Raw genomic sequence first — 228370 nt, 5'->3', positions numbered from 1 at the left:
CTTCAGGTGCGCACGACGAAGTAGAGCCAGCCTCCCCACGTGCTCACGTGGCTGAGGTCCTTCGTGGAGCGCTCGTACTCGGAACGGACGCGGAACTTCTGGTTGAGCGCGTTGGTGAGGCTGAGCTGGGCCTTCGCGCTGCTCGTCGACGACAGGGCGTAGCAGCCCGACGTGGTGATCGTGTGCCAGGCGGAGCTGTAGTACCGCTGGACCTGGAAGCGCTCGCACTGGCCGGCCTTGCCGGGTGTGACGGTCGCGGTCACCGTGGGTTTCACCGTCTTGTGGAAGACCCGGTAGGTGGTCCCGCTGTACGTGGTGCTCGTGTAGTAGCCGCTGAGCGCCGTCGCGATCTTCACATAGCCGTTGACGGCGCGGGTGGCCGTCGCGGGGGCGTAGCGGTAGTCGCCCGCGAAGGACGCGGTGAAGGTGGTGTTGCGGGTGACCTTGTAGGTGGTCCTCAGGTTGCCGTTGGCGTCCACGGCGCCCGTCGTGACCAGGGTCTTCGCGCCGCCGTAGGGCGTGGCGTAGATCGACACCGTGCGGCCGTTGTACGTGGTGCCCAGGTGCGCGGTGACGGTGGCCGTCGCGCCGTACGCGTACGAGGGCGCGCTGCCGGCGACGGTCAGGGCGGTCGCCGCGCGGGACACCTGGACGGTGGCGACCGCGGTGGCCGCCTTGTGGGAGGCGTCCCCCGGGTAGGTGACCGTGTAGGTGTTGGCGCCGCCGATGTCGGGGGTGTCCTTCACCGTGATGGTGCCGTCGGCGGCCACCGGCGTGGTCCAGGCCACCGGGGTGCTGTGGGCGGCGTCCTTGCGGGAGACGGTGACCGTCCGGCCCGCGGCGTAAGGGCCGTCACCGAGCTTGCCGCCGAAGGACAGGGCCGACCCTCGGACGGCGGTCGCCGGGGCGCTCAGCGTCAGCGCCGGGGCGTACGGGGCGACCATGATGCCCATGCCGCTCTCGGACGGCTGATGGGTGGCGTCCCCGGCGTACGTGAACAGGTAGGTGAACGAGCCGGCGGCGCCCGGGGCGTCGGTGACGGTGAACCGGAGGGTGGCCGGGTCCACGGGCACGGATCCCAGCGGCACGCTCTGCTGGGTGCTCTCGTCGCGCCGGGCCACCTGGACGGTGGTCCCCTGCGGGAAGGTGCCCAGGCCGAGCTGGGCCATGAGGCGTCCGCTGAGGACGACCGAGCCGGGGTTCGCCGAGGTGATGTCGGTGCCCACGACATCGGTCGGCAGCTTCGCCACGTGCACGAGCAGTGAGGCCGTCGCGGGGCGGTGGGTGGCGTCACCGGCGTACGCCACCTGGTAGGTGTATGCGCCCTCGTCCTGCCGCAGGTCGGTGAACGTGAACGTGCCGTCCGCGCCGAGTGTGGTGTCGGGCAGGGCGGTGCCGTCGCGGGAGACCTTCAGCGCGGCGCCGGCCGGAAGGAGGCCGCGGGTGCTCAGGGAACCACTGACCGTGTACCGCTGGGTCGGCACCGCGTACTGCGGGTGCTGCAGGGCGAGTTCACTGTCCGTCAGCTTCGGGGCGCCCAGCACGTTCAGGCTGTAGGCGCCCGAGGAGTTCTTGGTGACGGCGTAGAGGGTCGTGCCGTCGGCGCCCCACTCCAGGCCGTCCGGGGCGACCGTGCCGGACGGCAGGGTGAGGTGGTTCTCGGCGAGGGCGTTCGTGCCGGCGTAGAGGTAGACGCCGGAAGCGCCGGCGACGGCGACCGTGCCGTCGGTGTCGACGGCCACAGAGCCGGGCGCGGAACCGGAGCCGCCGGTGAAGTACACGGCGGGGTCCGCGGCCGCGAGGTCCGTGCTGCGGTACGCCCGCAGGGCGAGCTGCTGCGGGGCGGCCAGCAGCACCCGCGTGCCGTCGCCGGTGACCGCGAGCCCGGTCGCCGTGCCGCCGAGGACGAGGGTGTCCGCCTTGACCGACGCCGTTCCCGAAGCGACGCCGAAGGTCGCGACGTGGCTGAGGTTGCCCTGCGGCTCCTCGGCCGCGAGCACGTCGCCGCCCGTGGCGAGCAGGGGTGCGGTCGTCCACTGCGACAGGGCAGGCTGCGGTATCGCTGCCGGTGCGGGCGCGGACGGGTCGACCGAGCCGATGCCGCCCTTGCCGTCGGCCGTGTAGCCGTACCAGACGCGGCCGCCCGCCACCGCGACGGAGACGGGAGAGCTGCCCGCGCCGGTGGACCAGCGGGCGGTCTCGGTGAGCGTCGCCGTGTCGATCGCGGCGATCGCGCTGCCGTCCGCCAGCGCCGCGTACAGGGTGCCGCCGTCGGGCGACAGCGCCAGACCGGTGGCGCCCTGCTCCCCCGCGACGGTGGTGATCGGGGCGCCGGACAGGTCGGTCACCACGATGCCGGTCGAGCCGGCGCCCTGGCTGACGAAGACGTGCTGGTGAGCGGGGTCGACCACCAGGTGTCCGTAACCGGACAGCGGCAGCGCGACCGTGCCGTCGGGGGACACCGCGGAGCCGGCCAGTCCGACGGTGGCGGTGGTCAGGCCGGCCACGACCGTGAGGGTCGCGACCAGGGAGACCTGTTTGAGGCGCATGAGGCTCCTGTGAAAAAAAGGGACAAGCAGCGGGACGATAACCCGCCGACCCGACGTGCCCGGAAGCCGGGGCCCCCTACGGATGGGCGGTCCACGGCGGCTTCCGCCGGGGAACCGGTGCCGCGTCGGCTCCCACCCGGCCCCGACCCGCGGGTGCCGCCCCCGGCCGGACTCACCGACGGCCGCTCTCACCAACGGCCGTCGGGACAAGCGGCCCGCTGCGGGCGCTCCTTCTCGCCTCCCGTTCGGTCCGGGTCCTGGCCGGACCTCAGGGAATTGCTCTGGCCCGGGACGGTGTGCCGTTCGGGACCGGGAGCCGTTCGCCGAGCCCCGCGATGAACGTGCCGGTCCACGACACCTGCCCGGCGCTCCCCCTGGAAGAACTGGAGGAGCTGCTCGTGGGGAACCGCTTCCCGCGGCCCGCCCGCGGTGGTGAGGACGGCGTGCAGGACGGACGAAATCGCAGAGGGAGCAAGGACTATGTGCCGAGCGCGGGCGTCGCGACCGCGTGCAACTGCCGGGGCCAAGGATGCGGCTGGACGTCACCGGGTCCGCTTCGGGCGGCCCGTCACGTCGTCGATGTTCTGCTCCTGGGGTTCGCCGGCGCCCGTCCGTGGCGTGCTCCCGCTGTCCGGCGTGCGGGCAGGTCCGGCCGGCACGCTCGCAGGGGTCATGGTGCCGTCGAGACGGTACGGGACGCCCGGCGCCGTGCGCCGGTGACGATGAGCGAGACGTTCTGTCCACCGAATCCGAAGGAATTGCTGAGCACGGCCTCCTGGGGGACGTCTCGTCGCTCTGCGACGACATCCAGATCGATGTCGGGACCGACGCCGGCCGCCGTGAGGTTACGGGTCGGCGGGATGACACCGTGCTCGACACTGAGGATGGCGATGAGTGCTTCGATGGCGCCGGCGGCGCCGAAGAGATGACCGAGCGCCGCCTTCGGGGCTGTCACCGTGGCGCGACCGAAAACCTCCCTGATCGCGTGCGCCTCGGCAACGTCGCCGACCGGAGTCCCGGTGGCATGGGCGTTGATGTGGCTGATCTGCGCGGGAGCCAGACCGGCTTGCGCGAGGGCCTTCCGCATGGCGGAGATCTGACCGGAGCCGTCGGCAGCGGGCGCCGTGATGTGGTGAGCGTCGGCGGCGATGCCGGCACCGGCGAGCACCGCGTGGACGTGCGCGCCCCGGGCGTCGGCATGCTCGGCGCTTTCCAGCACCACGACGGCCGCGCCTTCCCCGAGGACGAATCCGCTGCGGTCCGCGGCGAACGGCCGGGACGCTGAAGCGGGTTCGACGGTATACCGCGAAAGTGCCTGCGCCTGGGCGAAGCCGGCGACGGTGATCGGTGTGATCGCGGCCTCGGTCCCGCCCGTGATCACCACGTCCACCTCGCCGGCACGGATGAGCCTGGCTCCCAGCGCGATCGCCTCGGCACCGGAAGAGCACGCCGAGACAGGTGTGTAGACGCCGGCGCGTGCACCGTATTCGATGCTGATCAGCGCCGCCGCCGCGTTGGGCATGAGCATCGGGACCGTGCGTGGCGAGACGCGCCGTGTCCCTGCCGACTCCAGTACGTCGTCTTCCTTCAACAGCGTCCGTACGCCCCCGATGCCTGTGCCGATCGCCGTTGCGAGCCGGTCCGGGTCCACCGTTGGCGCCCCGGCATCGGCCCAGGCTTCGGCAGCTGCGGCCAGGGCCGCCTGCTGCGAGCGGTCGAGCCGCCTCGCCTGCACCGGCAGCAGCAACTCGGCGGGGTCGATCGCCATCGTCCCCGCGACAGTGCCGGGAAGGTCGGCGTCTTCGTGGTCGCCCAGGACGCCGCGGATGCCGGACTCTCCGGCGAGCAGCGCGTCCCAGGTGGCCGCCGCATCCGCCCCGAGGGGGGTGATCGCGCCGAGTCCGGTGACGACGACTTCAGTCCGGTGCATGCTCCTCGACCTTTCTTGTATGCGATACAAGTAAACACCTTTGTTGTATCACATACAATCTCGGCGTGGAGAAGAAGCGAACGGAAGCGCGATCAACGTCGGCTCGGTCGCGTGACCGCGGTCACGCGACGAGGCACCGGCTGATCGAGGCGACTGAACGGCTCTGCAGGGAACGGCCCGGCGCCGAGGTGAGCGTCGCGGAGATCGCGAACGCGGCGGGCGCCTTCCCCAACCAGGTCACCTACTACTTCGGCTCCAAGGACTCACTCCTCGTGCACGCCGCCTTTCTCGGCTTGCTGCACGATGCCCGACGGATCGAGCGCATCGGCCGCCAAGCCCCCGACGCGACGACATTTCGGCGCAACATCGCCCGCGCCGTCCTGGCCATGCCCTCGCTTCCGTCCGTCACGCGAGCCCTCGCCGCCGGGATCTCCAAGCCCGAACTGGCCCCCGTGGTCGATCAGCACCTCCAGTTGCTGTTCCGGCAATCCGAGCGCTTCGTGGAGCAGGTCATCGACAGTCGCGGCTGGAGGGCGCGTCGACCGCTCGACGTGGAAGCAAGGACGTTCTGGAGCACCGCGCTCGGTGCGGTGCTGCTGGTCCGCGCCGGGGCACAAGGCACCGTGGCAGACCTCGACCTCGCCGGAGCATTGACCATCCACGACGAACCCGATCCCGGTTAGCTCGGAGGACCCGTCGGCGCCGGCGCACCGCGCCCGAGGCGGAAGGAGGCGGATGGCGCCCGATCGGTCGCGGAGGAACGTCCGGCACCGCGCGACGCCTGGCGCAGTGCGCCGACCGGCCCGCGCCCGGTGACGTCGCCGGGCTCGGGCCGGTGGAACAAGCCGGTGGTGATGCCGCCGAGCACGTTCTTGACGCCTTGCGTCAGCCGCAGCACCGGAGCGCTCGGCGATGGGCCGTCACGGGGCGGTCAGCGGATGCGGCGGCCGGAGAGCGCGCGGCTGATGGCCAGGCGCTGGATCTCGCCGGTGCCTTCGTAGATGGTGAAGGTGAGCTCGAAGGTGGCCATGGCGGCCGGGACGCGGACACGGCTCCCTTCACGGGCTGCGGCCAGGCGCTGGTCGAGCGCGTCCTTGCCTCCGAGCACCAGGTCGGCGGGGATGCGTACCTCGTCAAGGATGACCTCGGCGGTGTGGGAGGCGCGCAGGCCGTGCTTGGAGAACTTCTGGCCCTGGCTGAGTCCTCGGGTGCCGGGCGGGATGAGGAACAGTGCGTGGCCGCGGGCGCCGAGGGCGGGGTCGGTAAGGGCGTTGACGACGTGGATGTTCGCGATGCCTCCGTTGGTGGCCCAGGTCTTGGTGCCGTTCAGGACCCATTCCTTGGTGGCATCGTCATAGCGGGCGCGGGTGCGGATGGCGGCGGCATCACTGCCTGCGTTCGGTGGCTGACCGATGACGCCGGCATCCCCGTGGCCATGCACCACACCTCGTGCGACCACGACACCCAGGCGAAGGTCGTCTGCTCCTCATGCGGTGAACCACTGCACCATCAAGACGTCACCGTACGAACCGGGCCCGGCTACCCGAGCCGACTCCTCGACCGGCCTGGTGTGCAGGCACGCTTCGCCACGGGCGGACACCCCGAACGATCGGACAACACCTGAACCGCGGACGCGGGTTCTGAGGGCGAATTCCGCGCGAGTGTGCGCCGGTGCCTTCGGCCCGCTCGCGGGGGAGAGCATCGCGAGGAGGCCCGGGCGCCTCGCTCCATGAGCGTCGCGGTCCACGGGCATCGGATGCTTCGAGGCCGGACGTGTGTGCTCTGCGGGTGGCCGAGCGATCAACAGGCAGCCGTTCGGCGTTCCGCGAGTCGATCCGCGGTGGAGGTACGTCAGTCCCTCGTGCGCGGCGACGCGTACCCGGCCGCATAGCCTCCCGGCACGACGAGCACCCCGGCAAGGGTTGCCGTCACCTCACTAGTTCGGGGCCTCCCCGGGGCCTTTGCCTGCGGGAAGCACCGGGGGACCTCGGGCCCGTTCCCTGCGTCGAGGTGAGGGAATGCGGCATTCCGACAGGGACAAAACGTGAGTGACACATTCATTCCTGATGCGGCATTCGGGCGAAGTGGCGTCCGTGTCCGTCCTTCGCGGCTCCGCAGTCGCAGCATCGCAAATCAGGTGCCCTTTTCGCGGCGGCCGAAGCGGTCGCGGCGTGCGCCGGGTCATGCGCCTAAACAGCAGGAACTTGCTGTTCGGGCCCTCCTGCGAGGATGAAGAGCTTGTGGCAATGTCGATACATGAATCGGTTGATCACTGCATTCGAGGACATACGTGTGCGGGTCGACGGGGGCGGGACAGCCGATCTCGGCGGGCCGAAACCGCGTCTGTTACTGGCTATTCTCGTCAGTCAGGCCAACAACGTGTTACCGGTCGACGGCCTCATCGACGCCCTGTGGGACGGCCGGCCCCCGCGGACCGCGAGAAAGAACCTTCAGGTCTACGTCTCCCGTCTCCGTCGCGTGCTGGGCGGCCGGCTGACCCACACACCGGGCGGATATCTGCTCCGGCTCGACCCGTCGGAGTGCGATCTGCTGCGGTTCGAGGAGCTGGCCCGGACCGGCAGGCGGCGCACGCGTGACGGGGACACGGACTCGGCGTGCGACGCGCTCGTCGAGGCACTCGACCTCTGGCGGGGCAGGCCGCTGAGGGAGTTCGGGGACGTGCCGTATCTGACCGCAGCGGTCGACCGGCTCCAGGAGATGCAGGTGTCGGCCCTCGAGGAATGGGCCGAGCTGGAGAACGCCCGTGCCCGCCACCCGCTCGTGCTGGACCGGCTCCAGGAGCACGTCGCGTGTCATCTCCTGCGCGAGCGGCTCGCCGCCGCGTGGATCACGGCGCTCGCGGCGACCGGCCGGCAGAGCGAGGCCGCGGCACACTTCGACGCCGTACGGCGGGCGTTGGCACGGGAGCTGGGAGTGAGACCGGGGCCCGCGCTGGCGGCGCTGCACCGTCGCCTGCTGGAGGATCCCGCGCCCGAGCGCCGTCCGGGGCCGGGCAATCAACTGCCGCGTGATCTGCCGGACTTCGTGGGCCGTGCCGACGAGGTGCAGCGGGCGCTCGGGTACTTCCGCGCCCGCCGCGAGGGCGGGGTGATGGTCGTGTCCGGGCCGGTGGGGGTGGGCAAGTCCGCGTTGGCGCTCCATGTGGCCCATCTGCTCGCCGACGCCTTCCCGGACGGGCTGATCATGACCGAGCTGGGCAACCGCTCGCTGGGGTCGGTGCTGCGGGCGCTGCTGGACAGCGTCGGCCTGCCCGGGACGCAGAATGTCGCGCAGGCCCTGGCCCGTTGGCGGACCTGGGTGGCGGGCCGGCGGATTCTGCTCGTGCTGGACGACGCCGTGGGGCAGCAGACCGTCCTGGCGCTGCTGCCCGGGTCCGGCGCCAGCTGCACTCTCGTGACCAGCCGGTACCGGCTCAGCGGGCTGGAGGCGGTGGCGCGGGTGGAGCTTCCCCCGTTCCAGGGGGCGGAGGCGACCGAACTGCTGGGCCGGATCGTCGGGTTCGGGCGGGTGATGAGCGACCAGGCGTCGGCGCGACGGATCGTCCAGTGCTGCGAGGGGCTTCCGCTGGCCATCCGGATCATCGCCGCGAAGCTCGATTCTCTGCGCCATGTGCGGCTCGCCGACTACGCCGACCGGCTGAGCGTGGCGCCTTCGCTGCTGGACGAGATGGCGGTCGGTGAACTCGTGCTGCGGGAACGGTACGAGGCGTTCTGGCGCGATCTGCCGCAGCAGCAGCGACTGGCCTACCGGAGACTGGCGTCGCTCACTCCGCCGTTCCGGTACGACCAGGTGATCTCCGAGGTGGAGGAGTTGCACGAGTGCAATCTGCTGATGCCGCCCGCCGGGGAGGTCAGTGCCCACATCGCCGCGTACGGCATGTCCGGGTTCACCCATGAGTTCGGGCGCCGGGTGACCGGTCCGGCGGCCGCGGATCTGCCGCCGGTGGCGGGCCCATGAGCGGCGTACGACGTGCTGCCGCCCCGGACACCGTCACCGCAGATTGTCATGATCATGTCGCGTGCGTGCCGGGTTCGCGGTCAGCGGGAGCGATCGCGCAGGAAGGCGCGGAAGGCGTCCGTCAGCTGCTCGTCGGTGGCGCCCCCGGCTGTCGTGCCGGCGCCGGGCGCGGAGCGGCCCGCGACCCGCAGGGCGATGGCCGCCTGCCCGGCGAACAGGGAGAGCAGGTCGAGGTCCTCGAGGCCCGCCCGGGGGCGGGGCGAGGGGTCGAGCACCTCCAGGACGCCCAGGACCCGCTGCTGCGACAGCAGCGGCGCGGCCATCAGGGCGTTGGGGACGTAGCCGGTGGACTCGGCGAGGTCCCGGGCGAAGGTCCGGGTCTTCGTCAGGTCGTCGGCGATCATCGCCTGGCCCGACGAGGCCACCCAGCCGGCGATGCCGCGGTGGGCCGGGAAGCGGGTGCCGACGAGCAGGTCCTCGCCCTCTCCGGAGACGGCCTGGAAGACCAGTTCACCGGCCGTGTCATCGAGCAGGAACACCGAGCTCGCGGCGGCGGCGAAGATGGCCCGGGCCACGTCGACCACGGACTGCAGCAGCGCGTGGGTGTCGTCGGAAGGAAGAATCGGGGACACCGCGGACCTCATCTCTCCGGTGGGGTTTCGGGGGGCGGGGGCGATCCGGGCCGGCCGTCGGGTCGCTGCCCGTCGTCCCCCGGTGCGGCCTGCGGGCCGGCACCGTGCGCGGATACCAGGCCGTCGCCCAGGGGGTCCGCGCCTGTGCCGGGCGGGGGTGCGGGGGCGGTCACGGGAGCGTCGGGCGTGGGCGCGGTCCCGTGGGCCGGGTCCGTCGCGCGGACGTTGGCCGACGTCAGGTAGAGCACCGTCTTGAGCTGGAAGACGGTCAGGGCCGGGTGCTTGGCCAGAATCAGCGCGCACAGTCCCGCGATGCGCGGGGTGGCGAAGCTGTTGCCCGTCGTGCGGGTGACGCAGTTGTCCAGCCACGCCACGCGCACGTCCTGGCCCTTGGCGTAGAACTCCACCGGTGGAGCCGGGTTGTACAGGTGCAGTCCGGTGTCGTCCTCCTGGTGGCTTCCCACCGACACGACGGAGCTGAACCGCCAGGGGAAGCTGACCACGGGGCTGTTGTGCGCCGACGCGACGATGACGGACCGGCGGAAGTACGCCTCGTCGGCCAGGTCGTGCAGCTCGCGCAGGAAGCGTTCGTGGGTGGTCGACAGGCTCATGTTGATGACGTCGAAGCCCTGCTCCACCGCCCACCGCAGACCGGCCAGCAGAAAGTCGCCGGTGCCGGTGAACCCTTCCCCGAGCACCTGCACGCTGTGCAGCTCGCAGTCGGGGGCGACCTCGCGGACGATCCCCGCGCAGGCGGTCCCGTGGCCGCACACGTCGCCGGCGGCGGAGGGCACCGTACGCGGGCGGCCGTCGTCCCCCTCGACGACCACGTGCGCCGACGCCACCCGCCCGACCATGAGGTGGCCGCACTCCACCCCGCTGTCGACGATGCACACCCGTACGCCGCGGCCGGTGGAGCCGCCCCACGCCCATGCGGGGGTGACGGCGCCGCCCATGGCCGCCGCCGGGACCCGGATGTCGTCCGGCCGCCGGTCCCCCATCCCCCAGCTCAGCGCACTCGTCACCGCTCGTCTCCGCTCACCTCGGTGCGTCCCCGGATCGTGTCGGCTGCCCGGGCTGCCAGTTGCGCCGCGGCCGTCGCTCCCACGGCATGGCCCTTGGCCCGGAACAGACGGCCCGCCCGGCCCGCACTGCGGGCAGCGGCATGCGGCCGTCCCGTCCCGTACAGGACCTGCGCCATGTCGAGCCGGGCGGTCGCGCGGCCGATCGGTGAGTCCGTGGTGTCCGCCGCCGCCACCGCTCGGCGGGCCAGCCGCAGCGCGTTCACGGCGTCCCCGGCCGCGGCGGCGGCCAGGGCACGCACCCCGAAGTCGTCCGCCGCGTCCGCCGGAGGCAGCGCGTCCTCCGGCGCCGGGACAGCCGGGCCGTGCCCGCCCGCATCGGCGAGCTCCGGGCCCGGCGTCACGCCATGCACGTCGGCCGACGCCGCCTGCCAAGGCAGCCCGCGGGCGAGCAGCACCCGTGCGAGGTCCCGGCGGGCGGCCGCGTGCAGCTGCGGACCGCCCACCGTGCGGAACGTCTCCACGGCGCGGCGCAACAGCCGCTCCGCCTCCCGCGTCGATCCCGCGAGGACCTCCACCCCGGCGGCGAACAGCGGCCCGAACGCGGCCACTTCCGCGTAGCCGAGCCCGGCGGCGAGCCGCTCGGCTTCCGTCAGGCAGCCGCGGGCCTCGCCGGTGCGGCCGCACAGGGCGAGCAGATTCGCCAGCGGGTAGTTCAGCGCGACCACCACGACAGGGTTGCCGGGGCCGTGTTCGGCGAGCAGGGCCCGGCAGCGCTCGATCGCCTCGTCGGCGGGGGTGGGTCCGTGCCACAGGGAGATGCCGAGCGCGCCGAGCGCCATCGCCCGCTCCGGGGCCGCCTCGGCGGCCAGTGCGTGGTCCAGCGCGACGGCCAGCAGATCGCTCGCGGCGCGGTGCCGTCCGGCGTACTGCTGCTCCTGCGCGAGCCGCACATGGGCGCGTGCCAGGCCCAGCCGGTCGTCGAACTCCCCGAACACCGCGAGCGCGGCGCGTGCCGCGTCGGCGGCCGTCGCCGGCGAGGTGTCGGGGTCGAGGGAGGCCAGTTGCAGGCCGGCGTGGGCGCCGACGAGCCGGTCCTCGGCCGCGGACGCCGCGTCACGCACCTGTCTGAGCAGGTCGCCGCCCTCGCCCGTCCGGCCGAGCGCCAGCCAGGTCTCCCCCAGTCCCTGGGCGGCGTAGCGCCAGCGGGCCTCACCGGGGACGCAGTGCGCCAGGGCACGTGCGTGCAGCTCCGCCGACCAGGACAGGTCGGCGCGGGCGAGCGCGTACCGGCCCGCGCGGCTCAGTGCGTCGGCGGCCCGGTCCCGAAGCTCTTCGACGTGTTCGCCCCGCAGCCCGAGGTCGCGGCGGTGCAGGTAGGCCGCTTCCAGGTGGTGCGCGGCCACGGCGGCCGGGGCGGAGGGGCGGGTCGCCAGTTCCTCGTGCCAGGCGGCTCGCCGGCTCTTGCTCAGGGACCGGTAGGTGACGTCGTGCAGCAGTCCGGAGCTGAACTGATAGGTCGCCGGGGCCCCGGGAGCCGGTTCGACGAGGCCGCGTCGTACGAGGTCGTGCACCGCGCCTGTCACGGGCGGGTGCTCCGGGCGGGCGGTGTCCGCGGGCGGGTCGTCGAGGAGCCGGCGCACCTCCGCGACGGCGAACCGGCGGCCGATCACCGCGCCCGCGTCGAGCACCGCTCGTTGCGGCTGCGGCAGGACGTCGATGCGGGCGGCGAGAACGGCGCTGACGGTCACCGGCAGCCCGCGCGGGTCGGCGCCGTCCTTGACCATGGTCAGCAGCTGTTCCAGATGCAGCGGGTTGCCCTCGGCGCGCTCCACGACCGTGTGCAGTACGCCGTCGTCGGGTTCGCCGGCGGCCAGGGCGCGGGCCAGACGCAGCGAGTCGGCGTGGGACAGCGGACCCAGGCGGATCTCGTCGGCGGCGGCGGGCTGCTCGTCCTCGCCGGTGCGCTGCGAGCAGATCAGCAGTACCGGTGATCCGGCCAGCATGTCGGTCAACCGCGCCACACCTTCGAGGAGTTGCGGCCTGGCCCACTGGAGCTCGTCCAGGACGAGCGCGACCGGTCCTACGGCGGCCAGGCCGCGCAGCACCGCGGCGGCGGCCGCCCAGGTCGTCTCGGCGGACGGGCTCGGCGTGCCGTCCGCGAGCAGTCCGCCGCGCAGCACCTCGTACGCGGCACCGTCCCACGGCCGGGCCGGGGCGGGACCCTGGGGTGGCCCCGAGCGCGCGGATGCCGGTGCCGGGCCGGCGGTCGCGGTGTCCAGCACTTCCCGGATCGCGGCCGCCAGGGGTTCCAGGCTGGCCTCGTCGCGGTAGGAGTGGCAGCGGCCGGTGCCGACGAGGGAGCCCTCGGCGGAGCGGGCAGCGAGCCACTCCCGCAGCAGGCGTGTCTTGCCGATGCCCGCGTCGCCGGTGAGCCGGATCAGGCGCCCGGCACCCTCCCGCGAAGCCCGCGTCCACGCCGTCGCCAGCCGGTCGTACTCCCGCGTCCGTGCGACGAGGGCGGCCGCGGGCCGCGATGCTTCCGGCGGTCCGTCCTGGGCCGTCAGGCTCAGCAGCCGGTACGCGTCGACGGGGTCGCGCTTGCCCTTGAGGGTGAGCGGGCCGACGGCTTCGACGACCGCCCCGGGGCCCAGGAGCGTGCGGGTGGCGGGGCCGATGAGGATGTGTCCGGGCTGCGCCGCCTGTTCGAGCCGGGCGGCGACGTTGACCACCTCGCCGGAGACGACCGTGCCGCCCTCCTCCAGGTCCTGCGAGGTCACGGCCTCCCCGCTGTTCAGGCCGATGCGGACCGCCAGGGTGCTGCCGAAGTCCCGGTCGAGCTCGGTGTTGAGCGCGTCCAGGGCGGCGATCATCTCCAGGGCAGCCGAGGCGGCCCGGTGCGCGTCGTCCTCGTGCACGTGCGGCACGCCGAACACCGCCATCACGGCGTCCCCGATGAACTTCTCCACCGTCCCCCCGTGCGACTCGATCCCGCCGCGCATCGCGTCGAAGTAGCGCAGCACCACGGAGCGCAGTGTCTCCGGCTCCAGCGCCCCCGACAGTTCGGTGGATCCGACCAGATCGCAGAAGAGCGCGGTGATCACCTTGCGTTGCTGCATGAGCGGTCCCCTCGCTGCTCGCCCTCGGACGTCGTCGCGGGTACGACCGGTCGTGCGCGGCCGGCCGGTCGTACGGCCCGCCGCGCACAGCCGCTCGTGCGAGCCGCTCAGAACAGTGCCGCGCCCGCGACGACGGTGTGCGCCTGCACTTCCGGCTCCACGGCGTCGAGGCGCGCCTTCAGGTCGAGGATCAGTTCGAGCTCCTGCGGGGTGAGCCCGGCGAAGACGGCGCGCTGCTCGCCGGTGAACGTCCGCACCGGGAAGCCGGCCTGCTCCAGGGCCCGCAGTACGGATCCGGCGCCGTGCTCCTCCGCGCCGCCGGGGCCTTCCTCACTGCTGTCCGATGTCATGTCCGTGGTCCTCTCGCTCCGCGGGGCCGCCGGTGCGGTCCGTCACGTCGGTCAGGGAGTTCAGCACGTCGGCGAGCGCCTGCACGGTGTGCAGCGCGCTCAGCCTGACCGCCGCCCGTACCTGGGGCACGGCCGCGCTCTCGTCGAGGGCGCTCAGCACGGCCGTGCTGTGTCCGCCGTCGATCTCCGCGTGCAGGCGCACGGTGTCGAAGGCGGCCGGGGGCAGACCCGTGCGGTCGACCAGCAGGGGGATCAACGGCGTTGCGGGAGCGTTGAGTTCGAGTACCGCCACATAGCCGAGCAGGCACAGCGGGTGGAAGTGGTCGATCCAGTAGTACTGGGCGCCGACCAGCCGGGCGACCTCCGGCGAGGGAGGCCGGGCGAGTGCGTGGCCGGGGTGGAGTCCGGCGGCCTCCATGTCCCGCAGCAGCCAGGTGTCGTGGTGGCGTTCGCGCACGATGTGCGCGGACAGGTAGCTCTCCAGCGGCCGGGCCGCCGGGTCGGTGGCGGGCGCGTCGCGGCAGTGGGCCCGGGCCCGTTCCATCAGCGGTACGGAGGCCCGGATGACCGTGTGCATCGTGACGAGGTAGCGCAGATAGCGGGCCCGCAGGCCCTGCGGCTGCCACAGCCGGGCGGCGCTGTGGTGCAGGACGGGGGCCACCAGGGCGAGGACGGTGCGCAGCTCGGCTCCGAGGGGCGCCTGGTCGGGGCGGACACCGGGTGCGGGGGCGAGGGGGCCGGCCGGCGCCGTCACGGCGTGTGCTCCTGGCGGGGACGGAAGGCCGGGCCCGGGTCGACGAGGTGTGCGTGGCGCGCGGGGCCGTGTCGGGCCACGAGCGCCGCGGGGCCGCCCGCCTCACCCCTGCGGACCGCGGCCGCCTGGAGCAGTTCGCCGGCCGGGCCCGTGCCCGCGCGGTCGGTCCACTCCCGGGCGGCGTCCGAGCCGTCGAGGCGGTGGCAGGTGGCGCAGTACCCGCCGGCGGGCAGTCCGGCGCGGGTGGCGATGTGGACGGGGCCCACCGTGCGGATCATCCGCAGCATCGGGCCGGCCTGCGCGCGCTCGCGCACGGTCTGCCAGGTCGTCGTACGGATGTCGCCGAGGCCGAGATGGCCGGGGCGCACCCGGCGGTCGGCGACGTCCTGGTTGCAGCAGGCGGTGACGGCTCCGTCGGTGGTGACGACCGGCCAGGCGGCCATGTCGCAGGGTGCGGCCGCCCACGGGTCGGGGCCGGCCGGCGGGCGGGGGCGCGGGCGCAGGGCGCCGCCGCGGCCCACCGGGCGCACCTGCCCGACGAGCATCGGCACGTCGGTTCCGAAGCGGCGCCGGACCTGTTCGCCGACCTCGTCGGGGTAGGGGTCCGCCGGGCCGTTCGCGAGGAGATGCAGGCTGACCGCGACGCCGGTGCCGAGGAGTGCGTCGAGCACGTCGAACACGTTCCGGCGCGGTACCTGGCGCTCGTGGAACGCGTCGAGGCTGAGCGAGAAGTGGTCGACGGCCCGGGCGACTTCACGGACCGTGGGCGGCAGCGGGCCGCCGTCGGCGAAGAACGCGCCGGAGAGCACCGCCGTGCGGGTGCCGCGGTCACGGGCGGCAGCGGCCGCCTCGATCACCAGGCCGGGGCGGAGCAGCGGCTCGCCTCCGGTCAGCATCAGCACGTCCGGGCGGTCCGCGGCCGTGAAGGTGCGCAGGAAGCCGAGCAGCGCGGCGCTGTCGAGGTCGCGGCCGCGGCGGGTGGCGGCCGTGGAGCAGTGGGCGCAGCTCAGCGGGCAGCGCTCGGTGAGCGAGACCAGGGCGCCCGCCACGATCTTCTGGCGCAGTGCCATCAGTTCGGCCAGCCGCATGGCCACCTCCTTCTCGGTGAGGCCGTGGTCCGGCACGGGTCGTCCTTCACCGGCCGAGTGTCGAACCTGTGGCTGCGAAGCGGTTCGAAAACGGTATACGCGCAGGCCAGGGCTGTGGAGCGGAAGACGGTGGCGGCCCGGCGCACATCCAAAGAGGTCCTTCGGCGTCTCTCCGCAGGGGCCGGAGCTGCGTATTCACCGTCCGGCAACCGCTCTTGTGGCGGGCGTTCCTACCGTCTGGGGCCAGCCGGACCGGAAGGTACCGGACCGGCCTCATGCTCACGAGGGAGGGAGATCCCATGGCGGAAGCGGACCAGGTACCCGTGCAGGGCGACGACGACTCCACCAAGGTCGAGAAGGCGGCCGAGGTGGCCCGCGCGGCCGAGGTGGCCGCCCACTCGCTCGCCGACGCCGTCCTGCAGTTGCAGCGGCTCGACCCGGAGAAGGAGGCCTCCATCGTCACCGACCCCGCGGGAAGCGGGGGCTCCTGCCACAACATCAGCTGCTTCTAGCGGCCTGATGACCGGTGCCGGCTTCTCCGCCCGCCCGGCGGCCGGAGAACCACGGCAACGCCGTACACCCCGTACCCGTCGATGTGAGGAGTGACGCCATGTCCGAGGAGATCCGTCCCGACGCCGAGCCCGCCGAGCCCGCCGAAGCGGCGGAGGCGGCAGAGGCCGCAGGCGACGTCGAGGCGCACCTGGCGGCCGGCCAGGACGCCGTCCTGGGTCTTCAGAAGCTCAACCCCGAGAGGGAGGCCTCCATCATCAGCGACCCCGCCGGCAGTGGGGGCTCGTGCCACAACATCAGCTGCTTCTGACAGCTGGCGTTCACGCGATCACGGCGTTCCGCCGGGCCGGGGACAGCGGTTCCCCGGCCCGGCCGGGCGGCGCGTCATCAACTTGCGGTCTCGGCAGAGGGGACGGGCGGAATGCAGCTCGAGTGGGAAATCATCCAGACCTATATGACACACCACCCGCGCTGGTTCGAGGACTTCGAGCGCCGCGCGCCCGGCGGGGAGCATCTGCGCGAGTACCGGGCGGTGATGCCCGCGTCCTGGCCGCTGTGGCGGCGGGGCTACTGGCTGCTGACCGCGCCTCCGCAGGTGCCCGCCGTCGCCCAGGGCTGGAAGCTGCACGTGTCGGCGACTTCCGCGACGAGCGCCGCCACGCTGCGCGCGCTGCTGCCGCTGCTGCGCGATGCCGCGGTGCACTTCAAGTTCCTGATGGACCCGGCGGCGATGCTCGAGTCCAACGGCAAGTCCTTCCCCCGGGGATCGAGCGGGAAGTTCATCACCGTGTACCCGGCCGACGAGGGGGAGTTCCGGGCGGTCGGCGACGCGATGACCGAGGCCCTGGCCGGCTTCGACGGCCCGCACATCCTCTCCGACCGGCGCTATCCCGGATCGCAGGTGGTCCACTACCGTTACGGCGGCTTCGTGTCGATCTCCCGGATGCGGCCCTCCGGGATGAAGGAACTGCTGATCCGCACCCCGGACGGCGAGCCGGTCGTGGACATCCGGCACCCGTACTTCCATCTCCCGGCCTGGGTCACGGACCCCTTCACCGGGGAGTCCGCGCCGGAGCAGCCCGCGGCAGCGGACACGGCCGACGCCGAACACGCGGAGGCGGACCGGTCCGCCGTCGGCGGCGCCGGCATCACCCTCGCCGACGGGCGCTTCACGGTCGTCGGCGCGATGAAGTTCTGCAACCGCGGCGGCGTCTACCGCGGCATCGACAACGACACGGGCGCGGACGTGGTCATCCGCGAGGCGCGGCCGGGTGTGCAGATCGGACCGGAGGGAACGGACGCCGTCCAGTTGCTGCGGCACGAGTACGACATCCTCACGGAACTCGCCGGCACGGGCCTGTTCGTGCGCCCGGTCGCGTTCTTCACCGACTGGGAACACTCCTTCCTCGTCGAGGAGTTCATCGAGGGCACCCATCTCGGGCACCTCGGCATCGTCGAGAACCCCGTCTACAACCTCGACCTGAGCGCCGAGCGCCTCACCGACTACTACGAGCGGTTCCGCAGCCTGTGGCTCCAAGTCGCGGACGCGATCGCCGCCTGCCACGAACGCGGCATCGTGATGGGCGACCTGTCGCTGACGAACGTCATGGTCACCGGCGACGACCGGGTCGTGGTCATCGACATGGAGTCCGCCTTCCACGAGGACGCTCCCGCGGGCCCGGCGCGCGGGGCCCGGCTGTACACGCCCGGCATGGTGACCCGCCGCGCGAGGCTCGCCGCGCAGGGCGACCGGCGCACCGACCACTACGCCCTCGGCGGCCTGATCCTGGGATGCGTCCTGCTGTGCCACCAGACCGACTTCATCGACCCCACGATGCCGCGCAGACTGCTGGCCGAAGCGGCCGCCGACCTGGAACTCCCGGCAGAACTCGTCCGGTTGATCACCGACCTGTACGACGAGGACGCCGACCTGCCCGACCCTGCCGCCCTGCGGCGGCGGATCGAGGCGCTGCCCTTCGCGGACGCCTGGCGGCAGCCGCCCCCGCTGGGACTGCCCCCGGTCACGGACGCGACGGCGCGCACCGAGCTGCACAAGCGGGTGGACGCCACCCTCGACGGTGTCGCCGACTTCTGGACCAGGACCGCCGACCTCGACCGCGAGGACCGGCTCTTCCCGGCCGACGTCGCGGTGTTCCGGACCAATCCGCTCTCGCTCGCCCACGGGGCGTACGGTCCGCTGTACGTACTGCACCGGCTGCGGGGCACGGTGCCCGACGATCTGCACGCCTGGGCGCTGCGGCACTCCACCGCGCACGACGTGATGCCGGCCGGCCTGTACCTCGGCGCGGCGGGCGTGGCCTGGGCGCAGTCGGCCATGGGCCACCTGGACATAGCCGTGCGGACCCTCCAGGACGCGCACGGCCACCCGCAGTCGCTGTCCGAGCCCGGTGTGCTGACCGGGGCGGCCGGCTACGGCATGGCGTGCCTGCGGCTGTGGCACGACTCGGGGCTCCCGGAGTTCCTCGACCGCGCCGTCGCCGTCGGCGCCCACCTCGCCGAAACGGCGCACCGCGAGGACGGTCGGGCCCACTGGCCCGACGCGAGCCGGCCGACCCCGGTCGGCTACGCGGACGGTGCCGCCGGCATCGCCCTGTTCCTGCTCGCCCTGCACTGCGCCGCCGGGGATCCGGCGGCGCTGGAACTGGGCCGGGCCGCCCTGGACTTCGACCTGGCCCAGGTGGTCGCCGGGGCCGGCGGCCGGCTGTCGTTCCCGGCGACGGTGGCCACGGACGGCAAACCCGTCATGGTCGTACGGCACTACTGGGACCACGGCACGGCCGGCGTCCTGACCACACTGCTGCGCTATCACCATGTCACCGGTGATCCCGTGCTGCGCGAGCGGATCACGGCGCTGCTGCCCGACGTCCGCCGCAAGTACACGGTGTTCCCGCAGCTGTTCCACGGGACGAGCGGACTGGGCAACGTCCTGCTCGACGCCTACGAGTTCCTCGGCGACGCCGAGTCCCTGGCGGAGGCGGAGCGGGTGGCCGAGTCGGTGCTGTGCATGGCGATCGAACGGCCGGAGGGCATCGTCTTCCCCGGTGAGCAGACGGTGCGCGAGAGCTGCGACCTCGCGAGCGGGTCGGCCGGGGTGGCGCTGTTCCTGGACCGGCTGCGCACGGCGCGCCCCGGCGGCCGAACCAACGGCAACTTCCTGCTGGACGACCTGCTGCCCGCCGCCGCGGTCCGGACCGGTGCGTGATGGAGGCGACCACGGCCGCCTCCCGGACGGCTGTCGAGGCCGTACCGCTGCGGGCCAACCGGGAGTTCCGGCTGCTGTGGGTGGGGCAGGCGCTGTCCGACTTCGGTACGTCCATGACCGCGCTGGTGCTTCCGCTCGCCCTGCTGAGCAGCGGGTACTCGACGTCGGCCACCAGCACCATCGGCACCGCCGTGCTGGTGACCGCCATGGTGCTGCGGATGCCCGCCGGGTACCTCACCGATCACTACAGCCACCGGCGCCTGATGCTCGTCGCCGACCTGGCCCGCCTGGTCACGGTCGCCACCGTCGCCGTGTGGACGTACCTGGACCGGCTGCCGATCGCGCTGGCCGTGGTCACGGTGGTCGTGGCGCAGGTGGGGGTGGAGCTGTTCCGCCCGAGTCAGAACGCCACCGTCCGCCGGGTCGTGCCGGCCGGGCAGCTGGGCACGGCCATCTCGCTGAACCAGGCGCGGGCCTACGGTGCCGCGATCATCGCTCCGGCCGTGGCCGGTGTGCTCATCGCGAGTTCGCTGTGGCTGCCGTTCGCCATCGACGCCGTCACCTACGCGGTGTCCGCGCTGTGCGTGCTCGCTCTGTACCGGCCGCTGCGCCGGGCCGGGACCACCCGGTCCGCCCGCCCCGACGGCGGCGCGGACCGGGCGGCCGGCCGGGACGGGACACGGGAGGCGGACACCAACGGCGAAGCCGAGGAGGCGGGGCCGAGCGGCGGGGCAAAGGAGGCAGAAGCGGACGGCGGGACGAAGGCGGCAGGGGCGGACGGCGGGACGAAGGCCGCGCCGCGCGAGCGCTTCCTGCACCGTCTGACCGCGGGGCTGCGCCATGTGGTCCGCGACCCCTTCCTGCGCACGCTCGCCGTGCTGGCCGCGGGCGACAACTTCGCGTTCCAGGCCCTCGCCTACGCCCTGTTGCTGGGCATCGGGCGGGAGCACAACGGCGCCGCGGCGGTGGGTCTCGCGATGAGCGCGGCGGCGGTGACCGGGTTGACCGGTTCGCTGATCGCGCCCTTCCTCCAGCGCAGGCTGCGCATGCAGACGGTGATGGCGGCCGGTCCCGCCCTCGCCGGCGTCATGCTCGCCCTCGCCTGGTACACCGGCAGCGGTATCGCGTTCGCCGCCGGATACTCCGCGCTGTGCCTGCTGACCCCGGTCAACGGAGCTGTGTTCGGGACCATTCTGGCCACGACGGTGCCGGAGAACATCTACGGCCGCACCACGACGGCCCTGGGCTTCATCACGGAAATCCTCCAGCCGCTCGGTCCGCTGACGGCGGGCCTGCTGCTGGCGTACCTGTCGCTGTCGGGCACCGCCGCCGTGTTCGCCCTGGCCTTCGCCGTGCTCGCGGTCGTCGCGCTGCTGATGCCGTCACCACCGGCGCCGGACACGGAAACGGCCGCCGCCTGACACTCACGAACGCCGCCCGACCCCTCCAGGGAGGTTCCATGGTTTCGCTGTCCGTGCTGGACGTGGCGCTGGTCGCGCCCGGCGGCACCGCCCGGCAGGCACTGCACGACGTCGTGCGCACGGCGGTGGCCGCCGACACCTGCGGCTACCACCGCTTCTGGGTGGCAGAGCATCACAACTCCCCCCGGTGCGCCGGCAGTTCACCGGCGGTGCTGATCGCTCACATCGCGGCGGTGACGCACCGCATCCGGGTCGGCTCCGGCGGGGTGATGCTGACCAACCACGCGCCGCTGACCATCGCGGAGCAGTTCGCCGTGCTCCAGTCGCTGCACGACGACCGGATCGACCTCGGCGTCGGCCGCGCGACCGGCGGCACGGACAGCAGCACCCTCCTCGACCGCGCCCTGCGCCGGCCCCCGCAGGCACGCGCGGAGTTCCCCCAGCTTCTCGACGAACTCGTCGGTTTCCTCTACGGCCGCTGGCCGGACGGGCACGCCTTCCGGGATCTGGAGCTCTCCCCGGCGCTGCCGGTGCCGCCCGGCGTGTTCGTCCTCGGCACCTCGGAGAACGGCGCCCGCACCGCCGCCGCCCGTGGGCTGCCTTTCGCCTACGGCGCCCATCTCGGGCCCAAGTCACGCCCCGCGGCCCTGGACCGCTACCGGTCGGCCTTCTCCCCCGGCCCGCTCGGCGCGCGTCCGCAGGTCATCGCGTCCGTCAACGTCCAGTGCGCGGAGACCGACGAAGAGGCCGAGCGACTCGCCCACGACACGGTCGCCGCACGGTTCCGCCAGAAACACACGGCGACGTCCCCGGAGGTCGCGCTGCCCGAGCCGCGGGAGCGGTACCTGATCGGCAGGATGCTGGAGGACCTGCAGCTCGTGCGCGGCGGCCCGGCCACCGTCGCCGCCGGCCTGCGGCGGCTGGCCGCCACGCTGGGCGCCGACGAGATCATGCTCGTCCCTTACGACATCACCGCCGCCGGCCGCGAGCGGACCCTGCGACTGACAGCCGCGGCCTGGGCTCCTCCCGCACTGCACGACCGGGGCCGCCCCGTCGGCAGACAGGGCCGGCCCTCCGTCTCCTGAGGCGAGCCCGTCGCTTCCCGAGGCCCGCCCTCGACGCAGGTGGGCACGCCACATTCCGATGGGTGGATTCCCGTGGCGGAGGCTGTTCTCGCGGAGCCGACCGGGCAGGGCTCCTGCCCGGGGCGTGCGAAGGCCCGGCCGTCGCGACGGCCGGGCCGGTCAGGGGGTGTGGGTCAGGACGTGCAGAACCCGTCGTCCTTCAAGGCCTGATTGATCTTCTTGCCCTGCTCCTCCGTCGTGACGACGTCCTTGTAGGTGAAGCGCTGCGAGGCCAGCCAGTCGATGCGCTGCACACCCTCGTCGTTGATGGCCGAGCACTGGTTGCGCGCGGCGTCGATGGCCTTGTCCTCGTACTTCACGACCTGGGGCGCGGCCGCGGCGAGGAGGTCGAGGAGCGCCTGACGTCTTGCGCCGGTCGGCTTGGACGGGATGCCGGAGTCGGCGAGGACGTCACTGGTGTCGGGTGTGGCCGATGCTGCGGCCACCGGTGTCTTGTCGGCTGAGCTGCCGCTTTTGCTGCTGCCGTCGCTGGTGTCGGCGTTGCAGCCGGTCAGCGCGAGTGCGGTGATGCCCACGGCGACGGTGATGTGGCGATTGCGCATGTTCCCCCCAGGAACGTGATGCTGTGAGGGCGCATCATGCCGTATCCGGACTGATCGTTTCCGGACACGCCGGATCTTCTTCGCTGTGGCGTCGTCCACCTCACCACCAGGGGTGCTGCAGCGGGAACCCCAGAGGACTCGGAAAGGGGGCTACAGGGTGCTGACGAGGCCGCCGTCGATGACGAAGTCGGCGCCGGTGATGTTCGCGGCACGCTCGCTCGCAAGGAACAGGACGAGGTCGGCGACCTCCTCGGGGCGGGTGAAGCGGCCGGTGGGCGCGACGGCCGCGGCCTGGTCGGCGACGTCCGCCGCGGTGCCGCCCGCCGCGCGCGCCACTGGCTGTCGGCCCCGCCGCGGCCCGGCGGGGCCGATCCCGGCATGCGTGCTCGAACGGATCTTGGGGTACTTCGTTTTGAATGGGGATGATATCTACCTGGCCTCACCCTTACTGAAAGCGACGTGTCCGTGACGCACCTCGACGGCGCCGACGATCAGGCTGATGAACCGGACAGCGGCCCCGAGGCCGTCGCGCTGGAGATGGCCGGGGCGGTGGAGTGCCTGACCACCGTCTGGGCCGTCGCGGCACAGGACCCGGCCCTGCGACTGTCCGCGCACCAGCTCAGAGCGTTGCGCGTCCTGCAAACGACGCCGGGACTGAACCTGACGGCGCTGGCGGAACATCTGGACATAGGGATGCCCACGGCCAGTCGGCTGTGCGACCGCCTCGAGGCGGCCGGCCTGCTGGAGCGCGGCTACCATCCCCTCAGCCGCCGCGAGGTGCAGCTGCGCCTGACCGCCCCGGGGCGGCGCGTGCTGACGGAGACGGCGCAACGCCGAGCGCAGGCTCTGACGGTCGTGCTGCGGCTGATGGAGCCGGCGGAAAGGGCCGCGTTGCGTCGCGGCCTCCGAGCCTTCGCCGAAGCGCAGGAAGCCGCCTCGTCGCCACCTGGGCGTCCTGACCGCCGATGACGTGCGTCAGTGCCCGCTCACCTGAGGGCGTGCCGCCTCGGTGTCCCGGCCGTTCCAGTCCAGGCAGACCACCGCGGCGTCGGCGGCAAGCTCGCCACCGCCGCAGTGTTCCATCAGAGCGGAGACGATGGCGCGCGCGGCCTCGTGCGGGCTCTCCAGCCGTGTGGCGCTGAGCGTCTGACGCAGGGCCTGCTCGCCGAATGAGCCGCCGTCGGCCGCAGATGCACTGTGCACGCCACTGCTGACCGCGATCAGCCGGTCACCCGGTTCGACCTGGAAGGTCTGCTCGTCGTAGGGAGTCTCCTCGAACATGCCCAGCGGGTCCTGTGCTTCGAGGGTGATCTGCTCGAGGGTGTCGCCGCGCTGGCGGTACAGCTGGGGAGATCCGGCGTCGACGGCGCGTACGACGCCGGTGTCCAGGTCGAACTTCAGCAGCAGCGTCGAGGCGTACCTCTTGCCGCCGTACTGGGCGAACAGCGCCTGGTCCGCGAGGCAGGCCTGGTCAGCGAGCCCGATCCCGGCCCGGCGCGCGTTGCGGAGCGCGCCGACGGCCAGGCTGGTGAGCAGGGAGGCGTCGATGCCCTGTCCCATGCCGTCGGTGACGGTGAGGGTGAGGTGGTCGGCTTCGGTCGACCAGTCGAAGTTGTCGCCGCCGATGGTGTAGGCGGGCTCCAGGTGGGCGCCGATGACGTACTCCCGGCGGGCGCAGCCCCGGCCGGGGAGAAGCTGCCACTGCATCTCGGCGGCCAGGGTGAGGCGCCGGGTGCGGCGGGCCTGCAGGTACAGGTCGGTGTCGCGGTCGGCGGTGGCGACCTCGTGGGCCAGAGCGGTGGCGAAGTCGGTGAGCCGCAGCACGGTCGCGGGATCGGCCGCGCCGCTGGGCAGGCGCACGGACAGGATCCCCAGCCGGTCGCCGCGGACGGTCAGGGGCAGATGGATGAGGTGCGCGGGCGTCGAGCCGTCGGACACCTCGACGACGGGGGTCTGGCTGATGAAGGCACGTCCAGTGGGCCCGTCGTGGGCGGGGACGGGATCTCCGGTGTGCGGCAGGTGGGTCACCGGTTGCAGGACGCTCAGCGCGTAGTCGGCCAGGAACAAGGTCACCTCCTCGGCTCCGACGCGCTCGGTCAGGAGACGGCGGGTGGTGGCGACCAGCTCATGGGGCGCCGCAGCACGAAGCAGGCTCTCCGCGGACGGCAGCGGTTCAGGTGTCTTCACGGCATCCACTCTCTCCCCTTGTGCCGTCCACGCCAACGCCACGGGTGCCGCCGGCGGAGCGTGGGGAGGTGACGCCCGGCAGCCCCGCCGGTTCCGCGTGTGAGGAGCGCACGCGCGTTACGGCGGTCCGGGCGTCCGGGAACGGCCGGGGCAGTGCCGGCAGCGTGGTGTGGCACAGCAGCAGGCAGACGTCGTCGTCGCGCTCGGAGTCGTCCAGCAGGGGTTCGAGCAGGGATTCGGCCGCCGCGTCCAGGTCGTCCCGCAGTCCCGTCGTGCTCAGCGAGGAGAGTGCTCGGGCGAGTCTGCCGATCCCGAGGTCGATGAGGCGGGCGCGGCGCTCGACCAGACCGTCGGTGTAGAGGGCCAGGGTCGAGCCGGTGGGCAGCTCGACCGTGTGGTCCTGGTAGGTGTGCGGCACGGGGACGCCCAGCATGATGCCCGGTTTGGCGTCGAGGACCCGCACGGTCGCGTCGGGGGTCCGCACCAGGGGCGGCGGGTGTCCGGCGGCCGCCCAGACGACGGTGGGGTCGCCGGGTCTGAACCGGGCGATGGCTGCCGTCGCGTACAGCTCCGGCTGCTGGTGGCGCAGCAGCCGGTGCAGACGGGTGAGGAGCTGGGCAGGGCTGTCGCCCTCGACGGCGTAGGCCCGCAGGGCGGTGCGCAGGTGTCCCATCATGATGGCGGCGCGCAGTCCGTGGCCGGTGACGTCGCCGACGACGGCGAGCAGGCTCCCGTCGGGTTGCGGGAACGCGTCGTACCAGTCGCCCCCGATATTGAGTCCGCGGGTGGCCGGCAGGTAGCGGGCGGCCAGGAGCAGGCCGTCGGCCGTGGGCAGCTCGGTGAGCTGGGCGCGCTGCAGTGCCTCGGCGGTGTCGCGGTGCTGTTCGTAGCGGCGGGCGTGGTCCAGGGCGATGCCGATCCGGCGGGCCAGTTCGAGCAGCATGAGACACGTATCGGGGTCGAACCGGGGTCCGGGTGCTGCGAGCGTGAGCACTCCCAAGGTGCGGCGGACGCTGAGCGGCAGACACAGCAACGGCCGGGTGGGGTCCAGGCGGGACTGCGGCAGGTCGTCGACGCCGGGCAGGCCGCCGGGATGGGCGGCGGCGTGTTGCGGGCGGCCCGTGCGGGCCGCGGCCACCGCGGCGGCAGGCCGCTGACCGCCGGGCGGGGAGGGGGCGTCGTCGAATATCCAGACGTCGACGTGGCGGGCGTACTGCGGGACCAGGAGGCGCGGCAGCCGGCGCATGATGTCCTCGTGGTCGAGGGAGGAGGTGACCTCGGCGCTGGCGTCGGCCAGGAAGGTCAGCAGACGTCGCGCCTTCTCCGCTTCGGTGCGGGCATCCCGTTCGGCTGCGAGCAGCTTGCGCTGGGCGAGCGCCGAGGCGTCGAGTTCGGCGTGAAGCGCCAGAACGCCCTGGTTGGTCTGGTGCAGTTCCTCGCGGTGGAAGCGGACCAGTTCCTCTTGCTCGTCCAGGCGGGCCAGGATGGTCGCGGTGTCGTCGTCCGCCGCCAGAAGGGCCTCGGCGAGTCCGGCCTCCTCCGGAACGAGCGGGTCGGAGCACGGGAGGCGGGGGCAGGCCAGGGTGAGACGCCACGGAGGGGAGTCGTGTGGCGTGCCGGCGGCCGGACGCACGGTGACCTCCAGTTGCCCCCGGGTGTGCGTGGGGGGCGCACCGGCCGGGCGTATGCGCAGGGACAGCTCCCAGGCGCCGCCGTGTCCGAGGCACTCGCGCAGGTGCGCGGTGAGCGAGGTCAGGAAGCGTGCCTGCTCGATCACGGGGACATCGGCCCGCGTCGCGGTACGGGCGAGGAGGACGCGGGCGCCGGCCGCGTCGGCGGGTGAGCGGATCGTCCAGGCACGGGAGGCGTCGGTCACGGGCTCAGGTCCGGCCGTCGGGGGCCAGGACGGCCACGGTGGTGTCGTCGGGCAGCGGGCGGGCGTCGCTGCCGGCGTCGCGCAGGACCGCCGCGGCCACGACCGCCGGGTCGTGGGTGGACAGGAGAGGGTCCTGAGGTGGTGTCCAGCGGGCGGGCAGGCCGTCGCTGTGCAGGATCAGCAGGCTGTCGGGCCGCCACGCGAGGCGGTGGACGGGCGCGTCGGCCGGGTGGTGCGCGCCGACGATGCCGGGCCGGGACAGGAGTGGCTGCCAGGTGTCGGCGGTGCGCAGCCGTGCGCCGATGTTGCCGACCCCGGCGAAGCAGAGCTGCCCTGCCGCCATGTCGAGCTGGGCCACCGCGACGGCGGCGCCACGGGTGGGCCGGAGCTTCGCGTGCAGGTGGCGCAGGATGTCCGGGGGCGTCAGGTGGGCCACGCCCCGCAGTGCCTCGACGGCGGTGCCGGACGCCGTCGAGGCCCGCTCGCCGTGGCCGAGCCCGTCGGCCAGCATCAGGGTCACCTGCGTGCCGGAACGCACCCAGCTCCAGGCGTCACCGGAATGTTCGGCCCGTGCCAGGGGGACGTTGACTCCCCCCGCTCGCGGGGCCGGCGGGTGCTGACCCGGCCGGACGCGCGCGGAGGCGGGCTCGTGGCCGATGCGGGCGATCGCGACCGTCCCCCGGCCCGGGGTGCTGTGCAGGTCGAAGTCGTTCGCGGTGCGCAGGCACGTCCCCAGTCCCGCGCCCAGTGAGGCGGCGGTGGTGTGTCCGTCCCGCAGCGCCACCGTGACGTCGGAGATGCCCGGGCCGTGATCGAGGGAGAGGAGCTGGACCGAGGACGGCGGGGAGACGGCGCCGACGGCGGGCGCCCGGTCGGCGAGGTTGATCACGATGCGGCCGCCGCCGGCGTGCTTGAGGAGGTTGGTCGCCAGCTCGGTGGCCACCAGCGCGGCGACCGCGGTGCGGTGGGGTCCGAGTCCGGCGCGGGCCGAGGCCGCCTCGGTCGCCACCCGGACGTCCCTGATCCGGGTCGAGTCGTGCACCGGGATGTCCCACACCCGGCTCATCGCGGCACCGGCCGCGACGCGGGCAGGCCGCCCGCCCAGGCGACGACGGTGACGGTCGTGCCCTCGCCGGGCCGGCTGTCGACGGCGAACTCCTGCACCAGACGTCTGGCACCGCTCAGTCCCAGGCCCAGGCCGCCGCCGGAGGTGTAGCCGTCGGTCATCGCCTGGTCGAGGTCGCGGATGCCGGGTCCGGTGTCGACGAAGGCCAGCCGCAGCCCGTACGGTTGCCGGTCGTCGAGCGGGGTGATGTCCACGTGCCCGCCGCCGCCGTGGATGAGGGTGTTGCGGGCCAGTTCACTGGCCGCGGTGACCAGTTTGGTCTGCTGCACCAGACCGAATCCGAGGCCGGCCGCGGTCTGCCGGACACGCTGCCGCACCCAGGCCAGGTCCGCGTCCGAGCCGATGGGCAAGGTCGTCGTCGTGGCGGGGCGGGAAGAGTGCGTCATGGCCCGTCCTCCGTGCCCGAGGACGGGCCGGCCGGCGTGTGCTGTCCGAGCAGTTCTCGCGCCCGGTCGACGTCCAGCGCGGTCTGCAGCCCCGCCAGAGTGAGTCCCAGCTCCACGAGCGTGATCGCCACGGCGGGCCGCATGCCGGCCAGTACCGTGCGTGCGGCCAGCAGGCGGGCCGTGGAGGCGATGTCGGCGAGGATCCGCCCCAGGAACGAGTCGACGACCTCCACACCGGAGATGTCGATCACCACGCCGGTCGCCGTGCTGCGCGCGATGCGCTGGGCGACGTCGTGCTGGAGCTGCTCGGCCGTCCCGTCGTGCAGTTCGCCGTGCAGGGTGACCAGCAGGACGTCCCCCAGCGTCACCACGGGAACCGGGGCCGGGGAAGCGAAGTGGGGGGTGTTCACCGCCGGGTCACGCCGACCGGTGTACGCGGTGCGGCGTCGCCGGCCTGGCGGCCGAGAGCGTAGGCCAGGGCGTCGGCCAGCGACGTGCGGGTGACGATGGTCCCCAGGTCGATTCCCAGATGGACGATGGTCTGCGCGATCGCGGGGCGGATGCCGGAGACGATGCATTCGGCGCCCATCAGCCGGGCCGCGGCCACGGTCTTCATCAGGTGCTGGGCGACCAGGGAGTCGACCGTGGGGACGCCGGTGATGTCGAGGATGGCGTACCGGGCCCGCTCGGAGACGATCGCCTCCAGCAGACTCTCCATGACCACCTGGCTACGGGCGCTGTCCAGGGTGCCGATGAGCGGGACGGCCACGATGCCCTCCCACAGGTTGATCACCGGGGTGGCCACTTCCAGCAGTTGCTGGCGCTGCCGGGCGATCAGCTCTTCGCCTGTGCTGAGGGCGGTCTCCATCACCACCAGCCGCAGAGTGCCCATCAGCACCGTCAGGGACAGCAGACTCTCCTGCAGGCACGCGTCGGAGAGGTCGGCCTGCTCACCCCGCAGCAGACCGGTCACCGGCTCGCGCAGGTCGGCGACCTCGTCGGCTATCCGGGCCGGAGCGAACCCCGCGCGGGTCCGCGAGGCCGCCATGCGGGCGAGCTGTTCACGCACCGGGGTGAAGCCCGGCGCCGTGATGTCTTCGAGCCGCCCTGAGGCGGCCACCGCGGCCAGGGCGTCCACGACCGCTTTGGCCGCGTCCACCGCCTCGTCACGGGACGCCGTGAAGACGGTCCGGAACAACGCCGCGTCGGCCCATTGCTGGGCGATCTGCTCCTGGCGCCGCCCGAGGAACGCTTCAAGCTGCTGTGCCGCCTGCCGGGAGGCCGTTTCCTGCTCTGACACCTGCATCCTCTCCTTGGAGACGGGGGCCTGGGGGGCCACCGGACGGCAGGCGATCAGCCAATAGTTGCCGCATGACAAACATTAGCGCCCGGTGTGCCGTGCAAACAACGCGCGCTCACACGCAGGCTCCGGGAACGGCCGCGCGGCGACCGTCACGGCCGCCCTCGCCAGTCCAGGCAGACCACCAGGGCGTCGTCGTCCGGCGCCGCCTGGCCGCGGTGGCCCGTGAGCTCCCGCAGGACGGCCCGGGGGACGTCCGCGGCGGGGAGCAGCCGGGTCGACATGACGGCCCGCGCCAGTGCCGTGTCCCCGTACGCCTCGCCCCTCGGGGAGGCGACCGCGTGGACCCCGTCGCTGACGAAGACCAGACGGTCTCCCGGCTCGACCTCGAACCGCTGCGCCTCGTAGGCGGTCTCCTCGAACATGCCCAGCGGCAGCTGCGCCTCGAACGTGACGTGCTCGATCGCGCCGTTGCGCAGGCGCAGCAGCTGCGGGGAGCCGGCGTCCACGACCAGGGCCTGCCCGCTGGCGAGGTCGAAGTCGACCATGAGGACCGACAGGTAGCAGCGGCCCCGGTAGTGGGCGTAGACGGCCTGGTCGGCGAGGGCCGCCTGGTCGGCGAGGGAGATACCGGCCCGCCGGGCGTTGCGCAGGGCGTTGACGGCGAGGTTCGTCAGCAGGGAGGCCTCTATCCCCTCGCCCATCCCGTTGGACACGTACAGCATCAGCCGGTCGGCGGTGGCCGACCAGTCGAAGTTGTCGCCGTAGATCGCGTAGGCGGGTTCCAGCTGCGCGCCGAGTTCGTACTCCGCACTGGCACAGGACCGCCCCGGAAGCAGCTGCCACTGCATCTCGGCGGCCAGGGTCAGCCGGTCCTTGCGCCGCGCCTGCAGATAGAGGTCCGTGTCCCGTTCGGCCACGACCACCTCGTGCCCGAGCACCTCGGCGATGTCGGCCAGCTCCCCCAGGCTGCTGCGGGCGTGCTGCCCGCCCGGCAGGACCACCGACAGCACGCCGAGCCGGTCCCCGCGCACCGTGACGGGAAGATGCACGCGCGCCAACCCCTCCGACTCACCCGAGAGGCCTTCGATGAAGGCCTCCTGGGCGCCGAAGGCCCGGCCGGCCGGGCTCCCGTGCACCGACACCGGCTCCAGCGTCTCGGGCAGTACCGTCACCGGCTGCAACACCGTCAGGCCGTAGTCGGCCATGAAGAGCTCGACGGATTCGGCCGCGTACTCCTCGGCCAGCACCCGACGCACGGCGTCGAGCAGCTGGTGGGGCGCCGCCGTACGCAGAGCACGCTCAGCGGCAACAAATCTGTTCACAGTTGTAAATACACCTGTCCTTCATCGAATATTCACAGGCTTCACATATACCCCGCAAGCCGTGCGTCCGGATGCACGCGCGGCCCCATCCATCTATAACCAGCGCGCCCGCCCAGTAGCCCGCCTAGTAGGCTGACGGTCATCCCAGCGCCTGCGAGAGTGTGACCGTGACTTCCTTCCGCCCCCACCTCGAGCCGGACGGGGCCGCGCGCGCGACCTCCACGGCAGCAGAGTTGCTGGAGGTCCTGTGGGGCCGGGCTTCGACGGAACCGGTGTCCGCCTCCCAGTTGCGCGTGCTGCTCATCCTCGAACACCACGAGGGCATCAACCTGCGCACCCTCGCCGACAGCCTCGCCTCCACGCCGCCTTCGACCAGCCGGCTGTGCGACCGGCTGCGCGCGGCCGGCTTCGTCGAGCGCGTGGCGAGCCCTACCGACAGGCGCGAGGTGCGCCTGCACCTCAGCAGCCGGGGCCACGCGTTCCTGGCCGATCTGCGCACCCGCAGGCAGAACGCGCTGCAGGCGGTACTCGACCAGATGCCGGTTGCCCAGCGAGCCATGCTGCTCCAGGGGCTCGAGGCGTTCTGCCGCGCCGCGGCGGCGCAGATAGGCGAGGGGGCGCAGCAGGGCGATGCCACCCAGGGCCCTGGAAGCCAGACCGCCTGAGCGGCCCGCCTCGACACGTCACTCACCCCTCGCAGCTCGGCACCGGCTACCGGCGGACGGAGTCGCCCGCCCGCCACGGCATCCGGATTCCCTCTCTCCCGCCCATGCCTGCGCTCATCTTCTTGCCTCATGGCAATAGTTGTCAAACAACAACTGCTTGCCTCGCTTCCACCGGATTCCTGCCTGCGGCGGACGCGAACTGCCCTGTTGCCGGGCGAGGGCGTGACGACCCCTGCCTGCGGTCGTGTGGACTTCCGGCGACGCCCCGCGTCGACAGCGCGCTGACGGTGGAGGAGACCGTCCTCGCCGAACTGCGGGCGTGTCCCCTGCCCGGGACGTGCGAAGACCCGGCCGTCGCGGGAACGGCCGGGCCGGACAGGGGGCGGGTCAGGACATGCAGAACCCGTCGTCCTTGAAGACCTGGTTGTTCTTCTCATCCTGCGCCTCCGTCGTGGCGAGGCCCTGCGCGAGTGTGCGGCGCAGCCATGAGGAGATGCCCGTACCGGTCGCTTCACCGGACTCGGGTTCGCCTACTGCATGATCGTGCGCGGGAGGTGGGTGGGCGTGCTGACGCAGCTGCCGGTCTCTTCCAGGGCTTCCCGGTCGGCGCGAGCGGGTACCGGGCGGTGAAACCAGGTCGACGGGGGTCGGTGCGGTATCCGATCATGCGTTCATGCCCCTGAGAGAGACCCTTGTACGAGTCGATGCGGACCTGGCCGTCGGCCGGGTTCCCGTCGCGCGCCAGCGCCTGCGTGGTCTCGTCTCGTCCTTCCCGCACGATCTGACGCTGCGCCGTCGTCTGGCCGAGGTGTACCGGCTCTACGGCGACGCCGCCGAGGCCGGACGCTGGATGTACCTCGAGGAGGACCGGCACGCCGACGAGACCGCTGCCTTCGAGGCACGGTACGGGTCTGCCGGCCGGCGGATGAAAGCCCTCGCCTGGCAGGGCCCCGAGGCCCAGGCCGCCACCGCTTTCGCACAAGGGCAACTGGTCGCGGTGCGGACGGCCCGCGCCGAGGAGTTGGGGCGCCCCGTCGACTGGGCCGACCCCGCCTCCTGGCGGGACGACCCGGAAGGTCAGTACGAGGCGCCCAGCGAGCCGTGGACGGTCGGCGGCGTGCTGGCGGGCGTCGGCTGCCTGGTGGCGGTCCTGGGGGTCGTCGCCATCTGGTTGAACGGACTCCTCGCCCTCTTCGACTGAGGCCAGGACACCGGATCTTGTGAGGCGTGCCGTGCCGCTCAGGATGCGGGGCGCCCCCTCCCGCGAGGGTTCTGATGCAGTGCGGGCGGGGGGCGTGGAGCCGGCCCGCTGAAGGATCGGGTGCTTCTGGTCGCGGCTCATCGGCATCGTGCACGGCACTCCGGTCCCTGCCGGGGCCACGCGCCCCGGGGCAGTCGCCGCTCCTGCGGCTGACCGCCCCTGGGCGCGGTGAACGGCCTTCTGCGGGGCGTCCGGGACCTCCACGGCAGCCGCCTTTGTCCGAGGAGGATCCCGCAGGCCGGGTGGTGGCTCTCCGTTCTCAGTGGCCTGCCGCGTGGGCATCGCGGCGTCGGCGGCGGACTGCCGCGGCATAGCTCGTCAGGCCGCCCAGGACCAGGGCGAGGCTGGCCGCGATGATCAGGTGGGTGGTCGACGATGTGCCCGTGGCCGCGAGGGCGGCGGCTCCGACGACGATTCCGGTGCCGGTGCCGCTGAGGTAGTGCATGTCTTGTTCCTCTCGGCGACCTGCAGGTCGCATGTGTGGGGTGGGGCGTGGTGATGCGTGATGCGTGCGTGCGGGTGCCGCGGTGCCGGTCACTTCCAGGCGGAGACACCGGTGGCGTACGACTTCACCACCGAGGTGACGAACCAGTACGCGCGCACGGCGGAGAAGACCAGGCCCGGCAGCATCGCGATGTCGACCAGGACGCCCTTCCAGCCGAGGTGGCGGGCGCGAAAGGCGGCATACACGACCCAGAAGGCGACCAGGCACAGCCAGGCCGGATCCAGGATGAAGCCATTGCCGGCGGTCACGCCGGTCCAGGCGGCCAGCCAGCCCAGGGTGTAAAGGAAACCGGCGAAGCCGAGCACCATGCTGGTGATGGAGAACCACGTGTACTTCGTCCAGCCGCGGCGGCGCAGCGTGTCGACCGTACCGCGCCCCCACCGCTCTCGCTGGCCGATCAGTTCGCGCAAGGTGGGCATGAGGTCGGTATAGGCGATGCAATGCTGGTTGGCCGTGACCTTCCAGCCCGCTTCCTTCAACGCGAGCGTCGTCTCGTAGTCCTCCACGAGGTTGGCGTGGTCCTCCCAGAACACCTCGCCGCGCCAGCGCAGGACGCTCAGCAGTGCCTCGGTGCGGTAGAAGGAACCGGCGCCGGACATGCTGTGGATGCCGAAGCGGTAGCGGCCCCGGGCGTAGCGGCCGTACTCCATGATCTGCATACCCAGCAGGTAGCGCTGCCAGAGGTTCTTCCACAGGCCGGTGCGGCCGAGGCAGGTCGCGCTGAGTCCGCCCACGCGCCGGTCCGAGGCCATGACGTTGCGCGCTCGTTCCAGGAACTTCGGATGCAGGCTGGTGTCGGCATCCATGACCAGCAGGTATTTCGCGGCGGCTGCGAGTCCGCCAGGCGCGCGGTTCAGCCAGCCGATGCCGTGGTTGAGGGCGCCGGCCTTCTTGTGCGGGTTGTCCGGCAGGTTGAAGACGACGGTGCGCGGTACGCCGGGACGATCGGCGAACTCGCGGGCGAATTCCTCGGTCCGGTCGGTGGAGTTGTTGACCACGATCACGATCAGGTCGGGTGGTGCGCTCTGCGCGGCCAGTGATTCCAGCGCCGGCAGTACGCCGTCCTCCTCGTTGCGGGCAGGGAGGAGCACGACGGTGTCCAGCTGCGTGGCCGCCCCCTGGGTCACCAGCCGTCGCCGGTGGGAGCCGTGCGTGCGTCGGCCTCTTTGTCCGTGGCCGGATCGGCCGCGGTGGCGATTTTCGTCAGCGGACAAGGGATCTGACGACGCCCGCACCGCTGCGTCCGAGTGTCCAGCGGTGGTCGTGTAGTCGGACATGATGTGGTTGTTGCCCCCCGCGGCACTGCTGCCGCTTTCTTTTCTCGACGGCCCTCGGGGCCGCCCTCCTGTCTGCTGCTGCCTGGTGCCGTTCCCCGGCATGCAGCAGTCACCACCACTGCGACGAGCAGCGGCACGAAGAGCCATTGTCGAGGCGCCGGTTACGGTCCCGGAAGAGTGACAGAGGGGCGCGCAGGAGCCCACGGGAGGGAAGGGGAGCGAAATCAGGATCGCATGGTGAAAGCGGGGCGCGTGTTGTCTCCGCGCGCCCCTGCGTGAACGGGCGAGAATGATGTGATCGGGCCCAACCACCGGCCCGAGTCGGGTCTTCAGCCCGCGGGAGCCAGTTCTGCCGCCTGCTGCGGTTGCTCGTCCGCATGCGCCGCAGCCCCGCCGAACCATGCCACCGCGACCGCGCCTCCCACCGCCAGGACGAAGCCGAGGATCGCCATCCAGGCGAGACCGGCCCGAGAGGCGTCGCCGAGCCACAGCACGCCGATGGCGCCGGGCAGCACGGTCTCGCCGACGACCAGGGCCGCCGTGGCCCCGTTGACCGAACCGATCTGCAGGGCGACGGTGTGCAGGTACATCCCACCCACCCCGGCCGTCACGATCGCGTACAGGGCGGGATCGGTCAGCATGGCGGCCGGATCGAAGGGGGTGGCGCCGTTCAGGACGCGGACGCCCACGCCGAGCGCGCCGAAACCGAGTCCGGACAGCAGTCCGGCAGGGATCGCGGCGCGGGGTCCGAGGAGACGTACCGCGAGCGTCCCGCCCGCCATCAACGCGACCGAGATCGCCAAGAGCCACCAGTGGGTGGCGATCGGGATGCCGTCTCCACTGCCCTCCTCCCCCGCCGCCGTCGCGAGCAGAACGAGTGCCATGCAGACCACGCCGACGGACGTCCACTCGGCGCGGGTCAGCCGGATACGGAGGAGCCTGACGCTCAGCACGGCGGTGATGATCAGGTTGGCGCTGATCACCGTCTGCGACAGGAACAGGGGCAGTAGCCGAGCAGCCAGTGCACCCAGTGCGAAGCCCACGAAGTCCAGAACGGTACCGACGACGAATTCCCAGGTCATCGCGGCCTTCGCGGTGGAGGAGAGGCTGGGTCCCCCGTACGGGGTGCTGGCAGTGGTGGCCGCCCCGCTCCGCGCGGACCTGCGGGACCCGAGGGCTTGCAGGACTGAGCCTGTGCCGTAACAGACGGATGCCGCTACGGCGGTCAGCAAGCCGATCAACACGATTGCTCCGTTCCCGGTGGGCACCGACTCAGCGCCATCCAGATTGACGAGACGGTTTACGGCCGTGGCGCGTTGCCTCGCTGTCAGCACTCGTTCCTGTTTGTCGCGGATCGACGCCGGCCTGCTCCGCTGGGACCGGTCGGGGCGCAGAAGCGCGCGGCGAACGTACTAGGCCGGACGGTATCCACCGCGCACCAATGGTCGTCATGGATGAAAATGGACGAAACATATGCCAAAACCGCGGAGGCGTGGCGATGCGCGGCAACGCCGAGAACGACGAGGACTCCGTAGAGGAGTACGACGACGAACACGGTGACGAAGTCGACGCCGAGGATGATGTCGAGTACGCCGACCCCGAGGCCTCCGACGAGGAGGCGGCATCGTACGAAGAGGAGCCGGTGTCCTACGACGAGGAGGACGCCGCCGGTGCGAGCCCTGACGTCTTCCTCGACGTGCCGATCCTCAAGGTCGACGAGATCGACCTTGACGTCGAGGACCTCCGGGCGCATGTCTCGTTGCAGGCCGAAGTGCTGGATCTCCTCAAGCTGAATGTGGGCGCCGACGTCTCGCTCGGGCGGGTGCACCTGGGCATCTCGGGTGTCGAGGCACAGGCCCAGCTCAAGGTGCGTCTCCACAACGTCGCGAAGATCATCGACCGAGTGCTCACGACTCTCGACCGCAACCCGGAGATCCTGCACGAGCTGGCGCGTGGAGTCGGGTCCGCCGTGCGAGATGTCGGCGGCGGAGCCCGTCAGGCCGTGGGCGAGCTGGGTACGGGTGCCGGAAGGGCCGTCCAGGAGGTCGGCCTGGGCGCCGGAGCCGCTGTACAGGATGTCGGCCAGGGAGCCGGGAGGGCCGTCCAGGACGTGGGACAGGGTGCCGGGGCTGCTGTCCAGGACGTGGGCCGGGGCGTCGGCTCCGTGGCGCAGGAGGTCGGTCAGGGAGCCGGGAGGGCCGTTCAGGACGTGGGCAGTGGTGCCGGGGCTGCTGTCCAGGACGTGGGCCGGGGCGTCGGCGCCGTGGCGCAGGAGGTCGGTCAGGGAACCGGGAGGGCCGTTCAGGACGTGGGCAGTGGTGCCGGGCGCGCGGTGGAGGACGTCGGCCAGGAGGCGGGCCGGACCGTCGGCAGCGCCGGCGAGGCGGTGGGCGGCACCGCCGGGAGTGTGGCCGGACAGGCCGCGGGCGTGACGGAAGCAGCAGTCGACACGGCACAGGGCGGTGGCCGCGTCGTCGCGGACGCTGCTGAGACGGCGGACGCCACCACCGAACGGACCGAGCCGGCCGTGTCGGGTGTGGCGCGCAAGGGCGCGGCGGAGGAGCGGGGCCGAGCAGGCCGGACCCAGGGCGGTACCCGCACGCGCCGGGTGCGCGGAGACGACGGGAAACTGCCGCCGAGGTCCGGTCGCGCACGCACCGCCAAGGAACCGAAGGAGCCGCCCTGAACGCGAGAGGCGGGAGCGGGGAACCCGGAGGGGGACATCTCGTTCGAATCGACCGTGTACGCCCGACGGCTCCGCTTCACGCAGGAACCGCGGACCGTCGTCCGCTTCCCCGGCACCGGGAAGCGAGAGTCCCTGAGCCACAGCGACCGGACCCACCTACCGGACCCGGTCATCCCCGGTCACACGTACCAGGACGTCACCGTCGCCTACCACCTTGCGACCCGTCTGGCCGAGGAACCTGAGGCCGGGCGGAGCGGTGACGACGACGCGGACGAGTGATGCGCACGCCGTGCCGCCAGTCGCGGACCTCGACCCGGCCTTCGTCATCACTCACCACCACGGGGGCATGGGCCCTGCGGGCGCGCGCAGCTGCGGAGCTGGGCACTGACCACCGCCACCTCGCTCGGCGACGTGAGTCTCGAAGCACTCGCCCTCGCGGGCCTCGTCATGCAGGCGAATTCGAGGGCCACCCCCGGCACGCCTACGACCTCGCCCGTGCCGCGCACGAGCGCGACGTCAGCTTCGGCTCGCCTCTACTGCTCTCGCTGATCGCCGCGCGTGCAGCCGGACTGCCCACCGCCCGCACCACCCCCACCCACCATGCCGCTGTTCTGCCCGTGGTCCGCCACGATCCCGGCCATCCTGTCCGCGGCCCGCAAGCCCGCCACCGGGTCCCCGCCCGCTCTGTCCCCGGACACCGCACCCCCGGTCGCCGCGTTCACGGACACCGCACTCCTGGACGCTGTGTCTTCGGACGCTGTGTCCGCAGACGCCGTGCCTCCGGACGCGGTGTCTCCGGACGCCGTGTCTGCCGGCTGCGGTCCGTCCGCCTGTCGGCCGGGGCCGAAGAAGTCCCGCAGAGCAGCGGCCAGTTCGCCACCTCCCGCCGCCCAGCCCGCATACCCGTCAGGACGCACCAGCAACGCCGCACAGTCCAGCTCGGGCACCGGCGCCGCCCGCACCATCCGCACGACATGCGTCCACGGCCGCGCCTCCGCTGCAAAGCGATCCGCCCCCTCACCGAACACCAACAGCAACGGCCGGCCCTCACCCAGCAAACCCGTCACATCAGCACGCCCCTCCCCCGTGTGCAGCACCACGTTGGGGACGAACCGGCCCTCCCACGACGCGGAATCCGCCCCCCGCGCCGGCAGCACCGTGTCCTGTCCACTGATCATCGACGCCAGCAGCGCACCCTCCGACCCCCCGCCGGCCATCAACTCACCGAACAGCGCACGCAACGGCTCAAGCGCCGGATCCGGCCGCATCAACGCCAACTGAGCCCGCGTGTGATCAATCACCCGCTGCGCAGCGGGCCGCCGCTCCGATCCATACGTATCCAGCAGACCTTCACCCGCCGTACCCCGCAGGGTGAACGCCAGCTTCCACCCCAGGTCCACCGCATCCAGCAGACCCGTGCTCAACCCCTGCCCACCGATCGGGAAATGCACGTGCGCCGCATCCCCCGCCAACAACACCCGTCCCCGGCGATACGACGACACCAACCGCGAGAAATCACTGAACCGGCTCAGCCACCACCCCTCCACCATCCCGACCTCACGCCCCGCAATGAACGACACCTCCTTTTGCAGCTCCTCCAACCCCAACGGCGCATGCCGGTCCGCAACCGCACCCGAACAATTCAACGTCCGCAGACGCGTCACCCCGCCCTCCACGTCCCGCACCAGAATCCAGCCCCGCTCCGTGCGATGCCACCCCGGCCGCAAGACCCCCGCCCGCACCAACCGCACATCCCCCGCCATCGCAGACACCGACGCCGGATACACCCGCGACCCGAAGCCCGCCAAGTCCCGCACCACACTGCGCGCGCCATCCGCCCCCACCGCGAAATCAGCCTCAAAACACCTCACGCCCTGCGGCCCCCGCGCCTCCACCCGCACCCCTTCGGGACCTTGCCGCAGCTCGCTCACCCGGTACCCACGCCACACCTCCACCCCCGCGGCCCTGGCCCGCTCCTCCAAGGCCCCCTCCAACTCCGCCTGCACACACTTCACCACCGCATCCGGCTCACCCGCCGGCGCCCCGATCACCAGACCCGCCAGCCCCGCGAAATGAAAAACGCTCTCACTCGATTGTGGCCTCACCCCCATACCCGAAGACGCACCCGGAACCGCACCCGCGGCTGCTCCCACACTCACCCCCGAAGCTGGTTCCGCACCCGCAGCCCGTACCGCGCCATCCCCTGCGCCCGTACGGCCTCCCGGCGCCGCCTCCGCCAGAGCACCGAGATAGCCACGCCGTGCCAGACACTGCACCGTCCGCGCATGCAACGTCGTCGCCTTCGGCCGCCCACTCACACCGTCCCGCGCCTCCACCACCACCGTCTCCACCCCGAACCCTGCCAACTCGCAGGCCGCCAGCAACCCCACCGGTCCCCCACCCACCACCACGACCCGCGCCCTCACGACCCCCGCCATCGTCCGAACCCCCGTCATCTCGGGGCCGCCCCACCGGCCCACACGAAAAACAAGCCCAAAAATATACCGGACAGACGGTTCCCTACCACACCCCCGACTCACCCGACCACCAGCCGCCGAGAGCCGGGCCCGGCCACAGGAGGCGCTGCAGTCACAGCCTGCAGTCACAGCCCCGAGGACCGGCAAACCCGAACGGCTCCGACAAGCAAGAGCGAGGTGACTTCACGAGCAGGACTTCACTGTCAGTGGTCTGGTGCATGATCAGCATGTCAGTTCACCCACGAGGTGGGAGGCAGCATGCCGATCACGAACGAACAGGTCGCAGGGCGCGAATTCCTGCAGCCGCTGTACGCCGACAGCTACTTCCCTGATCACGTCGTCGACAAGGGCAAGGCCATCCTGATCCGTCTCTGCGAGCGGGTCGAGGCCGAGCAACCCCCGGATCTGGCGGCCCTGTACGCACTCACACACGCTGCCACGAACGAATTCAACCAACTGGAAGCCGAGTTCGAAGCCGCAGGAAGTGAGATGGAGACCGTCGCACGCGAGGAGATCGCCGAGGACTTCTGGTTCATCGCGTCCGCCTACGGGTTCACGGACGCAGATGCGGAAGAACTCATCGCCACCCGGGACTGGTAAGGCCCCATCTCACCCTGGGCTGTTCGACAACGAACCCAGTCGTTCACGTTCCGCGTCAGCGGACCTCGTCCGACGTGCGCCCGATGCCCTTGATCCTGGTCGGAGTTCCGTCCAAGGCGAAGGAATGGTGGAAGGTGAAGGCGTGCGGTGCGGAGCCGTGTTCGTGGAGGTGCTCCAGCCTGGAAACCCCGTCCTGCCAGGTGGGTATCACCGCGTCGGGGACCCACCAGCACACGTAATTCGGGTGTCCTGTCTTCTCGAACCAGTCGTAACGCCTGTTCAGCGCCTCACGATGCAGACCCGTGTAGACGGCTTCGAAGGCAGGGCGCAGATCGGTCCAGAGCGAGAGGGTCGTAGCCAGGGCCGTGGTTTCCACCGTACGGCCCTTGCGGTACCAGGTCGGTACGGCGAACTCTCCCCATGCACCCCAGTCCGCCTCGAAAAGCATGCCTCGGTCACCGCCTGCCGCTTCGGCACGGGCGAGGTACCCGGGCTGCTGACCGATCGTCCGGTAGACGGCCTCACCGACAGCGTAGAACTCCCGCGTGAGGGGGGCCGGATCGGCAAGAGGTGACTGCAGGCCGCCGAATGTGTACAGAGCAAGTTGGGGCATGCGTCTCTCCCTGAAGGGTGCTGTCCGAGATGGACCCGGTTCAGTGACTCACGTACGGGGCGAGGGTTCGTAGGGCATGACAACTCATCCCCTCGCGGGTGGCTCAGCCTGAAGGAACTCCTGCGCCATCGTGGGACATCGCCGAAGACCAGGTGAAGGTAGCTGCCTCTGCGGGCCATGTCGAAGTTGCGTTTTTCCTGTCGAAGTGGCCCCTTGGAACGGTAGTTGGGGAGACCGGGGCGGTGACGGGCGGGCCGATCGACCTACGCAGCACGACCGCACTCGCCGCCCGCGGCAGGCCTCTCGACCGGCAAGGCGATCACGATGGACCGAAGTACCGGGAGCCGGCCGACAGGCGGCCGCCGAGCAGTGCGGAGTGGAAGCGGTTCAGGTCGTGCGTGGTACCGATGATCGATCCAGAGCCGATGGGCATACTCGTGCGCCCGGTCCGTCAGGCCGAGAGGAGCCCCGCGCCAAGCGCCCCAAAGCCGCCGGCTGCGCCCCGGCGTCGGGCGGCACGTCCAGGCATGCGGTTCGGAAGCGGCTGCCCCCTCGCCTAACCGCCGGCCAGAGATCGATCTTGAGTCGGTTGTGCCGCGCCGCTGTGCCGGCCGGACCGATCGCTTGGCTATTCATCGAGAGGGGGACGGGTGGATGATCGGTGGGCGTCCCAGTCGGCGCGGCCGCCGGCACCCAGAACTCCGACGTCGGCCGCCAGCTCGGTCGGCGACAGACGGCGCAGTTCCCGCCGGGCGAGGTGGGTGACGATGGGCGGGAAGGCGGGTCTCAGTGGCTGGCACCAGCGGAGCCACGGTGGTGCGTAGATCTGGCGGGAGCGGCGGATGATCCCGGCGGTCAGCCAGTCGGCCACCTGGGCGGGGGCGTGTACGCGCTGTGCGAAGCGGGGCTGGTTGCGCCGCAGAGCCTGCAGGACGGGGTGGTCGCTGATGCCGGTGACCATGTCGGTGCCGGTCCAGTGGAGGTAGGCGATGCCGACCGTGATGCCGTCGGGTTCCACCTCGCCGCGCAGAGCGAGCGCGAACGACTCCGCACCCGCTTTGGAAGCACAGTAGGCACTCATCATCGGGGCGGAGCCGAAGGCGGCGGTGGAAGCGATCTGGAGGAAGTAGCCCCGGGTCTCGGTGAGATGAGGCAGGAACGCCCTGGCGGTGTTGGCCGATCCGGTGAGGTTGACATCGACGACCCGCTGCCAGAGCTCGGCCGGAGTGCGGGCGAAGGGGCCACCGGTGGCGATGCCGGCGTTGGCCACGACCACGCTCGCCCGACCCAGCGTTCCGCTGACCTGCTGGGCCGCCCGGTCCAGCGCTGCGGAATCGGTGACGTCGGCTTCGATGCAGACGCTCCTGTTGGGCAGGGATGCGGCCGCCAGGCGGAGAGTCTCCTCCTCGCGTCCGACCAACGCCACGAGCATGCCGGCGCGCGACAGACGTCGCGCCAAGGCCTCGCCGACCCCACGCGCGGCACCGGTGACGACCGCTACTCGCCCGCTCAGCACCGTGCCGGGCACACCGCGGACCCGACCGCCACCGGGAGTCACATGCATCGGCCCTCGTTCCCTCCATGCCGCCGAACCGCCGCCGGTCCACCGACGACACGCCACCGACCGCCGCCGACAGCCGCCCTGCCGTCATGACCGGCAGAGCAAAACCGTACGTACCGAGCCTTACGACCTGTACAGCCTCATTTCTTCACAGTGCGGCGAAGGCCGCCACACATGCGCTGCGGGGTCCTGCCCCATGGCCTGCACCGAGTGCGGCGCGGCGGCCACGCGGTCAGATCAGCAGCCTGCCCCCAAACTCCAGGGGCGTCGGACACCGCGTGCCCGTCGACGGCGTGACCTGGGGCAATGGCACGCGGAATGTGGGCGCCCCCTACGGGCCACAGCTGCCGCCGCCTCCGATGTCGACGGATGCGGCGCACGGGCCCGGTGCGAATCCGGGCCCGGAACTTACGACGCGGACGGCGGCACGGCCTGAGCCGTCGGCCGTTACGGCGAACCGGCCGATCGGCTGATCGGCACCTGGCTCGCCGCCGCACCGCTGGGGTGAACCGAGCAGCTCGGCAGAGGCCGCCGCACTACGCGCTGTCGACAGCGGCCGGGCACCCGGCTTCGAGGGCGAGCGTCACGCAGGAAGCAGTGCGTCTCCGTCGAGGATGTGTCGCTCCGCCGCGCTGGCCTGCGGAATCCACTCGGGTGCCACAGCCGCGTAGGTGGCGACGTCGTGCCAGACACCCTGGGTGTTGAACAATTGGCGGAGCGTGGCCTCGGGGTGCAGTCCCGCCGCGAGCATCACGTCGCGCATGCGGGCGTGATCGGCACGGTGTCCTGCCCAGATGCGGTGCAGGCCCAGGTGGCCGAAGCCGTACGCCATGAGGAGGCGGCCCGCCTCGTGGCCATGACCGCTGACCGGGGCCCCCGGCAGCAGCACCAGGCTGGTCAGCATGCCGTTGCGGCCGTACTCCTCCACAAGCAGCCCCATGGTGCCGACCATGGCGTCCTCGCCCGGCGCGCACACCGCCATGGTGTGCTTGCGGCGCGGCTGCACGTAGGGCTGGGAGAGGCACCGCGCGAAGGCCTGCTGTGCCTGTCGGGTGTCCATCCGGTCGACGCCGAGGAAACGGGTCAGCAGGTGATGGGTGTGGATACGTTCGAAAGGAGCGAGATCGGTGGCTCGCATCTCCCGCAGCCACAGGTGTTCGCCGTGCAGTTCGGGCAGGTGGGTCACGAAACAGCTCCCATGCCGACCAGCGCCGGTGCGGCGCCGATCAGCTCTTCGAGGTCGACGTAGTAGCGGCCCGACGCCACCGGGCGATCCAGCAGGATGCGCCGCGCGGCGTCGGTGACCAGGGCGCTGCCGAGCATCACGCCGCTGGCGAGCTGCGGCCAACTGGACAAGGTGCGGCCGATCCGGCCGAGCGCGTCGGTCATCGCAGGACTCAGACGACTCTCGTCGCAGACCTGGAGCAGGTACGCCATGGCGCCCGCCCGGTCGAGACCGCGCACGTCCCGCGCGCTCAGATCACCACCGCGGCCGTGGAAGAGGGGCCGGTCAGGCTCCTCGTCGAAACGCTCGACGTCCAGCAGTCCCCGATCGTTGGCATCCATGAGGACGGGAACTCGGCGGGCACGGGCCTGCTCGCGCACGGCGACCTTGACCCAGGGCGTGTCGCACTCCTCGATCAGCAGATCGAGAGGGTGCTCGGCGTCCCCGAAGAAGGCTTCGACGCTGTCCTCGGTGATGCCCTCACTCCACAGTTCGATGTCGAGGTAGGGGTCGATCTCGTACATCTGACGGGCGCACAGGACGGTCTTGGGCACCCCCAGATCGTGTACGCCGGCTCGCAGTCGGTTCAGGTTGCTCAGCCCGAGCTTGTCGAAGTCCGCGAGGCGGAACGATCCGCCTACTCCTTCCATGACGCAGGTGAGCGCCGCGCTGCTGCCCACGGACAGGCCGACCACGCCGATGCGGCGGCCGAGCAGCTTCCTCTGCTCCACGCTGGTGATCTTGTCGCGGTTGCGGTCGGTGCGTACCCGCCGGAACTCCGGCTCCGGAAGCACGTGGACGAGGCGCCCTGACCAGGGGTACCAGACCCAGGTGCCGAAGTACCGCCGGTCGGCACTCCCGCACAGTTCATCGAGCTCGGCAGCCAGTTGATCCTCGGTCAGGGAATCCCCGGGCCTGAGGCAGCGCACCAGTTCGACGAGCTGGTCGTCGATGAGGTCGTGCACCTCGCGCACGTCACCCGAGGCGAGCAGTTCGAGGAGGCGCGAACGGTCGGCGCCCTCCCGCGGTCGATAGAGGACGGGCCGAACAGCAGACTTGGGGAGAACTCGCGGCATGAAGTCCGACTGTGTACCGCCTGGGGCCGGAATGTCAGCATTGATCACGATCATGGAAGATAGCAGCTCGCGATCTTGGGAAAGCCGGTGCGGAGGGGGCGCGCAAACTCGAATTCATGCACGGCCGTTCACCACCGCCGCGCCACCCTTCGACCCAAAGCCCCCCACTCGGACGACGGCCGACAGGAGGTGCGGACCATCGGATGACCTGGACCGCCCGGCGCCAGTTCCGGTGGCGCACAAGCGGGCCTCACGCTCAGCGCCGATCCCGACCCCGGCTACCGGCTACCGGCTACCGGCTACCGGCTACCGGCTACCCACCCTCCCGGCCCCGGCCTTCGACAACCCCGCGCCCGGTCACGCCACCGAACGCGGGACCACTTGACGAGCCGTCATGCACTCCGTAGCGTCACGCATGCCGTACATGAACATGACTGTGATTCACATCCACAGACGTCGACGGCCGCGCCCACCTGTTCGGGATCGGCGAGGTCGACCGCGTACCAGACGCCCCTCGGGGTGCTGGTCGCCAACGCCGGCGGCAATGCCGCACCTTCGCACGGCGGCTCGCTCACGGCGATCGCGGACAGCTACCGCCGCAACTTCGACGCCAACGTCCTGACCGCCGTCCTCCTCACCGAGGCCCTCCTCCCGCACATGCGCCGCCCCGGGGGCCGCATCATCCAGCTCTCCTCGATCGCCTCGTTGCGGGGTGCCGGCTCATACGGCGGCTCGAAGGGCTGGATCAACAGCTACACATACGACCTCGCCCAGCGCCTCGGCCCCGAAGGCGTCACCGCGAACGCGGTCGCCCCCGGATTCGTCGCCGACACGGAGTTCTTCGGAGACCGCGCCACTCCCGATTTCGTGGCCTCCCGGGTCGCCCAGTCCCTGATGGGCCGCGCAGGCCTTCCGTCCGAGATCGCTGCCGCCATCCACTACGTGGCGTCACCGGAAGCCGCCTACATGACGGGGCAACTGCTGCACATCAACGGGGGCTCGGCGCTGGGACGGTGAAGTCCTTCTGACGTCGCGCAGTCCGCCCCGGTCCGGTCGTCGTACCCTCATTCCTCCGTGCCTCACCGTCTCCGGCCTGACTGCCAACCCGCCGAAAGCTCACCCTCAGGGCATCAGCGGGAAGCCTCCCAGGCTCACACGCCGTCCGCCCTCGACCCGATCATCGGGAACACGAGGTCGGGATGCGATGGGGTGATTCACGGATAGCCGCAACTGCTGGCTCCACCGGGGCAGGTCACGTCATCGTTGGACGTCAGGCCCACGATCCCCAGCACCAGGACAATGAGGGCCAGGATGATCCAGGGGACATTGTCCGCGGCCCAACCGCCTTGGTCACGAGGAGGTTTCGGAGCGCTGGGCTGTGGACTCGTACTGTCACCTGCGGACTCGGCACCGGGCCCGTCGTGTCCCGTTGTCGCCATCGCGTCACCCACCGTTGTCGTCCCTCCCATGATGACACGACACAGGACCCCACCCGTCAAGCCCTGTGCCGTGCGGACTCTCCGAGGAGGTGCCCTCTCCAGCAGTCGACGGGCGAGTGGGCCTGAAGCTGGGCAGCATCACTGTTGCGGCAATCGGTTGTTGCTTCCGGAATCCGTTCCGAACCTGCTCCGTCACCTCCCGGAGCAGGCGCCCGACTCTGATTGATCAGTTACATGTGGCGCGGCGCCCAACCCGCCCAGACCATGAAGGTCAACGCTGTCGTGAGCGGGGGCCGGCAAGGCGTCCCGGCGGAGCGGCTCGGCTCCGGCGAGGTGACGTGCGAGCCGTCGAGCGCGGCGTCGTTGCATGAACGCCGGTCCGGTCAGGCCCAGATCAACCGGATACAGTGCGCGGGACGGCAGCCTGGTCAGAGAGGTGAAGCGTGACCGACACCAGCAACACCCGATCCGCCGACAGCGAAGCGGAAGCTCCGCGGCGGAGCCGACTGCTTCGCCTCACGCGATACCTCCCTCTGATCGCCCCCGTACTTCTGTGGGCCGTTCCCTGCTGGGTGCTCCTGTACACCGGCCAGCACTGGCCGTTGCCCGTCGCGCTGGCCGGCACCGTCCTGTCCGTCCTCGGACTCATCGGTATGCCGCTCGCGATGGTGCAAGGCCACGGACGGCGGCAGCGGGACGGGGCGGCGATCGTCGGTGACACCCTGCTGGGCACCGGCTGGGTCCTGTTCACGTGGTCCGTTCTGCTCGGCGTCCTCCTGCGGGTCGCCTTGACCGTGGCGGACATCGGCGACGGACAGGACCGGGCGCGCGCCGTCACCTGGGCCGTCCTCGGCACAGCCGCCGTGCTGCTGGCCTGGGGGTACGCGGAGGCCCGCCGCGTGCCACGCGTGCGCCGACTCGACGTGCAACTCCCCCGGCTGGGTGCCGGACTGGACGGCCTTCGCGTCGCCCTGATCACCGACACTCACTACGGCCCGCTCGATCGCGCTCGCTGGTCCGCGCGGGTGTGCGAGACGGTGAACACGCTGGAGGCCGACCTGGTCTGCCACACGGGCGACATCGCGGACGGCACGGCCGAACGCCGCCGCGCCCAGGCCGTCCCGCTCGGAACCGTTCGGGCCGCACTCGCACGTGTTTACGTCACCGGCAACCACGAGTACTACAGCGAGGCCCAGGGCTGGGTCGACCTGATGGACGAGTTGGGCTGGGAACCGCTGCGCAACCGCCATCTGCTCCTCGAACGGGGCGGCGACACCCTCGTGGTCGCCGGCGTGGACGACGTCACTGCCGAGTCCTCGGGGCTGCCCGGCCACGGCGCCCACCTCGCCGGAGCGCTGAACGGCGCCGACCCCGACCTGCCCGTCCTGCTCTTGGCGCACCAGCCCAAATTCGTCGACCAGGCGGCAGCCGGCGGTGTCGACCTCCAGCTCTCGGGCCACACGCACGGGGGCCAGATCTGGCCCTTCCACCACCTGGTCCGCCTCGACCAGCCCGCCCTCGCCGGCCTCAGCCACCACGGCCCTCGCACTCTCCTCTACACCAGCCGCGGCACCGGCTTCTGGGGCCCGCCGTTCCGCGTCTTCGCCCCCAGCGAGATCACCCTGCTCGTGCTTCGCTCCCCACACTCACCCACCTCGCCGTAGCGGTGTCAGCCCTCGTCGAAGCCGTGGAAGGTCCCTGACCCGTCAGCGGCGTCAGCGAACTCCGCGAAGTCCATGTTGGCGATGCTGAGGTTGGCCGAGATGTCGGGGAACCACCGGGCGGGGACCCTGAAAGTCCGCCCCGGCTCGTCCGAGAGGTCCACGGCCAGGAGTGGGTGGCCCGCATCCTTCATCGTGGCCGCGTCCGCCAGGAACATGTAGACGATCTGTTTGTCTTCGTCCGCGGCCGCCTCTTCGGCCACCAAGGCCTCGACCCCCACGCCGGCGTAGCGAAGCTCGCTGACATACGTGGCATGGGGGTAGTCGCCGGCCGCGTCGAGTGCGGCTCGAACGGCGTCCCAGGCTCCCTCGTCACCGAATTCGGTACGCAGGACCAGCGAGGTCAGATCGTCAGGCTGAGGCAGAGGCATCTCGTGATCCTCTCACCCGGCGCTGACATCGACTGCCCTGACCAGGCACCCACCAGGTGGGCCGGATCCCCTCCGGGCAACCTGGCGATACCGAGCAGCGCCGCCGGACGCCAGGACAGCAAGCGCCCTTGCAACTGGTCGCGGGTGGCGGCCTGTCGTGGCCTGTCATGGGACGCCCACCGTGGCGCGCACGCGACTCAGACGACAGAGCCTCTGAACGGATCGGTAGGAATGATCGCCGCCTCGTCGAGGAGCCGCTCCAACGCCTCGTGGCCGTGCCGTCGGCGGAACTCGATCTCGGCGGTGGTCACCGGCAGGGTCCACACGATGCGGGCGCGCCCCTGGGGCAGGGGACAGTGTTCGAGGTCGGGTCCGTGCAGGTAGGGCAGGCTGATGAGCAGGTGGTCGCAGGTCGAGCCCGGCACCCACGGTTCACCGATCGGCATACTGTGCTGGAGGTCGAGCCGATGCCCTCCGCAGTGGTAGTAGGCGATCATCGCCATGAGGTCGATGAACCGCTGGTCGCGGACGTGGGCGGTCATGACGAACTCAAGTCCGTGGCCGTTCTTCTCCATCGAGGCCCAACACCCGGCGGTCACATAGGCCCAGCAGTCGCTGCGGGGGCCCGGCCCCACGACGAGAACACGCAGGTCGGGCAGTGCCTCTCGCCTTTCCGTCCCGAGGTCGTAGTCGACGACCTCCACGGAGTGTCCCTCGAAGAACGCCCGGACATGTGACTCCACGCCCTCGGCGGCCAGCAGTCTCGCATTACTCACCGAGCGATCATGCCAGATGGCGTTCGATCGATCCTGCGTTCGTTGTCGCGGGGGGCACTGCGGGCATCGGCCTCGCCCGTCGCCCGTCACCCGTCACCCGTCACCGGCGGCGGCGGACAGGCCGGCCGGCTCGCCGGGCCCCGGCAGACTCAGCTCCAGGTCTCCCTCACGGAGCGCCAGGTCCTCGATCGCCGCCGGGGCGGAGTCCTGCCCGCTCATGGGTCGCGCGGTCACTGCATCAAAGTTGCGGCCGGTATCTATCGCTGTGGCTGGATTGTGCTGCATGGTGTGCGGACGGGTGAGCCTCCCACCCCTAGGTGGAGGATCCCCCTTACGGGCCCTGTCGTCCCGTGGGCGGCAGGGCCCGCCGCACCTCCCGGCTCCCCACGGGAAGCCACGCGGGCGACACCCACTTCGCTACGGTCGCCCTGGCCGCGCCAGCAGCCGCAGCCGCAGCCCGCCTCGATCAGGGCGCCCCGAAGCGCGCTGCCCAAGGCCACGAGGGAGCCACCGCAGCACAGCAGCCGGGTCAAGGCTCGTCGCTCGGCACCGTGTGCTGCACTGACTCCGAACTCCGGACGCTGAAGTAGCCGGCTGCCGCGCCAGCTCGTGCACCGCCTCGTGCACCGCCTCGTGCACCGCCTCGTGCACCGCCTCGTGCACCGCCTCGTGCACCGCCTCGTACACCGCCTCGTACACCGCCTCGTACACCGGCAGCATCTCCCCTCCCCCGATGGAGCGGCGGATCACGCGCGAGCGCTCCTTCTCCTGCGCCGTCAGGTACTCCGACCTCGGGTTCACCTCTGCCGCTCCAGCGCACGGCCCCGGCGCCGCAACTCCACCCGCGCCGCCGGGACCGCCACCGTCCGTTGCGACCAGAACGGATGCCACCGCAACCGCACCGAGAGCGCGTACAGCCGGCGGCGCAGCACGGTCACGTGCGCGGGTCGGGGCGCGGCGAGAGCGTCGTAGACACGGAACCAGTCCGCCTGCAGCCGCACCAGGTCGTGAGGGAAGTCGACAGCATCCATTCCTCTATTAGCTCATGTGTTCGAATTTCTTGCCAAACGGCCCGCTCGCGACGCGCACCCGAGCCGGACGGCCGGGTTCGACGGAGCCAATCCGGCCCGGCGCATGATGCACAGGGCTCCCTCCCCACGAACCGGCAGGCGACCGGCTCACCGGACCCTGCGCGGCCCCGCCGCGTCGGCTTTCGGCCCCGGCCCCGGCCCCGGCGACAGGCACAGACCCCCCGGTCGCCAGGGAAGCGGGCTCAGGTCCTCCAGCCGTCACAGAACCCGGGTACAAAGCTTCGCGCGGGAGAGAAGTCGCAGTTCACAGGCCTCGAAGACACCTGCACGGCAGGTAGCGGTACTGCCCGTCCAGCGGGGTTGCGTCGATAGCCGCCACCCCCGTCAACCTGCCTGCACATCCCCGGCGCCCGCACCGATGTCCCTGCCCACGGCTCCGCACACAAGGGGTGACACACGACTGACCGCCGCACCCCGACCAGGAGCCGACCATGAACGCGCCGACACTCCCGGGCCACGTCCTCTCCGGCCTCGCCGCCGGAACCTCGGCCCTCGCCCACGCCCCCTGGTGGATCGTGCTGCCCCTCCTGCTCCCGACCACCGCCGCAAGCGTCACCGCCCTCGTCACCGCCTGCTCCCGCATCCGGACGGAAGCCATGCGACGACGGCACGAGGACACCTGCCTCGACCAGGCGACCCAAGCCGGGGACTACGCGGCAGGCCTGGAACACCTCACCCGGATCCGGCAGGCAGCCGTACCCCTGCCGCCGGAACCGACTGCACGGCCACCGCAGCCGACCGAGCCCCCCACGCCCCCGCCATGACACAGCCGTGCGCCAGCAATCCGGGCGGGTGCCGCAGGACTGAGCCCCCGCGCACCGCCGTGCACGAGGGCTCAGGAGCATGCCGCCTTCCCGTATCCCTCGCGCAGGCGGCCGCTCGAGCGGACCTCGCCTCCGAGACCCGCTACCAGGTATTCCGGAACTGCCGAGTGCGCGGATTGGTCCTGCGCGCCGACTCACCCGCAAGGACGATCAGGGGGCCGACCACCCCTGGCGGATTCGTTCGGGTGCGGGCGTGCTCAGGTCCCACTCGGGTTTCAGTCGGCTCAGCCTCTGCACCGTGAAACCGGAGGGAGGAGCCACGGCGGACGGTCAGCCGTAGAGCGAGCGGGCTGCCGGGCTGTCGGCCTTGAAACGCCGGCCCATGGCGATCTCCTCGCCGACCACCGACCAGACCGTCTCGTCGTCCTGGAAGGGGAGCGGGTCGACAGCGCTCGTCTCCTGACGGACACGCTCGACCTCGCGTTCCAGGCGCTCGAAGCCGGCTTCCTCGTCGCCGTCGTCGCCGCTGAACGTGAACTCATCGAGCAGACGCTGGAAGCGGAGGGTCACTTGGACGAGGGAGGAGACGTCCGTGTGCAGTTCCCGCACGGTCTCCTCGTCGGCGTCGAAGGCGTGCACCTTGCCGGAACGGGGATCGAGGGCGAGGTGGGCGTTGAGCAGCCAGCCGATGACCGGCCATTCGCCCGCGCCCTCGGCGGCGTCCTCGAAGTCCTCGACGGCGACCACGTCCTGGACGAGGGCCGGCCGGCCGGAGTCCGCGTCGGGCTCGCGCAGCCAGAGCGTTCCGGAGGGGACGCCGAAGGTCTGCAGGAGACGGGCGCCCTCGGTGCCCTCGGTGGAGGGCGGGAAAGCGCTGGCGGGCAGGGTCACCAGCCGGTCCTCGCCGAAGACGTCGGCGAGTTCACCACGGGTCACGTCGAAAAGCACTGCCGGAACTCCGAACTCGGCGGCGGCACACGCACGCACGGGACGCTTGACGGGGGGCGGAAGAACCAGGCACTCGCGGAGCTGCCGGGTCGCGGCGTACGGGACCGTTTCGGGACCTGTACGGGACCGCCAGGGAACCGAGAATCCACGTTCGCCGACTCGATCGTCAACAGTGGTCCGTTCACGGTTCGGAGCCCGGCCAGTCAGAGCGACGCCCCCCGAACAATCACCGATGGTGACTGCCGCATGGCCGTCGAGCAGACACCCAAGCGGTTGGAAAGTCCACGCGACCCCCGGGGCCGAGATGGCGGGATCTCTTGACGCCACTCACCAACTCTCGTAGTTTTCCAGCGCCTTGGCAGTTTGAAACGATTCAACACCTGCTGCCGATGCGCGATCCGTGCTGCCTGGAACCGGCCACCGTCCACCCGCCACAGGCTGCGCCCGCCCGGACCGGGGGCCGCCGTCCGGGTTCACCGCTCGATCCGGACACCGCTCGACCCGGACCCTGCTCGACCCGGACCTGCTCAGCCCGGCTCTCCTGTTTCGCCCGACCAGCGTGAAGGAGTACTCCGTTGGCAAGTCAGACCACTCCCCCCACTCCCCCCACCCCCGACTCGACCACGCACCAGGAACAGCCCCCGCTCAGCCGACGTCACTTCCTCGGCACCGCGTTCGCCTTGACGGTCGGCGCCCTCGCGACGGGGGTCGTCGGCACGCTCGGCGGCAGCGCGCAGGCGGCCACCCGCGGACCGCGCGCCGAGCCCGTGGAGCTGACCCCGGCGCACTGGATCTGGTACCCGGAAGGGGATCCCGGCACCGACGCCCCCGCCGGACACCGCTACTTCCGTACCGGTTTCACCGTCGCGGAGGGAGAGGTGACCGACGCACAGCTCGTCGTCACCGGCGACGACACCGTCGACGTGTGGCTCAACGGGAAACCGCTGGCGGGCTCGCCCAGAGCCGCCCGGTCCTGGCGCAAGGCCCTGTACGTCGATCTGCGGACGGCCGTCGCCACGGGGAGCAACACCCTCGCGCTCGCCTGCCGGAACCAGGGCGGCTCAGCCGGGGTCATCGGGCGGCTGCGCGTCGTGACCGCCGGCGGCACGACCGACGTCGTCACGGACGGCCGCTGGACGGCGGCCGAGGCCGTGTCCGCGGGCTGGGAACAGCCCGGCTCCGGCGGCGAAGGCTGGACGGCCGCGCGCGATCTCGGCGCCTATGGAACCGCTCCCTGGTACACCCAGGTCGCCGCCCCGGATCTCGCGGCCGCCTCGCCGTTGCGCGTGGCCGCCCGCACCGTGGAACGTCGCGCCAACCCGCTGGGAGTGGACGCGGCACACCCGCGCTTCGGCTGGGTCCTCGACTCGACGGAGCAGCAACAGCGCCAGGGCGGCTACCGGATCCAGGTCTCGTCCACGGCCGGCGGCCCCGGTGACCTGTGGGACAGCGGCCGCGTCCCGTCCGACCGGCAGATCGACATCGCGTACGCGGGCAAGCCGCTCAAGAGCCTGACCCGCTACTTCTGGCGCGTGCGTGTCTGGGACGTCCAGGGCCGGGCGGCCTCGTGGAGCACACCGCAGTGGTTCGAGACCGGGCTGCTGTCGGCTGCGGACGAGTGGTCCGCCGCGTTCATCGGACGGCCGCCCGGTCCTGATCTGTCGGGGGCCACCTGGATCTGGTACCCGGAGGGCGATCCCGCGGCCGGAGTACCCGCCGCGACCCGCTACTTCCGCCGCACGTTCAGCCTGGCGGAGGTCCCCGCCGTCGCGACCCTGATCGTCACCGGGGACGACACCGCGGACGTCTGGGTCAACGGAACGCCGGTGAGCACCTCGCGACGAGTGACCGACTCGTGGAAGAGCGCGGCACAGATCGACGTCACCGCGCACCTCGGGAGCGGCGACAACACGATCGCCGTCGCGAGCCGGAACACGAGCCAGTCCCCGGCCGGGATCATCGCCGCACTCGCGGTGTCCGGGGGCCCGAGCGTGGTGACCGACGGATCCTGGAAGGCGCACCAGGACGCGCCCCCGGGGTGGGAGAGCCCCGGATACGACGACGGGGGCTGGCCCGCGGCACGCGCGGTCGCCTCGTACGGTGGCGGCCCGTGGGGCTCCGGCGTCCGGGTCGTCGGGCCGGCCCCGCTGCTGCGCAAGAGCTTCACCGTGCGCGGGCGAGTCGCCTCGGCACGGCTGCTGACCACCGCGCTCGGTCTGCACGAGACCCGGCTCAACGGCGCCAAGGTCGGCGACGACGTCCTGGCCCCGGGCTGGACCGACTACACCAAGCGCCTGCAGTACAAGGTGTTCGACGTCACCGCGCAGATCCGGCGGGGATCCAACGCGCTCGGCGCATGGCTCGGCAACGGCTGGTTCTCCGGCAGTCTGGGCTTCGCCGGCAACCAGCGCTACGGCACTCAGCCGTTCTACGCGGCGCAGTTGCTCATCACGTTCACCGACGGATCGACTCAGCTGGTGACGACGGACGGCAGCTGGAAGGCCGGCACGGGCGCCGTCACGGCGGACGATCTGTACCACGGCGAAAGCTACGACGCCCGTCTGCACGTCGAGGGCTGGGACTCGGCCGGGTTCGACGACGGCGACTGGGCGGCCGTCGTCGTCCACGACGGGCCCGCTCCCCGGCTGGTGGCGCAGGTCGACAACGGTGTCACCGTCCAGCACGAGTTCCGCCCCGTGTCGATCACCGAGCCGCGGCCGGGGGTGTGGATCTTCGACCTGGGGCAGAACTTCACCGGCTGGAACCGCGTCGCGGTCCGCGGCGACGCCGGCACGACGGTCACCGTCCGGCACGCGGAGGTCCTCAACCCCGACGGCACGCTCTACACCACGAATCTGCGCGCCGCCCAGGCCACCGACAGCTTCACTCTCGCCGGCACCGGGAGCGTCGAGACCTACGAGCCCCGGTTCACCGTCCACGGCTACCGTTACGTCGAACTGAGCGGACTGCCTGCCGGCTTCCGGCCCGACGACACCACCGTCGTCGGACGCGCGGTGTGGACCGACGCGGGGCAGCCGGGCACGTTCAGCACCTCCGACGCGCTGGTCAACAAGCTCCAGCACAACATCGTGTGGGGCGAGCGCAGCAACATGCTGTCGATCCCGACCGACTGTCCCCAGCGGGACGAACGCCTGGGCTGGACAGGCGACATCGCCGCCTTCTGCGCGACCTCCGCCTTCAACCTGAACACCCATGGCCTCCTCGCCAAGTTCGTCGACGACCTGACGGACGCCCAGCGGGCCGACGGCGCCTTCACCGACGTCGCGCCCGCGGTCATCTCCGGTGCCGGCACGGCCGGATGGGGGGACGCGGGGACGATCATTCCCTACACGCTGTGGCAGCGCTTCGGGGATCTCACGGTCGTCGACGAGCACTTCGCGGCCATGACCAAGTGGGTCGACTACCTGCGCGACACCTCCGGCAGTGACCTGATACGCGATCAGCAGACCTTCGGCGACTGGCTCAACGTCAACGACGACACGGCCCAGGATCTCGTCTGCACGGCCTACTTCGCCTGGTCGGCCCGCCTGGTGTCCCGTATGGCGGCCGCCACCGGCCGCGGCACGGAGGCCACCGCCTACGGGCAGCTCGCCGATCGGGTGGCGGCGGCCTTCCGCGCCCGCTTCGTCACGGACGACGGCACCGTCCGCGGCAACACCCAGACCGGTTATGTGCTGGCCCTGGCCTTCGAGTTGCTGCCCTCCGCGCTGGCCCGGCCGGCCGCGGACAAGCTCGCCGCGAACGTCGCGGCGACGGACGGACATCTCAGCGTCGGCTTCCTCGGCGTGGAGAACCTGCTGCCGGTGCTCGCCGACCACGGTCATGTCGAGACCGCCTACCGGATACTGCTGCAGCGCGGCTTCCCCGGCTGGGGCTACATGATCGACCACGGCGCCACCACGATCTGGGAACGCTGGGACGGCATCCGTACCGACGGCTCGTTCAACGACCCGGGCATGAACTCCTTCAACCACTACGGGCTGGGCTCGGTCGGCGACTTCCTCTACCGCCAGGTCGGCGGACTCGGCCCGGCGAGCCCCGGCTACGCCTCTCTGCGCATCGCCCCGCGGCCCGGCGGCGGCCTGACCTCCGCCGACAGCACGTACGCCACCCCCTACGGCAACGCGTCGAGCAACTGGTCGGTCTCCGGCGGCCGGCTGAGTCTTCGCGTCACCGTCCCCGTCAACACCTTCGCCGGCGTCACCGTGCCCACCCCGCGGCCCGAATCGGTCGTCGCCCCGCCCCAGGCCGTCCCGACCGGTCCGGCCACCTACCATCTGCCGGCCGGCCGCTACACCTTCACGGCTGCTGCCTGACCACCGCCGGCACGCGGGGACGGAGGAGCAGCGCCGTCCCCGCTCGCCCGGTCCTTCGTACGAACATGCGCGCGTACGAACCATGCGCGGCGGTCGCGCGGGCCCCGGCCTCGGCCCTCCGCTCTTGGCTCTTGGCTCTTGGCCCTGATGAGGTGTGGAGGGGACCGTGGGATGGTGTCCGGTACGACGACGGGGCTTCGCGTCACGCCGCCCGCCGGACCGAGCTGCGCGGCGCGCACCGGACGGAGCGGCTAGCGCGGTGTGGTGTCGTCGGCCCGGAACGGGCCGCCGTGGCCGGGCACGATCAGGTCCGCGGCGGTCAGCACCCGGAGCCGGGAGGCGCGCAGCACCTCGCGGTCGGGGGCCACCGGGTCGTCCGCCGGGCCGTCCGCGTGCCACCACAGGTCACCGGCGAAGGCGACCACGCCCGACTTCGTGCCCGCGAGCAGCGTGATGTCCTCGGCGCTGTGGCCCGGGGTGCGGATCAGGCGTAGCGACGGGGTGAGTTCGTAGCCCTCCGCGTCCCGGTTCCTCCACTGATCGCCGAGGTACTCCACCTTGTGGTCGTGCACCCGGGCCCGTCCGAACAGGCCCACGTTCATGGTGTTGTCCGGGTGGTGGTGGCTGAGCACCACATCGGTGATGTCGTCGGGGTGGAGCCCCAGTTCCTCGAGCGGAGCGAGGATCAGGTCGCGGCTCGCGACCATGCCCGGGTCGAAGATCACATGGCGGCCGGCGTCGGACACGTAGGAGACGGTGGCGGCGACTCCGGGGCCGGTGGAGCCGACGTATCCGGTGGTCAGGATCGTGTACTGGGCGCTGCGGCCGAGCGGTGCGTCTGTCATGGCATCGATCCTTCCGGGCAGCGCGGGCGGGCACGAGTGGCACAAGTGCCGCTGATCGCAGGATTGGTGCCACACTGCGCGGATGTCTCCCTTCACGACCGTCGCCGCGTACGCCCCGCCCGGAGTCGGCATGCTCGCCGTCGGCATCGTCGCCGAGGTCTTCGGTCCGCACGGAGAGGGGCTGCCCGGGTTCGACTTCGCGCTGTGCGCCGACCGGCCCGGGCCGGTCCCGACCGATCTCGGCGTGCCGCTCACCGTCACGTACGGCCTGGACCGGCTCGCCGCCGCAGATCTGGTGATCGCCCTGCCCTGGACCGGTTTCCGCACACCGCCCGCTCCCGCCGTCCTCGGAGCGGTGTCCGCCGCGCACGAGCGGGGGGCCCTGGTCGCGGCCCACTGCGTGGGCACGTTCGCGCTCGCCGCCGCGGGGCTGCTCGACGGCCGGCGGGCCACCACCCACTGGCGGTTCGCCGAACTGCTCGCCCACCGCCATCCGGACGTCACCGTCGAACGCGACGCCCTCTACATCGACGAAGGGCGGGTCATCACCGGTGCCGGCGCCGCCGCGGGCTTCGATCTCTGTCTGCATCTGCTGAGGCGGGAGTACGGGGCCGCGATGGCCAACGCCGTGGCCAGGGACGTGGTGCTGCCGTCCCACCGCGACGGCGGGCAGGCGCAGTACCTGGCCGCCCCGGTCCCCGAGGACTGCCGCGACGAGCGTCTCGCCGAGGTGCTCGCGTGGGCCCGCGAGAACCTCCACCAGCCGCTTCCCGTCGCGGAGCTGGCCCGGCGTGCCGTGATGAGCAAGCGGTCCTTCGCCCGCCGCTTCACCGCCGCGACCGGCACCACCCCCCACGCCTGGTTGCGGGGCCTGCGGCTGAGCAGCGCCGAGGAGTTGCTGGAGACCACGGACCTGCCGGTCGAGGAGGTCGCCCGCCGTGTCGGCTACGGAAGCGCGGCCGTCCTGCGCGAGCAGTTCGTGCGCCGCCGGGGGGTGCCGCCGCGCTCCTACCGCCGCTCCTTCACCAGCACGCCGTGAGGGGCGTGCGGAGGAACAGCCGGGCCGACGCGTGGGTCGGAAGAGGTCCGCGGGCCGGGTGCGAAGGGCGGCTCCGGCGACGCCGAGCGGTCGGTGGGCCGCCCGGGTGCGGGGGACCCGGAGCTCACCGACCTCGCCGGCGGGTGTGACCCGCCGGGGTGCGGGACCGTCAGAAGTCGTCCGCGCCGTTGCGGAGTTCGGGTGTCCAGTAGCCGGTGAGGGCCTTGGCGGGGTCGACGGCGACCCCGTCGCTGCCGGGCGCGGTGACGGCGATGACGGTCGAGTCGCCTTCGAGCATGACGGAGAACGCCGACACGGGCTCGTTCTCCTCGTCGGTGCCGCCGTCCGACAGCTTCACCAGGGCGTAGGCCGGCTCGCCCGCCTGGAGGACGACCGGCGCGCCCGGCTTGCTCTTGGCCACGGCCGGGACGTCCTGCTTGTGGCTCTCGAGGAACTGGATGCGCGGGAAGCCCGTCAGCCGGCAGGAGTGGCCGGAGGTGTTCTTCGCCGTCAGGACGAGGTGGGTGTACGGCGGGCCGTCCTGGGTGGCGGCGGTGATGCCGACGTCCCCCGCGGCGCAGACCGGGGTCGAGGTGGAGGCCGTGTCGGAGTCGCTCCCGCCGGCGCTGCCCGTGGATCCCCCGGCGGTGGAGCCGTTCGATCCGGCCGAACCGGCCGGGGCCGTGGTGCCGGTCGCCTGTCCCTGGGTCGCCTCGGCCGTGGCGGAGGCCGTCTGCGCGGCGGAGTCGGTGTCCGTGCCGTCCTGGCAGCCGGTGAGGGACAGCGCGAGGACGGCCGCGCCCGCGGTGGCGAGCAGGGTGGAGCGGTGACGCAGTGCGTTCATGGAGAGGGTTCCCTGTGAGTGGTGCGGGGCCGCGGCGGTCTGCCGTCGGCCGATGGAGAGGTGATCGGGGCGCGAAGGCCGCGCGGTCGTCAGTTGCCCTTGCCCGGGCGGTAGTCCGACGGGAGCGTGTGGACGAACTCGCGGGGGTCGTCGTGCGCGGCCTCCAGCAGTTCGGGGACGCTGTGGTAGCCGAGTGCGTACAGGTTCCGGGCGGGGTCCCACGTGTTGTAGGCGTACATCGCGTTGCGCTTGGTCTTCATGTGGGAGCCGGGGATGTTCAGCACGTACGCGGCGCCGTCGGCGCGCCGGGCGCGCGGGCGCGCGTAGGCGTAGACGTGGTGGAAACGCACGTCCGAGATCGTGCCGTCGTTCATCAGCCGGTAGGCCACGTCGCTGCACGCCTTGTGCGTCTCGGTGAGCTCCAGCCAGCCGGCGGAGAACTTGTGCGACGCGCCGGGATACCGCTCGGCGAGGGCCTCCACCTTCGTCGATATCCGGTCCACGAGCCGGTCGTAGGCGGCGGTGCTGGAGAAGCCGTCGTCCGGGATCTTGAAGTTGATGACCTTGTCGACGCCGAGCGCCTTCGCGGAGGCCATGAACTCGGCGGTCCGGGCGGCGACGATCTTGCTGGTCCCGTCGGTCGGCCAGGAGAGGCGGTGGCTGCCTCCGGCGGCGCACGGATGCGGGTCGGCCCAGGTGGTCAGCGGGCACGGGCCGGTGTTCATGAGGCGGGCCAGATCAGGGTTCCTGCCGTCGCTGACCAGCACCAGGTAGACGGGCCGCCCCGCCGCCTTGTGCTCCAGGATCGACCCGGCCAGGCCGATCGCGTCGTCGTCCTGGTGCGGCGAGTAGAAGAGGGCGGGCTTGGCGGCGGCCGAGGCCGCGGGAGCCCGCACGGACTGGTGGACGACGGCCGCGGCGGTCAACGCCCCCGCTGCCAGCACGCTCCGCCTGGACACGGCGAAGGCCGGCTTGTCGATGCTGTTCATCAGAGATTCCCCGTTTGACGGTCGGTGGTCCGCGCGACAGCGGACCTCACGGGCGGGAGGAGGTCAGCCCCTCGCCTGCCGCCAGTCGATCACCTCTCCGGCCTGCGGCCCAGGCGGTTTCACCGGCAGAACTGTCATCGGCCATACTTCTGCCGGGGCTCGCATCAGGACGGGTCCGGTGATCGGGGACAGTGACTGTGTGGAGTGGCGCACCCGCCACGGGGGACTTCGGGCAGCAGGTGCGCGCACTGCGCGCGCAGGCCGGACTCAGCCAGGAGGCACTGGCGCATGCCGGCGGCGTGAGCGTGCGCGCCTTGGCGGACATGGAACGCGGGCGGACCCGTGGACCGCAGCGCCGCACCGTGCGGGCGCTGGCCGAGGCGCTCGGACTGGACGAGGCCGCCGCCGGGCGGCTGGAGCAGGCCGCCGCCCTGGGCCGTCCTCGGGCAGCCCCCGCGCCGGGGGCCCACACGCCCTTGGCGCTGCCGCGCGACCTGCATGACTTCACGGCCCGCGGCCAGGCCCTCGCCCGCCTCGAGGACCTGGCGGAGAGCGCCGATCCCGCCCACGCGGCGGTGAACGTGGTCACGGGGCAACCGGGCCTGGGCAAGACCGCGTTCGCCGTCCACGCGGCGCACCGACTCGCACCGCGCTTCCCGGACGGGCAGTACGCCCTCGACCTGCACGGCATGGACCCCGAGCCGACCGCGCCGCGCGACGCGCTCGCCCGGCTGCTGCGGGCGCTGGGAGTCACCGCCGCCGCGATCCCGGCCGACACGGACGACCGGGCCGGCCTGTGGCGGTCCATGGTCGGCGGGCGGCGCGTGCTGGTGCTGCTGGACAACGCGGCCGACGAAGCCCAGATCCGCCCGCTGCTGCCCGGCGACGGCCCTTCGCTGACGCTCGTCACCAGCCGGAATTCGCTGGCGGGCCTGGAGTCGGTCCACCGCACCGATCTGGCCCTCCTGCGCCGCGAGGAGGCGGTCCAGCTCCTGACCCGCATCATCGGCCCGGATCGGATCCAGGCGGAGGCCCAGGCAGCCCGTGACCTGGCCGACCTGTGCGGGCACCTGCCGCTGGCCGTCCGGATCGCCGGCCAGCGACTCCACGGCAGACCGCACGAGCGCCTCGGCAAGCTCGTCACCCGGCTCGCCGCCGAGGGCCGTCGGCTGGACGGGCTCCAGGCCGGAACCCTGCGGATCCGCGCCGCCTTCGCCCTGTCGTACCGCCAACTTGCGCCGTCGTCACGGAAGTTCCTTCGTCGTGCCGCGCTGGCCGCCGGTCCTGACTTCAGCCCCGAGACCGTGGCCCTGCTGGCCGACCTGCCGTTCGCCGACGCGGCCGCCCGCGCGGAGGAACTGACCGAAGCCGGGCTGCTGCAGAGCGACCCCGGCGCCGAACGCTACCGGTTCCACGACCTGCTCAAGCTGTACGCCGCCGAGCAGACCGAGGCCGAGGACGATCCGCGGGAGCGGGACGCGGCCCGGGACCGGACCGCCCGGTGGATGCTTCGCCGGGCCACCGCCGCCGCCCTCCGCTTCGACGTCGAACACCACCAGGACGCCCCGCACGGCGATCCCGATCCCACCGGAGCGCCCCTCGACCGGGAAGAGGCGCGGGCCTGGCTGGAGAGCGAGCGCCATCAATGGCTCGCCGCCCTGCGCCGGGCCCACGAGGGCGGCCACCACCGGCAGGTCCTGGACACGGCGGAGGCGATGCACTGGTTCTCGGACCTCAACCAGCACTGGGAACTGTGGGCGGAGGTGTTCCGGCGCTCCGCCGACGCGGCCCGCGCCCTGGGCGACCGGCGGGAGGAGGCGGTCCATCTCAACTACCTGGCCTGGGCCTACAACCTGTGTCTCCACGACCCGCAGGCCGCCCTGACGACCGCCGACATCGCGCTCGTCGCGGCCCGTGACAGTCAGGACGAGCTCCAGGTGGGCTGGGCGCTCGGTTACGGCGCCGGGGCCCTGCACCGGCTGGGCCGGGCGGACGAGGCGCAGGCGCGCTTGTGGGAGGCGGCCCGCTGCCTCGGCGCGCAGGCCTCCTCGCAGGCCCGGCTGGCCGAGCTCACCGTCCTGAACACGCTCGGCGCGCACCTGCGCCAGGCCGGCCGGACGGGCGAGGCGCTGGACATCCACCGCCGCTGCGCGGACATCTCCGGCAGCGGGATCCCGGGCATGCCGGACGAACTGATCGCGATGTACCACGCCGTCGCGCACCAGCAGATCGGCAACGACCTGGCGGCCATGGAGCGCTGGCAGGAAGCCGAACCCGCGCTGCGCCGCGCGCTCGAACACTTCGAGACCACGCAGATGCCCGCGTGGGCCGAGCCGGCCCGCCTCGACCTGGGCCGCGTCCTCAGCGCGCTGCGTCATCCCGAGGCCCGCCGGACGCTGCTCGCCGCCCGGGACGCCCTGGCCGCGCTGCGGAGCCCGCTGCACGGCGACGCCGCCTCCGCCCTGGCCATGGACGAACTGGGCACGGGATCCTGACGGGCCTGACGGGCGGGCGTCCGCCGCCGGCCGGCCGCGTCGGCCGGTGTCAGGCGGCGGGGCCGCCGGTCGTGGTGACGCGGGTGACGGCTTCCAGGGTCAGGGCGCGGTCGTGGGGTTCCCGGGCGAGGGCGCGGTGCAGGGTCAGGCCCTCGATGAGAGCGTCGAGCCGGCGGACGGTGTCCGGGTCGAAGTGCTTCTCCAGGTGGGTGCGGCTGCGGGCCATCCACTCGTGCGTGAGTTCCCGGTAGGAGGGTTGCCGGGCGGCGAGGGTGTACAGCTCCTGGGTGAGGACGAGGTCACGCGGGTTTCCGTCGGACAGGGCGTGGATGAGGTCGGCCACCGCCGCTCTGGCCTGGTCGCGGTCGGTCGGCGCACCGAGATGCACGTCGAACACCACGACGATGTGGTCGGTGAAGCGCCGGAACGCCTCGCGCAGCAGCTCGTCGAGGCCGCTGAAGTGGTAGGTCATGGACCCAGGGGCACGCCCGCGCGCGCGGCGATCTTCCGGTGGGAGACGCCGGCGACTCCTCGCTCGGCGATGAGGTCGAGCGTCGCGGCGAGGATGCGTTCGCGGCGCTGGGGGTCGGTGTGTCCGGTGGCCATGGCGCGTCCTCAGAGGGTCCGGACCGGTCGGGCGGAGTTGCCGACGGCGACGACGTCCGCGGGAACGTCCATGGTGACGACGGCTCCGGCGCCGATGACGGCGTTGTCGCCGATGGTGACGCCGGGCAGCACGATGGCGCCGCCGCCGATCCCCACGTTGTCCCCGACGGTGATGGGCCGGGCGGCTTCGAGTTTGTCGCGGCGGGGCTGCGGTTCCAGCGGGTGGGTCGGGGTGAGCAGTTGGACGTTGGGGCCGATCTGGCAGTCCTGGCCGATGGTGATGGCCGCGACGTCCAGGGCGGTCAGGTTGTGGTTGACGAAGGTCCGGGCGCCGATGGTGATGTTGCTGCCGTGGTCGACGTGGAGGGGCGGTCGCACATGGGCCGCCGCCCGGGAGCGGTCGCGGAGCCTCGTCGACGGCGTCGGCATCGCTCCCCGAGGTCTGGGCTCCCGCCCCGGCCGGGGCCGTGCCGGCGCGGTGGCGTCGGTTCCGGCCGGGGCTGGACAGCCGGTCGGGCCCGTCGGCGGCGGCCGGGGCGACGGCGTCAGCGCGAGGTGTCCGCCGGCGGCCCGATCCGGAGTGCCCCGACCGCGGGCGGGTGTGCGCCGAAGTAGCGTCGCAGATTCCGCCGGATGAACCGGTCCCCGCTGCGCAGCAGACGGGCGCGGCCCGCCGCGGTACGTCCGAGGACGTGGTAGCGCCAGAGGTTGGCGGCGAGCAGGGGCGGCACCGCCCAGGGCAGCGCCGCGGGCAGGCCGAGGTCCCGCACACCCCTACGGCCGAGGAAGTAGCGCAGCATGCTCAGCAGCCGAGCGCGGGCCCAGGCGCTGCGCAGGCGGGCGAAGCGCGCGAAGTGCAGGGCGCTCTGAGCCTCCACGAGCGCGTTCGCCAGGGCCGGTCCGGCCGGGCCGCCGTAGCTCTGGGTGAGAAGCAGGTGGTAGTTGAGACGATGCTGGAGTCGCTCGCTGTCGCAGAGCCAGTCCTCGTCGACGCCCATCAGATGGCCGACGTACTTCCACAGATGCATCAACGCCCGCGACTCGGCACGCGTGACCCGTACCCCGAGCAGGCGCACGCCGAGCAGCTGGACCGCGTTGAACAGGCCGAGCGTCGCGGCGAGATCGGACCGGTTGACGGGCAGGCCCCAGCGGCCGGTGTCCCAGCGTCCGCTCAGCTCCGCCTGCTGGTTGACGAGAGCGTGCATGAGACGGACGTGCACGGTGAGGCGGAAGCCCGGACCGGAGCGGCGCATCGCGCCCTGGCCGGTGACCGCGGTCGCCCACTGCTGGGTCTCGGCGATCCTGCGCAGGGCCGAACCGCCGGTCAGGCCGCCGGTCTCCACCAGCAGACGAGAGGGTCCGTCGAACCGGTAGGAACCGATCAGCGCCAACTGCAGCATCACGTCGGCGGCGTTGCGGCCGAACCGGCGGGCCACCCGGCCGCCCTCGTCGACCAGATCGAAGTCGACCCAGTCCGGCACCGGGTCCACCGCGGCGAAGAACTCCCGGAGGGCCTGCGGCGGTTGAGTCACCGCGTCGATCCCGTCGGCGAGGGCGGTCCTGAACTGCCTCATCGTCACCCTTTCGGGATCCGCCCGGTCGGTGATCCGCAGAGCCCGCGCCAGAACCGCTCCTGTCTCGTCGCGCTTCGTCAGCCGCTCACCGATGGTCGCCAACAGCGCCGGGTCGACCTCGCCTTGGCGTCGCAGCAACAGCCGCAGCGGTCTGCCCAGACGGCGGTTGAGGCTCTCGGTCTGGCGAAATCGTCGCGGATACGGGGAAGGGGGCGTCGTCCCGTCACTCGGCCCGACGGAGTCCTCACGCTGCTGCGGCTCGTATGCGACCATGAGTCGATGCTGACCGCTCGTCGTACTCGCGTTCAATTCGCCGGCTGACGCCCATGTCATCGCCCGGCCGGAACGCGCGTGGCGGGCGAGCCGCTCGCGTTCCAGCGCGCCGGACACCCACGCAGGAACGGTCCCGGGCCATGGTGGGACGCATCCTCGACGCCGGCCGCCAGGTCCTGGCCGAGCACGGCTACGAGGGTGCGTCGACTGGTCGGATCGCGACGACCGCGGGGATCAGCCCGGGCTCGCTCTACCAGTACTTCCCGCACAAGGACGCCATCGTCTCGGCGGTGCTGGAGCGCTACAGCGACGCGCTCGTCTCGAGCGTCACCACCCGGCTGTCCGGGGCCTTCGAGCAGCCGGCGCCCGTCATCGTCCGCACCACCCTGGCGGCGCTGCTGGACGGACTCGACGTGGAACCGCCGTTCCTGCGCGCCGCGGTCGAACACGGGCCCAGGCTGGACGACGGCCGCGCCTTGCGGGCCTTCGAGCAGCGCGTCGGGGAGCTGGTCCACGCCTATCTCACGACGCAGCGCGGCAGCCTGCGCCCCGACGCCCCCCTCGACACGGCGGTGTGGATGCTGGTGCGCACCGTCGAGCACCTCACCGTCCGCTATCTGCTCGACCGGCCGCCCATCCCGCGGGACGAGTTCCTCGAGGAGCTCACCCGACTCGCTCTCCACTACCTCAGGCCGCCGCCGTAGGGCCTCCGCCGCGCGCCGACAGCCCCCTGCCGGGGCCACTGACACGCGGCCCCGGCAGGGAGTTCTTCACGGCGACGCGCCGACGCTCCGGTGGATCAGGGGAAGGAGGTCACCTTCGACGGCACGGTGTCCGTCCCCGAGGTCGGGGCGCCGGTGTCGTTGATGACGTGGGCGTACTGCCCCTTGCCTCCGAGGGAGATCACCTGGAGGTTGTGCATCTTGACGCCCGCCTTGACCGGGACCTGGAAGCCGTGGCGCTGCACGATCGAGGGATCGGAGGTGTAGTTGCAGTAGCTGCCCAGACCCCACGCCTCGTGCACGGCCACCGTGTCGGCGACCTTGTAGGCCGCCCATCCGACGATGCCGTCGTGTGTGATGGCGGCGGCGTTCGGGGCGTCGTACGCCTTCTCGTTCTGGAAGAAGATCGTGCGCCCCCGCTCACCGCTCCACAGGACGTCGTACTTGTTGAAGTGCTCCACGAACAGGCCGGTGGCCAGGACGTCGTCGCCGTTGACCCGGAGCCCGTAGTCGGCCCGGTTGGTCTCCCAGCCGACGCCCTCGCCGTGGTCGGCTCGCCAGATCCAGGTGTGGTCGATGACCACGTCGTCGCTGTTGACGACGACGGAGTCCGTCGCCAGGCCGGGGCCCGCGCCGCCGATGCGCACGAAGACGTCCTGCATGGTGGTCGGGTTGGCGGAGTGGTCAGCCGCCGCTCCGGCGGGACCGATCTGCAGCAGGGTGTCGGACCGGGTGGCGCCGGCGTCGATGAGGAATCCGGCCAGCCGGACGCCGTCGACGTCCGCGACGTGCAGAGCGTCGATGCCACCGTCGGGCACGATGGTCGCGAGGCCCAGCCCCAGCACCACGGTGTCGGCTCGGGTGACGTTGATCGTCCGGTCGAGGTGGTAGACGCCGGGCGTGAACAGCAGGTTCAGGCCCTGTGCCAGCGCCGTGTTGATGGTGGCGGCCGTCGCGCCGGGTTTGACGACGTAGAACTGGCTGAGCGGGAGCGAGGTGCCCGCGTTGGCGGGCCAGGACACGCCGCGCGCGTTGGTGCGCTTGGCGGGGACGAAGACCTTGTAGTCGGTGCCGTCGAGGTAGAGGAACGGCTTCTCGCGGGAGACCGGGGTGGTGTCCAGCGTGGTGTAGGGACCGGTGTCGAAGTTGGTCGCCGGGGCGCCCTGGACACCGGTGAACGTCATGTTCCACACGCCGTTGGTCCAGCCGCCGACGGAGCTGTCACGGGTGTACCACTGCTGCTGGGAGTAGGGGCCGACCGTGCCGTCGATCTTGGAGTCGGCGATGTAGCCGCCGGAGGCCCATCCGTAGCCGTTGGGTGCGAGGTTGAGGCCGCCCTTGACGTGAATGCGACGGAAGGGGGCGGCCTGGGCGACGGCCCAGCGGTCGGTGCCGTTGGACGGTGTGATCGCCAGGTTCTCCGCCGAACGCCAGAAGTTCTGCGTGGCGTTGCCGTTGAACCAGCCCGCGTCCACGGTGATGTCACCGTTGATCTGGGTGTCGTCGGGGTTCAGTCCGAGCCCGGAGATGGAGGTGTAGAAGCCGAGTTGGGCGTTGATGCCGTTGTAGGTGCCCGGCTTGAGCAGGAACTGGTAGCGCCCGGAGCCGAACTGCGCGGACTCCTGCTGGGCGAAGACCTGGTCGAACCGCTGCTGGAGGTTGGGGGTCGAAGGGTCGACGACGATCACGTTCGGGCCGAGGTCGCCGCCGCCCTGGACCGGTCCTCCGGTGCCGCCGGACGTGGTGTGGACGGCGACCCCCCAGAGCGAGTAGCCGTAGCCCGTCCCACGAGCGGTCCCGAGAACGCGGACGTGGCGGCCCGTGCCGCTGACGTCGTAGGAGGCGCGGCCGCCGGTCGCGCCGGTGACGGTCTTGAGGGTGGTCCAGTTCTGGCCGTCGGCGGAGGCCTGGAGCTGGAAGTCCTTGCCGTAGGCGGCTTCCCAGTTCAGGTCGATCCGGCAGACGTCCTGGGACGAGCCGAGGTCGACGCTCAGCCACTGCGGGTCGGCTGCCTGACTGGACCAGCGGGTGGAGTCGTTGCCGTCGAACGCGGCGGAGGCGGGGGTGCCGGCGTTCTCCGTCGAGGACGCCGTCGCGGTCCTGCCCTGCGCCGAGTCGGCGGTCGAGCAGGTACCGGGCTGCGGTGTTCCGCCGGTGGTGCCGAACACCTGGAACTCCCAGACGGAGTAGCCCCATTGCGTGGCCCGGTGGACGCCCTGCAGTCGTACGTATCGGCCTTGACCGGAGACGGCGAGCGTGTCGGTGCCGCCGTCTCCGCCGGTGACCGTGCGCAGGTCGGTCCAGGTGCCGCCGTCGGACGAGGACTGGATCTTGTAGTCCTTGCCGTAGGCCGCTTCCCAGTTGACGACGACCTGGCTGATCGTCGCGCCGGTACCGAGGTCGACCTGCAGCCACTGGTCGTCGGTGGCGGCCGAGGACCACCGGGTGCCGGTGTCGCCGTCGACGGCGTGGGCCGCGGGCGTGCCCGCGTTCTCGTTCGAGGATGCCGTTGCCGTTCTGCCCTGGGACAGATTGGCGTCGGCGGCCGCGGCCGCCGGTGGCCGGAGGGTGGGCAGGGTGATCAGCGCTGCCGTGGCGGCGAGCGCGACACCCAGGGATCTGAGTCTCATGAAGGTCCCTGCGGGTGCGTCGGGAAAGGACACGAGGCCGTCGGCAACAGACGTGGCGGTACGCCGAGATCACTGCTGCGACGCTTAGTTCACGTCTTGATTTAACTGATGAGTTCTCAGTCTCGGCAAGCCTTCGAAAGTTGAAATCTTTCCGGACTTTGTTGCGTCGTATCCCTTGACACGTTAACGCCGCACCGGCGCCCCTCCCCCGCCCGACGCCCCCGCACCCCTCCGTCCGGCGGGCTCGCACCCCGCCGTCCGTTCAAGTGTCGACGCCGCCCGCCTCCGGCGGCCCCAGGCGGCCCACCGGTGAACGGCGATGGAGAAACCCGTTCCACTTCCCGTAGAAACGGTGAAGAAACCAGGTGAATCAGTCGCGTGTTCTGGGATTCACCGGGCACCAGAAGCGATGGAGGTTGATAACTATGGTTCCCCTGCTTCTCGTTCTTCTGCTGGCCCTGATCCTCTTCGGCGCGGGCTTCGCGCTCAAGGCACTGTGGTGGATCGCCGTCATCGTGCTGGTCGTCTGGCTGCTCGGCTTCGTCATGCGCAGCGCGGGCACCGGCGGCCGCAAGGGTCGCTGGTATCGCTGGTAACCCGTCCGACCAACCGACTGTGGGCTCCGGGAACACCACCCGGGGCCCACAGTCGTGTCCCGAAACAGGACATCTCCGGGGGCACATGGTGTAGCCGCCACCTTCTTGGGCAGGTGGGCTCATAACTGGGGCCCGGTGGAGCAGCGGAACCTGCGCCTCCAACCACCGGGCCCCAGCCCGCCCCGCCCTCTCGCGCGGAGGTCGCCCCCCTCGCGCGGCGGCCGTACGCGGCGGCGGGCAGAGGCCCGGCCTTCCGGCAACAGGCTTACCCACACCGGGAGATGGGCGGCGGATGCTCCTTGCTAGGGTGCGCCGATGTCAACGATCAAGCATTTCCAGGTCACTTTCGACTGCGCGCAGCCCGAGCGCGTCGCACGCTTCTGGTGCGAGGTGCTGGGGTACGTCGTACCGCCGCCCCCGGAGGGGTTCGCCACCTGGGACGATTACAGTCGCTCCCTGCCCGCCGAGGAGAGGGACGCGTGGTTCGCCTGCACGGATCCCTCGGGCGTGGGGCCGCGACTGTACTTCCAGCGCGTTCCCGAAGGCAAAGTCGCCAAGAACCGGCTGCATCTCGACGTGCGGGTCGGCACCGGACTCGTGGGAGAAGAGCGCCTCGCCACGCTCGAGGCCGAATGCGCGCGACTGGTCGCGCTCGGCGCGGTACGCGTGCGGCTCCTGGCCGCCGACGGAGAGAACGAGTCGTGCCTGGTGATGCAGGACGTCGAGGGCAACGAGTTCTGTCTCGACTGAGCACCCGGACGGCACGGGGCGCCGCTGCCGGGGCCGGCGGCCCGCCTCGGCGCCCCGTGCGGCCGTGCGGCCGGCGGCACCCCGGCGCCGCAGCGCAGCGACCGGTCGGCCCCTCGAAGGGCGGCGGGCTCGGCCGGACGGGACGGCGGAGCGGTCGGGCCCCGTTCCGGCCGCGGCAGCCGGGATGTCCTCGCGGGCCCGCGCATAGGATCCCCGTCATGACACTGCGACCTGTTCAGGTGAACATCAAGGCTCTCGACGCCTCGGTGGTGGGCCGCTTCTGGGCGGAGGCACTCGGCTGGACCGCATACAGCCCCGGCGTGACCACCTACGTCGGACCCGCCGGTGGCCTCGTCTGGCCGGACCCGGTCGCCGTCGGCATCGACGTCGTACCCGTTCCGGAAGCAAAGACAACGACGAAGAACCGGGTGCATCTCGATCTCGCCACCACGTCCGCGGCCCATCAGGCCGAGTTGATCGAGCGGCTCCAGGCGCACGGCGCGACTCCCGCCGACGTGGGCCAGGGCCAGGTGCCGTGGACGGTCCTCGCCGACCCGGAGGGCAACGAGTTCTGTGTGCTGGAGCCTAGGGAGGTCTACCGGGACACCGGGCCGATCGCCGCGGTGGTGGTCGACTGCGAGGACCCGCGGGCCATGGCCCGGTTCTGGGGCGAGGCGCTGGACTGGAGCCTGCTGGAGGTGACCGACGAACACGCGACCTTTCGCTCCGCCAAGGGTGTCGGCCCGCATCTCGAGTTCCTCCGGGTGCCCGGTGCGAAGACCGTGCCGGACCGGGTGCACCTCGACCTGCTGCCGTATCCCGGTGACGACGAAGCGGCGGAGGTGGCCCGACTGCGCGCGCTCGGCGCCACCGACCTCGACCTCGGCCAGGGCGACGTCCCGTGGACGTGCCTGGCCGACCCGGAGGGCCACGAACTCTGCGTCCTCGCCCTGCCCTGACGCGGAGCTTCGACGACACCCCGATACGTCAAGCCCTTTGTACTCGTCCGCGCGACCGACGGCGACGCCGGACGACCGTCACCGCGGATGCCGTCACCGCGGTGACGGTATCCGCGGTGAGCACTCCGACGCGTCCGCCGTGGACAGCCGCAGACGGCAGATGGCGGCGAACCGGGCGGCCACGTCCAGGTTCCACAGCCGGACGGTCCCGTCGTTGCTGCTGCTGGCCACCGTCCGCCCGTCCGGGGCGAACACCGTGCCCCACACCGCGTTCGTGTGCCCGCTCAGCGTGGCCCACGGCCGCCGCTCGGCCACGTCCCACAGCCGCACCGTACGGTCACCGCCGCTGCTGGCCAGCAGCCGGCCGTCGGGGGAGAACGCGATGCCGCGCACCGAGCCGGTGTGGCCCCGCAACACCGCCGTCTGCCGATGCCGGCGGACGTCCCACAGGCGTACGGTGCCGTCGTTGCCGCTGCTCGCCAGCGCCCGGCCGTCCGGGCCGAACGCCACTCCGCGTACCGCGCCGGTGTGCCCGGTGAGCGTGACCGGCGGCCTGCGGCCCGTGACGTCCCACAGCCGTACGGTCAGATCGTCGCCCGCGCTCGCGAGGGTGCGTCCGTCGGGGCTGAAGGTGACATCGTTGACGAAGTCGGTGTGGCCTCTCAGGGTGACCAGAGGGCTGCGGGAGGCCACGTCCCACAGCCGCACCGTACGGTCGGCGCCCGCCGACGCGACCCGCGCGCCGTCCGGGGCGAACGCCACCGCGAACACGTCCCCGTGATGCCCGGTCAGCGTATGGAGAAGCCGGTGGGTGGCGACGTCCCACAACCGCACCGTGCCGTCGGAGCCGCCCGAGGCCAGCGTCCGCCCGTCGGGGGCGAACGCCACCGAGAACACGGCCGAGCGGTGCCCCCGCAGGGTCGCGACGGGCCGGTGCCGCGCCACGTCCCACAACCGCACCGTGTGATCGGTGTCGGCGGTCGCCAGGAGTCTCCCGTCCGGGCTGAAGGCGGACTGCCAGATCTCGGTGTACGGACGTGCCGTCAGCACTGGCCCGCCCAGATCCCACAGCACCACCGACTGGTCGAATCCGGCCGTGGCGAGCAGGGTCCCCCCGGCGTTCACTGCCACGCCCATCGTGTAGTCGGTGTGGCCGGTGAGCGTCAGCGTCTGCATGCCGCTGGGCACGTCCCACAGCCGGGTCGTCCCGTCCCCTCCCGCGCTCACGACCGTGGCGCCGTCCGGGGTGTAGGCGACCGCGTTGACGTCGTCGCTGTGCCCGGTCAGGACCGAGGTCGTCCGGCGCCGCGCCAGATCCCACAGCCGTACGGTCCGGTCCGCTCCCCCGCTGGCCAGGCTCCGGCCGTCCGGCGCGAACGCCACGCCGTACACCTCGTCGTTGTGCCCCTTCAGCTCGCCCGACGGCCGGTCGCGCACGGTGTCCCACAGCCGGACGGTCCGGTCGGCGCCCGCCGACGCGAGCGTCCGGCCGTCCGGGGCGTAAGCCAGCGCGTCGACCTGTCCGACGTGACCGGGGAAGGAGACGACGAGACGGCCCCGCTCCGCGTCCCACACCTGGACCGTGCCGTCGCGCGCCGCGACGGCGAGCGAGCGCCCCCGGGGGTCGAAGGCCACGGCCCGGGCGCCCACGGTGCTCGCGGGCAACACCCTCTTCGTGCGGTGGTCCGCCACGCCCCACAGGTGCACGGGCGCGTCCGTGGCACTGGCCGCGAGCGTACGGCCGTCCGGGCTGAAGGCGACCGACCGTACCCGCCCGGACATCGTGAACGTGGCGGTCGTCCGGCGGTCCGCCAGGCGTCGCAGAGTCACCGTGCCGTCCGAACTGGCCGTCGCGAGCGTGCGCCCGTCGGGCGCGAACGCCACCGAGTTGACCGGGCCGCGGTGGCCGCCGAGCCGGGCCGAGAAGGGCTGCGCCTGCGTGCTCAGGAGCGCGCCGCGCGCCTCGGGCGTCTCCTGGGAACGGTAGGCCTCCCCGGCGAGCCGCATCGACGCCTCGGGCTGACCGGCGGCCAGGGAGGCGGACTGCGCGGCGAGTGCCCGCGAGCGCGCGACCCGCTCCTGCTGCAACGCGTCCGAGCGCTGCCGGTACGCCAGGGCTCCGGCGACGACGGCGAGGGCCAGCAGCGCGACCAGCGTGGCCAGCGTGCCCTGCCGCAGCCGGATCTGACGCCGGGCCTGCCGCTGCCGATCGGCCTCCTCGGCCAGGCTCGCACGCAGGAACGCCTCCTCCCGCGCGCTGAGCCGGCTCCGGCCGTCCAGCTCCTCGACCCACGCCCGTACGGTGTCCAGCCGGGTGCCGCGGTAGAGGGCCGACGGATCGCGGCCCTCGCGCTGCCACTCGTCGGCGGCGTGGGCGAGTTGCTGGTGGATCAGCAGTCCGTTCCGGTCGGCGTCGATCCACCCGCGCAGCCGGGGCCAGGCGTGCAGCAGTGCCTCGTGGGCGATCTCCACCGTGTCCCGGTCCGCGGTGATCAGGCGGGCCCGCACGAACGCGTCCAGGGCGGCCGTGGCGCCGTCCGGGTCGGCCGACCGCTCCAGCAGCGCGGCCCGGCTCATCCTGCAGCGGGCCGGTCCGGTGCCGTCGGCGACGTGGACCAGGCGCACCAGGATCCTGCGGATCGTCTGCTGCTCGGCCGGGTACAGGCCCGCGAACACGTCCTCCGCGGTCCGTGCCACCGCCCCGCGGATCCCGCCGGTGCTCTCGTACCCCGCGACGGTCAGGGTGGCGCCCTCACGCCGCTGCCAGGTGGTCAGCAGCGCGTGCGAGATCAGCGGAAGCGCGCCGGAGGGGGTCACGTCCGGGGCCCGCCCGGCGTCCGGTCCGTCGCCGGGCGGCTCTCCCGGTCCGTCGCGCAGACCGGCGTCGCGCAGCAGCAGGGGGACCAGACCCGGTTCCAGGGTGAGCCCGGCGAGCTCGGCGGGCCGGGTGATCGCCTCCCGCAGCCCGGCCACCGACATCGGGGGCAGCACGAACAGTCCGTCGGTGAACACCGCTGCCAGCTCGGGAAGTTCGACGCATCGGCCGGACAGGTCGGCCCGGACGCCCAGGACCACCACGGCCGGTTCACGGCCGGATCCGTCCGCCGGGGCCGCCGGGCGGCGGGACATCGACACCGCGCACAACACCCGCACGAAGGCACGTCGTTCGTCCTCGTCGGAACAGAGCGTGAACAGCTCTTCGAACTGGTCGACGAGGAGCACCGGGCGCACCGGAGGTGGCCGTCTGTCCCCTTCCGCGCAGGCGCCGTCGTCCACCGCGCGCCGCACCGCCTCCCACAGGGTCTCGGGCCGCTCCCGCAACTGCCGGACGGTGATGCCGAGATCGCCGTCGAGCGCCTTCGCGAGGCCGGTCAGCAGTTCCTCGAGCGGATGGGCGGTCGGCGTGATCGCAACCACCGGCCAGCGCTCGGCGCCCGGCATGGGGAAGCCGCCGGGGCTTCGGAAGGCCGGTACGAGACCGGCGTGGAACAGGGACGACTTGCCGGCGCCCGAAGGGGCGACGACCATCAGGGGCCCGCCGCCGATCCGTTCGAAGACCCTCTCGATCAGGGCGGCGGTGGCCCGCTCGCGGCCGAAGAACCATCCGGCGTCCTGCGCGGTGAACGCCGACAGCCCCCGGTAGGGACAGACGGCGTCGGCCTGCGCCTGCCCGGGCCCGGCGCCGTCGCCCGGCCCGGCCCGCGCGGAGTCCGGGCTCTCCGGGTCGGCCGTCCTCCCGGGCCGCTCCGAGCCGCCGGCTCCTCGTCCCTCGGCGTTCTCAGGGTCCTTCGTCAGCAGGCGCAGCAGCCCGCCCTCGGCCTGGAGGATCTGGTCGCAGCGCCGCGCGACATCGACGGTGGCTCGTTTCGCACCCGTCTCGATCTTGCTGAGGTAGCCCTTGCTGTAGTGCGTCTGCCGGGCCATGTCGGCCAGCGAGAGCCCGCGCTGACGGCGCAGTCGTCTCAACTGGGCGGGGAAGTCCGGAACAGTTCCGTCCAAGGGTGGCGGTCCACCCCGGTCGCCGGTGTGCTGCTGCTCCCCCACCACATCCCCCGGTGTCGTGCGCGTGGACCGTGGAACGGCCGACAACCAGGTTACTGCGGCGATGTGACGGGCTATCAAGTCTTTCACCGGCGTGGCGCGAGGGTACGGCGCAAACACGGACGTCCGGAACCGCGCCGCGGTTCCGGACGTACCCCCGTGAGAAAAGCCCTACGGCCGGTTCAGCTTGATCGAGTTGACCGGCGTGAGGTCGGCCCATACCCCGTTCTGGGCCCCCATCGTGTAGTTGCAGTTCGTGCCGCCGTAGTTCAGGCACAGTTCGGCCGAGGCGCCACCGGTCTGGTTGTTGAGGACCCAGTGCCAGCCCACCTGGTTGCTCAGGTTGTGGGGCCCGTAGGCCCAGTAGATGTTGCTCGGGCTCTGGGCGGGGTCCTGGTTCTGCGGGTAGATGCAGACGGCGCCGAGCGGGCACCCGGCCCAGTCGGCGGCCGGCTTGGCCTCGGCCGTGCCGGCCAGCGCCACCATCGCCGTGGCGGCGGTGGCCAGTGCGACGGCCCCACTGAACAGCTTGCGCATGTTTCCCCCTTGCGGTCTTCCTGCCTGGTCGCAGGTCGTGCTCGGTCTCTCGGCATCAGACTGGCCGCCGGGTCCGGGGAGGTCGACGGGTTTCCCGTTTCCCCTCACGACGGCGGGCCGGGAAACCCGCCGTGATCAGCACGATCGGCGGAGAGTGGGCAACCCCGACCACAGCGCACGGCCCGGCCGCGAGGGGTGGGACCGGCTCCCTTGCCGAACCCGTGTACGCCAACGGACCGCAGGGCGTCCGGTCGGCCGACCGGACGCCCCGCGGTCCCCGCGTCAGCGGTTGTCCGGTACCGCCATCTCCCCGAGCAGCGACCAGTCGTCCTGCGGGACGGTCACGTTCACGATCCTGGGGGTCTCGGCGAGGTACGACGGCAGCTCGGCGCAGGCCGCGGCGAAGTGCGCGGACGAGACATGGGCCGAACCGGCCTCGTCGTCGCGGAACGCCTCGGTCAGCAGGTACTCGGCGGGGTCGTCGACGGTGCGCGCCCAGTCGAACCACAGACACCCGGGCTCGTCGCGCGTGGCCAGGGTGAAGGCGCGGGTGATGTCGGGCCAGTCGTCCGCGTGCTGGGGAAGGACACGGAACCGGGCGGTGATGAAGATCATGGGCTTTCCTGGAGGATGTCGTGGACGGCCGTGGGGGTGGCGACACCCCGCACCGGGGAATCGGCGGCCTGGTCAGGACCGACCATGGCACGTCCGCGCGCCCGGCCCTCGCCGACGAGCCGGTGCGCGCGGCGAGGAACGCCGGGACCGGTTCGTCCGAGGGCTCGGGCGCGACCTGCTGGTGCCGGGTGAGACTCAGGCCTTGTGCTGCATGGCCCGTCGTGCGGGATTGCCCTGTTCGGCCGCCTTGGGATCCTTCTCGCCGGACTTCGCCCGCACGCCGTCCGCGATGCGCTTGCCGATGGACTCGTCGATGTTCGACCAGTACGTGAAGGCGCGTTCGAGGACGGGCTCGGAGACGCCGTTGAGGAGATGTCCGACGACGTTGTCGACCAGGCGGTCGCGGGCGGCGTCGTCCAGGACCTCGCGCACCATGGTGCCGGGCTGCCCCCAGTCGTCGTCCTCCGGATGGGAGACGTAGGCGGCGCGGGTGATCTCCCCGTCGGCCTCCCAGCTGGGCGGGCTGCCGTACTGCGCGGTGTCGGCCGCGGGTCCGCCCTTCGAGTTCGGCGCGTAGACCGGGTCGGTCGTCTTGCGGTAGGCCATCGCGCCGTCCTTGGAGTACGTGTGGACGTCGACGACGGGTGCGTTCACCGGAAGCTGCTGGTAGTTGGCGCCGATGCGGTAGCGGTGCGCGTCGGCGTACGAGAAGAGCCGGGCCAGGAGCATGCGGTCCGGGCTCGGTCCGATGCCCGGGACCAGGTTGTTGGGCTGGAAGGCCGCCTGCTCGATCTCGGCGTGGTTGTCGGTCGGGTTGCGGTCGAGCGTCATGCGGCCGACCGGGATGAGGGGATAGTCGCCGTGCGGCCACACCTTGGTGAGATCGAACGGGTTGAAGCGGTAGCCCGCCGCGTCCCCGTACGGCATCACCTGCACGTGGAGGGTCCAGCTGGGGAAATCGCCGTCCCGGATGTGCTCGAAGAGATCACGCGTGTGGTAGTCCGTGTCCACCGCGGCCATCTGGTCGGCCTCGTGCTGCGTGAAGCATTCGATGCCCTGATCGGTCTTGAAGTGGTACTTCACCCAGAACCGCTCACCCTGGGCGTTGATCCACATGTAGGTGTGGGAGGTGTAGCCGTTCATGTGGCGCCAGGTCCGCGGAATGCCGCGGTCTCCCATCAGCCACGTGACCTGGTGGGCGGATTCGGGTGAGAGGGTCCAGAAGTCCCACTGCATGTCGTGGTCGCGCAGGTTGTTGTCGGCGCGGCGCTTCTGCGAGCGGATGAAGTGCTGGAACTTCATCGGGTCCTTCACGAAGAACACCGGCGTGTTGTTGCCGACCATGTCGTAGTTGCCTTCGCTGGTGTAGAACTTCACCGCGAAGCCGCGCGGGTCGCGCCAGGTGTCCGGGCTGCCGCGCTCTCCGGCCACGGTCGAGAAGCGGGTGACCAGGTCGGTGCGGGTGCCCGGCTGGAACACGGCCGCCTTGGTGTACGCGCTGACGTCGTGCGTCACCTCGAAGTGGCCGAATGCCCCGCTTCCCTTGGCGTGTGGCTGGCGCTCGGGGATCCGTTCCCGGTTGAACTGCGCCATCTGCTCGATCAGATAGGCGTCCTGCAGCAGGATCGGTCCCCCGGGTCCCACGGTGAGCGAGTGTTCGTCACTCTCCACCGGTGCGCCGGAATCGGTCGTGGTTGCGGGTCGGATCTCCGTCATGCTTCTGCCTTTCGTCTCACGGCTGCGACGAGCGGGCTGGTCCGGCGGCTGAGGCACGGATGTCCGCCCGGCGCGGTGGGCGGGTCGCTCCCCGCCCCGGCTCGGGGCGCACGGCCACACTCGAGTCGTCCCCAGCGATCTCCTGGTGACGACGTTCGCTCTCCGTGAGCCGCGTGACCCGCAGCGGCCGCGGTAAACGTCTTCGCCGCGAGGAGGGCGGGGTGCTGCTTCCGGGCCCGATCGAATCCGGCCGACCTCGTGCACCCGGTCCCGAGCCGCCCCCAGTCGGACCCGGCCGCCGCATGAACACGGAGAGTGACGATCACTACCAGATCAGGCACCAGTAGCCGTCGAACGTGCCGATGCCGATGCGGTCGGCTTGCGGCACCAGGTCCGGGTCGGGGTTGCCCAGCGCCGACAGGGAGCAGGCGGGGTCGCCCACCGCTCCGGCGGCGGCCATGCGCCGGGCGGCGGCCTGAGCCGCGGCGGACGTATACCAGAGCGTCGAGGCCGCCGGACTGCTCCCGGTCGTCGGTGACTGGGCGGGCGCGGGGGTGGACGACGGTACGGGCACGGGGGCCGAGGACGGTGCGGCCGGGTTCGGCGTCCCAGAAGGTCTGGGCGCGGTCGGCGCCACGTGCGGTGCGGACACGGTCGACCTCGACGTCGGCGTCGGCGTCGGCGTCGGCAGTGCCATCGACGTGCGCGACGGCTGCGACTGTGCGGGCGTCTCGGACCGCTGTGGTGGCGGCTCCGGTACGGACGGGGACGGCGTCGAGGGGGCGCGACCGGCCGTCCCACGGTCGCTGGGACGCGTGGGCTGCCCGGCCGTCGGCGTGGCGGACCCGGCCCGGGATTTCGAGGGGACGGGACGCGCCGTGCTGGAGGTTTCCGGCTCAGCCGTGAAGGAGGGCAGTGGGTCGAGCGTGGGCAGGGCCAGGTCGCTGGAGGCCGACGGCGCCGGACGAGGGGTACCGTCGTCGGACGCCGTCAGCCCCCAGATCCCGAGGCCACCCGCCACGAGGACGGCTGCCCCGCCCACGATCCACGGCGCCCTTCGCTGCGGACGTCGGTGGCGGCTCATGCATCCCACTGTCTGCCTGCCCACGGGCGTTCTCAAGCGGGGACGCGGCCGGACGGGCCTGACGCGCGTTCCTCGGCCCATGGCACGCGCCGCCCGGCTGCCGTCCTCGGGACGGTGCCGCGCAGGGGCGGACCGCAGGATCACACGGGCGCTGGTACGCCGCCGGTCGCCGGCCGACGATGCCCGGGCCTCGACGGAAGGCCACTCACCCGGAGGCCGGGGCGCCGTCGGCGGCGTCGGTGGTGCGCAGCAGACGCAGGAACGCCTTCACGCCCGCGATGAGGTCCTGGTTGTCGGTGAGCCGGTTCACCGTGGACTCGAACTCCCGTCCCAGCGCGGCGATCCGGCGGTCCGTCTCCTCGGCCCGCTCGTACGTGCTCATGGCCAACGCGTCCACCGTGCGGCGCAGTTCGGCGAGGGCCTTGTACTGCTCCTCCGCCTTCTCCTCCAGGACCCGTGTCCCTGCCTCCGCACGGTCCACCCGGGCCCGCACCTCGACGACGTCGTCCCGCGGGTACGTGACGTCCTTCAGAAGGGTGCCCAGACGCCGCCGGAGCTGCCCGAAGTAAGCGCCGGCCGGACGGAAGCAGGTGCTCAGCAGGAAGAAGGCCGCGAACCAGTAGCCCGTGAACTCGCCCGTCGCCCAGGTCACGCAGAGGACGACCGCCACCGTCAGGACATGGCCCGCGACGGCCGTCCGGAGCATCGTCCGCGCGATCCGCGCGGCCTCGGCATCCCGGGCCGAGGAGACCTCCATGCCCTTCTCACGACTCACCGCGATCTCGGCGAGCACCGCGTGCGCACGGAAGTACAGGTTCCACGGCAGCGTGAGGAGAAGCATCAGCCACAGAAGACTCAGCACGCCCGCCCCGACGGCGAACACCACCTCGGGCGGCGCTCCCGCCGCATAGGCGAAGACCAACGCCGCGGCCGCCGTGCCGACGGCTGCCACCGCCCCCAGGAACCTGCCCATACCCCCGCCTCTCGCCGGTCCGTTCCGCACGGCCCATCGTCGCCATCCCGGCGCGGGTCGGCATGAGTAGGCGTACTCAGGACGAGGTGCGGCACGACAGGCATGGCCTTCGAGTGCCTGATCGGCCGTCCTGCCGCACGCCGCGCCTTCCTGCGCACGGCGCTGCTGCGCCCCTTCACGGACTGCAACCTGGTGATCGGCCGGGCCTGCACCAGCCAGTACCTGCACGTCTCCGGCCGGCCCCTGAGCGCGAAGGACCACGAGCTGTACGAGCTCGCTCGAGCGATCCGCGCGCCGGAAGCCGACCTGCGCGCCGTCGCGCAGCGCCTGGAGTCCTGGCGCACCGCGTGACCCGCCGCGCCCGGCCGCGGGGCGTCCGCCGCCCCTCGGCCTCGCTACGGACCGACGGCAGGGACTCTCGGGCCGAAGTCCGGATCAGACGGTCACCGCGTTGACACCCGCCCTCGCCGGACGTTGACTGGCAGCACGGCGCAGACGATGAAGGGCACGACCTTCGAAGGCCTCGGCCAGGCCGGGCCGGGCCACCCGGAACTGCGACCGCCGGCCGCAGTCACAGGTCACACTCGTAGTAGCAGTCGCAGGATCGAGCGGGTCGCCGGAAGCCTGAAACAAGGCCGTCGAGAAGACCAAGAACGCCTTCGGGCGGAACGGAAGCGGCACCTGATGATGTACGACCAGACACGCGCCCAGCAGCCCGCGGGACAGACCCGGAGCCCCGCCGAGCGCCGAGCCCCGGGCCCGGAGCCGTTGCTCCCGGCGGGCGACCGGGAAAAGATCAGCGCACGCCTCGGGCACGCCGTCAACACCTTCACCGACACCCCGCGCCAAGCGCTGGAAGAGGCGGAGAGCGCCTACGACGAGGCCACCGCCGAGCTCGTGAAAGCCCTCGCCGAACGACGGCGCGTCCTGCGCGCGGGCTGGGAGGGACAGGATCCCGCGACCCGGTCCGAGGAACTCCGCGAGGCACTGAGGCAGTACCGGGAGATCACCCGACGACTGCTCCAGCTCTAGCGCAGGTCCCATGTGCCGTGTGAGGCGGCCGTCCGCGCTCGTCGAGTGCGCACCGGTCGTCGTCCCGACCGAGATGGACGGCGGCTGTGGGTCACCGCGCTCGGTCACGCTCGAGCCCGGTGTCCACGCATCGGGCTCGCATGAGCGCCTGAGCGCATGAGCGCCTGAGCGCATGAGCGCCTGAGCGCATGAGCGCATGAGCGCCTGAGCGCCTGAGCGCCTGAGCGAGGGGATATGCGTCGGCCCGGCCACCGAGGTGGCCGGGCCGACGGCGTCCGCGAGGTCAGGCGCCGGCGAGAGAGAGTTTCACCGCGAACCCGAGGAACAGCGCGCCGGCCGCCGAAGTGGCCCCCGCCGTCAGCCGCTTGCGGCGCCGGAACGCGCCGGCCAGCTTCGTGCCGCCGAAGATCAGGGCACTGAGGTACAGCACGCTGGCGAGCTGGGCGAACACCCCGAGGACGACGAAGGAGAGCGCCGGGTAGGCGTACCCCGGGTCGACGAACTGCACGAAGAAGGCGACGAAGAACAGGATCGCCTTGGGGTTGAACAGACTGACGATCAACGCCCGACGGAAGGGCCGCTCGACGGAGACCGCGGCAGCACCGTCCTCGGCGACCGTCGGCTCACGGCGCGTTCGCCAGATCCCCCAGGCGGCCCGCAGCATCCCGACCGCAAGCCAGGTCAGATATCCGGCGCCCGCGTACCTCACGATCGCGAACAGCACGGCGTTGGCCTGGAGCAGCGAGGCCACCCCGGCCGCGGACAGAGTCATCAGCACGGCGTCCCCGCACCACACTCCGGCCGAGGCCGTGTATCCGGCACGTACCCCGCGCCGCGCGGCGACGGACAGGACGTACAGGGAGTTGGGCCCTGGGAGGAGGACGATCAGGACGAGTCCTGCCAGGTAGGTGGGAAGATCGATGACTCCGAACATGCGGATCAGTGTCGCATGTGCGTGTGGGACCCAGTAAGGCTCCTCACCCCTCGGAACCTTCCGCCCGGCGACACCCCCCTGCCCCCAGCCCCTTGCACCGTCCCGCCCAGGCCCGCAGCCCACCCGGGCCCGCAGCACACCGGGCCCGCAGCACACGGCGCCTACGATTCGTCGCACGCTCCACTCGCCTACCAGGCCGATGTGCTCGGCGGATTCGGTGAGTTCGTCGAGTTCGTCGAAGACGACGCTTCGCGGACATGTGCTCCTGGGAACAACTGGCTCCGTTTGTCCGTACTATCTCTACGGCAGGGCACTGTGCACTGGATGTCGCCGCCGCCCGCAGGCATTGCCTCCGGGAAGGCACATAGGTGCGGCAGGCCCTTCGACTCCGGCCCCAGGTCGAGGAAAGGCTGTGCGCCCCATGTCCGAGAATGCTTCCGAACTGACATCGCAGTACACCGCTCAAGTAAGTGCCGACCTCGAACGCAATGCCAAGGAGCAGCAGCGGATCGGCGCCGAAATCGCCGCCCTGCAGGAGCAGTTGGCGGCCCACCAGCGTGATCACGCCGTGCTGCTCGGCATCCAGCAGGCGCTCGCCGCGGCGCCGGCGGCGGCAAAGCCCTCGGCCCTGCCCGACAGCGCTGCGGTGCCCGCCCCCCGCACGGTGAAGAAGAGCGGCGAGGCGGGCACCGCCAAGCGGGCACGGCCTCAGGCGAAGAAGGCCGCTCCCGCACCTCGCCGCAGCGCAGACAAGCCCGTTGCCGAGAAGAAGTCCGCCAAGGCCGTTGTCGAGAAGAACTCCGGCAAGCCTGTCGCCGAGAAGGATTCCGTCAAGACCGCACCCGCGAAAACCGCGCAACCGACACTGGTCGAACTGATCCGCGGCCACCTCACCGAGCAGCGCGAGCCGCGCTCGGCGGCGGAGATCGCCACCGCCCTCGGCAAGGCCCATCCCGACCGCAGCGTCAAGACCACCGTGGTACGCACCACGCTCGAAGGGCTGGTGGCCAAGAGCCAGGCGCACCGCAGCAAGCAGGGCACGTCCGTCTTCTACACCGCTGCCGCCGTGCCGGAGCAGAAGGCGACGCCGCCGGCGGAGTCACAACCCGCACCCGCGAACGCCTGACCCCGGACGCGACACGTCCGTACCGGCCGCCGGTCCTCGACCGGTCTGTCGGGTAGGGCTGGGCAGCCTGTCGCGCGACCGCGACAGTACGCCCAGGGCGGGCGGGCACCACCCGCTGGTGAGCGCTTCAGACTCCCGTGTCGGCGGATCCCGATCCGCCGACCGGCGGTTGCGGTTCGGTCGGGGCCCGTGCGGCCAGCCGTCAGTCAGTGCCCGTAGGGCAGGCCGGTTCCGCGGGGCCGGTTGAACCAGGCCCTCGCACTGCTCTGGTTCAGCAGGACGGCGACGCTGATCGCGCCGAGGAGAGGCAGGCCTCCTCCGCCGGTTCCGTTGGCGAGCCCGCCGAGCGAGAACACGATCTGCACGACCGCCAGCACGACCGACGCGGTCCGTGCTCCACTACCCGACCTGTGGTAGTTGAACGCCATGAAGAACAGAGCCCACCCCATCGTGTTCGTGGCGAACAGCCGGCCCGCGTCTTCGGCGCTGGAAGCGAAGCCCCACACCAGCACGATCAACATGGTCAGCCCCGCCATGGCCCAGATGACCACCTGGGCAGCCCGCACACTGCCCGGCATGGTCATCGGCGGCATGGGCGCGTAGGGGTACGGGGCGCCGTACTGAGGGGGAGCTCCGAATCCGCCCGCCATGCCATGCGGGGCGGGACCGCCGTACGCCCCGGGGGCGCCGTGGGTGGGCTGCGCGGGACAGGGCTGCGGAGGAGTTCCGAGCGGCGGTCCGAACTCTCCGCCCTGGGGCCCGAGGCCACCGCCTTGCTGACCAGCGGGCTGACCATAGGGATTCTGCGGGGCAGGATGCTCATTCGACATGGCCATGATCATATCCGGCATGGGGGACGGGTGTGTGGACCGTCCACCCCGCTCAGGGGTGCGGTGCGGTGCCGCTCGTCGCCGAATTCCCGCCGCGCCGCCACCCCGTCATGTGCGCAGGTGTGCGCACGGCGTCGCGCGGTTCGTGCAGCGCGATCCCGCCCGGCGAGCAGTGCGCCGGGGGCAGGTGCGGATCCCGGACCCGGTCACGGCGGACCGGGACCCGCACGGCCTCGCACACAAGGTCAGCTCGGCTGGTCCCCGGTGTAGCGGAAGATGCCTCCGGCGGAGTTGACGACCCAGACGGTGCCGTCGGCGGCGGCGCCGACATCGACCGCGGCACCGGGGATGCCGGTCCAGGGGCTGGCGTCGCGGCCGGTGTAGCGGTAGATCTGGTCGGAGGAGTTGACGCCCCAGACATTCGTCCGCGAGCCGACGGAGATGCGCGCCAGGCCTCCCGAGACCGGGACCCAGTCGGTGGAGCCCTGATCCCCGGTGTAACGGAAGATCCCACCGGCGGAGTTGACGTGCCACACCGTCCCGTCCGCGGCCACACCGATGTCCACCGCACGCCCCGGGACGCCGATCCACGGATTCGCGTCATGCCCGGTGTAACGGTAGATCTGCCCCAGCGAATTCACACCCCACACGTGGACCCGCGACCCCACCGAGATCCGGGTTAAGCCGCCGGCGACGCCCACCCAGTCGGTGGAGCCTTGGTCGCCGGCGTAACGGAAGATCCCACCGGCGGAGTTGACGTGCCACACCGTCCCGTCCGCGGCGGCGCCGATGTCGACCGCCCTGCCCGGGATACCGATCCACGGGTTCGCGTCGTGCCCGGTGTAGCGGTAGATCTGCCCCGAGGAGTTCACCCCCCACACATGAGTCCGCGACCCCACCGAGATCGTCGTCAGACCACCGGAGATCTGCTTCCAGTCGGCCATGCCTGTGCCCCTTTCACGTCGCACGTTGCGCGTTGCACCCGGTACATGCGATGCGACTAGGCCAGGTAAACAGCGCTATATACGGATTGAACGTTCAAAACATCCAGAAATCGATGTTTGACTTCCCTCCGTCCTCGGGGGCACAGGCGCCGAAGGGTCGGTGCGGGCTCCTCGAAGGCCGGAAACGCCGTAACCCACACGGAGGCACCACACCGTCGCGGAGCAGGGCGCCCGCCCCGGACCGCCGCCCTGCCGCCACACCCCAGAGCAGCGGCGACCCGCATCTCGGACCCCGTAGACCCCCTACCGCAAACCGGTCATAGGGGATTAAGATGATCGGAACCTCTGCCGGGTCCACGGCACTGCCATGTGCCGCGGCCGTCGCTCGCCTTGCCTTCGGGCGGCCCTGAGAGGTGCACCATGACCGGCTCGTGTGGCGAACACCCGGCAACTTCCGACTGGCGTGATCAAGCTGCATGCCTCGGAGAGGATCCCGAGATCTTCTTCCCCCTCTCCGACATCGCGGCTCCCGGCACCGAAGCGTCGCTGGCCCGAGCGGTATGCCGCCGCTGCGCCGTGCTCCTCGCCTGCCGCGACTGGGCTCTCGAGCACGGCGAGGACGACGGCATCTGGGGCGCCACCACGGCCGCCCAGCGCCGCAGCATACGACGAGCGACGACGGAGCCGACTCCCTCGCTCAGACGCCAGGGCCGCGGGGAGGGGTAGTGGTCGGGTCATCGTCGCCCCTCGGCCCGCGCCGCAGGGCACAGCTGCCGCTGCTACCGCTGATCCCACTGCTCCTTGGTGATCTCGTACCGCACGCCCCCGTGCTCCGAGCCCTCGACCCTCTCCATGTCGGCGGGGGTCGGGAGGGTGTCCACAAGCGTCATGCCGAGCTTCTCCATGATGTTGCGCGAAGCGCGGTTCACGGTCATCGTCTCAGCCCAGACCACGCGCACACCGAGCGCAGTGAACGCCTTGCCCAGCAGAGCGCGCGAGGCTTCGGTCGCGTACCCCTTGCCCCAGGCCGCCTGCCGCAGCCGGTAGCCGAGTTCGACCTCGTCCAGCGGGCCCTGCGGCTCGGGACGGAGGCAGAACCAGCCGATGAACGCGCCGCCGTCCTTCTCCTGCGCGGCGAACAGCCCGAGATCGCCGCGCCACCTCTCATAGCCGGCGATGATGTTCGGCAGGTGGCGCTCGCGGACGATCTCCGGGGCGGTCGGTTCACCCCCGGTCAGATAGCGCATCACCGCGGCATCGCCGTCCAACTCGATCAGCAGGTCCGCGTCGTCGGGGGTGAAGCGGCGCAGGATCAGTCGCTCGGTCTCCAGATAGGTGTCCACAGAGTGGATCATGCCCACGCCGCGGCGGGCAGTTCAACGGCTTTACGCGGATGCCGGCGACGCGCCCCGGGACGCCGCCGCGGACTCCACGGGGCGTCGACACGGCGTCGAGGCGCTCGCGGACTGGGACACGTCCCTCCAGAACCCACAGCACCACAGCACCACAGCACCGCGATACCGCGATACGCGACAGGTGGCTGGTGGCTGGTGGCTGGTGGCTGGTGGCGTAACAATCTGGCCAGGGCGCAACTTTCGACGGCTGAAACTCGTCCCTTCCTCGCGAGCCGACCAGGCTCACGGAGATCTCGAACCAGCATGATGGGGGACGAACCATGAACCTGACGCCGAGGAAGAGCCGTCGCAGACCGGGCGCCGGGCGGGCGGTCGTGCTGAGCGTCTGTGCCGCAGGGGCGCTGACCCTCACGGGCTGCTCGGGCGGCGGCGGAACGGCGAGCGCCGACAGCGGCGCGAAAGCCGGCGCGACGAACGCGACCAACGCCGGAAACAAGGCGGGGGCGTCCACCGCCGCGGCCACGCCCGACAAGAAGCCCGGCGCGGGGGCTTCCACGGGCGCAGGCGGCGGCGAGGCCTCCAGTGCCGTTCCGGCCGCCTCGAAGACGTCGGCCCCGACGGCAACCGGCTCGGTGAGCGCTGACGGCGAGGGCGACGGTGACGACTGCGACCACAAGATGCCCATCTCCCCCGACGAGATCGCGGTCTACCGCTACACGCCGGAAGGGGGGTCTCTGAGCCTGATCGTCAAGTACGGCAACTGGGGTTGCGGCTCCCCCGACTCCGACGGCGCACCGTTCGAGACGGTCGGCAAGGAGACCTACATCCCGATGGATCAGGCCGCCGACGTCACCGTGACCAACCCCATCGTGGAGAGCACCGAGAATCAGCCCATCGGCGTCCAGGAGTTCCTCGACTGGCTGGAGGCCCACCCGAACTCCGGGCTGGTGTTCACCTACCACCTCGACAGCAGCGGGGCCATCGATCGCCTCGACGAGGTCTTCACCCCCTAGCAGGCCGCCTCGTCGGGTCCGTCCCGAGCGGACGGACCCGCGCGACCCGTGGAATCCGTGGAACCCGTACGACCCGCACGTTCGACCTGGCGCCGGTCACCGCGCCTGTGCTGGTGCCGGCGTGGCAAGGCCTGGACGCGCACTGCGACGCGCCCCCCGTCGAGCCCGTGATGCCCGCCCCGCCTCTTCGGGCATCGAGGCCCCACTCCCCCGATGGTGACGCCCCCCCGTACCGAATCCCGTCGGACGCGACGAACGGGAAAGGTACGCTGCCGAAGTGATCCCTCCGACGGTCTCTGAAGTCCGCGCGCTGCACGAGCGGTACGCGCCATCGGTCGAGGCCCTGGACCTCGTCTTCACCCACTGCGAAATCGTCTGCGACATCGCCGAACAGTTGGTGGCACAGGCAGACCTCCCCCTCGACGTCGACATGGACCTCGTCCGCGTCGGCGCCCTGCTCCACGACATCGGCGTCTACCGGCTGTTCGACCAGGACGGTCGGCTCGACCACCGCGACTACATCCGCCACGGCGTCCTCGGCCACGAGATCCTCCGGCAGGAGGGGTTCCCGGAGCGGCTGTGCCGCTTCTGCTCCTGCCACACCGGAGTCGGTCTCACCCGGCACGACGTCCGCAGTCAGGGGCTCGGCATACCCGAGGCCGACTACCTGGCCGAGACCGCCGAAGAGCAACTGGTCATGTACGCGGACAAGTTCCACAGCAAGACGACCCCACCCACGTTCCTCACCGCCGATTCCTACTCCCTTCGCGTGGCGCGGTTCGGGGAGGACAAGGTCCATGAGTTCGGCCTGCTGCGTGCCCGTTTCGGCGAACCCGACCTGACCTCGGTCAGGGGACGATACGGCCACGCCCAGGTCTGAGGCCGACGGCGGGGCCGGCGGAGGAGCGGAGGCGGAGGAGCGGAGGCGGAGGAGCGGAGGCGGAGGAGCGGAGGCGGAGGAGCGGAGGCGGAGGAGCGGCGCAGGCCGAGGAGTGCCGCGCGACGGCGTCTCCCGCCACCCCTCGCGAACGGCGGGCCCGGGGACCTGTCCGGGCGGGTATCGCCGGACAGGTCCCCGGTCGCCGAGTAGCTCAGCGCTTGAGCGTGAACGTGAAGCCGCCGGAGAGTCTGCCGCTCAGCCGTACGGCCGAGACGAGCCTCCCCTCAGCGATCAGCCTCTCGACCTCCGCCCGCGAAAGGCCGCAGCCCTCCGCGATCAGTCGGACCGGCCGGACAGGGATCCGCGCCGCGAAGCGGACCGAGACGTCGAGCACCTCGCGGTCCGGATGATCCGATCCGCCGGTGTCGAGGCTCCAGGCGTGGTCCCAGTCGAGGGCGACGCGGTTACGGCGCCGCACGACGGGGTCCTGGAGCAGCTCCGCTGCCAGGCTGAGGTCGTTGTCGTGCAGTCGGTCCAGCAGCCCAGGGCGCACGGAGCGGACATTGATCCGCTCCAGGACCGTGAGCTTCGCCGTCTCCCCGCACCCGGTGCAGAGCACGAGGAGCCAGGCATCGAGGAGCTTGTGGTTCGCGTTGACGCGGAATTTGCCGTGCGACCGGAAGCGGTCGGACGCGCACGCGTGGCAACGGCGGATGACGAGCGGCAGGCAGGTGGGCATGACCACCCAGTTTTCGAGCACAGAAGTACACCGGTTCCAGTGAGAAGTCCGCAGCAAGAAGCAGCGCGGCGCAGCTGCGCGACGCGCGACGAATCAGCACTCGGGAGGTCTCACACGGTGTACAACGGCACGTCCCTGCCTGGGCGACTTGGTCCGGCAGCACGGTAGTGGCATGCGGCGCCGCCGTTCCACCGGTTTTGAGCGGCCTCGACCGCCGGGTCCCTTCAGGTGGTTCATGGACGACGGAACCGGAGCCGGAGCCGGATCGCGGCGGCGGTGACGGTGCCGTGGAAGCGCGAAGAAATGTTTTGCGTGGGCCGGTGTCCGGGTGATGGGGTGGCGCGGTGACCAACCACAGCGAGGCCGGGGCTCTCCGACCGTTGACCCTGGCCTGGGTGGGCCGGCATCTGGACGCCGGCGAACGCGTCGTCAGGACGGAGGCGCTGCACGGCGGGATCACCGCCGAGATGCGGCGGCTGACCGTCGTCGCGCGGGACGGGAACACCCGTCGTGTGGTGCTGCGGACCTTCGTCGACCCGCATTTCGTGGAACATGCCGAGGAGTTGCTGAACCGGGAGGCCGAGGCCCTCGCCCTGCTCGCGGGGACCGACGTGTCGGCTCCCGGACCGGTCGCCGTGGATCCGACCGCCGCGCACTGTGAGTACCCGTCGCTCCTCATGACGCATCTGCCGGGCCGGACGGTCCTCGACGACGAGGGACTGCAGGCGCGTGTCCCGCTGCTGGCCCGCCAGCTCGTGACGATCCACGCCTTGCGACCCGTAGAGCGGCCGGAGGTGTACGAGGCCTGGACGACGGCCGACGCAGTCGTTCCTCCGGTGGGCGCCGACGCGGCGGCCTGGGCCGCCGCGGCCGAGGTGATCCGCAGGCCTGCGCCGCCCTACGAAGGACGCTTCCTGCACCGGGACTTCCACCCCGGCAACGTGCTGTTCGACGCGGCGCCGACGGGCCGGGCGGTGCCTCGGATCACCGGGGTCGTCGACTGGGTGCAGACCTCCTGGGGCCCGGCGGACCTCGATGTGGCGCACTGCTCCACCAATCTGGCACTGCTGCACGGCCCGGCCTGGGGTCTGCGGTTCGCGGAGGCGTACGAGGAGGCCGGCGGGGTGCTGGCCGCCGCGGCGGGCGAGCGGTTGTACTGGCGGCTGCTGGACGCGCTGGCCTTCGGGACGGGCGTGGCATGGGTGGCGCGGCCATGGCAGGAAGCCGGGAGGACGGAGCTGACGACGCGGGCGGTGGAGAAGCGGCTCGATGCTTACGTCCTCGCCCTGCTGGACACGCTGGGCTGAGCCAGGCGGTCGGGGGCCGGGCACCCTGGCGAGCACGGATCGGCTTCGACGTCGGGCGGCGAGCTTCTGGACCGGTCTCGGTGTCCGCCGCGGACGCCGGTCGCGCGCAGGGCACATCGAGAGTCGCCGGCGCCGACCACACGCCCACCAATCCGCAGCTCTTCCGGTCCGCAGCTCTTCCGGTCCACAGGTCGCGGCCTGGGCCAACGCAGACGGGCTGCGGAGCATCCGGGCTGCCGCGCACCCGGTCCGGAGGTCCTGTCCATCGGCGTGCAGTCCGGCCCCGTCGCCGGGCTGCCCCGTCTGCGCACCTCACCACCTGTCCCGCGGCCCCGGCCGACCCTCTGCCCTATGGAGATCGCCGGACTCGGCGGACCGGAGTCCCCGGAGCTCGGCCTCCAGGACTGGCGCACCGTCCTCGACGCCCGCCAACCGAGCGACGGCAAGAACGCCCCATGAGCGGGACGACAGTGGGTAGTCGGATTAAGGCGATACCGACAACCTGTGACGAACAACGAGGAAACGACCCACGGAAAGAGTTCTATGGTCACCGCGCTTGAAAACCGGGCATCGGATGAACAGGAACCCACGGCGCCCCTGCGATACAGGGCCGCATGGGACACATCAGACGTATCGATCGCTGAGACCCGAGAAGCTGTGCGTGCGCTGCTGGCCGACGCGGGCCACGACCCCGACCAGCGGCCGAGTCAGGACGCCCAGATCGTCGTCAGCGAGTTGGTCACCAATGCGTTGCGCCACGCGCCCGGTCCGGGCGACCTGGCGCTGGAAGTGACGCCCGACGCCGCGTTGCTGCGCATCACCGTGCGTGACAGTTCGCCGCGCCCGCTCGAACTGCGCGCCCACGACGTCCGCCGCGTCGGCGGGCACGGCCTGTTCATGGTCACCCGGCTGTGCGACCAGTTGCACACCATCGCGCTGGAGACCGGCAAGCAGATCGTCGCCCATCTCCGTCTGATCAAGCCCGCCGGCCAGAGCCTGTCCGGGTCGGCCTAGGCTCCGGAAGGCGAGAGCCGAGGCGAGCCGAGGCCCGCCCCGGTCCGGGGTGCTTCATCAGCGAGGGGTGCCTAAGCCATGAGGCCATGGCCAGTGTGAGGCCCTGTAGGTGAAGCCCTCCTCAACGAAGCCTGCTCGATGTGCCCTTCGCCGGGTTCACCGAGTTCACCGAGTTCGCCGCCGAGAAGCGCTTCCCAGGTTCAGCCCTTCTCGGTGATGGGCGCCTCTCACTGAGGGGTGAGCATGCCCTCGCGCAGCCGGGCGAGAGTGCGCGACAGCAGTCGGGAGACATGCATCTGTGAGACGCCGAGGTGCTCGCCGATCTGTGCCTGGGTGAGTTCCTCGACGAACCGCATGTGGATGATCTGCCGGTCCCGCTCGCCGAGCTCGGCGATCAGCGGAGCCAGGGTGTGGAAGTCCTCGACGAGCTCCAGCGCCTGGTCCTCGGCGCCGATGAAGTCCTGCAGGGCGGCCTCGCCGTCCTCGCTGCCGCTGATGGCGGCGTCCAGGGAGGAGGAGTTGTAGCCGTTGGCGGCGAGGCGGGCCTCGCACACCTCTTCCTCGGGAAGGCTCATCAGCTCCGACAGTTCCTTCACCGTCGGGGTGCGGCCCAGACGGCTGCGCAGCTCCTCCGTGGCGCGCGCGAGCTGGACGCGGGCCTCCTGGAGCCGGCGAGGCACGTGCACGGCCCAGGTGGTGTCGCGGAAGAACCGCTTGATCTCCCCCACGATGTAGGGGATGGCGAAGGAGGTGAACTCGGCCTCCCGGGAGAGGTCGAAGCGGTCGATCGCCTTGATCAGGCCGATCATGCCGACCTGGACGATGTCCTCCATCTCCTCCGGACCCCGGCTGCGGAACCGGCCGGCCGCGAAGCGGACCAGGGACATGTTCATCTCGATCAGGGTGTTGCGCGCGTACTGGTGCTCCGGCGTGCCTTCCTCCAGCACCGCGAGCTGGTCGAAGAACAGCCGGGACAGCTCACGGGCGTCCCTCGGCGCGACGCGAGAGGGGTCGGTGACCTCCGGCAACTCGCGCACCTGCGTGTCCGTAGCCGTCGCGTTCATGACTGCCATGACCTACCCCTCCCAGTTCCAGGCCCGATCGCCTCCACCGGCTGCACGCACCGGCACGACGCGCGAATGCCCCCTTATTCTGCATCCATGCCCCCGCTCACACGAAAAAAGGGAAACGGAAAGAGGAAGGGACGCAGGCCGCACGGCGCGGACGGGTGGGATTCGCCGGTACCTGGGCAGTCGGGGTAGGCGGACGCGTCGAACACGCGTACCGCCCGGCAGCTGAGGAGACCAGGGCATGGCAGGACCGGAGCACGCTCAGAGCCAGGGGAGACGGGTCCTGTCGGCCCCCGACGCCGCGGTCGCCGAGGCGCTGGAAGCCATCGGGACCGGGGCCTATGTCGTGGACGAGCAGGGCCGCATCCTCGCCGTGAATTCTCGTGCCGAACAGTTCCTGGGCCGGCCCGCCGGGGACCTCCTCGGCCATGACGCGCACGATCTGCTGCACCGGGACGCCCACGGCCAGCCCTTGCCGAGGACCCAATGCCGGATGCGGCAGGCCTTCCACGCCGGGCGCACCGCCCAGGCCGCGGAGGACTACTTCGCAGACGGTGACGGCGCGGTGCTGCCGATCTCGTGGCTGATAGCGCCGTTCGCTCTCGGCGCGTGCGAACGGGGCACGCTCGTCCTCTTCCATTCCCGGCGGTCACAGGAGAGCGACGTGCGGCCTGGGCCGACGTCCACGCTGCTGCCGGAGCTCGAACGGCTCGCGCTGCTGGCCGCGACGACCACCCAGCTGACCTCCACCCTCGATGTCGACGAGGCACTCAGGCGGCTGGTGACGCTGGTGGTGCCCCGCCTCGCGGACTGGGCCATCATCGATCTGATCACCGAACGTGACGAGGTGTGGCGCACGGTCGTCGTCGAGGCCGAAGGCGACATCCTGGTGCGTCACGACGAACTTCAGGGACCGATGCCGCCGGTCCCCGAGGAGTCGCCGATGCCGCTGTCCAGGGCCCTGCGCGGGGTCGCCTCGACGCTGGCGGGCCCGCAGACCTACCAGGGGCCGCCGGACTCCGGCATCGCGGTCGAGCAGCGGCGCCTGTTCGACGCCTCCGGGATCCACTCGGCGGCCATCGCGCCCATTCGCAGCACGCGCGCCCTGCTCGGTGCCCTGACCCTGGGCCGGGCCAGGCAGCCGGGGGACTTCAACACCGTCGATCTCCCGCTGATCGAGGACATCGCCCGCCGGGCCGGCCTGGCTCTGGACAACGCGCGGCTCTACCAGCGTCAGCGCAAGGTCGCCGAGACCATGCAGAACCATCTGCTGCCGCAGATGCCGCGCGTGGCCGGGTTGCAGATGGCGGTCCGCTACCTGCCCGCGCCCGACGCCTCGCAGGTGGGGGGCGACTGGTACGACGCCTTCTCCCTGTCCGACGGCGCCACCGCGCTGGCCATCGGCGATGTCGTCGGCCACGATCTGGAGGCGGCGGCCGGCATGGCGCAGGTGCGCAACATGCTCCGCGCCTACGCCTGGGCCCTCCAGGAGCCTCCCAGCCGGATCGTCGAACGCCTCGACGAAGCGGTCCTGCACATCACGGACGTCACCATGGCGACCATGATCCTCGCCCGGGTCGAAGAGGCCGACGAGGGTCGGTGGAAACTGACCTGGTCCAATGCCGGCCACCCGCCGCCCCTGCTGATCAGCCATGACGGCCTGGCCGAATACCTCACCGGCGGCCACGGCATGCTCCTGGGCACCGGAGCCGCCGGAGCGCGCGTCGACGCGACCGCGTTGCTGCCGCCCGGGTCGACCCTCCTGCTGTACACCGACGGCCTGATCGAGGAACCCGGCCACACCCTGGACGAGGGTCTGCACCGACTGCACCAGCACGCCGCCGCCCTCGCCCACCGCCCGCTGGTCTCGTTCACCGACCAGCTGCTGCGCCGGGTCCGCCCCGCCGCCAACGACGACGACGTCGCGCTGCTCGCCCTGCGGGCGCCCGCCCGGACGTGACCCGCATGCTCCGGAGACGGTGTCCCACCGGGCGCGGCCGCCGTCGCGGATGACCTTCCGCCGCTCCGGCGGCCGAGTCCCGGGCCGGGTCCGCGCGTCCGGCCGTCGCTCGCGGTCTCGTTCGGACCAGGGACGCCCTCGACGGGCCGATGGCCTCGGCCCGGGCGCATCGCGAGCAGGTGGGGAAGGCGGCGGCCGGCTGACCGGAGAGCCTCCGGCCGCCGCCGTGCCTGTGACCTCACGCGGGTGGTGTGGTGCCGGTCATCGCTGCGCGTCGGTTCCGGTCTCGTCCGGGCGGCGGCGATTTTCGTGCCAGTCCAGTATCAGGACCGTGGCGTCGTCCTTGAGGTCGCCGCGGCAGGCACCGAGCACCGCGGCGGTCAGGCTCCGGACGGCCTCACGCGGATGCAGCGCGCGCGTGTCGTGTATGACCGCCGACAGGTCGACGGTCGCGGCATCGCGGTCCTGCATGCCGTCGGTGAGCAGCACCAGGCGGTCTCCGGGAAGCAGTTGCAGTTGCTGTACGCGGTAGTCGGTGGGTGCCACCACGCCGAAGGGGAGGTTGACGGAGAGTCTGACCTCCTCGACGGTCCCGCCGCGCAGCAGCAGCGGCCGGGGGTGACCGGCGTTGACCAGTTCGCACAGGCCGGTGTCGAGGTCGACGCACAGCAACTGCCCGGTGGCCAGGCCCCGGTTGTGGCTGAGCAGGGCCTGGTGGGCGTGGCGGGCCTGTTTGAGGGCGTCGCAGCCGCTGCGGCGGGCCCGGCGCAGTGCGCCGACCAGCAGGGTGGCCAGCAGGGCCGAGTTCGTGTCGTGGCCCATGGCGTCGGTGATGGACAGGTGCAGGGTGTCGCGGTCGAGCGTGTAGTCGTAGGTGTCGCCCCCGATGTCGTCGGCCGGGACCAGGCCCGCGGCGAGTGTGAACTGGGCCGCCTCGCAACAGGGCGCCGAGGGCAGCAGCTGGTGCTGGATCTCCGCGGCCAGGCTGGTCTCGGTGGTGCGTCGGCCCAGGTGGTACAGGTCGGTGAAGCGGCGGTCCGTGACGATGATGTAGGCCAGCGTGTGCGCCGCGTCGCGGACCTGCCGCAGCACGGTGTCGTCGGCGGACTGGAGGGTGACCTCCAGGACGCCGATGCAGTCGCCGCGGTTGGTGACGGGTGTGATGACGCGCCGACCGCCCTGGCCGTCCGGCTCCACATGCTGGCGCTGGCTGCGCAGAACGCTGTCATAGACGCTGCCGTACAGGTCTATCGGCTCGGCGGGGTCCGCGGCTTCGCCGCCGGCCGCGTCGAGCCGTACCAGCCGCTGACCGATGAGGTCCACGAACAGGAACGACACACGCTCCGCACCGAACCGCTTCTGCAGATCGTGCGCCACCACGTCGACGGACTCACCGGGCGGCGCCGCCTCCGCGGCGGCGAGCAATTCACCCAGTTCCAGATCTCCACCCTCCACGACAACCTCCTATCGGCTGTCGCAACTTCTTCCCCGACTCGCCGCAACCTCACCTAATTCCTTCATCTTGGCTGGTCAGGAGGGTGGGTCGGGCAACGGGCCGGGACGGTGCGGCATGCGGCCGGCGGCGCGAGCCCCGGACACGCGTCACGCCGGACGCCACCGGCGCGAGGGGATCCGCACGGTCGACCACCGGCGGCAGCGCGTCCGGTGGTGACACAGGTCGGCCGGATCAAGTGCGCCGCTGCCGGAGCCGGTCAGGCGGCGGCCGGGCGGTCACCGTCGACCGGTGGCCGACGCCCGGCAGCCTTCGCGCACCGCCCGTGCCGGGCCTCGGGCGCCGGTCAGAGGCCGCCAGAGGTGAGGAGAGCGGCGGGATCCACGCCGAGCGCCGCCAGCAGCCGCACGCTCCGGTTGTCCGGTTCGCTGAGCAGGCGGGCGAGGAGGGCGGAGGTGCCGGCGGGCATCGTGTCCCTGAGCAACTCCCGGGGCGGCACCGCGTCCCGGCCCAGGTCGGTGCTCGCCATCACCGCGCGCAGCTGTGCGTGGTCGACGCCCGCCTCGGCCAGGGCCCTGCCCCCGTCGTAGTCGCCCTTCGCGTCCTTCGTCAGGTGCGGACAGGCGCGCGCGACCGCGTACGTCCTCATCAGGCCCAGGAGGATGTCGTCGGTGCGGACCTTCCCACCGTGCCGGACGGCGAGCTCCCCGGCCTCCAGGCGCGCCCACAGCGCCGGGTGCGCGGCGGCGTCGAACGGCGTCGTCCTGACGAGGAGCGTCGTCCAGAACTGCCCGAGTCCACGCGGCCTGTAGCGGCGGCGGCCCACCAGGGCGTCGCGGGTGGAGTGCAGTTCCGGCGGGAGGGGGTCCTCGTGGGCGGGAGGCCGTCCCGACCGAACGGCCTCCCGCAGGGCGACGACGTCCACCCCGCACCCGCTCAGGTAGCCGACCGCTCCGCAGTCGGGGTCGGTCAGGAGGGCCGCAAGCAGGTCGATGGGGGTGCGCTCGGCCCCCTGGCCGGTCACGGACGGCTGTTCCTGGCACCTGGCGAGCGCCGTCGCACCGGCCGTGCTGAGCGTGAGCGAGCGGTCCGCCTGGCCGGTGAGGGGAACCTCGACCTCACCGGGTTCGTCGTCCGTCGCGGCGGCACCCCTGCGGACGACCTGGGCCGTGAGGTCGTACGGCGCGAGGAACTCCTGGATCCGCGGGTCCTTGCTGATGCAGGCCAGCAGATCGTGTGTGGTGACATGGCGGCCGGCGTAGACCGGGCGTAAGGCGGTGCGCAGGCTGTGGTCCGCGTGGAATTCCTTGGTCATGGGGAGATTGTGGCCGAGGTGCGACGCGTCCACGTCACCGGCCTGCGAGGTGGCTCGGGCGTGCGGCGAGCGGCACGTCGTGACCGCGCCGGGGTGCGGCGCGATGCCCTGGCCGCCTGCAACGACCGTACGCGCTCGGCCCGCCTCGGCCGGGCGGGGCGGCGACGCGTGCGCGCCCGCCGGGACGGGGCGGGGCGGGCGCGTTCGAGGTGCCGGGTCAGGTCTGCTTCTCCATCCGGATGGCCTGGCGGAGTTCCTCGCTCGCCGCTCCCGGTTCCTGCCGCTGTATCTCCAGCAGCGCGGCGGCGATGGCGTCGAGCTTGCGCTGGATGGCGTGCTCGGCTCGCCGTTCGGAGTTCTTGAGCAGCGCAAGGAGCAGCAGCGAGACGGCGGACATCGTCTCGCCCACCAGCAGCAGCCACGGGGTGGGCAGCTTCAGCGCGTGCGCGGTGATCGCGGCGGCGACCAGGACGAGGCACACGCCGAAGAAGGAGGGCGAGCTGGTGAAGTTCGAGGCGTGTTCGGCCAGGCGCGTGAACCGGCCCGGACGGCCGCCGTCCCGGTGCGCGGGGTGCTGAGGTGCCATCAGGTCGCCTGCGGTCTTCACGAGACCGGCCGGTCGGCAGGAGCCCCCAGTGCCCAGCCGGAGACGTCGCCCAGCCGGCCGCGCCACAGCGGAGCGGTCGCGGTCCCGGGCACGGACAGGAAGGTGACGTCGACGAGGTGGATGAACGTGTGCAGTCCGTCGCCCGTTCCCGGCTCCGCCTCGGCCGCCTTCAGGGCGGAGCGGACCGTGTGCGCCAGGTGCGCCATGTGATCGGCCGCGTCCTCCGCTCCGGTGGCCTTCGACACCACGTCCTCCCACCGGTCGGCCCACGCGCGGGATCCGACCAGGTCCCCGGCGACGATTCCGCCGGGCGTGGTCAGGCAGATCTTGAGAGCCGCCTCGGGCTGCGCGTCGACCAGCCGCAGCAGGATCTCCAGATGCGCGTCGACGGGCGGGAGCGCGGCACCGCTTTCGCTCACCACAGGTCCTTCCTGGTACATGCCCGGGCCCCGGGCGTCGGTTCGGTTCAGCTGGTGGTGAGCATGCCCTTGCGCAGGCGCTTGAGGGTGCCGGAGAGCAGGCGGGACACGTGCATCTGCGAGCAGCCGAGCCGTTCGCCGATCTGCGCCTGGGTCAGCTCCTCGACGAAACGCCAGTGAAGGATGTGCCGTTCACGCTCGTCGAGCTGGGCGAGCAGGGGCGCCAGCGTGTGGAAGTCCTCGACCAGTTCCATGGCCGCGTCGTCGGACCCGATGAAGTCCGCGAGCGCCGTCTCACCGTCGGGGCCGCCGCCGATGGTGGCGTCCAGGGAGGCGGAGTTGTAGCCGTTGGACGCGACCCGGGCCTCGATGACCTCTTCCTCGGTCAGGTCCATCAGCTCCGCCAGCTCCTTGACCGTGGGAGTGCGGCCCATGCGGCTCTGCAGCTCCTCGGTGGCCTTGGCCAGCTGCACACGCGCCTCCTGCAGGCGGCGCGGCACGTGGACGGACCAGGAGGTGTCCCGGAAGAAGCGCTTGATCTCGCCGACGATGTAGGGGATGGCGAAGGAGGTGAACTCCACCTCACGGGATATCTCGAACCGGTCGATGGCCTTGATCAGCCCGATGACGCCGACCTGGACGATGTCCTCCATGCCGTCCGCGCCGCCCCGGTTGCGGAACCGGCCGGCCGCGAAGCGGACCAGGGACATGTTCATCTCGATCAGGGTGTTGCGCGCGTACTGGTGCTCGGGCGTGCCCTCCTCCAGCACCGCCAGCTTCGCGAAGAACAGCTTCGACAGGGATCGGGCGTCCTTGGGCGCCATCTTGCCCGGCTCGGGGACAGCGGGCAGTGCCGCAGTCGCCTGCTCCTCGGCCGCCCGCGCGATCGTCGTCGTCATCTGTGATCTCCCCACCCTGCCGGTGCCCTGCGTTCGAGCTGATGTAGCCGCGCCTACCCCGTCCCTCCCGGAGCATGCACATGCCCGCAGGAAATGCCTTGACGGGCGGAGCGGCGAGTTCGAGCGGTGGGTCCGATATGTCTCGGTATGACTCACATCAGGACTCCTGCGCGACACCGTCGGACGAGCTCCGGGCCCGCGCGGGCTGCGCGCCGGTCGACGCCGGAGGACAGATGCCCCCTGGTGCTTCGTCGCGGAACTTTCGCCACTCGGCCGACAGACCGCAGGAAGGCGCGTTCGGTCGGTGAGCGTCATACCGGCGGGCCTGTGAGGAGTTCACCGGACGGCGTGTAGGGCCACACGTTGCGGACACAACCGTGCATCCCCTTGATCTGCTGCATCATGACAGGCGCAGGGGCACCCTGGCCGGGGCAGCCGACGTGATCGTGACCGAGGAAGTGCCCCACCTCGTGATTGATGATCAAGGCCCTGTACTCCGCGACATGATCGGCGTACACAGGGGTGGCAAGCATCCATCTCTTGAGGTTCACCATGACGTCGTCGCCCACATTGCAGTTCACCTCGCCCCCCGTGTCCAGCCCGTACTGACCGCAGACGGCGTCGACGGTCAACGGTGTCGCGACCCGGACGACGAAGTCGGCGGGGCGTCGTTCGACGCGTTGGAAGGCGCTGGTGCCGCCGGCCGTCCAGCCGCGAGGGTCGGCCAGGACGCGGTCCACGTCCTCAGCCACATCCACCGCGGACAGCCCGATCCCGTCTTCGACCTCGACGACGTAGCGCAGCGTTCTGCCTTCCCCGACGACCGGACCTTGCCCCCGCGCCGCGGTAAACGTGCCGGGGCCGGTGACAGGAAGGTCAGCGGCCTTCGACGAGGGTGACGACGACGGCGTAAGGGGCTTGTGCTGAAGGGACGTCGAGGGACTCGGCCCGGTCGCACGGTCCGCCGCCCTCGCTCCCCCCTCGGGGGCCTGATGTGTCCACCATCCCGCCCCGACAGCTGAAAGGACGGAGGCGACCAGGACCGCCACCCCTCGCAGAAGCTTGCTGCCCCGGCGTGGTGTGGGCATCCGTCCACTGTGCCGGACACGTCTGCGTCGGGAGGTCTTGCGATGCGCGTTCATGGCCAGCGAGTGTGCGGCGGCCATATGCGGGCCAGTCGACCGTGACGTCTCGAACGGATAACGCCTGCGCTGTACGGTCGGAAGGCCTGTCAGGGTGAGGCGCATTTGATCATCTGGTAACAACCCCACCTGTCGGTGCTTTTCACCGTGGTGACTCTTCGGTCAGCTGGTGATACTCGGCCCATGGCACGCGTACTCCTCATCGATGACGACCGCGGCGTACGTGAGGGCATGTCCCTGGCACTTCGCCGACAGGGCCACGAAGTCACGACCGCCGCTTCCGGAGAGGACGGTCTCCACCTCTGGCGCGCGGTCAGACCCGATGTCATCGTGCTCGACCTGATGCTTCCCGGCCTGAGCGGTCTCGACGTCTGCACCCGTATACGCACGCACGACCAAGTGCCGATCATCATGGCGACGGCGCGCGGCGACGATATGGACGTAGTGGTGGGCTTGGAGCTGGGCGCGGACGACTATGTGGTCAAACCGGTGCGCGCGCAAGTTCTCAGTGCCCGCGTCCGGGCTGTGCTGCGGCGCACTGCCCTCCCCACGTCCACACCTACGGAGACGTACGCCGACGGTCTGATCATCGACCGTCAGGGGCTGACCGTCACGCGCCACGGGCAGGCGGTCGCGTTGGCACGCTCGGAGTTGATGCTGCTGATGACGTTGTCCGCCTCGCCCGGACAGGTCTTCAGTCGCCAACAGTTGCTGCAGGCCGTTTGGGAGCACAGTTACCACGGCGACATCCGATTGGTCGACGCGTGCGTCAAGCGCTTGCGCACCAAGTTGGGTGAGCCCTCGAGAGCACCCCGGTACATACAGACGGTACGCGGGTTCGGGTACCGCTTCAGCAATCATGGATACGCCGAGCAGCCCGCCCGGATCTGTGAGGCGACAGGGGATGCTCCCGGGACGACCGCGCCATGAGAGCCGTGCGCGTAACGCGCAGCCTTCGAGGACGGCTGCTGCTCGCGTTCGCGGGGGTGGCTGTGGTCGGCACCCTGGGGACGGGTGCCCTCATCTTTCGCGAGGCGCGCACCGCGTTGCTCCAGGTCAGCCAGGACACGGCCATCGATCAGACCAGACAGAGGGTCAGCGAGCTGTCGATCTCCCTGCGGCCGCCCTTCGACCGCCAGGTCCAGTTGGCCACCCTGGCGGAACAAGTGGCGGACAGGCAGCAGGCACATGGGTGGCGAGTACAGGTCACCTACCGCGGCCACAGCGCGACCGCTCCGGTCGGCGCAACATTGCCGGAAGTCACGCCTGCTCTGCGGGAAGCCGTTGCCGGGCGACCCGTCACCGTCTTTCAGCGCGTCACCGCTGCGGACCGTCCCTTCCTCGTAGTGGGCATGGCGGTGGCATTCGCCGGATCCGGCAGCGGCTCCCCACGCCCCTCCGGGCTGGTGGTGTTCGTCGTCGTGCCCCAAAGCGACGAGCAAGCGACCGTGCGGACGCTGATCGCGTCCGTACAACGAGCCACCGTCTGGGCGTTGCTGCCCGCAGTGCTGCTGGCCCTGCTGGCAGCACGCAGCGTCCTGCGGCCCGTGCGCGCCCTTCGGCAGGCCACCCGACTCATGGCGGCCGGACGCCTGGACACGCGGCTGGCAGTTCAGGGCTCGGACGAGCTGGCAGAGCTGTCCCGCAGCTTCAACGAGACAGCCGCCGCACTGGAGCAGACGGTCGCCGAACTGCGGGACATGGAGGCCCGGGCGCGCCGATTCGCCGCGAACGTCTCCCATGAACTGCGGACTCCGCTGGCAGCCATGGTCGCGGTCACGGACGTTCTCGATGAGGATGCCGAGAAGCTGGATCCCGACACAGCTTCGTCGGTGCGCCTGGTCAGCGACGGAGTGTCCGATCTCGCCCGCCTGGTCGAGGACCTGCTTGAGATCTCGCGGTTCGACGCCCACGCTGCCCAGCTGAACCTGTCCGAAATCGATCTTGCTGAGTCTGTTCAGCAGAGCCTGGCGTCGCGCCAGTGGCTCGCTCGTGTCGATACGGCTCTTCCCGCTCCGGGCAACCTCATCGGCCGCGTCGACCCGCGACGCTTCGACGTGATCGTCGCGAATCTCGTGGCCAACGCCCTCGCCCACGGGAAGCCACCCGCGCGAGTGTCTTTGACCACCTCGACGACCGCCGACGGCACTCGTCAGGCAGTGCTGACGGTCTCGGACTCCGGACCCGGTATCAGTCAGCAAGCGCTGCCTCTGGTTTTCGAGCGCTTCTACCGATCGGACACGGCGCGAGCCACATCGGACGGCAGCGGACTGGGACTTTCCATCACCCGCGAGAACGTGCAGTTGCACCAGGGCACCGTCTTCGTCGCCAACCGCCCGCAGGGTGGCGCCGTGTTCACCGTCATACTCCCCCTGCCAGACGGCCCTTCCGTGATCACCCGGCAGGCGGAAGGCAGCGACCTGTGAGCCGCCGGCAGGTACTCCGCGTCGCGTCTGCCTGTACAGGGCTGGCCGCTTTGGCTTCCTGTGCGATTCCCGCTTCGGATGTCGTCGATGCGGGAGCCCCAGCCACCGGTCTGCCACCGGTGACGCCTTTGTACTTCCTGAGCAAAGGCCAACTGGTGGCGGTGCCGACCTCGGAGACCGCGACAACCCCTGATGAAGCGGTCCGCATCTTGCTGCGCGGCCCCGACCAGACCGTCCGGGAACGCGGCCTGACCACCGCGCTGTCCCCTATCAAGCCGGAATCGGTTCAGAGCCACGGGGCAACCGTCTCCATCCGGCTTCCCTCAGTGGCCAAACGCTTCCCTCGCCTCGGCCTGGACCAACTCGTCTGCACTGCGGCCGCGGCCCAGGTCCTCGCAGCCCCGGACGTCACGTCTGTGATCGTGGTCATTTCGGCACCCGGGGCGTGGCACTACACAGGGAACAGCACTGTCTGCCCGCAAGCCTGACGCTGCGCGGGCCACACGACAACGATGCGGGGCGGGTACCGGGCAGGCTGTGGGAGTCCGGGCGATCGTCCTACGCACCCGAGACGGCCGACGAACAGCAGCGCGCTCTGGTGACGCAGCTACTTCGGTACGCGGGCATGGTGTACGCGGCCGCCGCCAGGGACGAGGAGGTGGCCTATCGACTGGTCAGGCTGGCGAATCTGCTGGAGGGCCCGGCGTCGTTGCTGCAGCCGGAGATGAAGCAGCGAATCCTGGCTCTGGCCACGCACACGCGTCGAGGGCGACTCATCAGTCGCCCTCCTGCCACTGGCACCGGGGCGCGGGAGGCCGAGCGGCCCCTCGACGTCGGCTTGTCACAAGTAGGCACAAGCTGCCGACGCGGATCGGCTGACTGCGGTGCGAGCGTCAAGGGTGCCGGTGCACAGGTGGTCGTGGTGGTCGTGCCGTTCCGCTCGTCCTCTCGCCGCGGAGGGCTCGGAGCCTGGCGGTGTGCGGCCACAGCCGGCGCATGTGACCTGCCTTCACACTTCAGGAGCCCCTCTCCATGTCGTCCCATCAGCTGGATGCCACGCACTACGCACCGACCTCTGTGCCCACCGACGATCAGCTCGTGGCCCGTGCTGTCGGGCTGGCACCCACGCTTCATGGAAACGCTCACGTCACGGAGGCCGGTCGGCGGCCGTCAGCGGCGAACCTCGACGGGCTGCGGGCCGCGGGGCTGCTGCGGCTGACCACACCGAGGAGCCGGGCTGGGTGGGAGGTCTCCGTGCGCACGCAGGTCGAGGTCGGTATCGCCCTGGCGCGGGCGTGCCCCTCGACTGCGTGGGTCGCCGGCATCTACAACGGTGTCAAGCCGATGACGCTGATGCTGTCGGAAGCAGCCTTGGACGAGTTCTACGCTGTCGGGCCCGACGTCCTGGTCTGCTCCGTGGCCAGCGTCCATGGCGAGGCGATCCGCACGGATACTGGCGTGCGCCTTTCCGGGACCTGGGCGGCCGCATCCGGCTGTGAGGACGCGGACTGGGCGCTGCTGGGCGTGGCCCTGCCAGGTGCGGCAGGTGATCCGCCCGCGGCCGCGACCGTGCTGGTGCCGGTGAGGGATCTGCGAGTGAAGGACACCTGGCACGTGGCGGGGCTGAGGGGAACGGGCAGCCAGAGTCTGGTGGCGGAGGGCGTGCTGGTGCCCGAGCACCGCATCATCACGGCAGCGGTCGCGGCCAAGGCCGGCGCGGGTGGCTTCCCGGCGGCGTTGAAGATCGGTGCCGCGCTCAACCTGCTGGCTCCTGTCATCGGTGCCGCGGTGGGTGCCCTGGACACGGTGCGCGAGACCCTAGAGTCCGGCCGGGGCATCATGGCGTCGGTGTACCGGGACACCACCGATTCCCCCTCGGCACGGATCTGGCTGGGAGAAGCGGATCGCCTCATCAGTCGCGCGGTCCGTCAGGTCGTAGCTGTCGCTGATGAGGCGGACGCCGCCCTCGCAGGCGACCCGCTGACGCTGCAGGAGCGCTCCGCTTTGCGGATGGAGATGGTCGCCGCGATCGAGAACGCCCGATCCGCTATGAGCAAGCTGCTGGATCTGAACGGCACAGGCGGGTTCGCCCAGTCGAACGCCCTGCAGCGCTTCTGGCGGGACATGGAGACGGGAAGCCGCCATGTGCAGTTCAATCCGTTCCTGACGCGTGAGGACTATGGGCGGTTGCTCGCGGGCATCCAGTCCCCGGTCTCGCTGTTGCTGTGACGCTCTGACCTGGTGATCGTCGGGCTCGATGCGCGTCGGACGTTCCGCGGCCGTGGTCTGCCAGGACGCAGGGGAGGACATGTTCTCCCCTGCGCTTCAGCCTGCTGCCGTTCCCTCCAGGGATGAAAAGTGCTGGGCCATCAGGGCCTGCACCTGCTTCATCGATGGAGTGTGCCGCAGACGCCGTCGTCAGCAGTGTCGGTGTGGTGATGCAGCGCGGGCTCGGAGAAGGTCCTGCCCAGCCCTCGATGCTGGATATCGTTCGAGCATCGCGCGTACCTCGGTGGCATCGGTGTTGGCTCCGAACAGTTCGGTGCCGGGCTGCATCCGCACGCCCTCTGCCAGGGAGCCTGCCGGGACCGGGTCGAAGCCCAGAGCTTCGACGATCTCCGAGACGGCGGCGAGGTCGTCTTCACCGTCTCCCGCGATCGCAATCGCCCTGCGTCCGGCAGCGCCCGCCGGCCGTGCTCCTTCTTCCAGGTCGTGGTATCCCATGTGGTTGAACGCCTTCACCACGCGGGAGGAAGGCAGGGAGCTCTGCACGATCTCGCTCGAGGAGGTGCGTGGATCGGTGAGATCGTCGCGGATTCCATCGACCTCCCACCAGTAGTTCATCGCATCGATCACGAGTTTGCCGTGCAGGGCTTCGACGGGCAGGGAACGGTACTTGCCGAGGGGCAGGGCCAGGACGACCACGTCCGCTCGCTCGGCTGCCTCGACCGCCGTCACCGCCTTCGCGCCGGGCGCGATGACCTCCACGATGAGAGCGATGTTCGCCGGATCGCCGGAACCTGCGATCAGGACCTCATAACCTGCGGTGACAGCAAGGCGCGCGAGCACGGTCCCGACCTTGCCGGCACCGAGAATGCCAAGGGTCGTCATGGCTCATCCTGCCAAGATGTCGCGGACCATGGGCACCACCTTGGCGCCGAAGAGTTCGACGGCGCGCATGCGGGCCTCGGCCGGCTGTGCGCCAGAGCTGTAGATCATGTCGAAGCGTCCGACGCTCAGCGTCTTGACCGCAGTGGCGATCTTGCGGGCCACCGTCTCGGGCGCGCCGATGTAGAGCGAACCGTTCTCGACCTCCGCGTCGAATTCGGCGCGGCGCAACGGCGGCCACCCTCGCAACGCGCCGATACGGTCCCGGATCACCTTGTACGGCGGGAAGAAGAGTTCCTTGGCTTCCTCGTCGGTGTCCGCCACGAAGCCCGGCGAGTGCATACCGACGGGGTGTGCGGCCGTGCCGAGTTGTTCAGTCGCCCGCTGATAGAGGTCGATGTACGGCGCGAAGCGTGCCGGGTTGCCACCGATGATTGCGAGCATGAGCGGAAGTCCGTGCCGGGCGGTGCGCACGACGGACTGAGGGGATCCGCCTACCCCTACCCACGTGTCCAGTCGTCCACCGTCCGTCTTCGGGAACACGTCGGCGTTGTGGAGCGCGGCTCGAGTGGTGCCCTTCCAAGTAACGGGCTTCTCATCGAGCAGCTTCACGAAGAGATCGAGCTTCTCCTCGAACAGCACGTCATAGTCGGCCAAGTCGTAGCCGAACAAGGGGAAGGACTCGGTGAAGGAGCCGCGCCCCAGGATGGCCTGAGCGCGGCCGTTCGAGACGGCGTCCACGGTGGCGAAGCGCTGAAAGACGCGCACGGGGTCGTCGGAACTGAGGACGGTCACTCCCGAGGCGAGCTTGATCCGCGAGGTGCGGCTCGCAATCGCGGCCAGGACGGTCTCGGGGGCGGAGACGGAGTACTCCGGGCGGTGGTGTTCGCCGACGGCAATGACGTCCACGCCGAGTTCGTCGGCAAGAACGGCTTCGTCGATGACCTGCCTGATCGCAGCGGCATGGGACACCGGGGCGCCGTTGCGCTCCGGGACGTCACCGAAGGTGTCGAGGCCGATCACGAGATCAGTCATGGGATACCCCCTCTTAGATTGTTGAGAATTAAACTACGCTCTTTTTAGTGACGTGTCAACATCTTCGGGTCGTCTGCCCAGGCCCAGCGCGCCGACCGGGTCCTGATGGTCGGCAGCGGCGTCCTTCGCGAGGCCTGACGAATCTCGCGGGTGACGGCAAGAGCGTCGAGGACGAGCCGGATGCCATCGGTGCCGGCAAAAGGCGCGTTGTAGGTCACGGTGCTGGTGATGAGACGACGCTGTCCGTCCCGGACGAGATGGACGTCGTTCGAGATGGGCGCCTGCTACGGCGCCCGTTCAGCTCGGGAAACAGCTCCCCCTGGGTGGACACCGTGGTGCTGGAGGTTGCGGTGCGCTCGCCCCGTGCTTGGGCCTGAGTGGCAGCACCGGCTGCGACGACACCCGGCACGGCAGCGGCGTCGACGTCGCGAGGACAGCAAGGCCTGCGAGGCGGGGTGCGGCTGTGGAGCACCGAGGCAGAGCTCCGGAGAACTCACAGAATGTCGCATGGAGGCACTTGAGTCTCCAGCCGCCGGAGGGTTCAGGATCTTACCCATGGACGACGAACGCCCCGATGTGCTCACCATTGGCCTGCTCGCACACCGCACCGGAATTCCGGTGCGTACCCTGCGCTTCTGGTCGGACGAAGGGGCGGTACCGCCCGTTGCCCGCTCCGCGGGTGGCTACCGGTTGTACGACACCGAGTCCGTGGCCCGCGTCGAACTGGTCCGCACCCTGCGGGAGCTGGGCCTCGGGCTCGACGACGTGTGTCGCGTCCTGAGCGGTCGCGCCACAGTGGCCGAGATCGCCGACGCGCATGTGGCCGCGCTCGATGCGCATATCAGCTCACTCAAGGTGCGCCGGGCCGTCCTGTCCACCGTGGCAAAACGGGGTTCGACCGTCGAGGAGACAACACTGATGAACCGGTTGGCGCGGCTTTCCGCCGCCGAGCGCAAGCAGATCATCGACGAGTTCAAGGACGAGGTGTTCGGCGGCGGCGTCGACGATCCGGGCCTGCGCGACCGCATACGCAGCTACAGCATCGAATTGCCCGACGATCCCACACCTGAGCAGGTCGACGCCTGGATCGAGTTGGCGGAATCGGCACAAAACCCCGAGTTCCGCGCTCGGTTGCGCACATGGATGGAGCTCAACACGCCCGTATCGGGGCAGGGCAGTCCCCCGGGGGGATCCATTTGGTGGGCCAGGGCGATCGTGCAGACCGTCGCGGAGGTCAGAAGGCGCGGCGTCGCCCCGGAGGCGCCGGCAGCGGCTGAGGTGCTGTCCGAGCTGTTCAGTGACGCCGATCGGGCCGCCGTGCTGCGCAGCCTGGAGGCCGGGATCGAAGCAGGAGCGGAGCACTACCGCAGGCTCGTCGCCCGTGTGCGCGGGCAGGATTCGTCGCCCGACGCGACCGAGGACCTGGAATGGCTGGCGCGGGCCCTGCGCGCCGCGGATCAGACCTGACCTGATGCTCGGCATCGGCACGAAACAGACCGCCAAACCCCGCGCTCCCCCCTCATCCGCGGCGGGCTGACCGCCAACACGCCCGCTCGCCGCGCCGCGGCTGTCCCATCACGCGCCACCCCGGCTGGGGACGTCAGCGCCGGCCCGGAGGCCGGACCCGGGCACCGTTCCGACTCCGGACCCGCACTCGGATGTGCAGTGGTTGTACCGACGTATGTCGAGGCGGTGGCTCAACTGGGCATGGACAGAGCCGAAGCGCGAGCCACCCGACGGCTGTGGCAGCGGACTATGTATGCGAACCGGCCGAACATTTCGACGTCACCTTGGCTCCGGCCGACTCTGGGAGAAGTCCCGTTCGCCTCTCAAACCGCCGCTCAACGCAGGGATTGCGACCACCGGATCGCCCTGGTGCCGCTCATCGGAACCCATATCCCACCGCTATGGATCGCAGCGGGGATACACAGCCTGCGACCCGCTTCCGGGCCGGGGCACGCGCGCAGGAACGCGAGAGGGTGTGACCGGGGCGTGGGTCAGGGACCCCCTGACCCGCATACGCTGCCGCGACAGGGATCAGGACGTCTGAGCCAAGGGTTGCGAGTGGAAGCGGTGACGGTGCAAGCCAGCCCAAGAGTCCCGTACGCGATGAGGAGGCCGCCTCGCACGGCGTTCTGCTTCCTCTCGATGCGCTGGTTGTTCTGCTGCATCTCGTACGTGCGTTCGGCAACGGTCTGGTTGCCGATCAGGACGCTGCAGTTCACATCTCCTGGCCGCATCGGGCCTGGACGTTCTTCACCATCTTCACCGGAATTTTCACCGGGGCAGATCACCTCCTGTGTCGCTATGAGAGCGGCCGTAAGTTCTATTGCCCCCAAGACAGCGGGGATGATGAAGAGCATGGCGAGCACGGCACGCCTGTACATGGCAGCCTCCGGCGATGGACTTGATGGCGTCAAGACGCGACGCGTCGATTCCGAAGGTCATTCGCCTGGCCTTTCCGGGGTCTGCCGAAGTGAGCCAGCAGCACCGCGTTGCCCAATGCCGCGATGACGATGACGACGAGGTACAGGACGGCGGAGTCGGGGACGATGATCGCGAGCAGGCTGAGCGGCAGCGTGGCAAGCATCGGAAAGACTGCCGCGAACGAGGAGTCTGCATGGTCGACGGCGTAGGCATCGATTCCGGCCCAGACGAGCAGGCCGAAGACGACCAGCAGGTACACGCGTGCCACCGTCGAGGAGGCTGTGACGGCGAAGACGCTTCGGATCGCGGGGCAGGCCACGTGATACTCCCAGGTGAAATGACCGGATGGTGCTGCCGTAGTCACGGCGGTCGGCGCCTCGGCAGGAGTCGCCTCGGTCCGCCGTGCGTGGCGGTGGGTGCTGACCCCGCCGGGGGAAGCGGAGCCAGCACCGCGCAGGCAGCCGGAATCGGCCGGCTGCCTGACCTCGTCGTCGCAGCAAGGGGCCGGGCTGCGCCGACGGCAACGGCCGTTCCTTGTGTGATGACTTCCCTCACGGTGGCAAATGCCGGGTCTCCTGCGCCTCGGCGATCACTGCCTAAGAGGACGTCTGGGCTGAGCGGAGGTCGAAGTTCCTCTGCCGCTGATCACACCTCGACCGTGTGGTCATGAGATGTCGCCTTGCGTGACAAGCGCAGTTCCTCGACATCGAGGTACTGCTGTACGCGGCGCAGCACGATGTCGTCGATCTGCCCTTGGTCGCGCAGGTCGCCCAGGGCTTGCCGCTTGACGGTGAGCAGGTCCAGTTCCAAGGACTCACGGTTTCCCACGGCTTCGGCGTCTGCGGACGAACCGGCTCGTTCGCTGATGTGCTGGGCGATGCGGTCGGCCGTGTTCTCATCTACGTGGTGTCGTGCGGCCAGGCCGGGGAGCGCAGCCAGGGCGCTGGCACCGAGGTGGCGGTGTGCCAGGGCGAGTTCTCTGGCTGGATCTTCGTCCTCGGGGTAGCGGGCTCGGCGCACGATGGCCGGCAGCGTGGGCCCCATGACGGTGAGGGACAGAACGATCACCACGACGGTGATGAAGACGACGGCATCCCGCTGCTGCACGACGCGGCCGTCAGCAGTGACGACAGGGATGGTGAGCGCGGCTGCGAGGGAGATGGCTCCGCGCATCCCCGCCCAGGCAAGGGGCAGTCGCTGGGCTGCGGTGATGCGTCGGGCGCGCTGTCCTGGGCGTCGGTCCAGCAGCCGGATGACGTAGGGCATGGTGTAGAACCACAGCACGCGTGTCCCGAACACCACGACGCTGATCAGGACTGCGGCTGCTGCCGCCTGCAGCAGGGAGACGGAGCTGAGCGCTCTGCATGCTGCGGGCAGTTGCAGACCGACCAGGACGAACAGAGCGCTGTTGAGCAGATGGCTTGCGACCTGCCAGAAGGCCACGGCCTGGATCCGTGCCTGTGGGCTGATGACGCGCGGTCCGATTCTCGTGGTGACCAGACCGCAGGTGACGACGGCGAGGACGCCGGAGACGTGCAGCAGCTCGGCGGGGAGGAAGGCGACAAAGGGTGTGGCCACACTGAGGACGCTGTGCAGCAGTGCGTCGGGCAGGTACCGGCGGACGGCAAGCAGGATGGCGGCTACTGCGGCACCCACGAGGATGCCTCCGGCGTAGCTTTCGGTGAAGCCGAGAAGGGTGCTGCCCCAGGCGAAGGGTTGGTCGTCGGTGGCGACCTCGATGGTGACGGCCAGCAGGACCAGTGCGGTGCCGTCGTTGAGGAGGCTCTCGGTGCGCAGCACGGTGAGGATGCGCCGGGGCATGGCGGTCGCTACGGCGGCCACTGCGGCCGCATCCGTGGGGGCCAGGACCGCGCCGAGGACGAAGGCTATGGGCCAGCCGTAGCCGAGGGTGTGCGCGGCGAGGGCAACGGCGGCAGCGGTGGCGATGACCAAGCCGGTGGACTGGAGGGCGATGCTGCGCAGGTTGCTGCGGATCTCTCTCACCGATGAGGTGAGTGCCTCCCAGTACAGCAGGGCGGGCAGGAAGAGCAGCAGGACGACTTCGGGTTCGAGGGAGAGGGAGTCGAAGGCTGGAGTAAGTCCTATGAGGCCTCCTGCTGCGAGGAGCAGGAGGGGCTCACTGATGCCGGTGCGCCTGGCCAGCCATCCCATCGCGAGGATGGCGGTGGCGATGACGACGACCAGTTCGAGGCTCTCCATGTCCGGGGTTCCTTCCGTGCTGTTCGGGCCGGACCGTCGACTCAATGCGGGTGAGGCGGGTCTGCGGACTGCTCCGTCCGACCGGCCCCGAGAGGGGGTCTTGGGTGGAGCGTGCGGGGCCTCCGGAGCGTCCGCGGAGGCGTTCTGTCCCCCTGCATGCCTGCAAGAAGTGGGGTGTTGGCACCGGTGGGGGTGCTGCGGCCTCGGTCCGTCGGCTGATCGCTCAAGGCGGCGTCAAGAGCGTCGAGCTGTCTTCAGCGGAGGTTCTTGGGCGTCGCCTTGCCGGCATGAGAGAAGACCGGCGCTGTGTCAGGGGCGGATGCCGTGGTGCCTGCCGCACCAGGCACCACGGGCTCACTTCTGCCGGCCGTCGGCCGCGGTACCTTCTCGGTAGAGGACGAGGTGCTCGTGGTAGAGCACTCCGTCGCGGACGTCACCGGTTGCAGTGAAGCCGGTGTCATCGACGTAGTCGATGTGGTTGCCGGTGACGGCGTAGCTGCCGGTGTAGGCACTCTGGCGGCTGCCTCGGGCCTCGTCGTAGCGGCCGTTGGGCAGGAGCTCTTGGCGGATGTGGCCGTCGGCGGTGACCCACATGCCGACGAAGGGGTGCGGTGTGTTGGAGTTCATGCCTCTACAGTCGCCTGTGACACGGCGGACAACCAGGCCACGGATTTCCTGGGAGTTCTGCACCCACCTTGCTGTGTACGGCTCCCCTGGCGCCTCTTGAGGCTGTGCCGTCAGCGTGCGGCCGCGGGGGGCGGCAGGCGCATGCCGGTGAGGTCGGGAGGGATCGGGGTGTCGGGACGGAAGAAGGGCTCGGAGGTGCCGTCGTCGGCGGTGGCGGGCGCGTCGGTGAGGCGGAAGCGATCCCGGAGCCGTCCGTAGAAGTCGGTGGGGTGCAGGCGGATCAGGCGTACCCGGTGGGGGGCCCGGAAGACGCCGATCCAGTCTCCGGGGTCGAGGACGCCTCTGAGCTGGCCGTCGATACTGACGGCGGCCTGTCCTGAGTGGGGCAGGACACGGAGGGCGACGGGTTCGTCGGGGGCTGCGACCACAGTGCGGTTGAAGGTCATGTGGGGGGCGATCGGGGTGAACACGACGGCGTCCATGTGCGGCGAGAGTACGGGTCCGCCCGCGGCGAAGCTGTACGCGGTGGAACCGGTGGGCGTGGCGACCGCCAGTGCGTCGGCCGAGTAGGAGGCGAGAAGGCGGCCTGCAAGATAGACGCCGACGCCTACTTGCCGGTCGCGTGCCAGCTTCTCCAGCACGACGTCATTGAGGGCCATGACGTCCATGGCGATGCCCCAGCCTTCGCCTTCGGTCGTCTCGGGGCGGACCTGCGGAGCGGGCAGGGCAGGGCCGCGCCCGTAGCGCAGCAGTGCCTCCATCTGCGGGGGGATGTCCAGGGGCCGGGAGGCGCGCATGGTCAAGGTCATGCGCTCTTCTATGACCGCGCGTCCGTCGTGGACGGCGTCAAGGGCGGATGTGACGTCGTGGGCAGGGACTTCGGTGAGGAAGCCGACCTTGCCGAGGTCGACGCCGAGGACGCTGGCTCCGCTTTTGAGCGCGATGCGGGCGCCTCGCAGAAAGGTACCGTCTCCCCCGAGGGTGACGACGAGGTCGGGGTTGCCGGCGGCGGCGGCTTCCTCTCGACCTGTTTTTCGGTGGTGGTCCTTGGTCCAGACGTCGATGTCGGTGCAGCTGATGCCGTGGCCGTCGCTCCAGCGGTGGACGGCCCGGGCAGCGTCGAGGGCTTCGGGGCGCCCCTGGTGGACGACGAGTCCGATGCGTTGTACGGGCATGGGTCCTCCAAGGGGGGGGCGGGTGACCGGGCGTAGCCTGTTTTGTCAGGGGCTGTGCTGGGGCGCGGCACGTGTCGCGGCGTCGGCGCGCAGCTGCCGGGCCAGGGCGGCGCGGTCGTTCTCCGGGACGAGGCTGAGCACGATCTTGCCTCGAGTGTGGCGCTGCTGGACTTGCCGGTAGGCGTCCTGGACCTGTTCCAAGGAATAGATCGCGCTGATCGGGACGGTGAGGCGCTTCTGGGCTACGAGCGAGGCCAGCTCGGCGACAAGCCGGGGGGAGAAAGCATCCTCCTGGGCTTGGCTGTGCACGCCGTGCAGGGCGACTGCACGACCGTCGGCGATGGTGTTGATGCGGTGCGGGGGAACGCCGAGGGCGATGGCAGCGTCGACGTTGCCCTGACCGAAGGTATCGATGAAGGCGTCGATTCCGTTGGGTGCGGCGACTCGCAGCCGGTCGGTGAGGCCGGGGCCGTGCTGGACGGGGATGACGCCGAGTGAGCGCAGGAAGTCGGCGTTGTGCGGTCCGGCGGTGCCTATCACGGTTGCGCCGCGCAGGCGGGCGAGCTGCGCCGCCAGTGAACCCACTCCGCCGGCAGCGGCCGAGACGACGACGGTGTCGTCGGCGCCGACGTCGACGGCGTTGACCGCGGCCCACGCGGTCACGCCGACGGCGGACAGCGGGGCAGCCGATTCCCAGCTGATCTCGGCCGGCTTGGCGGCAAGCAGGTGTGCCGGTGAGACGACGTAGTCGGCCTGCGCGGCACGGGGAAGGTAGCCGATGACCTCGTCGCCGATCGCGAAGCTGTCGACGCCCTCGCCCAGCGCCGTGACCCAGCCGGCGAAGTCGTTGCCCTGCCCCTCGGGGAAGGATGCCGGCCAGATACCCGCGAACACACCCTGCCGGATTCCAGCCTCGCCGGGGTTGACGGGGGCGACCACCACGCGCACGACGACCTCACCCGGGCCAGGTGCCGGTCGGGGCACCTGTGCGATCTCCAGCACTTCCGGGCCGCCGTATCGCGAGAACTGCACTGCTCGGGGCATGGCCGACTCCTTGGTCAACGCGTGGTGCGCGGGTGTCCGGAAATCTCACCCTACTCAATTGTTGACGCATCAACAACTACTCCACTTCCGTGCGCATCGCACCACCGCCGCGACCGCAGAGCCGGGCCACGATGCCACCGCGCCCTCACAGGAGGTACTGCCACTTGGTCATCCGGTCCTTCAGATCGAGGATCTCGCCGTCCACCGCGAAGGTCCCGTCTCCGCGGTGGTGCAACAGCTGCGGTCGGGGTCGGGAGGGATCCGTCCAGGCCCTGACCGGTTCCAGCAGGAACAGGTTGTAGGCCCCCACCAGGCTGGTGTCGGACACCCTGCATTCGAGGTTGGCCCAGCACTCCCCCACCAGCGGGGCCTGCACCTTCTCGCCGGCCACGGCGGTGAGTCCGAACTCGTGGAACTTGTCGACGTCAGCTCCCGAGCAGTTACCGATGTCGACGACTGCGTCCGCCATGTCGGCCGTGGGCACCGAGACCACGCATTCACCGGTTTCGACAAGGGCCTGGTAGCTGTAGTCCCAGGGGCCCACGGTGGCGGCGATCAAGGCCGGGGCGTGTCGCACCATCATGTTGAAGCCATTGGTCATGACATTGGGCACGCCGCGATGCTGGGTGGTGATCAGGATGACCGGGCCGGGCTCGATGAGCCGGTGAACCTGATCCATAGGGTGCACCTGAAGATCATTTACAGTGATCATGTCTGCTCCGGGATGCCGTGGGATGCGCGGGCCGGCACAGATGGCCGACCGCGACGCCTACTGCCGACCAGTCTTGGCGGGCGGACGGTCCGGGATGAAGGCCGTAATTTTCCTGGATGCGGCAGGACCAGGCTTACGAACAGCCGGCGGCCGGTCTCGGCAGCGCAAGGCGGAGACCGGCCACCAAGCGCGGCTAGGGTTCGTTGGCTGTGAGGTCCCGGACGGCTTCCGGCGCAGGAGCCTGCTTAGGAGCGGTGGCCATGGCGCGCAGCGCCTCGAAGGCGGCGGCAGTCGGACTGGCCGGTTCCGCCTGATAGACGACCAATTGCTGATGCGGGACGCCGTTCACGGAAAAGGCCGCGAACTTGATGTGCAGGTGGCCCACTTGAGGATGCTTGAGGTGCTTGCCCTCCTGAGACTTGCTCTTGACCTCGTGCATCCCCCAGATGTCGGCGAACTCCTCGCTGAGAACGGACAGTTCCTTGACCACCTCGGCAATCCGCTGCGATTCGGGGTCGTAGCCGTAGGCGGCGCGAAGCTCGGCGACGCACGAGTGCGCGGCGCGTTCCCACTCCTGATAGAACTCTCGGCCGGCCGGATCCACGAACACCATGTAGGCGAGGTTGTCGAACTCTGCGAAGCCACCGTGCAGCGCGGTGGCCAGGCTGTTACCAGCCAGCACGTCGAGTGCGGGGCCGAGGACGAAGGCGGGCGTATGTTCCCAGCCGTCCATCAACTCCATCAACTGCTGGCTCACTTCCGCCTGGACGCCCCAGCTGCGCGGACGTTGTGAAGCCGCCAGGCAGAGGCGGTTGAGGTGGTCAGCAGCCTCCCCGTTGAGTTTCAGCGCTTGCGCCACGGCCTCGACGACCTGCGGGGACGGACTGCACTCGCGTCCCTGCTCGAGCCTGATGTAGTAGTCGGAGCTGACTCCGGCCAGCAGTGCTACTTCTTCCCTGCGCAGTCCTCTGACTCGACGGCGTCCGTGCTCGGGAAGACCGACATCGTGCGGCTTCAAGGCCTCTCGGCGGGCTCTGAGAAATTCGCCCAACGGCGTCCCATTGCTCATGGGGTAAGACTAGACGGTTTCCGGCCTTTTATAAGTGTCCACCATGTAATATGGCATTTAGTGATCCAGCCCTTACGGAATGTGAGTGCCCGTCTTGATTGCTGGGATTTTTCCTGCGCTTTACCTCGGCCCGGGCCCCTGAAAGCCCTCCGCCCGCCGTCGGCTCCGTCGCTGCGAGGCCCGCCCGTCGACTGGATGCGGCTGGGACCTGCCAGGTGGCTGGGCCCTGGATGCAGCCGGGACCTGTCAGGGGGCTGGGCCGACGGGGGCCTTTGGTCCTGGGTGTAATGCACCCACCGTCCGCTGATCCTTCTGAGACTTTTTCGCCCTAGCCTCGAAGGCATGGATAACGACACGCACCCTGACACAGTTGAAGGGCTGGGTCAGTTCCTCCGCGCCCGCCGGGAACGTCTCAGCCCCACGGATGCGGGACTGCCCGGCAGCGGCCGACGGCGGGTGCCCGGCCTGCGACGCGACGAGGTGGCCGCTCTCGCAGGCGTCAGTTCGAGCTACTACATGCGGCTCGAGCAGGGCCGCGAGCTCGCGCCCTCGCGGCGCGTCCTGGACGCTGTGGCGCGAGTACTGCAGTTGGGCGACGAAGACGTCCTTCAGCTGTACCGGCTGGCGCAGCCCGCGACCCGGCGGACGAAACCTCCCGTCCGCGTGGAGCGCGTTCAGCCCCACCTGCGGCAGCTCATCGAAACGTGGACCAAGACGCCGGCATTCATCATCGGCCACGCCCAGGACATCCTGGCGACCAATCCCCTCGCCGACGCCCTGTACTCCGACTTCGCACAGCAGGACAACGTCCTGCGCATGCTCTTCCTGGATCCGGCAGCCAGAGCCTTCTACCGCAGCCCTGAAATGGCCAAGCACCGAGCCGTCGCGGATCTGCAGCAGACCGCCGCCAGTACGCCGGATGACCCTCGCATCCTCGAGCTGGTCGGGGAACTGTCCGTACGCAACAGCGAGTTCCGCACTTTGTGGGCCCGAGAGTACGCACGGGTGCCGCCGTATGAGGTCAAACAGATGCATCACTCCGCGGTCGGGGATCTCGAGCTGCGTCACGAAGCCCTCACCATCCGCAGCTCCCCGGGTCAGCAACTGATCATTTTGCAGGCCGAGCCGAAGTCTCCGTCAGCTGACGCTTTGGCACTGCTGGGATCCATCACAGCGTTGAGCGTTCCGCAGCAGCAAGAACCCGCTTCGGACGACTGACGATCCCAGCCGGCAAAGACACGTCCGCAGCCCTGGCCGCTCAGGTGGCGAGGGCCGCCGACCTCGTCGGGCATGGCCGGGTGCGCCGGGTTCACCGGGTTCCACTGCCTGACGGGTCTTGCTGGAAGGACGCAACCCGCGGTTCACCGCTGGAGACAGCGAGGCAGCCTGCCGGCTGGCTGCCTCGCGCTGCGCGTGGCACGGCCCCCACGACGACAAGCGCCGGATACCCCTTCCCCCCGACCGTCCGTCGACGGGAAGGGGTATTTGCAGGTTCTGTCACGACTGATGCGGCACCGCCGGCCCCCGCGCAGTCGGCAGGCAACCGGTTCGGTTCGTGTTCACGAAGACCCGGACCGTCCGGCAGGCAGCTCAGCGCCGGCGCGGGCTTGGCGACAGCACCGTCCGCACGGGCAGAGAGGCTCCTCACGGTGCCGCAGCATTGATTCCGCTCACTGATCGGCTGTACCGCGATTCCGGCCAGGCTATTGCCCGAATCCTTCTCCGGCGCCCGACCGAATGGCACCGAGAATTTTCTCGATGATGTGCCCCAGGAGTTCAGCTTCGGCGGGTGTGAGAGGGTCGAAGAAAAGCCGTTTCACCGTTTCCGCATGCCCTGGCGCAGCCGCCTTGATGACGGACCTGCCGTGCTCGGTCAGTCGCACCATGGAGCCACGCGCGTCGTCGGCGCACGCCTCACGCACCACCAGGCCACGCTTCTCCATCCGGCTGATCTGGTGGGACAGGCGACTGCGCTCCCACCCGACCTCGTTGCCGAGATCCCGCGCGCGCATCACTCCGTCACTCGACTCCGACAGCGGCGCAAGGAGCGCGTAGTCCGCCGCCGAAAGACCCGAGTCCTGCTGAAGCTGCTGGTCCTGGGCCTGTTGCAGCTCACGGCGCAACAGCCGGTACCTCGTCCAGACTTCCGCCTCGCCGGACGTGAGCCACCGCGGTTCAGACATGCAGTCAATCCTAGCAGATTGTTGACACGTCACCGAATAGGCGGTCCGGCTCTTCCTAGGAATGAAACACCCAGGAATAGCGCGGCCTTCATACCGCCCCGGGCGAGGGGCACACTCGAATCCGTAAGCAAGAAATCCCCAGCAATGGGGAAGCAACGAGAGAGGTTCTCCCTCATGACTACGTGGTTCGTCACCGGCGCCTCCCGCGGGATCGGCGCGGAAATCGCTCGCTCCGCCCTGGCGGCCGGAAACAATGTGGTCGTCGCTGTTCGTAACCCAGAGCGGATTCCGGACGATCTGAAGAAGGCCGACAACGTCTTCGCGGTTGCTCTCGACGTCACGGACAACGACAGCATCCCGCAGGCCGTCGAAGCGGCCGTCGACAAGTTCGGCGGAATCGACGTCCTGGTCAACAACGCCGGCCGCGGCCTGCTGGGCGCGCTGGAGGAGATCACCGATGCCGAGGCCCGTTCGCTGTTCGACCTGAACGTCTTCGGTCTGATCAACGTCACCCGCGCCGTCCTGCCCGTCATGCGCAAGCAAGGCTCGGGCAAGCTGGTCCACATCGGCTCCCGCTCCGGATTCGAAGGTGAGCCCGGGGTCAGCCTGTACTCGGCCTCGAAGTTCGCCGTCGCCGGCATCAGCGAAGCGCTGTCGGTAGAGATGGCCCCGTTCGGCATCCAGTCGATGGTGGTCGAACCGGGTGTGTTCCGCACGGACTTCCTCGACTCCAGCTCCCTGTCGGTCGCTGCCAACCGCATCGCCGACTACGACGACACCCCCGCGCACGTGACGCTCGACTGGATCGACAAGGCCAACCACGCCCAGCTCGGCGACCCGGTCAAGGGCGCTGCCCTGATCGTCGAGGTCGCTTCGACCGACACGCTCCCCACCCACCTGTACCTGGGCCGCGACACGCTTGAGCGCCTCGAGGTCAAGATCCAGCAGATCCGCGACGACCTCAAGCCGTGGAGCGAGAAGTCCGCCGCTACCGCTCACGAGGACGCCTGATCTGCCTGAGGCCGGCCACCGCCCCTTCAGAGACGGCGATGGCCGCCACAGCAGCCCGGCCGGCGGGTTCCCCCACCGGATCCGGCCGGCCGGGCACCCGTCCTCAACCCACGTCCCCCCATCCCTTTCCACCGAAGAATGAGGTCTTCGTCATGTCTGCACTGCTCACCGGGACCCCCCTGGCCGGTCGTGTCGCCGTCGTCTCCGGCGCCTCCAGCGGCATGGGCGCCGTCACCGCCGAACGCTTGGCGGAGCTCGGCGCGACCGTGGTTGTCCTCGCCCGGCGCCAGGAGCGCCTGGACAGCGTCGTCAAGAACATCGAGGCCGGCGGCGGCACCGCCCTCGCCATCGCCGTCGACGTCACCGACCGTGAGGCCGTCCAGGCGGCCGCGGCTCAGGTCGCCGACCGATTCGGCAAGGCCGACCTGGTGTTCAACAACGCCGGCGTTCAGCTGATCTCGGGCATCGAGGAACTGAAGGTCGACGAGTGGCAGCGCCAGATCGACCTCAACATCACCGGTCTGATGAACGTCATCGCCGCGTTCCTGCCCCACCTCACCGAGGCAGCCGCCGCCGGCAAGCCCGCGGACCTCATCAACACCTCCTCGATCGCGGCAACCCGGATCCTGGAGAAGTTTTCGGTGTACTCGGGCACCAAGGCCTACATCAGCCACCTCACCCGGCTGCTCCGCGTCGAGCTGGGCCGCAAGATGGTTCGCGTCGCCACCATCGAGCCCGGAATGGTCGACACCGAGCTGCCCGACCACGTGACCGACCCTGACGCCTCCAAGCTCATGGCCGACCTGATCCACGACATCGACGTCCTCCAGGGCGCCGACGTGGCCGAGACCGTGGCTTTCATGGCCGCTGTCCCCCGCCACGTGAACCTCACCGAGATCACCATCCTTCCCACCGCCCAAGCAGTCTGAGCCAGGGCACGCGTTGGGGCGGGGGAGAACAGCGGACGCTGTTCTCCCCCGCCCCAACGCGTGCCCCCACACGCTCATCGGCCCTGCCTCAGCGACGTTCCGTCGCGCCGCACCCGCGGTGTCCCCGTCGATCGCGCTTCGCCCTGCATGGGCAGAAGCCCGGGGCACTCTGTGACCTGACGAGGTCGACGCGGGCCGGCCACGCTGGTCGCGGGAGGCTCTGCCGTTCTCCGGCTCGGCCTGCTCAGTGCCGACAGGACGGCCTGCGCGCAGCGTCGGCCTCATCGAGGATGGTTTGCTCCCACTGCCGCCTTGTGGGTCCGGACGGACCAGGGCGGGATTCAGGCCGCGCTGCGAGCCACCGCGTCAGACGTTCTCGTATCTCGTCGGTACCGAATGCCTCGTCGGGCATCGTGAGCATGTGGCGAGCACGCGCCCAGGCGCGCATGACCGTCGGATCCTCAAGGGCACAGGCGAAACGTGCCGCCTTCAGACGGCCTTCGGCGTCTACCGGTGGAGCGATGACCCCGGAGAGCCTCGCTTCATTGTCCCGGTCTGCGATCACCTGAAGGTCGTACCAAGGCTTCAGTACGCGTTCCGCCCAGCGCCCGTAGGCGTCGGCGTACAAGTAGTGGTGGGCCGCCGTACCCGCAGTGGCGGCAATCCGCTGAGCGGCCCGGAGGGCGAGGGTCGTGCCCTGAGTGAGCGTGGGGTTGGTGTGGACGAGAGCATCGCCGACTCGCACCAGACCGGTGACAAGAGGTCCTCGCTCGTCTGCCGTGGGCCTCCATCGGTTGTGGAGGCCGGCCATGATGTGCACGCCTCCGACAGGCTCGGCGCCTTCGGCGAGCCAGGCGCCGGAGGAGGGGAACAGGACCGCAAGAGCGTCAAAGACGTTCGGATCCGTAAGGGCGGGCAGCGTGGGGTCCTTGGTGGCGCACACCAGGGCCACGCCCAGCAGATCGTTGTCCGAGGGGAAAGCGATGCTCAACGCATGCGGGGAGGCAGAGGTATAGGGGGTGCGGTGTCCGGGTCGTGTGCCGGACGGCATGCGGTACCAGCGGCAGGCGTAGGCCACGCCGACACGGTGGCGCTCACTCCGTAGTGGGCGGGCGACAAGGCCGTCGAGCCAGCTTCCGACAGGCGAACGCTGTCCTGCCGCGTCCACGACCAGGTCGGCATGCAACTGACCGCCTGCGAAAGTGATCCCGGTGACCTGAGGTGGCCGACCGGTGGTCTGTCGGGTCTGCAGGCCGAGCACCCGTGTGCCCTGAAGGAGGCGCAGGTTGCTCTGGAACTGCGCTGCTGAGCGCAGGGCCGTCTCCAGCAGGACGCGCCGCGTCCGCACGAGAACCAGGTGTTCGTCACCCTCACGGTAGGCGGGGCGGGCGTCGAACCAGTCGAGTTCGTGCTGCTCCCAAGCACCCAATCGCTTCAGATGGTCATAGACATCGGGGACCTCGGCCTTCAGCACCGCACGAGCCGGGCTGAGCAGCGCGTGCGGCTGGATCGCCTGGGGCACTCGGGGACGAGGCCAGTCGAAGAAGTCCTCGTCGAGGCGGCCGGTGACCGCACGCGCCTCCTGTTCGAGGAGCGTGACGTCGTGGCCGGCGCGGGCCAGGAAGAGCGCCGTCGCCGTACCGGTGATGCCTGCGCCGATCACGGCGATGCGTGCCACTGTGCGGAACCCTCTCGCTTCGGGGCGGGGGTGGGTAGAAACCCACCCCCTCCCGGTTCTGCCAGATCCCGTTGCTCCGACGTCCCCCGTCCCAGGGGGAAGCCTGACCGGCGGACGCGGCGAAAGGCCTCGGCGAACATCGCCTAACCCCTGAGGGCGGCATCGGTTCAGGGACGGGTGGAGTGCTCAGGCTCCGGCTGCCGGCCGACGGCCCGCCGCGAGCGAGGTCGTGGAGAAGGACAAAGCGGCCAACAAACGCAGCGCAGTTTCATCGGCGGTGTCTGCAGGAGTGGTACAGACGAACAGCGTCTGGTCGTCTTCTCCGGCAAGCGCCATGGCCTGGTGGGACACGGTGAGGTTGCCAAAATCGGTGATCAGAGCGGAGGCCAGACGATTGATGGCGAGGACGTCCGTGCGGCGGCCCAGGACAAATGCCGGGCAGTAGGCGGTGCCGAGGCGGTGCAGAAGTTGCTCCATGGCGGATGTCACCTGCTGCGGGTGGTGCCGGCGATGTACTCGCTCCGGTTGAGCGGCGAGACGGAACAGGTGGGCGCGTTCGACTCATCCAGGTGGAGGGCCGCCGCGAGAGCGTCCAGGACGGCACGCGATGCGGTCTTGCTGCGTCCTTGCTCAAAGCGTGTGTAGTAATCGACGCTCACACCCGCCAGCTGTGCGAGTTCTTCGCGACGCAATCCGGCCACGCGGCGGCGCGTCGTGGTCGGGAAGCCCACATCGGCTGGCTCAAGACGCGACCGGCTGGCCCTGAGAAAGCCTCCGAGGGTGACGAGGTTTTCCATGATTTCATCCTGCGGGAGTCAGGTGGCCTGCGAGGAGCTCCGAAGGTGGCCCTGTTTCTCCCAGGACGACGTGTCGCACTCTCGCGGTCGCGGCAGTCGTCGGCGCAGGACGCCTCCCCTCCATGCCGGTCGCGGCAAGAACACAGGACAGGCTGCGTCGCCCCTGATGAGCCCCTTGGTGGCGTTCTGCTTCCGGTTGGGTCTGCGACCTGTCGTCGGCTTCCTACGTAGCGGTCACCGATGCATCCCTTCACAGGTCGCTGACATCTTCGATCCGGCGGTTGCAGACAGGCCCGCCTACCGAAGCGATCATGGAGACAACATGACACCCAAGGGCATCACTTACACCGGGCTCGACGCGCTCCTCACCCCCGAGAAGTCGGTACTGCTCCTGATCGACCACCAGGGTGCCCAGTTCGCCGGCATGCGCAGCATGGATGCCAACCTGGTGGTCAACAACGTGACCGCCCTGGCCAAGGGCGCGAAGCTGTTCGACGTGCCGACCATCCTGACCACCGTTGTGGAGGACCGGGGTGGCCACATCATCCGCCAGCTCCAGGACGTCTTCCCCGACCAGACGCCGATCGACCGGACGGCGATCAACACCTGGGAAGACCAGCGCGTCGTGGACGCGGTCGCCGCCACCGGCCGTAAGGACCTGATCATGGCCGGCCTGTGGACGGACATCTGCCTGGCTTGGCCCGCCATCCATGCCATCGCGGACGGCTACCGCGTGTTCGCCGTGACCGACGCCTCGGGTGCCACCACCAACGAGGCGCACGAGCGCGGCATCGAACGCATGATCCAGGCCGGTGTCATCCCGACCTGCTCCGGTACCGTCATCTCCGAGTGGCAGCGGGACTGGGCCCGTGAGGAGACCGTGCCCGGCATGACGGAGATCCTCCTCGAGCACGGCGGCAGCTTCGGCACCAGCCTCGCCTGGGAACTGCAGCTCCTGGGCCAGAACAAGGGCTGACCCTGCGGCTGTACCGCAGAGGCCGCGCGGCCCCGGCGTTACCGCCCGGCCAAGCTGCGCGGCCGCTTTTTCCCGTCCGGCGCGCGCGGCGTGCCGCCCCACGATGAAGGACAGAGCGCTCCTGGCATCACTGGGGCATGGATCCGCCATCGCGCCGGACTCTCTTCGACGGAGACCAGGACCCTGCATGACTCACGTGCCACGCGTCGGGCCACCACCGCCGTTCGATCCGGAACTGGCCCGCTACCTGCCGTCGATCGCACAGGCCGTGCCGTCGACCATCCTGCCGGACATGATCCCAGCCCTGCGGGAGGTGATGGCCGGGACCGCGCCCACCGATGAGGACCTCACCAGAGGCGGAACCATCGACGTGGAGCAGCTCCGGATACCGGGAGCGGACGGCGCGCCCGAGGTACCGCTGCTGATCTGCCGCCCGCACGCTGCGACCGGCCCGCTCCCGGCGGTCTACTTCACTCACGGCGGCGGCATGATGCTGGGAGACAATCGCAGCCTCCTGGGCGAAATGCTGGACTGGGTACAGGAGCTCGGTCTGGTCCTGGTGTCCGTGGAGTACCGGCTGGCCCCGGAGCACCCGTACCCGGCGGGACTTGAGGATGTATACGCCGGCCTGCAGTGGACGGCGCGCCATGCGCAGCAATGGGGCATCGACCCCGCCCGGCTGGTGGTCAGCGGCCCCAGTGCGGGGGGCGGGCTCACAGCCGCGCTGACCCTTCTGGCCCGCGACCGTGGCGGACCGCCGCTGGTCGGCCAGCTCCTGGCCTGCCCGATGCTGGACGATCGCAACGACACGCCCTCCAGCCATCAGATGGCTGGGCTCGGGGCGTGGGATCGCACATCGAACAACACCGGATGGACTGCGCTGCTCGGCACGCAGCGAGGCAGTGAGGATGTACCCGCTTACGCGGCCCCGGCACGGGCGGAGGACCTCTCGGGCCTGCCTCCCCTCTTCATCGACGTGGGCTCGGCCGAGACGTTCCGCGACGAGGTCGTCGCCTATGCCGCGCGATTCTGGCAGGCAGGGGGCGACGCAGAGCTGCATGTATGGCCGGGCGGCTTCCACGGCTTCGACGCCCTTGTGCCGCAGGCGGCGCTGTCGCAGCAGGCGCGTGCGGCGCGGCTCGCCTGGCTGCGCAAGCGGCTGGAACGTTGAAGCCGGCGCCGCGACGACCGGCGCAGGTGGCTCCGCAACATCCTCCGGCGTCGGAACTCACCCTGATTGTTGACACGACAACATCGGGCTCACTATTTTTGTTGATGCATCAACCAAAGAGGGGTGTGGCCGCTCGTGCCGCGCACCCACGCCGGCGACACATCGAGGAGACCTCTTGAACATCACAGTGATCGGACGCGGACGGGTCGGAGGAGGCCTGGCCGGACTGTGGGAAGAGGCCGGCCACCAGGTCACCACCCTGGGCCGTGACGGCGGCGACGCCTCACACGCCGAGGTCATCGTCGTTGCCGTCCCGGGCCACACCATCGCCGACGCTCTACAGAAGGTCAGCGGCCTCGACGGGCAGGTGACCATCGACGCCACCAACCTCTACACCGCACGCAGCGAAGCTTTCCCCTCCCTCGCTCACCAGGTGAAGTCGATCATCGGCGGACCCACCGCGAAGTCCTTCTCGACCGTCTTCGCCGCCGCCTATCAGCAGATCTCCACTCAGCGGGTGACACCGAGCAACCTCTACGCCGCGGAGGCGGCCGCGAAGAGCGTCACCGAACGACTCATCCGCGACGCAGGCTTCGACCCGCTCTACGTCGGTGACCTCGCCCCCGGAGCCCGGCTCCTCGAGGACAGCTCGGGCCTCACCCGCGCCCTCGCCGGACAGATCGGCCCCTTCTTCTACCGCTACGCCGTCCCCGGCGAGCTCTAGACCGCCGCCCCCGATCACCCTTAAGCACGCACATAGGAGCCATCATGACCAGAATCGCGATCATCATCGGCAGCACCCGCCCGGGCCGTAACGGCGAAGCCGTGGCGAACTGGGTCTACGACATCGCCAAGCAGCGCACCGACGCAGAGTACGAACTCGTCGACATCGCCGACTACAAGCTTCCTCACCTCGACGAGGCCGCGCCTCCCTCGTTGGGGCAGTACACCCAGCCTCACACGAAGGCCTGGGCCGAGAAGATCGCGTCCTTCGACGGTTTCGTTTTTGTCACCCCCGAGTACAACCACTCCACCTCCGGGGCCCTGAAGAACGCCATCGACTTCCTGTACGGCGAGTGGAACAACAAGGCGGCCGGATTCGTCAGTTACGGCAGTGTCGGAGGCACGCGGGCCGTCGAGCACCTGCGTCTGGTCATGGGTGAACTCCAGGTAGCCGATGTACGCGCGCAGGCTGCCCTGTCGCTGTTCACCGACTTCACCGACTTCACCGAGTTCACCCCGGCGGCGCACCAGGTGGGGGCCGTCGAGGCAGTCCTGGAGCAGGTGGTGGCCTGGAGCGGCGCCCTTGCGCAGTTGCGCAAGGCTGCCTAGCACCAGGCGCACCTGGCACAACAGTCATGTCGCAACCGTCAGTTCGGCGGCACGCGGCGCAGGCCCCGTAACCGGAGCCTATGTCCGACCCGAGTGGGGCACCCTCAGCGCCGCCGCATTGCGGTCCGAGGGTGCCTTCACGCCTTTTCAGCCCGCCGGCTCCACGCCGATCACTTTCGCAGCCGACGGACCTGTCGGCGCACCCCAGCACAGCAGGAGCATCTGATGCCCGAGAGCAACGTAAGTGAAGCCGCCAAGGCCGTCGTGCGGCGCAACACCGAAGAGGTCCAGGGAGGCGGCGACTACGCTCTTTTCGACGCATTGTTCGCCGACGACTTCGTCGACCACACGCCGCAGCCCGGACGCACTCCGGACAAGGCCGGCGCGCTGGAGCTGTACAAGACGCTGCGCTCCGCATTCCCCGACTTCCACGCGGTGATCCACTGGCAGGCCACCGAGGGCAACCTCGTCACGACCTACAAGACCTACCACGGCACCCAGGAAGGCGAGTTCTTCGGCATCGCCCCCACCGGCCGGACGATCCAGTTCGAGACCGTCGACGCGATGCGTGTCATCGACGGCAAGATCAGTGAGCATTGGGGCGTGGCCAACCTCTTCTCGCTCATGGAACAGCTCGGAGCACGGCCGAGCGCGCAGTAGAACTCGGGGTGCACCACGACGGGCCGGCCGCACTCGCGGCCGGCCCGCCCATGCACCCGGGCCGACATCGGATGTATGGCGTCTCGTATCAGACGGGAAGGCGCGTGCAGGCCGGGAGGCTGCGTGCGTGGGCAATTCGTGAGCGGCACTCCAGTTCCCGCCCGCGAGGGCGGTCTGCGGCCGACGCACAAACACAGCGGGATCGCCAACGGGGAGTCAGTGAAGCTGGGGGGCGTTTCTGGACAAGGCCGCTGTCGGGTCGCAAAGCTGAGCCGGGAGCGATGAGCGCAGCTGGACGGCCTGGACCGCAGGCCGCGCACCAGGGCGGGCGGCGCACCGCGACCCGGTGGACGCCATCCGTCGGCAGCACCAATGTGAGGCGTACGCTGCGCCGTTTGGCGAGGTCGCCGAGTACGAGACTCACATGTCGCGCGTGTACTTCGGCACCATCGCTCCGGGATGCGCGCTACTGGAACGACACCCGCGCCCTCCAGGACAACGAACCCCTGGTCTTCGCTGTGCGTCTCGAGGCACCGGCGCATCTCGCCGCCGCGGCCCGCAGTTCGGTTGTCCTACGGCTGCATCAGGAGCTACGCCGACAGCCAGTGCCGCAGGGCACGGGTAAGCGCAGGCATGACGGCGTAGGACATCAGGGTGCTGAAGAGGCATGCGACGAGGGCTGTCCGCGCGAGCAGCGGCAGGGGGGCCAGCACAGGCTGCAGCAAGGTGCTGGTGAGCAGGGAGAGCGGGAAGATGCCGAGCACTGCGGTGAGCGTCATCTTCCATCGTGCCGGCACCCGGGCGGATCCGTCCGGTGGGAACCAGCCTTCCAGGCCGGTGAGCCGGCGCCGGGCCACTTCTTGGTGGTGGCCGTCGGCGCGGGCGAACCAGGCAGCGCGTTCCACTGAGTCATGCCAGCGGGTGTAGGCCTCGGCGTCTTGGAAGCGGTGGACGAGATACCACGGCTCGCCGAGGCCGGCAGGACGGAACAGCCCATAGCCCAGATGCCCGGGGAAGGCAGCGGCCGCATCCAGAATGCCTTGAGCCCACTGCTCGAATTGCGTCTCGTAGCCGGGGTCGACTCGGCGGGCGATGAGCACGGCAACCTCGCCGGACGGGTGGGGCTGTGTCGCCTGTTCCGGCCCGGCTTCGGGCATGTCGAACTCCGCGGTGAGTGGGAAGGCAGGGGCTGCTGGTGCAGGAGGATCCGGCTGGGCGGGTATCGGACTCCCCTCGCGTGCGCTGTGCAGGGTCGTCGAAGTGGCCAGGTGGCGTGCCGGGGTCGGCACGCCACCTGTCGGGTGCTTGCTCAGTGGGCGGTCTGGCCTCCGTCGACGACGAACACACCTCCGGTGGTGAAAGACGCGGCCGATGAAGCAAGGTGCAGCACCATGCCGACGATCTCTTCCGGATCGGCTGCGCGCCCCATCTGGGGGCCGGCCATGACGATGTCCCGCTTGACCGGGTCGTCGAGCCAGGGCTGGGTCATGGCGGTGTGGGTGAGGCCGGGGGCGAGGGCGTTGACGCGGATTCCGGCCTTGGCGTAGTCGACGGCGGCGGCCTTGGTGAGGCCGATGACGCCGTGCTTGGCGGCCACGTAAGGGGCCATGTCGGGGTCTCCGATGAGACCTGCGATGGAGGCGGTGTTGATGATGGAGCCGCCACCGGCGGTGATCATGTGGGCGATCTCGTACTTCAGGGAGAGGAAGACGCCCTTGAGGTCGACGGCGATCGCCTTGTCCCAGTCCTCTTCGGACTGCTGGGCGAGAGGGGCGGGCGGCACGAAGACGCCAGCGTTGTTGAAGGCGATGTGCAGGTCTCCAAAGGTGTCCACGGTGGTGGACACCAGGCGGTCGACATCGCGGGCGAGGGTGACGTCCGTGGGGACGAAGAGACCTCGGCCGCCCTCCTTCTCGATGAGCTCGACGGTGTCGTTGCTGCGTTCGTCGACGTCTCCGATGACAACGACTGCGCCCTGCCGGGCGAAGGCGAGGGAGGCCGCGCGGCCGATGCCGGTGGCTCCTCCGGTGACGAGAACGATCTTGCCTGTGAAGTCGAGGGGGTTGTCGGTCACAGCGTCCATCTCCTGGCCAGTGGTGCGGTGCGTTTGCATGCGGGTGGGGCCGCCGACCGGGTCCTGTATGCGTGGGCAGGACCCGGCCGGGGCGGATCGGGGGGTCAGAAGGTGACGGTGACCTTGCCGCGGATGTGGTTGGCGGCGTAGTCGAGGAGGGCCTGGCGGGCCTGGCCGAAGCTGTAGTCGGAGTCGATCTCGATGCGCAGGGTCCCGCGTGCGGCTTGGGCGGCGAGAGCTTCCAGGCGGCCTTCGGGTGCACGGGTCCCGCCGTAGGCGGCGCTGACCTCGCGGTCGAAGGCTGCGGGGCCGCCCAGTGGGGACACCAGCCGGCCGCCGGGCTTGGCCGCCGCTGCGGTGGTGGCGAGCGCGGGGCCGGCGTGGGCGAGATCGATGACCGCATCGACGCCGCCGGGTACCAGACGGTGTGCCGCCTGGGCCAGGTCGCCTGCGCGGTAGTCGAGCGTGTGGTCGGCTCCGAGGCGGTGCAGGAAGTCGCTGTCGCTGTCGCGGCCGCCGGCCAGGACGGTCAGGCCGGCTCGCTTGGCGAGCTGGACGGTGAAGGATCCGACGCCTCCGCTTGCACCGACGATGAGGACACTGCCGTGGAGAGGAACGCGGGTGATGTCGAGCAGCGCGGCGGCGGTGAGTGCGCCGGTCGGCAGGGCGGCGCCCTGTGCGGGCGTGAGCGCAGCGGGGCGTCGGGCGGCCGAGGGCGCGTCGCTGATGAGGGCGTACTCGGCCAGGGCCCCGGAGGGGATGCTGTTCCAGGCGATGACCGGGTCGCCGACGACGAATCGCGTGCTGCCTTCGCCGACAGCTTCGACGGTGCCACTGATGTCGACGCCGGGGACGAAGGGGTGCGTGGCCGGGATGGCCTCGCGCATGGAGCCGGTGACAAGGACCTTGTCGACCGCGTTGATCGAGGCGGCTTCCATCCTGACCAGGAGTTGCCCGGGCCCGGGGACGGGCGTGGGCAGGTCGGTGAATTCCAGTTCTTCCAGGGGTCCGTAGGACCGGGCAACCAGCGCCTTCATGATCGTTCTCCTCCGTGTCCCGGTTCTCAGGGTGAGGGGCCGGGCGGGTTCGGCGAGCCGATCAGGTGTGCCGTACCCTCGTTTTGTTGATGCATCAACATTACATCGATGTTGATGCATCAACAAGTGGTCGATGGTCGCCCGGGAGCCGCCGGGCGGGTGAGGTCAGTCGCTGACGCGGCTGGCCGCCGTGTAGCGCCACGGCTCGTACTCGGGATGCCGGGCGCTCCACCCTGCGATGAAGGGGCACACGGCGAGGAATCGGGTGTCCGTCCTCTTGACCATGTCCAGTCCCGCCCGGGCGAGGGCGGAACCGACACCTCGGCCTTCGAATTCGGGATCGACCTCGGTGTGGACGAAGGCGATCAGCCGCTTGGCGGGCAAGTATTCGGCGATTCCCGCGAGCCGCCCGTCCACGTACGCCTCCAGACGCTGGTGGTCGGTGACCTCGCGCACGGTGATCTGCGACATGTCCTGCACCATCACTTCTCCGTTCCTGGCAGGCCCGTCCGCTCCTCGGCGGCGCGGCGCCCGCATGCCACCCTCTCCGGTTGCGACGGCCCGGAGCATCGGCGATCCCCACCTACGTCACGCCCTTGCCATGCGCGGGAGCTCCCGCGAACCCGCAGCCCGTGTCCGTCAGCGGACCCGGCCTCGCACCTTGAGAGGCAGGGGCGGAAGTTCCGGAGCTGGCAGCGGCGCTCCGTCGAAGCCGTCGATGCGGCCGAAGCGTTCGGCGGCGGCCGTCCACTCGCTGCGCGCTTGCTCGATGTCGCCCTGGCTGCGGCCGATGAAGTTCCACCACATGACGATCTTTTCCTCGAACGGTTCGCCGCCCAGGAGCAGCAGGCCGCAGTCGGAGTCGGCATGGAGTCCGAGCGCGTCGCGTCCGCATCCGAGGTAGAGCATGGAGCCCGGGCCGACAGACCGGCCGTCGATGCGGACGGTCCCGGACATGGTGAGCACGGCGTGTTCGAAGTCCCGTTGCAGAGGCAGCGTGATGTCGGCGTCTGCCGCGAGTGCGATGTCCACGCCGAGCAGGGGCGAGTAGGTCGTGCCGGGTGAGCGGGTGCCGTCGATCTCGCCCAGGATGACGGTGGCGTGCAGGCCGCTGCGTGAGGTGAGGGTAGGCAGGTCGGCGTGGTGCTCGAAGGCGGGGGCGGTGTCCAGGTGGGCTCCGGGCAGCGCCACCCACAGCTGTGCCCCGTGCAGAAGCGGTGCGTGTTCGCGGGGTGACTGCTCGGCGTGCGAGATGCCGTGTCCGGCGGTCATCAGCCCCAGTTCGCGGGAGCGGACCGTCTGGAGGCTGCCGAGGCTGTCGCGGTGCAGGACTTCGCCCTGATGCAGCCAGCTGACAGTCTGCAGGCTGGTGTGAGGGTGGGGCGGGACCCACATGCCGGGTTCGTCGGCGATGTCGTCGGGCCCGTAGTGGTCGACGAAGCACCACGCGCCCACCATGCGGCGGCCGAGATTGGGCAGCAGCCTGCGCACCTGCGTGCTGCCTCCCAGGGAGGCCAGGCGGGGCTCCAGCAATTCGTGGACCGGCTGACCGGGGACTGCCTGGCGTCCTCCGCGTAGAGCCGGCTGAGGGGTCGTGTCCAGATTGCTCATGTCTGCGTCCTGCGGGTGCGGGGCGTTGCCGCTCGGTGGGTTGTCACAGCGCGAAGCGGGTCCGGTGTGCTTCCGGCACCAAGACAAGGAAGTCGTCGGGGTGCTTGGCGATGTAGGCGCGAATGAAGGGGCAGTACGGAAGGACCTTCAGGTGCTGCTCCTGGGCCGCCAGCAGGGCGCCCCGGGCGAGCACCTGGCCCAGGCCATGGCCGGCGAACCGCTCGTCGATGGCGGTGTGCAGGAAGGCGATCTCGTCGTGGAAGCGGTGGTACTCGGTGAACCCGGCGAGTTCGTCCTGCTCGAAGATCTCGAATCGCGATTTCTCGCGGTGATCCTTCACCCTTGCCGACATGGTTCCTCCAGCGGTGTGTGCTGCTCGGGGCAGCCGTCAGATGCTTGCCGCGCCCCGGAGGACACTGGTTCGCAGGCCCACCGCCGCATGGTCAGGTGCGCGCGAACAGACGTCCGGCGCTGGGCGTGCGGCGTCCTTCAGCCTTCCAGGGCGGGCACGCAGGCCGCATCGGCGAAAGGCACCTACCGCGTCGGCCCGGCAACCGCAGGACGGCGGGGGCTTGTCGCGCGACCCTCGTCCGATTCTTGTGCTGCTAGGCGGTCATCCCGGTCTCCGGGTGCCATTGCGTGGGCTGCTGGTCGGAGGCGTGCATCAGGCGGTAGCGGCCGGGGGAGATGCCGTGCGCGCGCTTGAAGGCGTTGGCGAACGCGTACTGCGAGCCGTAGCCCACCTGGTGCGCGATGGCTTCGAGCGAGGTGGTGCCGTTCTTGAGCAGGCGGGCAGCGACGCTGAGCCTCCACCAGGTCAGATAGGCCAGTGGCGCCTGCCCCACCAGGCCGGTGAACCGGCGGGCGAAAGCGGCCCGTGACAGATTGCCCTTCCTGCCCAGGTCCTCCACCGTCCAGGCACGTGCGGGATCCTCGTGCATGGCGCTGAGCGCTGCGCTGACAGCCGGGTCGGCGAGCGCGGCGGACCAGCCGGGAGCTCCACGGTCGGACTCGTCTTCGAGCCAGGCGCGCAGCATGTAGATGAGCAAGAGGTCCAGCAGCGTGGACAGGGCAGAGACAGATCCTTGCTGCGGGTGCTGCAGTTCGCTGCCGAGCAGGGACACCGCGGAGTGCAGAGCGGGGTGACGGCCGAACTGCGATCGCAGATGGATGACCTCCGGAAGGGTGGCCAGCAAGGGGTGGGACTGTGATCGGTCGAGCTGGTAGGCCCCGCACAGCAGGGAGGTGGGGCCGTCCTCCTCCGCATGGCCCAGGTCTGCCAGAGCGTGCTCCGAGCCGTGGGGGGTGAGCACGACGTCGCCGACGTTCAGGGTGCGCGGCGTGCTGTTGTCGGTCAGCAGTCGGCACGAGCCGCTCAGCACGATGTGGAAGCCGGCTCCGGCGAACGGCGCGAAGGGGGTGTGCCAGGCGCCTTCGCGGTCCTCTCGGTTGGCGAACGGGCGGCCGGAGCGGAGCGAGGCGACAACATCACTGAGCACATCCATACCCTCAAAGGTATCGGATGAGTTAATAAAGAAGGCTTGGGATTTACTCATCGTCTTGCCTTCTGGACTTTTAATGGGCTGCCACCCTAGATGTTGCGGATCGCGCGGCCGGGCAGTGCTGCCGTGTCCAGCTCCCCGTCACACACCACGAGCCGGCCGGCGACCAGGACGTGCGTGATGCCTGTGGAGGCGCGCAGCGGGGTGGCGAAGGAAGCCCGTTCGGTGACGGCCTGCTGGTCGAAGATCGTGATGTCGGCGTCACAGCCGATCCGGATGCGGCCCTTCGTTCGCAAGGAGGGCGCGCCCGCTGCGGCGATATCGGCCGGGACGAGGGTCATGCGGGCGATGACCTCGGACAGGGTGCGCCGGGAGGCAGTGCCTGCGAACAGGCGCAGGGTGCGGCTGAAGGTGCCGGCCCCGCGGGGGTGGGTGGGGGCGGCCTCCGGCGGCGGCCAGGCGGACGGGGTGACGTTGGTGGGCATGGCATCGCTGGCGACGGCGGTGTGGTCGCCGAACAGGGCGCGCTCGAGCAGGTCGCGTTGGGCGGCGCCGGTTTCGCGCAGAGGTTCGAACAGGACGAGGGTTTCGGGACGGTCGCGGCGCAGGCGACGCAAGGTGGCGGTGTCGGGCAGCGGTCGGCCGGTGACGGGGTCCTTGACGGCGTGATGATCGAGCCCGGCGTCCTTGAGCAGGTCCGGAGCGAGGAAGGGGGCCCCGACGGGGGTCATCGCTGTCGCGTAGGGGTAGGCCTCCGTGGTCAGTACGGCGCCCTTGTCCCGGGCTGTGCCCAGGGCTTCGGTTACGGCGTCGATGTGGCTGCGGGCGGTGGAATTGACGTGGCAGCAGTGCAGGTGGGCTCCGGAGTCCAGCGCGACGCGGACCAGTTCCTCGACGCCGTCGACGGGACCGGCGGGGTTGAAGGCGCGCAGTTCGCGGATGTGGGTGAACGTGGTCATGCTGTGGGCGCGGGCGAGTTCGGCCATGCCGTGGAACTCCGCGGTGCCCGCACCGGCGCAATAGCCCAGGAGCATGCCGATACCGATGGCGCCTTCTGCCAGCTGGGTCTCGACGATCTGTGTGATGCGGACTGTCTCCGCCCGGGTGGCGTGCCGTTGCCAGGCGGGGTTTCCGAGATCCTTGAGGACGGTGTGGGCCGGCATGGGGGTGTCGGCGAGGACGGCCATGCGGGCGGCGGCCCAGGAAGCGGAGTAGCCGTAGTGGATGGGACGGCCTTCGTCCGCGGCCTGACGGTAGAGGGCGCTCACGGGGCCGGCGCCGGCTTCGAGTTCGAGGGCGGTGGTGACGCCGTCGAGGGCCTGCAGACGCAGGCCGGTGAGGTCCTGGGCGTGGCTGTGCAGGTCGATGAAGCCGGGGCAGGCCACGAGCCCGGTGGCGTCGATCCGGGTGAGTGCGTCGAGTGGCGATGCTGTGAGGTGCGTGATGCGGCCGCGGTGAATGCCGATGTTCAGGACGTCGTCCAGGCCCGTTTCCGGGTCGATGACCCGGGCCCGCTCGATGACGGTGTCGAGCATCAGGTCACCGCCCCGCGGGCCGGGATCGGCAGGATTCCGACGGAGCGGCCGCCGCTGATCAGGTGATAGGCGCCGTAGAGGTTGATGGTGGTGTCGCAGTGGCTGGGCAGCAGCAGGATCCATTGCTGGTCCCCGGAGTTGCGGACGAGGCCGTGCTCGTCGCCGGCGACGGTGTAGGTGGCACCGTGGGGGTGGACGACCTCGGGCATGCCGTCTTCGGTGCTGACGGCCTTCCATCCCGTGTCCACGACGGCCAGGTCCTTCTCGGGTTGGCTGACCACCTGCGTCAGGACGTGCAGGGCCTTCTCGAAGTGGATGTTCTGTATGCCGGCGTAGTGCGCGTCCATGACCGCGTACGAGCCGGGCTGCACCTCGGTCACCACGCCGGACTCCGGGGCGAACTCGCAGCTGCCGGTGCCGTCGGTGCTGACTTCCTCGACGCGCAGGCCCAGGGCGGCTATGGCCTGCGCCGCCTCCCGCACGCGCGCGTAGATGCGATGCGCCTCCACGCGCCGCTGCTCCACGTCGGGGATGTGCTGGATGTGTCCGCCGTAGCCCTGGATTCCGCGGAAATGCAGGTGAGGGCTGTCGGCGCAGAGCTGGGCGAGCTCGGCGGCGGCCCGGACGCTGCGGACGCCGGTGCGCCCCTGGCCCACCTCGAGGTCGACCAGAACGGGTAGGACGACCCCGCGCCGGCCGCAGGCGGCGTTCAAGTGGCGCACTGACTGAACGCTGTCGACGACGACACACAGGTCCGCCAGGCCGGCCAGGTCGAGCAGGCGGCTGGTCTTGCTCGCGGGTACGGGGCAGGTGAGGAGGATGTCGCGGATTCCCGCGTGGGCCATCACTTCGGCTTCCGCCAGCTTGGTGACGCAGATGCCGCGTGCGCCCGACGCGATCTGCTGCGCGGCGATCCAGGGGCTTTTGTGCGTCTTGGCGTGCGGACGCAGGGCGATGCCGTGCTCGTCCGACCACGTCTGCATGCGGGTGAGGTTGGCCGTCAGCTTGTCGAGGTCGAGCAGCAGGGCCGGTGTGGGGACGCCGGTGAGGTCCAAGGGCATGTCGTTCACTTCCAAAGACGGCAGGCAAGAAGGGTCGGGCGCAGGGCGCTGAGACGGCGCACCCTCGTTTTGCCGGCGCGCCGGGGACGTGGGTGCGGGTGTGTCCCCGGCGGGCAGCGCAAGGGCTACTGCTTCGTTGTCGGCGCGGCCAGCGGCGCCCATTGCTTGATGGTGAAGTCGCTTCCTTCGCGGACGACTTCGGCCGCTCCGGCGCCACCGAGGTGGGCCGGGATGATCAAGGCGTTGGTGTCGGCGGCTTCCTCCATCATCCGGCGGCGGCTGACGGCTGCCTGCCGCTGGTCTTCGCTCAGGCAGGTGTCGTGGTCGGGGGTGAGGAACTGCAGCGGGGTGTGGACCAGGTCGCCGACGAAGAAGGCACGGTCCGCGCCCGAGTGCAGCCTGAGCACTGTCGAGCCGGGGGTGTGACCGGGCGCGAGCTGGAGGGTCAGCCCCGCGGCGATGGTGTGGTCGGTTCCTTCCCAGACCAGGGCCTGGCCGGCGTGGCGGACGGGCAGCACGCTGTCGTTGAAGGCTGCCCTGCTGTCGGCCGGGTCACCGAAGTCGGCCTTGCGGGTGATGTTGTTGGCGGGGTTCCAGTAATCGAAGTCCGCCTTGTGGATCAGGTACCGGGCGTTGGGGAAGGTCGGCACCCATTCGCCGTTCTCCAGCCGGGTGTTCCAGCCGACGTGGTCGGTGTGCAGGTGAGTGTTGACGACCGTGTCGACGTCCTGGGGCTGCACGCCGATGGCGGCAAGCTGGTGGAGGAAGTCGCCGTCGCGGTTGCCCATGAGGCCATCGGTGCGCGGCTTGTCGTTGCCCATGCCGGTGTCGATGAGGATGGTGCGGCCTCCCCCGCGCAGGACCCAGGTCTGCATGTGGGCCTGGTAGTCACCGCTCGCAGCGTCCCAGAAGTGCGGGTCGAGCCACTGCTGGTGCTCTTGCCAGGCCTCGTCGGGGATGGACGGGAACAGCACGCCGACCGGCGCGAAGCGGCCGTGCCATTCGGTGACGCGGGTGATGTCGAAGTCTCCGAGAGTGAAAGTCTGCATGCCTCGACGGTACGGAGCAGAAATAAGACGCTCAATAATCGAGAGTGCCCTCTTGATGCGCGATCGTCTTCAGTAAGAGGTTCCACCTGCTGAGAGCGACGCTTGACCAGCCATAGCTGTGCCGCCGTCCAGGGACCGCGAGAGCCAAGGGCTCGCCAAGTCCAAGAACTGTGCTCCGCCGCGCCTTGTGACGGCGTCTGCGCAGGTCGCCGCAGAGCGACAAGACGGCATAGACGGCCCGTAGACGCCGGGTCGATCAGCCGTAGGCGCACGCGGTCCAGGATCAGGCACCGAGGGCGGCCCGGGCCGCTTCTCACGTGACGTCGTTGCACCACCTGGGGGAACACATGCTCATTGCCGCTCCAGCTGCACATCGCAGAGAGGGCGTCGGCGCCGTCGGCCGAATGCACGGCCGGGCCAGGGAGATCTCTGCCCTCGAGCAGCTCGTCGAGGAGTGCCGAGGCGGCCGGAGCCGGACACTGGTGCTGCACGGGGAGGCGGGCATCGGCAAGACCGCATTGCTCGATCACGTGCAGGCGGTATCGCGGGGCGTCCAGGTGGTCCGGCTGGACGGAGTCACGAGCGAGGAGCAGCTGCCTTTCGCCGCAGTTCAGCGGCTGTGTGCTCAGCTGCGTGGAGACATTGCCGCCCTGGCCGCCCCGCAGCGTCACCTTCTCGTGTCCCTCCTGGGGCCGCGGTCCGCCACTTCGCCGCCCTCCTCGCTGGACGTCGGTCTTGCCGTACATGGCCTGCTGGCCGCAGCGGCGCGTCGGCATCCGCTGCTGTGTCTGTTCGACGAGGCGCACCGGCTGGACGAGGCGTCCCGGGAAAGTGTGGCGATCGCCGCGCGCCGCTGCACCGACGAGCGGGTGGCGATCATCTTCGCCCTGCCCCAGGCAGACGGCTGCACTTCCCTCGCGTCGCTACCGCGTCTGTCTGTTTCTCCGCTGGCCGAGCAGGCTGCGCAGGCGCTGCTGGCGGACCATCTGCATGCCCCGCTCGACGCCCGGATCTGCGAGCGCCTGGTGGCTGACTCCCACGGCAGCCCGCAAGCATTGCTGTCCGTGCTGGGCGCCCTCTCCCCGACCGAGATGACTCGCGTCCGGCCTGAGGCGACCTCCAAGCGGCTGCCCGTACCGCACGAGCGTGTGCGGCAGATGGACGGGCTCAGTGCACCGGCGAAGCAGGCGCTGCTGGTAGCCGCAGCGGAACCCCTGGGCGACGTGGTGACCGTGCTCGAGGCCCTGCAGTATCTGGGGCTCGGTCAGCGCTCCCTGGCCGAAGTGCAGGCCAGTGGCCTGGTGGACTTCGGAACCCGTGTCAGGTTCGCCCATCCACTGGTCCGCACAGCCGCCTACGCGACAGCGGAGGTCACCGAACGCCGCTCGGCCCATCACGCTTTGGCACATGCGTGCGATCCACGTTTCGCCGAACAGCGGGCATGGCATCGCGGGCAGGCGGCGCCGTCCTTCGACGACGCGGTCGCGGCCCAGCTGGAAGAGACTGCCGAGAAGGCCACCGGCCGGGACTCGGTGACGGCTGCGGCGCTATGGGAATTGTCGGCCGGGCTGACCACCGACCGCAGGCGACGCGCATCGCGGCTGCTCGCCGGCGCAGCGGCCCGGCGCCGGGCAGGAGGACTGGAGCAGGCGCTGGACCTGCTCGACCGCCTGCACACATCAGCGCTCGGCGACGAGGACCGCGCCCGGGCCGACGCGCTGCGGGCACAGACCCAGTACAGCCTGCACCGCAACGCGGCCGCCGTGCATGCGTTGCATGAGGTTGCCGTCCGCGCCCGCTCCCTCAGCCCTGAACGCGCGCGCGGCCCCCTGCTGGAGGTCATGGCGGCCGCCGTCCACGCCGGCAGGTTCTGCCCCGCGGAAGACCTCGCCGCCGCCGCCCGGGCCGCCTACTGCGCGCCGGGCACCGCCATGCGTCCGCCGGAATTGCTGCTCGAAGCGGTGGCCACGCAGACAGTGAAGGGTTACGCAGCGGCAGTGGCACCCCTGCGCCGCGCCGTCAACGCCTACCTGGCGGCACCCGCGGGCGAGGACCTGGAGGCGAGCGGCAGCTGGATGGCCTGCCAGGCCGCCGTCGATGTGTGGGACAGCCACGCGTGGCAGCAACTGGCGGACCGTCGCACGGCGGCCGCCCGGCGGCAGCGTGTCACGGCCGCCCTGCCGTCGGGTCTGGCACAGCAGGCGATGGCCCGTATCCACGGCGGCCGACTCAAGGAGGCCGCGGAACTCATCACCGAAGCGGACCAGATCAGTCAGGCCATCGGTGCCACGCCGATCCGTCATGCCGCCCTGGCCCTGGCGGCCTGGAGCGGCGACGAGAGCCACATGAGAGTTCTCGTCGCCTCCATCAGCAAGGAGGCGGACAGACGGGCGGAAGGCAGGCTGCTGACCACCGCCGAATGTGCGCAAGCAGTCCACCTCAACGCCTTGGGCCGATACGAAGCGGCGTTGGCCGCCTGCGTCGGCGCGACACAGCGCGACGAGCCGGCCTTTCGCAACTGGCTGCTGCCGGAGCTGGTGGAAGCTGCCGTACGCACCCGGCACCTGGACGAGGCGGCCGCGGCCACCGCACGGTTGGAGGAGTGTGCGCGGCTGACGGGCACGGGCTGGGCTCAGGGCCTTCACCTGCGCGCGCAGGCAATGCTCTCAGACGGCCCCGAGGCAGGTGACCTGTTCCGCAGATCCGCGCGGAAGCTGACCGCTGCCGGCGCAATGCTCCAGGCCGGACGCACCCATCTGACGTGGGGCGAGTGGCTACGCAGGGCCGGACGGACAGCGCAGGCCCGTGTGCCGTTGCACGCCGCGTACGAGATCTTCGACCGCGCCGGTGCCCGTGCGTTCGCCGCACGGTGCGCCGGGGAACTCGCCGCCGCCGGTGCACGGCCGGCCCGCAGCGTCATCAGTGCGCCCTCGGCGCTGACCGCGCAGGAACAGCGCATCGCGGACCGGGTGGCGCAGGGCGAAACGTCGAAGGAGGTTGCCTCGGCGCTGTTCCTGTCGCCGCGGACCGTGGATGCGCACCTGCGCAGCATCTTCCGCAAGCTGGGCATCTCCTCCCGCCGAGAGCTGCGCCACAAGCCGATGTCGGCGCACGGGGAGAGCCGCTGAAGCGGGCCGGAGCCAGACGACCTGGAGTGATCATCCAGCATCCCTTATAGTTGACGTGACAACATCCTGAGGCACGCGAACCCATACCTGGGACGTCTTCAGCGCAGTTCACGCACAGCGAGGCTCATATGGCGGAAGCGGGCATCCCGGGCATCCGGTTCTCGCTGCTCGGACGGCTTCGGGCGTATCGCGGAACTGAGCAGATCGATCTCGGTGCCCCGCAGCAGCAGGCCGTGGCGGCTGCACTGCTGCTGGCTCACGGCCGGTCGGTCAGCATGAGCGATCTCGTCGATGCGATCTGGGAGCGCCCGCCGCGTTCACCCGCTTCCGTGATCCGCACCTACGTCTGGCGTCTGCGGCACACGCTGGAGCCCGACCAAACCCGGTCCCAGCCCTGGCAGATGCTGCAATCGGCAACCGGTGGCTACCTCCTGCACGTCGACGACGACCGCGTGGACTGGCGCATCTTCCAGCAGCGGCTCGGCCAAGCCCGGGCGGCACACGCGGGCGGTGACCCCGCAGCCGCACGGCGGCTGTACGACGAGTGCCTCGGCCTGTGGCACGAAGACCCGCTGACCGGAGTGCCGGGGCCCCTGGCGGCCAGCGAACGCTCCGTCATGCAGCGCCAGCGCCTCGACGCCCTCGAAGCACGCCTTGAGACCCTCGTCGCTGAAGGGCACTTCGCGGAAGCGGCCACCGATGCGGCTGCCCTGGCGGAGCAGCACCCGCTGAGGGAGGGCCTGGTCCAGCTGCTCATGCAGGCCCTCTACCGCAGCGGCCGCCAGGCGGAGGCCTTGGCCGTCTACCGCAAGGCCCACCGGCTCCTCGACGAAGAACTCGGCGTGCGCCCCGGACCCGGACTCCAAGCCCTGCAGGCAGAGATTTTGCAGGCCCGCCGGCCAGCGTCGGGCGACGCGGGCATCGTGCAGCGCAGAACACCGGTACCGCGCCAGATTCCGCACGCCATCGCCGACTTCACCGGCCGTGTGCAAGAGATCGAGCGCATCCGGGACACGCTGACGGGCCATACGGCGGAGGCCATGCCCATCGTGCTGGTCAGCGGCATGGGCGGCGCCGGCAAGACGTCTTTGGTCATGCACAGCGTGCAGCCGGTGCTCCCGTCCTACCCGGACGGGCAGCTGTACGCGGATCTACGGGGCGCCGACGGCACTCCAGCCGACCCGGGGACCGTGCTTTCCTCGTTCCTGCGCGCGCTCGGCGAAGCCGATGCCTTCATCCCGCAGGACCTGAACGAACGCTCCGCACTGTTGCGCACGCTGCTGGCGCAGCGACGTGCTCTGATCATTCTCGACAACGCAGCCGACATGAACCAGGTGCTTCCGCTCCTGCCCGGCTCTCCGTCCTGTGCCGTCGTCATCACCAGCCGCAACACTCTGGCGACCCTGCCGGTCAGTCTTCGGCTCAGCATCGGCGCCCTGCCCACCGAGGAGGCGCTGCGGCTGTTCACCAGACTGGTCGGCGGCGGGCGCGTCGCGGCCGAGCCGCACACCGCGCGGCAGGTGCTGGCTGCGTGCGGAGGGCTGCCTCTGGCCATCCGCATCATCGGATCCCGCCTGGCAGCCCGCCCCGACTGGAGCATGGAGCAGCTCGCCGAGAGGCTCTCCGACGAACGGCACCGGCTGTCCGAACTGAGCGTCGACGCCGTCGCGGTGGCGTCGAGTTTCGCCCTCGGCTACGCCCAACTCGACGACTTGGGACGGCGGGCGTTCAGACTGCTCGCCGTCCCCGCACAGAGCGGCTTTGACGCCTCCACGGCGGCCGCCGTCCTGACCGAGCCGGAGGAAGCCGTCCGGCCGACGCTGGAGCGGCTTGTGAATGCGGGCCTGCTGGAGTCGCCGGCTTGGGACCGCTACCGCTATCACGACCTCGTGCTGCTGTTCGCGCAGCGCCTGGCTGCCGACATCGACGCACCGGCGGACCGCCATGCGGCACTGGGCCGACTGCTGGATCTGCACCTGTTCACCGCATCGGGTTCGTATCACATCTTCCGTCCAGGTCACACGGTCCCCAGGACCGCACTGCCCTCCCCACGAAGCGGCCCACGGTTCAAGAACGAACAGGCTGTGCTGGCATGGGCGTCCTCGACTTTGAGCGACATCCTGCGGCTCTTGCAGCAGACCGCCCGCACACACACCGACCGGGCAGCCACCCTGCTTCTGATGCTCGATGCCGTCTTGATGAACGCCCACCGGTGGCACGAGGTGGTGCCGGTGGCCACGGCGGTCACCGAAGCGGCCGCCACCAAAGGGGACGTACGCGCAGAGGGCCGGGCTCGTTACATGCTCGCCGGGGCACTCACACAGGTCGGCCGCATGGACGACGCCCGCGGGCACATCCAACGTGCTCTCGACTTGGCCGAACTCGTCGGTGACGCGGACATCCACGGAATGGCACTCAACGTCCACGGCATCATCATCGGACTGGCCGATCCCGCCGGTGCGATCAGCCACCACCTCCAGGCTGCCGCCATCGCAAGCCGACACGGCAACACCTCACTCGAAGCACTCGCCCTGAGCAACATGGTGCAGACGAAGCTGCGGATGGGTGTCGTCGACGACGAGACGGCCACGGCGTCGCAGCGCCAGTTGCAGCTGCACCATGAGAACGGCGACCGCTACGGGGAGGCCTTCGGCCTGTACCGCCATGGCCAGGTTCTGCTGGCCCAGGGCAAGCCGCATGAGGCGATCGACGCCCATCTGCGCACGCTGGCTCTGTTGGACGAGGACGAACAGGAATTCGTCCAAGCAGGCGCCCACATACGCCTGTCCGAAGCCTACCTGCACGTCGGTCGAACCGACCTGGCATCGAAGCACGCCGAGCAGGGCTTGGCGCTGAGCCGCAAAGCGCGTCACGATCAGCTCGCAAGCCTTGCGCTGTCCGCGTTGGGGGATGTCCTGGCAGCAACGAACCGAAAGGAGCAGGCTCGTTTGCACTGGCAGCGAGCGCTGGACGACCTGCGCCGTCTGGGCTACGCAGCAGACGCTGCACGCGTTGCCGCTCGCCTCGCGGACGGCGCGGCCTCCACTTGACCGGTCCCGTCGGCAGGGAAGGTAGGCGGCGATCACCGATACCCGAGCTGGTGCGGCCGGGCACCATAGTCGTGCCCCCTGCCACAGTGAACAGATTTCGCCGCCGTCTTCCGCACCCCTGGGACCGCCGCCGTGTCATCCCATCTCGCCCCGATCCACCCGCAACCAGAGTCTGCTGCCACCACGCGCACCGAGCGGCTGGCAGAGCGGCTGACCTCCGTGCAGGCTTCGACTTTCACCGGCCGGAGTAAACAGCTCGATGCCATGCGTTCGCTGCTGCATCCAGGCTCGGACGCCGGTCGGTCGGGCCGCATCCTCTACGTGCACGGGCCCGTGGGCATCGGCAAGACAGCTCTGCTGGGCCGCTACGCCGCCCTGGCTGAAGAGGCTGGGCGTCCGACGCTGTGTATCGATGCCGCGCAGACCGCATCGGTCGATGAACTGCGCGCACAGGCCGAGCAGAGCAAGGCGTCGCCCGGCGCCGTCGCCCTGGTCGACAACGTAGACATCCAACCCGAACTCATGCCTGCACTGGCCGAGATGATCGCGGACATCTTGCCCGCAGACGCGATCATCGTGTTCACCGCTGAGCGTGCTCCCGATCCGCTGTGGCTCGGGGAGGCGGGCTGGCATCGCGTGGTCCAAGATCTCTCCTTGGATCCCCTGGAGCCGCAGGAGGCCGACAAAGCACTCGATGCCCTGGGACTGTCCGCCGACCTGCGGCCCGTAGTGGCGGAGTTCAGCCAGGGCCACCCACTGGCTCTCGCCCTGGGGGCGGTTGCCGCTCGTGCCGGCCGGTTCGCCGACGGTGAGGCGCCACAGCAACTTGTCCTGCAGCTCCTGGACCGGATCATCGGAACGGTGCCGGACCCCGTCCATCGCGCCGCTCTCGAGGTCAGTGCGCACAGCAGGTGGACGACCGAAGACCTGCTGCGCTCGGTGCTGGGTGAGGACCAGCCCACCGCGCGGATCTTCGACTGGCTGCGCCGACTGCCCTTCGTCACGTCCGAACGACACGGGCTGTCCCCTTGCCCGCTGGTGCGAGCCCTGCTGGACGCCGACGTCCGCTGGCGCGATCCGTCCGGCTATCGCGACATCCACCAGCGCATCCGCAGGCACGTACTGGCGGAGATCCGCCACGGCCCTGCCGAGGCGACGGTGCACGCCACCCTGGCCCTCACCTATCTGCACCGCAGCAACGGCTTCGTCTCCCGGTTCGTCACCTGGCAGGCCCATCCCGGCATCGTGGAAGTGCCCTACCGGCCGGAGCTGCGCGAGGCACTGCTGCAGTTCATCGCTGACGCCGGCGGGAGTTCGGCCGCACAGACGGCTACGCACTGGCTGGTGACCCAGCCGCGCGCGTTCCGGCTGTACTGGGACGTCGAGCGGCAGCAGCCGGTGGGAGCGCTCGCCTGGCTGCACCTCGACGATTCCTCACAGCAGGACGTACTCATGGACCCGCTGGCGGCAGCCGCCTGGCAGCACTCCCAAAGGACACGCCCACTGCGGCCTCACGAACGTCTGGCACTGGGCCGGCTGTACGGGCCCGCCTCGCTGCATACCGAGCCTTCACCCTTGCTGGACGTGATGCTCCACCGGGTGCTGGCACACTTCATCGTGCAGGACTCGGTTGCCTGGAGCTATCTCAGTCTCGCCTCCCCGACCTTCCTCGACCCGCTGATGCGCTACATCGACCAGTATCCCGTGCCGGATCCGGTGGCAGTGGACGGCACGTCCTTCACCCTGTACGCGCACGACTGGCGGGCCGTCACGGTGGAGCGCTGGATGGAGGTCGGCCACGTCGCGGAGCTCACGGGGCCCGATGCCCGTCCCACCGCGCGGCCGCAGACCGGGGCCGGACCTCTGGAGGTCCTCACACGCGAGCAGTTCGATACCGCGGTATCGGACGCGCTGGCCGCCTGGCACCGCAAGGATCTGCTGGCCCGTAACCCCCTGACGCACAGCCGCATGATCAACGAGCGCGGCGCGAGCGATCCGGCGGAGAGCCTACGGGAGGTTCTCGCCGAGGCCCTCGACACACTCGGCGGGGACCCGCGACTGCAGCGGTATCACCGTGCTGTGGTGACCGGGCTGCTGCGCGGGGCCCCCACTCGCGAGGCCGCGGCCGAGCGGATGGGGCTGCCGCTGAGCACCTTTCGCAGACATCTGGCCCGCGGGGTACAGGAGATCAGAACCTACTTGTGGAATGCGGAAACGCGAGGTTCGCCCGCCCCATCCGGTCACACGGGCGTGCCCAGGGACAGCTCCTGAGAGCCTGAGCTCTCACGGTCCCCACGGCGGGTACCGACGAGTGGCCGCGGGTCACAGATGGTGTCCTTCTGCCGACCGTTCGGCTTCTGCCGAGTCGGGCCGCCGTCCGGGGGCCCGGCGAAAACAGCCGAGGAGGTCGGGCAGCGTCGAACAGCAGGATGCCAGGGGGCGGCAGGCTCGCGCCTCGGCGAGGATCACCTGTCGGCGTTCCGCGGCGACCGGCACAGTCTCCGCGGTGCGCGGGTGAGCAAGACGGCACAGGGCCCATTTCCTGGGTGCGGCACACCCAGGAAATCGGCGGCCTGGCCGGCACGTCGGCGGCGATGGAATCTGGAGTCGTCACCGGCCCGCGGATGGCGGCCACCACGCTCTTCAGCATTGGACGCGCTCATGTACCTCAACGACACCACTCGTCAGTCACTGCTCGCTCAGCTGCGTCAGAACGCCGACACCCCCGGCCGCCGGGTCCTGCTGACCGGTGCCACGGTGGTCTCCATGGACCCCGCCGTCGGTGTCCTGGACAAGGGCGACGTACTCATCGAGGGCGACGTGATCGCCGCCGTCGGGCCGGACCTGAGAGCACAGGGCTCCATCGCCGACGCGGTGGTCATCGACGCGGCCGGCTGCATCATCACCCCGGGTTTCGTCGACACACACCGGCACGCCTGGGAGGCGCAGCTGCGACGGATCATGCCCGACGTCGACGACCTGGCCGGATACGTCACCAGCACGCTGCTGGGCATCGCGCCGGTGTACCGGCCCGCCGACATGTACATCGGCACCAAGCTGGCGGCGCTGACGGCGCTGGACAGCGGCATCACCACGATGCTGGACTTCTCTCACAACTCCCGTACCGCCGAGCACTCCGATGCCGCGATACAGGGCCTGCTGGACACCGGCATCCGCGGGGTCCACGCCGCCATGGCCCCGCACTTCGGAGACTGGGACAAGCAGTGGCCGGCCGATGTAGCTCGTCTGCAGGAGCAGTACCGGAGCAAGCTGCTGACGTTCAGGCTGGCCGGCCTGGCCACCGAGGAGATCGCAGGGCCTGTCCTGGCGTACGGGCCTGACCTCGCGCGCAGCGCGCGGGAGCTGGGGGTCGGGGTGAGCGTGGACGCCGTCTTCGGCACGGCTTCCTCGCAGGCCGTCCTCGGCTGGGAGCGGGCGGGCCTGCTGGGGCCGGACGTCACGCTCATCCACTCCACCGGTCTGACCGGTGAGGCGTGGAAGGCGATCGGCGCTACCGGCACGACGATCGCTCTGGCACCCACTTCCGACGCGCAGATCGGTCTGGAGAGCGCGATCCCGGCTGTGGACGAGGCTCTCGCCGTCGGCGTGCGCCCCGGCCTGAGCATCGACGTGGAGGTGGCTCTCGCCAGCGACATGTTCACGCAGATGCGGGCTCTGCACGCCATCCAGCGCATGCGTGCGGTCAACGCCGTCTACGGCACCGAGCAGGAGCCGTCCCGGATCGGTGTGCAGGACGTGCTGGACTTCGCCACCCTCCAGGGTGCCCGGACAAACGGGCTGGCTGATGTGACGGGCTCGATCAGTGTGGGTAAGCAGGCCGACCTGCTGGTCATCCGGGCCGAGGACATCAACAACATGCCCCTGAACAACGCGGTGGGCACCGTGGTTCTCGGCTCGGACACGCGCAACATCGACACGGTGTTCGTCGCCGGACAGGTCCGCAAGTGGAACGGCCGGCTGGTCGACGTCGACGTCGATGCCCTGCGCGGTGAGGTCGCGGCCTCCCGCGACTACATCATGGCCCGCGCCTCCTGACCGCTGGATCTGCTCGGTGCCCGTTCTGGCCGCTGCGGCGGCGAGAACGGGCACCGCCTGTTGCGCCGCAGGCCCACGGCACCCCTTGGCCAGCACCGCGAAGATAGGCGCTGCTCGCCGATGCCCGGTTCGGGCGGCTCGGGCCACAGTGGCGTGGCGGCCGTCCGGGGCGTGGGGTGGGTTTCGACCTTCATGTGCCGGCGGGCGCGGCAGCGTCGCCCGGTCCTGGGCTGACGGCAGTCCTGGTGCGCATGCAGCGCTGTCATCGGCGGTATGAGCGTCACCCACACGAAAGCACCTTGCACGTCATGTTGGACAAGCGTGAACCTACTCGGTCAGCCTCATCGAGCGATCAAGCGGCCCAGGAGCCTGCATCGAAACGGCTGGACGCCGCTCAAGCAGCGATTGCGCGCGCCGCGCTGGCTCGTGCCGCAGCAGCCCACCGGTCAACCCCGTCGGCGGAGCAGGACCGAGCGGACCTGTCGTCGCCCTGGCCCGCGCGGCCGGCGGTGCCTCGAGGCCGGCTCGCCGGCGCGCTGCGCTGGGCTCTGGACCGCCCCGCGGTGTTGACGGCTGCCGGTCTGACCTGCATCGGGCTGGCGACGGCTCTGGTGCTCAGCACAGCTGTCGGCGGCAGCGGCAGCGTGCCGGAACAGACGGACGGGGGCCAGCCCGGCACGTACCAGGATAGGGGTCAGCCGGCCACGAGTGGTGGCCTTGCGCCGTCGCGGAGGCCTGCTGCCGCAACGAATGGCGCCTCCCCGAGCAGCCTTGTGGATTCCGCTGCCGCCTCGCCGTCGCAGCAGGTGACGACGGCCGCTGCGTCGGCATCCGGGACAGCACCGCAGACCGCGAGGGGACCTGCTGCTTCGGGCGCCACGCTTGTGCGCGTGGCGGCATCGGGCGGGTGCCTGACCGCCCGGCGAAGCGGCCTGGTGGTCAGCGCCTGTGTCTCCTCTCCCGCCCAGGAATGGGTGCTGAAGGATGGCTTGCTGCGCTCCGGTGACCTGTGCGCGATGGTCCCTGACGGCCGGAGTGCCGACCGGACGCCGGTGGTCATGTCGGCCTGCACAGGCCTGCCGGAACAGCGTTTCGGACTGTCGTCGGGCAGCCTTCTGGCGAGGGAATCCGGCAAGTGCCTGGATCTCTTCGGTGGAGCGTCGGGCACCGATGTCGTGCTGTGGGAGTGCAACGGCCGCGACAACCAGCAGTGGAGCACGACGTGAGGTTGCGCTGCGTCTGAACGGGCCCGGGCGGCCCCTGCGCCAGGGGCCGCCCGGGCCCGTTCGCGAGGCGCCGGCGGTGCGGGTGGCCACACTGGCCCTCTCGCTGTGGGCGGACCAAGAGCTCGTCTACTCGCGCGCGGCCAGCAACGTCACGGGACGTTGGCGGGTGGCGGCCCAGGCAGCGGCCAGGCTGGTCGCGGAAGCCAGTGTCACGACGGTCACGATGACTGCACCGGTCAGTTGCCAGGGGACGGCTACGGTGGCGGTGCCGGTGACCGAGGCTGCGGTCATCGCCATGGCGATGAGCGTTCCGCCTGCGGCGAGCAGCCCGAGCAGCAGCCCGATGAGGGTCACGGCGAAGGTCTCCAGCCATGCTGCGGCAAGTGTCTGGGTGCGGCTGAAGCCTGCGATGCGGGTGGCCGCGAGCTGGGTGCGCCGGCTGTAGGCGGCGATGATGAGGGTGTTGACGACACCGATGAGTGCGTAGACGCCGCCCAGCCCCATCACCATGGTGAGGGTGCTGGTGTCGGCGGACGTGCGGGCGGCTGTGTCGTCGTCGATCCACTCGGAGAGGGTGGAGACAGCACCCAGGCGGGAGAGTGCCGCCTTCACGCTGTCGCCTTCAGCCGAGGACTGCAAGGTGATGAAGCTGTGGGAGGCGGCGTCGGACAGCATAAACTGCGGAACGAGGCCTGCGGGCAGCAGCAAGGTTGCACCGCCGGCCATCCGGGCGGGGACCGCCGCGGTTACGGGCAGGCGCCCCAGGTCCACGTCCCCGATGCGCAGCCCAACCCGATCGCCGGAGGAGATCCCCAGGGCGGCGGGGCCTGCCGCGACGGCGCGGCCTTGCAGCGCGCCGAGGGGGCCACTGTCGCTGTGGACACGTCGGTAGTCCTGCGGCGATATGACCAGGACTCGGCCGAGCTCGGTGTACGCCGTCTCGCCGCGGCCGGTGGTGACCGCGGCGGGCATCTCGATCTCCGTGGAGACAGCAGCCACGCCGGGGATGCCGGCAACGCGTGCGGCTGCGTCACCTCGTGCTTCGAGGACCAGGTCGGCGCGCGTGGTGGTGCGCTGTTCGTGCTGGGCTGCGGCGGTAGCGGAGGTCAATGCGGTGAACTGGCCGAGCAGCAAACCGACCAGGACGATGACTGGGGCTGCCGTGGAGGCGCTGCGCCAGGCGTCGTCGCGCAGTTCTGCCTTGGCGAGGTGGGCCAGGGTGGAGGATCGCGTCGTCGGTATCAGCCTGGCGATGGCCGGCAGCAGACTCGGTCCGAAGCAGGTGAAGGCGAGGACGGCGCCCAGGGAAACACACATCGCCATGGCCTGGCCGCCGGCGGGGCCTCCGAGCGGCGCCAGTGCGATCAGGGCCGTGGCTCCCACGAGGAAGACTCCACCGGTGATCCACCGGCTGCGGCCGAGGGTGCGCTGCACCGGGGCGGTGTCGCGCAACGCCTCCAGCGGGCGGATCTGGGCGGCTCGGCGGGCGGCGGTCAGCACGCCGAGAACGGACAGGCCGATGCCGGCCGCGGCCGCGGCGGGCACGGCCCACAGGCGGAACTGGCCCGTGAAGTCGGCTGGGACGAAGTCGAGTTCGCGCAGCAGCCATGTCTGGATCTGCATGGTGGCCAGGCCCAGCGGCACACCGCCGGCGACGCCGAGCGTGCCGAGGAAGACGGCTTGGCCCAGAAGCAGGTGCTTGATCTGGCGGGGTGAGGCTCCGTTGAGGCGGATCAGGGCCAGGTCGCGGCGGCGCTGGGTGACGGTGAAGGCGAAGGTGGAGGAGATGACGAAGACCGCGAGGAAGGCGGCGCAGCCCAGGGTCACCGACAGGACGGTGACCGCGGTGAGACTCTGCTCGTCGAAGTCCATGCGCTGGATCGGGGACGTTCCGGCAGCGGGCGTGAGAGTCGCGGCGGACAGCAGCAACAGCAGCGAGGACTGCACCAGGGCAACGCCCAGGCAGACGGAGACGACGGCGCCGGTGAACAGCGTGGGGCGTTCTTTCACGCCTGACCAGCTCATGCTCCACATGGTCAGGCCTCCAGTGCGATGAGGTGGTCGGCGAGCGTGCGGGCATCGGCGCCCACCAGCTGATCGACGATCCGGCCGTCGCGCAGGAAGACGGTGGCATCCGCGCGGGCGGCCGCAGCCGGGTCGTGGGTGACCATGATGATGGTCTGTCCGCGGTCGGCCAGATCCCGCAGCAGGGTGAGGACTTCAGCTGCTGAGCGGGAATCGAGAGCGCCGGTCGGCTCGTCGGCGAACAGGACATCTGGGCGGGTGACCAGGGCACGCGCGATGGCCACGCGTTGTTGCTGGCCGCCCGACAGCTCACGGGGCCGGTGGCCGAGCCGGCCGGACAGGCCCACGGCGGCCAGGGCCTGGCGGACGTCGGCCATACTCCAGTCGGCGCGTGCCAGTTTCAGCGGAAGGGCCACGTTCTGCTCGGCGGTCAGCGAGCTGATCAGATTGAAGTTCTGGAAGATGAAACCGATGCGCTTACGACGCAAGGTGGTCAGCTCTTGCTCACTTGCGTGGGTGATGTCGGTGTCCTGGAGCCGGACACTGCCGGCGTCCACGCGCTCCAGTCCGGCGGCACAGTGCAGCAGGGTCGATTTGCCGGAGCCGGAGGGGCCCATGACGGCTGTCCACGTGCCCGGGGCGAAGTCGACGCTCACGCGGTCCAGGGCATTCACCGCGGTCGAGCCACTGCCGTAGGTGCGGCTGGCCTCCTTGAGGGAAGCCGCGGCCGTTGGGCGGCGGCCGGTCGATGTGGCCATGCATGTCTCGCAATCTGTGCGCAGGCCGGGGCGTCCGCCTGCGGGCGTGGGTGTGGTGTCGCCGTTTCAAGACCGCGGGATCGCAGGTGGCGGCGGGCTGTCCGAAAGGAAGCGCGAGGGTCGCCTGCCGCGTCGTCGGCGCAGGCGCCCGCGTGCCACTCTGCCCGAGCAGTGCACGGGCGAGCGTCGGTGACAGTTACCTAAAGCGTGGCACAACGGGAGGAGCGATGAGGTGGGGGTGCCCGGCACATGTCTGCGGGGGATAACCCCACGGTGGTCACTTCCGTGGGGCGGAATGGCGCTCGACACGGGCCGGTCGGCGTTGGCCCTCCGGCACGGGGTGTCGCACGGGAGCAGGCGGGGGCCGGCGCCATGGGTGGACAGGGTGGGCGGCGATTGGGCTGGAAGTGAGAGCAGGTTGACCTGGCCAATGAAGGGCAGTCGGCCGGACAGTGACAGCATGATCACGCACGACACTCCCGCCGATGATGTGGAACTGCCCCGCATCGGAACCCCGGCGTTCAAAGCTGAAGCCCACCAGCGGTACGCCGAGCTGCGCCGGCAGGGTCCCGTTCATCGCGTCCGTATGGCCGATGGCACCCTGGGCTGGCTCGTGGTCGGATACGAACTGGCCCGCGAGGCATTGGCCCATCCCAAGCTGAGCAAGGACCCCGAGCCGTTCGCCGAGCAGCTGCGCGCGTCCGGGCGCCACATTCTCCTGGCCGGCAGTGGATTCGGCGGCAACATGCTGATGGCCGACCCTCCGGAGCACACCCGGCTGCGCCGACTGGTGTCGGGTGTCTTCACCACGCAGGCGGTGGAGAAATTGGCACCGCGCATGGAGGCGCTGGCCCGTGAACTGATCGATGCCTTCGCCGAGCGGGGCAGCACCGATCTCGTCTCCTCCTACACCACTCCCCTGCCGATCACGGTGATCTCCGAGCTCCTGGGAGTTCCCGAGGAGGCCCGCGAGGACCTGCTGTCCTGGACGCGCCATTCCATGGGCGTCCCGTCCGAGCAGCAGCGGGCCGGACTGCTCGCCCTCAACGGCTACCTGAGCGGGCTGCTGAAGACCAAGCGGCGCGATCCGGCGGACGATCTGCTGTCTCGGCTGATCGCGGTCCGGGATGAAGACTCCGGGAGACTGTCCGAAGCCGAACTGCTCGGCACAGCCGTCATCCTGGTGGTCGCCGGCCACGAAACCACTGTCAATCTGCTCGGCAACGCCATGGTTGCGCTGCTCGACCACCCGGAGCAGGCACGCGTCCTCCGGGAGAACCCCGAGCACATCCCGGGTGCCGTCGAGGAGTTCTTGCGTTACGACCCGCCGTTGGAGATCACGCCCACTCGCTTCGCGACCGAGGAGTTCGAGCTGGGCGGCAAGCAGATCAAGGCGGCCGAGACCGTGACCATCGCCCTGACCTCAGCCGGCCGGGACGCGCCCGTCGAGCAGGGAGCCGACCCCGACCAACTGGACGTGCTGCGCAAGCAGCCCCGCCACGCCGCTTTCGGGCACGGCATCCACTACTGCATCGGAGCTCCGCTGGCCCGCCTGGAGGGAGACATAGCGCTGCGGGTTCTGCTCTCCCGCCTGCCTGATCTCGCCTGGGCCGAGCCGGAGCGGCCCGTGGCGTGGCTGCCTGCGGGCATCACCCGGGGCCCCATCCGCCTGCCTGTCACGTTCACCCCGGCACCCAGGCTGGGGCCCCGCGCCTGAAGCGTGCGGAAGCGGGGGCGTGTCGGCATACCGGCCGGGGCACGGCGTCCTGTGAGCGCAGGCCAGGATGCGCGGTCCCGACGGGGTGACACAGCGTCCCACGGGCACGGATTGGGCACGGCTGGGGGCTACTTCTGCTTGCCGCTGCCCGGCGCGATGCCTGCCTGGCCGTTGCGGGCCGCGTTGCCCGCGCCGCCGACGCCGTTGCCGGAGTCGCCGGCATTTCCCGCCTGCCCGTATCCGGTGGGCCTGCTGGGCGTGGCGGTCGCCCGCGCCGACCGCTCGGAACAGTATGCGGCGACCTTGTCCGTCCCGCCGGCGGCCGTGACGAGTTGCTGCCAGGCCGTCCCCCCGAGCGCCTTGCCGCGATCCTTGACCTGCTCGTAGGCGCGGCAATGGGCTTCGGTGTCCTGGGCGGTGGCCGGGCCGTCCGTCGGTGCGGGGACGCCGGAGGAGGCCGAAGGGGCTTCCTCGGCCGGTTCGTCCGGGGCGGCGGCCGACGGGCGCGCGGTCCCCCGCGCGGCGCCGTTGCCGTCCGTGGACGAGCCGACGGAACCGATGGCCGCGACCGCGACTCCCCCCAGCGCGAGGCTGGCGAACACCACGCCGAGCGTCATCTTCACAGGACGCCTGGTACGCCGCTCCGCCGGCGACCGCCAGTCGTCCCTGCGCCGGGTACGCGCTCGGTGCGCGCCTTCTTCATGGGCAGCCCGGAAGGCGGTCAGCGCCCGCTGCTCGGCCTCGGGGTCGATACGGCCGTCGCGGAGAACCCCGCCCCACTCCTCTTCCAGCGTGGCGGCGTCACGCTCCTCCCACGGATCGGACGCGACGCTGCGAGGGTGCGCACGTCGACGGCCCGGAACTCCGTCACCGCCCAGCCGTTCACCCATGTCCGCTTCCGTTCCTGTTCGACCGGTTCGATCCGTTCGGCGTTCCGGGTCTGATGCCTGTTCGTCGGTAACTGTCGCCGACGTCCTTCATTTCGACTCACCCAGCGTCGAGGAAGCCTCATTCGTCACACCCTGGTCCGCCTCACCGTCGACGCCCAGCTGACGAGCGAGGCGTTTGAGGCCCCGGTGCGCGGCCGTTCGTACCGCTCCCGGACGCTTGCCGAGGACGCGTGCAGCGGCGGGACCGTCCAGGCCGACGACGACCCGCAGAAGCACGGCCTCGGCCTGGTCCCGCGGCAGGCGACGGACCAGTTCCAGCGCCCGCTCGGTGGACAAGGACTCCAGGGCTTCGTCGTGAGTACTGTGCCGGCCGGGCAGGTCCAGTACGTCCTGTTCGCTTCCTCCTGCCCGGGGTCGCACGCGCTGTCGGCGCAGATGGTCCAGCGCCCGGTGCCGGGCTATGGTCGAGGTCCAGCCGCGGAACCCGGAGCCGTCCCCCTTGAAGCGGCCGAGGTCACGGGCGATCTCCAGCCAGGCGTCGGAGGCCACGTCCTCCGCGTCGTCGCCGACCAGGCCGCGCAGATAGCCCAGCAGGCCCGGCTGCACGATCCGGTACGCGACCGCGAAAGCGGCCTCGTCGCCGTCCTGGGCCCGCGCGACCGCCGCGCCCAGTTCCCCGTTGCATTCGTGTACACGCCGGGGTTGCCGTACCTGGCCCAAGACCGTCCTCGTTCGTACCGGGTTCATGGCGAGTGCATGCCGTCCGCCGTGCTCCGGTCGCATCGACGGCCCCATGGCTACCAGCGCGCGTCCTTGCCGGAGTGTCACACCCCTCCGAGCATCCCCTCACGTCGTCGCCGGTGCCCGACGCCCGGCCGACGAGGACGCGCGGAGCTCCGGACAAGCGGCGCGGTGTCCCCCGCACGACGGTCCAGGTGCCCTTGCTCAAAGGGGGGGGGCGTCGGCAACGTAATGATTCGGCGCCCCCGTGCGCTCCCAGTGGCATGAGTACGTATCTCCGTCTGCGAGCGGTGCCGCCCCCCGCGCTGCGCAACAGCACGGCCTGGCTCGAACGACTCTTCGAGGAAGACTCGGAGGCCGTCCGGCACCGGGTCGGGCGGCACACTGAAGAGTCGCTGGGCAAGCGCTATCTGGACCAGCAGCGCATCTACGCCGCCGCTCCCCCGCATCCTGTCGAAGACGGGCCCCAGGCCCAGGTGGTGCTCGGTGGTCGGCCGGTGTTCCGCACCGAGCGGCACAAGCCGCCGTTCCTGGTGCTGACGTCGGCTCAGGCCCGCCGGGTGGCCAGCTTCCTTGCGAGGGCCGACTTCGACGCGTTGTGGGATTTCGCCCGCGCCGAACTGCTGCCGCACTACGGCGGCGTGGCCGCGGAGCCCGAGACGTGGCAGGCGTTCGCCGCGGCGCACCGGGAGCTGAAGGCGTTCTACGCGCAGACGGCCGAGTGCGGGGACGCGGTGGTGAAGTGGCTGCCGGTCCGAGGCGAGACCTCGACTGGACGTTCGTCACCACGGGTCTGCGCGCTGCGGTCACCGTCACGGCGGCGCGGCGGCGCGTGATCGCGACCTCCACCGCGACGCACCTCACCTACGACCCGGTGTGAACGCGTAAGAGGGAGGTCCGAGGGGCGCGCGGTGCTCCGGGTCAGTCGATCTGCCGTCTGCGCGCGGCGGGCCGGGTGCTCTTGCGCCTCTGCCCCTCGTCCCGGGCCTGCTGATAGGCGCTGAAGATCGTCTGTGCGGCGCCGGACAGCGCCCCCTTGGTCGCGCCCCGGGCCCCGGACTCGGTGACCTTCTCCGTGAGTTCCGTGATCCCGGCCGGCTTGCGCGGTCCGGCCTCCAGGTCGAGACGGTTGCACGCCTCGGCGAAGCGCAGGTAGGTGTCCACGCTCGCGACGACGATCCGTATGTCGATCTTGAGGATCTCGATGCCGACCAGGGAGACGCGCACGAAGGCGTCGATCACCAGCCCGCGGTCGAGGATGAGTTCGAGAACGTCGTAGAGGCCGCTCGAACCGCCTCCGCCGCCTTGCTGTGTCGCCACGGTCATGACGGCCAACCCCCTTGCCCTGGTGTCTGCGTGGTCGTGTCGGCGCTGTCCCTCGTCCTGTGCGGATTACCTGTGCTGGTTGCCGCACAATCCGCGGACAAACGCCTGTACGACTCTTCGCCGGGGCCGGCCTGACGGCCGCTCAGATGGCGACGGGGGCGATGACACCAGGGCGGCCGTGGGAGCACTTCGTTCCCGCGGCCGCCCTGGGGATGCGCATCCGGCGCAGCAGATCGCGGGTGAGGCGGGTGTCGAGCGTGGTGCGCCAGGTGACGTCGGGGTGCCGGGAACGCAGGTGCGACAGCGCCCTGGTGCCCAGCCCGCAGCCGAGGAACGGTTCGTCCACGACGACGTCGGTGATCACGCCCTCGGCGCACTCGTCGCACGCGCGATAGGTGACCCGGCCGACCACCTTGCGGATGTGCACCAGGAGCAGGCACTCCTCACCCGCGCCGCCCTCCGGGGAGGCGGACGGCAACAGCTCGACCTCGCGGTAGGCCAGCAGCCTGCGGTGCCACCGTCCCCCTCGTCGTCCGGCGCGCCGGTGCCGTCCCTCGGCCCGCCGCGATGCGGCGCCGTCCCGCGATCCGGATCCGCCGTGCACGTCACTGATGGCATACGTCTGATTTCCCTGCATTCTCTCGCGTGTGCCCCGTATCACGGCCCCCATGTCACCGCGCCGTGAACGCCTCACGGCCGCCCGCCGGCCGCCCGGGGCTCAGTCGAGCGCCCTGAGCCCCTTGCGCCAGCGGGCACGGCGCTCCTCCTCGCTCTGCTCCCACCACGGGGTGCCGCGCTCGCCCAGGGCGACCTTCGCCAGCTGCACGCGGGCGCGGGCGGCGCGCTCTGCCTCCTCGTCCTGGGCCCGCCGGGCGGCCCCGACCGCGCGCCGGGCCGCCATGAGGTGGGAGCGGAGCCGCGAGGCGTCGTTGTCGGGGATGAGCGGATCCGTCGCCCGCCACCGCCGTCCGCCCACGACGATGTAGCGTCCGTCGGGGGTGCGCTCCGGTCGCGCGTCACGTGTCACGGCTCGAGTGTGCCGGTGGGCGGTCGCGGATCATGGGAGGCACAAGGCGCCGGCGCCGCCGCTACTTCACCGACCCCGCCATGACCCCCTGCACGAAGTGCCGCTGGAAGGCGAAGAACACGGCCACCGGCACGATCAGAGACAGGAAGGCGCCCGGCGCGAGGACGTCGATGTTGCTGCCGAACTGCCGTATCTGCGACTGGAGTTCCACGGTCAGGGGCTGGGACGAACTGTCGGCGAACAGCAGCGCCACCAGCATGTCGTTCCACACCCACAGGAACTGGAAGATGGCCAGGCTCGCCAGCGCGGGCCGTCCCACCGGCAGCACCAGCCGGGTGAAGATGCGCCACTCGTTGCCCCCGTCCATGCGGGCCGCCTCCAGCATCTCCCGCGGTATCTCGGCGAAGTAGTTCCGCAGCAGGAAGATCGCGAACGGCAGGCCGTAGGAGACGTGGAAGAGGATGACGCCCGGAATCGTGCCGAACAGCCCCAGTTGGCCGAAGAGTTTGGCCACGGGCAGCAGGCCGATCTGCACCGGGACCACCAGGAGCGCGACCACGAGCAGGAACAGGGCGTCACGGCCGGGGAAGTCCAGCCAGGCGAAGGCGTACCCCGCCAGTGCGGCGATCGCCACCACCAGCAACGTCGTCGGCACCGAGATCAGCACCGTGTTCCAGAACGCCCGCGTCATCCCGGCGTTGCCCAGCAACGACGTGTAGTTGTCGAAGGACAGCCGGCCCGGGCTGGTGATCGCCGTCCACCAGCCGCCCTTGGCCGTGTCCTGCGCCGACCGCAGGGACGACACGAGAAGGCCGGCGAGCGGCGTGAGCCAGAGCAGTCCGACGACCACGAGGACGGCCTGCACCAGGCTGCTGCCGAGACCGCGCCGAAGCGCACTGAGGTTCATCGCTGACTCCCTCGGAAACGACGGACGTTGAAGACCATGGCGGGGATCACCAGCAGCAGGAGCAGGACGCCGAGGGCGCTGCCCAGTCCCTGGTCGTTGCCGCCGCCGAAGGACACCAGCCACATCTGGGTGGCGAGCACGGTGGCGTCCTCCTGCACCGGGCCGGGCGCGATGATGTAGACGAGGTCGAACACCTTCATCACGTTGATGACGAGGGTCACGAAGACCACCGTGAGCACGGGCGCCAGCAGCGGCACGGTGATCCGGCGGAACACCTGCCACTCGTTGGCGCCGTCCATCCGCGCCGCCTCCAGCGAGTCACGCGGCAGGGTGGACAGCCCCGCGCCGATCAGCACCATCGCGAAGCCGGTCCAGATCCACAGGTAGGCGCCGATGATCGCCGGGGTGACCAGCGCCGGGCCGAGCCAGGAGACGCCGTCGTAGGGCTGGGCGAAGTTCGAACCGGGCAGGGCGACGGTGTACGAGCCCGCCTCCAGACCGGGGAAACGGAAGGAACCGTCGGCCGCGGTGGTGGTGCTCGCGACGGTCTTCCCGTCGCGCACCGCCTCGACCCTCATCTCCGGCAGCCCGCTCTCCCGGCGGTCCACCACCCCTTGCTTCCCTCCCCCGCCGGGGGTGAAGTCGAGGTAGACGACGCCGCGCAGTTCGTCGGGGCCCGCTGTGCGCGCGGCCGCCGTGGAGGCCGGTTCCGCGCCCGCCGGCAGTTCCTTGGGCGCGACGCCGACCAGGCCGAGGGCGACCGTGTCGCCCGGTGACACGGCCGTGCCGGTGCGGTACGAGCCGCCGGCGCCCCGGGTCAGGCCCGCGCCGTCTCGGGCGCGGGCGGTCGGATAGGAGGAGGTGTCCTGGAAGGCGTCGTGGACGCCGACGGCCGCCGCGTTCAGGACGCCCTTGTCGGGGTCCTCGTCGTAGGCGAGCCGGAAGATGATGCCGGCGGCCAGGAAGGAGACGGCCATGGGCATGAACAGCAGCAGCTTGAAGGCCGTGGCCCAGCGGACCTTCTCGACGAGCACGGCGAGGATCAGGCCCAGGCCGGTCAGCAGGGTCGGCGCCACGACGACCCAGATCGCCGTGTTGCGCACGGCCTTGAGGGTGGCCGGGTCGCGGAACATCTCGGTGTAGTTGTCGCCGCCCACGAACCGGGTCCCGGAGGCGTCGAAGAAGCTGCGGCCCACCGAGAACAGCACGGGGTAGACGACGAGGGCGCCGAGCAGGAGCAGCGCGGGGAGGACGAAGAGGAGGGCGACGGCCCTGCCCCGCCGCCGGGCACGCCGCTTGCGGGCGACGGTCGCGGCGGCGGGTGGCGCGGCCGCCTTCGTGAGCGTGGCGGTCATCGCCGGTCAGCCCTTGTAGGCCTTGGCGGCGGCGGTTTCCAGCTGCGCCGCGGTGGCCTTCGGGTCGGACGGGTCACGCAGGAAGTCCTGGAGGATCTTCCACTCGCCGGCGCCCTTCGTCCCGCCGAACGCCGCGGGGGCCTGGTCGGACATGTCGAAGCGGACGGAGTCCCCGGCGGCGATGAGCGACTTGGCGGTGGTGCGGGTGACGTCGTCGCCGTAGGAGGCGAGGTCGAGCTTCTTGTTCGGGGAGAGGAAGCCGCCCGTCTCGGCCCACACGGCGGCGGCCTCCGGGGTGGCGAGGTACTCCAGGAGGGCCATGCCCGCCTTGGTGTTCTTGCCGTCCTTGAGGACGACGGCCGCGTCACCGCCGCTGACCACGGGGGCCGCGCCCGCGCCGACGGGCGGGAAGGCGAAGAAGTTCGCGTCCTCGCCGATCTTCCGGCCGAACTGGTCCTTGGCCACGCCCGCGACGAAGTCGCCCTCGTAGACCATGCCCGCCTCGGGCTCGGGCCCGAAGACCTTCTCCACGGAGCCCGGGAAGTCGGTGTTGAGGGCGCCCTTCTGACCGCCGGCGAGGAGCTGCTTGTCCTGGAAGAGCTTGCCGAGCGTGGTGAGGGCGTCGACCACGCTCTGGTCGGTCCACTTCAGTTCATGGGCGGCGAGGGCGTCGTACTTCTCGGGGCCTGCCTGGGAGAGGTAGACGTTCTCGAACCAGTCGGTGAGCGTCCAGCCGTCCTGACCCGCGACGGAGAAGGCGGACAGGCCCGAGTCGGAGACGGTCCGCCCGGCCTTCAGCATCTCGTCGTAGGTCTTCGGCGGCTCCACTCCGGCCTGGTCGAGGGCGGCGGGGCTGTACCAGACGGTCGACTTGTGGGCGGCCTTGAAGTAGAGGCCGTAGAGGGTGCCCTCGACGCTGCCGTAGTCCTTCCAGACCGGGGCGTAGTTGGCGGCGACGGACTTCTGGGTGGCCGCCGACAGCGGCTTGAGCCAGCCGTTCCCGGCGAACTGCTGGAGCACGCCGACCTGCGGAACCATCACGACGTCGGGGGCGTTGCCGCCCTCGATCTTGCTGCCGACGACGGTGGAGACGTTGTCGCCGGTGGAGACGAACTGGGTCTTGGCGCCGGTCTTCTCGGTGAAGGCGTCCAGCACCTTCTGGAAGTTCTTCTGCTCGGCGCCGGACCAGACGCCGGCCACCGTGACCGTCTGGCCGCCCAGCACCTTGTCGCCGCCGCCCGCGGAGACGGGGTCGCCGCCTCCGCAGGCGGTGGCGCCGAGCGCCAGGACGAGGGCGGTGCAGCCGCTGAGCAGAGTGGTACGTCGTCGCATCATCGTCGATGTCCGTTCGTGGAAGAGGGGTTGGCGGTAGGACGGGAAGGGGGTCGAGCGTCAGGAGTCGGTGTCGTCACCGATCCACCAGGCGGCCGTGGAGCCGGGGAGCACCCCGGCCCGGCAGGGGCCGCTGGACAACAGGGGAATGCCGGACACGGGCGCCGGCGCGGGTGCCGTGCCGAAGTTGACGGCGCACACCAGGCCGTCGCCGCGGGTGAAGGCGAGGACGCCGGGCTGGGTGTCGAGCCAGCGCAGCGTGCCCTCGCCCAGCTGCGGCAGGCCGGCGCGCAGCTGGAGGCCGTCGCGGTACAGGTGCCAGAAGGACCGGGTGTCGGCGAGGGCGCGGTCGGTGGCGTACTCCGCGAAGTACTCGGGCTGCGGCAGCCAGGGCTTGGTCCCGTCGACGCCCGAGGTGAAGCCGAACGGCGAGGCCTGCCCGGACCACGGCAGCGGTACCCGGCAGCCGTCCCGGATGCGGGCGCGGCTGCCGGTGCGGCGGAAGATCGGGTCGGTGAGCACGTCGTCGGGCAGGTCGACGACCTCGGGCAGGCCCAGCTCCTCGCCCTGGTAGATGTACGCGGCGCCGGGCAGCGCCAGCAGCAGCAGGGCGGCGGCGCGGGCGCGGGAGGCGCCGAGTCCGCTGCTCTCCATGGCCGGCTCGCCGTAGCGGGTGACGGTGCGGACCTGGTCGTGGTTGTTGAGGACCCAGGTGACGGTCGACCCCGTTCCCGCGATGTCCTGCATGGCCTCGGTGATGACCTTGCGGAAGGCGTCCGCGTCCCAGGAGGCGCTCAGCAGGTCGAAGAAGAAGGCCTGGTGCAGTTCGTCGGGGCGCACGTACAGCGCGTGTTCGCGGGCCGTCGGGACCGAGACCTCGCCGACCAGGAGCCGTTCGCGGCCGTCGCGTGCCGTGTACTCCTCGCACACCGCCCGCCAGCGGCGCCACACGTCGTGCACCTCGGGCTGGTTCCAGGCGAGCGGGTTGACGGAGTCGCGGGTGCGGGCGTCGGCCTCGGGGTCCGGCGAGTCGGGCAGCTCGGGGTGCTTGAAGAGGCCGGCGGCGACATCGATGCGGAAGCCGTCGACGCCCCGGTCCAGCCAGAACCGCAGGGCCCGGTCGAAGTACGCGCCGACCTCGGGGTCACGCCAGTTCCAGTCGGGCTGTTCGGGCGTGAACATGTGCAGGTACCACTGGCCCGGGCGGCCGTCCGCCTCGGTCACCCGGCTCCAGGCCGGGCCGCCGAACATGGCGTGCCAGTTGTTGGGCGGCTCGGCGCCGTCCGCTCCCCGCCCGTCGGCGAAGTGGAACCGGGCCCGGGCGGGACCGTCCGGCGCCGAGGCCAGCGCCTCGCGGAACCAGGGGTGCTCGCTGGAGCAGTGGTTGGGGACGATGTCGAGCAGCACCTTGACGCCCAGCCGCCGGGCGGCGGCCACCAGACGGTCGAACTCGGCGAGGTCGCCGAAGAGCGGGTCGACGTCGCAGTAGTCGGCGACGTCGTAGCCGTGGTCGTGCTGCGGGGAGGGGTAGAAGGGGCTCAGCCAGATGCCGTCCACGCCCAGCTTCTTCAGGTACGGCAGTCCGGCGCGGACTCCGGCGAGATCGCCGACGCCGTCGCCGGTGCTGTCCAGGAAGCTGCGGACGTACACCTGGTAGATCACTGCCTCACGCCACCAGTGGTGTGTGCCGAGGCGCGTGTCGCTGCGCGTGTCGATGTGCTGGGAGCTCACCCGTTGGCCTGTCTGTGCGGGCTGACTGTTATGCATGCATGTTATGTAGGCGTTTCACGGAGATGTCAACGAACAGGCAGCAGCCATCTGAAACGCAGGGGTGACACATACCGACTTACCGGGGCAAATCGCACCTGGTTGATACGTCGGCGTTACCTAACATGTAACTAGGAAGGGGAGCCGGTCTCGGCGGAGGGACGTCAGCCCCGGCGGGAGATGTCCGCCAGTTCCCGGGCCAACCGCCGCACCGCCGCCTCGGGCGTCGAGTGCCCGGACATCGCGTCGTGCACGACCGCCTGCACCACCATGCTCACCTGGTCGTAGCGCGGGCTCTTGGGACGCGGTGCGGCCGTCAGGACGCTCGTGCGCAGCGTCGGCAGGTAAGGGAACCGGCGCACCAGCTCCGGGTCCTCGTACAGATCCGCGCGCACGGGCGGCAGCGCGCCCCGGGTGAGCACCTGCCGCTGGACGCCCTCGCTGGTGAGGTACCCGATCAGACGCGCGGCGGTGTCGGGGTGCTCGGCGTGCGCGTTGACGGCCAGATTGGAGCCGCCGAGCACACTCGTCCCCGGCCCGTCGCGCCCCGGTAGCGGCACCGCGCCGACCTTCCCGGCGAGCGGGGAGCCCGCGGCGGAGGCGCTGACGTACGCGTAGGGCCAATTGCGCAGGAAGAGCAGGTGCCCGTCCTGGAAGGCCTGCCGGGACTCCTCCTCCGTATAGGTCAGGGCCTCCTTCGGCACCCAACCGTCACGCACGCCGCGCGCGAGGAACCCGATGCCCTCGCGGGCCGCCGAGTCGACGGTGACGCGGTCGCCCTCGTCACCGAGGATCGTGCCGCCCGCCGAGTAGACGGCCTCGGCCGCGTTGACGGTGAGGCCCTCGTAGGGCAGGAACTGGCCCGCGTAGCCGTCGAGTCCGTGCCGGGGCGCGATGGTCTTCGCCGCCCGCTCCAGCTCGGCCCAGGTGCGGGGCGGTGGCACGCCCTCCTCGGCCAGGACGTCCTTGCGGTAGAGGAGCAGCCCGGCGTTGGTGACGTACGGGACGGCGTACAGCCGCCCGTCGTACGTCGCCGTGTCCACGACCGGCCGGAGGAAGCTGCCGAGCGGGAAGCGGTCTCGCGGCAGCGGGCGGATCCAGCCGGCGGCGGCGAACTCCGAGGTCCAGGCGACGTCGATGTTCAGGATGTCGAACCGGCTGCGGTCGCCGCCGCGCAGATCGGTGATCATCTGGGCGCGCGACTCGTCCGCCGAGTCCGGCAGTTCGACGAGGGTGACCTTCTCACCGGGGTGGGCCCGGTTCCAGCCCTGCAGCAGCGGGCCCAGGTAGCCCGTGAGGTCACCGGCGGTGGCGAGGGTCAGCGGTCCGCGGCCCTCCAGCCCGCCGGCCGCCCGGGCGCCGGACGCGCCGTAACCGGCCAGGACGACGGCGAGAACGAGGAGGCCCCTACCGGCGGCACGTATCCACCGCATAGGTTCCTCCCAGTACACCGGCGCCGGGCACCCTCGCCCGGAGTCAGAGGCTATGTATACCCGTTAGGTATGGGCGATACTAGGGCCTGGACCACAATACGAGGCTGCGAGGAGGACAGCACGAGTGCGCCTGCCCCTCCTGGCCCTGCTGGCGCGCGGCCCGGCCCACGGCTACGAGCTCAAGCAGGACCTTGAGCGACTCCTGGGCGCCGCGTACCCTCAGCCGAACATCGGCCAGATCTACGTGACGCTGAGCCGCCTCGAGAAGACCGGGCTGATCGAGGGCGAGGAGGTCGAGCAGTCGAGTCGGCCCAACAAGAAGATCTACCACCTCACCGACGCCGGACAGGAAGCGCTGCGCGTCTGGTACGAGGAGACGGCGGACGAACCGCGATTGCGGGACGAGTTCTTCATGAAGCTCGCGCTCGCCCCGCAGACCGGTCTCGCCGACCAGATCGCCCTGATCAACAAGCAACGACGCCACTACCTGAACACCATGCGCACCCTGTCGAAACTCGTCACGGGCGAGAACCGCGACAACCGGACGGCCCGGCTGCTCATCGAGGGCGCCATGCTGCACCTGCAGGCCGACCTCGACTGGTTGGAACGCTGCCAGGAAGAACTGGAGGAGCCGGAGTGAACGACACCCCCACTCCTGCCCTGCGGGCCGAGGGTCTCGTCAAGACCCATCACGGCGAGGGCGCCCCCGCCCGTGCCGTGCGCGGGGTGGACCTGTGCGTACGGCAGGGCGAGTTCGTGGCCGTCACCGGTCCGTCCGGCGCCGGGAAGTCGACGCTGCTGCATCTGCTCGGCGGTCTCCAGCGGCCGGACGGCGGCAGCATCTGGCTGGACGGCGTGTGCACGGACGGCTACAGCGAGGCGCAGTGGGCCGTGGCGCGCAGGCGCCGGATCGGCGTCGTCTTCCAGTTCTTCAACCTGGTCTCCAACCTGTCCGTCGCCGACAACGTCGAGCTGCCCGCGCTGCTGGCCGGGGTCTCCCCCAAGCGGGCGCGCGCCGAGCGCGAGGAACTGCTGGCCGAACTCGGCCTGACCGGCAAGGAGCGGAGCATGCCGGGCGAGCTGTCCGGCGGTGAGCAGCAGCGGGTGGCGCTGGCCCGGGCGCTGGTGAACCACCCGCCCCTGCTGCTGGCGGACGAGCCCGCGGGCAGCCTGGACAGCAAGGGCACCCGTGAGGTGACCCGGCTGCTGTCCCGGTTCCACCAGCGCGGGCAGACCATCCTCCTGGTCACCCATGACGCGCGCATGGCGAGCACGGCGGACCGGGTGATCAGCTTCTTCGACGGGCGGATCGCGGACGACGCGGCGCTCGACGGCGCGCCCTCGCCCCGCAAGGGGATATCCGCCGTGCTCGAACTGAAGGACTGACCTGTGCGAGCCACGTTGCGCTGGGCGCACTCGGACCTGCGGACGCATCGCGGCGAGGCGCTGTTCCTGGTGCTCGCCACCGTCGGCGTCGTCACCTCCCTGCTGCTGGCGGCCGCGCTCTTCGGCTACGCGACGAACCCCTGGGAGCGGGTCTTCACCCAGTCCCGGGGCGCGCACGTGTCGATCCACACCGGCCCGTCGGACGACGCGGCCAGGCTCGCCGGGCTGACCGGCGTCGAGTCCGTCGCCGGCCCCTACCCCACCGCCTCCACCTCGGTCGCCTCCCGCGGCGCCCGCGCCTCGGTCGAGCTGCGCGGCACCACCGAGCGGCCGGACGTCGGACGCCCCCTGCTCGTCTCCGGCCGCTGGCTCGACCCGGGCAGGCCCGACGGCGTGGTGCTGGAGAGCAGTCTCGCCCGGGCGCTGCTGGCCGAGCCGGGAGATGTGCTCACGCTGCCCGGTGGCGCCTCGGCGCTCACCGTCCTCGGCGTCGCCGACAGCCCCGAGCCGCGCTACCGGCAGGGCGAGCAGCCGGGACTGGCCTGGGCGCTGCCGTCCGCCGTGCCGCGCACCGGCTCCGACGGCGGCCAGGTGATCGGGCTGCGCCTGACGGATCCCGGGGACACCGACTACGCCGTCCAGCGCGCCGTCACCGTGCTCGGCGCCGGCGCCGTGCGCGAGGTCGCCACCTGGCAGCAGGCGCGCGCCGAGGCACAGGGCGACGACCGGCTGCTCGGCCAGATACTGGGCCTGTTCGGTCTCGGGGCGCTCGTCGCCGCCGGTCTCGCGGTGCACGGGGCCATCGGCACCCGGATCCGGGGGCATCTGCGGGACATCTCGATCCTGAAGGCGATCGGTTTCACTCCGGGCCAGGTCATGCGGGTCTTCCTGCTCCAGCATCTCGCCTACGCGCTGCTGGGCGCCATGGCCGCGGCCGGGCTCATCCAGGCGCTGGGCAGCGGGCTGCCGGGGCGGCTGGGAGACGCGGTCGGGGTGTGGCAGGGGCTGCCCGGTCACGCGGCGACCCTGGTCGTGGTGCCGGTGGGGGTGGTGCTGTTCATCGGCGCGACCACCGGGCTCGCGGCCTGGCGGGCGGGGCGGGTCCCGCCGGTTCCGGTGCCGCGGACCGCGGCCCCCGCCGGGGGGCGTCTGTCCGGCCTGGCGCGCCGCGCGCTCGGTCTGCGGCTGCCGCCCGCGCTGGTGCTCGGCTGGCACAAGGCGTTCGCCCGCCGTCCGCGCTCACTGGGCACGATCGCCCGGCTCGCGCTGCCGCTGACGCTGATCGTGGTGGCGATGAGCGCGTGGACGACCATCGACCGCTTCCACCGCACGCCGGAGGAGATGGGGCTGGCGGCCGCGCTCACCGTCCGCGCCGACGACGGTCTGAGCGATGCCGCGGCCCGGGCGCTTCTGGCCCGGCGTCCCGAGGTCGCCGCCGCGTATCCGGGTGTCGAGGTGGCGGCCCTGGTGCCGGGCCAGACGGCGACGATCGCCCTGCGCGGTCTCGGCACCCGTACGGATCCGTACCCCTACACGCTGGCGGAGGGCCGTCCCGCGCGCGGTTCCGACGAGGCGGTGGCCGGGCAGGGGCTGCTGGACCTGCTGGACGTCCGGGTCGGCGACTGGGTGCGCATGACCGTGAGCGGCCGGCCGCAGATCCTGCACATCGTGGGCCGCAGCATCGAACCGGAGAACGCCGGCCGGGTCATCTCCACGTCGCTCGACACGCTCCGGGAGAACGACGCCGGACTCCGGCCGACGCTGTACCAGGTCCGGCTGCGGGACGGCGCGGATCCGCAGCGCGTCGCCGCCGAGCTGAACGCCGCGGCCGGGCATGGCCAGTTGGACGTGCACACCGTCACGAATCCCGCCGACGGTCTGTCGCCGCTGCGCAGTGTCGTCATCGGCCTGCTCGGCGTCCTCGCGCTCATCGGGCTGGTCGATCTGCTGACCGGCATCGGCGGTGCGCTGCGGGAGAGCGAACGGGATCTGCTCGCCTTCAAGGCGATCGGCCTGTCGCCACGGCAGATCACCGCGATCACGGTCACCGCCACGGGGTGCACCGTGGGGGCCGCGGTCGCCGTCTCCCTGGCGCTGGGCCTGCCGCTGGCCCACTGGTTGATCGACGCCCAGGGCCGGTCGAGCGGCATCGGAGCCGGGATCGCGCAGGCTCCGTCCGCCGTGGCACTGACCGCGTTCGGCGCGACGGTGTTGCTGGGCGCGCTGGCGGTCGCCGCGCTGCCGGCGACCCGCGCCTCCCGGCGCCGGCTCGCGGACACGATGAGCGCGGTGGCGTAGCCCGCGGGAGAAGCCGGGGCGCCGTGAGTCTTCGAGGCCTGCGGCGCCGGGCATGACGTGTACCGGGTGGTTGTCGAATCGGGGGACGCGTGCACGTCAGAGTCGGGTATCCGAGGGGTCGCGCGCACGCCGGGGCGGCGTACCTGATCGAACACGGGGTGTCCCGCCGCGTAGGGGTGGTGGGGGCCCGGTGCTCGCGGCGTCGTCGGCCCTGATGCCGGCCTCGTTCGCCGGCCTCGTCACGGTGACGGCCCTCTCGCCCTCGGTCCGCCCCGCCCACGACGGGGTGCCCTGGGGCACCGGTGTGGTCGCGGGCCGGCATGAACGTGCCGCGCACGGCGGGGTCCTTCCCTGGTGAAGCGTTGCCTTTCATGCAGGGCCGGACGTGGTCCCAGGTCATCGGTGACGCTGTCGGCCGCCGACACCGAGGCACCGAGCAGGGGCGCGAGCTGTCGCGTGGTCAGGTCGGTCCGCGTGGTCAGGTCGGTACGTCAGCCAGGGACAACTTGTCCCCGGTTGGAACTGCCCTTCATCCGGTTACCGGTTCGCGTCAAGATTGCCCTGTCGAACAGAGGAGGTCGGACGATGGACCGGGCGTTGCTGGCGGATTTTCTCCGAGCGCGTCGTGAGGCGCTGCAGCCGGAGGATGTCGGGCTTCCCCGCGGGCAGCGGCGCCGCACGGGCGGGCTGCGGCGCGAGGAGGTGGCGGCGCTGGCCGGGATGTCGGCCGACTACTACAGCCGGATCGAGCAGCAGCGAGGTCCGGCGCCGTCGGAGCGGATGCTCGTCGCGCTCGCCCGGGCACTGCGTTTCAACCAGAGCGAGCGTGACCACCTCTTCGTCCTGGGCGGGATCCCGGCGCCGCGGCGGGTCCTGCGGGACGACTACATCGGTCCCACGATGATGCGGATCGTCGCCGGTCTGTCGGACGTGCCCGCCATCGTGCTGTCACGGCTCGGCGAGGCGTTGCTGCAGACGCCACCGGCGGTCGCGCTGCTCGGTGACTACACCCGGTACTCGGGCATGTCCCGTTACCTGGTCTACCGCTGGTTCACCGGCGATCCGCGGGTCCGTGGCCTGTACCCCGTCGAGGACCATCCGATACGGGGCAGGGTCTTCGCCGCGGAGATCCGGGACGCGTACACGGCGGACCCCACGGGAAAGGCCGGTGAGATCGTCGCGGCGCTGCTGAAGGTCAGTTCCGAGTTCGCGAACATCTGGCGGTTGCACGAGGTGGGTGTGACCCACCATCACGACCTCAAGCGGTACCTGCACCCCGAGTTGGGGGAGCTGGAGCTGTACGCCGAGATGCTGCTGGATCCGGAGCAGTGTCACACGCTGCTGGTGTTCACCGCCGTGCCCGGTTCCCCGAGCCACGGCAAGCTGCAGCTCCTGACCGCTCCCTAGCGGCTCTCCTACGTCACACACCTGAAGGCACTGTCTCGGCACCGAGGCATGCCCAGGCCTCACCATGCTTCAAATTTGAAGCATATCTTCCCTTGCGAAGGGTGGCATTCGCCATGAAAGCAGTGCGTTTCCATGAGTACGGCAGTCCGGCCGTCTTGCGTCACGAGGACGTGGAACAGCCGGTCCCCGCGGCCGGCGAGGTACGGATCCGGGTGGCCGCGACGTCGTTCAACCCGGTCGACGGCAACATCCGCGCGGGCTTCATGCGGGGCCCCGTCCCGGTGTCCTTGCCGCACACCCCCGGCATCGACGTCGCGGGCACGGTCGACGCGCTGGGCGAGGGCGCGGACCGGGTCCGGGCGGGTGACCAGGTCGTCGGCTTCCTGCCGATGACCGGCGCCGGCGCGGCGGCGGAGTACGTACTCGCACCGGCCGACCTGCTGACGGCGGCGCCTGCGAGCATCCCGCTGGCCGACGCGGGCGGGCTGCCGCTGGTCGGGCTCACCGCGTGGCAGGCCCTCTTCGACCACGCCGAGCTCACTGCCGGACAGCGGGTGCTGATCAACGGTGCGGGCGGTGCGGTCGGCGGCTACGCCGTCCAGCTGGCCAAGCACGCCGGCGCACACGTGATCGCCACGGCGGGGCCGCGCAGCAGTGAACGCGTCAGGGCGGCGGGGGCGGACGAGGTGTTCGGCCACGGGGTCCCCGAGCTGTCCGCGCTGGTCGACGTCGTGCTCAACCTCGCGCCGGTCGATCCGATGGAACTGGCCGCGCTGACCTCCGTGGTCCACGACGGCGGCATCGTGGTGAACACGACGGTCTGGATGCCCGCGCCTTCCGACGAGGAACGCGGCGTGCGCGGCGTCGACCTCTTCGTCAGGAGCGACGCCGCGCAGCTGGCGAGGCTGGTGACGCTGGTCGACTCCGGAGCCCTGCACGTCGACATCGCTCGGCGGGTGCCGCTGGCCGAACTGCCGGCCCTGCACGCGGAGGCCGCGGAAGGCGCGCTCTCCGGCAAGGTCCTCGTCCTTCCCTCCGCCGCCTCTCTCATGTAGGCGACCTGCTCCGCGGCCGAGCACGGCGATCGCGTCGCGTCCCCCCGCGTCCCGCGTCTCGCTGCAAGCGGTCGAGCCATCGCCGGGGCTGCGGTCCGTCTGCCGGACCTCGCAGGCCGCAGCCCCGGCGACTCCTGCCGACCACAGCCGAATCTCGCGGGGCTCCCCCGCGCACCCACTCCTCTCCATCACACCAGTTCAGACCCATGAGTCAGAAGGACAGGACAGCCATGTCACTCGGTTTCGACCCCGAGTTCGCCCAGGTCTTCGCCCCCATGGCCGAGGCCATGGGGCACGCCGCACCCCCGGCGGTCGGCGACGTGCCCGCACGGCGCGCCCTGTGGGAGCCGATCATCCGGGCCGCCTCGGCCGCCCAGCCGGTGCCGACCGACGTCACGACCGCCGAACACCACGCAACCGCCGACGACGGCACCCGGATCGCCATGCGCTGGTACGCCAAGTCCGGTGCCGCAGCGGGGCCGGCGGTGCTGTTCTTCCACGGCGGCGGCTACATCTTCGGCCACATCGACCTGTTCGACGGACCGGTCTCGCGCTACGTCTCCGCCGGCGGGGTGCCCATGCTGTCGGTGGAATACCGCCGGGCCCCCGAGCATCCGTACCCGACACCGGTGGAGGACGCCTACGCCGCCCTGCGCTGGCTGCACGAACACGCCGGCGAACTGGGCGTCGACCGGGGCCGGATCGCCGTGATGGGCGACAGCGCCGGGGGCGGACTGGCGGCGGCCCTGTCGATCCTCACCCGGGAGCGCGGCGGTCCGGCGATCGCCCGGCAGATCCTGCTCATGCCGATGCTCGACGACCGCACCACCACGCCCGACCCGCACATCGAGCCGTACCTGTTGTGGTCCTACGACGACAGCCGCACCGCGTGGCCGGCGCTGCTCGGCGACGCGGCGGGCAGTCCGGACGTGCCCGCCACGGCAGCCCCCGCCCGACTGGTGGACGCCACCGGGCTGCCCCCGGCCTACATCGAGGTCGGCCAACTCGATGCCTTCCGCGACGAGAACCTCGCCTACGCGACCAAGCTCAGCCGGGCCGGCGTCCCCGTGGAGTTCCACCTGCACCCCGGTGTCCCGCACGAATTCGACTCCATCGCCTTCACCACCGGCGTCGCTCGCCGCGCCCTTGCCGACCGCGTCCGCGTCCTCGCCTCCCTCTGACCCTTGTCCGCCCATCCGGCACCTCTGAACAGCAGAAAGCGACGTCCCGTGACTCTTTGGACCCCCTTCACCGTCGGCGCCATGGAACTGCCGCACCGGCTGGCCATGGCACCCATGACCCGCGACCGCTCCCTGGCGGACGGCACACCGAGCGAGCTCAACGCCGAGTACTACCGGCAGCGGGCCTCGATGGCCCTGATCATCACCGAAGGCACCCAGCCCTCCGACGACGGCCAGGGCTACCTGCTGACCCCGGGCCTCTACACCGACGCCCACATCGCCGGCTGGCGCAAGGTCACCGACGCCGTGCACGCCGAGGGCGGCCGCATCGTCGTCCAGCTCATGCACACCGGCCGTATCTCCCACCCGGACAACACCCCGCACCACCGCACGCCCGTCGCCCCTTCGGCCATACAGCCCCAGGGCGTCATGTTCACCCTCGACGGCCCCCAGGAGATGCCCGTCCCGCGGGCCCTCACCGCCGACGAGATCACCGGTGTCGTCGACGAGTTCCGCCGCGCGGCCGCGGCGGCCGTCGCCGCCGGGTTCGACGGCGTCGAGATTCACGGCGCCAACGGCTATCTCCTGCACCAGTTCCTCTCAGCCAATGCCAACGACCGCACCGACCGGTACGGCGGCTCCGTCACCCGCCGCATCCGCTTCACCGCCGAGGTGGCAGCTGCGGTCGCCGCCGAGATCGGCGCCGACCGGACGGGCCTGCGCATCTCCCCCGGCAACCCCTACAACGACATCACCGAGCACGACACCCACGACGTCTACCCGGCACTGCTCGACGCCGTCGACCCGCTCGGCCTCGCCTACCTGCACGTCATCCAAGGGCCTGACGCGGAACTCCTCCAGCGGATGCGCCGGCAGTGGTCCACCGCGCTGATCGTCAACCGTGCCGGCACCCCGCTCGACACCCGCTTCGCCGATCTCGACTCCGGTCTGGCCGACGTCGTCACGGTCGGCGCCGCAGCACTGGCCAACCCCGACCTGCCGCACCGCCTCCGCACGGGTGCGCCCCTCAACGAGCCCGACCCGGCCACCTTCTACGGCGGCGACCACCGCGGCTACACCGACTACCCGGCCCTCTCCCTCACCGCTGCGAGCTGAACCATGACCACTCTTCTCATCAGGCCCGACGACAAGAGCGTCACCATCACCGTCCAGCAGCGGACCCTCAGGGCACCCCAGGAGGCCTTCCGCATCCTGGTCCCCATCGACCTTCCCACCGTGTTCCGCCCGGTCTTCCCGTTTCCCGGGATCAGCGAGGTGAGGAACCAGACCGAGACCTGGGACCACGCGGGCTCCCGAAGGAACCCGCAGTTCGACGACGGCTCCCAGGCCGACGAAGAACTCACCGAATACACGCCCGGCTCCGGCTTCGCCTACCAGCTGACGAACTTCACCAACGTCCTCTCCCGCCTCGCGGCCGGAGTTCGGGGCGAGTTCAACGTCAACCCCGACGGCGACGGCGCGCTCATCCGCTGGACCTACGAGTTCAAGCCGCTGCCCGGACGACGCTGGATTCTCGCCGGCCCCTTCGCCCCGCTCTGGCGCCGCTACATGGCCGCCGCCCTCGACCGGTGCGTCCACGTCATCGAAACGGAGAAGGACGGCGAGCCGGTGCCACCACCGGTCGGCTGACGGCCCGAAGCGCCACGACCTGAGCCTCCCGACCGACGGCATCGCGGTCGGGAGCGGCCAGGAACCGAACGGATCTGGCTGACGTCTCCCGCACCATGATTTCTGACGCCCACGGACAGCAGGCGCGTTCCACGGGACTCACCCCGCCGTCCGCGCAGACGGCGATGACCGGGGTGACCGGGGTGTCTGCGGATACGCCGAAGGTCAACGACTACAGCAGCTTCGCCGAGGCGTACTCGGCCGAGAACGAAACCAACCTCATCAATGCCCACTACGAGCGGCCCGCGATGCTGGCCCTCGCCGGAGACGTGGCCGGCCGTCGGATCCTCGACGCCGGCTGCGGTTGCGGGCCCCTGTGCGCCGCGCTGCGCGACCGTGGCGCCCTCGTGAGCGGCTTCGACGCGAGGCCCCGACTCGCCCCCGTCCCGCCGATGGAGTCAGTCGCCTCTCGACCGGTCTCACAGTCACCGGCCGTGGTCTGCCGCTCGTCCGTGGCGGCGGGCTGTGATGATCCAGGCACGTGAGTCGAAGTACACGCCGCCGTCGGTGCGGTGGGTGTCGAGGGTGGTGCGCAGCCGCGTGCGTGCCTGGTCGGCCGCCGCGTCGTCGAGGTCGGCCAGCAGTTCTTTGACTTCCCACAGGCGGAGCACGGCGTCGAAGGCCGTGGCGCTGTCCGGGCCGTAGTAGACGGGTTCGTGCACGTCGGTGAAGTCGACGTCCGCGAAGCCGGACGCCGTCAGGATGACTGTCGTGACGGTCGGGTCGGCGAGGGAGAACGGGTCCGGGCCGTGGGATGCGGCGGAGGTGGTTGAGGCGGCTGACGCGGCTGTTGTGGCGGTGAGGCTCTGGCGGATCGCGGTGGCCCATTCGTTGCGGTCGCGCTCCTGCCAGACGAGCAGCACCAGGCGCGCCGCGGGGCGCAGAGCCCGCCCGATGTTGGTGAAGGCGGCCACCGGGTCGGCGAAGAACATCGTCCCGAACCTGCTGATGCAGAGGTCGAAACGCTCCGGTGGAAAAGGGTGGACCTGCGCGTCCGCCTCCTGGAAGGTGACGTTGGCCAGTCCCTGGTCGTCGCTGAGCCGGCGGGCCTGTTCGAGCATGGGTGCGCAGATGTCGACGCCCAGCGCGCTTCCGTCGACGGCGGCGCGGGCGGCCTCCCGCGTGGACCGGCCGGTGCCGCAGCCGATGTCGAGCACATGGTCGCGGGGGCGGACGTGGGCGGCGGCGCGGAAGACTTCGTTGTGCAGGCGCAGTTCCGTGTCGAAGTCGAACAGCTCGGACATCACCGTCACCGGATCCTCTCGCCACTGATGTCGGCCCGGGCCGTCGCGGTCCGCCTCGCACCTGGTCCGGCGGCACCGTTCACGGCGCGGGCTCGGCGGTTCGACGCTACCGTGGTCGGCCGCCTTTCGTGTGCCGGAGCAGGGCCGGGACGAACACGTCCCACAGCGGCCTCGGCAGGTCGTGCCCGGCGCCTTCCAGGATCAGCAGCGTGGCGCCGGGAATCGCGTCGCGCAGCGCGCGGCCGTGCGGGAGCGGGCACATCGGGTCGCGGTCGCCGTGCACCACGAGGCTCGGCGCCCGGATGGCGGCGAAGTCGCGGGACGACCCGTCGAAGCTCATGGCGTAGTGGTTGACGAGGGTGGACGCGATGTCGCGGGTGCGGGCCACGTCCCGTTCGACGAGCGCGCGTGTGGCCGTCTCGTCGAAGTAGGGGGAGCCGCCCGCGTACGCCTTGGCCGATGCGACGACGTGGTCCACCACCGCGTCGGTGTCGGCGGGGTCCGGGTCGGCGGGAATGCCGTCGGTGAGGTCGTCCGACGGGGGCGGTAGTCCGTCCTCGCCCGTCGAGGTGGAGACGAAGGTCAGTGACCGCACCCGGTCGGGGTGATCCACCCCGATGATGAGCCCGATTCCGCCGGACATGGACCGGCAGACGACGTGTGCGCGGTCGATGTGCAGGGCGTCCAGGATGCCGAGTGCGTCCCCGGCCAGGTCGGTGAACGTGTAGCCCGGCCGCCCCGGCGGGTAGCTGGTGGACCGGCCGGTGTCCCGGTTGTCGTAGCGGATCACGAACCGGTCGCCACGCGCGATCTGTTCGCACAGCTCGGTCTCCCACCACAGCATCGAGGCGGCCGCACCGTCGATGAGCAGGATCGCCGGGTCCGCGGGATCTCCGAAGGTCTCGAGGCACAGCCCGACGTCGTGGATCTCCACGAGCTGCTCGCCGTGCGAGAGGTGATCGGTCATGAACGCCACGCTAGAGCAAGCAGTCCGAGCGCCTGTGCCCTGAACGACCGCGCGCCGTCCTCTCGGGCACGGGGACGCCGGCACAGCGCGGTCGACGGCGCCCTCGCACGCCGGCCGGGTCGCGCCGCCGCGCGCTGAGGGCGCCGTGCTGCTCCGCTTTCCGGAGCGCCCGCCCCCGCAGGACGCCCCCCTTCGCCGACTCGAACGACGTGGATGGCCGCGCACCGTCCGGACAGCGTCGGAGGCTGCTGCTCGGTGAAGAGCTCACTCATGCCCCGACGGGTGCCGCCCGGGTCCGGCAGCGGTGCGTTCCGCACACTTGCTACTCGCGAGTAAGATGCGCGTTCCCGGAGAATGGAGTCGTCGTGGCCCGCAGGTTCACCGTGTCCGACAGCATCGTGATAGAGGTCCCCCCGGAGGCGGCCTACGAGGCGGTCAGCCGGCCCGCGCAGATGGGACGGTGGAGTCCGGAGAACCTCGGGGCCACCGTGCCGGCACCGGACACGTCGGCCCCGCTGGGGACGACGTTCGAGGGCCGGAACAAGCGAGGGGCGTTCCGCTGGGTCACGCGGTGCACGGTGACGGCGGCGGACTCCGGACGCCGCTTCGCCTTCCGGGTGCACGCGATCGGGCTGAACCGGCCGCGGCTGCGCGGTCCGATCGCCACCTGGGAGTACCGCTTCGAGCCCGAGGGCGGCGCCACCCGCGTCACGGAGACCTGGACGGACGACCGGCGGGCCTGGCCGTCCCCCGTCGCCAACGCCTTCGACCGCATCGCGACCGGCGGCCGGACGTTCGCCGACTTCCAGACGGACAACATCGCCAGAACGCTGCGCAACCTGAAGCGGGAGCTCGAAGCGGAGTCCTCTTCCTGACCCGCCGACCCGGCCGGGCCCCGCCCGGACGGCGCGACGGCGGGGCCGGGCTCAGCCGCGCGCGGCGCGCCGGGCCGCGCGGGCCACGGGCAGGTAGCGCAGGCGCTCGGGCAGGAGCGGGACGACGGTGCGGACGACGGCGCCCAGGCCCCGCAGCCTGCGCTCGTCCCGCGCCGTCCAGGTCAGGTCCAGACGGTCGCGGACGACGGGCGGCAGCAGGCCGGTCGTGACGAACACGTGGAGCCGGGCCAGGGGCGGGCGGAACAGGGGCCAGAGCCTGCGCAGCACCGCGCCCGAGCCCTCGGGCGGGGGCACCGGCCGCCGCGGGTCGAGCAGGTCACGGACGACCACCGTGTTCTCCAGCTCCTCGCGGACCATCCGCTCGAAGTAGGGCCAGTACTCCTCGGGCGTGGCCGGCATGTCCCGCCGTCGGATGCCCAGGATGTCGCCGAGCCGCAGCAGTTCGTCGTAGAGCCGGCGTTCCTCCGCCTCGTCGAGCGGACGGGACAGATACCGGGCCGAGGACAGGAAGGCCGGGTAGGCGGTGGCGTGCACCCAGGCGTAGTACGCGGGCGTGAGCGCGTGGTACGAGCGGCCGCGGGTGTCGGTGCCGCTGATGCCCTTGTGCAGCGTGCGCAGTCGGCGGCCCTCCTCGATCGCCCGCTCGCCTCCGTAGATCCACAGCTGGAGCGATTCCAGTGAGCGGCGCGCCCGGCCCCAGGGGTCGGTGCGGAACACGGAGTGCTCGTCCACGCCGGCTCCGACGGCCGGATGGGCGACCTGCAGCACCAGCGCGGCCGGCAGAGAGAGCAGCAGCCTCACGTCACCGGCGATGTCCCACAGGATCGTTCCGGGGCCGAACGGCTCCGGTCCCGGGTGGGGGCCGGGATCCACTCGTCCAGGACGGGCGGCCGTCGTGGGGTGGCCGGGGCCCGTGGGGTGTTCAGCGCCCGTCGGGCGGTCGGGGCCCGTGGGGTGGCCGGGGCCGGTGGCGGCGGTCGTGGGATGGTCGGGACGGGCGTCCATGTCACCACGCTCCCAAGGGCCGCCGCGTGGCGGGGTCGGTGCCGGGCCGATGGGTGGCCCGGTAGGCGATGGCGAGGGAGACGGCGATCCGCAACGGCGGGAGGACGAGGGCCATCAGGAGGCGCACGACGCGGGCGAAGCGGCGCAGGGCGCGTTCCTGGCGGGGACTCCAGGTCAGGTGCAGCCGCTCGCGCGGGACGGGGGGCAGGGCTCTTACGGTGACCAGCAGGGCGTAGTGGGCGGCGAGACGGGCGAAGGGCGTCCACAGCGGGCCGGGCAGGCGGCGGAACGGCTGGGCGGGGCGGGCGAGTTCGTCGAGGACGTCCTGGACGGACCGGTTGAACTCCAGTCGGTGCGTGACCATCTCGTCGTAGTAGACGAGGAACGACGGCCAGTCCGGCGGAAGGTGACACTCCTTCAGACCCCAGACCCGGCGCACGCCCCGCATCCCGCGGTAGTACTCGTCCAGTTCGCCGGCCGACATGCCCTTGCCGAACAGGCTCTGCGCGTCCACGGGCCCCTTGAACAAGGTGGCGTGCACCCAGTGATACGCCTCGGGGTCGAGGGCGTGGTAGCGGCGGCCCCGCGGGTCGGTGCCCTTCACCCCGGCGTGCACGTGGAGAAGGCGGCGCGCCTCGGCGGTGGCCGCCTGCTGACCGCCGTAGACCACCGTGGTCAGCGAGAGCAGGGTGCGGATCAGGCGGGGCCACGGCTCGGCGCGGAAGTTGCTGTGGTCGGCGACGCCCGCCCCGACCACAGGGTGCGAGACCTGGAGAAGCAGCAGCTGGGGTGCCATCAGGGTGGCGCGGACGTCCCCGAAGCAGCGCCAGACGACTCCTCCCCTGCGCGGCGCGCGGATCTGCGCGGGTATCTCAACTTCGGCTGATTTGAGCTGAGTTGGCTGGCCTGACGTGTGCGGTACGCCGGTCATGACGCCTCCGTCCCTCCGTCGTGTCCGGAGTATTGACGCGCCCCGTGAAACAAGTCAATAGTTTTTGTATCTTCGACTCTCTCGACGGCACCTCCGATGCAGGATTCCGGCATTCACCCCTAAAGGTAAGGAAAACACGATGAGGTACAGAGAGGCACATACAGGAGAAAGGGACGGTGGAGACACGGACGGCGGGCGGACGCACTGGCGGCGCAGCGCCCTGATGTTCGTCCCCTGCGCCCTGGCGGTGGGCGCGCTCGGGATCGCGCTCGCGGAAGGAGCGATCGCCGCCTCGTTCGCCGTGTCGGGCACGGCGTTCAAGGTGTCCGCCTCGGAGGTCACCGCGCAGGGCGTGTCGTCCTTCCCCTCCTCCATCGGCGGCTCGGCCGACGACGCCGAGCCGGTCCTGCTGGCGGCCGTGAAGGACGGCACCCCGACGACCTCACCGCGCTGCGCCCGCCCGTCGTCGTCGGGGACCAGCCGGGCCGCCCCCGGGCGACCTGTCCCGTCAACACCGTCCATCCCGAGGTCGGCGCGCACAGCCTGACCGCCTACGGGGCCATCGTCCACGGCGCCACCTACCTCGAGACGGTCGGCGGCGGACGGCTCAAGGTGCTGTGGGTGCACGCGGACCTGCTCGTCGCGGACGACTACACCTTCCGGCTGGAGACGCCCGGCCAGGTGCAGACGATCGACGTGGACCTGGCCATCCCCCAGGTCGACATCTACGTCACCCAGCTCTCCGGCTCCCTCAGCATCCCGGTCATCGACGTCTCCACACCGCGCATCTGCATCGGCGCCGACGTCGTACCGGCCAACCTGCCGATCGCCGTGCAGCTGCCCGAACTGTCGGTCACCGCCGTGGAGGCCGGACAGGTGCTGGTCGACGCGGAGACGGTCGGCTTCTCCGGCCTGAGCGCGCACAGCCACGACCGATAGGAGGCGTCACCCATGGGCCGCTACAGCCGGCTCGAACGGATCCGCCGGATGGATCCCCGGCACGACCACGAACAGATCTTTCAGTGGATCACCCGGTACGAGTTCCCCTGGGACTACATGCAGGGCGTGTCCGTCGCCTTCCTGCGCGACTACGGCGTGCCCCGCATCTCCCGGCTCCTCGACCGCACCCAGGAGTTCGAGCGCGCGGGACAGAAGCGGTACGACGACACGGTGCTGATCGCCTACGAGATGGTCCGCCACGGCATGGACTCCCCGCACGGGCGGGCCACCGCCCGCCACCTCAACCGCATCCACGGCCGCTACCGCATAGCCAACGAGGACTACCTGTACGTCCTGGCGACCACCGTGGTCGGACCCAAGCGCTGGATCGACCGGTACGGCTGGCGGCCGAGCCGGCCCAAACCCCGCAGCGATCCCTTCGGCTGGACCCTCGACGACCTCGGCCCGCACTGGGCCCACCAGAGGCCGCCGGCCCCGCTCGCCGACGAGAACCCCCCGATGGAGCATCGATGACCCACACCACCGACAGCGCCGACCACTCCGCCCGACCCGCGGGAGCGGCCTCCTCCCACCCCGCCCGCCGTACGGATCCAGCGCCGGACACCGCAGGACCCACGGAACCCGGTTCGCCCGCGGACGTCGGGCCGACGGGCCCCGGCGAGCAGCGCACTCCCCCGCCGGACACCTTCACCTCGCGCTCCCCCGCCACCGGGGAGACCCTCGCCGCGTACCCGGTCCACGGGCCGTCGGAGGTCGGCCGCGCCGTGCTGCGGGCGCGGACGGCCGGAGCCCGGTGGGCGGCCCTCGCCGCGGGCGAGCGGCGCGGGCATCTGCTGCGCTGGAAGCGGGAGCTGGCGTCGTCCCTGGACGCCGTGGCCGGGCTCGTCGCGGCGGAGACGGGCAAGCCGCGGCAGGACGCCGAACTGGAAGTGGTGCTCACCCTGGAGCACCTGTCCTGGGCGGCCCGCAACGCCGGGCGCGTGCTGAGCCGGCGCCGGGTGCGCTCCGGGGCGGCGGCGATGCACCAGGCGGCGACCGTGGTGCGCCGTCCGCTCGGGGTCGTCGGGGTGATCGGGCCCTGGAACTACCCCGTGTACACGCCGATGGGATCGATCGGCTACGCCCTGGCGGCCGGCAACGCCGTGGTGTTCAAGCCCTCCGAGTACACCCCGGGCACAGGGCTGTTGCTGGCCGAGCTGTTCGACGCGGCCGTGCCCGAGTACGCCGGGCTGCTGACGGTCGTCACCGGGGCGGCGGCGACCGGCGAGGCGCTGGCCCGCTCCGCCGTCGACAAAGTCGCCTTCACCGGGTCGCCGGGCACCGCGCGCAAGGTGATGGCGGTGTGCGCCGAGTCGCTCACCCCGTTCCTGGCGGAGTGCGGTGGGAAGGACGCGGTCATCGTGACGGCGGACGCGGACCTGGAGGCCGCGGCCGACGCGATCGTGTGGGGCGCGATGGGCAACGCCGGTCAGACCTGCGCGGGCGTCGAACGCGTCTACGCCGTACGGCAGGTGCACGCGGCGCTGTGCGAGAAGGTGGTGCAGCGGGCCGGGGCCCTGCGACCGGGGGCCGGTCCGGACGCGGCCTACGGTCCGATGACGATGCCGGGCCAGTCGGCGGTGGTGCGGCGGCATGTGCGCGAGGCGCTGGCGGCGGGGGCGGGTGCGGCGCTCGGCGGCGCGGACCCGGCGACGGCGTCCGGGGCCTTCGTGGAGCCGGTGGTCCTGGTCGACGTGCCGGAGGACGCGTCCGCGATGACCGAGGAGACCTTCGGGCCGACGGTCGTGGTGAACGCCGTGGCGGACGAGGAGGAGGCGGTCCGGCGGGCGAACGCGTCGCGCTACGCGCTGGGCGCCGCGGTGTTCGGCGGGAGCGGCCGCGCGGGCGCCGCGCTCGCCTCGCGGCTGCGGGCCGGCGCGGTGTCCGTCAACTCCGTGCTGGGCTTCGCCGCCGTCCCGTCCCTGCCGTTCGGCGGGTCCGGCGACTCCGGCTTCGGCCGGATCCACGGCGCGGACGGACTGCGGGCCTTCACCGCCCCGCAGTCGGTGACCGTCCGGCGCTTCGCTCCGCCGATCGATCTGACGTCGTTCTCGACCCCGGCCGCGACCAAGGCCAGGGCCGTGGCGCTCATGCGGTGGCTGCACTCCCGGCGCTGACCGCGCGTGCGCGGTCAGGCGTCGAGCAGCGGCGCGAGGTATCTGCGGGCGAAGGCTCGGGCCTGTTCCTCGTCGTCCAGTTCGATGCAGCCGGACGGGTTGAGGAGGAAGGAGACCGCGACGCGCACCATCAGCTCCGCCACCGGCCGGGGGTCGGTCTCCGGGCGGCCCTCGGTGTGCTGGGCGCGCCGCAGATGGGCGGTCAGGTAGTCGGTGGTGGCCGCGAGGGAGGCGCCGCCCTGCACGGTGAAGTAGGGCAGCACCACTTCGGGTTCGAGCTTCAGCAGGCCGCCGAACAGCGGATGGGCCCTGGTGTGCCGCAGGGCGACGACGAAGCCCTCCACGACCCGGTCCTCCATCGTCGGCAGCGAGGCGACGGCGGAGTCCAGCTCCTGGAAGAAGCGGCTTCCCTCGCGCAGCAGGCACGCCTCGACCAGTCCGTCCTTGCTCTGGAAGCGGCGGTACACCGTGACGCGGGAGACGCCGGCCCGTTTGGCGACGTCCTCCACGGAGGAGCGGCGCAGGCCGAAGGTCGTGAACTGCTCCAGGGCGGCGTCGAGGATCTGCCGCGCCAGCTTTTCCTCTGTCTCCGGCCGGGCGATGGCCCGGGCCAGCAGGGAGTCGTTCGCAGGTGTCTTCATGGTGCCTTTCACGGTACCCGCACACCTCTCCGCAGAGACAGTGAAACATCATGCATGCATGTGTATCTCAACGTGCGTCCCACCCCCGCCATTCCCTTGTGTTCGGAGGACCCATGGGCAGTCGCATCACCCCGCAGCAGTCCGATTTCGCCGCCGCCGTCCGTGAATTCGCCCAGCGCGAGTGCGGAAGTCCCGTGCAGCGCGACGCCCTCACCGAGGGCGGCCGGGAACCGCACAACCCCAAGATCTACGCCATGCTCGCCGACCTGGGCTGGCTCGGCGTCTGCCTGCCCGAGGAGTACGGCGGCGCGGGCGGCGGACTCGCCGACGCCTGTGTCTTCCTGGAGGAGACCTCCTACGGGCTGGTGCCGGCCGGTGGCTTCATCACCACCGTGATCACCGCCAGGGTGTACGAGCGTTTCGGCACCGAGGAGCAACGCCGCGCCGTGCTCGGGGGTGCCGCGCGGGGCCGGGTGCTGGCCGTCGCCATGTCGGAGCCCGGCGCCGGATCCGACGTGGCCGCCCTGCGCTGCCGCGCCGAGCGGCAGCCGGACGGGAGGTGGCTCGTCGAGGGCCAGAAGACCTGGATCTCGAACGCCCATATCGCCGAGAGCATGCTGCTGGTGGCGCGGACGGACGGGGCCCGGCACGAGGGGATCACCATGTTCCACGTCCCCATGGACACACCGGGAGTGGAGGTCCGGGGCATCGAGACCATGGGCGGTCGCGAGGTCAACGACGTGTTCCTCACCGGCGTCCGGCTGCCCGCGGACGCCGTCGTCGGTGAAGTCGGCTCCGGCTGGCGCCAGTTGACGGCCGGCCTGAACCATGAGCGGCTGTTCCTGGCGGCCAACATGCTGGGCCTGGCCCGTCGCGCCTTCGACGACGCGGTCGCCTACGTACGCGAGCGCGAGCAGTTCGGCCGGCCCGTCGGTTCCTTCCAGGCACTGCGGCACCGCGTGGCCGACCTCGCCACGGAGATCGAGTGTGCCCGGCTGCTGGTGCGGGAGGTGGCGTCGGACTGCGACGCCCGCCCCGACCGGCTCTTCCCGCGTGAGGCGTCGATGGCGAAGCTCAAGGCCACCGAGACGGCCAAGCGCGTCGCGCTGGAGTGCATGCAGATGATGGGCGGTTACGGCTACGCCACCGAGTACGGCATGGAGCGCCATCTGCGCGCCGCCGTCGTCTCCACCGTCTACGGGGGCACCAGCGAGATCCAGCGGGACATCATCGGCAAGAGCTACGGCCTCTGACTCCGCCCGGCCCCGGACGCCCCGGGGCCGGCGGCCGCCCTCGGCCCTCCCAGGGCCGGGGCGTGTCCGCACCGAAGCGTCCCGGGCCGGAGTACCGGATGAGCGCCGTGCGGGCGGCTGTCGCCCGGCGCCCGCACGGGCGGCCGCTCTCACCCGCGAGGCCGTACGGGGTCACGGGTGGAACCGCCACCGGCCCTCGGAGACGACGTCCACCTTGCCGTCCCTGACCCGCACGGCCGTCTCGTCGTCGATGAAGTAGATCGGGAAGTCGGCCCGCTCGGCGATGCGGTCGGCCCAGGCGTCGTCCCGCTCGGGGAAGTCCGGCGAGTACAGGTGGGGCTTGAGATACCAGTCGAAGAGGCCGAACGGCGGCTCCACGGTCGTCGCGCCGAGCACGTGGAGGTCCGCGGTGTCCCCGATGACCTCGGCGGAGTGTTCGGTGAGATGCCGGCTGAAGATCATCGATCCGGCGCTGACCCCCACGTAGACCCGGCTCTCCAGCGCCTCCAGGAAGCCGTCGGCCAGACCGTTGCCGGTGATGCTGCGCGCGAGGTGGTAGTGGCTGCCGCCCTCGACGTAGACGACGTCGGCGTGCAGCAGCCGGTCGAGCACCATCCGCCGGGGCAGGCCGTTCAGCTCCAGGACGTCGAACTCCCGCCAGCCGAGGCCGTGCAGCCGGTTCATGTCCTCGACGACCCATCCGTGGTCCCCGGGCTCGGCGACCGACGCCGTGGGAACGAACACGACGTTCGCCGATCCGAAGGGCTTGCCCAGCATGTCCCGCAGCGCGTCCCGCAGCGTCTCGTTGCGCAGGCCGCTCGCCGTCATCAGAAGATTCATCGGGCGAGCCAAGCACGGCCGACGGGCGCGCGCAACGAACCCAGGATCCGCCGGTCCCCGTCATGGCACGGCCGCGGCAGGAAAGGGGCGCGCCGGCTCACCGGAGCAGGTCGAAGTGTGAAGGGAACCGGCGACTCGCCGTCCCGGACGGAACGGCCGGGGTGGGTGGTCAGTATCTCAGTACAGAGTCAGGCCGAAGGCCGACAGGACCTCCGCGACGGGTTGGTAGTAGGTGACGCCGCCGGAGGCGCAGTTGCCCGAGGAGCCCACCGCGAACCCGAGGGCGATCGACCCGGAGTAGGCCGGCGCCCCCGTGTCGCCCGGTTCCGAACACGCGGTGGAGCGGAACAGACCGTGGACCGCGCCTTCGGCGAAGTTCACCGTGGCGTTGACCGCGGTCACCGTCCCGCAGTGGACGCCGCTGGTCCGTCCGACGTGGCAGACCGACTGCCCGATGGCCGGGGCGGCGGCCCCGGTCACGTCCTGGTAGACGCCCCCGCCCAGCGCGATGTCACCGGGCAGGATCAGCGCGCTCGTGGTGTAACGGACCACGCCGTAGTCGTCGATCGGGTAGGAGGCGCCCGCGGTGACGCCGACCGGCAGGGTGCGGGCCGCGTCCGCGTACCAGGTGGTGGCGGAGGCGCCGGAACAGTGGCCGGTCATGACGGCGTAGCGGTTGGTCCCGCTCGCCGCGTTGAAGCCGACGACACACCGGGCGCCGGTGGCCGCGTACAGCAGGGTGCCCCCGCGGATCGTGGGCACCTGGAGGGCCGTGGCGCCCGTGCCGGTGCCGAACAGCAGGGCGACCACCGCTGTCACCACCGTGGTGAACATCGTCAGGCGGGTGTGCGGACGTCTCACGGCCCCTCCAGGGGAGTCGGTCGTCTCGTACCGGGCAGTGCCCCCATCGTGCGGGAGGCGGCGTCCGCGGCGACAGACGCGGTCCGGCCGGATCCCGTCCTGCGTCCGTCCGGTCCGCACCGACCTGGCGCGGGGGCCCGGGGGCGCCGCCTCGCCGCGGACTCGCGGGGTGGCCGGCCCTGCGTGCGTCGGTCGTCCGTCGCCTCCGGGATGACGGCACCGCCGGCCGACGTCCCCCGCATCGGGACCCCCTCGGGACCCCCGCCCGCTGGTGGTCAGCGGCGGTCAGGGGTCCAGGACGTCGGCCCCGAGGTCGGCCTCCGGAACGGTCGGTCGCCGTAGAGCCCGGTGAGTTCGGCGGCGTACTTGTCGCGGACGACCCGGCGGCGCAGCTTCAGCGACGGGGTCAGTTCGCCGGTCGCCGGACCCCACTCCTGCGCCAACAGCCGGTAGCGCTTGACCTGTTCGGTGCGGTTGAGACGGCTGTTGGCGGCGGCCACCGCCCGGTCGACCTCCTCCAGGACGGCAGGGTGCGCGGCCAGCGCCGCGAGGTCCGCGCCGTTGTCCAGGCCGTGCGCGGCCGCCCAGGCGGGCGCCGCCTCGGGGTCGAGGACCAGCAACGCGACGAGGTAGGAGCGGTGATCGCCGTGCACCATCGCCTGACCGATCAACGGGTGTTCCTTCAGGGCGTTCTCCACCAGGGCCGGGGAGACGTTCTTGCCCGTCGAGGTGATGATCATCTCCTTCTTCCGGTCGGTGATCCAGACGTAGCCGTCCTCGTCGACCCGGCCGATGTCCCCCGTGTGCAGCCACCCCTCCTCGTCGAGTGCGGAGCCGACCGAGCCGTCCGGCCGCAGATACCCGGCGAAGACGGAGGAGCCGCGCACCCGGAGCTCGCCGTCCGCGGCGGTGCGCACCCGCACGCTCGACACCGGACGGCCCACCGAGCCCAGCCGGAACCCGGTGCGGGGACTGTTGGCCGTGGCCACCCCCGACGTCTCGGTCAGGCCCCACGCGTCCATGACGACGATGCCGAAGCCGGCCCAGAACCGCACCACGTCCAGCGGCATCGGCGCGGAGGCGCTGGCGGCCCAGGCGACCCGGTCGAGGCCGCCCGCGGCCAGCAGGGGCAGCAGCACCGTCTCGCGACAGCGCGCGTACGCGTCCGCGAGCGCGGCGGGCGGCTCCTCGCCCCGCTCCCTGTACCCGACGTGCTCGCGGGCCACGTCCCCGGCTTCCTCGACGGCCTTGCGCCGCTCCTCGGGCAGCCGGCTCAGTCCGGCGCGGACCGTCGCGGCCAGCTTCTCCCAGACCCTCGGCACGCCGAAGAACTGCCGGGGCCGCACCTCGCGCACCGCCTCGGCCACCGCGGCCGGATCGGCGCACAGATGGACGTGCGAGGCGCGGTGGCAGGGCAGGTAGATGCCGAGCATCCGTTCCGCGATGTGGGCGAACGGCAGGTAGCAGATGTGCTCGACGTGCGGCGGCAGTTCCACCACCTCGTCCAGCGCCACGGCGTTGGCGAGCACCTGCCGATGGGTGAGGACCACGCCCTTGGGCTCACCGGTGGTGCCGGAGGTGTAGACGACGGTCAGCGTGTCCTCGGGGCGGGCCGTGTCCAGGGCCTTGCCGAGGCTCTCCGGGACCGGTTCACGGGTCAGCGCCGCGTAGGGCAGGTGGTGGCCCGCCTCGCCGTCCTCGACCACCACGAGCCGGCCGAGCGGCGTGGCGTCGTCGTCGAGCAGCGGCGCCCACACGGCGGCCTGAGCGGCGCCCTCCACGACCGCGAGCGCCGCCCGGCAGTTGCGCGCGATGTGGGTGATCTGCTCGGGCGCGGCGGTGCCGTAGACACTGACGGGAACGGCACCGAGGCGCGCCAGCGCGAGGTCGGACAGCCAGTGCTCGGGACGGTTGGCCATCATCAGCAGGACGTGGTCGCCGCGCCCCACGCCGAGCGCGGCGAAGCCGGCGGCGAGAACCGTCGTGCGCTCGCGGACCTCGGCCCAGGTGAGCGTGGTCCACCCGCCGATGGCCGGGGCCCGCCAGGACAGGGCGGGCAGGTCCGGGTGGAGGCGGGCGTTGCGTTCCAGGAGCAGGGGCAGCGTGGACGGCGCCGCCGGTGGTCCTTGTGGGTCCCCGTCGGTGCGCGGGGCAGATGTCATGACGGCCTCCTGGCGTGCTGGACGGATCGGGTCGGTCGGGTGAGGGATCGCGGGGGGGGAGCGCGTACGGGACGCGGCACCGGGGGCGGGCGCGCGTACGGGATCGGGTGCGGGGCCACGGGTCAGCGGTCGGTGAAGGCCTCGCCGCGCTCGGCCTTGCGGAGCAGCAGTGCGGGCGGGGCGAAGCGGTCTCCGTGCGCCTCGGCGAGTTCGCGTGCGCGGGTCGAACCTTCCGGTCGGGTGGAGGGGAGGCGACGGGGGCGCTGGGAGCGCCGGATGCGAAGGGGGACGGTCAGGCCAGCAGTGCGCGGCCGATGATCTCCTTCATGATCTCGGTGGTCCCGCCGTAGATCGTCTGGACGCGGCTGTCGAGGAACGCCCTGGCCACCTGGTACTCCGTCATGTAGCCGTAGCCACCGTGCAGTTGGAGGCAGCGGTCGACGACGCGCTTCTGCAGTTCGGTCGCCCACCACTTGGCCATCGAGGCGTGCACGGCGTCGAGCCGGCCCGCGCCGTGCTCGGTGACGCACCGGTCGACGAAGGCCCGGGTGACGGCGCACTCGGTGGCCATCTCGGCGATCTCGAAGCGGACGTGCTGGAGCCGGGCCAGGGGACGGCCGAACGCCTCGCGCTCCTTCACGTACACGCGGGTGAGTTCCAGGACGTGTTCGGCGGCGGCCGCCGCGCCCACGGCGATGGCGAGGCGTTCCTGGGCCAGGTTGGCCATGAGGGCGGCGAAGGCCTGGTTCTCCCCGCCCAGCAGGTTCTCCTTGGGCACCCGGACGTCGTCGAAGAACAACTCGGCGGTGTCCTGGGCCTTCTGGCCGATCTTGTCGAGGTTGCGGCCCCGCTCGAAGCCCTTCATGCCGCGTTCGACGACGAGCAGGCTCTGCCCGGAGCTGCCGCCCTCGGGAGTGGTGCGGGCCACGACGACGACCAGGTCGGCCAGGATGCCGTTGGAGATGAACGTCTTGGCGCCGTTGAGGAGGTAGTGGTCGCCCCGGTCGGTCGCGGTGGTCCGGATGCCCTGGAGGTCGGAGCCCGCTCCGGGTTCGGTCATGGCGATGGCCGTGACGGTCTCGCCGGAGGTGAATCCGGGCAGCCAGCGCCGCTTCTGCTCGTCGGTGGCGAGCCGGGTGAGATAAGGGCCGACGATGTCGTTGTGCAGGCTGAGCGCCACACCGGACGCTCCGGCCCGCGCGAACTCCTCGATCAGGACGGCGCTGTAGCGGAAGTCGTCGGTTCCCCCGCCGCCGTACTCCTGCGGCACCGCGAGGCCCAGCAGTCCCTGGCGGCCCGCCGCGCGCCAGACGTCACGGCTGACGACGCCGTCGCGCTCCCACCGGTCGTGGTGGGGCGACACCTCCTTGGCGAGGAAGGTGCGGACGGTCTCGCGGAACGCCTCGTGCTCCGCCGTGTACAGGTCTCGTTCCATGGTCGCCTCCGGGTCGGGGAATCGTGGTTCAGAGCCAGTTCTTCACGAGTTCGACGAGACGGGCCGGATCGCGGCCGACGGGGGTGACGTTGAGCATCGTGACGCCCGCCTCCCGGAACGCCTCGACCCGTTCGCGCACATAGCCCTCGGGGCCCGCCAGGCAGACCAGTTCGCACAGTTCGGCGGGGACCGCGGCCTCCGCCTCGCGTCTGCGGCCCGCGAGGTAGTGCTCCTGGACGGCGGCGGCCTCGGCCTCGTAGCCGTAGGAACAGACCAGGTCGAAGTAGAAGTTGCGGCCCGGGGCGCCCATGCCTCCGACGTACAGGGCGATGACGGGCCGCATCAGGTCGCGGACCTCCTCGGCGTCGTCCCCGACCGCCAGCAGCCCGCCCGCGACGACGGACAACGGGCCCAGTTCCGGGGCGCGCAGCGCCGCTCCCTCGGCGAGCGGACCGCCCCAGACCTTCGCCGCGTGTTCGGGCACGTACAGGAACGGCAGCCATCCGTCGGCGAGTTCGGCGGTCATCCGGACGTTCGCGGGTCCCAGCGCGGCCACGTACACCGGGATGGAGTCGCGCACCGGGCGGGTCAGCAGCTTCAGCGGCTTGCCGTGCGTGCCGCCCTTCTCGGGCGGCAGGGGCAGGTCGGTGATGCCGTGGTGCTCGATCACCTCGCGCCGCCAGATGCGGCGGGCGAGCCCGATCGTCTCGCGGGTGCGTCCGAGGGGCCGGTCGTAACGGCGGCCGTGCCAGCCCTCCACCACCTGGGGGCCGGAGGCGCCGATGCCGAGCAGGGCGCGACCGCCCGTCAGGGCGTCGAGTCCGGCCGCGGTCTGCGCGATCAGCGCGGGGGTGCGGGAGTACACGTTGAGCACGGCGGAGCCGATGCGCAGGCGCTCGGTGCGGGCCGCCAGGTATCCCATGATCGTCGGGGAGTCGAAGCCGTACGCCTCGGCGACCCAGATCGCGTCGAGTCCGGCCGCCTCCAGCGCGGCCGCCTCGTCGGCGGCGGCACGCGGGTCGCCGGCGTACTGCAAGGGGGTGGAGAGTTCCATCAGCGTCCGTCCTCGGGGTGGGTGGCGGGCCGCGGGCCTCCGGTCAGTTCCGGGACGCGCCACTCCTCGGCCACCTCGTCGTGGTGTGCGCCCGGAAGGGCCGGGGGCAGCCGCAGCGCGCCGGGGGTGGCGGAGAAGCGGGGCGCCGGGCCGGGCTGGGTGATGCCGTGTTCCTCGGTGAAGGTGCCGCGGGCCATGAGGTGCGGGTGGCGGGCGGCCTCCCGCAGGGAGAGCACCGGGGCGACGCAGGCGTCCGTGCCGTCGAAGACGGCGGTCCAGGCAGCACGCCCCGCGGATCCGAAGCGTGCCGCGAAAGCGGCCCGCAGCTCGGGCCAGCGGCGCGGGTCGGCACGGTCCGGCAGGTCGTCTGCGTCGAGGCCGAGAAGGCGGACGAACTCGGCGTAGAACGCGGGCTCCAGCGCGCCGACCGCCATCCAGCCACCGTCGGCCGTTTCGTAGACGGCGTAGTAGGGGCACCCGCCGTCCAGCAGGTTGCGGCCCCGGGCGTCCTGCCAGGCGCCCGAGGCGAGCATGCCCTGGACGAGGGCCGTGAGGTGGGCCGTGCCGTCGACGATCGCCGCGTCCACGACCTGCCCCTCCCCCGTGGTCCGGGCGGTCAGCAGGGCGGCGAGCACTCCGGCGACGAGGTAGAGCGAGCCGCCCGCATAGTCACCGAGCAGGTTGCCGGGGATCACCGGCGGGCCGTCGGGGGCGCCGATCATGCCGAGTGCGCCCACCGTGGCGATGTACCCGATGTCGTGCCCGGCCCGGGGCGCCAGCGGACCGTCCTGGCCCCAGCCGGTCATCCGGCCGTACACCAGGGCCGGGTTGACGGCCAGACACTCCCGCGGGCCCACGCCCAGCCGTTCCGTCACGCCCGGGCGGCAGCCCTCGATGAGGATGTCGGCGCGGGCCGCCAACGCCCGTACGGCGCCGGGCCCGTCGTCCGCCTTCAGGTCGACCAGGACCGATCGCTTGTTGCGGTTGGTGACGTCGAAGGCCGCGTCGACGCCGAGGACCGGTGTCCCCGGCCGGTCGACGCGGACGACGTCGGCGCCCAGATCGCCGAGCAGCATCGCGGCGAACGGCGCGGGCCCGATCCCGGCCAGCTCCACCACCCGCACACCGGCCAGCGGCCCTGCCCGGCGGCTCTCCGGCGCCGCCTGCCGCACGGTCCTCTCGTCCGGTTGCGTCGTGGTGTCCCTCATGGCGCCCATCGGCCCTCCGAACTCCGGTCTACTTAGCGCTCGCTAAGAAGGTAGAGAGGTGCGGACGGTCGGTCAATGGCCGCAACACGAGCTGTTACGGCGGCAGTTGAGCGACTGAATTCCTGTCATTTCCCTGGACGTCCCGCATACGTCAGGGGATCCTCGTCGAGGAAATCCGCGCCGCACCTCGGAGTTACTGAGCGGACGTTAAGCAGCACGAGGGGCACATTTTCGCGCTCGGGGACGTACGATGGCGCTCGTCGGCACCGCATCGGAGGAGCATCCTTGAGCACGCAGCCCCGCCAGGAGACCGCTGCCGCGCCCCACTGGCGCAGCTATGCGCCGCTGGACCTCCACCCGATCCTGGTGCACGCCATGGAGGCCTTCAACGAGCATGGCTACCACGGCACTTCGGTACGGGACATCGCCGGCCGGGTCGGGGTCACCGTGCCCGCGCTCTACTACCACTACGCGAACAAGCAGGCGCTGCTGGCGACTCTGCTGGAGACGTCGATCAAGGACGTGCTCGACCGCTGCCGGGCCGCCGCGGCGGAGGCGGGCGACGAGCCGCTCCCCCGCTTCCGGGCCATGGTCGAGTCCATCGTGCTCTACATGGCCAACCGCAAGGGCCTGGCCTTCCTGGACACCGAGATCCGCAGTCTGGAACCGGCGAACCGCGCCCGCTACGTGGCCCTGCGGGACTATCTGGAGCACATGCTGCTGGACACCGTGCGCGCGGGCATCGCCCGGGGCGTGTTCACCACGCCCATCCCGGCCGACGCGGTACGGGGCGTCCTGATCATGTGTCAGGGGGTGACCAACTGGTACCGGGCCGACGGCCCGCTCAGCGCGGCCGAGGTCGCCGAGCGGCACGTCCTTCTCTGCCTCGGCACGGTGGGCGGCTCGCAGGCGGGCGCACCGCACCCGTCGTGAACGGGATTCTGGACGGGTGCGGTGCGCCCGTCCTGAATCCCGTTCACGCCACCGTGATCACGGCCTTGCCGCGCGCATGCCCCCGCTCCACGTACCGCACGCCCTCGGCCGCGTCGGCCAGGGCGTACGTCCGGTCGATCACCGGGGTGAGGCCGCCCTCTTCGATGAGCGCGGCGACGGCGAGCAGGTCTTCCCTGGCCGGTCCGGCCGGGGTGGCCGGGGTGGCCGGGGTGGCCGGGGTGGCCGGGAGGATCGTGCGGAGCCGCTGCCGGACGAACCCGTTGACCGCGATCACGCGGAGCATGGAGCCCACCGCCCCGAACACCTGGCCCGGTGAGCCGCCTCCGTTGGCCACGAGGGTGCCCGTCGGGGTGAGGCTGCGGCGCAGCAGACCCAGCGGGCGGTTGCCCACGTTGTCCAAGATCACGTCGTAGCCTTCACGTCCCCGCGTGAAGTCCTCCCGGGTGTGGTCGACGACGTGCGCGGCGCCGAGGGAGCGCACCAGGTCGACGTTGGACGTGCCGCACACCCCGGTGACCTCCGCGCCCAGGCCCGCGGCGATCTGCACCGCGAACGTGCCCACGCCGCCCGCGGCCCCGTTGACGAGCACCCGCTGCCCGGCCCGCACCCGGCCCGCGGTGCGGATGCCCCGCAGGGCGGTCACCGCGGCCATCGGCACCGCCGCGGCCTGCTCGAAGGTCAGGCCCGCGGGTCTGGGCACCAGCAGATCCGCGGTGGTGCGCGCGTACTCGGCGAAGGAGCCGTGGCAGAAGCCCATGACCTCGTCGCCCGGCCGGAGCCCTCGTACGCCGGCGCCGACCGACTCGACCTGCCCGGCGACGTCGATACCGGCCACCCGGCGCCTCGGCCGCATCAGCCCCACGCCTCCCATCAGCCGCGCCACGTAGGGATCGCCGCGCAGCATGTGCCAGTCGTAGGGGTTGAGCGCGGCGGCGCGCACCCGCACCGACACCTGGCCGGCCGAGATCTCCGGCCGGTCGGTGTCCACCAGTTCCAGAACGTCCGGCGGCCCGAACCGCTCCTGCACGATCGCCTTCATCGGTCGCCCCCTCTTGTGCGGCATCCGCGGCCGAGGAGCCCGGGACGGATGCCTTCCGGCACGGCGGGTGTACGGCGTACACCTCTGTTCGGGCACGGTAGGTGTACGGCGTACACCCGTCAAGGGGAAAGGCCCGCGGGCGCGGCCGAGCGGTAAGGGCGGTCAGGTCGTACCGAGGAGCCGTTCGAGGCCGTCCAGCGTCAGGTCGAGGGCGAACTCGAACTCGAACTGGTCGTCGCAGCCCGAGCCGACGACGGACTCGGGGTCGTGGGCGGCCGCCATGGCCAGTTCGGCGAGGTGCGGGTAGCGCGCGGCCATCTCCTCGGGCGCCATCGCGTCCGGGTCCGGCTCACCTCCGTCGGCGCCGTCCTCGAACAGTTCCTGGGAGAAGCCCAGCAGCCGGCTGCCCATGACGTGCATCGCGTGATGGACCAGGTGGATCGAGAACCCGCCGGCCCGGAAGATCCCGATCATCGAGTCCAGGTACGCCATCACCGCGGGGGTCGGCGTGGTCCGCGCCTTCGTCCGCGCCTCGATGACCGCGGGCGCCCAGGGGTGGCGCAGCAGCATGGCGCGGGCCGACAGCACGCGCCGGCGCACGGTGGTCTTCCAGTCGGCGTCCTCGGCCGGCGGATCGATCTCGGCCATGAGGACGTCGATCACGCCGTCCAGCAGCTCGTTCTTGTTGGCCACGTGCTTGTACAGCGCCATCGGCACCACGCCGAGCGTCTGGGCCAGGTTGCGCATGCTCAGTGCGTCGACTCCGCCCTCGTCGGCCAGCGCGACGGCGGCGCTCAGAACCCGCCCCCTGCTCAGCGGCGGGCGGGACTGCGCGGCGACGCCCCCCTTCGTCGTTATCTCCACCATCTCCTCTGCCGTCTCCACGACGCCGTCAGGGCGCCGGGCGGGACAACAGCGTATGCGTGAAGGGGGTGACGGGGCGTTCGAGGCGTTCGCCGTCCACGGTGATGTCGACCGCCTCGTTGTAGAAGGCGAGCATGTCCCTGATGACGGCCACGGAGGGCACCGGCGCGGGGTAGCTCCACACGATGTCGGGCGGGACGTCGGCCCCGCCGGTCCAGGACCAGTACCCGGCGGTGCCCTTGTAGGGGCAGCCGGTGCGGTGGTCGGTGGGGGTGAACAGGTCGAGGCGGACGTCCTCGCGGGGGAGGTAGTAGCGGGTGGGCAGCCCGGTCTCGAAGAGGAGCACCGGGCGGCGAGTATCGGCGACGACCGTTCCGTCGATCTCGATCCGGACGTGCCGGCTGCTCGGCAGGGCGTCGACCCGCTTGTGCGGGTCACGGGGGTGGACGAAGATCTCCTCCTCTTCCTCGTACCAGTGGTCGAGCCCCCTGCCCGTGCGCCGGAACCACTCGAAGGCGATGTGCCCGGCCAGGTCCCGCGCGGGGAAGGTCCAGGCCGCGTTCGGGAGCGATTCGCCCTCCACGTCGAGGTCGTAGAAGAGCCGCGAGCCCGTGTGCGTGCCGACCGGCGGGTCCTCGGCCGGTCGCAGCAGGTCCTCGCGGACCTCCTCCCGCGGGAAGGCGTACAGCGGCACCGGCACCCCGGGTTCCCAGACGAGAACGGGATGCCGGCTGTCCACGACCGTGCACTCGCCCTTGCGGCCCCGGACCCAGCGCGGGCTGGGCTCCCAGAGAAGGCCTTCCGGGGTGGCGCGTACGGAGTCGACGGTGCTGAGCTCGCTCATGTTTCTCCCTCGGACGCTCCGCTCCTCCCCGCGTTCCCCGGACGCGCGGATGCTCTCACCGCCCGTCCAGGACCTCCGGGTCGTCGGCGCCGCGGTAGGTGAAGGACCGGAACAGCACCTCGCCCTCGGTGCAGGTCAGGCCGATCATCCGGCCGGTCATGCCCGCGGCGACCTCGGTCGAGAAGTAGCGGCCGTCGATGCGGCCGAGTTCACGGAAGCCGTCCGCGCCGTGGAGACCGGCCACGACCTCGTCGGGCCCCAGGTCGGTGCCGAAGGGCGTGGCGGCGCGGTGCGGCACGACGCGCAGTTCGAGGGTCGTCTCCCCGGTGACGGCGGCCTCGCCCAGGACCGCGTGCGCCGGGCCGATCCGGGCGACGGCGCGCACGCGGCCGTCCGCCACCTCGACGCGCACGGCGTGTCGGGCGTCGATGCGCAGCTCCAGGCCCCCGGATCCGCCGGGCCCGCCGGTCTCCTCGGGCGCGACCACCGCGGCGCTCGCCCGCAGGTAGAGGTGTTCCTGGCGGCGGCCCGCGAAGACCGGGCCGGCCTTCGCGGTCAGTCGGCGGCCGCGGTCCGTCACCGTGAGCACGTCGTCGGGGAACGCGCCGGGCGCCACCCAGGACGACGGCAGGGCCCGGTCCGCTGCCGTCAGGTGCTCGGTGAGCTCGGGCACGGCCTCCGGCTGGATCGGTCCTGCCGTGCCGGGCCAGCCCTCGCTCCAGCGCACCTCGCAGGCGAAGGTCTCCCGGCCGAGCACGTGCCACTCGGGGCTGCCGCCGCGCGGCCGCACGCCCAGGTAGACCATCGCCCACGTGCCGTCGGGGCGCTGTACGAGGTCCGCGTGACCGGTGCTCTGGACGGGGTCGTCGCTGCCGCGCGCGGTGAGGACCGGATTGCCGGGGCAGGCCTCGAAGGGGCCGGACGGTGAGGGCCCCCGGGCGAGGGTGACGGCGTGGCCGCGTTCGGTGCCGCCCTCGGCGATGAGCAGGTACCAGTGCTCGCCGACGCGGTAGAGGTGGGGGCCCTCGGGGAACTTGCCGCCCGTCCCCTGCCACAGCCGCCGCCGCTCGGTGAGCAGGGCGCCGGTGCGCGGTTCCAGCTCGGCCTGCACGATCCCCTCGCCGAAGCGGGTCCAGGTCAGCAGGCAGGTGCCGTCCTCGTCCCAGGCGATGTCCGGGTCGATGCCCCGCGCGTCGGGGATCCACACCGGGTCCGACCAGGGGCCGGCCGCGTCCTCGGCGGTGACCAGGAACACCCTCGGCTCGGCCGTCAGAAGGGTGCTGATCATCCAGAACCGGCCGTCGTGATGACGAAGGGTCGGCGCCAGGACGCCGCCCGAGGCCCACACCCCCTCCAGCGGCAGCTGCGAGGGCCGCTCCAGCGCGTGGCCGACGTGCTCCCAGGTGCGCAGGTCGGTCGACCGGTGGATCGGCACGCCCGGCGCGTATTCGAAGCTGGAGTTGGCGAGGTAGTACACGTCTCCCACCCGGCAGACGCTGGGGTCGGGATGGAATCCGGGGACGACCGGACGGACGGGCAGCTGCACGGCGTGACTTCCTGGTGTGTGCTCGGGACGGGCGAGGGCGGCGGGCCGGGTGGGCTCGCGGCCCGCTCAGACGGCCACCGCGTCGTCGCTCTCCGGATCGCGGAGCGGCGGGATGAACAAGGAGAGCACCAGGGCCAGGAGTGTGACGAGGGCGCCGAGCCAGAAGATCCAGGCGTATCCGGCGTCCTGGTAGAAGGCGGTGCCGTCGACCACGGTGCTGTGGGCGCTCAGGAGGGCGTACGCGCCGGCCGTGACGATGGCGCCGAACAGGCTGATCAGCATGTTGAGCATGCCGCTGCCCAGTCCCTGTTCGTCGCGGGAGACCACGCCGACCACGAGCACCGGCGCTCCCGCCACCACGACACCGGCGCCGACGTTGGCGACGCAGGACGTCAGGGACAGTTCCAGTTCGTCGCCGTGGAAGAAGCCGACGAGCAGGTAGCCGAAGGCCATCACCGCAAGTCCGGCGATCCAGACCTTGCGGGGGTCCCAGTTGCGCAGGAAGCGGCTGACGAGGATGCCGGTCCCGAACATCACCAGGTTCCAGCTCACGCTGACCACGGCGTTGTGCTGCGCGGTCCATCCCAGCCCGGCCGAGACGCCGGGGATGTGCGGGAAGAGGGCGAGCAGGATGGCGAGGCCGGGCATGGTGAACGCGACGGTCTGGGCGAGGCCGCCCGCGGTGAGCGCCAGGGCCACGGGGCGCCGGCGCAGCACCTTCAGGTCGAGGATGGGGTGGGCGCTGGACCGCTCGACGAACAGGAACGCGATCAGGGCGGCGGTGCCGGCGGCGAGCCAGCCCAGTGTGCGGATGTCCGTCCAGCCCCAGCTCTGGCCCTGGCCGACGGCGTAGATCACCGCGGTGAGACCGCCGCCGAGAACCACTCCACCCAGCCAGTCGAAGCGCGGGTCGAAGGCGTGCCGCGGCGTCTCCGGCACCAGCACGGCGACGAGCAGGAAGGCGACGGCGGTGGCGGCGGCGAGGAACCACAGCGCGCCGCGGTAGCCCCAGTGGTCGACGAGCGCGCCCGCGAGGAACGGGGTGCCGAGGGCGACCAGTCCGACACTGCTGCCGATCATGCCGCTGGCCGACTTGACCAGCCGACGCGGGAAGATGTCGCGCACCGCGGCGAAGGAGAGGGCCCCGAACGGCCCGTAGAACCCGGCGATCGCCCGGCCGACCAGCACCAGCCAGAAGTCTCCGGCCAGGGCGGCGAGCGCCTCGCCGCCGGCGCCCAGCGCCATCATGGCGAGCATGACGCGCTTCCTGCCGTACAGGTCGCCCAGCTTGATGGCGAAGGGCGTCAGCAGGGTGGTCACGAGGGTGAGGGTGAGGCCGAACCACGCCACCTGGGTGGTGTGGAAGCTCTGCGCGACGCTCGCGGTGGCGTTGGCACCGAGGATCCCGCCCGCGGCAAGCAACTGGGTGGGCCACGCGAGCGCGATCAGTACCGCGACCAGGCGGAGGTTCCAGGCTCCGTCCGCCTGGGCGGACGGCGCGGTGTCGAGTGCGGGGCTTGGCGACGTCGGTGTCATGCCAGCCCTCCTTTCACGGAGGTGCCTGAGGGGACCGAGAAGAGCTGTGGGGGTTGCGCGGAGGATCGAACCCGTGGTGACACGTCGCTCGCCATGAGGTGCGAGCGCGGCAGTCCGTCGTCGCGTGACGTCGATGATTACCCGAACACCTAGTGCTTACTAGGTGTTCGAAGGGTGACCCATGTCACAGGCGTCCCGGGCGCCCCGCCCGCCACGGACTCCTCACCGCACCCCGGTACCGTTCTCGCATGGCGACACCCAGGGGACCGCGCGGCGGCTACACGGCAGGCCGGGCACGGCGCACCCAGATCCTCGAGGCGGCCCTGCTGCGTTTCGGGCAGGACGGCTACCGCAAGACCTCCCTGGCCCGTATCGCCCGGGACGCCGAGATCACCGACGCCGGACTGCTGCACCACTTCCGCGACAAGCAGCAGCTCCTGCTGGCCGTGGTCGAGCACTGGCACGACCGCATGGACACCCAGTGGCAGCGGGTGTCGGAGTCGGTGCGGGACGCGTTCCGCTGCCATGTGGAGGACACCGCGGAGACCCTCACCATGCCGGGCATGGTGGAACTGGCCGTCGTGGTCTCCGCCGAGGCGACCGCGCCGGACCACCCGGCCCACGACTTCTTCGCCCACTGGCAGGAGAAGGGCGTGAAGGAACTCGCGGAGCGACTGCGCGCCGGGAGCCGCAACGGCGAACTCCTGCCCGATCTGGACCACGACTGCATCGCGCGCGAGTGCGTGGCCGTCGACGCCGGACTGCGGCAGCAGTGGCTCGCCTCCGGCCGCTCCTTCGATCTCATCCCGGTGATGCACGCCCATCTGGACCGCCTGATGCGGTCCATCTCGGCCGACGGGCAGGGGCTGTAGGCCCCCGGGGCGCCCTCGCGCACGACACCCCACACGCGGCGTCCGCACGCAGGGCGCCCGCGCGCATCGACCTTCGCGCACGCCCTCGCGCACCTCCCCGCACACCCCGCCACCGGCGCATGGCAAGCGCTTCCACCGGCGGTCCACACCTGAGACATGGCATGCCCATGAAGGAATGAACCATGTGATGACCGTCATACAGGTCAACACCTAGCGTCTACTAGGTATTGGCGCGCATGATCGAACCTGTTCATCTCCGTCTCCACGCATCCCATCCACCCGACACCACCGCCGACGGCGCCGAGGACTCGACATGCCCCACCCCTGGACCGCCCGCGTCATCTCCCCCTCCCGACCGGCGCAGCCGTCCGCCACGGGCGTCCGGCCGGCCGCTCTGCTGCGCGGCGAGTTCACCGTGCCAGCGGCGGTCAGAGCGGCCCGGCTCTCCGTCACCGCGCTCGGCGTGTACCAGCTGGAACTCAACGGCGCCGTGGTGGGCGATCACGTCCTCGCCCCCGGCTGGACGAGCTACCGGCACCGCCACCGCTACCAGGTCTTCGATGTGACGGACCTGGTCCGTGAGGGGGCCAACGCCTGGGGGGCACACCTGGCGGACGGCTGGTACCGGGGGCGCCTCGGCTTCAACGGCGGCACCCGGGACATCTACGGCGAGGACACGGGCCTGCTCGCGGAGCTGCGGATCGAGTACACCGACGGCGCCACCCACACCGTCACCACGGGCGCGGACTGGCGCTGGAGCCCCGGGCCGGTCACCGCGGCCGGCCTGTACGAGGGCGAGGAACACGACGCGCGGCGCGAGCAGGCGGGCTGGAGCGAGCCCGGCTTCGACGACTCGGCCTGGGAGCCCGTGCGGCCGCTGCCGTTCGACACCTCCGTGCTCTTCGAGGCCGACAGCCCGCCGGTGCGCCGTATCGAGTCCGTCGCCCCCGTCGCCGTCACCACCTCCCCCGGCGGCCGCACGCTCGTCGACTTCGGCCAGAACCTGGTCGGACGGCTGCGGATCCGCGTCCGCGGCGAGGCGGGCCGCACCGTCACGCTGCGGCACGCGGAGGTCCTGGAGGACGGCGAGCTGAGCACCCGTCCCCTGCGGCACGCCACCGCCACCGACCGCTACACCCTGCGCGGCGACGCGGACGGCGAGGTGTGGGAACCCCGCTTCACCTTCCACGGCTTCCGCTACGCCGAGATCGCCGGCTGGCCCGGCGAGCTGGACCCGGCCGACGTCACCGCCCTGGTCCTGCACAGCGACCTGCGCCCGACCGGCTGGTTCTCCTGCTCCGACGCCTCGCTGAACCGGCTGCACGAGAACGTGGTCCGGGGGATGCGCGGCAACTTCCTCGACGTGCCCACCGACTGCCCGCAGCGCGACGAGCGGCTCGGCTGGACCGGTGACGTGCAGGTCTTCGCCCCCACCGCGGCCTTCCTGTACGACGTCCGCGACTTCCTGCGCTCCTGGCTGCGCGACCTGGCCGCCGACCAGGGCGACGACGAGCGGGGCGTCCCGCCGGTGTTCAGCCCCGCCATCCCGGTGATCACCCCCGTCGAGATCCCGCCGGGCAATCCCCCGATGGCCGGCTGGTGCGACGCGGCGGTGATCGTCCCGTGGGTGCTGTACGAGCGCTACGGCGACACCGAGGTGCTGCGCGGCCAGTACGCCTCGATGCGCGGCTGGGTCGACGCCGTCGAGCGCATCGCCGGAGACGGCCGGATCTGGGGAGAGGGCTTCCAGTTCGGCGACTGGCTGGACCCGGCCGCACCCGCCGACGATCCCGGACGGTCCACGACCCCCTCCAGCCTGGTCGCCACCGCCTACTTCGCGCACTCCGCCCGGCTGCTGGCCCGCACCGCCCGCGTCCTCGAGGAGAAGGACGACGCCGAGCACTACGGCGCGCTGGCGGACTCGGTGCGCGACGCCTTCCGGGACCGTTTCCACACCGGGGGCGGACGGCTGACGGAGGAGACGCAGACCGCGTACGCCCTCGCCCTGTGCTTCCGGCTGCTGGAGGACGACGAGCGCGCCGAGGCCGGACGCCGGCTGGCGGACCTCGTCGCCTCGGGCGGCCACCGCATCGGCACCGGGTTCCTCGGCACCCCGCTGGTCTGCGACGCGCTGACCGACACCGGACACGTGGACACCGCCTTCGGGCTGCTGACGCAGCGTTCCTGCCCCTCGTGGCTCTACCAGGTGGACATGGGCGCCACGACCGTATGGGAGCGCTGGGACAGCATGCTGCCCGACGGCACCGTCAACCCCGGCGAGATGACCTCCTTCAACCACTACGCGCTCGGAGCCGTCGCCGACTGGATGCACCGCACCGTCGCCGGGCTCGCGCCCGCCGAGCCCGGCTACCGCCGGCTCCTGGTCCGTCCCCGCACGGGCGGGGGTATCACCTGGGCCCGTGCCGCGCACGAGACGCCGTACGGCCGGGCCGAGACCGGCTGGCGCCTCGAGGGCGACCTGCTGCTGGTGGACCTGCTCGTGCCGCCGGGCACCGCCGCCCTCGTCGACCTGCCGGGCGCCGACCCGGTGACCGCGGGACCCGGCCGGCACACCTTCCACACCCCGATTCCGCGGCGACAGCCACAGCCCCGGAAGTGACGCGCGGCCGCGGCGGCGCGGGGGGCGGCCCGCGCGCGGCCGACGCCCCCCGCTCCGGCGGCCGCCGCCCCCGGCACTCCACCGGCACTCCACCGGCGCGAACTCCCCCACCCGTGAGCCCCCACACCTGGAGCAAGCAGTGACCCACCCGTACCAGGACTCCCGACGCGGCATCAGCGAGCGCGTGGCCGACCTGCTGGCCCGCATGACCGTCCAGGAGAAGGCCGGGCTGCTCTTCCACCACGTCATCGGCATCGGCGACCACCCGGCACCCGCCGGGCGCACCGTGGAGCAGATGATGTCCGAGAGCCTGATGTCCCACTTCAACCTGCTCGGAGCCGGCAGTCCGCGCCAGATGGCCGACCTGCACAACCATGTCCAGCGGCTGGCCGCCGACACCCGGCTCGGCATTCCGGTCACCCTCTCCTCCGACCCCCGCCACGCGTTCACCGACAACCCGGGCACCGCGATGCCGGCCGGTCCGTTCTCCCGGTGGCCGGAGTCGCTGGGCCTCGCCGCCACCGGTGACGCCGAACTCGTACGGCGGTACGCGGACACCGTGCGCCGCGAGTACCTGGCCGTCGGCCTGCGCGTCGCCCTGCACCCGCAGATCGACCTGAACACCGAGCCCCGCTGGGCGCGCGGCTCGGGCACGTTCGGCGAGGACGCCGACCTGACGTCACGACTCGTCGCCGCCTACGTCGAGGGGCTGAGCGGACCGGGTGACGGCCTCGGCGCCGACAGCGTCGCCGCGATGGTCAAGCACTTCCCCGGCGGCGGCGCGCAGAAGGACGGCGAGGACCCGCACTTCCCCTACGGCAGGGAGCAGGTCTACCCCGGCGGCTTCTTCGACTACCACCTCAAGCCCTTCGAGGCGGCCATCGCCGCGGGCGCCACCCAGGTCATGCCGTACTACGGCATGCCCGTCGGCACCGAGCACGAGGAGGTCGGCTTCGGCTTCAACCGCGGCATCATCACCGGTCTGCTGCGCGAAAGGCTGGGTTTCGACGGCATCGTCTGCACCGACTGGGGCCTGGTCACCGACCAGTTGGTCATGGGCGAGCCGCACCGGGCGCGGGCGTGGGGCGTGGAGGACCTCTCCCCCGCCGAGCGGCTGCTGAAGATCCTGCACGCGGGCGCCGACCAGGTCGGCGGCGAGTCCTGCCCCGAACTGATCGTGGACCTGGTGCGCACGGGGCAGCTCGAGGAGTCGCGGCTCGACGCCTCCGTGGCCAGGCTGCTCCGCGAGAAGTTCCGCCTGGGCCTGTTCGACGAGCGACGCTACGTCGATCCCGGCGCCGCCGAGGAGATCGTCGGCCGCGCCGACTTCCACGCCGCCGGCGAGGTCGCCCAGCGCCGCTCGGCCACCCTGCTCAAGAGCGGCCCGCTGCCGCTGTCCGGCAGGCCCCGTCTGTACGTCGAGGGCGTCGATCCGGCGACGGCCGCCGAGTACGCCGACCTCGTCGCCGACCCCGCCGAAGCGGACCTGGGGCTGCTGCGCCTGACCACGCCGTACGAACCCCGGCCCGGACTGTTCGAGTCCTTCTTCCACGCCGGCCGCCTCGACTTCCCCGAGGACCGCCTCAAGGAGATCCTCGGCCTGCTGGACACCGTGCCCACCGTCGTGGCGATCCACCTGGAACGTCCTGCCGTCATCCCCGAGATCGCCGACCGCTCGGCCGCGCTGCTCGCCGTGTACGGCACCGGCGACCGCGCCCTGCTCGACCTCCTGTTCGGCCGGTCGGCGCCGGAGGGCTCGCTGCCGTTCCAGCTCCCCCGCTCCATGGCCGAGGTCGAGGCCGGACGGCCCGACGTGCCCCAGGAGAGCACCGACCCGCTCTACCCCTTCGGCCACGGCCTGCGCTACGCAGCCGACCTGTGAGTCCCCGGGCACGACCGGTTCCGCCCGTGCCCGCCCGTGCCCGCTCCTCGTGTCCAGCGTGGACCTGGGGTTCCTGGGCACACGGGACACGGACCCGGCTGGTCGGCCCAAGGAGAGAGCATGGCGAAGGACTCACCGTTGAAAGCTGTCGGATGGGCGCGCTCGCTGCCGGTGAGCAGCGGGGTGAAGGTCGCCCGGGAGTGGACGCGTGAGCATGTGGCCGCGCTCGGCTGGGCGCGGACGGCACCGGATCTGGTGGACTCCATCCTGCTGACGGTGTCCGAGCTGGTCACCAACGCGCACGTGCACGCGCACAGTGCGGCGCAGCTGATCCTCACCTGGGACGAGGAGTGCCTGCACGTCACCGTGCACGACGCCTCGCCGCTGCTGCCCGAGCCGCGTGACCCGGGCACCAGTGCCCCGGGCGGGCGCGGTCTGCTGCTGGTCGACGCCGTCGCCGACAAGTGGGAGGCGTATCGCTGCCCGCGCGGCAAGAGCGTCACCGCCTGCTTCCAAGCACCCGAGTCCGCCGCGCGCGGAGCGATCGGGACGGGGTGATCGGTTCGGGATGACCGATCGGTTCGGGGGGACAGGCCTGGTCACCGGGAGGAGGCTCAGCTTATGACGTCCGACGAGGAGGAACGGCTCGAACGCGCGATCCTCGACCTTCTGGAACAGCGGCGGCCCGACGCGTCCGTCTGCCCGTCCGAGGTAGCCCGGGCCGTGCACGACGGTACGGGCGACGGGTGGCGGCAGCTGATGGAGCCCACCCGCGCGGCGGCCCGACGGCTGTCGGACGCGGGTCGGGTGGAGATCACTCAGGGCGGCGAGCGGGTCGACCCCACGACGACCCGTGGTCCGATCAGGATCCGCCGGCGGCGCTGACGGCGTCGGCGGACGGCACGCGTCGCCGTTCCCGCCCGGAGCCCGTCACCGTGACCGCGCCCGCCGCCGCGCTCGCCCCCGCGGCCGTCACTGCGGGGGGTTGCCGTGCTTGCGCGCGGGCAGGTCGGCGTGTTTCGTGCGCAGCATCGCCAGTGCGCGGATCAGCGTCTCGCGCGTGCCCGCCGGGTCGATCACGTCGTCCACCAGGCCGCGTTCGGCCGCGTAGTACGGGTGCATCAGCTCCGCGCGGTACTCCTTGACCATCCGCTCGCGCATCGCCTCGGGCTCGTCCGCCTCCGCGATCTGCCGCCGGAAGATGACGTTCGCGGCGCCCTCGGCGCCCATCACGGCGATCTCGTTCGTCGGCCAGGCGTAGGTCACGTCCGCGCCGATGGACTGCGAGTCCATGACGATGTAGGCGCCGCCGTACGCCTTGCGCAGGATCAACGAGATGCGCGGCACCGTCGCGTTGCAGTACGCGTACAGCAGCTTCGCCCCGTGCCGGATGACTCCGCCGTGCTCCTGGTCCACGCCCGGCAGGAACCCGGGTACGTCCACCAGCGTCACCAGCGGGATGTTGAAGGCGTCACACATCTGGACGAACCTGGCGCCCTTCTCGCTGGCCTCGATGTCGAGGACGCCGGCGAGGGCGCGGGGCTGACTGGCCACGATCCCCACGACCTCGCCGTCCAGTCGCGCCAGCGCGCACACCAGATTGCGGGCCCAGCTCTCGTGGATCTCCAGGAACTCCCCGTCGTCCACGAGGTGACCGATCACCTCGGTCATGTCGTAGGGCTGGCTGCCGTCCGCCGGCACCAGATCCACCAGCTCCTCCGACCGACGGCCGGGCGGATCGGTCACCGGCCCCCTCGGCGCGCACTCCCGGTTGTTCTGCGGCAGCAGCGACAGCAGGTACCGCACCTCCGCGATGCACGTCTCCTCGTCGTCGTAGGCGAAGTGGCACACCCCCGAGGCCTCCGCGTGCACATCCGCCCCGCCCAGGCCGTCGCGCGTCACCTCCTCACCGGTCACCGTCCGCACCACGTCCGGGCCCGTCAGGAACATCTGCGAGGTCCCGCGCACCATGAACACGAAGTCGGTCAGCGCCGGACTGTAGGCAGCGCCGCCCGCGCACGGGCCCAGCACCACCGATATCTGCGGAATGACCCCCGACGCCCGCACGTTGCGGCGGAAGATCCCGCCGTAACCCGCCAGCGCCACCACGCCCTCCTGGATCCGCGCGCCCGCGCCGTCGTTCAGCGACACCAGCGGCGCGCCCGCCGCCAGCGCCATGTCCATCACCTTGTGGATCTTCTCCGCGTGCGCCTCGCCCAGGGCGCCTCCGAACACGCGGAAATCATGCGCGTACACGAAGACCTGCCGGCCCTCCACCGTGCCCCATCCCGTCACCACGCCGTCCGTGTAGGGGCGCCGCGCCTCCAGCCCGAATCCACTCGCCCGATGCCGTCGCAGCAACCCCACCTCGACGAAGGACCCCTCGTCGAGCAGCAGACCGATCCGGTCACGTGCCGAGAGCTTCCTGCCGCTGCCCGCCCCGCCGGTCGGACCCGCCACCGCTTCCGCCCGCACCTGCCGCAACTCCGCCACCGCTACGCGACTACCAGGAACGTCGGAAAACCTCTCTGCACCGCTCACGGCATTGCCCTCCCTCGTAGCGAACCCGGCACCCCCGAAACCCCCACCACGGCGAACCGCCCACGCGGTTCACATGGCAGGGGCTGCCGACGCCGGGTCTGACACCCCGGCACCCACGACCACGACCGACCACCCGACCCCGGTCACCGGGCGCCGACCACCGGCCGTCGGCCGGGCATGCCGGCGACCGTGCCTACCGCCGGGCGGGCGGCGAGGGCCGCACCACCGCGTCCCGAACGGTCTCGCTCCCCATGTCCCCACCTGCCCGCAGCCGTCGGCGCTCCTTCTGTCCCCAACCCTCCACCACCGCGCTCAAAACCGACCGGGGCCCCGCTCGAAACCCGCTCGCCCCTCCCTCACGCGCACCTGCCGGCACCCTCTGCGAACTCATCTGAAACATTTCTCCCGGCCCATCGCGTCTGTGACGTGCAGGCCGACGGAAAGGCGCGAGGGGTGGGAATGAGAAGGTCCCGGACATCGTCCCGGACAGACGACTTCATGGAGTTCGCCGACGAGCGGGCCGGGCATCTGCACCGCTCGGCGTGCCTGCTCACCAGCGGTGACACTCACCTCGCCGAGGATCTGGTGCAGGAGACGCTCAGCCGGATGTACACCATGTGGTCGCGCATGGTCCGGATCGACAACCCCGCGGCGTACGCCCACACGGTTCTCGTCCGCACCTTCCTGACACACCGACGGCGGTACTCGACGGGCGAGCGCCCGCTGGCCGACCTGCCGGAGGGCACGGTACATCGAGGCTGTCCGATCGCGGCCGCTCGTCCGGTCGGGTGATGCGCCGTTCCGGCAGAGGTACGCCGGCCGGGTCCTCGCGCGCCACGGAGCGCGGTGACGGCAGTGCCGTTCCGCTCGACGCTGGCCGGCCACGCGTCGAACGGATCGGGCGCACTCGGCGCACGCGTACGCGGTGACGCACCAGCGTCACCGCGGCCTTCGGCGTGCCTCAGGACGCCTTCGCCGCCGCCGGTTTCGCCCCTCCGCTCCGGCCTGCGCCGGTACCGCTCCGACCGGGCTTGGCGGCCACCTTCTTCCGGCTCTCCGACTGCTTCGCCGGCGCGTCCGCGCGCGGTGCGGCGGCCCGCGCCCGAGCGGTCGGCCATGTGAACTCGAGTTCCAGCTCGACCTCCCCGTCGCCGACCTCGACCTCGATCTCGGTGCGCAGGTCGTCGGGGATGCGCAGGCTCAGCGTTCCAGGACCGAACTCCAGCTCCACGTCTCCGCCCTCCCTCAGCGCGTCCGCGAGCGCAGAGAGCTGGTCGGCCGCCTCCATACGTGACAGCGAGCGCTTCTGCTCAAACTTGAGGTCCTTCATGAACGCCTCCGATCCGGCATGAACTACACATAACGCCAATTCTGGGGTCATGTGCGGCATCGGACATCCGGTGCGGCCGCACCGGGACGCCGATCAGTCCACCGGATGCCCCGGTTCGATGGCCAGGGAGTCCGCGAGCCTCAGCAGCGGACGGCCCCCGGCCCCGTCCCGCCCCTGGTCCCCGCCCCGCTCCCCGGCCCCGCCCCGCGCACCCGACCGCAGCGGCTCCAGGACGAAGCCGACGTGGTCCCCCGCGTCCATCCGCTGATCGATCCTGCCGACGAACCACGCGTCCGCGTCCTGGAGGACGACGGCGCCTTCGCACCCCTCCGTCCAGCGTGTCCGCGCGAACTTGTCCACCCGGTCGCCGGTCTCGCCCCCGAACAGCGCGGCCAGTGCGAACTGTTCGGGCGTCAGCAGATGCACGGCGAGGAACTCGGCGGAGCGGGCCACCTGATAGGTCCGGTTCACCTTCGACAGCCACACCGCGAACCGCACCGGCCGCATCGAGCACTGGGAGGCGAAACCCACGAGACAGCCCGCCCGCTCGCCGTCCGCCGCGGCCGTCACGACGCACATGTCGGGGTTCAGCCGGTCGATGAACGCGTCCATGTCCGTCATGCTCATGCCCCTCCGACAGCCGTCCGGGATCCGGCCTCGCGCCGGCCGAGATCCTGGTTCCCGTCGGCCGTCCGCTTACACGGCACACGTCCGCCGCCATCACTGCGGGCCGAAATCCTCCCCTCCCCCGTCTCCCTCGCGCCCGCCCACCGGAACGGCCGCAGCTGCACGAAAAGCCACCGAAGTCTTCCCCGCGGACTGCCCCGAAGGGCTTGAGACGTGCCGCCCGGCCGATCCACGCTGGTGGGAACGAAGCCGACGAGACACCTCCGGAACCCGGACGATGTCACGTGACCGGCGCCTGAAGAGGAAGCACACGGACAGACGGACATGGTGCGCAGAGCAGAACAGGACCCGATGTCCGCGTACGCGGGGCAGCAGTCCGCCCGGCGGCCGACCGTGCCCGCGGCACCCGGCGTGGCGGCCCGTGTGTGGGCCGAGCTGTCCGACCGGGGTCTCGCCACCCGAGCCGACGCGGACACCATCGCCGTGCTGCAACGGACCGCGGGCAACGCGGCGTTGAACCGGACGGTGGGCTCAGCGGCCGACGGACGGAGCAGTGGCCCGGCCGGCTCCGCACGCCCTGTGGTCCAGCGGATCAGCACCGTGCCCGGCGGCAGCTACCCGACCCACCGCGAGGAGGGCGACCGGGGCCCGCACTTCATGGAGCAGGAGCAGGAGGCCCGGGTGGTGGCGGGCAGCGGTGCGGTGCTGGGCCCGCCCGGCGTCCCCGAGCGCATCCGCTACCCCGCTCGTGAGGTCAAGCCGGCCGAAGCGGGGCTGCGGGTCGCCGACGACGGCACGCTCGCCGTGCTCGACAAGGACGAGCCGAAGGAGTTCTACGCCGTCCAGCAGGTCGTCGACGACGCCAACGCCTCCCTGGACACCGCGGGCAGCATCGTGCGCCTCGCCCTCCAGGGCAGGAGCATCACCGTCGGCGGACGGCAGCTCTCCCGGGTGCAGCCGGTGCTCGCGCAGGCGACGCAGCAGTCGGCGAGCGAGGAGTTCGTCTCACTGGTGCGCAGCACCTGCATCACGGTGGCCTGCAAACTGATGGGCTCCAGCCGGGACAAGACGAGCCGGGTGGTGCTCGGGGGCGGGGCCGCGGGCTTCGACATCACCCCCGGCTCCGAGAGCGATCCGCGCATCAGCAGCCTCGCCGGTCAGATCGCCTCCTCGCCCGACGGCGGCCTGGACGTGCCCGGGGCGGTGGAGGCGGCCGGGGCCAGGGACCGGGCGGCGCCGGACAACGGGAAGGTGTACGGCGAGGCCGTCAGGGACGGCGGACGGGACGCGACCGCGGCTCGGCTGGGCGTCAACCAGCACGCGTCGCCCCGCGTCGGCGAGGGGTACGCGATCTTCAGCATGGCCGCCGAGGACCAGCGCGACCACTCCGTGCAGCCGCCCGCGGCCCGCGGCGACAACGTCTGGGGCTACCACTTCGCGGCCGTCGTCGCCTCCTCCCTGGACGGCAGCTGCCGGGTGACCCTGGAGAACTACGCGCGCAACGACTTCGACAGGGTCGCGCGCGAGGAGCTGTACGACAGGCTCTACCAGCGGGCGAAGAAGTCCGGCGGCTGGTTCAGCGCCATCAGCGCGCTGCAGGAGACCGACGACCAGCAGGCGTTCAAGAACAAGTTCGACGAAGTGATGCGCAGGCTGTGCACGGACCCCGAGATCAAGGCCGTCCAGGGCCTGCCGCGGCGCAGGCTCCAGGAGGACTTCGAGGACCACACCGGCCGGGCCTGGTTCTTCCGCGTCTACGGCGGCGGTCCGGGCGAGAGCTTCCACGAACAGCAGTCCGCCTCCGGCTACTTCAACAATCCGCTCACCGTACGGGTCGCCAGACCCTGACCGGCGGACACGGACCGCCGGACGCGGGCCCCCGGCCCGGTGCCCCACGACCTGGTGGACGACGTGTTCTCGCCGGGCCCCGACACTCCCGCCCCTCTGGACGCCTGGCTGGCCGAGGGCGCCGCCGAACTGACCGGCGCTCTCCTCGACGCCGGCCCCGACGCCCCGGTGTGGACGGTGGCCCCCGGTGGCACCGCACGCTTCTGGGCCCGGCGGATGACCCACGAGACGACGCTGCACGCCGCCGATGCCGCCTTCGTCACGGGCAGCCCGTTCGCCGTGCGCGAGGATCTGGCCCGGGACGCCCTGGACGAGTGGATGGGCTTCGGGTCGCTGCCCCGGGTCCTGGAAGCCGCCGGGCCGGACGCCCCGCCGCTCACCGGCCCGGGCCGCACCCTGCACCTGCACGCGACCGACACCGGTCAAGCCGAGTGGCTGGTGGACCTCACGGCCGAGCCGATCGCCTGGAGCCACGCCCACGAGAAGGCCGCCGTGGCGGTGCGCGCCCCGCTCACCGACCTCGTGCTGCTCCTCTACGGCCGCCGCACCCCGGCCGACCCGTCCGTCGAGGTGCACGGCGACACCGCCCTGCTGACCCGGTGGCTGGAACGATCCGGCTTCTGGCTGCGCAAGCAGGGCCGTCGGGGCGGGCACGTCCCCGACCTGGTGCGCGCGGAGGACGCGGACGCCACGCCCGTCCCGCCGCCCGCCGTTCCCGACACGGTCGCCACGGCCCCGGGGATCCACCACCCCGTCCCTGCCCGGCGTCGGATCGCTCCCCGCCCCGGGCCGGGCCCGGCCCGCGTGCCCTGGTCGTCGCGCGCGGCGGCAGCGGCGGGGACCGCGCGCCTCGCTACGCGCCGCCGTCCGGCAGCGGCGGCGCGGCCCCGGCCGGGTCCGCCGCCCCCGGGGACCCGTCGGCGTCACGGCCACCGGCCGGCCGCAGTGTCACCGCGGCCACCGCCCCCGCGAGGCCGCCGAAGGTGAGAGCGGCCGGGATACCGCTGCCGAGGTTCGAGAACAGGTGCACGGGACCCCACACGTCGACGGTGTCGTCGACGGCCATGTGCAGCACCTGGCTCGCCAGCAGTCCCCACACCGTCGCGCAGATCGCGCCCACCACCATCGCGGGCGCCGTCGTACGGGTCAGCAGGCCCGGCAGCAGCCGCAGTGCCCACCACACGACGACCAGCACGAGCGCGTCGGCGGCCCGGTACACCAGCCAGTCGCCGAGCTGTCCGGCCGCCGGGCCCGTCCACGCGCCGAGCAGCAGCCACTGCCGCAGCAGGTCGCCGGGCTCGGACAGCAGGCCGCCGCCGCCGAACGAGGTCTGGATCCGGGCCGCCACCGACTGGTACGAGAGGACCACCAGCGACAGCGCGACCACCGCGGTCCCGGCACTCGCGGCCAGACGGGCGGCGCGCGGCGGCACACTCCGCAGGGGCGGCGGCTCCGCGCCCTTGAGGGTGAGACGCGCGACGAGCACGGTGAGCAGGGCGGTCAGCAGCCCCACGAGGACCGTGACCGGCCCGCTCGACGCGATCACGCCCGCCAGCTGGGGCAGGAACCGGTAGCTGCCGCGGCCCCGGGACGCGATCAGCCAGGGCGCGGAGACCGTCACGGCCAGGGTCGCGGCGACCGGGCCCCAGGCCCACAGCGCGAGCAGCGCGGCCGGCGTACGGCGCTGCGCCGGCGGGATCCGGTGCACCAGCAGCAACGCCCCGGCCAGGAAGAACACGAAGACCGCGACGAACCTGATCTGCAGGGCGGTGCTGTACAGATCGGCGTACCGGGTGCTTCCGGCCGAGGCCGGGTCGCCGCTCGCGGTCCCGTCCGCCGCCCGACCGGCCGGAGGGTCGTACGACCAGGGTGAGAGCCAGCGCCGGAGTTCGTTCACGGACTCGATGCCGAACACTTCGGAGCTGCCGCGCAGCTCGAGTGCCTGCTCGGTCGCCCCCGCCCACCACAGCAGTAGTGTGATCAGCAGACCGCCGGTCAACGCCGGTATCACCGCGCGCCGATATGTCATGGTGCCGTCCCCCGTGGTGATGCTCTGTCGGTGAATCAGGTGTGTGTTCGAACAGCCGAAGAGTAGGGGGTGGTGATCGGTTGCGGCACGGACCCGGGCTCCCGGCCCGAGCAGCCGACCCGGCGCCGAGCGGACCGCGGTCCGGTCGGACGCCTGTGCGGTGGGCCTCCCCCGCCCGCGCCGGGGCCGCGTCACCGGGCCTGGGTGCGTGGGTGATATGCAGGTGGGTGGTGACGTGGTGAGGCATCCGGCCGGGCGTTGCGTAGGTGTGGCGGATGCGAGATGGTTGCCGGAAGGCAATCTTCACAATCGACAGAGAGGTGGTGGGGCGCGCGCGATGCGTTCCCCCGGCTTGTGACATCTACTCCAGGTACCTCTGGCAGTTCACGTATGGGCGTCGGCACCGCGTGGAGCGACGCCCCCTACCCTGTGCTCGTCGCCGACCGCGGCGGGGACGTCGTCGAGACGAACGAGGCCGCGCGCAGCCTGCTCCTCGATCCGACCGAGGAAGGTGTGGCGGCCGCGGGCCTGCCGCACTGGCTCGCCGAGGCCCATCACCGTCTGACGACGACCGGAACGCCGTCGGACGCCGTCTCCGGCGCCGTGGCCGGCCGGACGTTCGCGGCGCACCCCTCGCCCACCGAAGGCGGGGACGTGGTGTGGTGGCTGGTGGAGAACACCGATCTGCGCCTGGCGGAGCAGGCGCTGCACAGTGAGCGTGAGCGAGCCGCGCTGCTGTCCGAGATCTCCGGTGCGTTGCTGTCTTCGCTGAACGTGGACCGGTGCACGGAGGTGACGGCACGGATGGCCGCTGATCATCTCGCTGACGCGGCGGTCATCGTCGCGCCCTCCCGAGGGCGCCGCCACGCGCTGACCTACGCGCAGGTGGGCGGTGACGTCACGCAGGTCATGGTGCCTATAGACGCCGGGTCGGTGCCGGGACTCGCGGAGGCGCTCCGGGGTTTCCCGCCGGTCCCCACGCGATGGATCGACCCGGACGACCTCCCGGGCTGGGTGGTCCCCCCGGGTTTCGACCGTCCGATCGGGTCGGTGATCGTCACTCCGCTGCCCGGGCACGGGATGCCGGCCGGGGTGCTGATCCTGCTGCGGTCCAGCACGCACCGGGCGTTCACCGACGGCGAGGAGGTCTTCGCCCGGCTGTTCGCCGCGCGGGCAGGAGCCGCGCTGTCCGCGGCGCGCCTCTACGCCGAGCAGGCGTCGATCACGGCCACGCTGCTGCGGGAGCTGCTCCCGCCGCGGCTGGAGCGGGTGCACGGCGTCGAGTACGCCGGGGCCTACCGGGCGTCACAGGACCACGAGCGGGTCGGAGGGGACTTCTACGACGTCCATCCCGGTGCGCGCCCCGCCGACGAGACGTTCGTCATCCTGGGCGACGTGGCGGGCAAGGGGCTGGAAGCCGCCGTCCTGACCGGGAAGATCCGCAGCGTGCTGCACGCGCTGCTGCCCCTGTCCGGTGACCACCAGCAGGTGCTCGGCCTCCTCAACGGCGCGCTGCTCAACTCCCACCACACCCGGTTCGCGACCCTGGTGCTGGCCTCCGTGCGACGGCACTCGGAGGAGGTGCGGCTGCGGCTCACCAGCGCCGGACATCTGCCACCGCTGATCGTCCGCGGCGACGGCCGGGTGGAGGAGGCCGCCACCAGCGGCACGCTCGTGGGGGCGCTGCCCGACATCCAGCTGCGCGGCGTCGACGTGGTGCTGGCGCCCGGGGAGACCTGCCTGCTGTACACGGACGGGATCACCGAGGCCCGCGGCGGCCCGCTGGGCGATCAGCTCTACGGCGAGGCGAGGCTGCGCGAAGCCCTGCGCGAGTGCGCGCGGATGCCGGCGGAGGCGGTCGTCGAGCGTGTGCAGATGCTGGCCGCGCAATGGCTGGAGAGCGACCGCCACGACGACATGGCCACGCTGGCGATCACCAATCCCGTCGGCGGCCACGACACGACGCGGACCGGGAACGGGCTGGAGAGCCGCCCGCCGCACCGGGAGGAGCTGTGATGGCGGGCGGCGGAGTCGACACGACCCTGCGGGGGCTGTCGGACCGGCTGTGGACCGCGGTGATCGGCCGGGACGAACCGGCCGCGCTGCGACTGGTGGCCGACGCGGCCGACGCCGGAGCCGACAGCGAGGCGCTGCTGCTGGACGTCGTCGCCGGCGTGCAACAGCGCGTCGGCACGGAGTGGGCCGCCAACCGCATCAGCGTGGCCGAGGAGCACGCGGCCAGCGCGATCACCGACCGGGTCATCGGCGCCCTCGCCCACCACCCGGCGCCGGCGCCCGCCCCGCCCGGACGAGGGCGGGTCACCGTGGCCTGCGTGGACGGCGAATGGCATGCCCTTCCCGCCCGGTTCCTGGCCGAACTCCTCACCCTGCGCGGCTGGCGGGTGGACTTCCTCGGCGCCCGCACCCCCACGCCGCAACTGATCGCGCACCTGCATCGGACCAACCCCGTCGCCGTGCTGCTGTCGGCGTCGATCCCCACCCATCTGCCCACGGCGCACCAGGCGGTCACCGCCGTGCAGTCCCTGGGCATCCCCGTGATGGTCGGCGGCGCGGCCTTCGCGGCCGACGGCCGCTACGCCCGCCTCATCCAGGCCGACGCCTGGGCCCCCGACGCCCGCGCCGCCGCGGACCTCCTGGCGCGGGGCCTGACCGGGCACCGGGCGCAGCAACGGCAGCAGATCGACGACCTGCCCCATCTCGCCGACCAGGAGTACACCTTCATCAGGCAGAGCCGCGCGGTCCTGGTCCGGCAGTCGCTGGCCGGCATGGAGGACCGCTGGCCGGCCATGCGGTCGTACACCACGGCCCAGCGCGAGCGGACCGCGGAGGACCTCGCCCACATCGTGGACTTCCTGGCCACCGCCCTCTACGTCGACGACGTGGCCCTGTTCACCACGTTCACCACCTGGACCGCGGACATCCTCACCGCCCGCCGTGTGCCCGCCGCCGGTCTGCGCCTGGGACTGGACGTCCTGGCCGACCAGCTGCACGACTTCCCCCGCGCCCTCGGCTTCCTCAAGGCCGCCGCCGACACCCTCCCCGCGCTGCCCACCGGCTCCGGCACCGGCTCTGCCCCGGGCCCTGGAACCACCGCATGACCCCCTACCCGTCAGCCGATTTCGCCCTGACCGTCCAGGCCGCCGACGCACGGACGCTGCGCCTGGCGATCCACGGATACCTCGACTACGACACGAGCGACGAGTTCACCCCCACGGTGGACAGGCTGCTGGACGCGCACGCCGGGCAGCACGGGCCCGCGCTGCGCCACCTGCATCTGGACTGGACGGATCTCACCGCCTTCGACTCCAGCGGACTGTCCGCCCTGCTCGGCCTGCGCCGCCGCACCCACCCAGCGGGCATCACCCTGCATCTGCACCACCAGCCCGACTACTTCACCCGCCTGCTCGAAGTCACCGGCGTGAGCGACCACCTGACCCAGCACGCGACCGCGTCGTAGGCCGCCTGCCGCCGCCCGCACACGGCACGGGTGCGCTGCCTCGGCCGTAACAGGGCGCGGCCCGCACCCTTCGGGGGTGCGGGCCGCCGGTGTCAGTGGCCGGATCCGTGCCGGCCGCCCAGTTGGTCGCGGTGGCGCGGATCGCCCAGGAACGTGTCCGGGTCGAACACGGGGGCCGACTTGGCCTGCTCCTTCGTCCGGGTCAGCTGCACGATGCGGGCGTCGTGGTCGATGCCCAGGACGTCGCCCGACGGGATCACCACGTCCTTGCCGAGTACCCACAGGCCGGTGTGCACCACCAGGAACCGCGGGCCGAGGTCCCTGGAGTACTTGCTGACCTTGCCGACGTGACCGTCCGTGGCGTCGACCTGGTATCCGGTCAGGTCGTCGTCCGGGGTGTGGCCGGCGGTCGGCACGTGGTGTGCGGGGTGTTGGCTCACGATGTCCTCCCTGTCGTCCTGCTCTTGCTGGTGCCCGCTCAGCCGCGGGACAGACGTGCGGGAATCATCGAGGCCCATGTCACGGGGTCACGCGGTCCACACCCGTTCGGCGTAATCGAGGAAGTTGCGGCCCATGATCTTCTCGATCCGGCCGGAGGAGCAGCCGCGCCGTTCGAGGAGCCGGATCAGCTCGCGGAACTGGTCCACGCCCCGCAGGTCGACGACGAACGGATAGGTGTCCGCCCGTTCGCCGGCCGCGGAGACCCCGGCCTCCTGGCGCTGCGCCACGTGCTCGGCCAGCCGGGCCCGGTAGGCGTCGAGGTCGTCGATCGCGGTGACGGGGCCGTCGGTGCCGATGCCGACGTGGTCCTCGCCGCAGACGTTGACGGCGTGCACGATGTGTTCGACCACGTCGGCGGCGCGCGCGTGCCCGGTGGGGCTGAGGAACGGCATGAAGTAGATGCCGACGAAGCCGCCGCGGGAGGCCACCAGGCGCAGCTCCTCGTCGGTCTTGTTGCGGGGCAGGTCGGTCAGCGCGCGGCACCCGGTGTGGTTGATCGACACGGGGACGCGGGAGTGCGTGGCGGCGTCCAGGCAGGTCCGCTCACCGCTGTGCGAGAGGTCGACCATGAGGTGGTGGTCGTTGAGGGCGTCGACCACCTCGCGTCCGAACGCGGTCAGTCCCGTGCCGGACGGCGCCGACGAGCCGCCGCCGAGAAGGTTGGCCTGGTTGTAGGTCAACTGGACCACCCGCACGCCGCGTTCCGCGAAGGTGGCGATCCTGTCAGGGTCGTTGCCGACGGCCACCGCGTTCTGGAAGCCGTAGATCACGCCCACGCGTCCGTCCCGGGCCGCCGTGCGGATGTCCGCGGCGCAGGTGACCTTCAGCAGGTCGTCCGGGTGACGGTCGATGATGCCGTCCCAGACGTCGATCTCGTGCAGGGTGTGCTCGTAGGGCGGCAGGTCGCCCATGACATAGCCCAGGGTGATGTTGACGGCGGTCAGGCCGGAGGCTCGCGCGTCGGCCAGTGTCCGGGCGTCGACGGTGTACTGCTCGCTCGTCGGGTTGAGGTCTCCGGCCGCTTCCAGCGACTGCGGGGCGTTGGGGTTGTCGAGCTGTCCCAGCGCGTTGACGATCAGGGGCGTGCCGGTCAACGGGACTCCCGGGTCAGGGTGGTGGCGTAGGCGGCGCGCGGGAAGCGGCGGCCCCGCTTGACGGTGAGGGTGATGGTGCGCAGGTGGTCGATGTCGGCCAGCGGGTCCCGCGCGAAGACCGCGAAGTCGGCCAGCTTGCCCGGCTCGACGCTGCCCGTCAGGTGCGCGGCGCCCGCGCTGCGGGCGCCGACGAGCGTCGCGGAACGGAGCACCTCCGGGGCCGGGATGCCGCACCGCTTCACCAGGAAGGCGAGTTCCTCGTACAGGGCGGGGAACGGCTCGCCGGGGGCGGTCTCGTAGTCGGTGCCGGTGGCCAGCGCCACGCCGGCCCGGTGCGCCTGCGCCGTGAGGGCGATCGCCAACTCGGTCTGCCGCCGGGCGCGTTCGGCGCTCTCCGGGTCGTCGCCCGCGAGCTCGTCGCTCGTCCACATGCCGGCGGTCGCGTCCAGGACGACGTCCTGCTCGCGCATCCGGGCGAAGAGCGCGTCGAGGCGCGGGTCCCGGCCGGTGACCAGGCTGTCGTGATCGACGGCCGGCTTGTCCTTGTAGGTGGTCAGCGGCTCCCTGGCGGCCTCGTGGGCCAGCAGGGTCACATGCGAGACGGTGTCCACGCCGGCCGCGACGACCTCGCCGGGCGTGGCGGGGAACACGGCCGCGTGCGCCCAGACCGGGATGCCCTGCCGGTGCGCCTCCGCGGTGACGGCGGCGACGAGGTCCGCGTCGAGATCGGCGTAGACCTTGATGGCCGAGGCGTAGGTCCCCCGGGCCAGGGCCACCGCCAGCGGGAGGTCCGTGGTGTCGGTGACGGCCTGCATCCAGGGCACGTGGCCGGGCACGGCGCCCCGGGTCACCTGGTGGGTGCGGGGGTCGTCGAAGAAGCCCGGGCCGGCCATGAGGGCCGCGTAGTGGATGTCCGGGGCGGGGATCTCGCCCACCAGCGCGGCCCGCGCGAGGTCCCCGACCTGCCGCAGGTCGTCCGCCATGTCCCGCACGGCCGTGACCCCGCTGTGGACGAGGCGGCGCAGAACCGCCTCGGCGGCCGGACGATCGGGCGGAGTGGCGAGGTGCTGGTGTGCGTCGACGAGGCCTGGGGTGACGAAGTGACCGGTGAGGTCGACGACCTCGGCGCCGTCGGCGAGGGCGGCCGTCACGTCCGCCGTGTCCGCGACGGACCGGATCACGGAGCCGTCCACGACGAGCGACACGGCGGGGCGGGGCGCGCTGCCGGTCCCGTCGAACAGCGTGAGGCCGCGGTAGACCACCAGTTCGCCGGCCTCGGGCGGCGCGAAGGGGGTCGCCGCCCCGGAACTCTCGTTCGTCAAGGTCACCACTCTCGATCTGTTACGCTCTACGTAACAACACTCTCGCTGCTCGAAACAAGCGGTACCCTACCCCCGAATCCCGGCGCCGGACACGACCGCCGGGACAGCCAGTCCGTCACCGGGAAGGGATTTCGATGCCGCAGGCGACGCACGCCCCGCGAACGGCCGTGGACAAGGCGCTGGACCTGGTGGAGGCCGTCGCCCGGGCCCCCAGGCCGCCGCGGCTCACCGACCTCGCCGACGAGGTCGGGCTGCACCGGGCCACCGCCTACCGCGTCCTCGTGGACCTGGTCCGCCGCGGCTGGGTCCTGCGCGTCGACGACCGCTACCTCCCGGGCACGGCCGTCCTGCGCCTGTCGGCCCGGGCGGCGCACGACTCGCTGACCTCGCTGGCCCGCCCGGTGCTGGAGGATCTCTCCGCGCGCACCGGCATGATGGTCAACCTCCAGGTCCTCGAGAACGACGGCTCCCGGGTGGTGGACGTGATCCGCCCGGACCGGCTGGCGATGATCAGCACGCTCCGGGACGAGGCACTGCCCGTGCACCGGTTCGCCGGGCCCCTCGCCCTGGTGGCCGCCCTGCCTCCGCAAGCACGCGGCCCCTACCTGGAAGCGGCCCGCGGGGCCGGGCACCCCCTGGAGGGCGACGCGGGTCTGCTCGCCGCCCTCGAGCGGACCGAGGCCGAGGGATTCGCCGTCGAACACGGCCGCAACGAGCAGTTCGTCGCCTCCCTGAGCCGCGCCGTCGTCCCGGTTCCCGGAGCGCCCGTGTGCGCGGTCACCGTGGTCGGCCCGGACGCCGAGATCGACGCACCCCGGATGCGCAGACTGCGGGAGGAACTCGCCGCGGCGGTGGACACCCTGTGCGGCCTGCTGTCCGGCCCGGGCCAGGCGGGCGGCGCGTGAACGACGTCCTCGTCCTGGACCGGGCGGCCACCGCGGCGGCCCTCGACCCGCGCCGCCTGATGGCCGCCGTGTCCGACGCGCTCGTCGCCGTCGCCCGGGACACGGTGTCCGCGCCGCCCCGGACCGCGGCCTTCGCGCCCGGCGGTCTGCTGGGCGCCATGCCCGGACACGTGCCGGGGCTCGGCCTCGCGGCGAAGCTCGTGTCGGTGTTCGCCGACCCCGCCCACCCGGGACGCAGCACCCACCGGGGCATCGTGGCCCTCTTCGACCCCGAGGACGGCCGTCCCCTGGCCTTCATGGACGCCGAACCCGTGACGGCCTGGCGCACCGCGGCAGCGGCCACGCACAGCGCCTGGACCCTGGCCCGGCCGGGACCCGTCGTGGTCGTCGGCACCGGCGCCCAGGCCCGGGCCCAGGTCTGTCTCCTCGCCGCGCTCCGCCCCGCCGACCCCGTGACCGTCGCGGGCCGCGATCCCGCCGCGGCCCGCGCGCTGGCCGCCCTCCACCCGGCGGGCCGTGCCGCGGACGGCATCGAGACCGCCGTACGCGAGGCGTCCACCGTCTACTGCTGCACCGGCGCGACCCGCCCCGTGCTGCGCCGCCCGTGGCTCGCCCCGGGCACCCACGTGAGCTCGGTCGGCGGCTCCCACGGACCCGAACTCGACGACGACACCGTCCGGGACGCCGCGCTCTTCACGGAGTGGCCCGGCGCCGCCGCCACTCCCCCGCCCTCCGGCGCCCACGAGTTGCAGGGGCTGCCCGGGGACCGCGACGTCGTCCTCCTCGGCTCCGTCCTGTGCGGAGAGGCCCCGGGCCGGACCTCGCCGGACCAGCTCACCGTCTTCAAGTCCACCGGCCACGCCGCCCTGGACGTGGCCGCCGCGCACGTCGTCCACCGCACGGTCACCGCCCCGCGGACGAACGAGCCGGCCCACGGGGACCCGGCCCCCTGACGACTCGGCACCGAAAGTCGCCGCACCCCCTCGGGACCCTCCCGGCATCCGTTCGACCGATTCGACCCGCGCTGCCCGGCAGAGCACCGCCGTGCCCCCTCGCCACACCCGCCACTTCCACAACATCCGAGGTCAGAGCCCCGCAGCGGCCCTCACCAGGGAGTTCACGGAAGTCTCTGCGCGCGGTCCGACACCCGCATAGCGTGCGGTGACCCGAACACACGAACCGCTTCCCCATGTCCGCGCGGTCCGCACCTCTTGGGGCCCACGACCCAACAGGAGATTTTGGGATGTCCTCCGACAGCTCCGGCTTATACCCGGCGCGCCACCGACCCGGACTGCACTCCTCCCCCGCCGTGACCCCGCAGTGGGCCGCCCCGCCGGACGGGACGCGCCTGCCGGACCGTGCGCGGCCGTGGCCCGCCAGGCACCGCGACCTCCGCCGGCTGCGCCGGGCCTGCCGCTGGCAGCGGCGCGTCGCCACGTTCGCCGCACTCGGCTACTTCGCCGTCTTCCTCACCCTCACCGTCGAAGCCCCCGCCGTCATGACCCGCCCCGCACCGGGCGGCCTGCCCACCGGGCTCCTGCTCGCCCTGGTCCAACTGCCCGTCACCTGGCTGGCCGTGCTCCTCTACGAGTACACCGCGCGCCGGTACGTCGACCCGCTGGCCCGGCGTGTGCACCGCGGACCCTCCCTGGTCCCACCCGAGGAGCCACGGCCGTGACGGACTTCGACGGCTCCGCGCAGTCCTGGTCCCTGGTGGCGTTCTCCAGCGTCGTCGCCCTGACGCTCATGCTGTGCGTGCTCACCGGTCCCGACCGCGACGACCTCGCCGAGTTCTACACCGGCTACCGCTTCCTGTCGCCCCTGCGCAACGGCCTCGCCATCGCCGGCGACTACATCTCCGCCGCCACCGTGCTCACCATCGGCGGCGTCATCGCGCTGTGCGGCTACGACGGTGTCGTACTGGCCCTGAGCACCCTGCTGTCCCTGCTGCTCCTGATGGTCCTGCTGGCCGAACCCCTGCATCACACCGGCCGGTTCACCATGGCCGACGCGCTCGGCAGACGGCTGCCCGGCCGCGCGGTGCGCGTCACCGCGTGTCTGGTCACCCTCGCCTCGCTGGTGCCGATGATGGTCGTCCAACTGGCCGGAGTGGGCCAGTTGCTGGCGTACGTCCTCGGCTTCTCCGACAGCGCCATGCGGACCGGCTGCATCGTCGGGGCGGGGACCCTGATGATCAGCTACGCGGCCATCGGGGGCATGCGGGGCACCGCACTGATCCAGATTCTCAAGACGGTGATCCTGCTCGGGTCCGGCCTGGTCGTCGCCGGACTCATCCTGCACACCTTCGGCTGGAGCCCCCGGACGCTGTTCCAGGCCGCCGCCCACGGCAGCGGCGCCGAGCAGAACTTCCTGCGCTACGGCCTCCAGTTCGCCAACGGGCCGCATCGCGGCCTCGATATGGTGAGCACCCAGTGCGCCATCGTGCTGGGCGGCGCGTGTCTGCCGCACGTCACCATGCGCATGTACACCGCGGGCAGCGCTCCCCAGGTTCGCCGGGCGATGTCCTGGGCGATCTCGACGGTCACCCTTTTCATCGCCGTGATCACCGTCATCGGCGTGGGGGCCACGGCCCTCATCGGACGCGCGGGCGTCGCCGGCGCCGACCCGCGCGGCAACACCGCCTATCTGCTGGGTTCGCGCGCCGCGTTCGGGATGCACCTCTCCCGCCCGGAGAGCCTGCTGTTCGCCACCGTCACCACGGCGATCTTCCTGACCCTGCTGGCCTCCGTGGCCAGCATGACGCTGGCCTGCGCCAACTCCCTGGCCCACGACATCGCCGCCGCCCGTCCGAACGTCCCGCCGCTGCGCGAGATGGCCCTGGCGCGCCTGGCCGCGCTGGCCGTGGGCCTGCCCGTCATCCTGCTCGCCGTCATCGCCCAGCACCGCAGCCTCCAGCCGCTCGCCACCCTGTCCTTCTGCCTCGGCGCGTCGGCCATCGCCCCCGCCCTCGTCTTCAGCCTCTTCTGGCGGCGCTTCACACGGGCCGGGCTGCTGTGCACGCTCATCGGCGGGTCGGTCAGCGTGCTGGTCCTGATGACCGGCACCAACCTCGTCTCCGGCTCTCCCGGATCGGCGTTCCCGGAAGTCGACTTCAACTGGTTCCCCTTCACCACCACGGCTCTCGTCTCGGTACCGGCGGGCTTCCTGTGCGGCCTGCTCGGCACCGTCCTGTCCGGCAGAAGGGCGACGGCACGGGAACGGGAGCGCTACGCCGCCATGGAAGCCGTCCTCCTCGCCGGACCGCCGAGCCCCAGAGCCCGCTGACCGGACCGCCGAGCCACGAGCCCCCTGAACCGGCCGGGGCCGGGCCGCCGGCCTCTACATGCCACGCGGCCGGGAGCCGGCACGCGCGGGGCGCGGCGGGCCGAAGGCCGGGCGCAGCCGTGTCCCCGGGCCGAGCATGATCGTTACTCCCGTTGCCGAACGGCCACCACCGGGTGAGCCCGTCGGCGTCCACGCATGGGTGCCTCCGTCCGGGGCGCACACGTCAGCGGAGAGGAACAGCAATGGTGAGCGGCTGGATCACCGTCGGTCTCGGCACCGCCGCCGCGCTCTGCCCCCTGCCGGGCGCCGGTGGACCCGCGGTCGTCGTCGACACCACCCCCACCACCACGCACGTGGTGGTGTGTTCGGCCGACGGCTGGGTCGAGATCGACGCACCCTCCCGACAGCGCCCCGCAACTCCCTCGGCGCCTCGGCCGACAGCACGGCCACCGCGCACGCCGGTCCCTTCGGCACCTGGACAGGAGGTGGCGCCATCACCTCGCCCCGCCGACGCCCCAGCGGCTCCCCGGTCACCGACCCCGGTCCCCGGGCACGCCGAACACCGGGTCCCCGCACCCGTGGTGCCGCCGGAGCCGCGGGCAGAGCCCGAAGCCGTCGTCGCCGGCCCGCCCGACCCGGCCCCGGCACCCGCTCCGGCGACCCGTGCCGCGCCCTTCCGCTGGGTGCCCCGCTTCCCCTACGGCGGCGGGTCGGCACGTCCGGCGCCCGCGGGTCTGTCCACGACGATGACCACCGTCGTGATCACCACGCCGGCCATCCTGGCCGCCGCCGCGCTCCGTCCGGGCTCCCGACGCCGCAACGGCGGCTGACCCACCCACGGGCCACCGCCCCCGGCCTCCGCAGCTCGCTCGTCCCCCCGTCTCTCCCCCGCTCATCTGCTCATCTGCTCTCTGCTCTCTGCTCATCCTGGAGTCCTGCTGTGCCGGAATGGCTGATCTACACCCTGGCCTGCGCGCTGGTCTGCGCCTTCGTGGTCGCCGCCACCGTGATGCGCCATCGTCGCGTGGCGGACGAGGACACCTCGCAGACACCCGACGTGCTCGAGTACATGGTGATGATGGTCGGCGTCGTCTACGCCATCGTCCTGGGCCTGGCGATCGCCGGCGTCTGGGAGGCTCGCGGCGCCGCCGAGGACACCGTGCAGCGCGAGGCCCAGGCGCTGTACGAGATCGACCAGCGTCTGGACGTCTACCCCGCCGCCTTCCACACCCGGGTCCAGCAGCACATCGACGCCTACGCCCGGCACGCCGTGACCGCCGAGTGGCCGGCCATGGAGGACGACGCTCCGATCGACGCCACCGGGGGCCGGCTGCTGACCCGCATCCGCAGCGACATCGCACACCACACGCCCACCGACGAACTCCAGGCCCAGGCCTACCAGCCGCTCCTCGACCAGGTGGCCGCCGCCGACGACGCGCGCCACCAGCGCCTCGACAGCGCCGGCAGCACCCTGCCGGGGGTGGTCTGGTTCGGCCTGATCGCCGGCGGGATCGTCACGCTGGGCCTGCTCTACGCCCTTCAGATCCGCCGGTCCGCGCGGGAGTTGATGCTGGCCACCGCGTTCAGCGCCCTGGTGGTCTTCCTGCTCTTCATGGTCTGGAGCTTCGACGCTCCCTTCGGCCACTCCGGCACCGACTCGGCTCAACCGCTCCAGGAGCTGTTCGCGCGCACGACCTGACGTCCGTCACGGGACGGAGGACCCCTGGAACGGCGGAGACGACTGGGACCGCCCCGGCGCGGAGCCGGGCTCGGTGAAAGCCTGCCGGCCGTGCACGATCAACTCGCGCACAGCCGGGTTGTGCGTGCTCTTCCAGACCAGGGCGAGCACCGCCGGCGTCTCGACGTCGTCGACGAGGCGGGCGGTGAGCCGGTCACGGTAGCCCGCTGCCATCGACTCGCTGAGAACCGCGACGCCCAGACCACGCGCGGCCAGGTCGGCGATCGCGTCCGCGGCACTGGCCTGCAGCGCGATGACGGGTTGCAGGCCCTGTGCGGCACAGGCCCGGTCGAACACCGTGCGCAGGCCGGTCCCGGGTGGCATACAGACGACCGGATGGGCCACCACGTCGCGCAGCCCGATCCGCCGCCGCCGCGCCAAGGGATGCCCCTCGGGCACTGCCGCGACAAGCCGCTCGCTGATGACCGTCAGCGAGTCCAGCCCGTCCGGGGCGGCATCCGCGGTACCGATGAGCGCCAGATCGACGGCGTCGGCCCGTACTCCCTCGACGAGCCTGTCGGAGTTGTCCTCCAGCAGTGAGATCTCCACGCCCGGGTGGACCTCGTGGAACGCGGCGAGGGCGTCGAACAGCGGGGTGAGCGTGCAGCCGGTGACCATGCCGACCGTGACCCGGCCGCGGATCAGACCGGTCACCTGGCCCACCACCTGGCCGACCGCCTCGGCCGCGGCGAGTGCGGCGCGGGCGTGCTCAAGCGCGGCGCTTCCCGCGACAGTCAGGGTGACGGCACGCCCCGACCGGTCGAACAGCTCGGCGCCCAGTTCCCGCTCCAACTGGCGGATCTGGGCGCTGACGCCGGACTGGCTGATGTGGACCCGAGCGGCCGCCCGCGTGAAGTTCCGCTCTTCGGCGACCGCGACGAAGTACTCCAGCTGCCTCAGATCCATGACCACAGATTCTAGCTCTCAGCAGAACCATCTGTTGGACTTCTGATCGGCGGGCGACAAGGCTGGAGAGCACCGAAGCCGGACATCAGGAGGGCCCGTGCAGAACGAATCCAGGCCAGAGCGATCCGCACGAGAGGACGCTGTGCAGGACTACGAGAAGGCCGTGCGGCCCGAGGACATCACCCGTTTGTTCGTCGAGCGGTCCAACGCGGGCGACGCCGCCGGGGTCGCCGCCCTGTACACGGAGGACGCGGTGATGGCCTATCCGCCCGGGCAGCTGACGGTGGGGCGGGATGCCATCCGGGCGCTGTGGGAGAAGGTGCTGGCCGGCCGCCCCCACTTCGCACCGGAACCACCGCTGCCCACGCTGATCAGCGGCGACATCGCCCTGACCGCCACTCCGCCGAGGGACGGGGCCGGCGCCCGGGCGCAGGTCGTCCGGCGCCAGCCCGACGGCACCTGGCTGCGCGTGCTCGACCAGCCCGAGTTCACCCGACCCGGCGCCGACCGGACACGAGGCGTCGATCCCCGTCCGGAAACCGCCGTCACGCAGGCGACCTCCTCGGGCGGCTGACCGACCGCGGCGCGCGTTCCGGCGCGCCCGGTCGCTCGGCTCGCCGTACCCGCGGACTGCCTCGGGTCACGTCCCGGGACCGTCCGCGACGGCCTCGGTGGTCGAGGGCGCGCATCGAGCACCACGCCGCCGGGCGGCAGGAGTTCGGCCATCGGCACAACCTACGTCCCGCCAAAGGCCGTTCGTCCGATCGCGGCCCTCGTCCCGGTGCCCGACGCGGACCTCGCCGAGGCGGACACCCCCTCATCGCCTGATACGCCCGCTGACGCTCCCTGGTCCGGCCACCGGCCCCTCCACACCGCCGTGCCGCACGAGCCCTCCCCCGGCAGGACGACCGTGCGCAAAGCACCGCGAGCGCGTGCGCGGGCGACCGGCCGAGGACGGGCGGACAGGCGAATTGACCCACGATCCCGACCACCAAATGCACCCTGTCACCGGTCTATCGGCTCTCTAGAGTCGTAGTCATGACGAAGACGAACGAGACCACGCAGACCGCTCAGACCGCTCAGACCACGGACTTCGCCCCGGTCCTCACGCGCGGCGCCGAAGCCGAGACGACCCGCGATCCCAGCAGTGTCATGACACTGCTCGCCGACTCCGGTCACACCGGAGGGCGGCTCACCAGCTACCGGTCGTCGTTCGCCGAAGGCGCGGTCGGGGCGCCCGCCCACCTGCACACCAAGGCGTCCGAGGCGTTCTTCGTGATCGACGGAGCACTCCAGGTCCTGGTGGGTGAGGAGATCGTCGTCCTCGAGGCGGGCGACTTCCTCGTGGTGCCACCGCACACCCCGCACGCCTTCGCCGCGGCGCCCGGCAGGACGGCGGACGTGCTGTTCGTCTTCACCCCGGGCGCCGACCGCTTCGACTACCTGCGGCTCCTCGGCCGGGTGATGCGCGGCGAGGCCGACCCGCAGGAGATCAAGGACTCCTCGGAGCGGTTCGACAACCACTACGTCGACAGCCCGGCATGGCGCGAGGCTCTCGCCGCACGCGGCTGAAGTGCGGGAGTGGCTGATCATCAGGTGCAGCTACCGGGGAACGGTCCGGTCCGACAGCCGGGTGGACGACGTCGACCTCGCACCCCTGGCCGGGACGGACGCCGGACCGACGTGCGGGAACCGTCCGGTCGGCCGTCGCACGGCGGACCGGCGTAGACGCCCTGGACGACCGCACAGCGAAGGGGCCCGGCGATGCCGGGCCCCTTCTTCTCGTAGCGGGGACAGGATTTGAACCTGCGACCTCTGGGTTATGAGCCCAGCGAGCTACCGAGCTGCTCCACCCCGCGTCGGTGATGCCACTCTACACGTGGTCCGCGGGGCGGTGCGGTGCGGCCGTCTCAGCCGCGGACGATGTTCTCGGCCTGCGGGCCCTTCTGCCCCTGGGTCACGTCGAAGGTGACCGGCTCTCCCTCCACCAGTTCCCGGTAGCCGTTGCCGGAGATGTTGGAGTAGTGGGCGAAAACGTCCGGTCCGCCGCCGTCCTGGGCGATGAAGCCGAAGCCCTTTTCGGAGTTGAACCACTTCACGGTGCCGCTGGCCATGCTGGTCGTCCTTCGATTCTTGCCGAGAGGTCCCGGCTGGTCTGTGTGCGGGGCCGTCCACGACCGGAAGGCACCCGGCGTTCGTCCTACCCCGTCGACGGCCCGGTTATCCGACTTATCTGCCGAACGCGGCAAGGAATGTGCCGGAGCCCGGCGCGGCACACCCTTCTCGCACCCTTCGCGGCTTCCCGCGCCTTTCGTCCGGGCGACCTGGGTCACCCGGTGGGGCGGAGCACGGATGCCGCAGGGGCGTGCCGCCATTCCTTGACGATCTCTAGAGGGAAGGCGGGACATGATCGCCGGCTGCCCGGCAACGCGGGGGAAGTGACACGTATCGGACTGGTGTTCCTGACTCTGCTCGTCGCGCTCGCCGCGGGCGCTGCCGCGACGGCGACTTCGCCGTGGTGGTGGTCGGCCGCCGCGCCCCTCCTCGCGCTGGGTCTGTTGGGGGCATGGGACCTGACGCAGCGGCGGCACTCGGTGCTGCGCAACTATCCCGTGCTCGGGCACGCCCGGTTCCTCCTGGAGAAGATCCGCCCGGAACTGCAGCAGTACTTCGTCGAGCGGAACTTCGACGGCCGCCCCTTCGACCGGGACACCCGCACCATCGTCTACGAGCGGGCCAAGGGAACCGACGCCGAGCAGCCGTACGGGACCGAGCGCGACGTCTACCGCCCCGGCTACGAGTTCCTGGTGCCGTCGATGGCGCCGTGCCCGGTGCCGGAGACCGCGCCGCGGGTGCGGATCGGCGGACCCGACTGCGACCGTCCGTACGACATGGCGCTGCTGAACGTGTCGGCGATGAGTTTCGGCTCGCTCTCCGCGAACGCGATCCTCACGCTGAACGGGGGTGCCGCGGCCGGGGGTTTCGCCCACGACACCGGTGAGGGCGGCCTGTCGGAGTACCACCTGCGGCCGGGCGGCGACCTCGTCTGGGAGATAGGCACCGGCTACTTCGGCTGCCGGACGGACGACGGCGACTTCGACCCGGCGGAGTTCGCCGACAAGGCCGCGCACGAGCACGTGAAGTGCGTGTCGCTCAAGCTCTCGCAAGGCGCGAAGCCGGGCATCGGCGGGGTCCTGCCCGGAGCGAAGGTCAACGCCGAGATCGCGCGGGTCCGGGACGTGCCCGAGGGCCGGACGGTGATCTCGCCGCCCTACCACCGGGTGTTCTCCACGCCGCGCGAGCTCGTGCGCTTCGTCGCCGGGATGCGGGAGCTGTCGGGTGGCAAACCGACCGGTTTCAAGCTCTGCGTCGGGTCGCGCCGGCAGTTCCTCGCCGTGTGCAAGGCGATGCTGGCCGAGGGCACGGCACCGGACTTCATCGTGGTGGACGGGGCGGAGGGCGGGACCGGGGCGGCGCCCCTGGAGTTCGCCGACCACGTCGGCACCCCGCTCACCGAGGGGCTGCTGACCGTGCACAACGCCCTCGTCGGCGCGGGTCTGCGCGATCGGGTCAGGATCGGGGCGAGCGGCAAGATCGCGACCGGCACGGACCTGGTCAAGCGCATGGTGCAGGGCGCCGACTACGGCAACGCGGCACGGGCGATGATGTTCGCCGTCGGCTGCATCCAGGCGCAGCGGTGCCACACGAACACCTGCCCCACCGGTGTCACCACGCAGGACCCCCGCCGGGCCCGCGCGCTCCACGTCGGCGACAAGACACTGCGTGTCCGACGCCTGCAGGAGGCGACGGTGGCGAGCGCGTTGCAGATCATGGCGTCCATGGGCGTCACCGATCCCGCGCAGCTGCGCCCCCACATGCTCCGCCGGCGCATCGACCCCCGCACCGAACGCTCCTTCGAGGAGCTCTACGAATGGCTGGCGCCCGGGCAGTTGCTCGCGGAGCCGCCCGTCTCCTGGGCGGCCGACTGGAACGCCGCCGACCCCGACCACTTCACCGTCTGATCCGGAGGATTTCGTGGCCCGAACCGTCGCACGCGTCATCGTGGACGCGCTGAGCGAACTTGGCGTGCGCCAGGTCTTCGGCGTCGTGGGTGACGCCCTCAATCCGCTGACCGACGCCATCCGCACCACCGACGACCTGGAGTGGGTGGGGTGTCGGCACGAGGAGGCGGCGGCCTTCGCCGCGAGCGCCCAGTCCCAGCTCAGCGGCACCCTGGGCGTGTGCATGGGCACCGTCGGCCCCGGCTCGGTGCACCTGCTCAACGGGCTCTACGACGCGGCCAAGAGCCATACCCCGGTGCTGGCGATCGCCGGGCAGGTCCCGCTCGCCGAACTCGGCAGCGACTACTTCCAGGAGGTCGACAACGACGCGCTCTTCAGCGACGTGGCCGTCTTCCGGGCCACGATCACCTCGGGCGACCAGCTGCCGCAGATGCTGGAGACGGCGGTGCGCACCGCGCTGGGCCGCAAGGGCGTCGCCGTGCTGACCGTCCCCGGTGACCTGGGGGAACGGGAGCTGACAGCGGACCGGCCGGCCCGGTTCTCGCTGAACGCCCCGCTGAGCCGACCGGACGAGTCCGCCGTCCGGCGCGCCGCCGAACTGCTCGACCGGGCGCGGCGGGTCACGCTGCTCGTCGGGCGGGGAGCCCGTGCCGCGCGCGAGGACGTGCTGGCCCTGGCCGACCGGCTTGCCGCGCCGATGGTGCTCACGCTGAAGGCGAAGGAGGGCTTCGAGGGCGACGCCAATCCGTTCCAGGTCGGCCAGACCGGGCTGATCGGCAATCCGGCGGCGGCGTCGGCGCTCCAGGACGCGGACACGCTCCTGCTGCTGGGCACCGACTTCCCCTACCGGGACTGGTATCCGGAGGGCCGGACCGTCATCCAGGTGGACACCGAGGCCGCGCACATCGGCCGCCGGGTGCCCGTGGAGGTGGGGCTCGTCGGTGACACGGGGGCCACCGTCCGGGATCTCCTGTCCCAGCTCGACGCCCCGCCCGCGGGGAGCGAGGGCGCCCGCGACCGCTCGCATCTGGAGGAGGCCCGCTCCCGCTTCGAGCGGTGGCGCGAGGGTCAGGCGCGGCTGGCCGACCCGGCCCACGACAAGGGTCTGGTGGGCCGTCTGCGGTCCGCGCTGGACAACCGGTCCGGCGACATCCGCCCGGAGGCGCTGGCCGCCGTGGTGGACCGCCTCGCGGACGACGACACGGTCTTCACCTCCGACACGGGCATGGCCACCGTGTGGCTCTCGCGGTTCGTCGAGATGCGCGACCGACGGCAGCTGATCGGCTCCTACAACCTCGGCTCCATGGCCAACGCCATGCCCCAGGCCCTCGGCGCCCAGTGCCTGGACCGGAACCGGCAGGTCGTCGCCTTCTGCGGGGACGGCGGCCTGAGCATGCTCCTCGGCGACCTCATGACGCTCAGGACGAACCGGCTCCCCGTCAAACTCGTGGTCTTCGACAACCGGCGGCTGGGCATGGTCAAGCTCGAACAGGAACAGGCCGGGCTCCCGGAGTTCGGCACGGTGCTGGACAATCCCGACTTCGCGGCCGTCGCCACGGCCATGGGCATCACCGGCATCCGGGTGACC

The 228370-nt window shown here is 71.3% G+C and carries 199 protein-coding genes, 1 tRNA gene and 8 pseudogenes (1 of these 208 cut by a window edge); 89 read left to right on the top strand and 119 right to left on the bottom strand.

What is annotated here, in order from left to right; all coding sequences use genetic code 11:
• Positions 1–2: 2 nt before the first annotated feature.
• Positions 3–2549: a hypothetical protein gene (locus tag J2X68_RS05465; RefSeq protein ID WP_310431280.1), complete on the bottom strand. Its 2547-nt coding sequence runs from the start codon at positions 2547–2549 to the stop codon at positions 3–5.
• A 670-nt stretch (positions 2550–3219) separates the two neighbouring features.
• Positions 3220–4479, bottom strand: coding sequence for a beta-ketoacyl-[acyl-carrier-protein] synthase family protein (locus tag J2X68_RS05460; RefSeq protein WP_310431279.1), 1260 nt, complete (start codon positions 4477–4479; stop codon positions 3220–3222).
• Between the two features lie 65 nt (positions 4480–4544).
• Between J2X68_RS05460 and J2X68_RS05455 the strand changes: the two genes are divergently transcribed.
• Entirely contained in the window at positions 4545–5162 is a 618-nt protein-coding gene (locus J2X68_RS05455; protein WP_310431278.1) for a TetR/AcrR family transcriptional regulator C-terminal domain-containing protein, read from the top strand.
• Between the two features lie 332 nt (positions 5163–5494).
• Here J2X68_RS05455 and J2X68_RS05450 read toward each other — a convergent pair.
• A pseudogene (locus J2X68_RS05450) lies at positions 5495–5881 on the bottom strand (acyl-CoA dehydrogenase family protein); the annotation flags it as partial.
• 827 nt (positions 5882–6708) lie between these two features.
• On the opposite strand from J2X68_RS05450, the gene J2X68_RS05445 reads away from it, so the two are divergent.
• A complete protein-coding gene (locus J2X68_RS05445) occupies positions 6709–8457 on the top strand; it encodes a BTAD domain-containing putative transcriptional regulator (RefSeq protein WP_310431277.1) in 1749 nt (582 codons plus the stop codon).
• Between the two features lie 80 nt (positions 8458–8537).
• Here the strand turns inward: J2X68_RS05445 and J2X68_RS05440 are convergent, their stop codons facing one another.
• The 6 genes and pseudogenes from J2X68_RS05440 to J2X68_RS05415 all read right to left on the bottom strand — a co-directional run bounded on the left by J2X68_RS05440 (position 8538) and on the right by J2X68_RS05415 (position 15458).
• Complete coding sequence (locus J2X68_RS05440; RefSeq protein ID WP_310431276.1) at positions 8538–9101, bottom strand: GAF domain-containing protein; 564 nt, start codon at positions 9099–9101, stop codon at positions 8538–8540.
• 179 nt (positions 9102–9280) lie between these two features.
• A pseudogene (locus J2X68_RS05435) lies at positions 9281–10090 on the bottom strand (S8 family peptidase); the annotation flags it as partial.
• Between the two features lie 20 nt (positions 10091–10110).
• The gene (locus J2X68_RS05430; protein WP_310431275.1) at positions 10111–13230 is read right to left on the bottom strand and encodes an adenylate/guanylate cyclase domain-containing protein; all 3120 of its coding nucleotides are present in this window, start codon (positions 13228–13230) and stop codon (positions 10111–10113) included.
• A gap of 107 nt (positions 13231–13337) precedes the next feature.
• Positions 13338–13580 carry an aroma-sacti cluster domain-containing protein gene (locus tag J2X68_RS05425; RefSeq protein WP_310431274.1) on the bottom strand — a complete coding sequence of 81 codons (243 nt, stop codon included), beginning with the start codon at positions 13578–13580 and terminating at the stop codon, positions 13338–13340.
• Positions 13561–14334, bottom strand: a complete 774-nt coding sequence (locus J2X68_RS05420; protein ID WP_310431273.1) for an iron-containing redox enzyme family protein — start codon at positions 14332–14334, stop codon at positions 13561–13563. Before J2X68_RS05420 ends, J2X68_RS05425 begins: the two co-directional genes overlap by 20 nt.
• Positions 14331–15458 (bottom strand): radical SAM protein, encoded by a 1128-nt coding sequence (locus J2X68_RS05415; protein WP_310431272.1) that lies wholly within the window; start codon positions 15456–15458, stop codon positions 14331–14333. The genes J2X68_RS05420 and J2X68_RS05415 overlap by 4 nt, the downstream gene beginning before the upstream one ends.
• Before the next feature lie 263 nt (positions 15459–15721).
• On the opposite strand from J2X68_RS05415, the gene J2X68_RS05410 reads away from it, so the two are divergent.
• The 5 genes from J2X68_RS05410 to J2X68_RS05390 all read left to right on the top strand — a co-directional run bounded on the left by J2X68_RS05410 (position 15722) and on the right by J2X68_RS05390 (position 21661).
• Complete coding sequence (locus tag J2X68_RS05410) at positions 15722–15934, top strand: hypothetical protein (RefSeq protein WP_310431271.1); 213 nt, start codon at positions 15722–15724, stop codon at positions 15932–15934.
• Between the two features lie 98 nt (positions 15935–16032).
• Positions 16033–16242 carry a hypothetical protein gene (locus J2X68_RS05405; RefSeq protein WP_310431270.1) on the top strand — a complete coding sequence of 70 codons (210 nt, stop codon included), beginning with the start codon at positions 16033–16035 and terminating at the stop codon, positions 16240–16242.
• A gap of 111 nt (positions 16243–16353) precedes the next feature.
• Complete coding sequence (gene lanKC / locus J2X68_RS05400; protein WP_310431269.1) at positions 16354–19155, top strand: class III lanthionine synthetase LanKC; 2802 nt, start codon at positions 16354–16356, stop codon at positions 19153–19155.
• Positions 19155–20576, top strand: coding sequence for an MFS transporter (locus J2X68_RS05395; RefSeq protein ID WP_310431268.1), 1422 nt, complete (start codon positions 19155–19157; stop codon positions 20574–20576). The genes lanKC and J2X68_RS05395 overlap by 1 nt, the downstream gene beginning before the upstream one ends.
• Before the next feature lie 38 nt (positions 20577–20614).
• Entirely contained in the window at positions 20615–21661 is a 1047-nt protein-coding gene (locus J2X68_RS05390) for an LLM class flavin-dependent oxidoreductase (protein WP_310431267.1), read from the top strand.
• Between the two features lie 173 nt (positions 21662–21834).
• Here J2X68_RS05390 and J2X68_RS05385 read toward each other — a convergent pair whose 3' ends face one another.
• Positions 21835–22263: a hypothetical protein gene (locus J2X68_RS05385; protein ID WP_310431266.1), complete on the bottom strand. Its 429-nt coding sequence runs from the start codon at positions 22261–22263 to the stop codon at positions 21835–21837.
• Between the two features lie 150 nt (positions 22264–22413).
• On the bottom strand, positions 22414–22599 hold the full coding sequence (locus tag J2X68_RS05380) for an SDR family oxidoreductase (protein ID WP_399039312.1): 186 nt from the start codon (positions 22597–22599) through the stop codon (positions 22414–22416).
• Positions 22600–22728: 129 nt separating this feature from the next.
• On the opposite strand from J2X68_RS05380, the gene J2X68_RS05375 reads away from it, so the two are divergent.
• The gene (locus tag J2X68_RS05375; RefSeq protein WP_310431366.1) at positions 22729–23232 is read left to right on the top strand and encodes a MarR family transcriptional regulator; all 504 of its coding nucleotides are present in this window, start codon (positions 22729–22731) and stop codon (positions 23230–23232) included.
• 6 nt (positions 23233–23238) lie between these two features.
• Here the strand turns inward: J2X68_RS05375 and J2X68_RS05370 are convergent, their stop codons facing one another.
• From J2X68_RS05370 to J2X68_RS05340, 7 genes are all read right to left on the bottom strand, one after another.
• Positions 23239–24459 (bottom strand): PP2C family protein-serine/threonine phosphatase, encoded by a 1221-nt coding sequence (locus J2X68_RS05370; RefSeq protein ID WP_310431265.1) that lies wholly within the window; start codon positions 24457–24459, stop codon positions 23239–23241.
• On the bottom strand, positions 24437–26326 hold the full coding sequence (locus tag J2X68_RS05365) for a SpoIIE family protein phosphatase (protein WP_310431264.1): 1890 nt from the start codon (positions 26324–26326) through the stop codon (positions 24437–24439). Before J2X68_RS05365 ends, J2X68_RS05370 begins: the two co-directional genes overlap by 23 nt.
• A 4-nt stretch (positions 26327–26330) precedes the next feature.
• On the bottom strand, positions 26331–27392 hold the full coding sequence (locus J2X68_RS05360; RefSeq protein WP_310431263.1) for an ATP-binding protein/SpoIIE family protein phosphatase: 1062 nt from the start codon (positions 27390–27392) through the stop codon (positions 26331–26333).
• Entirely contained in the window at positions 27389–27838 is a 450-nt protein-coding gene (locus J2X68_RS05355; protein WP_310431262.1) for an anti-sigma regulatory factor, read from the bottom strand. The genes J2X68_RS05360 and J2X68_RS05355 overlap by 4 nt, the downstream gene beginning before the upstream one ends.
• Positions 27835–28248, bottom strand: a complete 414-nt coding sequence (locus tag J2X68_RS05350; RefSeq protein WP_310431261.1) for an STAS domain-containing protein — start codon at positions 28246–28248, stop codon at positions 27835–27837. The genes J2X68_RS05355 and J2X68_RS05350 overlap by 4 nt, the downstream gene beginning before the upstream one ends.
• A complete protein-coding gene (locus J2X68_RS05345; protein WP_310431260.1) occupies positions 28245–29144 on the bottom strand; it encodes an STAS domain-containing protein in 900 nt (299 codons plus the stop codon). Before J2X68_RS05345 ends, J2X68_RS05350 begins: the two co-directional genes overlap by 4 nt.
• Before the next feature lie 146 nt (positions 29145–29290).
• Positions 29291–30463 carry a PP2C family protein-serine/threonine phosphatase gene (locus J2X68_RS05340; protein ID WP_310431259.1) on the bottom strand — a complete coding sequence of 391 codons (1173 nt, stop codon included), beginning with the start codon at positions 30461–30463 and terminating at the stop codon, positions 29291–29293.
• Positions 30464–30624: 161 nt separating this feature from the next.
• On the opposite strand from J2X68_RS05340, the gene J2X68_RS05335 reads away from it, so the two are divergent.
• Positions 30625–31128, top strand: coding sequence for a MarR family transcriptional regulator (locus tag J2X68_RS05335; protein ID WP_310431258.1), 504 nt, complete (start codon positions 30625–30627; stop codon positions 31126–31128).
• A 673-nt stretch (positions 31129–31801) separates the two neighbouring features.
• Positions 31802–32329, top strand: coding sequence for a DUF6584 family protein (locus J2X68_RS05330; protein WP_310431257.1), 528 nt, complete (start codon positions 31802–31804; stop codon positions 32327–32329).
• A gap of 319 nt (positions 32330–32648) precedes the next feature.
• On the opposite strand, the gene J2X68_RS05325 is transcribed toward J2X68_RS05330, so the two are convergent.
• From J2X68_RS05325 to J2X68_RS05315, 3 genes are all read right to left on the bottom strand, one after another.
• Positions 32649–32834 (bottom strand): hypothetical protein, encoded by a 186-nt coding sequence (locus tag J2X68_RS05325; RefSeq protein ID WP_310431256.1) that lies wholly within the window; start codon positions 32832–32834, stop codon positions 32649–32651.
• Between the two features lie 89 nt (positions 32835–32923).
• A complete protein-coding gene (locus J2X68_RS05320) occupies positions 32924–34021 on the bottom strand; it encodes a glycosyltransferase family 2 protein (RefSeq protein ID WP_310431255.1) in 1098 nt (365 codons plus the stop codon).
• Between the two features lie 479 nt (positions 34022–34500).
• Complete coding sequence (locus J2X68_RS05315; protein WP_310431254.1) at positions 34501–35415, bottom strand: hypothetical protein; 915 nt, start codon at positions 35413–35415, stop codon at positions 34501–34503.
• Between the two features lie 254 nt (positions 35416–35669).
• Here J2X68_RS05315 and J2X68_RS05310 point away from each other — a divergent pair, with 254 nt between their 5' ends.
• Positions 35670–36857, top strand: coding sequence for a hypothetical protein (locus J2X68_RS05310; protein ID WP_310431253.1), 1188 nt, complete (start codon positions 35670–35672; stop codon positions 36855–36857).
• Between the two features lie 54 nt (positions 36858–36911).
• Positions 36912–37136, top strand: a complete 225-nt coding sequence (locus J2X68_RS05305) for a hypothetical protein (protein WP_310431252.1) — start codon at positions 36912–36914, stop codon at positions 37134–37136.
• A 254-nt stretch (positions 37137–37390) separates the two neighbouring features.
• On the opposite strand, the gene J2X68_RS05300 is transcribed toward J2X68_RS05305, so the two are convergent.
• On the bottom strand, positions 37391–39295 hold the full coding sequence (locus J2X68_RS05300; RefSeq protein WP_310431251.1) for an FAD-dependent monooxygenase: 1905 nt from the start codon (positions 39293–39295) through the stop codon (positions 37391–37393).
• Positions 39296–39592: 297 nt separating this feature from the next.
• Here J2X68_RS05300 and J2X68_RS05295 point away from each other — a divergent pair, with 297 nt between their 5' ends.
• The gene (locus J2X68_RS05295; protein ID WP_310431250.1) at positions 39593–39934 is read left to right on the top strand and encodes a DUF5713 family protein; all 342 of its coding nucleotides are present in this window, start codon (positions 39593–39595) and stop codon (positions 39932–39934) included.
• A gap of 55 nt (positions 39935–39989) precedes the next feature.
• On the opposite strand, the gene J2X68_RS05290 is transcribed toward J2X68_RS05295, so the two are convergent.
• From J2X68_RS05290 to J2X68_RS05275, 4 genes are all read right to left on the bottom strand, one after another.
• Positions 39990–40547 carry a DUF3291 domain-containing protein gene (locus J2X68_RS05290; RefSeq protein ID WP_310431249.1) on the bottom strand — a complete coding sequence of 186 codons (558 nt, stop codon included), beginning with the start codon at positions 40545–40547 and terminating at the stop codon, positions 39990–39992.
• A 628-nt stretch (positions 40548–41175) separates the two neighbouring features.
• Entirely contained in the window at positions 41176–42111 is a 936-nt protein-coding gene (locus J2X68_RS05285; RefSeq protein ID WP_310431248.1) for an SDR family oxidoreductase, read from the bottom strand.
• A 580-nt stretch (positions 42112–42691) separates the two neighbouring features.
• Positions 42692–43294: a GNAT family protein gene (locus J2X68_RS05280; protein WP_310431247.1), complete on the bottom strand. Its 603-nt coding sequence runs from the start codon at positions 43292–43294 to the stop codon at positions 42692–42694.
• Positions 43291–44409, bottom strand: coding sequence for a ThiF family adenylyltransferase (locus J2X68_RS05275; protein WP_310431246.1), 1119 nt, complete (start codon positions 44407–44409; stop codon positions 43291–43293). Before J2X68_RS05275 ends, J2X68_RS05280 begins: the two co-directional genes overlap by 4 nt.
• Before the next feature lie 519 nt (positions 44410–44928).
• Here J2X68_RS05275 and J2X68_RS05270 point away from each other — a divergent pair.
• Positions 44929–45426 carry an SDR family oxidoreductase gene (locus tag J2X68_RS05270; RefSeq protein WP_310431245.1) on the top strand — a complete coding sequence of 166 codons (498 nt, stop codon included), beginning with the start codon at positions 44929–44931 and terminating at the stop codon, positions 45424–45426.
• An 865-nt stretch (positions 45427–46291) separates the two neighbouring features.
• Positions 46292–47512 carry a metallophosphoesterase gene (locus tag J2X68_RS05265; RefSeq protein ID WP_310431244.1) on the top strand — a complete coding sequence of 407 codons (1221 nt, stop codon included), beginning with the start codon at positions 46292–46294 and terminating at the stop codon, positions 47510–47512.
• A 5-nt stretch (positions 47513–47517) separates the two neighbouring features.
• Here J2X68_RS05265 and J2X68_RS05260 read toward each other — a convergent pair whose 3' ends face one another.
• The 5 genes from J2X68_RS05260 to J2X68_RS05240 form a co-directional block, all read right to left on the bottom strand.
• Positions 47518–47940, bottom strand: coding sequence for a DUF6924 domain-containing protein (locus J2X68_RS05260; protein WP_310431243.1), 423 nt, complete (start codon positions 47938–47940; stop codon positions 47518–47520).
• Between the two features lie 197 nt (positions 47941–48137).
• A complete protein-coding gene (locus J2X68_RS05255; protein WP_310431242.1) occupies positions 48138–48716 on the bottom strand; it encodes a suppressor of fused domain protein in 579 nt (192 codons plus the stop codon).
• A gap of 93 nt (positions 48717–48809) precedes the next feature.
• Positions 48810–48950, bottom strand: coding sequence for a hypothetical protein (locus tag J2X68_RS05250; protein WP_310431241.1), 141 nt, complete (start codon positions 48948–48950; stop codon positions 48810–48812).
• A gap of 183 nt (positions 48951–49133) precedes the next feature.
• Positions 49134–49517 carry a hypothetical protein gene (locus tag J2X68_RS05245; protein WP_310431240.1) on the bottom strand — a complete coding sequence of 128 codons (384 nt, stop codon included), beginning with the start codon at positions 49515–49517 and terminating at the stop codon, positions 49134–49136.
• Positions 49514–49747: a hypothetical protein gene (locus J2X68_RS05240; protein WP_310431239.1), complete on the bottom strand. Its 234-nt coding sequence runs from the start codon at positions 49745–49747 to the stop codon at positions 49514–49516. Before J2X68_RS05240 ends, J2X68_RS05245 begins: the two co-directional genes overlap by 4 nt.
• A 491-nt stretch (positions 49748–50238) precedes the next feature.
• Between J2X68_RS05240 and J2X68_RS05235 the strand changes: the two genes are divergently transcribed.
• Entirely contained in the window at positions 50239–50571 is a 333-nt protein-coding gene (locus tag J2X68_RS05235; RefSeq protein WP_310431238.1) for a hypothetical protein, read from the top strand.
• Positions 50572–50901: 330 nt separating this feature from the next.
• Here J2X68_RS05235 and J2X68_RS05230 read toward each other — a convergent pair whose 3' ends face one another.
• Positions 50902–51519, bottom strand: coding sequence for an SUKH-4 family immunity protein (locus J2X68_RS05230; protein ID WP_310431237.1), 618 nt, complete (start codon positions 51517–51519; stop codon positions 50902–50904).
• 575 nt (positions 51520–52094) lie between these two features.
• Between J2X68_RS05230 and J2X68_RS05225 the strand changes: the two genes are divergently transcribed.
• Complete coding sequence (locus J2X68_RS05225; protein WP_310431236.1) at positions 52095–55856, top strand: family 78 glycoside hydrolase catalytic domain; 3762 nt, start codon at positions 52095–52097, stop codon at positions 55854–55856.
• 251 nt (positions 55857–56107) lie between these two features.
• On the opposite strand, the gene J2X68_RS05220 is transcribed toward J2X68_RS05225, so the two are convergent.
• Positions 56108–56701: an MBL fold metallo-hydrolase gene (locus tag J2X68_RS05220; RefSeq protein ID WP_310431235.1), complete on the bottom strand. Its 594-nt coding sequence runs from the start codon at positions 56699–56701 to the stop codon at positions 56108–56110.
• Between the two features lie 82 nt (positions 56702–56783).
• Here J2X68_RS05220 and J2X68_RS05215 point away from each other — a divergent pair, with 82 nt between their 5' ends.
• Positions 56784–57740, top strand: coding sequence for a helix-turn-helix domain-containing protein (locus J2X68_RS05215; RefSeq protein WP_310431234.1), 957 nt, complete (start codon positions 56784–56786; stop codon positions 57738–57740).
• Between the two features lie 169 nt (positions 57741–57909).
• On the opposite strand, the gene J2X68_RS05210 is transcribed toward J2X68_RS05215, so the two are convergent.
• Both J2X68_RS05210 and J2X68_RS05205 read right to left on the bottom strand, forming a co-directional pair.
• Positions 57910–58584: a DUF4232 domain-containing protein gene (locus J2X68_RS05210; protein ID WP_310431233.1), complete on the bottom strand. Its 675-nt coding sequence runs from the start codon at positions 58582–58584 to the stop codon at positions 57910–57912.
• Positions 58585–58673: 89 nt separating this feature from the next.
• Positions 58674–59573, bottom strand: a complete 900-nt coding sequence (locus J2X68_RS05205) for a PIG-L family deacetylase (RefSeq protein WP_310431232.1) — start codon at positions 59571–59573, stop codon at positions 58674–58676.
• A 191-nt stretch (positions 59574–59764) separates the two neighbouring features.
• Here J2X68_RS05205 and J2X68_RS05200 point away from each other — a divergent pair, with 191 nt between their 5' ends.
• Complete coding sequence (locus J2X68_RS05200) at positions 59765–62068, top strand: helix-turn-helix domain-containing protein (protein WP_310431231.1); 2304 nt, start codon at positions 59765–59767, stop codon at positions 62066–62068.
• Between the two features lie 49 nt (positions 62069–62117).
• Here J2X68_RS05200 and J2X68_RS05195 read toward each other — a convergent pair.
• From J2X68_RS05195 to J2X68_RS05185, 3 genes and pseudogenes are all read right to left on the bottom strand, one after another.
• Positions 62118–62674 (bottom strand): annotated as a pseudogene (locus tag J2X68_RS05195) (TetR/AcrR family transcriptional regulator).
• Positions 62675–62683: 9 nt separating this feature from the next.
• Positions 62684–63064, bottom strand: a pseudogene (locus J2X68_RS05190) (sugar O-acetyltransferase); the annotation flags it as partial.
• Positions 63065–63219: 155 nt separating this feature from the next.
• Complete coding sequence (locus tag J2X68_RS05185) at positions 63220–64521, bottom strand: oxygenase MpaB family protein (RefSeq protein WP_310431230.1); 1302 nt, start codon at positions 64519–64521, stop codon at positions 63220–63222.
• 140 nt (positions 64522–64661) lie between these two features.
• Between J2X68_RS05185 and J2X68_RS05180 the strand changes: the two genes are divergently transcribed.
• On the top strand, positions 64662–65225 hold the full coding sequence (locus tag J2X68_RS05180) for a TetR/AcrR family transcriptional regulator (protein ID WP_310431229.1): 564 nt from the start codon (positions 64662–64664) through the stop codon (positions 65223–65225).
• 95 nt (positions 65226–65320) lie between these two features.
• On the opposite strand, the gene J2X68_RS05175 is transcribed toward J2X68_RS05180, so the two are convergent.
• Entirely contained in the window at positions 65321–67873 is a 2553-nt protein-coding gene (locus J2X68_RS05175; RefSeq protein WP_310431228.1) for a discoidin domain-containing protein, read from the bottom strand.
• A gap of 425 nt (positions 67874–68298) precedes the next feature.
• Here J2X68_RS05175 and J2X68_RS05170 point away from each other — a divergent pair, with 425 nt between their 5' ends.
• From J2X68_RS05170 to J2X68_RS05160, 3 genes are all read left to right on the top strand, one after another.
• The gene (locus J2X68_RS05170; protein WP_020131495.1) at positions 68299–68469 is read left to right on the top strand and encodes a hypothetical protein; all 171 of its coding nucleotides are present in this window, start codon (positions 68299–68301) and stop codon (positions 68467–68469) included.
• Between the two features lie 315 nt (positions 68470–68784).
• Positions 68785–69219: a VOC family protein gene (locus tag J2X68_RS05165; RefSeq protein WP_310431227.1), complete on the top strand. Its 435-nt coding sequence runs from the start codon at positions 68785–68787 to the stop codon at positions 69217–69219.
• Positions 69220–69437: 218 nt separating this feature from the next.
• Entirely contained in the window at positions 69438–70178 is a 741-nt protein-coding gene (locus tag J2X68_RS05160; protein ID WP_310431226.1) for a VOC family protein, read from the top strand.
• Between the two features lie 93 nt (positions 70179–70271).
• On the opposite strand, the gene J2X68_RS05155 is transcribed toward J2X68_RS05160, so the two are convergent.
• From J2X68_RS05155 to J2X68_RS05130, 6 genes are all read right to left on the bottom strand, one after another.
• Entirely contained in the window at positions 70272–74102 is a 3831-nt protein-coding gene (locus J2X68_RS05155) for a DNA-binding protein (protein ID WP_399039353.1), read from the bottom strand.
• 288 nt (positions 74103–74390) lie between these two features.
• Positions 74391–74756 (bottom strand): hypothetical protein, encoded by a 366-nt coding sequence (locus tag J2X68_RS05150; RefSeq protein WP_310431224.1) that lies wholly within the window; start codon positions 74754–74756, stop codon positions 74391–74393.
• Between the two features lie 282 nt (positions 74757–75038).
• Positions 75039–75371, bottom strand: coding sequence for a putative quinol monooxygenase (locus J2X68_RS05145; protein ID WP_310431223.1), 333 nt, complete (start codon positions 75369–75371; stop codon positions 75039–75041).
• A 195-nt stretch (positions 75372–75566) separates the two neighbouring features.
• Positions 75567–77087 carry a catalase gene (locus J2X68_RS05140; protein ID WP_310431222.1) on the bottom strand — a complete coding sequence of 507 codons (1521 nt, stop codon included), beginning with the start codon at positions 77085–77087 and terminating at the stop codon, positions 75567–75569.
• A gap of 325 nt (positions 77088–77412) precedes the next feature.
• A complete protein-coding gene (locus tag J2X68_RS05135) occupies positions 77413–77661 on the bottom strand; it encodes a hypothetical protein (protein ID WP_310431221.1) in 249 nt (82 codons plus the stop codon).
• A gap of 715 nt (positions 77662–78376) precedes the next feature.
• Positions 78377–79144 (bottom strand): hypothetical protein, encoded by a 768-nt coding sequence (locus J2X68_RS05130; RefSeq protein ID WP_310431220.1) that lies wholly within the window; start codon positions 79142–79144, stop codon positions 78377–78379.
• 102 nt (positions 79145–79246) lie between these two features.
• On the opposite strand from J2X68_RS05130, the gene J2X68_RS05125 reads away from it, so the two are divergent.
• Together J2X68_RS05125 and J2X68_RS05120 are read left to right on the top strand one after the other, a co-directional pair.
• Positions 79247–79495 (top strand): hypothetical protein, encoded by a 249-nt coding sequence (locus tag J2X68_RS05125; protein ID WP_310431219.1) that lies wholly within the window; start codon positions 79247–79249, stop codon positions 79493–79495.
• A gap of 333 nt (positions 79496–79828) precedes the next feature.
• Positions 79829–80176, top strand: a complete 348-nt coding sequence (locus tag J2X68_RS05120) for a hypothetical protein (protein ID WP_310431218.1) — start codon at positions 79829–79831, stop codon at positions 80174–80176.
• 283 nt (positions 80177–80459) lie between these two features.
• Here J2X68_RS05120 and leuE read toward each other — a convergent pair whose 3' ends face one another.
• Entirely contained in the window at positions 80460–81110 is a 651-nt protein-coding gene (gene leuE, locus J2X68_RS05115) for a leucine efflux protein LeuE (protein WP_310431217.1), read from the bottom strand.
• Positions 81111–81531: 421 nt separating this feature from the next.
• Between leuE and J2X68_RS05110 the strand changes: the two genes are divergently transcribed.
• Positions 81532–82236 carry a hypothetical protein gene (locus tag J2X68_RS05110; RefSeq protein ID WP_310431216.1) on the top strand — a complete coding sequence of 235 codons (705 nt, stop codon included), beginning with the start codon at positions 81532–81534 and terminating at the stop codon, positions 82234–82236.
• A gap of 206 nt (positions 82237–82442) precedes the next feature.
• Here the strand turns inward: J2X68_RS05110 and J2X68_RS05105 are convergent, their stop codons facing one another.
• Together J2X68_RS05105 and J2X68_RS05100 are read right to left on the bottom strand one after the other, a co-directional pair.
• Positions 82443–82820: a hypothetical protein gene (locus J2X68_RS05105; RefSeq protein ID WP_310431215.1), complete on the bottom strand. Its 378-nt coding sequence runs from the start codon at positions 82818–82820 to the stop codon at positions 82443–82445.
• A 491-nt stretch (positions 82821–83311) separates the two neighbouring features.
• A complete protein-coding gene (locus J2X68_RS05100) occupies positions 83312–84010 on the bottom strand; it encodes a tectonin domain-containing protein (RefSeq protein ID WP_310431214.1) in 699 nt (232 codons plus the stop codon).
• Between the two features lie 420 nt (positions 84011–84430).
• On the opposite strand from J2X68_RS05100, the gene J2X68_RS05095 reads away from it, so the two are divergent.
• The gene (locus J2X68_RS05095; RefSeq protein ID WP_310431213.1) at positions 84431–84736 is read left to right on the top strand and encodes a WhiB family transcriptional regulator; all 306 of its coding nucleotides are present in this window, start codon (positions 84431–84433) and stop codon (positions 84734–84736) included.
• A gap of 53 nt (positions 84737–84789) precedes the next feature.
• On the opposite strand, the gene J2X68_RS05090 is transcribed toward J2X68_RS05095, so the two are convergent.
• Positions 84790–85365, bottom strand: coding sequence for a GNAT family N-acetyltransferase (locus J2X68_RS05090; protein WP_399039296.1), 576 nt, complete (start codon positions 85363–85365; stop codon positions 84790–84792).
• Positions 85366–85685: 320 nt separating this feature from the next.
• Between J2X68_RS05090 and J2X68_RS05085 the strand changes: the two genes are divergently transcribed.
• Both J2X68_RS05085 and J2X68_RS05080 read left to right on the top strand, forming a co-directional pair.
• Positions 85686–86378, top strand: coding sequence for a hypothetical protein (locus tag J2X68_RS05085; RefSeq protein WP_310431212.1), 693 nt, complete (start codon positions 85686–85688; stop codon positions 86376–86378).
• A gap of 277 nt (positions 86379–86655) precedes the next feature.
• Positions 86656–87258, top strand: coding sequence for an HD domain-containing protein (locus J2X68_RS05080; RefSeq protein WP_310431211.1), 603 nt, complete (start codon positions 86656–86658; stop codon positions 87256–87258).
• A gap of 211 nt (positions 87259–87469) precedes the next feature.
• On the opposite strand, the gene J2X68_RS05075 is transcribed toward J2X68_RS05080, so the two are convergent.
• Positions 87470–87997, bottom strand: coding sequence for a DUF1062 domain-containing protein (locus tag J2X68_RS05075; RefSeq protein WP_310431210.1), 528 nt, complete (start codon positions 87995–87997; stop codon positions 87470–87472).
• Between the two features lie 344 nt (positions 87998–88341).
• On the opposite strand from J2X68_RS05075, the gene J2X68_RS05070 reads away from it, so the two are divergent.
• Positions 88342–89304, top strand: a complete 963-nt coding sequence (locus J2X68_RS05070) for an aminoglycoside phosphotransferase family protein (RefSeq protein WP_310431209.1) — start codon at positions 88342–88344, stop codon at positions 89302–89304.
• 597 nt (positions 89305–89901) lie between these two features.
• Positions 89902–90318 carry an ATP-binding protein gene (locus tag J2X68_RS05065; RefSeq protein WP_399039351.1) on the top strand — a complete coding sequence of 139 codons (417 nt, stop codon included), beginning with the start codon at positions 89902–89904 and terminating at the stop codon, positions 90316–90318.
• 227 nt (positions 90319–90545) lie between these two features.
• Here the strand turns inward: J2X68_RS05065 and J2X68_RS05060 are convergent, their stop codons facing one another.
• Positions 90546–91391: an RNA polymerase sigma factor SigF gene (locus tag J2X68_RS05060; RefSeq protein WP_310431208.1), complete on the bottom strand. Its 846-nt coding sequence runs from the start codon at positions 91389–91391 to the stop codon at positions 90546–90548.
• Between the two features lie 238 nt (positions 91392–91629).
• Between J2X68_RS05060 and J2X68_RS05055 the strand changes: the two genes are divergently transcribed.
• Positions 91630–93348, top strand: coding sequence for a SpoIIE family protein phosphatase (locus J2X68_RS05055; RefSeq protein WP_310431207.1), 1719 nt, complete (start codon positions 91630–91632; stop codon positions 93346–93348).
• A 261-nt stretch (positions 93349–93609) separates the two neighbouring features.
• Here the strand turns inward: J2X68_RS05055 and J2X68_RS05050 are convergent, their stop codons facing one another.
• From J2X68_RS05050 to J2X68_RS05025, 6 genes are all read right to left on the bottom strand, one after another.
• Positions 93610–94803 carry a PP2C family protein-serine/threonine phosphatase gene (locus J2X68_RS05050; protein WP_310431206.1) on the bottom strand — a complete coding sequence of 398 codons (1194 nt, stop codon included), beginning with the start codon at positions 94801–94803 and terminating at the stop codon, positions 93610–93612.
• A gap of 344 nt (positions 94804–95147) precedes the next feature.
• Positions 95148–96116, bottom strand: coding sequence for a Clp protease N-terminal domain-containing protein (locus J2X68_RS05045; RefSeq protein ID WP_310431205.1), 969 nt, complete (start codon positions 96114–96116; stop codon positions 95148–95150).
• A 217-nt stretch (positions 96117–96333) separates the two neighbouring features.
• Positions 96334–96702, bottom strand: coding sequence for a low affinity iron permease family protein (locus tag J2X68_RS05040; protein WP_310431204.1), 369 nt, complete (start codon positions 96700–96702; stop codon positions 96334–96336).
• 17 nt (positions 96703–96719) lie between these two features.
• On the bottom strand, positions 96720–97142 hold the full coding sequence (locus J2X68_RS05035; protein ID WP_310431203.1) for a hypothetical protein: 423 nt from the start codon (positions 97140–97142) through the stop codon (positions 96720–96722).
• A 47-nt stretch (positions 97143–97189) separates the two neighbouring features.
• Complete coding sequence (locus J2X68_RS05030) at positions 97190–98041, bottom strand: RNA polymerase sigma factor SigF (protein WP_310431202.1); 852 nt, start codon at positions 98039–98041, stop codon at positions 97190–97192.
• Between the two features lie 311 nt (positions 98042–98352).
• Positions 98353–99129: a DUF3152 domain-containing protein gene (locus J2X68_RS05025; RefSeq protein ID WP_310431201.1), complete on the bottom strand. Its 777-nt coding sequence runs from the start codon at positions 99127–99129 to the stop codon at positions 98353–98355.
• A 237-nt stretch (positions 99130–99366) separates the two neighbouring features.
• Between J2X68_RS05025 and J2X68_RS05020 the strand changes: the two genes are divergently transcribed.
• The 4 genes from J2X68_RS05020 to J2X68_RS05005 all read left to right on the top strand — a co-directional run bounded on the left by J2X68_RS05020 (position 99367) and on the right by J2X68_RS05005 (position 103838).
• Entirely contained in the window at positions 99367–100113 is a 747-nt protein-coding gene (locus J2X68_RS05020) for a response regulator transcription factor (protein ID WP_310431200.1), read from the top strand.
• Complete coding sequence (locus tag J2X68_RS05015; RefSeq protein WP_310431199.1) at positions 100110–101609, top strand: HAMP domain-containing sensor histidine kinase; 1500 nt, start codon at positions 100110–100112, stop codon at positions 101607–101609. Before J2X68_RS05020 ends, J2X68_RS05015 begins: the two co-directional genes overlap by 4 nt.
• On the top strand, positions 101606–102097 hold the full coding sequence (locus J2X68_RS05010; RefSeq protein ID WP_310431198.1) for a hypothetical protein: 492 nt from the start codon (positions 101606–101608) through the stop codon (positions 102095–102097). The genes J2X68_RS05015 and J2X68_RS05010 overlap by 4 nt, the downstream gene beginning before the upstream one ends.
• A gap of 544 nt (positions 102098–102641) precedes the next feature.
• Positions 102642–103838, top strand: coding sequence for an acyl-CoA dehydrogenase (locus tag J2X68_RS05005; protein WP_310431197.1), 1197 nt, complete (start codon positions 102642–102644; stop codon positions 103836–103838).
• A 189-nt stretch (positions 103839–104027) separates the two neighbouring features.
• Here J2X68_RS05005 and J2X68_RS05000 read toward each other — a convergent pair whose 3' ends face one another.
• The 3 genes from J2X68_RS05000 to J2X68_RS04990 are packed head-to-tail and all read right to left on the bottom strand — an operon-like array spanning position 104028 to position 105970.
• Complete coding sequence (locus tag J2X68_RS05000; RefSeq protein WP_310431196.1) at positions 104028–104720, bottom strand: NAD(P)-binding domain-containing protein; 693 nt, start codon at positions 104718–104720, stop codon at positions 104028–104030.
• 3 nt (positions 104721–104723) lie between these two features.
• Complete coding sequence (locus J2X68_RS04995; protein ID WP_310431195.1) at positions 104724–105752, bottom strand: LLM class flavin-dependent oxidoreductase; 1029 nt, start codon at positions 105750–105752, stop codon at positions 104724–104726.
• Positions 105753–105796: 44 nt separating this feature from the next.
• Positions 105797–105970 carry a hypothetical protein gene (locus J2X68_RS04990; protein WP_310431194.1) on the bottom strand — a complete coding sequence of 58 codons (174 nt, stop codon included), beginning with the start codon at positions 105968–105970 and terminating at the stop codon, positions 105797–105799.
• Positions 105971–106307: 337 nt separating this feature from the next.
• Between J2X68_RS04990 and J2X68_RS04985 the strand changes: the two genes are divergently transcribed.
• A complete protein-coding gene (locus tag J2X68_RS04985; RefSeq protein ID WP_310431193.1) occupies positions 106308–107219 on the top strand; it encodes a MerR family transcriptional regulator in 912 nt (303 codons plus the stop codon).
• Between the two features lie 949 nt (positions 107220–108168).
• Here J2X68_RS04985 and J2X68_RS04980 read toward each other — a convergent pair.
• The 7 genes from J2X68_RS04980 to J2X68_RS04950 all read right to left on the bottom strand — a co-directional run bounded on the left by J2X68_RS04980 (position 108169) and on the right by J2X68_RS04950 (position 115026).
• Positions 108169–108498, bottom strand: a complete 330-nt coding sequence (locus tag J2X68_RS04980) for an SCO4225 family membrane protein (RefSeq protein WP_399039349.1) — start codon at positions 108496–108498, stop codon at positions 108169–108171.
• 326 nt (positions 108499–108824) lie between these two features.
• Positions 108825–110399 (bottom strand): Na+/H+ antiporter, encoded by a 1575-nt coding sequence (locus J2X68_RS04975; RefSeq protein WP_310431191.1) that lies wholly within the window; start codon positions 110397–110399, stop codon positions 108825–108827.
• Between the two features lie 354 nt (positions 110400–110753).
• Positions 110754–111026 (bottom strand): Atu4866 domain-containing protein, encoded by a 273-nt coding sequence (locus J2X68_RS04970; protein ID WP_310431190.1) that lies wholly within the window; start codon positions 111024–111026, stop codon positions 110754–110756.
• Between the two features lie 110 nt (positions 111027–111136).
• Complete coding sequence (locus J2X68_RS04965) at positions 111137–112201, bottom strand: NAD(+)/NADH kinase (protein ID WP_310431189.1); 1065 nt, start codon at positions 112199–112201, stop codon at positions 111137–111139.
• A gap of 45 nt (positions 112202–112246) precedes the next feature.
• On the bottom strand, positions 112247–113245 hold the full coding sequence (locus tag J2X68_RS04960) for an NADP-dependent oxidoreductase (protein ID WP_310431188.1): 999 nt from the start codon (positions 113243–113245) through the stop codon (positions 112247–112249).
• 145 nt (positions 113246–113390) lie between these two features.
• Positions 113391–113924, bottom strand: a complete 534-nt coding sequence (locus J2X68_RS04955) for a flavin reductase family protein (protein WP_310431187.1) — start codon at positions 113922–113924, stop codon at positions 113391–113393.
• Between the two features lie 226 nt (positions 113925–114150).
• Positions 114151–115026: a helix-turn-helix transcriptional regulator gene (locus J2X68_RS04950; RefSeq protein ID WP_310431186.1), complete on the bottom strand. Its 876-nt coding sequence runs from the start codon at positions 115024–115026 to the stop codon at positions 114151–114153.
• Positions 115027–115368: 342 nt separating this feature from the next.
• Between J2X68_RS04950 and J2X68_RS04945 the strand changes: the two genes are divergently transcribed.
• Positions 115369–116244: a helix-turn-helix transcriptional regulator gene (locus tag J2X68_RS04945; RefSeq protein WP_310431185.1), complete on the top strand. Its 876-nt coding sequence runs from the start codon at positions 115369–115371 to the stop codon at positions 116242–116244.
• A 485-nt stretch (positions 116245–116729) separates the two neighbouring features.
• On the opposite strand, the gene J2X68_RS04940 is transcribed toward J2X68_RS04945, so the two are convergent.
• The gene (locus J2X68_RS04940) at positions 116730–117209 is read right to left on the bottom strand and encodes a MarR family transcriptional regulator (RefSeq protein WP_310431184.1); all 480 of its coding nucleotides are present in this window, start codon (positions 117207–117209) and stop codon (positions 116730–116732) included.
• Between the two features lie 174 nt (positions 117210–117383).
• On the opposite strand from J2X68_RS04940, the gene J2X68_RS04935 reads away from it, so the two are divergent.
• Both J2X68_RS04935 and J2X68_RS04930 read left to right on the top strand, forming a co-directional pair.
• Positions 117384–118220, top strand: coding sequence for an SDR family NAD(P)-dependent oxidoreductase (locus J2X68_RS04935; RefSeq protein WP_310431183.1), 837 nt, complete (start codon positions 117384–117386; stop codon positions 118218–118220).
• A 152-nt stretch (positions 118221–118372) separates the two neighbouring features.
• Positions 118373–119149, top strand: a complete 777-nt coding sequence (locus J2X68_RS04930; RefSeq protein WP_310431182.1) for an SDR family oxidoreductase — start codon at positions 118373–118375, stop codon at positions 119147–119149.
• Positions 119150–119393: 244 nt separating this feature from the next.
• On the opposite strand, the gene J2X68_RS04925 is transcribed toward J2X68_RS04930, so the two are convergent.
• From J2X68_RS04925 to J2X68_RS04915, 3 genes are all read right to left on the bottom strand, one after another.
• Positions 119394–120827 (bottom strand): FAD-dependent oxidoreductase, encoded by a 1434-nt coding sequence (locus tag J2X68_RS04925; protein ID WP_310431181.1) that lies wholly within the window; start codon positions 120825–120827, stop codon positions 119394–119396.
• A gap of 186 nt (positions 120828–121013) precedes the next feature.
• The gene (locus J2X68_RS04920; protein ID WP_310431180.1) at positions 121014–121304 is read right to left on the bottom strand and encodes a hypothetical protein; all 291 of its coding nucleotides are present in this window, start codon (positions 121302–121304) and stop codon (positions 121014–121016) included.
• Between the two features lie 8 nt (positions 121305–121312).
• On the bottom strand, positions 121313–121624 hold the full coding sequence (locus J2X68_RS04915; protein WP_310431179.1) for a helix-turn-helix transcriptional regulator: 312 nt from the start codon (positions 121622–121624) through the stop codon (positions 121313–121315).
• A 322-nt stretch (positions 121625–121946) separates the two neighbouring features.
• Between J2X68_RS04915 and J2X68_RS04910 the strand changes: the two genes are divergently transcribed.
• The 5 genes from J2X68_RS04910 (at position 121947) to J2X68_RS04890 (ending at position 125763) form a co-directional block, all read left to right on the top strand.
• Positions 121947–122600 (top strand): hydrolase, encoded by a 654-nt coding sequence (locus J2X68_RS04910; RefSeq protein WP_310431178.1) that lies wholly within the window; start codon positions 121947–121949, stop codon positions 122598–122600.
• A 187-nt stretch (positions 122601–122787) separates the two neighbouring features.
• A complete protein-coding gene (locus tag J2X68_RS04905) occupies positions 122788–123771 on the top strand; it encodes an alpha/beta hydrolase (protein WP_310431177.1) in 984 nt (327 codons plus the stop codon).
• A 175-nt stretch (positions 123772–123946) separates the two neighbouring features.
• Complete coding sequence (locus J2X68_RS04900) at positions 123947–124495, top strand: dinucleotide-binding protein (RefSeq protein ID WP_310431176.1); 549 nt, start codon at positions 123947–123949, stop codon at positions 124493–124495.
• A 44-nt stretch (positions 124496–124539) separates the two neighbouring features.
• Complete coding sequence (locus tag J2X68_RS04895) at positions 124540–125103, top strand: NAD(P)H-dependent oxidoreductase (RefSeq protein WP_310431175.1); 564 nt, start codon at positions 124540–124542, stop codon at positions 125101–125103.
• A 225-nt stretch (positions 125104–125328) separates the two neighbouring features.
• The gene (locus J2X68_RS04890) at positions 125329–125763 is read left to right on the top strand and encodes an ester cyclase (RefSeq protein ID WP_310431174.1); all 435 of its coding nucleotides are present in this window, start codon (positions 125329–125331) and stop codon (positions 125761–125763) included.
• 590 nt (positions 125764–126353) lie between these two features.
• Here J2X68_RS04890 and J2X68_RS04885 read toward each other — a convergent pair.
• From J2X68_RS04885 to J2X68_RS04840, 10 genes are all read right to left on the bottom strand, one after another.
• The gene (locus tag J2X68_RS04885; protein WP_310431173.1) at positions 126354–126920 is read right to left on the bottom strand and encodes an antibiotic biosynthesis monooxygenase; all 567 of its coding nucleotides are present in this window, start codon (positions 126918–126920) and stop codon (positions 126354–126356) included.
• Between the two features lie 152 nt (positions 126921–127072).
• Positions 127073–127837, bottom strand: a complete 765-nt coding sequence (locus tag J2X68_RS04880) for an SDR family oxidoreductase (RefSeq protein WP_310431172.1) — start codon at positions 127835–127837, stop codon at positions 127073–127075.
• A 104-nt stretch (positions 127838–127941) separates the two neighbouring features.
• Complete coding sequence (locus tag J2X68_RS04875) at positions 127942–128874, bottom strand: NADP-dependent oxidoreductase (RefSeq protein ID WP_310431171.1); 933 nt, start codon at positions 128872–128874, stop codon at positions 127942–127944.
• 165 nt (positions 128875–129039) lie between these two features.
• Positions 129040–129357, bottom strand: coding sequence for a GNAT family N-acetyltransferase (locus J2X68_RS04870; protein ID WP_310431170.1), 318 nt, complete (start codon positions 129355–129357; stop codon positions 129040–129042).
• 156 nt (positions 129358–129513) lie between these two features.
• Positions 129514–130485, bottom strand: coding sequence for a pirin family protein (locus J2X68_RS04865; RefSeq protein ID WP_310431169.1), 972 nt, complete (start codon positions 130483–130485; stop codon positions 129514–129516).
• A gap of 43 nt (positions 130486–130528) precedes the next feature.
• Entirely contained in the window at positions 130529–130837 is a 309-nt protein-coding gene (locus J2X68_RS04860) for a GNAT family N-acetyltransferase (RefSeq protein ID WP_310431168.1), read from the bottom strand.
• Between the two features lie 253 nt (positions 130838–131090).
• Positions 131091–131990 (bottom strand): AraC family transcriptional regulator, encoded by a 900-nt coding sequence (locus tag J2X68_RS04855; RefSeq protein WP_310431167.1) that lies wholly within the window; start codon positions 131988–131990, stop codon positions 131091–131093.
• Positions 131991–132076: 86 nt separating this feature from the next.
• A complete protein-coding gene (locus J2X68_RS04850) occupies positions 132077–133522 on the bottom strand; it encodes an amidohydrolase family protein (protein ID WP_310431166.1) in 1446 nt (481 codons plus the stop codon).
• Positions 133522–134583, bottom strand: a complete 1062-nt coding sequence (locus J2X68_RS04845) for a DSD1 family PLP-dependent enzyme (protein ID WP_310431165.1) — start codon at positions 134581–134583, stop codon at positions 133522–133524. Before J2X68_RS04845 ends, J2X68_RS04850 begins: the two co-directional genes overlap by 1 nt.
• A 125-nt stretch (positions 134584–134708) precedes the next feature.
• Complete coding sequence (locus J2X68_RS04840) at positions 134709–135632, bottom strand: MBL fold metallo-hydrolase (RefSeq protein ID WP_310431164.1); 924 nt, start codon at positions 135630–135632, stop codon at positions 134709–134711.
• A 317-nt stretch (positions 135633–135949) separates the two neighbouring features.
• On the opposite strand from J2X68_RS04840, the gene J2X68_RS04835 reads away from it, so the two are divergent.
• From J2X68_RS04835 to J2X68_RS04815, 5 genes are all read left to right on the top strand, one after another.
• Complete coding sequence (locus tag J2X68_RS04835; RefSeq protein ID WP_310431163.1) at positions 135950–138760, top strand: AAA family ATPase; 2811 nt, start codon at positions 135950–135952, stop codon at positions 138758–138760.
• Positions 138761–138888: 128 nt separating this feature from the next.
• A complete protein-coding gene (locus tag J2X68_RS04830) occupies positions 138889–141810 on the top strand; it encodes a BTAD domain-containing putative transcriptional regulator (RefSeq protein WP_310431162.1) in 2922 nt (973 codons plus the stop codon).
• Between the two features lie 132 nt (positions 141811–141942).
• Entirely contained in the window at positions 141943–144081 is a 2139-nt protein-coding gene (locus J2X68_RS04825; protein ID WP_310431161.1) for an ATP-binding protein, read from the top strand.
• Between the two features lie 390 nt (positions 144082–144471).
• Entirely contained in the window at positions 144472–145866 is a 1395-nt protein-coding gene (locus J2X68_RS04820) for an amidohydrolase family protein (protein ID WP_310431363.1), read from the top strand.
• A gap of 890 nt (positions 145867–146756) precedes the next feature.
• Positions 146757–147092 carry a ricin-type beta-trefoil lectin domain protein gene (locus J2X68_RS04815; RefSeq protein ID WP_310431160.1) on the top strand — a complete coding sequence of 112 codons (336 nt, stop codon included), beginning with the start codon at positions 146757–146759 and terminating at the stop codon, positions 147090–147092.
• A 126-nt stretch (positions 147093–147218) separates the two neighbouring features.
• On the opposite strand, the gene J2X68_RS04810 is transcribed toward J2X68_RS04815, so the two are convergent.
• Together J2X68_RS04810 and J2X68_RS04805 are read right to left on the bottom strand one after the other, a co-directional pair.
• Complete coding sequence (locus tag J2X68_RS04810) at positions 147219–149117, bottom strand: FtsX-like permease family protein (protein ID WP_310431159.1); 1899 nt, start codon at positions 149115–149117, stop codon at positions 147219–147221.
• A gap of 11 nt (positions 149118–149128) precedes the next feature.
• Positions 149129–149875, bottom strand: coding sequence for an ABC transporter ATP-binding protein (locus J2X68_RS04805; RefSeq protein ID WP_310431158.1), 747 nt, complete (start codon positions 149873–149875; stop codon positions 149129–149131).
• A 460-nt stretch (positions 149876–150335) separates the two neighbouring features.
• Here J2X68_RS04805 and J2X68_RS04800 point away from each other — a divergent pair, with 460 nt between their 5' ends.
• Positions 150336–151592 (top strand): cytochrome P450, encoded by a 1257-nt coding sequence (locus J2X68_RS04800; RefSeq protein WP_310431157.1) that lies wholly within the window; start codon positions 150336–150338, stop codon positions 151590–151592.
• A gap of 128 nt (positions 151593–151720) precedes the next feature.
• On the opposite strand, the gene J2X68_RS04795 is transcribed toward J2X68_RS04800, so the two are convergent.
• Together J2X68_RS04795 and J2X68_RS04790 are read right to left on the bottom strand one after the other, a co-directional pair.
• Positions 151721–152482 (bottom strand): hypothetical protein, encoded by a 762-nt coding sequence (locus J2X68_RS04795; protein ID WP_310431156.1) that lies wholly within the window; start codon positions 152480–152482, stop codon positions 151721–151723.
• 87 nt (positions 152483–152569) lie between these two features.
• On the bottom strand, positions 152570–153202 hold the full coding sequence (locus tag J2X68_RS04790; RefSeq protein ID WP_399039347.1) for an RNA polymerase sigma factor: 633 nt from the start codon (positions 153200–153202) through the stop codon (positions 152570–152572).
• Positions 153203–153486: 284 nt separating this feature from the next.
• Here J2X68_RS04790 and J2X68_RS04785 point away from each other — a divergent pair, with 284 nt between their 5' ends.
• Entirely contained in the window at positions 153487–154059 is a 573-nt protein-coding gene (locus J2X68_RS04785) for a DUF1877 family protein (protein ID WP_310431154.1), read from the top strand.
• 85 nt (positions 154060–154144) lie between these two features.
• Here the strand turns inward: J2X68_RS04785 and J2X68_RS04780 are convergent, their stop codons facing one another.
• The 8 genes from J2X68_RS04780 to J2X68_RS04745 all read right to left on the bottom strand — a co-directional run bounded on the left by J2X68_RS04780 (position 154145) and on the right by J2X68_RS04745 (position 162370).
• On the bottom strand, positions 154145–154549 hold the full coding sequence (locus tag J2X68_RS04780; protein WP_310431153.1) for a gas vesicle structural protein GvpA: 405 nt from the start codon (positions 154547–154549) through the stop codon (positions 154145–154147).
• Between the two features lie 142 nt (positions 154550–154691).
• On the bottom strand, positions 154692–155153 hold the full coding sequence (locus tag J2X68_RS04775; protein WP_310431152.1) for a GNAT family N-acetyltransferase: 462 nt from the start codon (positions 155151–155153) through the stop codon (positions 154692–154694).
• A gap of 114 nt (positions 155154–155267) precedes the next feature.
• A complete protein-coding gene (locus J2X68_RS04770) occupies positions 155268–155576 on the bottom strand; it encodes a hypothetical protein (protein ID WP_310431151.1) in 309 nt (102 codons plus the stop codon).
• A 61-nt stretch (positions 155577–155637) separates the two neighbouring features.
• Positions 155638–156483 carry a carbohydrate ABC transporter permease gene (locus J2X68_RS04765; protein ID WP_310431150.1) on the bottom strand — a complete coding sequence of 282 codons (846 nt, stop codon included), beginning with the start codon at positions 156481–156483 and terminating at the stop codon, positions 155638–155640.
• Positions 156480–157838 (bottom strand): ABC transporter permease subunit, encoded by a 1359-nt coding sequence (locus J2X68_RS04760; RefSeq protein ID WP_310431149.1) that lies wholly within the window; start codon positions 157836–157838, stop codon positions 156480–156482. Before J2X68_RS04760 ends, J2X68_RS04765 begins: the two co-directional genes overlap by 4 nt.
• A 6-nt stretch (positions 157839–157844) precedes the next feature.
• Entirely contained in the window at positions 157845–159173 is a 1329-nt protein-coding gene (locus tag J2X68_RS04755) for an ABC transporter substrate-binding protein (RefSeq protein ID WP_310431148.1), read from the bottom strand.
• A gap of 57 nt (positions 159174–159230) precedes the next feature.
• Positions 159231–160937, bottom strand: a complete 1707-nt coding sequence (locus J2X68_RS04750; RefSeq protein ID WP_310431147.1) for an alpha-amylase family glycosyl hydrolase — start codon at positions 160935–160937, stop codon at positions 159231–159233.
• A gap of 164 nt (positions 160938–161101) precedes the next feature.
• Positions 161102–162370, bottom strand: a complete 1269-nt coding sequence (locus J2X68_RS04745) for an ABC transporter substrate-binding protein (protein WP_310431146.1) — start codon at positions 162368–162370, stop codon at positions 161102–161104.
• A 124-nt stretch (positions 162371–162494) separates the two neighbouring features.
• Between J2X68_RS04745 and J2X68_RS04740 the strand changes: the two genes are divergently transcribed.
• From J2X68_RS04740 to J2X68_RS04700, 9 genes and pseudogenes are all read left to right on the top strand, one after another.
• On the top strand, positions 162495–163010 hold the full coding sequence (locus J2X68_RS04740) for a PadR family transcriptional regulator (protein ID WP_310431145.1): 516 nt from the start codon (positions 162495–162497) through the stop codon (positions 163008–163010).
• Positions 163007–163756, top strand: coding sequence for an ABC transporter ATP-binding protein (locus tag J2X68_RS04735; protein WP_310431144.1), 750 nt, complete (start codon positions 163007–163009; stop codon positions 163754–163756). The genes J2X68_RS04740 and J2X68_RS04735 overlap by 4 nt, the downstream gene beginning before the upstream one ends.
• A 3-nt stretch (positions 163757–163759) precedes the next feature.
• Entirely contained in the window at positions 163760–166054 is a 2295-nt protein-coding gene (locus J2X68_RS04730) for an ABC transporter permease (RefSeq protein WP_310431143.1), read from the top strand.
• Positions 166055–166639: 585 nt separating this feature from the next.
• Positions 166640–167461, top strand: coding sequence for a helix-turn-helix transcriptional regulator (locus J2X68_RS04725; RefSeq protein ID WP_310431142.1), 822 nt, complete (start codon positions 166640–166642; stop codon positions 167459–167461).
• A 113-nt stretch (positions 167462–167574) separates the two neighbouring features.
• The gene (locus J2X68_RS04720; RefSeq protein WP_310431141.1) at positions 167575–168516 is read left to right on the top strand and encodes an NADP-dependent oxidoreductase; all 942 of its coding nucleotides are present in this window, start codon (positions 167575–167577) and stop codon (positions 168514–168516) included.
• Between the two features lie 230 nt (positions 168517–168746).
• Positions 168747–169697, top strand: a complete 951-nt coding sequence (locus tag J2X68_RS04715) for an alpha/beta hydrolase (RefSeq protein ID WP_310431140.1) — start codon at positions 168747–168749, stop codon at positions 169695–169697.
• A 48-nt stretch (positions 169698–169745) separates the two neighbouring features.
• Positions 169746–170813, top strand: a complete 1068-nt coding sequence (locus J2X68_RS04710; RefSeq protein WP_310431139.1) for an alkene reductase — start codon at positions 169746–169748, stop codon at positions 170811–170813.
• 3 nt (positions 170814–170816) lie between these two features.
• Complete coding sequence (locus J2X68_RS04705) at positions 170817–171347, top strand: SRPBCC family protein (RefSeq protein ID WP_310431138.1); 531 nt, start codon at positions 170817–170819, stop codon at positions 171345–171347.
• A gap of 95 nt (positions 171348–171442) precedes the next feature.
• Positions 171443–171751 (top strand): annotated as a pseudogene (locus J2X68_RS04700) (SAM-dependent methyltransferase); the annotation flags it as partial.
• A gap of 60 nt (positions 171752–171811) precedes the next feature.
• Here J2X68_RS04700 and J2X68_RS04695 read toward each other — a convergent pair.
• Positions 171812–172630 (bottom strand): class I SAM-dependent methyltransferase, encoded by an 819-nt coding sequence (locus tag J2X68_RS04695; RefSeq protein ID WP_310431137.1) that lies wholly within the window; start codon positions 172628–172630, stop codon positions 171812–171814.
• Between the two features lie 106 nt (positions 172631–172736).
• Positions 172737–173597: an alpha/beta hydrolase gene (locus J2X68_RS04690; protein WP_310431136.1), complete on the bottom strand. Its 861-nt coding sequence runs from the start codon at positions 173595–173597 to the stop codon at positions 172737–172739.
• 365 nt (positions 173598–173962) lie between these two features.
• Between J2X68_RS04690 and J2X68_RS04685 the strand changes: the two genes are divergently transcribed.
• Complete coding sequence (locus J2X68_RS04685) at positions 173963–174472, top strand: SRPBCC family protein (protein WP_310431135.1); 510 nt, start codon at positions 173963–173965, stop codon at positions 174470–174472.
• A 51-nt stretch (positions 174473–174523) separates the two neighbouring features.
• Here the strand turns inward: J2X68_RS04685 and J2X68_RS04680 are convergent, their stop codons facing one another.
• Positions 174524–175498 carry an oxygenase MpaB family protein gene (locus tag J2X68_RS04680; protein WP_310431134.1) on the bottom strand — a complete coding sequence of 325 codons (975 nt, stop codon included), beginning with the start codon at positions 175496–175498 and terminating at the stop codon, positions 174524–174526.
• Between the two features lies 1 nt (position 175499).
• Positions 175500–176429 (bottom strand): oxygenase MpaB family protein, encoded by a 930-nt coding sequence (locus J2X68_RS04675; RefSeq protein WP_310431133.1) that lies wholly within the window; start codon positions 176427–176429, stop codon positions 175500–175502.
• 139 nt (positions 176430–176568) lie between these two features.
• Here J2X68_RS04675 and J2X68_RS04670 point away from each other — a divergent pair, with 139 nt between their 5' ends.
• The 4 genes from J2X68_RS04670 to J2X68_RS04655 all read left to right on the top strand — a co-directional run bounded on the left by J2X68_RS04670 (position 176569) and on the right by J2X68_RS04655 (position 179545).
• On the top strand, positions 176569–176976 hold the full coding sequence (locus J2X68_RS04670) for a hypothetical protein (protein ID WP_310431132.1): 408 nt from the start codon (positions 176569–176571) through the stop codon (positions 176974–176976).
• Between the two features lie 74 nt (positions 176977–177050).
• On the top strand, positions 177051–177368 hold the full coding sequence (locus tag J2X68_RS04665; RefSeq protein WP_310431131.1) for a hypothetical protein: 318 nt from the start codon (positions 177051–177053) through the stop codon (positions 177366–177368).
• Between the two features lie 12 nt (positions 177369–177380).
• Positions 177381–177902 (top strand): hypothetical protein, encoded by a 522-nt coding sequence (locus tag J2X68_RS04660; protein WP_310431130.1) that lies wholly within the window; start codon positions 177381–177383, stop codon positions 177900–177902.
• On the top strand, positions 177899–179545 hold the full coding sequence (locus J2X68_RS04655) for an aldehyde dehydrogenase family protein (protein WP_310431129.1): 1647 nt from the start codon (positions 177899–177901) through the stop codon (positions 179543–179545). Before J2X68_RS04660 ends, J2X68_RS04655 begins: the two co-directional genes overlap by 4 nt.
• Positions 179546–179559: 14 nt before the next feature.
• Here the strand turns inward: J2X68_RS04655 and J2X68_RS04650 are convergent, their stop codons facing one another.
• Complete coding sequence (locus tag J2X68_RS04650; RefSeq protein WP_310431128.1) at positions 179560–180186, bottom strand: TetR family transcriptional regulator; 627 nt, start codon at positions 180184–180186, stop codon at positions 179560–179562.
• A gap of 113 nt (positions 180187–180299) precedes the next feature.
• Here J2X68_RS04650 and J2X68_RS04645 point away from each other — a divergent pair, with 113 nt between their 5' ends.
• The gene (locus J2X68_RS04645; protein WP_310431127.1) at positions 180300–181439 is read left to right on the top strand and encodes an acyl-CoA dehydrogenase family protein; all 1140 of its coding nucleotides are present in this window, start codon (positions 180300–180302) and stop codon (positions 181437–181439) included.
• A 171-nt stretch (positions 181440–181610) separates the two neighbouring features.
• Here the strand turns inward: J2X68_RS04645 and J2X68_RS04640 are convergent, their stop codons facing one another.
• The 6 genes from J2X68_RS04640 to J2X68_RS04615 all read right to left on the bottom strand — a co-directional run bounded on the left by J2X68_RS04640 (position 181611) and on the right by J2X68_RS04615 (position 188999).
• Complete coding sequence (locus tag J2X68_RS04640) at positions 181611–182279, bottom strand: Type 1 glutamine amidotransferase-like domain-containing protein (RefSeq protein ID WP_310431126.1); 669 nt, start codon at positions 182277–182279, stop codon at positions 181611–181613.
• A 177-nt stretch (positions 182280–182456) separates the two neighbouring features.
• On the bottom strand, positions 182457–183140 hold the full coding sequence (locus J2X68_RS04635) for a S1 family peptidase (RefSeq protein ID WP_310431125.1): 684 nt from the start codon (positions 183138–183140) through the stop codon (positions 182457–182459).
• 275 nt (positions 183141–183415) lie between these two features.
• A complete protein-coding gene (locus J2X68_RS04630; RefSeq protein WP_310431124.1) occupies positions 183416–185302 on the bottom strand; it encodes an AMP-dependent synthetase/ligase in 1887 nt (628 codons plus the stop codon).
• A 292-nt stretch (positions 185303–185594) separates the two neighbouring features.
• Positions 185595–186737, bottom strand: coding sequence for an acyl-CoA dehydrogenase family protein (locus J2X68_RS04625; protein WP_310431123.1), 1143 nt, complete (start codon positions 186735–186737; stop codon positions 185595–185597).
• A 28-nt stretch (positions 186738–186765) separates the two neighbouring features.
• On the bottom strand, positions 186766–187791 hold the full coding sequence (locus J2X68_RS04620; protein WP_310431122.1) for an LLM class F420-dependent oxidoreductase: 1026 nt from the start codon (positions 187789–187791) through the stop codon (positions 186766–186768).
• The gene (locus J2X68_RS04615) at positions 187791–188999 is read right to left on the bottom strand and encodes a CaiB/BaiF CoA transferase family protein (protein ID WP_399039268.1); all 1209 of its coding nucleotides are present in this window, start codon (positions 188997–188999) and stop codon (positions 187791–187793) included. Before J2X68_RS04615 ends, J2X68_RS04620 begins: the two co-directional genes overlap by 1 nt.
• Before the next feature lie 285 nt (positions 189000–189284).
• On the opposite strand from J2X68_RS04615, the gene J2X68_RS04610 reads away from it, so the two are divergent.
• The gene (locus J2X68_RS04610) at positions 189285–189932 is read left to right on the top strand and encodes a TetR/AcrR family transcriptional regulator (RefSeq protein WP_310431121.1); all 648 of its coding nucleotides are present in this window, start codon (positions 189285–189287) and stop codon (positions 189930–189932) included.
• Between the two features lie 43 nt (positions 189933–189975).
• On the opposite strand, the gene J2X68_RS04605 is transcribed toward J2X68_RS04610, so the two are convergent.
• The 5 genes from J2X68_RS04605 to J2X68_RS04585 all read right to left on the bottom strand — a co-directional run bounded on the left by J2X68_RS04605 (position 189976) and on the right by J2X68_RS04585 (position 195782).
• Positions 189976–190992 (bottom strand): NAD(P)-dependent alcohol dehydrogenase, encoded by a 1017-nt coding sequence (locus J2X68_RS04605; protein ID WP_310431120.1) that lies wholly within the window; start codon positions 190990–190992, stop codon positions 189976–189978.
• A gap of 162 nt (positions 190993–191154) precedes the next feature.
• Positions 191155–191859 carry a TetR/AcrR family transcriptional regulator gene (locus J2X68_RS04600; protein WP_310431119.1) on the bottom strand — a complete coding sequence of 235 codons (705 nt, stop codon included), beginning with the start codon at positions 191857–191859 and terminating at the stop codon, positions 191155–191157.
• A 25-nt stretch (positions 191860–191884) separates the two neighbouring features.
• Positions 191885–192700, bottom strand: a complete 816-nt coding sequence (locus tag J2X68_RS04595) for a DUF427 domain-containing protein (protein ID WP_310431118.1) — start codon at positions 192698–192700, stop codon at positions 191885–191887.
• A 55-nt stretch (positions 192701–192755) separates the two neighbouring features.
• Positions 192756–194246, bottom strand: coding sequence for a glycoside hydrolase family 43 protein (locus J2X68_RS04590; RefSeq protein ID WP_310431117.1), 1491 nt, complete (start codon positions 194244–194246; stop codon positions 192756–192758).
• Between the two features lie 66 nt (positions 194247–194312).
• A complete protein-coding gene (locus J2X68_RS04585) occupies positions 194313–195782 on the bottom strand; it encodes an MFS transporter (protein ID WP_310431116.1) in 1470 nt (489 codons plus the stop codon).
• A 248-nt stretch (positions 195783–196030) separates the two neighbouring features.
• Between J2X68_RS04585 and J2X68_RS04580 the strand changes: the two genes are divergently transcribed.
• The 5 genes from J2X68_RS04580 (at position 196031) to J2X68_RS04560 (ending at position 202041) form a co-directional block, all read left to right on the top strand.
• The gene (locus J2X68_RS04580; protein WP_310431115.1) at positions 196031–196654 is read left to right on the top strand and encodes a TetR/AcrR family transcriptional regulator; all 624 of its coding nucleotides are present in this window, start codon (positions 196031–196033) and stop codon (positions 196652–196654) included.
• A 313-nt stretch (positions 196655–196967) separates the two neighbouring features.
• On the top strand, positions 196968–199274 hold the full coding sequence (locus J2X68_RS04575; protein ID WP_310431114.1) for a family 78 glycoside hydrolase catalytic domain: 2307 nt from the start codon (positions 196968–196970) through the stop codon (positions 199272–199274).
• Positions 199275–199413: 139 nt separating this feature from the next.
• Positions 199414–201156, top strand: a complete 1743-nt coding sequence (locus J2X68_RS04570; RefSeq protein WP_310431113.1) for a glycoside hydrolase family 3 N-terminal domain-containing protein — start codon at positions 199414–199416, stop codon at positions 201154–201156.
• A 120-nt stretch (positions 201157–201276) separates the two neighbouring features.
• Positions 201277–201714, top strand: coding sequence for an ATP-binding protein (locus J2X68_RS04565; protein ID WP_310431112.1), 438 nt, complete (start codon positions 201277–201279; stop codon positions 201712–201714).
• Between the two features lie 63 nt (positions 201715–201777).
• Entirely contained in the window at positions 201778–202041 is a 264-nt protein-coding gene (locus J2X68_RS04560) for a DUF3253 domain-containing protein (RefSeq protein ID WP_310431111.1), read from the top strand.
• Between the two features lie 87 nt (positions 202042–202128).
• Here the strand turns inward: J2X68_RS04560 and J2X68_RS04555 are convergent, their stop codons facing one another.
• Entirely contained in the window at positions 202129–203697 is a 1569-nt protein-coding gene (locus J2X68_RS04555) for an acyl-CoA carboxylase subunit beta (RefSeq protein ID WP_310431110.1), read from the bottom strand.
• 498 nt (positions 203698–204195) lie between these two features.
• Between J2X68_RS04555 and J2X68_RS04550 the strand changes: the two are divergent.
• A pseudogene (locus tag J2X68_RS04550) lies at positions 204196–204441 on the top strand (sigma factor); the annotation flags it as partial.
• A 217-nt stretch (positions 204442–204658) separates the two neighbouring features.
• Here the strand turns inward: J2X68_RS04550 and J2X68_RS04545 are convergent.
• Positions 204659–205027 (bottom strand): amphi-Trp domain-containing protein, encoded by a 369-nt coding sequence (locus J2X68_RS04545; RefSeq protein WP_310431109.1) that lies wholly within the window; start codon positions 205025–205027, stop codon positions 204659–204661.
• 93 nt (positions 205028–205120) lie between these two features.
• Positions 205121–205648: a flavin reductase family protein gene (locus J2X68_RS04540; protein WP_310431108.1), complete on the bottom strand. Its 528-nt coding sequence runs from the start codon at positions 205646–205648 to the stop codon at positions 205121–205123.
• 330 nt (positions 205649–205978) lie between these two features.
• On the opposite strand from J2X68_RS04540, the gene J2X68_RS04535 reads away from it, so the two are divergent.
• Both J2X68_RS04535 and J2X68_RS04530 read left to right on the top strand, forming a co-directional pair.
• Positions 205979–207502, top strand: a complete 1524-nt coding sequence (locus J2X68_RS04535; protein WP_310431107.1) for a hypothetical protein — start codon at positions 205979–205981, stop codon at positions 207500–207502.
• 39 nt (positions 207503–207541) lie between these two features.
• Positions 207542–208087: pseudogene (locus tag J2X68_RS04530) on the top strand (maleylpyruvate isomerase family mycothiol-dependent enzyme); the annotation flags it as partial.
• A 268-nt stretch (positions 208088–208355) separates the two neighbouring features.
• Here the strand turns inward: J2X68_RS04530 and J2X68_RS04525 are convergent.
• On the bottom strand, positions 208356–209531 hold the full coding sequence (locus tag J2X68_RS04525) for a hypothetical protein (protein ID WP_310431106.1): 1176 nt from the start codon (positions 209529–209531) through the stop codon (positions 208356–208358).
• A 390-nt stretch (positions 209532–209921) separates the two neighbouring features.
• Here J2X68_RS04525 and J2X68_RS04520 point away from each other — a divergent pair, with 390 nt between their 5' ends.
• Genes J2X68_RS04520 through J2X68_RS04510 form a run of 3 tightly spaced genes read left to right on the top strand, consistent with a single transcriptional unit; the run spans position 209922 to position 213009 of the window.
• Positions 209922–211547, top strand: a complete 1626-nt coding sequence (locus tag J2X68_RS04520) for a PP2C family protein-serine/threonine phosphatase (RefSeq protein ID WP_310431105.1) — start codon at positions 209922–209924, stop codon at positions 211545–211547.
• Positions 211547–212650, top strand: coding sequence for a cobalamin B12-binding domain-containing protein (locus J2X68_RS04515; RefSeq protein ID WP_310431104.1), 1104 nt, complete (start codon positions 211547–211549; stop codon positions 212648–212650). Before J2X68_RS04520 ends, J2X68_RS04515 begins: the two co-directional genes overlap by 1 nt.
• On the top strand, positions 212647–213009 hold the full coding sequence (locus J2X68_RS04510; RefSeq protein ID WP_310431103.1) for an STAS domain-containing protein: 363 nt from the start codon (positions 212647–212649) through the stop codon (positions 213007–213009). Before J2X68_RS04515 ends, J2X68_RS04510 begins: the two co-directional genes overlap by 4 nt.
• A 92-nt stretch (positions 213010–213101) precedes the next feature.
• On the opposite strand, the gene J2X68_RS04505 is transcribed toward J2X68_RS04510, so the two are convergent.
• The 3 genes from J2X68_RS04505 to J2X68_RS04495 form a co-directional block, all read right to left on the bottom strand.
• Positions 213102–213449 carry a PRC-barrel domain containing protein gene (locus J2X68_RS04505; RefSeq protein ID WP_310431102.1) on the bottom strand — a complete coding sequence of 116 codons (348 nt, stop codon included), beginning with the start codon at positions 213447–213449 and terminating at the stop codon, positions 213102–213104.
• A gap of 87 nt (positions 213450–213536) precedes the next feature.
• Positions 213537–214604, bottom strand: coding sequence for a membrane dipeptidase (locus tag J2X68_RS04500; RefSeq protein WP_310431101.1), 1068 nt, complete (start codon positions 214602–214604; stop codon positions 213537–213539).
• Positions 214601–215932 carry an amidohydrolase family protein gene (locus J2X68_RS04495; RefSeq protein WP_310431361.1) on the bottom strand — a complete coding sequence of 444 codons (1332 nt, stop codon included), beginning with the start codon at positions 215930–215932 and terminating at the stop codon, positions 214601–214603. The genes J2X68_RS04500 and J2X68_RS04495 overlap by 4 nt, the downstream gene beginning before the upstream one ends.
• 128 nt (positions 215933–216060) lie before the next feature.
• Between J2X68_RS04495 and J2X68_RS04490 the strand changes: the two genes are divergently transcribed.
• From J2X68_RS04490 to J2X68_RS04465, 6 genes are all read left to right on the top strand, one after another.
• Positions 216061–216831, top strand: coding sequence for an IclR family transcriptional regulator (locus J2X68_RS04490; RefSeq protein WP_310431100.1), 771 nt, complete (start codon positions 216061–216063; stop codon positions 216829–216831).
• Positions 216828–217784 carry an ornithine cyclodeaminase family protein gene (locus J2X68_RS04485; protein ID WP_310431099.1) on the top strand — a complete coding sequence of 319 codons (957 nt, stop codon included), beginning with the start codon at positions 216828–216830 and terminating at the stop codon, positions 217782–217784. Before J2X68_RS04490 ends, J2X68_RS04485 begins: the two co-directional genes overlap by 4 nt.
• Before the next feature lie 290 nt (positions 217785–218074).
• Complete coding sequence (locus J2X68_RS04480) at positions 218075–218509, top strand: DUF485 domain-containing protein (RefSeq protein WP_310431098.1); 435 nt, start codon at positions 218075–218077, stop codon at positions 218507–218509.
• Entirely contained in the window at positions 218506–220116 is a 1611-nt protein-coding gene (locus tag J2X68_RS04475) for a cation acetate symporter (RefSeq protein WP_310431097.1), read from the top strand. The genes J2X68_RS04480 and J2X68_RS04475 overlap by 4 nt, the downstream gene beginning before the upstream one ends.
• A gap of 242 nt (positions 220117–220358) precedes the next feature.
• Positions 220359–220946 (top strand): hypothetical protein, encoded by a 588-nt coding sequence (locus J2X68_RS04470; RefSeq protein WP_310431096.1) that lies wholly within the window; start codon positions 220359–220361, stop codon positions 220944–220946.
• Between the two features lie 110 nt (positions 220947–221056).
• Complete coding sequence (locus J2X68_RS04465) at positions 221057–221815, top strand: hypothetical protein (protein ID WP_310431095.1); 759 nt, start codon at positions 221057–221059, stop codon at positions 221813–221815.
• 6 nt (positions 221816–221821) lie between these two features.
• On the opposite strand, the gene J2X68_RS04460 is transcribed toward J2X68_RS04465, so the two are convergent.
• Positions 221822–222760, bottom strand: coding sequence for a LysR substrate-binding domain-containing protein (locus J2X68_RS04460; RefSeq protein WP_310431094.1), 939 nt, complete (start codon positions 222758–222760; stop codon positions 221822–221824).
• 142 nt (positions 222761–222902) lie between these two features.
• On the opposite strand from J2X68_RS04460, the pseudogene J2X68_RS04455 reads away from it, so the two are divergent.
• Positions 222903–223265: pseudogene (locus J2X68_RS04455) on the top strand (YybH family protein); the annotation flags it as partial.
• Positions 223266–223798: 533 nt separating this feature from the next.
• A complete protein-coding gene (locus tag J2X68_RS04450) occupies positions 223799–224332 on the top strand; it encodes a cupin domain-containing protein (protein WP_310431093.1) in 534 nt (177 codons plus the stop codon).
• Positions 224333–224545: 213 nt separating this feature from the next.
• Here J2X68_RS04450 and J2X68_RS04445 read toward each other — a convergent pair.
• Together J2X68_RS04445 and J2X68_RS04440 are read right to left on the bottom strand one after the other, a co-directional pair.
• Positions 224546–224619, bottom strand: a tRNA-Met gene (locus J2X68_RS04445).
• A gap of 51 nt (positions 224620–224670) precedes the next feature.
• Entirely contained in the window at positions 224671–224874 is a 204-nt protein-coding gene (locus J2X68_RS04440; protein ID WP_009192932.1) for a cold-shock protein, read from the bottom strand.
• Between the two features lie 324 nt (positions 224875–225198).
• On the opposite strand from J2X68_RS04440, the gene J2X68_RS04435 reads away from it, so the two are divergent.
• Positions 225199–226782: an FMN-binding glutamate synthase family protein gene (locus tag J2X68_RS04435; RefSeq protein WP_310431092.1), complete on the top strand. Its 1584-nt coding sequence runs from the start codon at positions 225199–225201 to the stop codon at positions 226780–226782.
• A gap of 13 nt (positions 226783–226795) precedes the next feature.
• Positions 226796–228370 carry the 5' portion of a thiamine pyrophosphate-dependent enzyme gene (locus J2X68_RS04430; protein WP_310431091.1) on the top strand. 189 nt of this gene lie beyond the right edge of the window, so 1575 of the gene's 1764 nt are visible here — the first part of the coding sequence; it begins with the start codon at positions 226796–226798; the stop codon falls past the right edge of the window.

The organism is Streptomyces sp. 3330, assembly GCF_031456635.1.
Lineage (GTDB): Bacteria > Actinomycetota > Actinomycetes > Streptomycetales > Streptomycetaceae > Streptomyces.
This window is presented reverse-complemented; position numbering and strand designations above follow the sequence as displayed.

What these genes read in the sequence shown, in the direction of transcription:
- J2X68_RS05465 (WP_310431280.1), bottom strand. Translation starts at nt 2,549, where the DNA reads ATGCGCCTCAAACAGGTCTCCCTGGTCGCGACCCTCACGGTCGTGGCC.
- J2X68_RS05460 (WP_310431279.1), bottom strand. Translation starts at nt 4,479, where the DNA reads ATGCACCGGACTGAAGTCGTCGTCACCGGACTCGGCGCGATCACCCCC.
- J2X68_RS05445 (WP_310431277.1), top strand. Translation starts at nt 6,709, where the DNA reads ATGAAGAGCTTGTGGCAATGTCGATACATGAATCGGTTGATCACTGCA.
- J2X68_RS05440 (WP_310431276.1), bottom strand. Translation starts at nt 9,101, where the DNA reads ATGAGGTCCGCGGTGTCCCCGATTCTTCCTTCCGACGACACCCACGCG.
- J2X68_RS05430 (WP_310431275.1), bottom strand. Translation starts at nt 13,230, where the DNA reads ATGCAGCAACGCAAGGTGATCACCGCGCTCTTCTGCGATCTGGTCGGA.
- J2X68_RS05425 (WP_310431274.1), bottom strand. Translation starts at nt 13,580, where the DNA reads ATGACATCGGACAGCAGTGAGGAAGGCCCCGGCGGCGCGGAGGAGCAC.
- J2X68_RS05410 (WP_310431271.1), top strand. Translation starts at nt 15,722, where the DNA reads ATGGCGGAAGCGGACCAGGTACCCGTGCAGGGCGACGACGACTCCACC.
- J2X68_RS05405 (WP_310431270.1), top strand. Translation starts at nt 16,033, where the DNA reads ATGTCCGAGGAGATCCGTCCCGACGCCGAGCCCGCCGAGCCCGCCGAA.
- lanKC (WP_310431269.1), top strand. Translation starts at nt 16,354, where the DNA reads ATGCAGCTCGAGTGGGAAATCATCCAGACCTATATGACACACCACCCG.
- J2X68_RS05395 (WP_310431268.1), top strand. Translation starts at nt 19,155, where the DNA reads ATGGAGGCGACCACGGCCGCCTCCCGGACGGCTGTCGAGGCCGTACCG.
- J2X68_RS05390 (WP_310431267.1), top strand. Translation starts at nt 20,615, where the DNA reads ATGGTTTCGCTGTCCGTGCTGGACGTGGCGCTGGTCGCGCCCGGCGGC.
- J2X68_RS05385 (WP_310431266.1), bottom strand. Translation starts at nt 22,263, where the DNA reads ATGCGCAATCGCCACATCACCGTCGCCGTGGGCATCACCGCACTCGCG.
- J2X68_RS05360 (WP_310431263.1), bottom strand. Translation starts at nt 27,392, where the DNA reads ATGAGCCGGGTGTGGGACATCCCGGTGCACGACTCGACCCGGATCAGG.
- J2X68_RS05355 (WP_310431262.1), bottom strand. Translation starts at nt 27,838, where the DNA reads ATGACGCACTCTTCCCGCCCCGCCACGACGACGACCTTGCCCATCGGC.
- J2X68_RS05345 (WP_310431260.1), bottom strand. Translation starts at nt 29,144, where the DNA reads ATGCAGGTGTCAGAGCAGGAAACGGCCTCCCGGCAGGCGGCACAGCAG.
- J2X68_RS05330 (WP_310431257.1), top strand. Translation starts at nt 31,802, where the DNA reads ATGCCCCTGAGAGAGACCCTTGTACGAGTCGATGCGGACCTGGCCGTC.
- J2X68_RS05325 (WP_310431256.1), bottom strand. Translation starts at nt 32,834, where the DNA reads ATGCACTACCTCAGCGGCACCGGCACCGGAATCGTCGTCGGAGCCGCC.
- J2X68_RS05310 (WP_310431253.1), top strand. Translation starts at nt 35,670, where the DNA reads ATGCGCGGCAACGCCGAGAACGACGAGGACTCCGTAGAGGAGTACGAC.
- J2X68_RS05300 (WP_310431251.1), bottom strand. Translation starts at nt 39,295, where the DNA reads ATGGCGGGGGTCGTGAGGGCGCGGGTCGTGGTGGTGGGTGGGGGACCG.
- J2X68_RS05295 (WP_310431250.1), top strand. Translation starts at nt 39,593, where the DNA reads ATGCCGATCACGAACGAACAGGTCGCAGGGCGCGAATTCCTGCAGCCG.
- J2X68_RS05290 (WP_310431249.1), bottom strand. Translation starts at nt 40,547, where the DNA reads ATGCCCCAACTTGCTCTGTACACATTCGGCGGCCTGCAGTCACCTCTT.
- J2X68_RS05285 (WP_310431248.1), bottom strand. Translation starts at nt 42,111, where the DNA reads ATGCATGTGACTCCCGGTGGCGGTCGGGTCCGCGGTGTGCCCGGCACG.
- J2X68_RS05275 (WP_310431246.1), bottom strand. Translation starts at nt 44,409, where the DNA reads ATGCCGCGAGTTCTCCCCAAGTCTGCTGTTCGGCCCGTCCTCTATCGA.
- J2X68_RS05260 (WP_310431243.1), bottom strand. Translation starts at nt 47,940, where the DNA reads ATGCCTCTGCCTCAGCCTGACGATCTGACCTCGCTGGTCCTGCGTACC.
- J2X68_RS05240 (WP_310431239.1), bottom strand. Translation starts at nt 49,747, where the DNA reads ATGGATGCTGTCGACTTCCCTCACGACCTGGTGCGGCTGCAGGCGGAC.
- J2X68_RS05235 (WP_310431238.1), top strand. Translation starts at nt 50,239, where the DNA reads ATGAACGCGCCGACACTCCCGGGCCACGTCCTCTCCGGCCTCGCCGCC.
- J2X68_RS05220 (WP_310431235.1), bottom strand. Translation starts at nt 56,701, where the DNA reads ATGACAGACGCACCGCTCGGCCGCAGCGCCCAGTACACGATCCTGACC.
- J2X68_RS05215 (WP_310431234.1), top strand. Translation starts at nt 56,784, where the DNA reads ATGTCTCCCTTCACGACCGTCGCCGCGTACGCCCCGCCCGGAGTCGGC.
- J2X68_RS05210 (WP_310431233.1), bottom strand. Translation starts at nt 58,584, where the DNA reads ATGAACGCACTGCGTCACCGCTCCACCCTGCTCGCCACCGCGGGCGCG.
- J2X68_RS05205 (WP_310431232.1), bottom strand. Translation starts at nt 59,573, where the DNA reads ATGAACAGCATCGACAAGCCGGCCTTCGCCGTGTCCAGGCGGAGCGTG.
- J2X68_RS05185 (WP_310431230.1), bottom strand. Translation starts at nt 64,521, where the DNA reads ATGGTCGCATACGAGCCGCAGCAGCGTGAGGACTCCGTCGGGCCGAGT.
- J2X68_RS05180 (WP_310431229.1), top strand. Translation starts at nt 64,662, where the DNA reads ATGGTGGGACGCATCCTCGACGCCGGCCGCCAGGTCCTGGCCGAGCAC.
- J2X68_RS05175 (WP_310431228.1), bottom strand. Translation starts at nt 67,873, where the DNA reads ATGAGACTCAGATCCCTGGGTGTCGCGCTCGCCGCCACGGCAGCGCTG.
- J2X68_RS05170 (WP_020131495.1), top strand. Translation starts at nt 68,299, where the DNA reads ATGGTTCCCCTGCTTCTCGTTCTTCTGCTGGCCCTGATCCTCTTCGGC.
- J2X68_RS05165 (WP_310431227.1), top strand. Translation starts at nt 68,785, where the DNA reads ATGTCAACGATCAAGCATTTCCAGGTCACTTTCGACTGCGCGCAGCCC.
- J2X68_RS05160 (WP_310431226.1), top strand. Translation starts at nt 69,438, where the DNA reads ATGACACTGCGACCTGTTCAGGTGAACATCAAGGCTCTCGACGCCTCG.
- J2X68_RS05155 (WP_399039353.1), bottom strand. Translation starts at nt 74,102, where the DNA reads ATGGCCCGGCAGACGCACTACAGCAAGGGCTACCTCAGCAAGATCGAG.
- J2X68_RS05150 (WP_310431224.1), bottom strand. Translation starts at nt 74,756, where the DNA reads ATGCGCAAGCTGTTCAGTGGGGCCGTCGCACTGGCCACCGCCGCCACG.
- J2X68_RS05145 (WP_310431223.1), bottom strand. Translation starts at nt 75,371, where the DNA reads ATGATCTTCATCACCGCCCGGTTCCGTGTCCTTCCCCAGCACGCGGAC.
- J2X68_RS05140 (WP_310431222.1), bottom strand. Translation starts at nt 77,087, where the DNA reads ATGACGGAGATCCGACCCGCAACCACGACCGATTCCGGCGCACCGGTG.
- J2X68_RS05130 (WP_310431220.1), bottom strand. Translation starts at nt 79,144, where the DNA reads ATGGGCAGGTTCCTGGGGGCGGTGGCAGCCGTCGGCACGGCGGCCGCG.
- J2X68_RS05125 (WP_310431219.1), top strand. Translation starts at nt 79,247, where the DNA reads ATGGCCTTCGAGTGCCTGATCGGCCGTCCTGCCGCACGCCGCGCCTTC.
- J2X68_RS05120 (WP_310431218.1), top strand. Translation starts at nt 79,829, where the DNA reads ATGATGTACGACCAGACACGCGCCCAGCAGCCCGCGGGACAGACCCGG.
- leuE (WP_310431217.1), bottom strand. Translation starts at nt 81,110, where the DNA reads ATGTTCGGAGTCATCGATCTTCCCACCTACCTGGCAGGACTCGTCCTG.
- J2X68_RS05110 (WP_310431216.1), top strand. Translation starts at nt 81,532, where the DNA reads ATGTCCGAGAATGCTTCCGAACTGACATCGCAGTACACCGCTCAAGTA.
- J2X68_RS05105 (WP_310431215.1), bottom strand. Translation starts at nt 82,820, where the DNA reads ATGACCATGCCGGGCAGTGTGCGGGCTGCCCAGGTGGTCATCTGGGCC.
- J2X68_RS05100 (WP_310431214.1), bottom strand. Translation starts at nt 84,010, where the DNA reads ATGGCCGACTGGAAGCAGATCTCCGGTGGTCTGACGACGATCTCGGTG.
- J2X68_RS05095 (WP_310431213.1), top strand. Translation starts at nt 84,431, where the DNA reads ATGACCGGCTCGTGTGGCGAACACCCGGCAACTTCCGACTGGCGTGAT.
- J2X68_RS05090 (WP_399039296.1), bottom strand. Translation starts at nt 85,365, where the DNA reads ATGATCCACTCTGTGGACACCTATCTGGAGACCGAGCGACTGATCCTG.
- J2X68_RS05085 (WP_310431212.1), top strand. Translation starts at nt 85,686, where the DNA reads ATGAACCTGACGCCGAGGAAGAGCCGTCGCAGACCGGGCGCCGGGCGG.
- J2X68_RS05075 (WP_310431210.1), bottom strand. Translation starts at nt 87,997, where the DNA reads ATGCCCACCTGCCTGCCGCTCGTCATCCGCCGTTGCCACGCGTGCGCG.
- J2X68_RS05060 (WP_310431208.1), bottom strand. Translation starts at nt 91,391, where the DNA reads ATGGCAGTCATGAACGCGACGGCTACGGACACGCAGGTGCGCGAGTTG.
- J2X68_RS05055 (WP_310431207.1), top strand. Translation starts at nt 91,630, where the DNA reads ATGGCAGGACCGGAGCACGCTCAGAGCCAGGGGAGACGGGTCCTGTCG.
- J2X68_RS05045 (WP_310431205.1), bottom strand. Translation starts at nt 96,116, where the DNA reads ATGACCAAGGAATTCCACGCGGACCACAGCCTGCGCACCGCCTTACGC.
- J2X68_RS05040 (WP_310431204.1), bottom strand. Translation starts at nt 96,702, where the DNA reads ATGGCACCTCAGCACCCCGCGCACCGGGACGGCGGCCGTCCGGGCCGG.
- J2X68_RS05030 (WP_310431202.1), bottom strand. Translation starts at nt 98,041, where the DNA reads ATGACGACGACGATCGCGCGGGCGGCCGAGGAGCAGGCGACTGCGGCA.
- J2X68_RS05025 (WP_310431201.1), bottom strand. Translation starts at nt 99,129, where the DNA reads ATGCCCACACCACGCCGGGGCAGCAAGCTTCTGCGAGGGGTGGCGGTC.
- J2X68_RS05020 (WP_310431200.1), top strand. Translation starts at nt 99,367, where the DNA reads ATGGCACGCGTACTCCTCATCGATGACGACCGCGGCGTACGTGAGGGC.
- J2X68_RS05015 (WP_310431199.1), top strand. Translation starts at nt 100,110, where the DNA reads ATGAGAGCCGTGCGCGTAACGCGCAGCCTTCGAGGACGGCTGCTGCTC.
- J2X68_RS05005 (WP_310431197.1), top strand. Translation starts at nt 102,642, where the DNA reads ATGTCGTCCCATCAGCTGGATGCCACGCACTACGCACCGACCTCTGTG.
- J2X68_RS05000 (WP_310431196.1), bottom strand. Translation starts at nt 104,720, where the DNA reads ATGACGACCCTTGGCATTCTCGGTGCCGGCAAGGTCGGGACCGTGCTC.
- J2X68_RS04995 (WP_310431195.1), bottom strand. Translation starts at nt 105,752, where the DNA reads ATGACTGATCTCGTGATCGGCCTCGACACCTTCGGTGACGTCCCGGAG.
- J2X68_RS04985 (WP_310431193.1), top strand. Translation starts at nt 106,308, where the DNA reads ATGGACGACGAACGCCCCGATGTGCTCACCATTGGCCTGCTCGCACAC.
- J2X68_RS04975 (WP_310431191.1), bottom strand. Translation starts at nt 110,399, where the DNA reads ATGGAGAGCCTCGAACTGGTCGTCGTCATCGCCACCGCCATCCTCGCG.
- J2X68_RS04970 (WP_310431190.1), bottom strand. Translation starts at nt 111,026, where the DNA reads ATGAACTCCAACACACCGCACCCCTTCGTCGGCATGTGGGTCACCGCC.
- J2X68_RS04965 (WP_310431189.1), bottom strand. Translation starts at nt 112,201, where the DNA reads ATGCCCGTACAACGCATCGGACTCGTCGTCCACCAGGGGCGCCCCGAA.
- J2X68_RS04960 (WP_310431188.1), bottom strand. Translation starts at nt 113,245, where the DNA reads ATGCCCCGAGCAGTGCAGTTCTCGCGATACGGCGGCCCGGAAGTGCTG.
- J2X68_RS04955 (WP_310431187.1), bottom strand. Translation starts at nt 113,924, where the DNA reads ATGGATCAGGTTCACCGGCTCATCGAGCCCGGCCCGGTCATCCTGATC.
- J2X68_RS04950 (WP_310431186.1), bottom strand. Translation starts at nt 115,026, where the DNA reads ATGAGCAATGGGACGCCGTTGGGCGAATTTCTCAGAGCCCGCCGAGAG.
- J2X68_RS04945 (WP_310431185.1), top strand. Translation starts at nt 115,369, where the DNA reads ATGGATAACGACACGCACCCTGACACAGTTGAAGGGCTGGGTCAGTTC.
- J2X68_RS04940 (WP_310431184.1), bottom strand. Translation starts at nt 117,209, where the DNA reads ATGTCTGAACCGCGGTGGCTCACGTCCGGCGAGGCGGAAGTCTGGACG.
- J2X68_RS04935 (WP_310431183.1), top strand. Translation starts at nt 117,384, where the DNA reads ATGACTACGTGGTTCGTCACCGGCGCCTCCCGCGGGATCGGCGCGGAA.
- J2X68_RS04930 (WP_310431182.1), top strand. Translation starts at nt 118,373, where the DNA reads ATGTCTGCACTGCTCACCGGGACCCCCCTGGCCGGTCGTGTCGCCGTC.
- J2X68_RS04920 (WP_310431180.1), bottom strand. Translation starts at nt 121,304, where the DNA reads ATGGAGCAACTTCTGCACCGCCTCGGCACCGCCTACTGCCCGGCATTT.
- J2X68_RS04915 (WP_310431179.1), bottom strand. Translation starts at nt 121,624, where the DNA reads ATGGAAAACCTCGTCACCCTCGGAGGCTTTCTCAGGGCCAGCCGGTCG.
- J2X68_RS04910 (WP_310431178.1), top strand. Translation starts at nt 121,947, where the DNA reads ATGACACCCAAGGGCATCACTTACACCGGGCTCGACGCGCTCCTCACC.
- J2X68_RS04905 (WP_310431177.1), top strand. Translation starts at nt 122,788, where the DNA reads ATGACTCACGTGCCACGCGTCGGGCCACCACCGCCGTTCGATCCGGAA.
- J2X68_RS04895 (WP_310431175.1), top strand. Translation starts at nt 124,540, where the DNA reads ATGACCAGAATCGCGATCATCATCGGCAGCACCCGCCCGGGCCGTAAC.
- J2X68_RS04890 (WP_310431174.1), top strand. Translation starts at nt 125,329, where the DNA reads ATGCCCGAGAGCAACGTAAGTGAAGCCGCCAAGGCCGTCGTGCGGCGC.
- J2X68_RS04885 (WP_310431173.1), bottom strand. Translation starts at nt 126,920, where the DNA reads ATGCCCGAAGCCGGGCCGGAACAGGCGACACAGCCCCACCCGTCCGGC.
- J2X68_RS04875 (WP_310431171.1), bottom strand. Translation starts at nt 128,874, where the DNA reads ATGAAGGCGCTGGTTGCCCGGTCCTACGGACCCCTGGAAGAACTGGAA.
- J2X68_RS04870 (WP_310431170.1), bottom strand. Translation starts at nt 129,357, where the DNA reads ATGGTGCAGGACATGTCGCAGATCACCGTGCGCGAGGTCACCGACCAC.
- J2X68_RS04865 (WP_310431169.1), bottom strand. Translation starts at nt 130,485, where the DNA reads ATGAGCAATCTGGACACGACCCCTCAGCCGGCTCTACGCGGAGGACGC.
- J2X68_RS04860 (WP_310431168.1), bottom strand. Translation starts at nt 130,837, where the DNA reads ATGTCGGCAAGGGTGAAGGATCACCGCGAGAAATCGCGATTCGAGATC.
- J2X68_RS04855 (WP_310431167.1), bottom strand. Translation starts at nt 131,990, where the DNA reads ATGGATGTGCTCAGTGATGTTGTCGCCTCGCTCCGCTCCGGCCGCCCG.
- J2X68_RS04850 (WP_310431166.1), bottom strand. Translation starts at nt 133,522, where the DNA reads ATGCTCGACACCGTCATCGAGCGGGCCCGGGTCATCGACCCGGAAACG.
- J2X68_RS04845 (WP_310431165.1), bottom strand. Translation starts at nt 134,583, where the DNA reads ATGCCCTTGGACCTCACCGGCGTCCCCACACCGGCCCTGCTGCTCGAC.
- J2X68_RS04840 (WP_310431164.1), bottom strand. Translation starts at nt 135,632, where the DNA reads ATGCAGACTTTCACTCTCGGAGACTTCGACATCACCCGCGTCACCGAA.
- J2X68_RS04830 (WP_310431162.1), top strand. Translation starts at nt 138,889, where the DNA reads ATGGCGGAAGCGGGCATCCCGGGCATCCGGTTCTCGCTGCTCGGACGG.
- J2X68_RS04820 (WP_310431363.1), top strand. Translation starts at nt 144,472, where the DNA reads ATGTACCTCAACGACACCACTCGTCAGTCACTGCTCGCTCAGCTGCGT.
- J2X68_RS04810 (WP_310431159.1), bottom strand. Translation starts at nt 149,117, where the DNA reads ATGAGCTGGTCAGGCGTGAAAGAACGCCCCACGCTGTTCACCGGCGCC.
- J2X68_RS04805 (WP_310431158.1), bottom strand. Translation starts at nt 149,875, where the DNA reads ATGGCCACATCGACCGGCCGCCGCCCAACGGCCGCGGCTTCCCTCAAG.
- J2X68_RS04800 (WP_310431157.1), top strand. Translation starts at nt 150,336, where the DNA reads ATGATCACGCACGACACTCCCGCCGATGATGTGGAACTGCCCCGCATC.
- J2X68_RS04795 (WP_310431156.1), bottom strand. Translation starts at nt 152,482, where the DNA reads ATGGGTGAACGGCTGGGCGGTGACGGAGTTCCGGGCCGTCGACGTGCG.
- J2X68_RS04785 (WP_310431154.1), top strand. Translation starts at nt 153,487, where the DNA reads ATGAGTACGTATCTCCGTCTGCGAGCGGTGCCGCCCCCCGCGCTGCGC.
- J2X68_RS04780 (WP_310431153.1), bottom strand. Translation starts at nt 154,549, where the DNA reads ATGACCGTGGCGACACAGCAAGGCGGCGGAGGCGGTTCGAGCGGCCTC.
- J2X68_RS04765 (WP_310431150.1), bottom strand. Translation starts at nt 156,483, where the DNA reads ATGAACCTCAGTGCGCTTCGGCGCGGTCTCGGCAGCAGCCTGGTGCAG.
- J2X68_RS04760 (WP_310431149.1), bottom strand. Translation starts at nt 157,838, where the DNA reads ATGACCGCCACGCTCACGAAGGCGGCCGCGCCACCCGCCGCCGCGACC.
- J2X68_RS04755 (WP_310431148.1), bottom strand. Translation starts at nt 159,173, where the DNA reads ATGATGCGACGACGTACCACTCTGCTCAGCGGCTGCACCGCCCTCGTC.
- J2X68_RS04750 (WP_310431147.1), bottom strand. Translation starts at nt 160,937, where the DNA reads ATGCATAACAGTCAGCCCGCACAGACAGGCCAACGGGTGAGCTCCCAG.
- J2X68_RS04745 (WP_310431146.1), bottom strand. Translation starts at nt 162,370, where the DNA reads ATGCGGTGGATACGTGCCGCCGGTAGGGGCCTCCTCGTTCTCGCCGTC.
- J2X68_RS04725 (WP_310431142.1), top strand. Translation starts at nt 166,640, where the DNA reads ATGGACCGGGCGTTGCTGGCGGATTTTCTCCGAGCGCGTCGTGAGGCG.
- J2X68_RS04720 (WP_310431141.1), top strand. Translation starts at nt 167,575, where the DNA reads ATGAAAGCAGTGCGTTTCCATGAGTACGGCAGTCCGGCCGTCTTGCGT.
- J2X68_RS04715 (WP_310431140.1), top strand. Translation starts at nt 168,747, where the DNA reads ATGTCACTCGGTTTCGACCCCGAGTTCGCCCAGGTCTTCGCCCCCATG.
- J2X68_RS04705 (WP_310431138.1), top strand. Translation starts at nt 170,817, where the DNA reads ATGACCACTCTTCTCATCAGGCCCGACGACAAGAGCGTCACCATCACC.
- J2X68_RS04695 (WP_310431137.1), bottom strand. Translation starts at nt 172,630, where the DNA reads ATGTCCGAGCTGTTCGACTTCGACACGGAACTGCGCCTGCACAACGAA.
- J2X68_RS04690 (WP_310431136.1), bottom strand. Translation starts at nt 173,597, where the DNA reads ATGACCGATCACCTCTCGCACGGCGAGCAGCTCGTGGAGATCCACGAC.
- J2X68_RS04680 (WP_310431134.1), bottom strand. Translation starts at nt 175,498, where the DNA reads ATGGACGCCCGTCCCGACCATCCCACGACCGCCGCCACCGGCCCCGGC.
- J2X68_RS04675 (WP_310431133.1), bottom strand. Translation starts at nt 176,429, where the DNA reads ATGACCGGCGTACCGCACACGTCAGGCCAGCCAACTCAGCTCAAATCA.
- J2X68_RS04670 (WP_310431132.1), top strand. Translation starts at nt 176,569, where the DNA reads ATGAGGTACAGAGAGGCACATACAGGAGAAAGGGACGGTGGAGACACG.
- J2X68_RS04660 (WP_310431130.1), top strand. Translation starts at nt 177,381, where the DNA reads ATGGGCCGCTACAGCCGGCTCGAACGGATCCGCCGGATGGATCCCCGG.
- J2X68_RS04655 (WP_310431129.1), top strand. Translation starts at nt 177,899, where the DNA reads ATGACCCACACCACCGACAGCGCCGACCACTCCGCCCGACCCGCGGGA.
- J2X68_RS04650 (WP_310431128.1), bottom strand. Translation starts at nt 180,186, where the DNA reads ATGAAGACACCTGCGAACGACTCCCTGCTGGCCCGGGCCATCGCCCGG.
- J2X68_RS04645 (WP_310431127.1), top strand. Translation starts at nt 180,300, where the DNA reads ATGGGCAGTCGCATCACCCCGCAGCAGTCCGATTTCGCCGCCGCCGTC.
- J2X68_RS04640 (WP_310431126.1), bottom strand. Translation starts at nt 182,279, where the DNA reads ATGAATCTTCTGATGACGGCGAGCGGCCTGCGCAACGAGACGCTGCGG.
- J2X68_RS04630 (WP_310431124.1), bottom strand. Translation starts at nt 185,302, where the DNA reads ATGACATCTGCCCCGCGCACCGACGGGGACCCACAAGGACCACCGGCG.
- J2X68_RS04625 (WP_310431123.1), bottom strand. Translation starts at nt 186,737, where the DNA reads ATGGAACGAGACCTGTACACGGCGGAGCACGAGGCGTTCCGCGAGACC.
- J2X68_RS04620 (WP_310431122.1), bottom strand. Translation starts at nt 187,791, where the DNA reads ATGGAACTCTCCACCCCCTTGCAGTACGCCGGCGACCCGCGTGCCGCC.
- J2X68_RS04615 (WP_399039268.1), bottom strand. Translation starts at nt 188,999, where the DNA reads ATGAGGGACACCACGACGCAACCGGACGAGAGGACCGTGCGGCAGGCG.
- J2X68_RS04605 (WP_310431120.1), bottom strand. Translation starts at nt 190,992, where the DNA reads ATGAAGGCGATCGTGCAGGAGCGGTTCGGGCCGCCGGACGTTCTGGAA.
- J2X68_RS04600 (WP_310431119.1), bottom strand. Translation starts at nt 191,859, where the DNA reads ATGGTGGAGATAACGACGAAGGGGGGCGTCGCCGCGCAGTCCCGCCCG.
- J2X68_RS04595 (WP_310431118.1), bottom strand. Translation starts at nt 192,700, where the DNA reads ATGAGCGAGCTCAGCACCGTCGACTCCGTACGCGCCACCCCGGAAGGC.
- J2X68_RS04585 (WP_310431116.1), bottom strand. Translation starts at nt 195,782, where the DNA reads ATGACACCGACGTCGCCAAGCCCCGCACTCGACACCGCGCCGTCCGCC.
- J2X68_RS04580 (WP_310431115.1), top strand. Translation starts at nt 196,031, where the DNA reads ATGGCGACACCCAGGGGACCGCGCGGCGGCTACACGGCAGGCCGGGCA.
- J2X68_RS04575 (WP_310431114.1), top strand. Translation starts at nt 196,968, where the DNA reads ATGCCCCACCCCTGGACCGCCCGCGTCATCTCCCCCTCCCGACCGGCG.
- J2X68_RS04565 (WP_310431112.1), top strand. Translation starts at nt 201,277, where the DNA reads ATGGCGAAGGACTCACCGTTGAAAGCTGTCGGATGGGCGCGCTCGCTG.
- J2X68_RS04560 (WP_310431111.1), top strand. Translation starts at nt 201,778, where the DNA reads ATGACGTCCGACGAGGAGGAACGGCTCGAACGCGCGATCCTCGACCTT.
- J2X68_RS04545 (WP_310431109.1), bottom strand. Translation starts at nt 205,027, where the DNA reads ATGAAGGACCTCAAGTTTGAGCAGAAGCGCTCGCTGTCACGTATGGAG.
- J2X68_RS04540 (WP_310431108.1), bottom strand. Translation starts at nt 205,648, where the DNA reads ATGACGGACATGGACGCGTTCATCGACCGGCTGAACCCCGACATGTGC.
- J2X68_RS04535 (WP_310431107.1), top strand. Translation starts at nt 205,979, where the DNA reads ATGGTGCGCAGAGCAGAACAGGACCCGATGTCCGCGTACGCGGGGCAG.
- J2X68_RS04525 (WP_310431106.1), bottom strand. Translation starts at nt 209,531, where the DNA reads ATGACATATCGGCGCGCGGTGATACCGGCGTTGACCGGCGGTCTGCTG.
- J2X68_RS04520 (WP_310431105.1), top strand. Translation starts at nt 209,922, where the DNA reads ATGGGCGTCGGCACCGCGTGGAGCGACGCCCCCTACCCTGTGCTCGTC.
- J2X68_RS04515 (WP_310431104.1), top strand. Translation starts at nt 211,547, where the DNA reads ATGGCGGGCGGCGGAGTCGACACGACCCTGCGGGGGCTGTCGGACCGG.
- J2X68_RS04510 (WP_310431103.1), top strand. Translation starts at nt 212,647, where the DNA reads ATGACCCCCTACCCGTCAGCCGATTTCGCCCTGACCGTCCAGGCCGCC.
- J2X68_RS04490 (WP_310431100.1), top strand. Translation starts at nt 216,061, where the DNA reads ATGCCGCAGGCGACGCACGCCCCGCGAACGGCCGTGGACAAGGCGCTG.
- J2X68_RS04480 (WP_310431098.1), top strand. Translation starts at nt 218,075, where the DNA reads ATGTCCTCCGACAGCTCCGGCTTATACCCGGCGCGCCACCGACCCGGA.
- J2X68_RS04470 (WP_310431096.1), top strand. Translation starts at nt 220,359, where the DNA reads ATGGTGAGCGGCTGGATCACCGTCGGTCTCGGCACCGCCGCCGCGCTC.
- J2X68_RS04460 (WP_310431094.1), bottom strand. Translation starts at nt 222,760, where the DNA reads ATGGATCTGAGGCAGCTGGAGTACTTCGTCGCGGTCGCCGAAGAGCGG.
- J2X68_RS04450 (WP_310431093.1), top strand. Translation starts at nt 223,799, where the DNA reads ATGACGAAGACGAACGAGACCACGCAGACCGCTCAGACCGCTCAGACC.
- J2X68_RS04440 (WP_009192932.1), bottom strand. Translation starts at nt 224,874, where the DNA reads ATGGCCAGCGGCACCGTGAAGTGGTTCAACTCCGAAAAGGGCTTCGGC.